Raw genomic sequence first — 225,483 nt, forward strand, 5'->3', positions numbered from 1 at the left:
CAGCTTCAGGGAGTCCACTCCGGCCTCCATCAGCTCGGCCACGTGATCGATCATACACATGTCCCGGGAGTTCATGATGTAAGTTTCCCCATTCTCCTCATATACGGGAAAATACTCCCCGGGACGCTTCTCCTCCATCAGGGCGTACTGGTAGCGGCAGGGCTGGGCGCAGGCCCCCCGGTTGGAGTCCCGGCCCGTCATGTAGTTGGACAGCAGACACCGCCCCGAGTAGCTGACGCACATGGCCCCGTGGGCGAAGACCTCGATCTCCAGCTCGGGGGGCGTTTTGGCGCGGATCTCCCGGATCTCATCCAGGGACAGCTCCCGGGCCAGGATCACCCGGCTGGCCCCCAGATCGTGCCAGGCCCGGGCGGACTGGTAGTTGACAATGCTGGCCTGGGTGGAGATGTGGCACTGGACATGGGGGGCGTGACGCTTGGCCAGGGCCAGCACCCCCACGTCCGCCAGGATCACCGCATCCACCCCCAACTCCTCCAGGTACTCCAGCCACTGGGGCAGCCGGGCGGTCTCATCGTTCCGGGGCATGGTGTTGCAGGTGACATGGACCCGCACCCCCCGGCTGCGGCACAGCGCCACCGCCGTTTTCAGCTCCTCTGGGGAAAAGTTCCCGGCAAACGAGCGCATCCCAAAGGTGTTCCCCGCCAGATAGACGGCGTCCGCCCCATAGGCCGCCGCCATCTGCAGGCGCTCCATATCGCCCGCCGGAGCGAGCAGCTCGATCCTGTTCATAGTATCTCTCCTCAACAAGCGTCCACCGGACATGGCCGGTGGACGCTTTCCGCTTTTAACTGCTTTTGTACCGTTCCTGGCTGTTAATAAACGTTTGCTGCTGGTCGTAGGTCCGGAAGAAGTGGTGGGTGTTGTCATCGCCCAGGGCGTAGTAGAAGGCCTTACTGTCGGAGGGGTTCATGGCGGCCACAATGGACTCCATGCCCGGATTGGCGATGGGGGTGGGGGGCAGACCCTTGTACATATAGGTGTTGTATGGGGAGTCGATGGACTTGTCCGCCTCGGTGGGCTCCTTGCCGCCGTTGATATAGAACAGGGTGGCGTCGATCTGGAGGTAGCCCTGGGTGCCGCTGTCCGGATTCTTCAGGCGGTTGTGGATCACGGCGGAGATATCCGTCCGGTCGTTGCCGGTCGTCTCCCGCTCGATGAGGGAGGCGATGGTCAAAATCTCCCGCAGCGTGTAATCGCTCTCCGCCACCTTCCCCCGGAAATCATCCCGCACCTGGCTGTCGAAGTGGACCAGTAGCTTGTTGATGGCATAGACGGGGTCGTGGTTGGTGTAGAAATCGTAGGTGGCGGGCATCAGGTAGCCCTCCAGGCGCTTGTAGTCCCCCAGAGGAATCTCCTGGAGGAAGGAGAAGGCGTAGTCATGGGTGGCTGCGGCCTCCCGCAGCTTCTCCACGGTGGAGACCCCCTTCTCCTCCAACAGGGCGAAGATCTGGTCGATATTGTAGCCCTCCGGGATCACCACCGTCACCTCTGCCCGGTTGGCGGAGGTGGCGCTCATACCGGCCAGCAGGGCCCGGTAGTCCATATCCGTATTCAGCGTGTAGCTTCCGGCCGCGATGGCGTCCTTCTTGTGGGTGATGGAGGCGAACAGCTTGAAGAGGAACTCATACTCAATCATCCCCTCCTCCTTCAGCCGGCTGGTCACGCTGTCAAAGTCCTCGTCCGCCGTGACGGTGAAGATGATCGTCTTCTCCGGCTTGTTCAGGGCCAGCACGTCGCCGGCAGCCGTCCAGCCGATGCAGGCCAGAAGGACGGATGAGCCGATCACCGCCGCCACGTACAGCAGCACCAGGCACGCGGTCCGGGCGGCGGAACGGCGCTTCTTCTTTTTCGGGCGGCGGGGAGCATCATACTCCCGGTCGCGGCTGCGGGAGGCGCCGCTGCGCTCCCGCTGGGACGGGGCGTAGGCGTCCCGCTCCTCGTACCGGTCCCTGGGGTCGTAATAATCCTGAGGCATAGGGTCAGCTCCTAACAAAATTTTCCCGCCTCCTGTCACCAGGGACAAGAGGGAGCCATAGAATGATACAGAACGCGGGGACAGCGTCCCGGCGCGATTTTAAGAGAGGTGAACTATCATGTGTGGAAACAACGGTTGGGGCGGCAGCAGCGCGCTGTGGATCATCATCCTGATCATCATCCTGTTCGGCTGGGGCTGGGGCGGCAGCGGCTGCGGCTGCAACAACGGCTGTGGCTGCAACAACAACTGCGGCTGCGACAACGACTGCGACTGCTGCGGCTGAGCCGCCTACACAGCGGAAAAGGCGGGGGGAGGGTGCTCCCCCTCTTTTCCCGTCCCTTAAAGGGACAGGCTCTCCCCCTCGGTGAGCAGGATGTCCACCCGGGCGTCGTGGGCCTGGGTGGGGACCCGGTCCTGGAGCACCGCCTCCCGGCACAGGCCCACGGTCACGCCGGAAAAACCCTCCAGCCAGCGGTCGTAGTAGCCGCCGCCAAAGCCCAAACGGAAGCCCCGCCGGTCGTAGCACACGGCGGGCGCCAGCGCCAGCCCGATCTCCTCCCGCGCCAGCAGCGGGCAGTCCTCCCCCGGCTCAGAGATGCCGAAGGATACCGTCACCAGAGGCTTGTCCGGGTCGTACCGGCGCACCTCCATCCGGCGGTCGGGCAGCATCCGGGGCAGGCCCACGGTCTTGCCCCGGCGGACCAGCTCCCCAATCAGGCGGGAGGTATCCGGCTCCTTTCCCGGGATGCCCCAGAAGGCGAAGATGGTGTCCGCTTCCTCCACCTGGGGCAGGGCCAGAAACCGGGTAAACAGGGCCTCGTCACTTTGGACAAGCTCCTCCGGGGTCAGGGCGGACAGCCGCGCCCGGACGGCCCGGCGCAGCTCCCCCTTCTCCAGGTCAGTAGCAGACACTGTCCCGGATGTCACCGGCCTTCTCCTCATCCGCCAGAGCCTCAATCAGGGACAGCCCAAACTCAAAGGCGGCGCCGGCGGCCCGCCCGGTGATGATTTTGCCGTCTGTCACCACGTTCACGGCCCGGTCCCTCCAGGCCCGAGCGCCGACAAGGCCCTCCTCCATGCCGGGGTAGCAGACCGCCTGTTTGCCCTCCAGCAGGCCCCACTTTCCCAGCAGGGTGGGGGCGGCGCAGATGGCGGCCACCCAGATATCCCGCTTCACCGCCTCCCGGACCAGCTGCTCCACCCGGGGATCGGCCCCCAGGTTCTTGTACCCCGGACCGCCGCCGGGCAGGACGACCATCTCCGCCCGGTCCAGGTCCACCTGGTCCATGGCAAGGTCGGCGGTCACGGTGATGCCGTGGCTGCCGGGGACGGGTTCGCCGGTGAGCGACACCGTCGCCGTTTCCACATTGGCCCGGCGCAGCAGGTCCACGGGGACCAGGGCCTCCGCCTCTTCAAAGCCGGGGGCTAACAGAACGTATACCATAATCCATTCCTCCTATTTTTTCAGCCGCCGTCCTGCGGCCTTCACCAGCACCAGGGGCAGCTTTGCCATACGGCCCGCCCGCTGGGGTTCCTTTTTCAGCCGGTAGGCCCACTCCAGGCCCAATTTCTGCCAGGATTCCGGGGCCCGCTCCACCTTGCCGGCGAACACGTCCAGCGCCCCTCCCAGGCCGATGGCCATCCGGGCCCCGGTGTGCCTGCCCCACCGGGCCATCCACTTCTCCTGCTTGGGGGCCCCCAGACAGACGAACAGCAGGTCTGGCCGGGCGGCGGCCACCTTCAGCAGCGCCGCCTCCTCGTCCTTGAAGTAGCCGTCCTGGGTGCCGCACAGGGTGACGCCGGGGTACCGCTCCACAATGCGGCGGCCGGCCTCCTCCGCCACGCCGGGCTTGGCCCCCAGCAGATAGAGCCGCCCGCCCCGCTCCTGGAGCGCGGCCAGCATGTCCTCCGCAAAGCCGATGCCGGTAACCCGGCCCTTCAGGGGGGTGCCTTGGATCTTTGCCGAGTAGACCACTCCGATGCCGTCGGCCAGCACCAGGTCCGCCTCGTTGAGCACCTGACGGAAGGCGCTGTCCTTCTCCGCCGCCAGGATAAACTCCGGGTTGGGGGTGACTACATAGTGAAACTTATCCTCCGCCAGCAGGGCGGCCCCCGCCTGGGCGGCCTCCTCCCGGGTGAGGTCGTCAAAGCTGACGCCTAAAACTTCTTTTTTCAAACGTACCTCCATGCGCGGTTTGCGCCTCCCGCTCCTGTTTTGCCCATCAGGGTGATGATTCCCGGTTGGACAGTCGCTCAAACAGGGACGGATACACCTTTCCTTATACTCTTTGTTATTCTACCATGGTCCGCTGGAAAAGTCTATGAAATTTCCGTGAAGGTTTTTTTAAGATCCTCCAGCCGCCCTCTGCGTTTGTAACTACTTTGTAACTTGACCATCATCTACTTCAAGCGTAGTATAAAATCAACTACATTTGAAGTGGATGTGATTCTATGAAGCGGCTCCCCGATACCGAGCTTGAAGTGATGAAGGCCCTGTGGGCCACCGGTCCCGACACCCCTCGGGCCGTTCTGGAGGACAAGCTGGCCCCCTTCGGCTGGGCGGCCAACACCATTAATACATACCTCTCCCGTCTGGCGGACAAGGGCTTTGTGGCCGTCCGCCGGGTGGGAAAGGGCAACCGGTACACCCCTCTGGTGGGTCAGGAGGAGTATCAGTCCTTCGACAGCCGGGCGGTGCTGGACCGGCTCTACGGCTCTCCCCGGAACTTTGTGGCCGCCCTGGCCCGGGAGGGGATGCGCCAGGACGAGCTGGAGGAGCTCCAGGCCCTGCTGGACCAGCTGAACAGAGGGCAGCTGCGATGAATCAAATTCTGCTCACCTTAGGAGCCCTCACCCTCGGGGGTTCCGCTGCTGTGCTGCTGCTGGCCTGGGCAGGCCAGTCCACCCGGGGCCGTTACGGGGCCAAGTGGCGGTGCTGGGCCTGGCTGCTGCTGTGCCTGCGGCTGGCCGTTCCCCTGCCCCTCGTCTTCCGGGGAGAGGCTCATGCCCCCATCCAAATGGACATCCCCAACCCGCCTGCAGTCCAGCATCCCTTCACCCCCGGCGGAGACGAGCCGGAGAACAATCCCGCCCCCACCCTCCCGATTCCCTCCCAGAGCCAGCCCCAGCCGCCCAGCGCCTCCGGGGACGGCTCCGCCGCCGCCCCCGGACCGATCCTCACCCCCGCCGCGCCGGTTGAGCAGACGTCCGCCGGCCTCCCCCGGCTGCTGTTCACCGTCTGGCTGGCCGGAGCTGCGGGGATGCTGGTGTGGAACGCCGGGACCCACCTCCGCTTTTTGTCCTACCTGCGCCGGTGGTCCGCCCCGGTCACCGACTGGGACGCGGTGGCCGCCTTCAACCACCTGGGCGACCAGCTGAAGCTCCTCCGGCGGCCCCGCCTGCTGGTGTGTCAGGGCCTGAAGGTGCCCATGCTGGCCGGAGCGCTGCGCCCGGCGATCCTTCTGCCCCAGGGGAAAATCACCGGGGAGGAGCTGGCCTTCTCCCTGCTCCACGAGCTGACCCACTACCGCCGGGGCGACATCTGGCTGAAATCTCTGGCTATGTGGGTCAACGCCCTGTACTGGTTTAATCCCCTGATGTGGTATATGATCCGCCTGGTGGAGCGGGACACCGAGCTGGCCTGCGACGAGGACGCCCTGCGCCGGCTGTCCCCCCAGGACTACTCCGGCTACGGCCAGACCATTTTGGCCGCTGTGGCCAGATTACAAAATAGAAAGGAAAACACCCATGAAGAATAACATGCCCCGCACACCCTTCTCCACTCCCCTGTCCGGATCGGCCAGGGAGACGGAAATTCGACTGCGCAACATCTTCTCCGGACCCAAAAAGCGGCCGCCCCTGCCCTTTTTGATTTTGATGTTCTCCGTGTGTATCTTCTGCGGGAATCTGGTGTCCTGCCAGATGTCCGAGACGGAGGCCCCGGAGCCCGGGGCCAGCAGATCCCTGGCGGACCTCCCCGACCCGCCGGAGCAGAAGCTAGAGATGGAGATTCAAGAGCACCAGGTGGTGCTGCAAGATGAAGATGCCGATCTGGACGGGGACGGCCTGGCGGACACCGTCACGGCCACCACCCGGTTTGACCCACAGGATGAGAGCGGCAGCACGATCATCACCCTCACCGCCGCCCTGGGCCGGGGCGAAACGGTGGAGCGCCAATGGACGGAGGAGGGCTGGCTGGGTATCGGGGACTTGATGGCCGGATTCCTCACCAGCCCGGACCGGGACGCCTTGGTCCTGGAGCTGTACTATCCCACCAGCACCTACGGCGCCGCCGAAATGTATATTTTTGAGCTTACCGACGGCAGCCTGACCGAGCGTTACCGTACCGAGAATGCATCCACCATATCCGGCGCTTACCTCACAGGCCGGGAGGATTCCCCCCTCTGCGACGTCCGCATTCCCCTCCTGGTGGACAAGTGGCACGACCCGGAGTATTACACCCTGAGCTGGAACGGGACCGGCTGGGATTTTGTGGGGGACGGCTACTTTACCGACGCCGAGACGGTCACTGTCACCGGTGGGCGGGTGCTGACCCTGGCGCTGCGGGGGCGGGTCTCCGGCGAAGAGTTCGGTCCCCACCTGATCTACGACCAGATTCAGGTGTTCGACGGGGATATGATGTTCAACCCGAATATGCTGATCCAGACCATCCTTCCGGAGGACATCCCGGGGGACGACCGCTTCCCAGATCAGATTTTCGTGGCCGACAACCCCTCCCACGTCTGGATTCAGGATATCAACTTCGACGGCGCGGAGGACTTTGCCGTCCTCTGCGACAGCACCAGAAATCAGGGCTGCCGCTGGTTCCGCTGGAATGAGGGGCAGGGACGGTTTGAATATGCCTTCTCCCTGGCCGGGGAGGTGGAGGTTGTCCCCCAGGGTCAGCACCTGATCGAGGCGTGCTGGACCGAGGACTGGGAGAACAAGCTCTATAACATCTACAGCTTCAATAACCGGGGCTGGCTCATTTTGGAGAGCACCTGGGACACTATGGTTGAAGCGCAGAACGCATGTCAGGAGGATCGCTGATGATATATGAGAAAATGCCCCGCACCCCTTTCTCCACCCACCTGTCCGGGTCGGCCAGGGAGACGGAAATCCGTATCCGCAGCATCATGTCCGGGCCCAAAAAGCGGCCGCCGCTGCCCTTTTTGATTCTGGCGTTCTCTCTGTGCATCTTCTGCGGCAATATCGTCTCCTGCCAGGTGGCGGAGACGGACACACCCGCCGCCCAGGATTCCTCCGCGTCGGTCTCCGCGCCCCCGGACACCTCCGAGGAACAGCCGTGGGTCCCGGTGGAGCTAAAAACCGGGATGCTCCAATATATCGGGCAGACCAGTGACTGGTTCTATGAGAATTACAGCCCTTCTGAGAAGGAGATGGCGGTTTTGGACAACCTCCCCGGGGCGGAGCTGCCCTGGGAGGCGGTAGAGGTATATTACGCCATGCGGCGGGACTACTGGCGGGACACTCTCCTGCCGGTGGCCTACGACGAGGGGGAGGATGTCACCATCTACTTCGTAGTGAACCCGGACAGTATGCCCAACGTGGAGCCCCTGGTCAGTCCTATATTGTGGGGAGGAGACCTGGAACAGCAGCGGGGCATCGTCCTGCGTCACGGGGAGCGGACGGCCTATTTCCACCTCTACTGGGGCGGCAATGGGCACTTTGCCAGCAATCCCACGCTGCTGGCGGACGACCTGGACGGCGATGGCCAGCCCGAAGCGGCCCTGGTCCTGACTGACGGCTGGGGCACCGGGGTCCACACGGAAAGCCTGTACATCTTCGACCTGGATACCATGACCTACACCGTCCCGGACTTCTCCGACATCCCCCTGGAGATCACCGCCAGCCCCGGCGAGACCACTGCCCGTATGTCCAGCGGGGAGCGGGAGTGGGAGGTGGACCTGGGTAAACTGTATGAGCCTTTCAAGGGGGTTGCGCAGGTGGGCGATCAGGTGCGCTTTAAACAGGAAGACGACCGGCTTGTCTGCGACCTGACCCTGGACTTATCCTGCATGAGCCTGGAATGTCTGGCCAGTGTCCATTTTCCCGTGGTCTATGAGGGCGGCGGGTATAAATTGGGCCCGGCCACGTGGATGGGCAACATCCTCTGACGATGAAAGGAGCACCCCATGAACAACAAAATGCCCCGCACGCCCTTTTCCCTGCCCTTGTCCGGGTCGGCCAGAGAGACGGAAATTCGACTGCGCAACATCTTCTCCGGGCCCAAGAAGCGGCCGCCGCTGCCCTTTCTGATTCTGATGTTCGCCATCGCCATCTTCTGCGGCAATCTGGTGTCCTGCCGCCAGCGGCCGCCGGAGCCCTCCCTTGTGATGGAGACCCAGTACTATGACAGCTATGGCAACTATGTGGAACTCCCCGCTCTGGCCCTCCCTTCCGGACAGGAGAACGAGGCGGTGGACGCCATCAACGAAGCCCTCAACCACCTGCGGGGGGAGTACGCTCAACTCGATTCCCGGACGGGAACGGACGCCTGGGAAAATCAGTGCCTGTTCTACCCCTCCACCACCGACCGGTATCTGAATCTGCTGTTTTTCCGGTCGCAGTTCACCACCGATTTGAACACCGGGCATGTGTTCTCCCTGGTCTACGACAAAAGGGAGGGGACGCTGGTGTCTACCGGGGACGCGCTGGCCCTGGCGGGGCTGAATGAGAAGGGGCTGCTGGACCAGGTGGCGGAACAGATGGAGCCGGAAATGAACCCGGAGGGGCAAGGGTACCAAATCGCCCTCCACAACCTGACCCTGGAGGGCTTCCGCGTCAAAGCGGACGGCCAGCCCGTATTTTATCTCACCGGACGGATGGACGATGTGGACGACGCGGTGCTGGACGCCGTCAGCGGGGCGGACCAGCTGTTTATCTGGGAGGATCGGGCCGTCACCGTCTATGACCAGTACAGCCTGAACGCTCCCCTGGTCCCCGCCGAGGAGACCGACAGGCTGGACCCGCCGCTGTGGAATCAGTGGTACTTCGCCGGGGAGGAGCCGGTGGGGGGCTTTGTGGACAGGTCGTCGCCGGATGCCCTCAACTTCGACACGCGGCTCAACGAGATGGCCCTGGAATACCTCCGGGCGGCGTACGACGCCACAGTCTACCTGGCGGCGGACGCCCCGGACACACCCCAGGACAGGAACTTCCGCCTGGACTCCGTTAATTTGCTTGGAACGGATACTTTGGAGGGAGAGCTCCTGGGGCTCTATCAAATCAACTACAGCGGCGTCTCTGCGCAAAGCTCGGGCGCGCTGGAGTGGTCGGCATGGTCCCCCGCTTACCTGGTGGCCCGCATGTACGAGGACGGCAGCCCGGCGGAGTTCCTGGTCCACTTTGACTACTATCGGGAAGGGATGGCCTCGGGGGATGCCATCCGTCAGGCAGTCTGGCGGCTGATGGACCTGGAGGTCTGCCTGTTCCGGGACGGCTTCTCCACCCCCATCGGTCTGGGCAGCTGGATAGATTCCATGTTCCCGGACTTTGAACCGGAGACGTCAGTGTTTGAGGAAGGCGACCCCATTTACTGGCCTGGGGACTACTGGGAGAATTGGTCCGTAGACGGCGGCGGCGACGCGGGCGGGGTCTCCGCCCTGCGGTACTACAGCGCCGAGTCGGGAAGTTTCTTCCTCAACCGCCTGGAAACAGGCCGTACCGACATGGTCACCCCCCGAGGTATCCGGGTGGGGGCCACCCGGGAGGAGGTGCTGGCCGCCTATCCCGGACTCCTCTCCGACGAGAAAGACTGGACCTGGGCCTACCCGGACGACTACCTGTGGTACTGCGCCAATGAAGACGGCATTGGTCCGCACCTGTACTTCTACTTTGTCAACGACGTGGTCTATATGATCCAGATGGTCGATCTGTTCAACTGACAAAACCGGCCCGGAGGAAACAACCTCCGGGCCGGGATTTTTACGCTTTGAACACCCAAAACTTATTCATCAGGTAGTTGTAAAAAATGGTGACGCAGGCGGTGGGCAGCTTGGCCAGCAGGTTGGTCCAGCCCTGGGGCACCAGGGGGGCCACAAAGGGCAGGGACAGGATGCGGATGCACACCGCCAGGCTCACCGTGGAGATGAGTACATACCCCGCGCTGGTGAGCAGGTAGCGCACCGCCTCTCCTCTGGTAACCCGGTCCCGCCGCTCGAAGGTCCACAGCTTGTTCCACACGAAGGAGTGGATATTGGCCACCACATAGGCGATGGCGTTGGAGAGATAAGGACCGGCCACAACGGTCATCCCCAGCAGCGCCAGGGTGGGACCCTCCCGGATCACCCAGCGGTCCATCACGTAAAACACCGCGAAGTCCACCAGGGTATTGAGCACCCCGATCAGGCCGAACTTGATAAACTTTTTCAGGTCGAACAGCTGGATCAGAAATACGATTTTCTCTCTCATTTCCCGCTCCTGACTTTTTTACGGATGCGGAACACATCCCGGAACATCCGGGCGCTGTCCCGGATGACGTTCACCTTGGATTCCCGGAAGTTGATGACCGACACGGGAATCTGTTCCACCTTCAGCCCCAGCCGGTCCGCCCGCATGAGGACCTCGAAGTCGAAGGAGAAGCCGTCGGTGGTGCAGCGGGAAAAGATCTGCTCCGCCGCCTTGCGGCGGTAGCCCTTGATGCCGCACTGGGTGTCGTAGGGCAGGCCGGAGATCATGTGGGACAGCAGGCCGAAGCACTTGGACATCAAAATCCGCAGCGGGGGGTAGTTTTTGTAGCCCTCGCCCCCTATGCGCCGGGAGCCGATGACCAGACCGGCGTCCCCCGCCCGGAAGCGGTCCAGTATCACGGCGAACACGTCCACCCCGTAGGCCAGGTCGGCGTCGGTACACAGGATAACGTCCCCCTTGGCCGCCAGCATCCCCGTCCGGACGGCACAGCCCTTGCCCCGGTTGGAGGCATAGCCCTCCAGCCGGACGCGGGGGTCGCCGCAGCCGCGCACCAGCTCCGCCATGCCGTCGGTGCTGCCGTCGTCCACGATCAGCACCTCATAGTCCTGCGCCAGCTCCGCCAGCCGGGCGGACACTGCGCGGATCGTATCCAGCACGATCGCGCTCTCGTTATAGGCGGGGATCACCAGTGAAACATCCATCGGTACAGCGGCCTCCTGCATCTGTAAAGCTTTCCTTATCATATACTTGCCGGGAAAAAAAGTCAAGAACATCCCCGGCGGACGGAGGCGGGGACGCGATTTTCCTCTTGCCTTTCGGGAAAAAACAGGTTATACTGGTGAACCAGAGAGCGGGGCCGGATCTTCCGGTCATTTCCGCCGGAGCGTCCGGCATTATTCTACTATTTTTTAGGAGGAACAAAGTTATGAAAGTAGCAATCTTCGGCGCCGGCACCATGGGCAGCGGCATCGCCCAGGTCTTCGCGGCCAAGGGACACACCGCCCTGATGTACGCCAGCAGCGTGGCTTCCGCCCAGCGGCACAAGGACAACCTGGACAAGTCCCTGCAGAAGCGGGTGGACAAGGGCAAGATGGACCAGGCCGCCAAGGACGCCCTGATGGCCAACGTGCTGGTGGAGGAGAAGTCCGCCGCCGCCGACGCCGACCTGATCATCGAGTGCGTCAAGGAGGACATGGCCACCAAGAAGGAGCTGCTCAACGAGCTGGACGCCATGTGCAAGGAGGGCGCTATCTTCGCCTCCAACACCTCCTCCCTGTCCATCACCGAGATGGCTCTTGGCCTGAAGCACCCCGTCATCGGCATGCACTTCTTCAACCCTGTGCCCAACATGAAGCTGGTGGAGGTCATCCGGGGCGCCAATACCACCCAGGAGACCTTCGACGTAATCTGGAACCTGTCCAAGGAGATCGGCAAGGAGCCCGTCGAGGTGGCCGAGGCCCCCGGCTTTGTGGTCAACAAGATCCTGATTCCCATGATCAACGAGGCCGCCGACCTGCTGTACACCGGCGTGGCCTCCGCCGAGGGCATCGACACCGCCATGAAGCTGGGCGCCAACCATCCCATGGGCCCCCTGGCTCTGGGCGACCTGGTGGGCCTGGACGTCTGCCTGGCCATTATGGACACCCTGTACAACGAGACCGGCGACTCCAAGTACCGCGCCTCCCTGCTGCTGCGGAAGATGGTCCGGGGCGGCCTGCTGGGCCGCAAGACCGGCAAGGGCTTCTACGACTACAGCAAGTAAGCCGAATATGGATTCCCGCCCCTTCCGGGGCGGGAATTTTTTCACTATTCCGTCCATTCCATGGCAAACTCCACAAAGTAACTCTGCGTCTCACCCTCCTGGGCAAAGAGGACGCGCTCACCAAAGAAGCTGTATCCGGAAAAGCGCATCGCGCTGTCCACCTGAACGCCCTTCAGGCTGGCGTGGTAGTTGCCCTCCCCCTCCGTCAACGCTTCATAGAGGGCTCTGACCCCCTGATCGCCCAGCCTCCCCCAGAGGAAGGAGCGCATGGCCACGTAAATTTCGTCGTAAGGGATGCCCACACTGTAGGTTTTCTCCCCCTCCAGCGGGCCGCCGCCCTCATATGTCCGGGTAAAGACCACCTTGCGCAGTCTATCCCCCTCCTGGTCGAAGATAAAGTACCCTTCCGGCACGGGAGGCTCCCCCCACATATAGATGACCACCCCTTGGGAGGGCTCCTCCTCAAAGGTTCCCGCCAGAGTGAGGCGGCGGGGTACGTGTTCCTCCCCGTAGGCAAAGGCCATGCACTGGTTGTAGTTGTCCACAAACTCCTCCGCCGTCAGGCTTGCCCCCCGGTGGGGCGGACGGGCGGCCAGATAGCTGCCCCCCGCCATCAGCCCCAGGCACAGGGCCCACGCCGCCAGATAGCCCGCCACCCGGAGGTAATTCCAGCGGTTGTTCCAAAAGGCCCGCTCTTTGGTGCTGCCGTCCAGGTAAAGCTGGTCCGCCTCCCAGAACAGGGTTTTTTCGTGGTACACCTGCCAGCAGGCCCAGACCAGCATCCCGATCCCGGCGATGGAAAGCAGCGGGATGCGGCTGCCGATCAGCGTTTGGGCAAAGCCATAAAACAGCACCACGTAGACCGTCCGCTGACCCGCCTCCGCAAAATCCAGCTTGCTGCCGTCCTCCCGCAGGATTTTCAGCCCAAACAAGAGTTTGCCCGGGGTGGTCCCGGTGAGGGCGAGGGACAGGGTTTCCATCCCCAGCAGCAGTACCATGGCCCCCAGGTGCAGGAGAAACAGACTGCCCGCGTCCTCCGAAACCCGAATCAGGTTGATCCGGGCAGACAGCTGGAGGAGCACCACCAGCGCCGTGAGGCAGAGCAGGCTGTCGATCTCCCGGGCGAACAGCCGCCGCCAGGGGAAGATACACACCGGGTCCCGGTCCTGCTCCAGAACTCGCTCCTGGGCCAGACGGTTCAGATAGCGCCGGGCGTCCAGGGTGTAGAAGTCCGCGCCCTCCTGCCGCATGGCGCGGCACAGCTCCAGCGCCTGGTCCAGCGCCCGGCGCTCCGCCTCCAGGCCGCTCTCCCGCTCCGCCAGCGCCCGGTCCAGGGACTGCTCCCCCTTCTGCAGCGCGTGGATCTCCTCCAGAGAGAAGCCCAGCTGGCGCAGCAGCTTCACCCTTAATAAAATGTCTACATTTTCGTCGGAGTAGTTCCGGTAGCCGTTCTCCCCCCGGGCAGCGGAGAAAAAGCCCTGGTCCTCGTAGTAGCGGATGTTGGCCCGAGCCAATCCGGTCTGAAGCTCCACGTCCTTGATGGTCATCAAAATCAGCCTCCCATCCTTTGATTCAGGACCAGTATATACCATCAAGCGGCTTTACAGTCAATACCTGTGTCAAAAATAACCAAAGATATTTTGCACTTTTTGGCCCGATTCCCCCTCCCACAGGGCCTGGCTATGCAGGTTCCCCAATGGTTTAGAAGAATATGGATCAGATTTTATCTTTTGTACAAAATCAACCTCAAAAAACTGTCTAAATTGCCAGGGCTGTCCTACTTGCTTTCGATCCGAAAACCCGATATAATTTCAATGGTTAGACACTACATATGCCAAACCTGATAAGCGCCGCAACGGCGGGATGGACCCGTGTTGCTCTTTTTTCGCTTCAACTTTGTTAAAATTCTAACAAAGATGAGGGGCAGGTTTGGCGTGCTGTCATGTATCGTTTTGCACCCCTGCTCCCGGTCGAGAGAGGAGCGGGAGCAGAGGGGGCGCTCACGATAGTGCCAAGAATTTAAACTAGGAGGACTGCAAAATGGATTTTCACCTGTCTAAAGAGCAAGAGATGGTCCGCAAAATGTACCGCGAGTTCGCCGAGACCGAGGTCAAGCCTTTGGCCGAGGAGATCGACGAGGAGGAGCGCTTCCCCATGGAGACCGTGGAGAAGATGGCCAAGCTGGGCATGATGGGCATCTACTTCCCCAAGGAGTACGGCGGCGCCGGCGGCGACGTGCTGTCCTACGCCATGTGCGTGGAGGAGCTGGCCAAGGTGTGCGGCACCACCGCCGTCATCGTCTCCGCCCACACCTCCCTGTGCTGCGCCCCCATCTTTGAGCACGGCACCGAGGAGCAGAAGAAGAAGTACCTGCCCGACCTGTGCTCCGGCAAGAAGATCGGCGCCTTTGGCCTGACCGAGCCCGGCGCCGGCACCGACGCCTCCGGCCAGCAGACCACCGCCGTGCTGGAGGGCGACCACTATGTCCTCAACGGCACCAAGTGCTTCATCACCAACGGCAACGTGGCCGACACCTTCGTGGTCTTCGCCATGACCGACAAGTCCAAGGGCAACCGGGGCATCTCCGCCTTCATCGTGGAAAAATCCTTCCCCGGCTTCTCCACCGGCAAGCACGAGAAGAAGATGGGCATCCGCGGCTCCTCCACCTGCGACCTGATCTTTGAGGACTGCATCGTCCCCAAGGAGAATCTGCTGGGCAAAGAGGGCGGCGGCTTCAAGATCGCCATGCAGACCCTGGACGGCGGCCGCATCGGCATCGCCTCCCAGGCCCTGGGCCTGGCGGAGGGCGCCATTCAGGAGGCCGTCAAGTACACCCAGGAGCGCGTGCAGTTCAAGATGCGCCTGAGCCAGATGCAGAACACCCAGTTCCAGCTGGCCGACATGGAGTGCCGCACCCAGGCCGCCCAGCACCTGGTCTACGCCGCCGCCATGAAGAAGCAGGAGCACGGCGACTACAGCAAGGAGGCCTCCATGGCCAAGCTGTTCGCCGCTGAGACCGCCTCCGACGTGACCCGCCGCGCCGTTCAGCTGTTCGGCGGCTACGGCTACACCCGTGAGTACCCCGTGGAGCGCATGATGCGCGACGCCAAGATCACCGAGATCTACGAGGGCACTTCCGAGGTCCAGCGCATGGTCATCGCCAAGTATATGGGCGTAAAGTAAGATAGGAGGCAGATTGAAATGAAAATCATTGTTTGTGTCAAGCAGGTCCCCGATACCTCCGGTAAGGTGGCCGTCAACCCTGACGGCACCCTGAACCGCGCCTCCATGGCCGCCATCACCAACCCCGACGACCTGAACGCCGTTGAGGCCGCTCTGGTGCTGAAGGAGCAGACCGGCGCCGAGGTCATCGTCGTCTCCATGGGCCCCCCGCCCGCCGAGGGTATGCTCCGCGAGGTCATGGCCCGGGGCGTGGACCGCGCCGTGCTGGTGTCCGCCCGTGAGTTCGGCGGCTCCGATACCTACGCCACCTCCCAGATCCTGGCCGCCGCCATCAACAAGATCGGCGTGGACAAGGACGACGTTGTCATGTGCGGCCGTCAGGCCATCGACGGCGACACCGCCCAGGTGGGTCCCCAGATCGCTGAGAAGCTGGGCCTGCCCCAGGTCTCCTACGCCGCCGAGATCACCAAGGAGGGCGACACCATCACCGTCAAGCGGATGCTGGAGGACGGCTACATGACCATCAAGGTCAAGACCCCCTGCCTGATCACCTGCATCAAGGAGCTGAACACTCCCCGTTACATGAGCGTGAGCGGCATCTTCGAGTGCTACGACAAGCCCTACGAGATCTTTGACTACAACACCCTGAAGGACGATCCCCTGATCGATCCGGCCACCATCGGTCTGAGCGGCTCCCCCACCAACATCCTGACCTCCTTTACTCCCCCCCAGAAGGGCGCTGGCATGATGCTGGAGGGCGCCGACAAGGCCACCTGCGAGAAGCTGGCCGGCATCCTGGCCGCCAAGCACATGATCTGAGAAGGGAGAGTATAAATTATGTCTAATTTTGATAGCTCCGCCATCCAGGAATTCAAGGGTGGCGTCTGGGTATTCTGTGAGCAGCGTCAGGGCAGCATGATGCCCACCTCTTACGAGCTGATCTCCGAGGGCCGCAAGCTGGCCGACGAGCTGGGCACCAAGCTGTACGGCATCCTTCTGGGCGAGGGCATCGAGGGCATTGCCAAGGAGCTGGGCGGCTACGGCGCCGACGGCGTGTACGTCTGCGACCACCCCCTGCTGAAGAACTACACCACCGACGGCTACACCAAGGTCATCTGCGACGTGATCGAGGAGTACAAGCCCGAGATCATGCTCATCGGCGCGACCAACATCGGCCGCGACCTGGGTCCCCGCTGCGCCGCACGCCTGCACACCGGCCTGTGTGCTGACTGCACCCACCTGGATGTGGACATGGGCATCTACAAGGACTTCCTGAAGGCCAACTCCACCCTGGCTCCCGAGCGCATCGACGCCACCAGCCACGCCGTGGTGCTGGGCCAGAAGCATGACGTCTCCCGGGACCTGAAGATGACCCGTCCCGCCTTCGGCGGCCATCTGATGGCTTCCATCATCTGCCCCCGGTTCCGTCCCGCCATGGCCACCGTCCGTCCCGGCGTCATGAAGAAGGCCGCCTTTGATCAGGCCAAGGCCGATGCCTGCGAGATCATCAAGCCCAGCTTCGAGCTGACCGAGGCCGACATGCAGACTGAGGTCGTCGAGGTGGTCAAGGCCGCCAAGAAGCTGGTGGACCTGATCGGCGCCGACGTGGTCGTCTCCGTGGGCCGCGGCATCTCCAAGGACGTGGAGGGCGGCATCAAGCTGGCTGAGGAGCTGGCTGAGGTCCTCGGCGGCGTGGTGGGCGGCTCCCGTGCCACCATCGACTCCGGCTGGCTGTCCGCCGACCATCAGGTGGGTCAGACTGGCAAGACCGTCCACCCCAAGATCTATGTCGCGCTGGGCATCTCCGGCGCCATCCAGCACAAGGCCGGTATGCAGGACTCCGAGTGCATCATCGCTGTCAACAAGAACGACACCGCCCCCATCTTCGAGATCGCTGACTACGGCATCTGCGGCGACCTGTTCAAGGTCACCCCGCTGCTCATCGAGGCCATCAAGGCCGCGAAGGCTGCCAAGTAAGGTTTTTTCACAAGGCAAGAGCGCCTGTCCCATTTGGGACAGGCGCTCTTTTTTCACCTCCGCTCCCCCTGGGCCATACAATGGAAGTAGAAACCCACCGCCCTGCGGCTGGCGGTCCTGGAGGTACATCTATGAAACACGAACTGAACATTTGGGTGGTGGGCGGTGACCTGCGTCAGGAAAAGCTGGCCCAGCTGCTGGCTGAGGACGGCCACACAGTCCACACCTACGCCCTGGGGGAGCCCCAGGAGGCGGTCCCCAGCCTCACAGCCGAGCCCACCCTGCGCGGGGCGGACAAGGCGGACTGCGTCATCCTTCCCCTCACCGTCTCCACCGGGAGCGGACTGCTCAACGCCCCCCTCGCCCAGCCAGACTACCCGCTCGCCCCCATCCTCGACCAGCTCTCCCCCCGCCAGTTCCTCTGCGGCGGCCGGATCGACCCGGAGACCCAGGAGCTGGCCCGGGAACGGGGCCTCACCATCCACGACTACTTCGCCCGGGAGGAGCTGGCTGTGGCAAACGCTGTCCCCACAGCAGAGGGGGCCGTTCAGCTGGCTATGGAGCATCTGCCCATCACCATCCACGGCTCCAAGGTGCTGGTCATCGGCTTTGGCCGGGTGGGACGGCTCACCGCCCAGCGTTTTCAGGCCCTGGGCGCCCGGGTGAGCGTGGCCGCCCGGAAATACGACCAGCTGGCCTGGGCCCAGGCCATGGGCTTTGGAGCCGAGCACCTCGCCCAGCTCCAGGGGTGGCTGTGCGGCTACGACCTGATTGTCAACACGGTCCCCGCCCAGGTCCTGGGCCGGGAGGAGCTGGAAGACCTGAAGCCCGACTGCCTGATCCTGGATCTGGCCTCCAAGCCCGGCGGGGTGGATCTGGCCGCCGCCGGCAGCCTGGGACTCACCGTCATCTGGGCTCTGGCCCTGCCGGGGAAGACCGCGCCGGTCACCGCCGGGGCCGCCATCCGGAGCACCATCTACAACATGCTGCGGGAAATTGGATGCTAACGGCGCAGCCGGGCCTCAACCGGCGGATGCGTCAAAAAACGAAAGGAAGATCATCATTGGAAGACAAAACCATCGGATTTGCGGTATGCGGGTCCTTTTGCACTCACGCCAAAGCGATGGAGGCGCTGGAGCAGGTCAAGGCCCGGTTTCAGCGGGTGGTGCCCATCGTCTCTGAGACGGCGGCGGACACCGACACCCGCTTTGGCACAACCCACGACCTGATGCGGGAGATGGAGCGCATCTGCGACCACCGGGTCATCCGCACCGTGAAGGGGGCGGAGCCCATCGGTCCCCAGAAGCTGCTGGATCTGCTGATCATCGCCCCCTGCACGGGCAACACCCTGGGCAAGCTGGCGGCAGGGGTGACCGACACCAGCGTCACCATGGCGGCCAAGGCCCACCTGCGCAACTGCCGCCCCCTGCTCATCGCCCCCTCCACCAACGACGGCCTGTCCGCCTCGGCAGCCAGCATCGGCGCGCTGCTGCCCCGGAAGTACATCTACTTCGTCCCCTTCGGGCAGGACGACTTTGAGAAAAAGCCCACCTCCCTGGTGGCCGACTTCTCCCAGGTGGCCGACGCCGCCCAGGCGGCCCTGGAGGGCTGTCAGCTCCAGCCTCTGCTGCTGCGGGCATGAGCATTCCATGCAAAAAGCAGGCCATCTATGGGATGGCCTGCTTTTCCTAACCTTGTATATTCTTTTTATGAAGCGCGTTAAGAGAAAGCTCTCCAGCCAATTTGAACAAAGCATCTGCGGCAACCTGTTCTACAGAAAGACCTCCTGCATTCTTGCCTACACTCTGATAAAACTGATACACCGCGTCATCCAAACTGATGGTAATTTTTTTCATCTCGATCACCTCAATGCAGCAGTATATCATATTTTTGTGTATTACGCAAGTGCGTATACGCAAATGCGATAATTTGAATACTATATCCTTGAGGTGGTCAATTTGTCTGTCAAGGATGCAGTTGCGGCCCGTTTCATGGATTTGTGCAAAATGCGTAGCATCAAAGCAAACGAGCTCGCCACATTATCCGGTGTCACACCGTCAACGGTCTATAGTATGCTGGACAGCAGACGGAGAGATGTGTCTATTGTTACCATCAAAAAGCTCTGTGACGGTCTGGACATCACCCTGGGAGAGTTCTTTTCCACCCCGGCTTTTGACAGCCTAGAGCAGGAAATTCAATAGGACCTTTTGGAAGAAAACCGCCCCGCCTGTCTGTGCGACAAGCGGAGCGTTTTTTCTGTTACTTCCCGCAAAAATCCTTCGCGACCTCGACGATGTGCTCTGCGGACAGCCCGAACTGCTTGAGCAGGGCGGCGGCGGGTCCGGAGTGGCCGAACTCGTCGTTGACGCCGATGCGGCGCACGGGGGTGGGGCACTTCTCGGCCAGCAGGGCGCAAACCGCCTCGCCCAAACCGCCGATGACCGAGTGCTCCTCGCAGGTGATCACCTTGCCGCACTCCTGAGCGGCCTTCAGCACCAGCTCCTCGTCCAGGGGCTTGATGGTACACAGGTTAATCACCCGGGCGGAGATGCCAGCCTCAGCCAGGGTCTTGCCCGCTTCGATTGCCTCGCTGACCATCAGGCCGTTGGCGATGATGGCCACGTCGCTGCCCTCCTGGAGGACCTCGCCCTTGCCGATTTCAAACTGAAAGTTGGCCTCGTCGTGGAACACGGGCACGGCCAGACGGCCAAAGCGCAGGTAGACGGGGCCTTTATACTCATAGGCGGCTTTCACTGCGGCCCGGGCCTCCACGTCGTCAGCGGGGGACATGACCACCATGCCGGGGATGGAGCGCATCAGGGCAAAATCCTCGCAGCACTGGTGGGAGGCTCCGTCCTCGCCCACGGAGATGCCGCCGTGGGTGGCCCCGATCTTCACATTGAGATGGGGGTAGCCGATGGAGTTGCGCACCTGCTCAAAGGCCCGCCCGGCGGCAAACATGGCAAAGCTGGAGGCGAAGGGCACCATCCCCATGGCGGCGGCTCCGGCGGCCACGGCGATCATGTTGCCCTCGGCGATGCCGCAGTTGAAGTGCCGCTCGGGGAAGGCTTTTTTGAAGGTACCCGTCTTGGTGGCTCCCGCCAGATCGGCGTCGAAGACGATCAGGTCGTCGTGCTCCTTGCCCAGCTCAGTCAGAGCCGCGCCGTAGCTGTCCCGGGTCGCGATCTTTTTCAGTTCCATCTTACATCGCCTCCACTTCCGCCAGCTGAGCCTTCAGCTCAGCCATGGCCTTCTCATATTCCTCGTCGTTGGGGGCCTTGCCGTGCCAGCCGGCCTGGTTCTCCATATAGCTGACGCCCTTGCCCTTGGTGGTCTTCATCACGATGGCGGTGGGAGCGCCCTTCGTCTCCCGAGCCTGGGCGAAGGCGGACTCGATCTGGTCGAAGTCGTGGCCGTCGATCTCCACCACATTCCAGCCGAAGGCTTTCAGCTTTTCAGGGATGGGATAGGGGCTCATGACCTTGTCGATGGGGCCGTCGATTTGCAGTCCGTTGTTGTCGATGACGGCGCACAGGTTGTCCAGCCCATAGTGGTGGGCCAGCATGAAGGCCTCCCACACCTGACCCTCCTGGATCTCGCCGTCGCCCAGCAGGGCGTAGATCCGGCAGGTTTTTCCCTGGTGCTTGGCGGCCAGCGCCATACCGGCGGCCACAGAGATGCCCTGGCCCAGGGAGCCGGTGGACATGTCCACGCCGGGGACGGTGTTCATGTTGGGGTGGCCCTGGAGGTAGCTGTCGATGTGGCGCAGGGTGGGCAGATCGTCCACGGGGAAGAAGCCCCGCTCCGCCAGAGCGGCGTACAGCCCCGGCGCGGTGTGGCCCTTGGACAGAACGAAGCGGTCCCGGTCCTCCTTTTTGGGGGCCTTGGGGTCGACATTCATCTCCTTGAAGTAGAGGTAGGTAAACACGTCGGCGGCGGACAGGCTGCCGCCGGGATGTCCGGCCTTGGCCCCATGGGTCCCCTCGATGACGCCCATGCGCACCTTGCAGGCCGTGGCCATCAGCTGCTTTTTCTCACTGGCTGTCATAATGCTCTCCTTCTATCAGAAAAATTTCTTGGTTTTGCTGCCTTTCATTATAAAACAGCCGCCTGGAAAATACAAGGGGAAGCAGGTTCAAAATGGTTGGCATTTGGTTGGATAAATAGCGGAAGCGGGCCGGTTTCCCGGCCCGCTGTGTATAAGGCTGTGTTCAATCGTTTCCCGTCACCGCGTAAATACCCACGGTCACCTCCGCGTCCGGGTCGGTGTTTTCGTTGACATTCACGCTCGTAAAAACCTCGCTAAACGCGCCGCCCTCGAATATCTGGGCGCCCAAGCTGTCATCCTGGTCCTCGCTGGTGGTGGTCACGCCGCCGAACCAGTTGTAGGTGCCGTCCTCCTCCAGCTTGCCCACGTCTGCCGTCATCGTCCAATTGTCGATGGTCCCGTCCACGGTCACGCTGATCTTGCTGCCCTCGGCCGCGTCCTCATAGACATAGTGTTGGTCCTGGGCCAGCGCGTCGGTGATATCGGCCACATCTTTGCCGTTCACCATCAGGACAGCCCGGCCGTCCCGGTTCTCCAGCCGTGCTTCGGGGACGGAAATCACAGACACCTTTTCCCCTTCCTCCGTGGTCAAATCCATCCGGTACTGGTCCACCTGAACGGCGTTCCGAAGGGTGAGCCAAAACTCCTGGGCGGCTTCCGGGTTAGCGGCGGACACCCCCATCACCATCATAGCCACAGCGGCGGCAGCAATCAGGGCGGTGCGCAGGGGACGGAAATGCTTCTTATTGGTCTTCTCAGTCATGGCGATAATCTCCTCAATTTTATCCTCGGGAGCGCTCAGCTCCCGGCACGCTTCACGGTACAGTTTTGGGTCGAACATAGACAGATTCCTCCCTTTCTTCCTCCTGGGACAGCTCCTTCCGGAGCCTGGCCCTCGCCCGGAGCAGCCAGGTCTGGACGGTGGACACGTTGGCCCGCATGGCGGCGGCGGTCTCGGCCACGCTCAGCCCCTCGTAGTAGTACAGGTAGACGGCCAGACGGTATTTGGGCTCCAGCGCCATCACCGCCTCCAGCACCTCGGCCTTGGCCGGGTCCTCCAGGACGGCGGTCTCCTGCCACTCCTCCATGGGGACCGAGGTCCGCCGCCAGAACGAACGCAGCAACCTGCGGCTCTCGTTCACCGCCACCCGCAAAATCCAGTGCTTCACATGCTCCTCGCTCTCAAAGTCCTTTTTGCACTCGTACAGCCGTAAAAGCACCGTCTGCATCACATCCTCGGCGTCCTGGGGATTGTCCAACGCATGATACGCCACCCGGTAGATGGTGTCCCCATAGGTCCGCGCCGCCTGGGCAAACGCCTCGTCGGTCACTGCCGCTCACCTCCTTGGAAATCTGTTCTGGAAAGGCCTTTCATAAAGTAATATCCATGAGCGTGGGATAAAATCTCAGAGGACTGAAAAATTTTTCAGGATTGCGCCAAAAGCCCCCTTTGCATTACAAAAGGACACTTACAAAAACCGCAGAACTGCGGCACTTTTAAGATTGATTAAACAGGGAGGCCGACCCCGGCCCCCTGTTTTTTCATGTTCCCGATAGGCCGCACCACTTCCCGCAAGGAAATGCGAGAGCGTCAGCGGATCGCATCAGAGCGACGGCAATTCCCACGGGTGCCAGCCTCCCCCATACCGCCAGCCTATCGGCGGGGAATTGCCATGGAGCGGAACCAACCTTTGACCCCGCCTTGCTCCCAGCCGCCGACAACCGCCCAGCCGCCAGCCGTGGCGGGCCACCCAGCCGCCGTCACCCCAGCAACGCCACGTTCAATACAAAATCTTGTCTTTTAGCGACATACATAACACGCCTTTCCGCCACAATTCTCCGTGGCAGATAACATATGACAACATTATGAAATGCAATATATGCCTTAATAAAGAAAGTGACACCGTTTCCAGTGTCACGACCTTATGCAATATACTAAAGTCTACCGTACCCCAGGCTCCTTCTTATAAATCGATATTATATAGTCAGGCCCCTGTGTCCATAGACCTGTCTCTGTATCACACAGCAAAGCGTATGTTCTTGACTGCACGAACTTGCCTAACACTATATCACATGCTGTATTATAATCTTCCGATAAAATCGTGACCACCATAGAAACTAAGTTACTTATGCAATATTGCTTTCCGGCCTTATCTACAGCCATATTTTCTCACTCCTCATAAATTTAATTCTACTCAAGGAGACTACACTCTTAAACACTAACTCCCGCCTACTATACCGTCCAAATGCTTAACTATATAATCTACCCCCATCAGGTGTAGATACTCATAATGCTCCCGTATATAGCTAAAAAGACTGTACGCCTGAAATACCTGTGCCGCACTAACATTATCGAGTTTATGCTTCTCCATATATGCCATGAAACAACTGTTTTGCAAGAATATAATATCATCACTCAACGAACTCACCTCGACAAACATTATGATAAGTAGCTAACAACCTAAACTGCAATTCTAACACAGAACTCTCTATACACTTCTCAAGAATAGTGCTAAACACTACCATGCATATACCAAGAATAGGCGACCCCAGCACTCCGTACTGAGGTCGCCACAAATGCTAACAGTAACATGAATTAATTAAGGCTGTCGATTAACTGCTGAATTTCCTCCTCGGTGAGTGGCTCACCAAAGCCCTTACCACTCTCCTGCTCCTTGCGATACTCATCTGGATAAAAATACTGCTTAATTCTTTCATTTATATAAACCGACATATCAGGGCCTTTTCCACCCCACTGCGTACCAGCAATACTTGTCACATCAACTTCCTTATAATACACCCCATCCAGAGTAACTGCATTATACGCATGATTACGCTCAAGTACCGGAATAAACTCGCAGTAGATACCCTCATAATCCAACAGTCTCTTGTACGCCTTAGACAAGCCTTCGCATACACCATGACCAATAACTAACGGGCCATACTCGTTATGAGCCATCCACGCTTCCATATCATAGTTAGTCTCGTCACCATACTGGCAATTAGAAGTGAACCACATATAATATGCAATGGCCTTCTCCTTCTCAGTCATACTGGAAGTAACCTTGCCAGAAGCCCACATTTCATCATGAATGGCTTTGACCTTCGCCACAACAGCCTTCTCATACTCATTAGGCAAAGTCTGATTTTCAATGACGGTCGGAGGAACTACCCCATAGCCACTGGACTTGGCCAAACGAACCAGCGATACAGCACAATCCGCTCTTGTGGCCTGCTTGTGAGGATTAACATTACCAGCGGCATCTACAGGAAGAAGATTGTACCCCGCAACTTCCCACATACTAAATGTCGCCCATGTGGAAACTGTCGCCATATCATTGTATACCACAGAATCAGCCGCCGGAGACAAGCCCAGCTTATTGATACAGTTACTCACCATAACGCCCATCTGCTCAACCGTGATGTTGTTGGTGGGAGCGAACTGCGTGGAACTGATGCCGTTCACAATTCCAGTAGACCTTGCCCACTCCACGTAGGGGCCGTACCAACTCGTGATGTTCACATCCTCGAACTGAGTGGTCTTAAACTGACTTACATCAGCGTTGACCATTCTGCCTAAGATGGTGACAAACTGCCCACGAGTCACCAGCGCGTCAGGGGCGAATGTCGTCTCGCTCGTCCCGCTGATATAGCCGTTGTGCAATGCGTAGGCCAACTCGTCCCTGTACCACGCATCCGCCGGAACATCAGTGAACTTGTCCACCGAAGCACCCTCCGCCGCAAACGCACTCGGCACCAACGACAGACACATCACCATTGCGACCATCAACGATATTAACTTTTTCATGCTGTCCTCTCCTTTTATAAAGGTTTTGTCTCAACGGTCCGGCCCTTGGGGGGTAGGGTTCTCCCATCCCCCTCGGGCTTTGCTCGGGGCCGCCGAGACAACAAAAGCGGCGCAGGGAGAATAATCCCTACACCGCCGAAAGCTAAACACACATTCCCATTTTTCACGCTTGATAAACCTATGGATATTTGATAAAATGGGGACGGCGCAGAAATCTGCTGTGTGGGAGGTTAGGTCTCCTGCATAGGGGCGTGGGGAGGTGGTGCTCTCCACGTCCTGCCTTATTGCTTCTGCTGTCTCTTAATCCTTATATTACACTAAACCGCTTGATTGTGCAAGCGGTTTTTTTTATTTCTGCTCGCCTGTGCTATGTCCGTTGTCCTGTGGACTGTTAGCGTGTTAGCTGTCTTGCACCTTGTATGCCTCTGCGATTTTCAATTTTGGGAAATGATTTTCGAAACATGGATATCGCTGTACTCTCTGCGTCGGCCAGAAGTGTTTGTTTACACAGCAATCTCAAAATACTCCCAAATATGCGAATTGGCCTTGTTTTTGGGGCTGTCTGTCTCTGAACCCCTGAAACTGTCTGTAACGCAGAAGTTAGCCGCCTTTTGGGACAGAGTAGCTAGTCTGCGTCTTAACGTCTTTCAACTATATCATCTGCGATTATCCGTTTTGTCAGAATGATTTCTGGAACATTGATATCGCAGTACTCTTTGCGTCCGTGGGGATAGTGTTTGCTTATGCTGTAATGAGCGAAACTTAAAAGTGCACTTTTAAAAAAGTCGTCGCTGTCAATCAGTTGTTCGAATACATCCACCATAATGGGCATGACAAGTAAATATCATCTTTTCTTCGTTATTTTGCCGAAATTAGATTTTAAAAAAAGAAAGAGAGCACCAAACCCCTCTGAAAAATTACCAAAATCAACACTGTTCAACGTGTGAAAAAGATGAACAAAAGATGAACAGAAATCATATGAGCAATTTTCAGCGTCAGCTTAAATTTTAGATGCTGACTTATGCAGTACCCTAGAGCAGTTGAAAGAATGTTAAAAAGTTATGAATTACTTATAATTTTGCGTAAAAACGGCAATTTGACATTAAAAAATGTTCATAGTAATATAAAGACAACAAGGGCCCTTGTTTAAATATAGTACCTATTCACTTTTGCCATCCGCCTGGGGACGCCCAGGTGGAGAGCCCACCATTAAGAGGAAGTGAAACTATGACAACATTAAAAAGCACAAAATTTGCCCGACCTCTGGTGGAGCTTCTTGTGGGCTCAACCGTATTGAAGGACGTAGAAAAGAAGTACCAATTCGAGGACGGCAAACGCACAGACAAGATAGACGGATATGATTATACCGTCGTGGACATGGCTACCTTGGACGAGTATACTGTTCGGGTTTCCGGTCCTGGTCCGATAGTCGACCCTAAGGACCTGGAAAAGATGAGTCCAAGACCCGAAGTGCAGTTTAGTGACGACGCTCTGGTGAAGCCAGTAAAAATTGAGTACGGGAAGGTTATGGCAACCATTACCGCAAGCAGTATTTCGTTCGTCAGCAAGAGCAAGTAATTTGAACACAGCCGGGGCCTTACGGCCCCGGCGATAGAAAGCGAGGTTATTATGACATCAGATGAACGTACATTGATTTTTTCGCTCATATTCAGCATTTTACTTATCCTTGTCGGGGCGTTGAGGTATTCAAAGAAGAACAATACCACGCTTAAGGATACGCTGATTATGATATGGCGAGAGTGTTTTGTAGACGGCTTCAAAGAACTTCGGAAAAACTTCATCCCTGTTACGAAGACAATTTTAGGCAAAATTTGGGAGTATGCCAAGAAAAAGGCCCCCAAAACCATTGAAAAAATCGTTAAGTTTTTCCATCCAGACCCGGAGCCGGTAAAGCACACCTTTACCGATGAATTATACTGCGCTCTGCAAACTATCGCCAACAACTACACATACAAGTATCTCGTTCCCGTGATACGGTTCTTTTATATCCCTATACCATCTTATATCTGGGTCTCCCTCTATTATAATAAGGGTACTATCACAGACGACGTTATTGCTGAGATTGTATGGGCCATGAGGGGGGCATTTCAGAGCTACATGGACGCTTATGGTCTTAACTTTCAATTCCAAGCCTTTCCATATGTCGAGAGAAACCGCATTGTAATACGTCTGTACTATTGCGAGTTTGATGCGGAGTATTCCGCCTATCAAAGCACATGCGACAAGATTATGCGAGCGAGGTCCACTACTAGACCCTTAAATGAGGCCGATACATATGACCGAGACTTTTGAGACCTTGCCAACCATCCCGCTGTTTCTGGACGCAAGGTCAGTGCGTTCCGGCTCCCCATCCTACATAGGGTGGGAAGCCGGGAGCAGCACCCAGCACCACTTCCTAATTTCTGGAAATAGCGGGTCCGGGAAGTCCACCCATCTTATGCTTTGCCTTGCTAAAGTGCAAAAGTATATGCCTCGCTCCACCCGGCTGTATCTCATGGATTTTAAGGGGTCAGATGACTTCCGATATTTGCGGGGCATACCAAACGCCCGGTATTATGCACATGACAAGTGCGCTGACGGCCTCCGGGCATTTAGCGAGGAAATCGAAAGCCGCTTGCAGGATAACCCGGACAGGTCCCCCCTGTTCGCCGTCTTTGACGAGTACAGTAGTTTTATATCATACACCACCATAGCGGATAAGAAATTAGCTTCCCAGTGCCAGATGTGGCTGATGAACGCTTTATTCATGTCCAGAGGGGTGGGGGGCTATACCTGGCTATGCACCCAACGCCCGGACCAGAGTATCATGCCCAGCGGGGGAGCCAGAGATCAGCTGGGGGGCAGGGTCTGGTGGGGCCGTTTTTCGTCGGACGATGCCCGAAAAATGACCCTTGGGGATATGTATAAGCAAATCCCGGAGGATTACAGCGGCGGGGTGGGCCACGGGATGGCCTACATAGACGGGAAGGGGCTATACGAGGTCGTGGCACCCCGTATACGGCGAATGGACTTGGTGAAAGAGGCAATCGCTGACTTGGTAACCAGGTAAACCCCAGGGCCGGGCGGCGGCGGTGGCTTTGCCACAAAGCCGCAAGCCCGGCCCGGGGCGGGGCCAGGGGCCCCGCTGGTAGTCTAGAGGGAAGTGTTACCCCTCTAGACTACATCTGTAGCCAAAAATTCCATAAAATACCAAAGCCGGCAACGAAGTTGCCCAAGAAAAAAATAGATACCCGGAAGGAGGTAAAAGGGTATGGCAGACAAGCAGAGCCGTAAATGGCAACTGACCATCAACAATCCCCAGGACAAGGGCCTTGACCACGACGCAATCAAGAAAACCCTGGAGCAGTTCAAGTCCTGCGTGTACTGGTGCTTGGCTGACGAGATAGGGCTAGATACTCACACACACCACACACACCTGTTCTTCTGCCTAAAGAGCCCCGCTAAATTTTACACGGTGAAGAAGCGATTTCCAGAAGCGCATATCGAAGCGGCCAAGGGGACCATCCAGGAGAACCGGGCCTACGTCCAGAAATCGGGCAAGTGGGCGGATGACCCCAAGGCAGATACCAGCGTCCCCGGCACATTTGAGGAAAGCGGCGAGCCACCGGAGGAACCGGGCCAGGGAGCGAGGACGGATATAGCAGAGTTGTACCGCCTGATAGCGGAGGAGGGAATGAGCAACGCCGAAGTAATGGAGCAGAACCCGGAGCTAGCCGCCCATATCGGGAAGATGGACAAGATACGTCAAGATGTTCTGGAAGCCCGCTACCGAGAGCAACGGCGGGAGCTGGAGGTAACGTACATATTTGGCCCCACGGAGACAGGCAAGACCCGTGGAGTGATGGAGCAACACGGATTTGGAAGTGTGTACCGAGTGACGGACTACAACCATCCATTCGACAGGTACGCACAAGAGCCAGTGATGTGTTTTGACGAGTTCAGAAGTAGCCTTTTAATCGGGGATATGCTGGACTACCTTGACTGCTATCCATTAGCGCTCCCGGCGAGGTACGCCAACCGACAGGCGTGTTATGAGACGGTGTATATCATCAGCAACATAGACCTGAAGGAGCAATACCCGAATATCCAAGGCATAGAGCCAGCGACATGGCGTGCATTTTTGCGGCGGATACATCGGGTGATAGAGTATCGGACAGAGGGGGAGCCCATCGACCACGGGCCAGCCTTGGACTACATTTTCCCACCGCCTCCACCAGAGCCTGAGTGGGTCAAGGAAGCGGCGGAAGCGAAACAGCTAGAGATAGAGTAAAAGGAGAAGCAGGCAGGACCAGAGGGGGCCCCTTTTAATCCCACGAGTGCCCCGCAGGGCACACCTTTTTCAAAAAAATAAAAAAAGAAGGGTGAAAGACGATGCAAGGCCAGAAAAAACCTGCAAAGGCGAAGGACAGCGGCCAAAGCATGGAAACACCACCAACGCCGCATGGGTACGCCAAAGTAGTGGTGACAGGAAAAAGTGTTGTACTGGTCCGCCATCACTACGCAAAGACGGGAGACGTTGAAGAAATCTTCAATGCGTATTTAGAGGAGAAAACGGGCGAAAAGTAAGATAATCCTTGCAATATAGGCGGTTTTGTGATACAATAATAGTATCTTAAAGGTGCTTCGGTTCTGCAAGGAAGATGGAAGGAGTGCAGAAACATGTTGCAGAACCAAGCCAAAGCCGCCATATATGCCAGGAGGAGCCCCGAGGACCGGGCGAACCGTCAGAACCAATTCCGTGGTGACGGAGTTTCAGACAGCATAGAAAGCCAACTGTTATTACTCCATCAGTACGCCGAGGGCCAGGGCTTCACCAACTGCCGGGAATACTACGACGACAATATCAGCGGGACCACGTTCGCCCGTCCGCAATTTATGGAGATGTTGGCGGACATTGAAGCGGGGAGCATTGATACCGTGATTGTCAAAGATTTATCCCGGCTGGGCCGTGACTACATCGAGAGCGGACGGTATCAGGAAATAGTTTTCCCGGAGCTGGGCACAAGATTGATAGCCGTCAATGATGGCTACGACAGCGCCACGGGAGCGGGTACAGATTGCGCAGTTTTCAAGAATGTTTTTAACGATTATTACGTTAAAGATATATCGAACAAGACCCGTTCAGCCCTAGCCGCCCGAGCCAGGGCGGGGAAGTATCTTTCCTCCGGTGTATATGGCTACGCCAAAGACCCCCACGACAAAAACAAGCTGATACCGGACCCCGAGACAGCGCCCATTGTCCGCCGTATCTTCTCCATGACCGCTAGCGGAATGAGCTTCCGGGCCATTACCCGGATACTGGCAAGCGAGGGAGTATTGACCCCGTCAGCGGTGAGACAACGTACACCCCGGACAGCAACCTCCCGGCCCACGGACTGGAACGCCGCCACGCTGACCAACATTGTCCGAAATCCGGTATACCTGGGCAAGCTGGTATATGGCAGGAGCCGCAAGGTCAGCTACAAGAGCAAGAAAGTAGTTGCCACCAGCGAGGAGCAGTACATCGTCACCGAGGGCACACACGAGGCGATCGTCAGCCAAGCCATGTGGGACCTTGCTAACGAGGTCGCCAGCCGCCACAAGAAAACCAGTACCACGGGACGGGTCAATATCTTCTCCGGGCTTCTGTACTGCGCCGACTGCGGCACGTCCATCACGCAGACCAAGGACGGCTATGTCTGCCGCCGATACCGTCAGTATGGCAAGGACAGCGAAAACGGCTGTACCAGCCACCGGATACCGTACAAGGTGCTCTATGCCTCTGTGCTGGCAAGTATCCGGGAAGTGACGGAGGAGGCAAGGCGGGACCGTGACGGCCTGATTGCCCGGCTGTCTGGTGTGGGCCAGAGGAAACAGCAAGCCGCCCTTGCCGCCGCCAGGAAGGACCAGGCCAAGACGGAAAAACGGCTTGCCGATATTGGGGAACTGATACGGAAAGCGTTTGAAAAGAATGTCCTGGGGGATATGCCCGATGATGTGTATAAGAGCCTGACAGACGGCTACACCAGGGAACGGGCCGACTTGACCGCTCACCTGGAATCTGTTACAATGCAGGTCACAGAGCTACAACGGGAGACGGACAACGCAACGCAGTTTGTAGAGCTTGCGGAGCAGTACGCCGATATAACCGAGCTGGACCAGGACCTTATACACCGCCTGATTGACCGTATCGAAATCGGGGAGAGCTACAAGGAAAACGGTGTCCGGTATCAGGTAGTAGACATTTATTTTCGATTTGTTGGTAAAATTGAAAAGTGACCTTTTGAAACATAAAGCCCCCCTTGTCAAAGGGGGGCTTTTACCTTTATCACAGAGTTACGACAGCAGAATCCGGTCATTGTCCAAATCCTCGCCCACCTTGGCCTTGAACCTCTCCAGCAGGTCGTTGACGGTCATGTTCTTCCGCTCCTCCCCCTGAACGTCCAGCACGATCCGACCGCTGTCCATCATCAGGGTGCGGTTTCCCAGCTCCAGAGCCTGGTGCATGTTGTGGGTGACCATCATGGTGGTGATCTTGTGCTCCGCCACCACCTCCCGGGTGATCTTCAGCACCTTCTCCGCCGTGCCCGGGTCCAGGGCGGCGGTGTGCTCGTCCAGCAGGAGGATCTTCGGCGGCACCATAGTGGACATAAGCAGGGTGAGCGCCTGCCGCTGTCCGCCGGACAGCAGACCCACCGGCTGCTTCATCCGGTCCTCCAGCCCCATGTCCAGCTTGGCCAGCTGGTCCCGGAAGAAGGCCCGGTCGCCCTTCCCGGTACGGCTGAAGTAGGCATGCTGGTGCTTGGCGGTGCGCAGATAGGCCAGGGCCAGGTTTTCCTCAATGGTCATGTGGGGAGCGGTGCCCTTCATGGGGTCCTGGAACAGCCGGCCCAGCTCCCGGCTGCGCCTGTACTCCGGCTTAAAGGTGATGTCCTCCCCGTCCAGCACGATGGAGCCCCGGTCCGGGACGAACACCCCGGCGATGGCGTGGAACAGGGTGGACTTGCCCGCCCCGTTGGAACCCACCACCGTAACAAAGTCCCCAGGCTCCAGGTGGAGGTTCACTCCGTCCAGCGCCCGCTTCTCATTGACAGTGCCAGGGTTGAAGGTTTTTGCGATGCTGTTCAGCTTCAGCATGGGGCGCCCTCCTTTCTTCGGAGCAGCTTCTGCCGCTGGATGGCGATCAGCTTCCGGCCCTGAGGCATGGCGATGGCAGCCGCCACAATGAGGGCGGACACCAGCTTGAAGCACTCGGTAGGCACGTTGGCCGCCAGGGCTATGGCGATGATGATGCGGTAGATACAGGAGCCTACGATGACCCCAAAGATCCGCATTCCAATGGAAAACCGGCCGAACATGGTCTCTCCAATGATGAGAGAGGCCAGGGCCACGGTCACCATACCGGTGCCCAGGTTGATGTCGCAGCTCTTGTTCACCAGTCCGGTGAGGCAGCCGGCCAGCCCGGTGAGGGAGTTGGCCACGCACAGCCCCACCGTGATGGTGAAGGCGGGGTTGATGGAGGAGGCCCGGACCATGTCGGCGTTGTCCCCGGTGGCCCGGATGGACAGGCCCAGCCGGGTGCGGAAGAACAGCCCCACCAGCACCGCCGCCGCCATCAGGATCGCAGCCAGCACAATCAGAGTGCTCCATCCCGTCCACAGCTCACTTCCGTTCAGCCCCTTGGCCAGGGAGAGGAGGGTGTCGCTGCCGAAGATAGACAAGTTGGACGACCACCCCATGACCGCCAGATTGACGGTGTACAGCCCAGTGTTGACAATGATCCCGGCCAAAATGCTCTCCACCCCCAGCTTGGTCTGAAGAAAGGCGGTCACAAAGCCGGACAGCACCCCCGCCAGCATAGCGGCGGGGAGCGCCAGGAAGGGGTGGCCCGCCAGGGTGACGGTGGCCCCCACGGCAAAGCCCAGGGTGTAGCAGCCGTCGGTGGACAGGTCTGCGATGTTCAGGATGGAAAAGCTGATGAACAGGGCCAGGGCCACCAGGGAGTAGATGGCCCCCATCTCCAGAGCTGTTCGCAGGGTGACAACGGATAACAGCATGTTTATGCCTCCTACACTTTTGTAGGGGCGGCCTGTGGCCGCCCCTGTTGGATGTTAAGAAAAGTTCTGCTGGGTCGCGGTCTCAATCACCTCAATGCCCAGGGCGGAGAAGGCGGACTTGATCTGCTCCAGGTCCATACCGATGGCCGCGCAGGTCTCGGTATTGATCACGGCGGTCTCGCCGGTCATGATCCGCACCGGGGTGGAGGCGGGGTCGGCGCCGTTGACCAGCAGGCCGGCCACCATCTGGGCGGTCTCCTGGCCCAGCTGGACATAGTCCACGCCGTAGCCGCAGAAGGCGCCGTTGAGGGCGAAGGAGTCGGCGCCGCCGTAGTGGGGAATCTTGGCGTCCTGGAGCTTCTCAAAGATGGCCAGCTCGGCGCTCTGCACGGTGTTGTCGGTGGGGGTGAAGACGGCGTCCACCTTGGCGGCGGCCAGGGCGTCTACCGCAGAGGTGATCTCGTTGGTGTTGGTGCCCGTCTTCTCCTCAAAGGCGATGCCCTTGGAGGTCAGATACTCCTTGGCCTCCTGGATAGGCTTGGTGGAGGAGCTCTCCGACTTGGAGTACAGCAGCCCCACCTTCTGGAGGTCAGGGTCGGCGGCCAGCATCAGGTCAATCACCATCTTGGTGTTCAGGGCGTCGCTGGTACCCGTGACCTTGCCGCCCGGGGCGTTCATGTCGGCCACGATTCCGTCGGTGATGGGGTCAGAGACGGCGGAGAAGATGATGGGGATCTCTGTGTCCTCCGTGGTAGCCATGGCAGTCTGGACAGCGGGAGTGGCAATGGGGACGATCACATCCACATCGTCGGCAATCATCTGAGCAGCGATGGCCTGGAGGGTGGAGCCGTCCCCCTGGCCGCAGGAGGTGTAACCGGCGTAGTCAAAGGTGACGCCCAGCTCTCCGCCCAGCCGGTCCAGCTCGGCCTGGAGGCTTTCCTCGATCTGGTTCAGGGAGGCGTGGTCCATAAACTTGATGATGCCCACCTTGTAGGTGGTATCGCTGGTGGTGGAATTATGCTGGACACTGCCGGCAGAGCCGCTGTTGGAGGGATTGGATTTGCCGGGGCTGTCGCTCCCGCCGCCGCAGGCGGCCAGGGAGAGGGTCATGGCCAGAGACAACGCCAGAGTCAGGGTCTTTTTCATCAGATTGGTCTTTTTCATTTTGAGTTCCTCCAATTTAAAATATTCGGGCGGCAGATGTGGGGCCTTGCCGTTGGCCCGGGCTTGTTGGAGTGGTCAGCCGAGGCTGCATTTTTATTTGGAGCAATAAAAAAACAGCCCCTCATCCCACATGGGACAAGAGCTGCACTCCTGCGATACCACCCAAATTGACGTTGCAAAAAACGTCCACTCGCTTCACGCGCCATCACGCGTGCCCGATGGATAACGGGTGGGTCCCCGTCGGCATCTACTTGGGTCGCCCCGTTCAAGCCGCCCTCGAAAGTCCATTCACTCAGCCGCGCCCCGTCCTGATCCCACCACCCAGGACTCTCTTAAGGTTTGCTGCACCGGTTACTACTCTTTCTCACAGGTTTGGTTGCTGTTTGATTGTGTAGTCATTATATCCGCTTCCCTCCCCTTTGTCAACCCCCAATTTTTAATTCGCTAAAGAAAATTTGGGGGGCGCACTGGCGTGCGCCCCCCGCCGCTCACAAGGCAGAGTATCCAAATTTATCCACAACCGCGTCCAGTTCCTGCTTTTCCCGGCACATGGGGCACTCGTCCGGCAGATGACTGGCATATCCGGGCAGATCGTTGGTATCGAAGAGCGAGACCACCGGAATTCCGTCGATCTCCTTCTGATGGCTGTAGATCGCGGCGATCCCAGCCACCTTTCCCTGATAATACTGGACGCACTCAATCCCCTTGCGCACCGTGCCGCCGGTGGTCACTGAGGCCAGCAGGAGCAGAACGTTCTTCCCCTCCAGCATGGGCCGGGCGTTGTCACGGAAAATGAGCTTGCCATTGGTACCCACGTTCTCCCGCAGAACGTAGATCTCTTTGCCCGCGTTGATGGACCGGAAGCCGCCCTGGGTCAGCCTCTGGGCCAGACAGGTGCCGATCACACGGGTGCCGTCCATACACAGGATCGTATCCACCAGTATATGGTTGGTCAGATTGCGCTGGACCAGCTGCTGGGCCACGGCGTCCGCGTCCCGCAGGCAGGACTGCTGGCGGGTCACGTCCACAAAGTAGTTGGTATGGCTATTTCGGGTGGCGAAATGGCCCTTGGCCACATAAAGTGACACGTCACCTACACAAACGGGTATCTTAAAAAACCTGGGTTCCATCGTCATACCTCCTTTTCCTCAATGTGACTGATCGGGTTCTCTCTAAATATACCACATTTCCAGTCCTTTGTCCAGATTTTCTTGTCAATTTTCACCAATCATTTCCGGACAAAAAAGGACGGGCTTTGGCCCGTCCTTTTGTATGCGCAAAATTACTCGTTGATGCCGATGACAACACCGGAACCGACGGTACGGCCGCCCTCACGGATGGCGAAACGCAGGCCGTTCTCGATGGCGATGGGGGTGATCAGCTCCACGTCCATATCCACGTTGTCGCCGGGCATGCACATCTCAGTGCCCTCGGGCAGAGTGATGATGCCGGTCACGTCGGTGGTCCGGAAATAGAACTGGGGACGATAGTTGTTGAAGAAGGGGGTGTGACGGCCGCCCTCGTCCTTGGACAGGACGTAAACCTGGCCCTTGAACTTGGTGTGGGGGTGGATGGAGCCGGGCTTGCACAGAACCTGGCCGCGCTCGATGTCGGTCTTGGCAATGCCGCGCAGCAGGCAGCCGGCGTTGTCACCAGCCTCGATGAAGTCCAGAGTCTTGCGGAACATCTCCATGGAGGTGACCACGGTGCTCTTCTTCTCGTCGGACAGGCCCACGATATCGACGGTCTCGCCGGCCTTCAGCTGGCCGCGCTCCACACGGCCGGTGGCCACGGTGCCGCGGCCGGAGATGGTGAACACGTCCTCAACAGGCATGAGGAAGGGCAGGGAGTCGTCGCGGGGAGGAGTGGGGATATAGCTGTCAACGGCGTCCATCAGCTCCTTGATGCAGGCGAAGTCAGCGTCGTTCACGTCGCCGCTCTCGCAGGTCAGGGCGTTCAGGGCGGAACCCTTGATGATGGGGATGTCGTCGCCGGGGAACTCGTAGTTGGACAGGGTCTCGCGGACCTCCATCTCCACCAGCTCCAGCAGGTCGGGATCGTCCATCTGGTCGCACTTGTTCAGGAAGACCACGATGGCGGGCACGCCAACCTGACGGGCCAGCAGCACGTGCTCCTTGGTCTGAGCCATAACGCCGTCGGTGGCGGCAATGACCAGGATCGCGCCATCCATCTGAGCAGCGCCGGTAATCATGTTCTTGATATAGTCGGCGTGGCCCGGGCAGTCCACGTGGGCATAGTGCCGGGCGTCGGTCTCATACTCCACGTGGGCGGTGTTGATGGTGATGCCGCGCTCGCGCTCCTCGGGAGCCTTGTCGATGCTGGAGTAGTCCTCGTACTGGGCCTGGCCCTTCAGAGCCAGATACTTGGTGATGGCGGCGGTCAGAGTGGTCTTGCCGTGGTCAACGTGACCGATGGTGCCGATGTTAACATGGGGCTTGGTACGCTCGAATTTTGCCTTAGCCATTGGAATTTTCCTCCTTATATTTCAGTTATGCGTTTCTGGGGGTCCGGGTTGCGGACGTATTGTGGATATTCTATCCTATTTTGTCCATAATTGCAACCCTATTTTTTAAGGGACGTCAGTCCTGATTGCGGCCGCGCTCGGCCACGATCTTCTCAGCGATATTTTTCGGGATCTGCACGTAGCTGTGGGGCTCCATAGAGTACTGGCCGCGGCCCTGGGTGGAGGACCGGAGGTCGGTGGCGTAGCCGAACATGTTGGCCAGCGGCACCAGACTGTCCACCTGGGTGGCGCCGGTGCGGTTCTCCTGGCCCTGGATCTGGCCGCGGCGGCTGTTCAGGTCGCCGATGACGTTGCCCAGGTAGTCGTCGGGAACGATGACATCCACCTTCATGATGGGTTCCAGCAGCACGGGACCGGCCTTGCGGCAGGCCTCCTTGAAGGCCATGGAACCGGCAATCTTAAAGGCCATTTCCGAGGAGTCCACCTCGTGGAAGGACCCATCGTACAGGGTGACCTTCACGTCCACCACGGGGTAGCCGGCCAGAACACCGGCCTGCATGGCCCCCTGGATGCCCGCGTCCACGGCGGGGATATACTCCTTGGGGATTGCGCCGCCCACGATGGCGTTTTCGAAGACATAGCCTGCCCCCGACTCGTTGGGTTCCACACGGATCTTGACGTGGCCGTACTGGCCCTTGCCGCCCGACTGGCGGGCGTACTTGGTGTCCTGCTCCACCTGCTTGGTGATGGTCTCCTTGTAGGCCACCTGGGGGGCGCCTACGTTGGCCTCCACCTTGTACTCGCGGAGCAGACGGTCCACGATAATCTCCAGATGGAGCTCGCCCATACCGGCGATGATGGTCTGGCCGGTCTCCTCGTCGGTGTAGGTCTTGAAGGTGGGGTCCTCCTCGGCCAGCTTCATCAGGGCGATGCCCATTTTCTCCTGACCGGCCTTGGTCTTGGGCTCGATGGCCACCCGGATGACGGGCTCCGGGAACTCCATGGACTCCAGGATGATGGGGTGCTTCTCATCGCAGAGGGTGTCGCCGGTGGTGGAGTTCTTCAGGCCGATGACGGCGGCGATGTCGCCGGAGTAGACGGTCTCGATGTCCTCCCGGTGGTTGGCGTGCATCTGGAGGATGCGGCCGATACGCTCCTTCTGCTTTTTGGTGCTGTTCAGCACAGAGGTGCCGGTGTTCAGCATGCCGGAGTACACCCGGACGAAGGACAGACGGCCCACATAGGGGTCGGTGGCGATCTTAAAGGCCAGGGCGGAGAAGGGGGCGTTGTCGTCGGCAGGACGCTCGTCCTCCTCGTCAGTGTCGGGGTTGACGCCCTGAATGGCGGGGATGTCCACAGGGGAGGGCATGAAGTCCACGATGGCGTCCAGCAGCTTCTGCACACCCTTGTTCTTGTAGGACGTGCCGCACACCACGGGAACCAGCAGGTTCTCAATGGTGCCCTTGCGCAGGGCCTTGCGGATCATGTCCTCAGGCACGGGCTGCTCGTCCAGCACCAGCATCATGATCTCCTCGTCGATGTCGGCGCAGGCGTCCAACAGCTTGGAGTGGTACTCCTGGGCCTGGTCCAGCATGTCGGCGGGGATCTCCTCCACCCGCATGTCCTTGCCCAAGTCGTCGTAGTAGATGTCGGCCTTCATTTCCACCAGGTCGATGATCCCCTTGAAGGTCTCCTCCGAGCCGATGGGCAGCTGGATGGGGACCGCATTGCACTTGAGCCGGTCGTGGATCATGTCCAGCACGTGGTAGAAGTCGGCGCCCATGATGTCCATCTTGTTGACGTAGATCATGCGGGGGACCTTGTAGTGGTCGGCCTGGCGCCAGACGGTCTCGGACTGGGGCTCCACGCCGCCCTTGGCGCACATAACGGTCACAGAGCCGTCCAGCACGCGCAGGGAGCGCTCCACCTCAACGGTGAAGTCCACGTGGCCCGGGGTGTCGATGATGTTGATCCGGGTCTGGGGAAACTGGGCCTTGGTGCCCTGCCAGTAGCAGGTGGTGGCAGCGGAGGTGATGGTGATGCCGCGCTCCTGCTCCTGAGCCATCCAGTCCATGGTGGCGGTACCCTCGTGGGTCTCGCCGATCTTGTAATTGACGCCGGTGTAGTAGAGGATACGCTCGGTGGTGGTCGTCTTGCCCGCGTCAATGTGGGCCATGATGCCGATGTTGCGCGTATTCTCCAGAGAAACTTTTCTAGGCATACTTGAGATTCTCCTTTGTTACCAGCGGTAGTGAGCAAACGCCTTGTTGGACTCCGCCATCTTGTGGGTGTCCTCGCGCTTCTTCACAGCGGAGCCGGTGTTGTTGGCGGCGTCTATGATCTCGCCGGCCAGCCGCTCTTTCATGGTTTTCTCGCCCCGGTTACGGGCATAGGTGGTCAGCCAGCGCAGACCCAGGGTCTGCCGGCGCTCGGGCCGGACCTCGATGGGCACCTGGTAGGTGGCGCCGCCCACGCGGCGGGCCTTGACCTCCAGGGAAGGCATGATGTTCTCAAGAGCCTGGGTGTAGACCTCCATGGGTTCCTTGCCAGTCTTGTCTTTGATGATCTCGAAGGCGCCGTAGACGACCTTCTGAGCCACGCCCTTTTTGCCATCCAGCATGATGCTGTTGGTGAGCTTGGTAACCAGGACGGAGTTGTAAAGCGGGTCGGGTAAAATTTCCCGCTTGGGTACATTTCCTCTTCTGGGCACTTTGCTTCCCTCCTTCTTAAATAATAGAAATCATAGGTACTCGTACCCCAAACGGCACACCGTTTGGACTGCGTGTAATGCCTGTCCGAGGTCTACCCATATATGGTAAACGCCCGGCAAGGCTTGTCTGCCTTGCGCAAACGCACAATGCAAATTCATCGGACCGGCGGGGATCACTTCTTGCCGGCCTTGGGACGCTTGGCGCCGTACTTGGAGCGGGCCTGCATCCGTCCGGAGACGCCCTGGGTGTCCAGAGTGCCGCGGATGATGTGGTAACGCACGCCGGGCAGGTCCTTGACACGGCCGCCGCGGATCATCACCACGGAGTGCTCCTGCAGGTTGTGGCCCACGCCGGGGATATAGGCGGTGACCTCCATCCCGTTGGTCAGCTTCACACGGGCGATCTTACGAAGGGCCGAGTTGGGCTTCTTGGGGGTGGAAGTACGCACGGCGGTGCAGACACCTCTCTTCTGGGGAGACGGCAGGTCGGTGCTCTTGTTCTTCAGGGTGTTCAGACCGTGCTGAAGAGCGGGAGAGGTGGACTTGTACGCCGCCTGAGTGCGGCCCTTGCGCACCAGCTGGTTAAAAGTAGGCATGAATGGGTTTCCTCCTTTCCTGATTTCTGCCCCTGTGGGGCGTGATATATATTTTAACAAAATAAGGAAGCCTTATTCTGCTAAAACCGAAAAAAGTGGAAATTATTTCAGCAAAACCGCCACGGCGGCCCCCACGGCGATGCCGCAGGAGGCGCCCAGCTCCTTCATGGAGGGCGCCTGGGTCACCGGAACCTGCCGGTTCACCGCCTCCTGGACCAGGGGCTGGAGCAGACGGGGGTCGGCGTCCACGGCGATATACAGCCGGGCGGCCCGGCCGTCCCGCAGAGCCCGCTTGACCTGCTTGGCTCCCACGACCTTGTTTGGACCGGATAATTCCTGCATCATTTCGGCGCTCCCTCCCTCCCCGTTCGGGGAATTTCATCGGGTAAAAGGGCATGAAGCCCCTACCGCCACGAAATGGTATTATACCATTTCGCTGTCCTTGCGTCAAGGACATTTCCGTGGAAAGTTTTCAAAAAACCTTCAAAAAAAGCGCAACCGGACGGTCCGGTTTTCGTCTATAATGGTAACCACATTAAAAAGGAGGATTTTCCATGAAACGAACCCTTGCCCTGCTCCTGGTCTGCGCCCTGGGCCTCGGCCTGCTGGCCGGGTGCTCCACTGGAACGGATGAGTCGTTGGGGCCGGGCTGCGACGGTTTCCCCGCCGCACCCCCCTCCCAGCCCTGGTCCAACGCGGAAAAGCTGTCTGTCAGCCCGAAGGGCAGCGAGGCGGTCAACGAGGCTCTTGCCTCCTTCGGCTTGAAGCTGCTGCAAAAGACCCGGGAGGCGGACAAACAGTCCCCCCTGGTCTCTCCCCTGTCTGTAGCCCTGGCCCTGTCCATGACCGCCAACGGCGCGGATGGAAACACCTTGGCTCAATTCCAGGAGGTCCTGGGCGGCGGTGTGGACCTGGAAGAGCTCAACGCCGCCTGCGCCCAGTACCTGTCCGACTACCAGGGGCTGCTTGGCTCCAGCCAGTGCCGCATCGCCAACAGCTTGTGGAAGGACCACAGCGGCGGGATTTATGAGGACTTTGTGTCCAAATGCCGGGGGTACTACAGCGCCCAGGTATATGAGGCGGAGCTGTCCGAGCCCCGCATCGTAGACGATCTGAATGGCTGGGTTTCGGATAAGACCAACAAAATGATCCCCCAGATCATCGACCAGCCCTTCCCGGAGGAGACCGCATGCCTGCTGGTGAACGCCCTCTATCTGAAAAACAGCTGGCTCAGCGAGTTCGACCCCCTGTCCACCCATACGATGGACTTCCACCACGCCGGCGGACCCGACAGCCAGGTGGAATACCTGCGGAAGTTTGACACTCAGCTGTCCTATCTTCAGGGCAAGGGGGCCCAGGGGGTGGTCCTGCCCTACGACGACGGGCGGCTGGCCTTTGTGGCAATTTTGCCCGATTTGTACCCGGACTCCCCCGATTTGGGTCAGTGGCTGAACAATCTGGAAGGAAACAGCTTATCCCAGCTGATTATCAACAGAGAGGACGCCCTGTTTGTGAGCTTTGCCATGCCGAAATTCACGGCGGAGTGGAGCGGCAGTCTCACGGACATCCTGTCGGAACTGGGCCTGGAGGACGCTTTTGATGCGGCAAGGGCCGATTTCTCCAACCTGGGGGACAGTCCGGAGGGCTACTACATCTCCCAGGTGATTCACGCCACAAAAATTGAGGTCAACGAGAAGGGCACCGAGGCCGCTGCCGCCACGGTGGTGGCAGCAGAATCTGGGGCAGCGGCGCCCCCCCAGGAGGGGATCACCCTGATTCTGGACCGGCCCTTCCTCTACGGCATTGTGGACCTGTACACCGGCGTGCCCCTGTTTTTGGGGACCTATGAATAAATTTCACCGGTATGGGCATAGTATGGGGACCAATATTTAAAGGAGGTATCCCATATGCAAGTCCATGTCAACGGCAACTGCATCGGCTGCGGCATGTGCGCCAGCGTCTGCCCCAACGAGTTCTTCATGACCGACGGCGGCACCGCCGCCGCCTTCTCCCCGGAGGTGGGCGACGACCTGGCCGGCCAGGTCCAGGCCGCGGCGGACGGATGTCCGGTGAGTGCCATCGAGGCGCGGTAATGCAGAAAAAAGCTCCCGTCAGCTCAGGCTGACGGGAGCTTTTTATGTACTTATTCGCTCTCCTTTTCCGGATCGGGCTCCAGCTGTTCCACCAGCGCCCACTCCACCCGGCGGTCGCACAGCTCCTCCACCTGGATGCGCAGGCCCAGGGCCTCGACCACCGGACGGCTGCCGTCCTCAGGGATGACGGACAGCTGGGAAAAGATCAGACCGCCCAACGTGTCATAGTCCCGCTCCTCGTCCTCCGGCAGGGAAAAGTCCATGGCCTCGGCCAGTTCCTCCAGGTCGGCAGAGCCGGACACCCGCCAGCGCCCCCCCTCCAGCGGGATAATCTCCTGCTCCTCCTGGGGGTCGAACTCGTCGTAAATATTGCCCACCAGCTCCTCCAGCAGGTCCTCCAGAGTGACCAGGCCGCTGGTACCGCCGTACTCGTCCACTACCAGGGCCATATGGGTCTTTTTGCCCTGCATGTCCCGGAAGAGCACGTCGGCGGACACCGTCTCGGGCACAAAGTAGGCCGGACGGAGCAGGTCCTTCCAGGGCAGGGGGTCGGGCTGGTGGAAGTTGAGCAGATAGTCCCGGGTGGACAGCACCCCCAGGATATCGTCCGCGTCCTCCCCGTACACCGGGAAGCGGGACAGGCCCGACTGGCGGATGGCGTCCAGGATGGCGTCCTCCTCCGCGCCGGCGGGGAGGGACACCATGTCGGTGCGGTGGACCATCACGTCCTTGGCGGTGGTGCTGTCAAACTGGAATACGTTTTCAATCAGCTCTTTCTCGTTGCTCTGGATCGCTCCGGACTCCTCGCCCTCCTCCACCATAGCCATAATGTTGTCCTCCGAAACCTGGTCCTTCCGGTGCAGGACCCGCAGGATGGGCCGCCAAAGCAGTTGGAGCAAATTCACACACAGGCTTACCAAAAAAAGTATCAGCCATAATTGGCCGTCGTCCACAGGGATAACCTCCTTCAACAGGCAGACAAGTTGAATACGCCTGCATCATAGCATAATCCTCCAGTGATTGCAAGGGGTCAGACGTCTTTTCGGGGAAAAGAGATTTTGGGGCTGGAATTTTTCCCCGTATATGGTATACTTTTTACCATCCTGAATGAGAGGAGCGGATGCGGCGATGCCTCAGCTGCCGGCCCGGGTGCGGGCCACCCTGGAAACCTGCGGAGCCTTTGCCAAGTGGCTTGTCTATGCTTGCCTCACCGGCGTCATTGTGGGATTGGTGGGGGTGGCCTTCCACCTTGGCATCGACGCCGCCTCCGAGCTGCGGGGGGAGTACCCCCAGATCATCTGGCTGCTGCCCCTGGGCGGCGCGGCCATCGTGCTGCTGTACCGCGTGTGCGGCATGGAGAAGGACCGGGGCACCAATCTGGTACTGGTGGCGGTCCGGGACGCAGAGCGGCTGAAGCTGCGCACCGCCCCGCTGATTTTTCTGTCCACCATCCTCACCCATCTGGTGGGCGGCTCCGCCGGGCGGGAGGGCGCGGCCCTTCAGCTGGGCGGGTCGCTGGCCGCCTTCACCGGAAAGCGGCTCCATCTGGACGACCAGGACGAGCGCATCATGGTCATGAGCGGCATGGCCGCCGCCTTCGCCGCCCTGTTCGGCACCCCCCTCACCGCCTCCCTCTTCGCCATGGAGGTGGTCACGGTGGGCCGGATGTACTACGCCGCTCTGGTGCCCTGCCTGCTCTCCTCCTCCACCGCGCTGCTGGTGGCCCAGACCTTCGGCCTCCACCTGGACGGGGGCTACCCGGTCCACGACGCGGTGGGGATCTCCCCCCTCCCCCTGGTCCAGGTGGCCGTGCTGGGGGTGCTGTGCGCCCTGGTGTCCATCCTCTTCTGCGTGACGATGCACACCGCCCCCAAGCTGTACGCCAAATGCCTCCCCAATCCTGTGGTTCGGGCCGCTGTGGGCGGGGCGCTGGTACTGGGCCTCACCCTGCTGGCGGGCGAACAGACCTACAACGGCGCAGGCGACCCGGTCATCCGCCGCCTGCTGGCCGGCGAGACCATCCCGGAAGCCTTCGCGCTGAAGCTGCTGTTCACCGCCCTCACCCTGGGAGCCGGGTTCCGGGGAGGCGAGATCGTCCCGGTGCTGTTCACCGGCTGCGCCTTCGGCACCTGGGTGGGACCGCTCCTGGGCCTGCCCCACGGCTTCTCCGGGGCGCTGGGCATGGCGGCGGTGTTCTGCGGGGCCACCAATTGCCCCCTCAGCTCCATCCTGCTGGCCTACGAGCTGTTCGGAGGCACCAGCCTGCCCCTGTACGCCCTGTGCTGCGGGGTATCCTACATGCTGTCCGGCTACTACGGCCTGTACAGCGAGCAGAAGATCATCTATTCCAAGTTCAAGCCCCAATGGATCGACAAAAAAGCAAAATAAAGGAGAATCATCATGATCACATTCAACCACTTCAACTTCAACGTCCTGGATCTGGACCGATCCCTGGCCTTCTACAAGGAGGCGCTGAACCTGTCCCCCGCCCGGGAGAAGGATGCCCAGGACGGCTCCTTCAAGCTGGTCTATCTGGCGGATGAGGCGGGCAGTCCCTTCCAGCTGGAGCTGACCTGGCTCCGGGACCGGACCGAGCCCTACAACCTGGGAGAGTGCGAGTTCCATCTGGCGTTCCACACCGGGGAGTATGACGCCCTGTACGCCAAGCACAAGGCCATGGGCTGCATTTGCTTTGAAAATCCTGCCATGGGCATCTACTTCATCACCGATCCCGACGGCTACTGGATCGAGATTGTCCCGGAGACAAAATAATGGCCAAGGGAGACCGCGATCTTGGCTGGCCCGGCTTTTTCCGGGTCTTTACCGTGCTGTGCGCCATCATCCAGCTCCTTGCCCAGAGCGGTCAGGGGCTGGTCCAGACCGGCTCGGGAACGTGGCAGGTCCTCTCCGTCTACGAGGGCCTGACCTGCTGGTCCATTCCCGCCCTGTTCATGCTGTGGGGCATGTCTGCCCTGGAGGGAGGAAAGCCCCAGGTCTCCGCCAGCCTGCTGGGGCTGGCCCTGCCCGCCTTTTGCCTGCTGGTGTTCTGGGGGGTGGTATACGCCGTTGTCTCCGCCCTGCTGGAGGGGGGCCTCGACTCCACCGCCGCCGGACTGTGGGCCATTCTGACGGCGGTGATAAAGGGGGACACCTATTTTCACCTGTGGGTGCTCTATCCTCTCATCGGTCTTTACCTGGTCCATCCGGTGCTCCACCGCTTCACCTCCGCGGCCAGCCGGGGAGAACTGCACTATTTTCTGGGCCTGTGCGTTCTGTTCGCCTCCATCCTGCCCCTGTGGACCGCCTTCCGGCCCAACGGCGCCATCGCACTCCTGCTGATGCGTTTCGGGGTCCATCTGGCGCTGGGCTGGGCGGGGTGCTACGTGGCCGGGTGGTATTTGCGGCACTTCGAAATCAGCCGGGCGGCGGAATTCATCCTGTACATCCTGGGCATTCTGGGTTTGGTCCTCACGCTGATTGGGGACGGACTCACCGGCGGGAGCCGGGAGCTGTGGCGTCAATACAGCGCTCCCAATGTGGCGCTCACTGCGGCGGCCTTCTGCGTCCTGTTCCGCTACGTGCTGGGCATCAGCGAGGAACGCTCCCGCCGCCGGGCGGTGAACCGCATCGGGACCTATGCCTTCGGTGCCTATCTCATCCACCAGCTCTGGTACCTGATCTTCCGCTGGTGCGGGGTGGGCCTGCTGTCCTTCCCGCCGGTATGCTCGGTGCCGGTGTTCGCGCTGGTGTTCTTCCTGCTGTCCCTCCCCTTCGCCTGGCTGATCTCCCTGATCCCCGGCATCGGCCCCCGCCTGACCTGAATGCAACCGCCAGCAAAAGCAGCAAAAAAAGGACCCGGAGCGTAACGCTCCGGGTCTGTCCGTTCTGTTACAGCGCCGTTACAGCGCCGTCTTCAGCGCCTGGGCCAGCTGGTCGGGGCAGGAGGTCGCCCTGGGGCCGCAGCGAATGCCCTCCATGCGCTGGATGGCGTCCTCCACCTTCATTCCCTTCAGCAGGGAAGAGATTCCCTTCAGGTTGCCGTCACAGCCGCCCACCACCTGGACCGACTGGATCATCCCCTCCTCCACCTCGATCCGGAACAGCCGGGAACAGGTGCCCTGAGGAGCATATTCGATGGTCATAGCGCCGCCGCCTTTCCTTCTAAAATTCACCGCCCTTCGACAAATCCCGACAGGCTTCGCTGCCGCTTTGGCGGTATAATGGGAATTATATCAGATCCTGGCGGCAAAGGCAAGGCTTACAGCACCTTCCGCCGGGACAGACGGATCCGGTCCGCGATCATGGCGATAAACTCACTGTTGGTGGGCTTGCCCTTGGCATTGGAGACCGTGTAGCCAAAGTATTTCTGAAGGGTCTCCAGATCGCCCCGGTCCCAGGCAACCTCGATGGCGTGGCGGATGGCCCGCTCCACCCGGCTGGGCGTGGTATTAAACCGCTTGGCCACCTCGGGATAGAGCACCTTGGTCACCGCGTTGATCACATCCATGTCGTTGACCGCGATGATGATCGCCTCCCGCAGGTACTGGTACCCCTTGATGTGCGCAGGGACGCCCACCTCATGAATGATTGCGGTCACCTGACTCTCCAGGCTGGCGCTGCTGTCCAGCTCCGGCTCTGCGCCTCCGGAGGCCATCACCTGCCGCAGCCGCTCGCCCACAACGGTAATCCGGCAGGGCTTGGTGACAAAGAAGTCCGCGCCCTTGGCCGCCGCCGCGTCCACCACGCTGCCCTTGATATAGCTGGACAGGATCAGCACCTTCGGCCGTTCCCGCAGCCGGGAGATCGCGTCCAGCACGTCCATACCGTCCATCCCGCCTGTGAGCACCATATCCATGACCACCGCATCAGGCTGGTCCCGCTGGATCATGCGCATCAGCTCAGATCCGTCTTCCGTTTCACCTACGATCTGAAAATCTGGTTCTTCTGACAGCGCCCGGATCAGGTTTTTTCTAAACTCTATCCCTGTATCGGCCACCACGATTCGTTTCGTGCTTTCCATTCGTTTCTTCTTCCTTTCATTAAAAATCTATGATGACCGGCAAAAGGTCCCGACTATTCACGGTTTGTTTCGACCGGCCGCTTACAATTTATCACATTATGGCACAATATGCAAGTCATTTCTTCATATTTTCCAGCACTTTTTATCAGCATATTCGACCTTTTTTACACTCAAATAAAACTTATTCTTAAAAAAGCGGGCCCCAGCCGCCCGCCCGGACCGGTATGCCCTCAAACAGGCGGCCATCGCCGCCCTCCAGCATGTACCCCCAAGGCCGGATTTCCTGCCGCAGAGGGAATCGCGGAGCATGTGAGCCCAGGCCGACGGCCTGGACTCACATGCGTTCCAGCCTTCGCTAGGACTCTCCGGTGGCCTGCCGGAGCATATTCTCCGCCAGGATCCCATAGCCTCGGGTGGGGTCGTTGACCAACACGTGGGTCACCGCCCCTACCAACCGTCCATTCTGCAGGATGGGAGAGCCGCTCACGAGTGATGTCAATATGGGACAACAAATTTTTTGAAATTTTCTGAATCCGTGTATTTGCAAGGGTTTCAGGGATTTTACAGAAATTTGTTTGAGCAAAACGAGTGATTTATAATAGGGACAACATCAAGCATTACTCCCCAAAACCGTGTGTTTTCAATGGTTTTCGCCACCAGGACTTATCGCACATTTACTGTGTTGTCCCTATTATTACTCACACGTCATATTCGGGATGCTGTACGAATCTCTGTAATTCCACATGATGTTGATGACACCCCCCGGGTATACCGTGATGCTCTGGACAAATTCCTTTAACAACTCCGGCGTCAACTCCCGAACATGGATGTGCCTGCATAACGGATCGGCCGCCTGAAGCATTGACTCAATGGACTTCGCCTCAGCACTTAACTGTTCCAGCTGCTTTGTCAGCAGTACTACCTGTATGCCGGCCTCTGCTTCAACTTCTTTGGCTGCCGACTTTCTTTGCAGAAACGCTTCCTTTGTCAGATTGCCGCTGATATACGCTTCATAATCGCGCATCACCTGTGTCTGGCTTTTTTCAACTCTCCGTTTCTGCTTCTGCAGTTCATTTTGAAGGGATGTTTGTTCCGAGAGGGCCCCTTTTCGCGCAGCCCTTGCGGTCTGCACCTTTGCATCCACTACATCACATTGATTTTGAATTGCCCGAAGTATAACCTCTGCCAGTCGTTTCTCCTGTATATGCACATTTGCACAATCCGAATCCGGTGCATATCTCGCGGTAGCGCATCGGAATGTCTGATTGCTTTTGCGCCCTTTGTGTAGTTTGTTTCCGCAGCAGCCGCATTTCAAATAAGTGGAGAACAGGCTGGAGGGGCCTTGTGACTTTGATTTCACGTTGCTCTTGATGACTTTCCTGGACTGGAAAAACATTTCCCGGCTTATGATAGCCTCATGTGTATCAGGAATCACAAGCTGTTCATCCTCCGGCAGCAGCTTTACTTGGTCACTTCCAACTCTCACTACATGGGATTTGAAGGGAACTGTATCACCTGTATAAATTCGGTTGATCAAAATGTTCTTCACAGAATCAAACGACCAGTACGTACTGACCCGATACTTACCCCGAACATTCTTCAGGTACATGGATGGAGTTTGAATCCCGTCTGTGTTCAGACGTCGGGCAATTTGCGACACTGTAATGCCCTCGGATGCCCATTGGAAAATTTTCTGCACCACCCCGGCCGCTTCGGAGTCTACTATAATTGTGTTTTTCTTCTCCCCTTTCCTGTACCCATAGGGGACCGCTCCGTAGACGTATTCTCCATTCAGCTTTTTCATATCGACAGTGCTTTTGATTTTCCTCGATATATCCTTGCTGTAAAGTTGATTGATTAAATTGCGGACTGCCAGTTGCAGGCCCCCGGTGGATTCCCCGTATGCACGGCTGTCATAGTTGTCGTTGATAGAAATAAACCGAACATCATACGCAGGGAAGACAAACTCCAGAAAATGTCCTGCTTCAAGATAGTTTCTGGCAAACCGGGAGAGATCTTTGACAATAATCGTTTCAACTTGTTCTGTCTCTACCAGTTTCAAAAGGTGCGCCGCCCCGGGACGGTTAAAATTGGTTCCAGAATAACCGTCATCAATGATCTCTTCAAAGTCACTGTATTTCCCAAGCTCTGAATGCGATTCGACATATTGCTGGATCAAAAGCCTTTGGGAGCCGATACTAAAACTCTCCTGCCCTTTTCCGTCAATGTCGTCATCTTCTTTCGAGAGCCGAAGATACATGAGCTTCAGTTTCCCGCTATCCAGCATAGCCAGCACCTCCAGCGTTGCTGTCCAGGCACGTTTCAAGTAACGCATACGGATTGCCATAAGTTGTAGAAATCCGGATGCTTCTGTCCTCGAATACAAGTATCCGATCCACTAGTACATCTACAATTTCTCGGTCGATTTTCGGTATCTCCCGATAACACCGGATTGCAGCCAGCCAGGTCTCTGCCGTTCCAAGTGCGGCTTTTATTCTTTCGCACTCTTGGATAGCCTCCTGTTCCTGTTGTTCCAAAAGGGAATGTTCGCTGCGGTATCGTGCCTTGATTCGGATATACTCCTCCCGGTCAAGAACACCCATCGCCACATCCTCTAAAAGCCGGTCCTGCTTGGCCTCCAGGTTCATACGCTGACTGCGGAAACTTGCTAAACGGTTCTGCACGCTGTCAGGCGTACTTTCCATTTTGTGTATCTCTGTAGCCAATCGTTCGACATCAACTGCAATCTCCACTTGTTTGTCGAGGAAATGTCTCAGGGTATCCATCAGGGTTTCCTGCCGGATGTAATGATTGCTGCACCTGCGATGGTTCGAGTACCGATACTGATTGCAATTAAAATAGACTGAAACCGGAGTTGTTTTCCTGCCAGCCAAGATTCCAGCAGTCATTTTCGCTCCGCATTCTCCGCAAAACACTTTTCCACGAAAAATATCACGGAAGTCCGGATCTGGATTATCCAATGTATCATACGCAGACCGGCGCTCCAACTCCCTGCGATTGATTTCCTGTACCTGGTCAAACAGCTCTTGGGTTACGATGGGCGGGTGCGCATCGGGAATCACCTGCCACAGTTCTTTGGGACGGGCTTTTTTATCACCTCCCAAGCGCTCACGGGTCACTTTCCCGTGGATTCGGCTTCCGGTATAAACAGCGTCCCCTGTGAGCTTCCGGACAGCCCCTCGAAGCCACAGAGCATTTTTGTATCTCTCGGACTTCATCAGACCACGATCATACCGGATTTTTCCCGGACTAGGAACGCCCTCCTCGTTCAGCGTTTTTGCAATCGTATTGAACATCATACCTTCCGCACGCATTTCAAATATGCGCTGGACAACTGGGGCCGTTTCTCCGTCAATCTCAAATGTACCTTTTTCCGGTACCCTTCGATACCCATAGGGAACGCTTCCTGACGATGGCAGGTATTCTCCGCTGTCCATTTTCGCATGGATGCTGCTTTGAATCCTTCGTGCAGTATCTTTTACATAGGTATCGTTCATAACGAGCTTGAACGGCATCAAAAGGCCATCCCGGTCGGAATAAGTATCTTCACTATCATAGTCATCGTTGATACAGATTAGGCGGACACCCATCTCCGGGAATATCTTTTCCACATATTCGCTGGTCATAATATAGTGGCGCCCCAGACGTGAAATGTCCTTAACGATAATGCAGTTGACCTTTTTTGCTCTCAAATCGGCAAACATGGACTGGAAGCCGGGGCGCTTGTAATTCATACCTGTGCAGCCATCATCCACATAAAATGCGCCGATTTCAAAATCGCTGTGCTTTTCCAGGAAGGCCAGGCAGATTTTCCTTTGATTCCCAATCGAGTTGCTTTCAAGGCTGTCCCCATCTTCCACGGAAAGCCGAAGATAAATGGCGGCAATGCAATGAGGGCGGATTTCCGGGATTTCCTGGACAGAGCCTGTATATCTGCTCTTCCGTGCCATTTATACCGCCTCCTTCTTCGCCGTGTTCAGCAGGTCATAGATTTCCGCCATTTCATCCCGGAAGTTAAAGTCAATATGCACCTCCCTGTTTTCGTAGACATAGATTCTATCAATCAGTGTAACAACGACCTCACGATCCAACGCAGTGATATTTTGATACTGTAAAAACTGCTCCATCCAGGTACGGTCCGGAGCCGCTTCTTCCTCAGTCTCTTTGCGACGCTGCTCCAATTCATGCAGAGCCTGCTCTGAAACCTCGATTTGCTGGGTATACCGCTTCCGCATCTGATGATATTCTTCACGATCCACAAGGCCGTCTGTCATAGCCTCGTACAGTTTCATCCGAAATGTCTCGTAGCGTTCTAATTCCTGCGCTGCCTGGGCAATCAGTATATCCAACCGTTTCAGCTTTACGGCCAATAACTCATTGCAGGAAATCTGCTTCAAAAGCGTATCCATCTCTACGATGCTCTGTATTTGCCCCTGAATGGCGTGCAGTACCGCTATTTCCAACTTTTCCTGAGAAATGCTGTGGCTGGAGCATCCGCATCCCTTTTTGTTGGTGGAGCATACATAGTAGTAAAACTTTTTTTGACCTCGCGTAACAACACGTCGGCACATGGCACGGTTACAGTCAGGGCAAAACAGCAGTCCCGCAAGCACTTGAACTGTCTTGTGATCCGGTGAAGTCCGGGTATCCCTCTGCATCATTTTCTGAACGGCCGAAAACAGCAGTTCATCAATAATAGGCTCATGGTTGTGCTCCACTACAACCCAATCCTCCGGCTTTCTCTCCCGCATCTTCTTAACTTTGTAATTTGGTGTGCCGCGCTTTCCCTGTACCAGCTCTCCAACATAAACCGTATTTGTAAGGATTTTTCGCACAGTCATAGCTGTCCATTCTGCCCTCTTTGACGATTTGAAACCGCTTTGATACCGCAGACCCAACTGCTTTTTGTACTCAGAAGGCGGCAAAACGCCCATGCGATTCAAATTGTCGGCAATGGCCTGTTGACTATAGCCTTGCATTTTCAGTGTAAAAATGTTACGAACAATCTCGGCGGCATAGTCATCAATGACCAACTTGTGCCGATCCTCAGCAGATTTAAGGTATCCATAGCTTGCAAATGCACCCAAGAACTCGCCCTGGCTTCTTTGCAGTCGAAATTGCTCCCGGAGCTTTTTGGATAATTCCCGGCATTGAGATTCATTTATGATATTTTTGACGGGAATCAAAATGTCGTCTCCTTGACTGCGGTGGTCACTGTCCACATCATCATTGATTGCGATAAACCGCACGCCCTTGTCCGGAAACACCATCTCCAAATACTTTCCAGTCTCAATATACTCTCTGCCCAATCTGGAGAGATCCTTCACTATGACACAATCAGCTTTGCCAGATTCGATTGCCTCCATGACAGCACAAAAGCCGGGGCGATTATAGTTCGTCCCGGTGTAGCCATCATCATATGCCTCTCCCACAAGTTCAATATCAGCATGAGTAGCGGCATAATTCTGTATTAACTTTCGCTGGTTAGAAATACTATCGCTCTCATGAGTAGCATAATCATTCTTTGAGAGCCGATAATATGCCATGGAACGATATATTTTCTCTGGATATAGTGCCATCGTCAAACCTCCTAATGGAATCATCAGGAAATTCGTTTCCGGTACCTATCCCTGGCGGCTGACCAAGCCACCTCCATTGACTCTGTTATTATCCTATATTCAGGGCAATTTGTCAATCGAAAAAGGGATGGTGCTTTTTCCCATATTCACTTTAAGTTAGAAATATAGGACTTCAAACGATCCTGTAAACTGACATCGGTATCGGCGTATCCGATTGTGACCACAATATCGCCGTCAAGGTAACAGTATGGATTCCCGATCTGTTCCACATAGCTCTTGATACGCTCTTGCTGCGGCAACGTCATATCAATACTCACACCGCTAATATCACGAAGGGAAGACTTATCAATACCTTTCCTATCAATCCCCGAACGCATATCCATATTTCTCACTCCTTCCATTTCAATTATTTCCCAGCATATTGTCAAATATACGATGTCACGGCAAATCGCCATGACATCTTCGGCCGATTGCATGACTGTGTTTATGTGACAACCTGTTCCCGGCCCATTTCCTGCGCCCTCATTCCAGACCGCGTATCGTCAGGCAGCCGCTGTGCGGCATTTCAGCGGCGGGTGCGCGGAATGCACACTGTCCGCCACTCCTGTATAACCTCCGGGACAGGGTATGAGGCCCGGCCAATGCTTCAACATGGCAGGCTTTTTCAAGGTGCGCAGCCTGCCGTTGGGGAACGGCAGAGCATGAACCGGGGTTTTTCCCGTCTAAAAATAAACAGATGCGAGTATGCGGTTTTCTGCAAAGAAAAGGAAAAACAAGATATAGAAGATTTTCGTTGACAATCTCTATATCTTGTGGTATGCTAACTAGGTAATTGATTTTTGTGCGCCTCCCTTCGGGGATAGCTGGGCTTTGCCTGGTGATCGGAGCGATCCGAATTGCACACGTTGTTAAGTTTGTATGTGTTGCCAGTGGTATTACTGCGCCTAAATGGCCGGTAGCTGCTGGCTTTTTGCTTTTTCCGGGGGATTTTCCCACCTATGCGAGAATGACCAATGCCCGTCACCCGACGGACAAAACTGATGTTCAGTTTCAGGTCATTCTCGCTTTTTTCTGCCCAAATGCCGAAAGGCTTTGAGGATATATCAAATTATGGAAGGAGACAGACTATGAAACGTAAAAGGCCCTGGAAACCGGGAGGCCATCCCAGACACGCGGTAGGCTCCATGAGGCTCAACCGCAGGAAGAACCAGCAGAGAGTATCGAAAATTGCCGTTCCCGGAAAGGAGGTCGCTGCACTTGGCACAGGCCGTTGAATATCAGCCGTTGGTGCTGGTGGAAACGGCTGACCTGTCAAGGGAAGAATGGCTTGCGTACCGCCGCCAGGGACTTGGCGGCAGCGACGCGGCGGCTGTCCTGGGGATCTCCCCTTTTCGGACAGCGGTGGACCTCTACTACGACAAGCGGAACCTTCCTATCGAGGACGATGAAGGGAACTGGGTCGCTATGGAAGTCGGAACTCTGCTGGAGGATTTGGTGGCCCGCATCTTTGCGAAGAAGACCGGGCTGAAAATCTACCGGCGCAAGTGTATGTTCCAGCACCCGGCTCACCCCTGGATGCTGGCCGATCTGGATTTTCTTGTGGAAATGCCGGACGGCAGCACCGCAATTCTGGAGTGCAAGACCACCAACTACAATGCCCGCGACAAGTGGGAGTACGACGGAAAACCGATTGTTCCTGTGTACTACGAGTCCCAGGGACGGCACTACATGGCGGTGATGAACCTGAACCGGGTCTATTACTGCTGCCTCTATGGAAACAACGAGGAAGAGGTCATCATCCGGCATATTGACCGGGACATGGACTATGAATCGGAACTGATTTCTCTGGAGGAGGACTTCTGGCTCAACAATGTCCAGGCCCAAGTGCCGCCGCCCTATTTTGAGGACGATGGCGAATTGATCCTGGAGAGCCTGCGCCGGCTGATGGGGCCATCCTCAAAGGATACTCCGCCTGTTCTGCTGACGCCGCCCCAATCCGCGAAGATGTTCCGGTTCCTAGAGCTGCAAGCAGAGAAAAAACGGCTGGATGCGGAATCAAACCGGCTCAAAGCCGAGATGGACCGCATGAAGGCGCTGATTGTGGCCGACATGGGAAGCAGCTGTACCGCCGTCTATGAGGACGCCAGCGGCAGCTATACCGTGACATTCAATCCCAGCTACAAAGAAAGCATTTTGAAAGACAGTCTGCTGCGGCTGAAAGAGCGTCACCCGGAGATCTACACGGAATATGTCTCAATCTCCGAGAGCAGGCGGTTCAATGTGAAACGGGCCGAGCCGAAAGCGGCGTAAGCCCCAGGAGGTATGACTATGAGCATTGTCGCGGCATTTGACAGGGTGCTTTTCTGCAACCCTGCCAGTAAATACTGCGTCCTGCGGCTGAAAACCGCAGACATGATGATCCCGGAGGATGCCCGAAGTCCCTATACCTTTGGCGACCATTTGATTCGGTTTACCGCTGTCGGGTATGACCTGCCCCAGACGGATTCCATTAAGATGGAGCTGGAGGGAACGTGGACAAAGGGCAAATATGGCTGCCAGCTTCAGGTGGACAGGTGGCATGAGATCGTGCCCCCCACCATCGAGGGCATCCGTGGCTATCTGTCCTCCGGGCTGCTGAAAGGCATCGGTGAGAAAACGGCCGATGCCATTATCCAGCGGTTCGGCGTTCAGTCCCTCTATGTTCTGGAGCACCAGCCGGATAAGCTGCTGGAAATCCGGGGTATCACCGAGGAGCGGCTGGATGAAATCAAGGCTGGCTATGCGGAAAGCAAGGCCATGCGTGACATTATGACCCTTCTGGCCCCCTTCAAGGTGACACCCACCACGGCCATGAAAATCTATGAGCATTTCGGCCCGGACGGTGTGGAACTGCTGCGGAAAAGCCCGTTCCGGCTGTGCCAGATTCCAGGCTTCGGGTTCAAGAGGGTTGACGCCATCGTGCAGAAATCCGGCGGCGACCTCCATGACCCCATGCGTGTCCAGGGGGCGCTGTTCTACACGCTGGAGAAATCCCGCACGGAGAAGGGCCACCTCTACCTGGAAGCGGATGCGCTGGTTAAAGACGCTCTTTTACTGCTGAATGAAAAAATCCCCCAGCTTGACCTGCGCCTGAACCGGCAGCAGGTGGAGCAGGAGGTGAAGGCGATGATTATGGACAATGTGGTAGTTGCCAACAAGGGAAACATCTATCTGCCCCATGTGTTCACCCAGGAGAGCGAGACTGCCTGCAAGGTGGTCCAGATGCTCCTGGAGGTGCCGGAACCGGTCAGACTTGCCCCCGTCATGGAGCAGATCAGGGGCCGGTTGGGTATCCAGCTGTCGCTCAGGCAGTACGAGGGTGTGGAGATGGTGTTTCAGCACAACCTGTCCATCATCACCGGAGGACCCGGTACCGGCAAGAGCACCATTTTGAAGGCTGTGATCGAGGCGTACCAGCGGCTCTATCCCAAGAACATCATCAAGCTGGGCGCACCCACCGGCAAGGCCAGCCGCCGCATGGCGGAAACCACTGGAATGGACAGCGCACAGACCCTGCACAGCCTCCTGGGCCTCCACGGTGAGGACGCCGGATGGCAGAAGAAGCAGGAGCTGGAAGCTGACCTCCTGATCGTGGACGAGTGTTCCATGATGGATATGTGGCTGGCCTACCAGTTGTTCTCCCGGCTGAAGCCCGGGACAAAGGTGCTGTTGGTAGGCGATGCCGACCAGCTGGAAAGCGTGGGCGCAGGCAGTGTATTCCGGGAACTGATTGAGTGCGGTCTGGTGCCGGTGACGGTGCTTGACCAGATTTTCCGTCAGGCCAAGGACAGCCTGATCGCCTACAATGCCAAGTTTGTCAAGGAGGGCAAGTGCGACCTGTATTATGGGCGAGACTTCGCCTTTATCCAAGCTGACTCCCAGGAAGAGGTTGCGGAGCTGATCCGCGAGGTCTACCGGAACGAGTTGGGGCAAACCAGTATGGAACAGGTACAGATCCTCTCCCCCTTCCGTTCAGAGGGCGCCGCTTCGGCCAACGGGCTGAACGAGGCTATCCGGGAGGAGGTCAACCCGGCAGCGCCGGGAAAACCCGAGGTTACATTTGGCGGAAAACTGTTCCGGCTGCACGACCGGGTGATGCAGATAAAAAACAACTACGACATTATTCTGCATGACCTGGCCAATGAGCCTATCTCCATGGGTGTATTCAACGGTGAGATTGGGGTGGTGTACGCGATCCGGTCCGGCACGGTTGTTGTCAATTTTGATGGCCGCTTTGCCGATTACCCGCTGGAGAGCCTGGGAGAACTGGAGCTTTCTTACGCCTCCACGATCCACAAGGCCCAGGGCAGTGAGCATGAGGCGGTCATCATCCCGATGCTCCCGGCCCACAAAATCCTGCTGTCAAGGAACTTGTTCTATACGGCCATTACCCGTGCCAAACGCAGGGTGATCCTGGTAGGACACAAAAAGGCGCTGTATATGGCGATCCGCAAAAGCAGAAACGGGAAGCGCAACACCCTGTTGGGAGAGCGCATTACCTTGTACCACTGTGCGCGGACTCGTTTGCCTGCGCCGGAGCGTGAACTGAAAAATGCCGGTTAAAAAGGGATGCACTATGCAGAAAAAGGCATGGGTATCTCTTGTTTATTTTAATGAGAGGAGTTTGCAAAAATGAACGAGAAGAAAAAATCGCTGCTCACCACCGTCCCCGCTGCCAGGGAACTGCGGAAGGTGCCGGGGTTCGACCCGCTGAAGTACCTGCGCACGATTTCCCGGAATGGGGAAAAGGTGCTGAAGCTGGACCTCTGCTACAAGAAGGTGTGGTTCCGGCTGGCCTGCCCCAACGGGCGGATGTGCCTCAACCCCTTGCGGATCACGGATCAGATGGCGATCTTCGAGGCCAGGCTCTACGCCAACCGGGAGGACAACGCCTCCCTCCTTGCCAGCTTCACCTCCACGCAGATGGCCCAGAACGTCCCCGGCGGCCTGTATATCCGGGCGGCCCAGGACGAGGCGCTGAATGAGGCGCTGGATAACGCCGGTTTTGGCATCCAGCTGTGTGACGTGGCCCAGGTGTCCGATGGCAGCGGCTTTGGCTCCGAAATCCCGCTGTCTCAGGTAGAGGCATATTCGCAGACCACGACCTCTGCCGGGACTCCGGTGTTGGAAGCGGAACCTGTGAAAGCCTCTGAACCGGCTGCTGTGCCCGTGGAAAAGGCTGAGGAAGAGCCGAAACCCGCAGAGACGTCCGAAGCGAATGCGGCAGATAAACCCGCCGCCCCTGTGCAGACCGCGCCGGAGGAGGCTGTGGTTCCGGCCTTGAATCAGGAATCTGCCGCTGAACTGCCGGCCGAGGAAGCCGCGGAGGCAGCCCCCGTTGAGGAAGCGCCTGCTTCCCGGGAAGAGGTTCCCGCAATCGGTACGCCCTCCGCTCCGGAGAATGTGACCGTGCTGCCTATGACTTCCCACGCCGAACTGGATGCCGAGGCTGAAAACGGCGAAAATGCCGATCACGTGCCGGAGGCAGATGCCCAGGGCGGCTACACGGATGATATGACCGTGGAGGAAATCTGTGAGCGCATGACGATGGACGAGGCCCGGGACATTCTGGTTCCGCTGGGTACCTGTAAGGGCTGGACGCTGGGCCAGGTGCTTGACCGCCGCCCGACCAGCCTGAGATGGTATATGATCGGCTGCCAGGATGCCAGCAACATTTTGAAGGCCGGGGCGACTCTGCTCTGGAACTACCGTCAGATGCAGAAGGCCGGCTAACTCATATCCGGCCCACCGGACTGATGGAAGGAGCTAATTCCTATGGACTACAAAGCGACAGATTTTCCCTTTACCATTATGGACGTTGCTTCCCTTCTCCGCCTGAACATCAGGCGGAGAGGGGCCGGCCATATCTATGTGGACTGCCCCATCTGCGGTGACCGCCGTGGGAAGATGAACCTTAATCTGACGAAAAATGTCTGGCGCTGCAACTACTGCGGTGAGGGCGGCGGGATGCTGGCTTTGTACGCAAAGGTCTACAGGATCAGCAATTCAGATGCCTACAAGGAGATCTGCGATGCCTTGCAGACCGGGAATGCTGCCTCAGCGTACAGCACTCCCAGTCTGGTCGGGCCTAAAAAAGAGGTGCCCCAGGCGGAGCGTGCCAGTGAGCAGGAAATTCACCGCACCTTTACCGCTATGATGTCCGCTCTGTCCTTGACGCCGGCCCATCGGGAACATTTGCGCAGCAAGCGGGGACTGACAGACGCTCAGATCGACCAGTATGGCTTCAAGAGCACCCCTCCCCCGCAATACTGCCGCACATTGGCAAGGCAGTTAGCGGAGCTTGGATACCGGATTCAGGGGGTCCCGGGCTTCTACATAGACGACTATGGAAAATGGACAGTCAAGTTCCACCGGCGGACCTCTGGGATTCTCATTCCTGTCCGCAGCGTGGAGGGACTGCTCTGCGGTCTCCAGACCCGTCTGGACAAGCCCATTCGGGATAAAGATGATCCACCGGAAAAGTCCGGGATAAAATACCTCACGCTGTCCTCAACAGGTAAGAACATGGGAACTACATCGAAATGCCCAGTCCATTTTGTGGGCGATCCCTGCTCCCGCGTTGTCTACGTGACCGAGGGCGCTTTGAAGGCGGATATTGTTCACGCCCTGACTGGCCGCTCCTTTGCCGCTATGATCGGGGCAAACAATACCGCCGGGCTGGATGAACTGTTCGCATTTTTAAGGAAGAACGGCACCGAGGAAATCATTGAAGCCGAGGATATGGACAAGTACAGCAACGATATGGTCAGCAAGGGTGCGTCGAAAGTCTGCCAGCTGGCGGTCAAACACGGTATGACATGCCGGCGGCTGGTCTGGAATCCCAATTACAAGGGGATTGATGATTGGCAGTTGGCGCTGCACAGGAAAAATGAGATACGGAAGGAGGATGTGACCATAAATATGGAACAGCAGCTACAGTTGTTCCGGGTCTATCAGTTGGATCTGGAGGGGATCAAAACCTATCCTTTTGCGTTCCGAAGCATTGAGGTAATGCGGAAGGCCGGTTATCAGCAGCCGCCGGCGGAAGATTACCGGCTGGTCTATGACGGGGGTATTCCCTGTGCTAAGGATGCGGAGCCCAAGGATGTACTGGAACGTATTTTCATTCGCTGCAACGATACCTTCCCCGAGGGCTATCGGGGACACAGTTTGTCTATGTCCGACGTGGTGGAACTGTATGACGAAAAAAACAGGAGCTATTTCTATTGTGACCAGTCAGGCTTTGCCCCCGTACAGTTTTCCTCTGAGCTGGCAAAACCAATGCCAGAAGGGGATCATGACGCATAGAAGCAAAGTGGAGCAGCTGGAAGAAATGAGTTCGTTTTGCCATGCGCTGGGCGCGGAGGTTCAATACCATCCGCTGCACCGCTATTTCACCGCAATGTTCTGGGATGGATGGGAGCTGGCCTACAAGGAAGGCCCCGCTCTCGCCGTCCAACAGCAAATCCAACGAAAGACTGCTCAATACCCGGATTTGGTGTGCTATTGCTTTGATCCGTTCAGCACCCTGATCTATGCGATTTGAGCAAAATGAGCAAAGGGACACAGTACCGGCTTATGGCTGGTCTGTGTCCCTTTGCTATTAAAACCAAACAGGAGGATTTTTACCATGGGAGTTTTTTCTGAAATGAGCATGGAGCAGGAGTATGGCGACAACCCGGCTTCTGTGAACATCGTTCCTTCCGTTCCTGCGGAGCCGGAGGCACCCGCCTGGGATGAACCGGCAGAGACTGTATTTCCCGCTTTCGAGGAGGAGCCGCACCAGCAGACGGAGCCGGAGACTGCCCCCGACACCTTGATTCAGGTCAATGGCGCGCCGGATGGTGAGCAGACTGTGCCCCAAGGTTCTGCTGCGTCTGAAACCAGCGATGACACAGTAGATGAAGATGACAAGCGGAAGGCCCATGAAGCTGCCGAGGCCAAGCGCAAAGCCGATTGGGATGCAAAACAGCAGCAGAAAAAAGCCGCTATGCAGGCAGAATTGGATCGCCTGGCCGCTATGAGCGACGATGATGTGATGATGGCCTCTATGAAACGGGTGAGCGCCGATACCGAAAAGCTCACCCGCCGCAATATGAAGGACTGTGTATCGGAATATATCCAGACGAAATGCTTGGAAGATCCCGATTTTGCCCGCCGGGTCATGCACCCCCGCAAGAGCATGATCCACTGCATCTGGTACATCAATCGGAAGGCAAAGGAGTTCATTGAACAGGAGATGAAGGATAACGACATTAAGCCTGAGAATGGCGTCTATGGCAGCGATGTTCCGGACGATCTCTGCTACCAGTGGGCGATGGATTACTTCAACGATCCTGATGCCAAGGAAGATCAGGAAGCGGAAGAGAAGTTTGTGCCCAAGCCTTATGCTGGCGGCACTGCATCCAAGGTCAAGAGCAGCAAGCAGGCCAAGGGTAAGAAGGGAGATAAGAAAGCTGCTGCTCAGAAGAAAGCTGCTGCGAAAGAATCCCCGAAGAAGCCGGCTGAAGATGACAGCCAGCTCAGTCTGCTGGGGGTGGCATAATGAGCGGAATCGATAAGAAAGCCTGCCGTCAGTTTTTGGAGCCTGGTTTGGCACCTAATTCTGACTGCGGCCTGTTCCTTGTTCCCAAGTTGAAGTACATTATCCGCACGGCGGTAAAAATTGTCGGTCATCGGCGCCTGTTGATTTTGTGCCTGTATGCCAGGGGGGATACCCCTGGCGACAGGCCGAGGTTGACCTACACCGCATTTCAAGCCAGCGACAGCTTCATTACCTACGACCATCAGCCGGACACGAAAACCGTATGGCGGACGGCCATGCTGGAGAATCTGGAGCGGGACTACCAATTTCTGACGGAGAAATGTGCTTTTTATTCCAGGCCGGACGAAGTGCGAGTGATCAACTTCTGCAAACCTCATGTGGCCGTGCAGCTTTGCGACACTGGTTTTTCCGCTATTTCTCATATGCAGCAGCAACTTCGTGATAAGGAAACGCTGCAGCGGCAGAAGAATCGGGAACGGAGGATCCGGTCTCGATTGAGTGGGCTGAACCCTCTGCCCTGTGATCTGGAGGATTGGCTGCGTCGCAAAGTATTGCCATCCTACTTCTTTTATGATTATAAGAAGGGGAAAAAGTCTGTTCATGGTTTATGCAGTGCCTGCGGTCAGGAAATCAAGCTGACCGGGGTGCGGCACAACGCCGCTGGCATCTGCCCTCACTGTGGTCGGGAACTCACAATGAAGTCGAACAAGAAGCGTGGGTATATATGGGATCGTGTTACCGCAACGGTGGTTCAGCGTTTTCACGGCGACAGCCTGATTATCCGAATTGTCAAGGCGTATCACGACTTTCCTAAAAATAGGCCGGTGGAAATGAACTGCTATGAGGAAACCCGGATCATCATTGACCCGCGGAAAAATGGTGCTCTTGATGAAGAAGTCTATCACAACTCTGGGGACTCCGTTGGTATTACTCGCTGGAAAAAGGGGTATCCCCCTGTGTCATATCTCTTCCAGCGAAATTTCAATGCGGAGACCTGTGGCTTCCTCTATTACAAAAATCTGAGCAGAGCGTTGAAAGGGACTCCGTGGCAATATTGCCAGCTGCGGGAGTTTTATGAAGGTGTCCACGACCAAATGGAGGTAGGGCCTTACCTGATTTCCTATCGTAAAATCCCTGCCATAGAGTTTTTTGTCAAGCTGAAACTGTTTTGGCTGGCAACCCACGTAGTTTATAGGCAGGACGGGACAAAGGATATCAATCTTGATGGCAAAAACTTGCGAGAGGTGCTTCAAATCGACCCCTCCGACCTGCCTCTCCTCCAAAAACCGGGGGCGGATATCCGTAACCTGCGGTTGCTCCGTATCCTGCGGGCGGCAGGCCACCAGCCCAGCGAGGAATTTTTCTCATGGGTGAATGCGAATGAACTTGTGGAAGTGAATCAGCTTGCCCTTGCTCTGAACCATACTACGCCACACAAACTGATGCGCTACCTCGACCAACTCTTTTCTAAATTAAAAAAGAGCACTTATCGGGGCTGTGCAGGAGTTTTGTCCGACTACAGCGACTACCTGGGATTTTGTGAGCAACTTCAATACGATCTGAAAAATGAGTTTATACTGTTTCCTAAAAATTTCAAGAGAGCACATGACCAAGCTAATGACTTGATAAAACAGCATCGAGTGGAGCAGTATGATCCGCAAATCGCAGCTATGCAGAAGGAACTGAAAGATCGGTACCAGTTTAGGTCTGACGGCCTTATCGTGCTGCCGCCCCATTCCGCACGGGAAATCGTTGTGGAGGGACAAAAGCTCCATCACTGTGTCGGCGGCTACGCCCGGAGTATGGCCGAAAAAAGAACTGTCATTCTGTTCATCCGGCAGGAAGCTAAACGGAACAAGCCGTTTTTCACCGTTGAGGTGCAGGGAGACAAAATCTATCAGGTACGGGGTTCTAACAATCGCAAACCTGTACCAGAGGTCAGCGCATTTTTGGACAAGTGGAAGAAGAAAAAACACTTGGACGATGCCGCATAATGATGAAATGACAGGGTGTGCTTCACATGAGGCGCACCCTGCCTTACAAAGAAAGGATTTGAGTACAATGACCATAACAATTCCTCAGCGCAATTCTTTGGTGCAGGAGTATCTCTGGTGCATCGACAGTGTGATCAAACAGAACTATTCCTTGATTCAGGCGGCCCGTCTGGACAGGGACGATGTGTACCAGTCCCTCGCCGTGCGGCTGATCCGGGCTGTGGAGCTGTACGACCCCAATAACCAGGCCGGTAAGACCTTGAAGAACTACATCTTTATGAGCCTGCGCTATGCGCTTCGCACCTGCGGCGGCTCTCAGGCACGGTATGGCTTCCGGGAGGCCCCCTATTTCCTCCCGAACGCGGTGGTGTCTATGGAAGCGTTGGAAGAAGCTGATCCGTATTGGGAAATGCGGATTGCGGCTTAAATCAGAAGGAGGCTATGCAAATGAAGCAACTTGGTAATTTGGCGCTTGTCTGCGTTCAGCGGCGCTCCATCCTGTTTATGGTGGAGAGCGGCGAAGTGCGTGTCACCATCCGCAAGGCCCCGGGAAGCCCCAGCTTCTACCTGCGCTGGGATGATGATAAGAAAATTGAGGAAGTTATCCGCGAGTTGAACTTTGGGAAATACAGGAACTATTGATGGGAGGCATCATAATGGAGCAATCTAAAATCGCACAGCAGCAGGAGCTGAACGCCCTGCTCAATCAGTACCGGCATGAGTATTACAACCTGAACGCGCCCACCTTGAGCGACGAAGTATATGACCGGCTCTTTGACAAACTGAGAGAGCTGGAGCAGACTACCGGGGTGCAGATGGCAAACTCCCCCACCCAGACGGTGGGCTGGCCGGCGGTCAGCAAGCTGGAGAAGACCATCCACATCGTTCCCCTGCTCTCGTTGGACAAAACAAAAAGCAGCGCGGAATTGGTATCGTTCATGGGTGACCAGCTGATTATGCTGATGCTGAAACTGGACGGCCTGACAGTCAAGCTGACCTATGAGGGCGGTGTTCTGGTGGAGGCGGCCACTCGTGGCGATGGCAACGAGGGTGAGATCATTACACATAATGCCCGCGGCATCACAGGCATCCCCACGCAGATCCCTTACAAAAGCCGGTTGGTGGTTACGGGCGAGGCCTTTATCCGCCCCAGCGATTTCGAGGCGTTGAAAGCAACCCTGCTGGACAGCACAGGCAAGCCGTATAAAAACGGGCGCAATCTTGCCGCTGGCTCCGTCCGGCTGCTGGATGCCGCCGACTGTAGGGAACGCCGTGTCACGTTTATGCCCTTCAATGTACTGGAGGGCTTCCCGGGGAAGGAGCGCAAATCGGACAAGCTGTACTATCTGCCGGCGCTTGGGTTCAATCTCTGTAAATTCATGGTCGCCAACCGGCCGCTGAAGCAGAAAGAGATTGACGATGGCATTCAGTTGTTGAGGAAGTATGCCGAGGACAATGATATTCCGATTGATGGGATCGTGATGACCTATAACGACATCGCCTACTCCAAGACCTGCGGGCGTACCGGCCACCACTACAAGGATGGCCTTGCCTTCAAATTTGAGGATGACCTGTTTGAAACCAAGCTCCAGTACATCGAGTGGACGCCCAGCCGCACGGGGGAGATCGCCCCGGTAGCGGTCTTTGAACCGGTGGAAATCGACGGCTGTACCGTTTCCCGGGCCAGTCTGCATAACCTCTCCTTTATTGAGGGCCTGGAGCTGATGCCGGGAAACCGGGTGCTGGTGTCCAAGCGAAACATGATTATTCCTCATGTGGAGGAAAATCTGGACCGGGGCGGCTTCTGTATGGAGCAGGCCATTCCCGGTCAGTGCCCCTGCTGCGGCCAGCCCACCCGTATCCATGAGAACAATGATACCAAGACGCTGTTCTGCGACAATCCCGCCTGTGAGACCCGCCGCCTGCGGCAGTTCGTCCACTTCGCTAGTCAAAAGGCAATGGACATTGAAGGACTGTCCGAGGCGACGCTGGAGCGGCTGGTTGGCAAGGGATGGCTCCACAGTCCGATGGATATTTACCGTCTGAATGAGCATCAGGCAGACATTGTGAAGATGGACGGCTTTGGTGAGAAATCCTGGCAGCGCCTGTGGGAAGCCATTGAGCGCAGCCGGGAGACAACCTTTGAGCGGTATCTGATCGCTATGGACATTCCCATGATCGGCAACACCGCCAGCCGCACGTTGGCCCGGCAGTTCCACAGCAGCTTAGAGGAGTTCGAGGAAGCCGTTTACGGTCAGTTTGACTTCAAACAGCTGCCGGACTTCGGTGAGGCGCTGCATCAGAATATCTATCAGTGGTTCCAGGAGGAACAAAATTGGGATATTTGGCTGGGCCTGCGGGAGTTGGTGCAAATTGCGCCGCCTGCTGCTCCGGAGGATGCAGCGGTGAAGGACAATCCCTTTGTGGGAAAGACCGTTGTGGTCACCGGCAAGGTGGAGCCTTACACCCGGGGAGAAATCAATGCGAAGATCGAAGCTCTGGGCGCTCATGCGGGCAGTTCGGTGAGCAGCAAAACCCACTACCTGGTCTGCGGCGAGAACGCCGGGAGCAAGCTGGAGAAGGCCCGTTCCCTCGGTGTGACTGTGCTGACGCCGGCGCAGTTCTTCGAGATGGCCGGGGTATAGGTGAGTATGGAGCGGGAGGGAATGGTATGGTTCCCTCCCGCTTCTCCAGCAATAATATTTTATCAGATGGAGGTGTGATGACCATAAATCAGTACGAACAGTACATCCATAAAAAAGGCTGGGATGACCGGTTCCGGTATATGCTGCTGGATCGGATGCGCAGCGACTGCGACTATTTTCTTGGGAACGGGCAAATCTACGGTAATCATCTGTGGGCCGGAAACGTGGCAGACCAGATCGGATACATGAAGGCCCTGTGGGAGAGCTTCCTGGCGGACGGAAAGCCCGAATGGCTGACTATGGAGCAGATTTTGAATTATGAGAAGGAAATGCTTGCTCTGCTGACAGCAAAAAGCGGAAGCAAGGACTAAATACTTAAAATAGAAAGGATACTCAAAATGGATTCTTTGACAGCTGCTTTTTATGACGTGATGTACCAGTACCGTCTCCCCTTCAGCCCGGAGGGCGTGGCGGCCAATTTGACCGCATGGCGGGAGAATAAAACGCCTCTGGTGGAATTATTGCGCCAGCACCCTAACTGGAATGAGCAGGAGCTGGCTATTGTCTTTGACTTCGCGGAGAGCCGGGAGATCGACCACAACTCCGTGGACGAGAACAAATTTGAGATGATGATGCTCGCCCATGATGCCGGCCTGGACGACATCAATCTGTCCGATTTCCAAGCTGCGCTGGATGCGGCCACAGCGGATTACGCTACGGTTCCGGATGTGAGCCGTTTGGAAACCATTCGGACACGGGGCCATATCAAGTGCGCCGAGGGCCAAAAGGCCAGCCGAATCATCAACCGGCTCTGCTGCAAGTTTGGCCTGGACCAATATCAGGTTGAGCGGGTGCAGGGAGAGCATGGGGACAACCCCACCACTGTGATGGTCAAGCCCTACAATGCGATTTTTGCCCGGCTGGCGGATTCCTTGAATCCTGTCCAGATTCCCAAGACCGGTATTTTGTCCGTCCATCCCTGCGACTTTTTGGAGATGTCCAGCCAGAAAAACAGCTGGCACTCCTGCCATTGCCTCTCGGACGGCGGTTGGCGCGCTGGCTGTCAGTCCTATATGGGTGATGGAGTCAGTATGATTTTCTTCACTGTAGATAATGACATCAGAGGCAATTTCTATCGCGCTCCCCGCCTGACAAGGCAGATTTTCTGCTATAAAAACGGCCTGCTGCTTCAGTCCAGGCTGTACCCTGGGAACGAAGATAATATTCGGAAGCTGTACCGCGAACTTGTGCAGCGGGCGATCTCCCAATGTATCGGGGCGCCTAATCTTTGGAAAACCAAGATGGAGTTGGGTGAGATCCAGCCGTATTGGATAACGCCGGAAGAATCCATGCACTACCGCGACTACAATAACGGTTATGCGGCTCTGTCCTTTTTGGGAGGGACAGAAAACTATGGACAGCTGGTGATTGGCTCCCAATCGCGCTGCGTTATCTGCGGCAACGTTCATTCGAATCGCAATTCCCTGAGATGCAGGGAGTGTTCTTCTGTGGTGGTCTGTAAGGAGTGCGGGCGTGTTGTTCCGACTGACGAGGCTCACTACATGGAAGAAGCCTTTTTCTGCCGGGACTGCGTAACGCGATGTGAGATGTGCGGCTCCTGGATACGAGGTGCTGATATCCATCAGGCCATCAGCAGGAACGGGCGCATCGTCCGCCTTTGCGAACACTGCCATACGTCCGCAACTGGAAGCTGCGGCCTGTGCAGCAGCCGGGAAATCTGCCAGATCATTAACGCCGGGCGCTTTTGCCCGCATGTGGAATACGCCGCGGCAGCCGCCGCGTGATGGGAGGTACAGAAATGGGTCAACAGGTTTTACAGGGTCGGCTCCATACCTTGGAGTTTGAGCAGATCTTTCAGCTTTCCCAGGGCAATTTGAAAGAAGCCCTGGTAGGTGAGCTGAAGGCGCTGGGTTATAAGCCTAAATCCCGAAAGGGGTATCTCTATGCCTCCGGCGAGCTGCCGGTCATGCTGATCGCCCACATGGACACCGTTCACCGCCAGCTGGTGCAGCATATCTGCTACACCGAGGATGGCCGTGTGATGATGTCTCCGGAGGGCATCGGCGGGGATGACAGGGCCGGGGTCTACATGATCCTGCGGATTTTGCAGGGGGCCAAATGCCACGTCCTGTTCTGTGAGGACGAGGAAATTGGCGGCCAGGGCGCCCGGAAATTTGAACGCTCCAGTATCCGCCCGGAGGTCAATTACCTGATTGAACTGGACCGGCATGGTGGGAATGACGCAGTATTCTACGGCTGCAACAACCGGGAGTTTATCAAATTTATCTGCGGTTTCGGTTTTGAGGAAGCCCGGGGAAGTTTCAGCGACATCTCCGTTGTTGCCCCGCACCTGGATGTCGCCGCAGTCAATATCAGTGCTGGTTACTACAACGAACACCGCCAGCATGAGTATGTGCGGTTGGATCAGATGGAAGAAAATATCTCCCGGGTTCGGGAAATCGTTCTGACCAGCACGGAGCGTTTTGCTTACAGGGGGTTGTACTCCAGTCCCTCGACCGGAGGCTTTTGGGGCGAGGAGCTGACCTTATGGAATATGCGGTTCAGCTCCCGGAAGGAACCGAAGCCGCTGATGGAACTGTCGGATAACGCCCGCCTGATGATGGGAAGCCATGAGATGGGCGGCGGAAGATCCCACTATATCGACAGAAAGGGGAATGTGTACCTCTATTTGCACGAACTGGGTGCTGCGGTGCTGATCGACGGCGCCTGCGCATATTCCGACACTGGGGAGCCGCTGTCCTTTGACAGCAGGCTCGCTCAGGACACCCGTATCATGGAGTATGATGAGGCAATGGAACTGCTTCGCGCCGGATAAAATAGCATCGGGGGCCGTCACTTTTGTGGCGGCTCCCTTTTTTGTTGACATTTAAAAGACAACGTAGTATAATTGTAGTACAGATGAGGTCTGAATTGATGAAGGAGGAACTGATATGGCGACATCTGTTATGCAGGTCAGAGTGGACGATGAATTGAAGGCTCAGGCTGCCGCTATCTATGAGGACTTGGGCATTGACCTCTCCACGGCGATCAGAATGTTTTTGAAGCGGACTGTGATCCAGAATGGTATCCCGTTCAGCATGACCCTCCCAAGGAGGGATTATAAGGCGGACAGGGCCGTAAGAGCCATGTATAGCCTTGGTGAAGCGGCCAAAGAGAACGGAACCGCTGATATGACACTGGAAGAGATCAACGCCGAGATTTCCGCCGCAAGGGCCGAAAGGGCAGCCGCCAGCGAGGAGCACGGATGAAATATTACGTCGTCATAGATACCAACGTACTCGTATCCGCGCTGATGAAACCGGAATCTATTCCGGGAGTTATTTTGGAAGAGGCGCTGAGCGGAAGGATCATGCCGCTCCTGAACGGCGAAATCCTGGATGAATACGAAGAAGTTTTGAGCCGCCGGAAATTCAAATTTGACCATCGTGACATCCGTGTTGCGATTGATGGGCTGGTTCGACGGGCGCTGTTCGTTGATGCCGGGCCAGTGGATGCGTATATTCCCGACCCCAAGGATGTTGTATTTTATGCAGTGACCATGGAAAAGCGAAATGAAAGCGATGAAGAAGCATATCTCGTTACCGGCAATCAGAAGCATTTCCCAATCAGGCCGTTTGTGGTCACTCCAAGACAGATGATTGATATTCTTAATGAGGGCGACAGTTAAGCACCAAAAGCAGCAGGTCTATCATCAATCAGGTATCTATCGCTTAATCGGCGGCGGATACCTGATTTTATTTTGGGAAACCCTATAAAAGCTGTTGAAGTTATACGCATCCGAATCGTATAAGAGTAGTATAAGGAGGCGAAAGTCTATGTTAATATCCGTGGATCATGGGAATAAGCTGATCAAAGTCCTGCATCACGCTCCGTTTACATCCGGCTTGCAGGAGAGTGATACACCGCCCTTCGGAGGCGAGACGCTGAAATACCAGGGGAAATACTACACTCTCTCGGAGAAACGTATCCCCTACCACCGGGACAAAACAGAGGATGACCGATTCTGGATTTTGACGCTGTTTGCCATAGCCTATGAAATTGAGGCTGTGGGCGGCTACTCTCAAAACATCATCCGCATCCAGTTGGCGGTAGGACTGCCCCCGGCCCACTACGGCGCACAATGCGAGGCGTTTACCACGTATTTTACCAACCGGGGCGCTGTCAAATTTGAGTTCAAGGGCCGGACCTATTCCATCTATATCGAAAAGGCGCTGTGCTTCCCTCAGTCCTATGCCGCCGCCTCGACAATTCTCAGCTCCATCCGCACGATTCCCAAGGCCCTTATCCTGGATCTGGGGGGCTTTACGGCGGACTATCTGCGGATACAAAACGGAGCCGGAGATCTGTCCGTCTGCGATTCTCTGGAGAATGGCATTATTTCTTTTTACAACAAGGTCATTTCCAGGATAAACTCTGACCAGAATATTCTTCTGGAGGAAAATGAGATTGACGCCATCCTGGAAGGAAAGGTGGGCCATGTTCCGCCCGCCGTGGCAGATGCCGTAGAACAGCAGGCACAGGACTTCATCAACGACCTGTTCAGTACGCTTCGGGAGCGGGGATTGGAGCTGAAATCCGGCGTTGTGGTCTTTGTCGGCGGCGGCTCCATCCGGCTGCGCCGTCAGATCGAGGCATCCGGCAAGGTTGGAAAGGCTCTGTTCGTTGATGACATCCAGGCCAATGCCAAGGGCTTTGAGAAGCTGTATCAGTACACGGTAAATGGCAGGTGATCGTGATGTCGGCCTTCGAGAAAAAAGACCCCGGCAAATTTACAGTACGGTTCAACATGGCAGACCCCCAGCAGAAGGCCGTGATCGACCTTCTAAACCAGCAGGGACGCTATAAGGCACAATTTCTTACCAGCGCAATCCTGCACTATGTCCATTGTTCTGAAACGCCGGATATACGGAGCGCGGCGGCGGTGGATAGCACAGAGATTGAGCGCATCGTCCGCCATGTCCTTGCCCAGCAGCAGACAGCCGCTCCTCCGGCCTTGCGGCAGGGCGGACAGGAACCAGGAGAAGCGACCGTCCCCTGGGAAGAACCAGGAGGCTCACCGCCCGGAACCGGCGCCTCTACAGAAGACGCTGACAAAGAGGCTATTCTGCAAACCCTGGACGCCTTCCGAAAACAATAAAATGAGGCATGGCAAGCTGGAGATACAGCTGGTCATGCCTCACTTTTCGCCGGGTGCAACCGCAGTCAGGAAACTGTTGATAATATCCTCCAGGCAGCGATGCTGCTCTGGGGACAGCTGGGATATTTTTGCGTTCAAGGCGGAAAAATCAACAGGGGGCGTATTTCCAAACAACAAATAGTCCGCACTGATTTCCAACACGCCGCAGACACCAATAATCGTATCTGCCCGCATAGCCTTTTTCCCCAATTCGGCATGTGAAATTGTCTGTGCGGAGACATTGGCCTTTTCAGCCAGGGCGTCTTGTGTCAGGCCCTTTTTCTTTCGCTGGGCGCAGAGCCGATGACCTATTTCTAACAGCTTTGTGTCCATTCGCCTCCTCCTCTCCCTACTTTAGTTCTATCATATCAACTTTGTTGCAAATTATTAACAGAACAAAGTTGAATACTATAAACTTTAGTATTACAATAGAGCTGTTTCAAAGGAGGATTGATTATGGAGTCATGCGCTGTCGTCGGGCCAAAACCGACCAGATTCAAATTTGGATACAAAGAAGAGAACTCATTGTGTCGGAAAATCAAAAAAGCTATGCTGCGGCAGTTCCGGAGATTGTATCGAAAAAAGGGAGTCCAACGATTTTATATCGGTGGTGCCATTGGTGTCAATCTTTGGGCTGGTGAGTTACTGCTGAAGCTGAAAGAGGAGCCTGGATATGAGGATCTGGAGCTGGTCGTGGTGCTACCTTTCCCGAACCATGACGCCAAGTGGGACATCCGAAGCCGAAAACGGCTGGAATACCTGCTCCGGCACAGCACGGAGCATCTGACCGTCGGCACAGGTGACTGCCGGGAGAGCTATATCAACCAGAACCGCTATCTGGTGGATCATGCACAGTATCTTGTTGCTGTGAGCGAGGAACACGAGGAGCAGAAAACCGGGTCATTCCAGGTAACGGCGTATGCACGGGAGAATGGGCTGGAGATTATCTATATCAATCCAGATACAGCTGAGGTAAATGACGTGCTAAAGTAAAGGAAAATTTATATTTGTGCATACAAAAGTGAAAGACTGAGCGACCTGATAGAAGGCGCTCAGTCTTTCTATTGCACGTTTGTCTAAATCTGCCCAAATAAGTCAAGCAACAAACTTATAGCCACTGTTCACTACCGTTCTGATGTGACCATGTGTAGGGTCATCAGGGTTCAGTTTCTTCCGAATTTGACTAATCACATTGGTTACAGCAGCATCGCTATCCCCCTCTGCTTCCTGCCAGACCGCCTCATAGATTTGCTGCTTGCTGAATACCCAACCTGGATGCCTCGCCAAGTAGCAGAGGGTAAAAAATTCGTAGTGACTCATTGGAATGAGAACTCCGGCCTTATAGACTGCCTGCTCCTGCAGGTGAATTTCCATGTCACCGAAGGTCATCACAGAGGACCCCCTATTGCCGTCGTACTCTGTAATCCCAGATAGTTCTGTGAACTGAAAATTTGCTTTCCCTGATAGCAGACTGAAAATGTCTTGCAAAATAGGTTCTTCTGACTCGCCCATTTCAAGTATTAGGATGCGCATATTTTGTACCCCCGTAGTATGTTATCCATTGCTTTACTGGTGAGCGTATTGTAAAACTCAAATGTCACAGAAATGTCCGAGCACTCCCAAAATTCGACATAAAAATCGGCTGAATTGTTACAATGGACGGACATTTCAAAATCTTGTCAGAAAATGGGCGAGGTATCTGTCTAAATACCGATCCGATTCTGCTCAATAGGGAACAGCTCAGTTTGCGGTATGCCCACAATAAGAGCGCACCGCCAGGAGCGCGAACAGCGGGATCTCAATGATGCAGGCTCCGATCATGGCATAGGGGGCCAGATAACCAGTCTGCTATGCTTTTACATCAACACCGGCGACCTCGCCGCCGATTAAGCCGCTCTGGAAGTCCGCCCAGTCTTTCAGATATTTCTGGAATGTACTATCGGAGCTTTCATAGGCCCCAAAATGGCTGGCACCCTTGCCAAAGAAGTTTGTCCAGTAGGAAACGCTGTTCTGATGCCGATAAGCCCCAGCAGACTGGGCGGACGCTTTCGCCGCACCGTATTCCGCTCCCTTGATAAGCGCCTGCATCGCATCGCCGCTGTCACGGTAGTGCTGCATGGTTTGGTTATATACATTCCATACCATGTTGCGGTCAAGTGCCGCAAAACCGGCCTGATCTCCCACACCAACTCCCACCTTGCGGCTTGCGCTCAACTGACTGTCCAGCCGATCAAGGAATGATTTCATAAATCCGTCCGCGGTCTTTTGCAGTAAATCAGCCATTGTACCGCTGATACTGCTGCTGTTCCGCAGCGTGTCAGCTTTCATGGCAATCATGGAGAAGTCCAAACCGATCCGCGCCTCGTCCATCGTATAGACGTTGGTGTTGTTGGGCTTTTCCATCGCAGAAAGAGCGGACACATACTGCCCCAAAGCGTTTACATCATTCAGCGTATATGGAGCATCCGCAGATTTAGCCGGGGAATTTACAGGGGTGCTTGCGCTCCCACGCAGGACGGAGGCCACATAAGCATCGTCATTCAGCAGCCATTGATCCTGCGTCCCCCTTAGGCCCTCCAAGGTGGAATTGTCGGCCAGCCCCTTGCGGTATTCCTCAATTTTTGATCCCACGCCGCTGACTATGGAGGCATAGATTTTTTCCCTTTCCCCGTTTACGCCGTTTTCTTCCAAAAACGAGCCAACAATGCCTGAATAGCCGTCTGCAATCTCACCCAGGGCGCTCTGATACAATTCGTCCAGCTTCTTTAACTGTTCCGCCTGTGTGTCGCCGGTGGTGGTGCTTTTGATCTTGTCCTCAACAGCCACATACCGGGAGGCCAGATAGTCCACCTTCCGGCTGAAATCGTCTGCTCCGATGGTATAGGCGGCAGCATCAGCGTCAAAGCCGATACCCCTTAAATCAGATGTCAGCCCGCTCCAGTCAACCTCTTTTTGGATGCCGCTGGTTTGGAGCTGCTTTTCAAATTCTCTCAAAACCTCGGCGCTGGGGTTCGGGTCTTGCAGCTTTACTTTACCGCCGTTCATATAGTCGTAGAGATTGAAAGAGCCTTGCTTGTTCCACTGCTTCATAATAGCGTCCTCTTTGGTATAATCGTTGTCGGACGCACACAGGGACCTCTTGAGTAGATTTTTCTGAATGGAATAGAAATCTGTCCCCTCCTGCTTCGCAGCAGTTGATCCTGAAGATAGCTGGGTCAGCCGGGACGATTGTACTGCGGCATAGTTCGTTGCCGCTGATACGCCGGAAATGTTCATCATACCGTCCTCCTATGAATTGATTGAAAACGGAGTTTACTCCGCACCGTTGCCAACACTCTGTTTGATGTAATCCAAATCCTATTACACAGCCTTGTATTAAGCGCGAATATTTACCGATGTTGCAACAGACGGGGCCGGTTGAGAAGATTGCATTTCTACGCGGGCCTCTCGATACGCCTGTAAGTACACCGAGGCCGACTCGCCAAAAAATTCATGCTCTGCCTTGGTCTGTATATCCGTCCAGCCTCCGCCGAGGCTGTTGTAGCTTGCGATATTCTCACCGTTAGGAGCGAAAATTTCCGCAGCCTGCTGGACTGAACTGATTTTCAGATTTGCGGAGCAGCCTCCCGACAGTTTTTCCAGCATCTTTTCCAATGCCTGCAACATCGGGTGCGGTTCTTTCAATGCTGCCTGGATAGCAGACATTACCTGGTTTTTCGGCCCGGAGCGGTCAGGGGAAACATATTGCTTCATGTGTGCAAGCCGCATTTGGGTAAAGCCCTCCGACATATAAACGCCCTTCTTGGCATCTTCTTTTGCGTATGCTTTTATCCGCTCAATAAAACTGTCGGACATAGCACCCTTTGCGGCTTTTTCGGTTCCCTGGCTTTTAGAGCTTTTTTCTCCTTTGACGGCCACAGCATAATTCGTTGCCGCTGATATGCCGGAAATGTTCATGATACTGCCCTCCTTGTTGAGAGAATTTTATTCTCCCTTGTCCCGGCACTTACCTATCTGTTCAAAAGCCTCCAGGAGACGTTGATATGAGCCAGACATAGAATCGCAAATTTCTTTTCCTTTTCCATCTTTGTCTTGCGAATACGAAAAATCTTTGCAATACTGAGCGCAAGCCCGGAGAAGTTTTGTAAAGTCGCCTTTTTCCTTGCCAAAAGGCCACGCCTCCAGTCCGGGGTCTTCGGATGCTCCAATCGTCAACCCGGAGGGTCCATTATATGGAACCGCGCCGCCAAAGCCAACGCTAAAATCTTGGGAAGAAATAACGCCAGAATCCCGTAAATCTTTAAGTAAATTTCCGTATTCGTCGCGGGTCATGTTCTTGACATCATATTTCTTTGCCAGAGAAGTCGCCATTTCATCCGTCAATTTTGTCGTTTCCGGCTTTACCTTGTATTTTCCATCACCCGAAATGTAAGTGTCTGCACTCCGCCCATAGCGTGCGGCTGGATAATTTGACTTCGCATTTTGCAGCCCCGTCATCGCCAAATTTATATTCTGAGAACTTACCCTTTGAAAACCCGTAATCATAATTCCACCTCATCCTGTAATGGTTATACTCTCAGGCACGAACATCGAAAGTCGCAGTTTCCCCTTCGCAAGCCACTGGTGGTTTCTGCGCTCCATTCTTAATCTCCGCACGCGCCGCATTCCAAGCTTGCATATAAACATCAGTAGAATCCCTAAGAAACTGATTTTCCGCCCTGGTAGGTAAATTCATCCAACCACCGTTGCTGGTATTATAGTGCGCAATTTCTTCCCCATCGGGCGAATATACCGTAGCAACCTGGTTTTCGGGGGTACTATGAAGGTCCCCGGAACAGCCGCCAGCCAGCCCGCTGAAAGATTTCACAATACGCTCTGGTCTTCCTTTGCCTTTGAGGTGTGCTAACATCCTGTCGAGAAATTCCAAAGTGGGGTCTTCTCCTTTGTGCGCTTTCTCCGCCTTTTGCAGTTCCTGCGTCATCTGTGCAATCGGAGCAGAACGGTCAGGAGAAACATACTTGCCCATCTGTGCAAAACGGAGGTCTATTGCCTCTTGGCTCATGCCACCACCTTTTTGAGCATCTCGCCGCGCTAACTCCTGGAGTTTCTTAACAAAATCATCCGTCATTGCATTTTTAGACGCTTCAACCGCCTTTTTCTTGATGATAGGTGTTTCTCCCCACCTGGCGGCCTCCCGAAGACTATTTACTCCGCCAATTTGCATACTATACGATCTCCTTTCTATTCCGCGCTGCCAATGCTCTTTTTGAACGTGTTCCAAATATCGTCATAAATGGACTGGAACAACGATTCTCGTTGAACAGCGCCGGTGTCCGCTGTCTCCCAATCTTCAAAGTGAATTTCTTCCCCCTCCTCTACGCAGTCCCGCCGCTTCAACTCGGCCAGGATGCTGGAGGCCCCCTTTTGGAACGTGGACGTTATGCCATGGGCGGAGGAAAGAGCGCGGTCAATTTCACCGTAAATATCGTCTGTGGAGGTGTCGATCTGCCAATGGGTATCATTCTCGCCGTTCCCCGCCCACTCTGCGGCCATGCTGTAAGCCTTGCCCATGTAGCCCTCCTGGGTGGGGTTGTGATCCGATACCCGGTTCAGCTCCGCCGCGCCCTGCTGCATAAACTGTTCACGCGCCGCCCTGGTTGCGTCCAGCAGCTTGGAAACGTCCTCCAGCTTCATCTGCTCCGGCAAAGCCTTGTTGCCGTCCAGCATATCCTGATATTCTTGAATGGTTTGGTCGAAGGCGGAGAGCTGATCCCGGTATTCCATCAAAGACGCTTCATGCTGCTGGCTCAAATATGCGCCCACTTTACACTGGTTTAAGTAGAAGTGCAGCAGGCCCTCCGGCATTTCCTCCAGAGGGGAATTTTTCTTGCCCTCCGTGGCCTCCGCCGACAGCTCCAACGTATCAAACCGGGTTTTCATATCCTTTGCCTGATTTTTCGCGTTCAGCAGATTTTCGGACAGCCGGTGCAGCGTGTCATTGATCGGCGGCTGAACAAGTTTCTGCCCCAGCGGTTTATTCTGCTGGAAGATGCTGTTTTGGTGAAAAAGATTTGCAAAGTTTGTTACATTCATTTTATACGCCTCGTTTCTGCCCTACGCCTTTACATCAAAACTTGCAGACGCATCCCCGCTCACCGCCGGAGCTGCTGTCTGCTTGGCGGCGGCTATTTCCGCCTCAGCCGCCTTGTACGCCTCGCGGTAAATATGATTAGATTCATACTGAAATCGAGTTTCGTCTTTTGTGGGAACATCAAACCAACCGCAAGAGTCACGATAGCCCGCGATCATTTCTCCATTTCTATCATAGATTTCAGCCGTAGTCCCAAACATAGGCCCGTGGAATACTTTGGCAGTACAGAGACTGTCTAACAAATCCAAGAGATTTGCTCCAGTATGCCAGACACGTTTAGGATCGTTGATTGCGGCGGACACTTGGGAAGTGGGTTTTGCCCGATCCGGGGAAACAAACTGCTTCATGTGAGCATCCCGCATGGCCGAAAAGCCGGTACGCTGCTTGCTATCATACCCGTCCATGTAACGGCCTTTTGCGGGATCAGCGCGGGCCTGCGCTTTGATCTGCTCAACATACTCGTCAGACAAGGCGCCGCTGACTTTCTTGCTGATTGGCTCAAATAGGCCGTCCTCGCTGACGGATATTTTGGATGCTGGGCAGTTGGCAGTTCTGCCGGTAGCTCTATAAGAGCCATAAGAATTGAAAGCGCCGGGAATACCGTTGATTGTCATAATCGCTCCTCCTTGTTATGCGCGAAAATCTAAACTGGAATGTGTTTTGTTACTGCTATTGCCGCGTACTCCAGATTGTGCCGCACGGTAGGCTTCATCATAGATTGAACTCGATGCTGTCTGGAACTGTGCTTCAGCCTTGGTAGCTATCTTTTTCCATTCACCAGTTTTACCGTCATAGCTGGCAAACTTCTCTCCATACTCGTCAAAAATTTCTGCTGTCGTCCCATTCCGCCCTTTTGTTACGGTGGCCGTATAGGGCAAGCCAGATAACTTCACTGTGCTTGCCCCGGCCTTTTGAAACGAACTGGCCGATAGGAGCTTTGACACCTGGGCAATAGCTGAATCCCGATCCGGGGAGATATATTTCTTCATCTGTTCAGCTCGAGGCTCTGACATTTTGCCATCCTTGCCATAGGCTCCGGCTTGGGCATCCTTCTTGGCTTGGGTTTCAAGCGCACTCACATATTCCTTGGTCAGACCGCTGCTAACCTTGCTGCTGACAGTGCTGACATTCACGATATCCGAGCGAATAATTTTGGAGAGAGAAGTTTTAATGGACTTACGGCGGATTGATGAATTGTTAAGCAAACTGCCGGATTTGAGCTTGAACCGTCCCCCGCTTTTCAGCGAACTAAAAAGCGATGAAGTTGTCCTGCTCCGCATAGACAACATCCCCGATGTTCGCCTCATGCTGGTACGGTAACTCCTTGGAATACCGCTAAAACGCATATTTTGTTCCTCCATTTCATTCCTGGGTTGTTTCCGCCTGTGCTGCGCGATATGCCTTTAGATAAATTTGCCTACTCTCATACATAAACTGCATTTCCTCGGCGGTGGGCACCGTGATGGTTTCTCCACGGCCACTGAGATAGTGAATTTGGTAGCTGGCAATCAATACGCCTCGCTCGTCCACAATATTGGCAGTGGTATCGAAATAGTATTCCAACGTATCCAACATACCGTATTCGGCAAGCAGCGCGTAATCAACATCATCGCTTACACAGATGGTGGCTGTGTAGAACGGGCCGAACAGGCTCACAATGTTCTCGCCAGACCGACCCTCCTTCCGGAGCGCATCGGTTAGGGCGGAGACACGAGCCAGCGCTTCCTCCCGTTCCGGGGAGATATACCGGGCCATCTGGTCATTCTGTAGCTGGTCATACTCCTCCGACGCATAATTGCCGGTTTCCGCAGCCCGTTTGGCGCAGTCCTCCACCTGGGCCACATAGGTTTCCGTCAACGCCTGTTCCACTGCCTCCAACAGCGGAGCTTCCCCTTCGTCGGCAGTCTGAATCTCGATCAGGTCTGAGAACCTGTTGAGCTGTACGATCACGTTTTCCGCAATCTGGATCAGTTCCTCTTCCGGCAACGGTGCGCACACCCATAGGGTGCTTCTGCTCTCGGCGGCGGGCCACACCAAAATACTGTCCCCGCCCTTGGTGCCGCTTGGGTACAGCTCTGCGGCCCTACCGGTCACAGAGACAGCCTTGCCGCCGCTTGTCCCGGGCCTGGGCGCCTGGGCATCGTCATTGGAATACCCGAATGTAATGGAGAAGCCCTGATCGTTGCCGTACACAACCTCGCCGCTTCCCGCCTCCTCGTTCTCCGACTCCAAATAATACCCGCCATACTCCAAGGGCAGCCAAGTCACGCTGTACCGCCTGGGCATGGACTCCGATTGCTGGATGCTCTCGGCAACTTTTACTAATTCGCCCCCCGACAATGGGGCGGTAATCCAAAAAGCAGCATCACGTTCATAATCCGTCCACACCAAAATGCTGGGACCATCGTTCGGATTCAGGTATAAATCCGCAGGCAAATTCCCTACAGAAGATTCTTGAACGATTGCGCCCTCCCATTCCACATTCAGCGATGATTTTTCTGTGCCTTTCAAATATGAGACAGTCAACAATTCACTATTGTCATTCTCGTATTGGGAGCGGACGTAGGTTCCCACCTGCGGTGTAACGATCTCCTCATAGCCCTCTGGCACCCAAGTTGGCGCATATACCGCATCCTCTGGAATAGGCTGTTCCTCGCCGGTGTAGCGGTAAACAAACCACGATTCATACGTTTCTCGTATCCATCCCACAAACGCCGCCCTCGCCTCCGGACTGACTGCCAGGACAGTGCAGCCGCTGAGCAACGCCACCAGCAGGAGGCAGGCCGCAACCTGGGCCACCCGATACCGAATAGGGTGGTCGGCCCGGCGAATCAATTTCTGCATCTTTTTCTCAAATGCCGGGGAAAAGTCACACTCCGGGAGCTCGTCTATCGCTTCGCCATACTGTTGACAGTCCGCATCCAACAACACCCGGCGGAGCATACTGTCTAATGCCTGGTCTGTCAATCCGGGGTCCCCCTCTCTGTAGAAGTTTCTGATCTGGAGGAATGTATCTGCCTGAACAGCATGTGCAGGTGGGAATAGGTGGACAGCAGGGACCTTGAATGCTCCTGTTCCAAACCGTTTCCAGCGGATACTTTGAGAAATTCGCCGCAGTATCCCACATACTGCTTCAGCAGCTCCGTAAAATCCGCCTTACTGTCTCCAAGAGGCAGCGTTTCTGGAGATTTTTCCACAGGAATACTCGTATGGGGGAGCGTTCCGCCATAACCAGCGCTGAACTCCTGCGTAGTGATTATACCCGTACTCCGCAGGTCGGACAAAAGGAGGCTATACTCATTTCGGCTCATATGCGTGACATCATACTTTTGCGCCAAAGTGCGGGCCATGTCCTCTGTTAGTGCCACTGTGGACTGCACCCCATAAGTGCCGTAATAGCCAATTTTTCTTGATTGATTCTGCATATTTGCTATGTTCGCTCCTTTTGATGCGCTTTCCTACTGTATGTTCTGCGAATAAAACACCCTCTATTGTAATTAACGCAGCGAGGAGCCGGATTCCTACAGGATTTTCAAAAATTTTTTGAAAAATTTTTTTGGCCGCGTTTTCCTAATAGCTATGCGGCTATGAAAATGAGATAAAAAGCAAAAATCCGCCTCTCCCTGTAATCAACACAGCGAAGAAACGGATTCTCACAAAAAACAAAAGTATCTGAAAGTTTATTTCAGCTCTTTCCAGGGGACATTTATGCGTCCATCAAGAAGCCTTCCCGCTCCACGATGTCCCGTAGAAGCTGACGGCCCCGGCTGATCCGAACACTGACCGCCTTTTTAGACAGGCCCAGCTTGGCAGCAATCTCCCCATCGGAATAGCCCAACAGCAGTTTCATTTCCATAGCGGCCCGGTACGTCTGGGGCAGACGGGTGAAGGTATCCACCAGCGCGTGGTAGTCGCTGACTTCCTCCGCTGTTTCGGCAAAGCCTCCCCAATCTTCCAGCGGGTCTGTGTCCTTCCTTTTCCGCAGGAGGGAGATCGCCTCATTCCTGGCAATGACCACGATCTGCGGCGCCAGGTCTTTGGCGGGGGTGTTCTGGAACTTGGAAAACTTCTTGAGGATCCGCAAAAAAGCGTTATGAACCGCATCCTCTGCCTCCTGACGGTCATGCAGAATGCTGTCCGCCACATGGTACATGAGGCCGCGATATTTCAGATAAATTTGCTCAAACCGTATCTTTTCCTCTGGTGTGTCGAGCATTTGCAGATAATAGACCAGCATCGGTTGTACCTCCTGCTCCCAGGGCGGGCGTGGTGTCAGGTATATACCCTTTTATCTATTATCGGCAAATAGGGTGAAAAGTTAAGATTTGCAGGGGTCAGGGGGAGTATGCGCACCTACGGCGTGCCTGGTTCGCCGGGTTCGTCCAGGTCAAAGCCTGGGACAATGATGGTGTCGGGGTATTCGGTAGGGGCGCTGCCCTTGTCAGGAAGGGCCTGTGTGCTCCCCACAACAAAATCCTCGCTGTATGGCACATTGATGATGGAGGCCGTGATTTTAATGACTTCCTCCAATTCCAACCGCTGTGCCTCAATTTCATACTCCACCCCATCCAGGGTAAACGAGGCTGTATAGACATCATAATATCCGGCGGGCATATTGGAAAGACCGTCAGGTGCCTTTTTCGTGGGATCGAAGGGGCCATGTTTCACGGAGCAGTGGCGGAGGGTAACTGGTACTCCACCAAAATCGGTGACGCACTCCTCGTCTACTGGAAGAATGCCGCAGTGGAGGATGCCCAGTTTGGAGACTGTGATGGCAAAACCCTTTGGAATCACAATATCGTCGTCGGACTTCGGGCTTCCATCTTCCCAGAAATCCACCCAGAATCCCCGGCCCACCTCATCATCAATTACCTTTCCTGTCGCCCTATCCCGAAAGACAACGGCGGTCACCGCATTTCCCCCGCTGGTCAACCCATCGGGGACATAGGGCACATTCAGCTCCCAGCCATAGTAGTCTGCAATCTCCTTCTGGCCCCAAATCTCCTTCTCATAGAGGGCGGGATCAGGATATGGCAGGACGGCTTCGGGGGCCAGCTCTGCCGACTCGTTCACCGCCACATTGTCCCAGTTTATGGTAATTTTTCTCTCGTCGGGAGGCTGTATTGGTTCATCACTGGGGTGATTATCGTTATCGCTGACCACAGGCCCAGGGCCGGGATTGGGCGGTGGCATAACTCCACCCGGCCCTTTCAAAAGGCCCGGTAATGCTGCCATAGCTACTGTGACAATCAGGCCAAAACACGCCGCCATAGCACCCCATTTCAGCCAGCCGCTTTTCTTTTTGCGCTCATAGGTGATTGCTTCCATGATGTACTTGTCGTTGACTTTTCCCAGTGCGCTGGAAAACTGTTCTGCGTTCATCGTACAACCCCTCTTTCTTCAAAATAGTGCCGCAGTTGTTTTCGGATACGGGTCAGCCGGACGGATACATTCTTTTCCGATAAGCCTGTCCGCGCCGCAATCTCCCCATAGCTGTCAGAAAACCAGTACCGCCGCATAAGCAGAACGCGATTCTCTGGGGATAGAGTATCCAGAAAGTCCTCGATCAGCCGGACAAGCTCCTGTTCCTCTATGCTCCCCTCTACTGTGCAGGGCGTGGCCAGACAGCCCTCCAGCTCCTCCAGCGCCACGGTATAGCTACCGCCGCCGCGCTTGGCCGCCCTATCTGCGTGATACCGCATGAGGGAAAGATTACGGACAATCCGGCAGAGGAACGCCAGCAGCGGATTGGGCCGCGCCGGTGGGATGGCGTCCCAGGTGCCCAGGTAGGCGTCGTTCACGCACTCCTCCGCGTCCTGACGGCTGTTGAGAATGTTGTAGGACAAGCTGTAACAGACTTTGCCGTACTTGTCATCCAATTCCCGGATTGCTTGCTCTGACCGGGCGAAGAACAGTTCTATGATGGCGCTGTCATCCATCGGTGTATCCCCCCTTTCTGTCCCTCAACTATCTACTATGGATTTTTCGGAAAATACTACACGCTACAACAAAATTTTATCCACCTCAAAATCATTAGAAATGCGTCTCACGGTGAGACTGATGACAAATATCCCTGACCTTCAGCAAGTCAGGGATATTTCGCTGCCTTATAGGGTATGTGCTAGTCAGAGGTCAGTTTACGGTATGCCCACAATAAGAGCGCACCGCCAGGAGCGCGAACAACGGGATCTCAATGATGCAGGCCCCAATCATGGCGTAGGGCGTCCATACCGCCAACCCGCCCAAACTCAGAAACTTGAAGTCGGTGATGGCGTAGAGGATACTGGCCTGGATGCTGGTGCCGCTGGCGGGGAGGATGCTGCACAGCCAGGTGGACAGCGCCCCCGGCACCGTCATGGAGAGCACCACCGGCGCGATGCAGAACACCAGCCCGGAGGCCAGGGACGCCACAGTGGTTTTGCACCTGGAGGAAAGGAACAGGGTGAAGCTGACGGAGGCCAGCACTGAGAGCAGGCCGGCCACGGCAAACAGGCGCTGGAGCTCCCCGATGTTCATATCGGTCAGGGTCACGATGGAGTAGAGCATCTGGATGGAGGTCTTAGTACACTCCCAGCCGAACAGACTGTTGACCACCAGGATATGCACCACGGCACAAACCACAAAGGCGGCCGCGCTGACGAAAAGGGCGGTCAGCACTTTGGCGGTGCCCAGCCTGGCCCGGCCATTCCGGGTACAGCGCAGAATATCGTCTGCGCCCGACTGATAATCGGCGGAGAACACCGGGGCCGCAATTACCACGCAGAACAGCAGCACCAGGAAGCCCATGATATTCTGGTAGTCCAGAATGGTGGAACTCATGCCGGGATAGACCTCAAAGGGCTTTTCCACCTTCTGGTACATCTCAACGGCCTTGTGCTGAACGGCGGGGCTGTCCGGCTGCTCCATGGCCATCAGGGAGGCGATCCGGGCTTCGCAGACGGAATAGTAGTCGTCAATTTTCTCTGGGTCGATCTCCATGATGGTGGGGGCCATGCCGGTATCCGGGTCGGCAAACGCCTCCTTGACGCCGTGGAGCAGCGGGGCGATGGGGAGGATCTCCTTCTCATAGACGCCCTCCGGCAGATCGTAGGACTCCGTGACGCCGTAGGATGTGAGACATGCTTGATAGATCTCCACGGCCTCCCGCACCCGCTCCGGGGTGACGATGCCGCTGGCGTCCGCCTGCCGCTCTTTCTCGTAGGCGATAGAAGCCAGCCCGGTCAGGTTGACCTCGTTCCCGGCCTCGTCCGTATAGTTGCTGTAGCAGTAGGTGGTCGGGAGATAGGCCAGCAGGACGGAGAGGATCAGCGCCAGCGCCAGTAAAATCCAGGTGAGCCTTGCCTTCAAGACCCGTTTCAGTTCCAAACGAAAGATTCTCATTTACTGATACCTCCTGTCACTTTCTCCACTGCTCTCCGGAAACATCCACAAATACAGATCCTCCAGACGAGGTGCCGCGGCAGTAGAAACATTGTTGCGGGGCCGGTCCGACAGATAACGGATGGACACGCTGCCGTCGGTTTCGTTGCGCAGATTGGTGATTTGCAGCTTGCTCTCATACTCCGGTACCAAGTCTGCCGGGATGGTGCAGCTCCAAACCTTGCCCTCCACCAGCTTGACAAGTTCCTCCGTTGTCCCTGTCGCCAGCAGCTTGCCGCCCTTGATAATGGCGTGGCAGGTGGCGATGTACTCCACGTCTGGGACGATGTGGGTGGAGATCAGCACGATCCGGTCATGGGCGAACTCTGACAGCAGATTGCGGAAGCGCACCCGCTCGCCGGGGTCCAGGCCCCCGGTGGGTTCGTCCAGGATCAACACCTCCGGATCGTTGAGCAGGGCCTGGGCGATGCCCACCCGGCGCCGCATTCCGCCGGAGAGCTTGGAAATCTTCTTGCTGTAGACATCCATCAGGGAGACCCGCTCCAGCAGCTCGTGTATCCTCCGCCAGCTCTGCCGTTCCGGAAGCCCCTTCAGGGCGGCGACGTAGGCCAGGTAGTCCTTGACGGTGAACTCCGGGTGGAAGCCGAAGTCCTGGGGCAAAAACCCGAAAATGCTCCGATACTGTTCCCCTAACTCCTGAATGGGAACACCGTCATACACCACCTGGCCGGAGGTGGGCTGCATGATCCCGGCAATCATCCGCATGAGGGTGGTTTTGCCTGCGCCGTTGGCCCCCAGCAGACCCCAGACCCCCGGCGTCAGCTCCAGGCTGATGTCGTTGACGGCCCTTTTGTCCCTGAACCGTTTGGAAACATGGTCGATCAGCAATTCCATGTGGAAACTCCTTCCGTATGAAAAATAAAGGCGCTCTCGCCTTGGCACTGTCATTGTACCAAAAGCAAGAGCACCGTTTTCGTGTTCTCTCACACAGGATTCCACTATTTTTATACAGACTTTCTTACGATTTTCTCACAGGCCGATGATAGGGGAGGTTTGCTCTGCGCGGAGGCTTTCTCCAGAACAGCTTTGACACCGCAAAGAAAACCAGATACCCCAATATGCCGCCCAAGGTATTGAGCATGAGATCGTCAATGTCCGCCGACCTGCCGGTGAAATATTGTGTAAACTCAATGGCGAATGAGAACAGCGCCAGGGAAAGAGCAGTTTTCCCAAAGCCGCGCATTCCCCGAAAGGCCACCAGCATCATAAAGCCCAGAGGGACAAACATTACGACATTCGCGGCGGTTTGGGCGACCTTCTTCGGCTCCGGCATCCCCCAGGTCTCTTGAAAAACCTTGAAGGGAACGAGGTTCAGTGAACGGTCTGCCGCAGCTGTTTTGGATGCGCCGACTACGACCGTCGCCGCCAGGACGATCATGACACAGGCCCCAAACAGGAAATAGGCAAGCTGTTTTGCCGGCGGCACGCGCTTTCGGAGCAAAAAGCAAATAGGCGCATAGAGTACGGACATACCCAAGAGGCAGATAGCGCTGATGATACAATAGCCCAGGATTTCTCGAATCACGAACATAGATATTCCTCCAACAACAAGCACCGGCGGTTTTGGCTCTATCATACCAAAACCGCCGGCGTTTGTTCTGCGTTTTTCCTACGGATTTTCTAACGATTTTCCTACACCCCCTTTTCTGTCAGGATTTTGCCAAATTTTTTCTCCGACAGGATCTCGTGGGTCACAAGCTGGCCGTCATAGAACAGAGAAAAGGTGGTAAAGGGCGACGGGGCGCTTTGCGCGTCCTCCCTGGTCTGAATGTGGACAGTCTGGAACACGGCGTTCCGCTCCTTCGCCATGTTCTCCAGCACCGGCACATACTTTGCCGTAAAGGGGCACTGGTTTGTGTAATAGAGCACAAATCCCTGGGGCATATCTCCATGCTCCCGCACGGTATCCCGGAAGCGGGGCCGCTTCGCCCCCTCCTCAAAGGGCAGATACAGCAGTTCAAAGTAAGGCTCCGCTGTGTCCGCTGTCACAAAGCCCTTGTGCCTCATGTATCCGGGGTCAGAGAGGAAGCCCAGTTTCTTTTTTGAGGACAGGATCACAAGCCCCTTTTTTCCCTTCTCCTTGCTGTCCTTGATACAGGCGTCCAGCAGAAGGTTTGAGTACCCATGCCCCTTGAACTGTCCGGACACCCATAGGCAGTCGATCACCATATACCTCTCCGCCTCGATGGGCGCCCAGGCGTACTCGGCGGGGATGTACTCAATAAAGCATTTCCCCCGGACATTGCCTTTCAGGAAGACAAGCCCCTCGTCCAGCCGCTCCTTCAGCCAAGACTTTTTGGACATGACCTGCACATCCTTGTTGCTGGATATGGCACAGCAGATGTGCTCCTGGTCAATGTTGTCGTGGGTCAGTTTGATTAGCTCCATGATGGATTACCTCCGTATCATTCGATTTATGGATTCAAACTTCTTCTGTTTTCACGATAGAAAAACTATTTTTCAAATATATCTTGAGTGCGCTTTGATTCCAATCTGCGACATGAAGAATGATGGGAGAGGTATGATTGCTTTGCAGGTAGGAAACGGCAAACCGCAATAACGCTGTTCCGTACCCCATCCTTTGAAAGCTTTTTTCCACAACCAGATCGTCGATTTCATTGCCGTATATGGCAACTGAACCAATTATTTTTTCGTCAATTTCGAGAATATGAATTTCCCCTTTTTTGCGTTCCAATTCTTCTTGGCTTCCACAACACTCTATCGGAAATCGCTGTAAAGCAATTCTCATATCGTGGAAGCATTCTTCATAGATCCTCTTATACTCATTATAATCCAAAGCCGAGTAATTTCTTAACTGCAAATGTGATACAATGCGTCCTCCTTGGTATTCCATCATATGTGCTGAAATTTTCACTATTATTACCTCCACATAGTTCGATTTGTATTTCTGAACATCAAAATGATGAATCCAATCAGTACCAGTGTGATAGCTGCCGCTATGGTGGAGCTGACACTCATAACGGGGAATTGTTCATATTTGAGTATGTAGGTTACAAAAGCGTTCGGCAGGTTTACGAAGTACGACACGATCAGATTATTACCAGAAAGCCTGTAGGCAGCTGCGAATCCAAGTCCTACCGCAAAGAGCAGGAGTAAATCCTCCCAAGCGCGAAAACCGGGATAGCCCAGATGATATAGGGAGAACATCGCCCCGGAAATCAAAATTGCGGGCAAGCAGCCAAATTGCTGCTCGGCCCTGCTCTGCACAAAGCCTCGAAATAGGAACTCCTCAAAAAACGTGGTCATGATAAGCGGCGCAATTCCCAACGGCAGCAGGCGCCACGGTATTTGTTCTCCCGCAGCCATTTGGGGAATCAACTGCCCGCCAACTGAAAATATCACAAAGGCACACAAAACGGCAAATTGCCGTGTTCCCAGCCTTTTTACGCCGAACGAAGTAAGTGATTCCTTTTCTTTCCGCAGGCAGTACAGCGGAATCAACAGACTGAATACCAGCCCATATAGGAGATTATAGAAAACAAAATAGAGGATTGGCGTCGGGTTAAGGTTCGCCAATGCGATGCAGAGGATCAGCATTGCCTCTGTACCAATCAAATACAACAGCAGTTTCTTGCTTCCCATATGTGTCACCCCTATGCTTTATCAGATTTTACGCCTTACCTCATGGACAAGCAGCATCACACCATATAAGCCGCAGGCCAAAAGGATCAGATCCTCATAGGCGCTGAAAATAACAGACTTGATGCCGGTCAAGCCCCAAACGGTCAGCAGAGCCAGCAGCAGTTTATTCTTCTTTTGACAGCCTGCGTAGACCGCGATACTAAGACTGACGACAGGGCAGGGCATGATATAAGTTACCATCTGCGGGAAGCGATTGCCCAGCATGACAGAAACCAGCGGGTAGCATACATAAAATAGCAGCAAAAGTGCCTGTATAGTGTCTGGTTTTTCCAGAAAATCCTCCCTGTTGCACCAGCTTTCATATAAAAACAGGCCGCCGCAGAGCAAATACAGCGGAAGGGCAAAGTATTTTTGAATCGGCTCTGTCCCATACCAGGCAAAAAATACGATGCCAATAAACAGATTTGCGATGCCCAGCGCGAATTTTGCCATCCATGGATTTTTTCGCTGATAGGACAGTATGACCGAAAAAGCGAGGAACACCAGCAACACGGCTTGTGCGGCTATCGTATGTTGGTTGTATGCGCCAATTACCACCCAAAAGGCTTGTGCATCCATTTACATTTCCTCCAATCTCGTCACTTCACCGTGGGAAGCATCACCGTAAAGACCGTCACCCCGTCCCCGCTCTCCGCTGTGATTGTCCCCTTGTGGAGCGTGACGATCTGCTTGGCGATGGCGAGGCCCAGCCCGGCCCCGCTGGAGCCGCGCCCGGTGTCCAGCCGGTAAAACTGCTCAAAAATTCGTTCCAGCTTCTCTCGGGGGATCGTCCCGCCGCAGTTGGAAAATTTCAGCGTTACGCTGTCCTCGCTCTGTTCCGCCTCAATAGTGATCTCAGTCCCGTCGTAGCTGTAATTCACCGCGTTCCGCAAAAGGTTGTCAAAGACCCGCTGCATCTTGTCGGCGTCACAGCTCAGCAGAATGTCATCCCCGGACACAAGGCAGCAGGTCAGGCCCTTTTGATCCAGAACCGGCTGAAATTCATACACCAGCTGCTCCAGCAGGCGAGTCAGGTTGATTTCACTGGTTTGCAGCGTGATAGTGGACAGGCTGTACCGTGCGATTTCCAGAAACTCGTTGATCAGATCCTCCAGCCGCTCCGACTTGGCCAGGGCGATGGAGAGATACTTTTCCCGCAGCTCCTCGGAGAGCTGTTTTTCATCCCGCAGCAGGTTCAGATAGCTGATGGAGGAGGCCAGGGGCGTTTTCAGGTCGTGGGCCAGGTACATCACCAGGTCGTTCTTTTTCTGCTCGGCCAGGAGCATATCGCTTTTCTGCCGGTCAATGGTGTGCTTCGCCAGATTCATTTTGCGCTCAATGGGAAGCAGCTCCGGGGGCAGAGAAATTTCTCCCGCCACGTCCTGGAGCAGAGCGTCCATCCCGCGGCTGACGTCCTCAAAATACCGGGTCAGCCAGCGGAGGTAACAGTAGAACAGGCCAGCGGCCACCAGCAGGAGGGACAGCAGAATGATGGCGTCCATGTGACTGCGGAAGGTGCGCTCGTAGAACCGGAGGGCGGCGTCGTAATCCATGCCCAAGGTGTTTTGAAACAGGGCCACCATTCCGTTGGCAAAGCGGCCCCGCAGCAGGACGGCGTAAGTGAGATAGATTACAGCGGCCGCCGCCGCCAGCACAGCTATGGTGCGAAGGAATATCTTCCTGCGGAACGGAGCGAAATCATTCTTACTTTTCAATGGTATAGCCAACCCCCCATACCGTTTTAATGAATCTGGGGCTTCGGGCAGGCTCGTCCAGCTTTTCCCGCAGCCGTCCGATGTGGGCCATGACGGTGTTGTTGTTCTTCAGGTACTTTTCGCCCCATACCGCCTCAAACAGCTCCTCGGAGGGGACGACGACCCCCTGCCGCTCACAGAGATACCAGAGGACAGAGAACTCCAGGGGCGTCAGCTGCACTTCCTTCCCGAACAGGAAACACTTGTGGTTGTCCCGGTTAATGACCAGCCCCCGAATGTCGTATTCACGGACTGCTTTCTCCGGCTCTGGAGCGGAGCTGTTGTAGAGCCTGTACCGCCGCAGCTGGGTCTTGACTCTGGCAACGACCTCCAGGGGATTGAAGGGCTTGGTGATATAGTCGTCGGCCCCGATGGTCAGGCCCATGATCTTGTCCCCGTCCGCCGTCCGGGCCGTGAGCATGATGATGGGGCAATAGGACTTCTCCCGCAGCTTCTTGCAGAGCTGGAAGCCGTCCCGTCGGGGAGCATCACGTCCAGGAGCGCCAGATCCAGTTCGGTGTGTGCAATGCAGTCCAGGGCCTCCGCGCCGGTATAGCACTTGTGAACTGTATACCCGTCATTGGTGAGATAAAGCTCCAGCACGTCGGCCAGTTCTTTTTCATCATCTACCACTAAAATATGAGTTCCCATAGCGTTGTCCCTTCATTTTGAGATTGCGGATGATGTGGCTTACAGACATTATATCAAGATTCTGTTTGCTTTTCCCTCTTTTTCTTTATGGAATTTCTTAAATTTTTCCTACGGCCAATTTTCAGCCAAGCCAGCCGTTATAAAAAGCTGCCACCCCCAATACGGCCCCTATGACAGTTGCAGCAAGGATAACAATGACACCTTTTTTGTGTTCCTTGAAATACGCAAATAAGATTTTCAAATCTTCCATGTTCGAAATCTCCTTAAAATAGTTTGTCAAAGCGGAGGAAAGCGGCGGTTTCCGCAAACCGCCGCTTTCCAGAAATTAAGAGAGCTGTGTGTATGCAGCGTTCTGCTTCCGGTAGGTATCGCTGTCCTTCTGTTTCAGCTCCTGCTCCACCTGGGACAGCTGGCGCTCCAGATCCTTGATCTTGGCCTCGTCGGTCTCGGTACCCAGCCGCTGCTCCAGATCCTGCTGCTTCTTTTTCAGTTTTTCGATCTCGCGGTCTACCTTGTCGGTATTACACTCCCAGGTCTCGTCCTTTTTCCCCTCCGGGCCCTTCGCGCCCTGGCCCGCCGGATCGGGTTCCTCGGGGGCGTCCGCATCGGGCTTCTCAGGAGCGCCCTCCGGCTGTTTCGGCGCATCCGCTGCCCGCTCCGGATCATCAAAATAAATCTTGGGCTGGCCGTCCTCGTCCTTGCCCATCCAATAGCGGCCGGACGGCTCCTGGGGCTCTTCCGGGATGTATTCGTCCATCACAGGCTTCAGCTGGCGGCCCTGGGCCTCCTCCTCGGGCTTCTGGACCTTGGACGCTCCCAGCACCTTCTCAGCTGTTATCAACGGCTGGACTGCGCCGGTATTTACACCAGAAATCGGCATCATAACTCATTCCTCCTGAAATTTTACGCAGTAAACGAAACGGTCGGTTCGGTTTCCGCCGGCGTGGCGGCAATTTCGCCTGCCGGCGTATAGGTGACCGGCTCCCTGTCAATGGGCTCCGCCGCCTCGACGGGCTTGTTGTTCTTCAGCGCCGCTTTCGCCGCCTCGCTGATCTGCACCAGATCGGTTCCCTGGGGACGGCCCGATTCTGTGCCTTCCTCAGCCCGCTTGCGCTCCTCCCGGCGCTTTTCGATGGCGGCCTCCTGCTCCAGCTTCGCTTTTTCCTTTTCTGCCTTCGCCTCGGCCTTCATGCCCTTGTCCAGCTTCTCCTGGTACTTGACCGCTTTCTCGGTACACTCGCCGGTGTAGCCCAGCGCCCGCTTCATCTTCTCCGTGTCGCCCTCGGCGCTGGCCTGCCGGTACACGCTCATAGGCGTACCCGACAGCTTGATATTGGAGCTGGCGCCCAGAAGTCCTTCCATCATCTGTACGTTCATGCTTGCATCCCCTTTCTAAGGCTAATTTTGCAAAAAGTTCTTTGCTTTTATCAGTCTATAGAGCAAGGGACACCGTTTCAAGACTCTTGTAATGAAATGCTCCCTGGATGTCATGAAATGTTCTGCGGGAACACTATTCCACCGCCCGCATCTGCTCGACCAAGGACTGCTTTCTTTGCCTGCTGGCCGTCCAGGCTGACAGGAGAAATTCCAAACCGAACAGCACCAGGAGAAACAGGCCCATTTCCAGGGCCGGGAACTGATATGGGACAATCTCACCGGCGAAGGATCGTTTGCTGACCTCCCGGCATACCACGACCGCGATTGGCAGCCCGACCAGCAGGGCCGCCAGGGCGGCGGAGAACCCATAGCAAAGCCCCTCGCAGATGTTCATCCGGCACAGCTGCTTCCCGGTCAGGCCAACGGAGCGCAGGACGCTGTTTTCCCGCCTGCGGGACATCTGGTTGGAAAGGGTCGTATTGATCAGATTGACAACGCCAAAGAGGAAGATCAGCCAGGAGAGCGCCCGAAGCCCACCGAAAATAAGACCGCTCTGCATTTTCTCATACGCAATGTGAACCCCGATGGTATCCAGACCGAGGTTGCTGCGGCTGGACAGAACTTCTTCCAGTCCGCTTTCCACACACTCCGCTTTTTTCGGGTTGCTGACGACGCTCCAGGAGTAGTCAAAACGCTCAATTTCAGGATGGAGCTCCCGGAACAACGCCTCCGGCGCGAACAAAGCCACCGAATCCATGGCAAGCGCGCCGTGTCCGTTTGCCACCCTCAACGGGTCAAACAGGCCGGATATGGTAACAGTCACGGTCTCCCGACCCAGAGACAGCTCCATGGCGGCCCCGACATCCATTTCAGAATGGTGCTTTTGATAGCTTGCGCTCAGAAGGACGCTGTGGGCGTCCGCCGGCATGGCGCCGGATACCAGCGCGGCCTCCACGTCCGGACGGTTCGCGCCCGTCAGAGCATCGCACATACCGGCCTCGGTGCTTGCGGAGGTCCCGAACTTTGCGTGCAGGGACTGGCGGGTGACCAGCACATCTGTCACGCCGTCTACGGAAAGGATTTCCTGCCGTAGCCCGTCATTCAGCGGATTGCCCGCAGCCATGATCTCTTCCTCCGGCTGCTCCGAGGACAGGTAGATCTTATAGTCCCCATCCGGGAAGAACAGCCTTGCGGCCTGCTCCGGGGAGCGGGTCAAAACCACGGAGGACACGATCAAAAGCAGGATACCGCCCAGACTGAGAGAAGCCGCGATGCTTACTGCCTTTTTCCGGTCACGTTGGAAGTTCGCCAGTCCCATAGATACGGGGTTGAGCCTGATGCGTTTCTTCCGGCTGCGTATCCGCTCCTGCCCGACGGAAAAGCGCACCGCCTCCAGCGGCGAGATACCGGCGGCGATTTTCACCGGCTTGTGGATGGAGACGGATACCATGAACCAGCAAACCAGGACAGTCAGGAGCACAGCCAGCCCATAATAGGCCCCGTGGAAACCCTTGGGGAACAGGAGGAAACCACCGAGAACGCCCAGCAGGACACCCAGGGAAATGCCAATGCCGCCCAGCCGCCGGCTCTCCCTTTTTACGATGCGACGAATCTGTTTGGGCGTCGCCCCGATGGTGCGGAGCTGCCCATAGCTCTGGATCTTATCCTGGATAGAAATTCGGAAAATACTCTGGATGACCACATACCCGCCGATCAGCACCAGGGCCGCGATGCCGCCGGTGGTGGCGAAGTCAATGGACTTGGAAGTATAGGCAAAGTAGCTATTGTTCATGCCCACATGGGGGAGGCCATACCGGGCGGCAATTTCCTGGCAGTAGGCGGTCATGACCTCCTGGCTCAACTGCCTGTCGTTCTGGAAATGCACATAGGCGCGATACCCGGCGGGGTCAAATCCGGCCCACCGGGTCAAGGCCGTCTTGGAAACGGCAATGGCGCAGGTGTTTCCTTCCTTTTCCCCCACATTGGACAGGATGCCGGTTACGGTATAGCCGCCCTGAAAGCTCTCAGTGTCCAATCGGACCGTTTCACCGATTTTGGCACCTAAACCATAAGTGGAAAGAAAATATTCGCTGACAGCGACCTCATTCTCCCGCTCCGGGAGTTCTCCTTTTACCAGCTCCATCTGGCTGCGGGCAATATGGATCATATCGCTGTCGCAGTACACATAGGAGGCGTTGTAGCCCTGCTCCGAATGCTCCTGCCCCAGCAGGTAGTATTCGCCCACCCGTGCAAACTCCGGCAGGGCTTTCAGCGCTGCCACGTCGGATGCGTCAACGCTGGTGAAGACCGCTTCGTAGGTGTCGGCCACCTGATTACGCTGGATCTGTGCCACGGAAACGGACAGAATTGCCGCAAAGGAGATCAGGAACGCTGCCAGGGCAACGGCGATCACCACCATCAGGTTCCGGCGCTTCTCACTGGCGAGGCTCCTCTTTGCCAGCTTCTTTACAATGGCGCCGGTGTCGTTCTCAAAAGGCCAGGTCATCCTGTTCACTCCCTTGCATCTACGACAATTCCCGGATCTGCTCTACCAGCGACTGACTGCGCAGCTGCTTGATCGTTGCAAATGAAAAACCAATCTGAACAACAAGCATCAGGGCGAAAAAGCCCGTCATTTCCCAGATCGGGAAGTGGTAACGCACCTCGCCAAAAACGCTCATTGCGCTGAATACTCTGCATAAAAGCACGCCGAAGAGCGTTCCGAAAGAGATGGAGAGGACAAACGCGCCTGCCGTATAGAGCAGGCCCTCCGTCAGCAGCATCTTTGAGACCTGACGGCGGCCCATGCCCACGGCCTGCAATACGCCTAATTCCCGTTTGCGGGTCAGTACATTTGTGATCAGGGTGTTCAACAGGTTGAGTGCGCCGAACACACCGATGAATAGAACGAACAGATAGACCGGAGTGCGGTAATTCGCTAATAAGCCCTTATAGTTTTCCGCCCAATCATTCAGCGTAGTGACATACAGCCGCGCATTTTCCGGAAGAAGTTTTCTGACCCCCTCGCGCACCTGCTCCCAATCACTGTCTGCCGTATCAAGGAGAACCTGATAATTCAGATTTTCAGTTGGCATCAGCTCGGACAGCGCTTCCAAAGGCATATAGATCAACTCATAGCCGCCATACGGAATACTTTCATCGACAATTCCCATCACGGTGACTTCTTTACGCTCCCCAGACCCGGCTTGAATCGTAAGTTTATCCCCGATGGACACTTCCCAGTCAAACAGCTCCGCTAATTGACTTAATTGCTTGATGACAACGCCGTTATTTGCGGTAAGCTCCCGCAAATCAGCCGTTCCCGCAATCAGGTATTCTTCTAAAAGAGCCTGCCGGTCCGCTGAAAAGGCATCCGTCAGAAAAGGATTCTCATATCCTGTCGGAGTGGTAACATTCAGGACAGTCCCGCGATATACCCGCATATCCTTTACCCCATCCATCTCCGCAAGCCGCTCCATGAGATCAGGCGACAGCGGATTCTCTCCTTGAAGCTCAACAAATTCCTCGCTGCTGTGGGATTGTGAGCCATAGTCGCCCAGTTCGATCCGGACCTGGCCGTATGGGAACACGCCGCGGGCCACATTTACCGGGTCAATGAAGTTAAAATAGGCGGAGCTCGCCATGAGCAGAATGCCGCATATCCCCAAAGAGGCGACTGTCAGGATGGTTTTCTTTTTGCTGCGGGAGAAATTGATCAGAGCCAATCTGCCGCCGGACAAGGAGCGGCGCAATCTTTTTGTGCTTTTGACAGTCACCTCGTCCTTTCCGGCGGAATATCGAATAGCCTCAATCGGCGTCACCTTTGACGCCAGCTTGGCGGGATGCCGGACGGCAAGCATGATACACAGATACATAAGCACCGCCACCAGTGTCCCCACGACCAGCACCACATGGATAGCCCATCCGCTTGGGACAAGAATATATCCCGCGGCTGCTCCAACGATCAGACCTATGGGAATCCCTATCTTGGATAAACTGCGCCCTTCTTTCATCACGATCCACTTGACCTGGCGCGCTGTTGTACCAATCGTCCGCAGCTTGCCATACTCGTTTGTTTTCTTGATAACGGAGACAAAGAACAGACTGTATATTACGAGTACACAGGCCAGTATCACAATGAGGATCACAAATAAAACCGCCGTCATATATTCCAGGCTTCGCTGCCGAATCAGGGAAAAGTAGTAGCCGGAAAAGTCAACATCTTTCGTCTCAACGCCCCATTCTCCAGCTAAACTCTGAATACAGGCTTTGATACTTTCTTCCGGCAGGCCGTCGGTCCCCTGCACATTGATGTATGCGCTGTATACAGGGTTTTCCGCATTTCCTTTCACAAATGCGGGGGTTACAAAGATGGAATAGTTCGAATCTGTAACAGGTAAGATACCGCATACCGTATAGTGCTGCGGGGCGCCGGTCAGCGCCAATAGAATCGTGTCGCCTACCTGAGCGTCCATGCCTTCCCGATCCAGAAGAGCCTGCGTGATGGCTACCTCATTCTCTGTTTCCGGCAATCTGCCGTTCAAAGCTGGATATTTCGCCAATCGGATCAGGTTTTCGTCTATAGAGCGCACAGTAACCTTGTATTCTCCATGGTCAAGCATACCCATTAAATAGCTAAATCCCGCTAAAACCCGGTCGTCATTTTGAATGGCGCGGGCCGTTTCATCATTAAGACCGCTTATATTGGCCTGGTACATTCCGGCCGCGTGACTGCGGGAAGCCCTCTGTGTGCCAATGGCGTACAATGCCGTCGCCATGATCAGGCAGGCGGCAAAGGCAATGGTCATCACGATCAGGATATTTCTTGTCTTATCTGCCGCCAGATTTCTTTTCGCCAGCTTCTTCACAATGGCGCTGGTGTCGTTTTCAAAGGGCCAGGTCATGCTCCACCTCCAGATGATACTCGCAGCTGCTCTATCAGAGACAGCTTATTTTGATGCTTCAGCGCCGCCCAGGTTACCGTCAGCGCAGACAGGACTACAACCGCACCGTAAACTAGGGCAATCCCAACCGGGAAGCGATAGTGCAGGTACGTCATAAGCCCGTTTTTCAAGTGGGAACACAGGGCGGCTCCCACACCGCCGCCAATCAGCAGAGAGAAAACCAGCCCAATTCCCGAAGTCATCAAGCTTTCCCAGCGGACCATGGAACAGAGCTGATTTTGCCCCATCCCCACACAGCGCATCAGGGTATGTTCTTTCTGCCGGACGATGACGCCGGTGAGGATGGTGTGGATCAGATTCATAATCGCAAAGCAGCCGATCAAGGCCACAGCTGCGGCCAGAACCAGCTTCATCCCCTGGATAAAGTTTTCATTCTGTGCAATAGCGGCGGACAGCGACGTCATCTCCAGTCCAGAGGCCGCATTGAGAATCTGGTCGATCTCAGCTTCTGCCTGGGTCTCCATCCCGTCGGAGATACGGACGGTAAGCTGATACAGAGTGTTGGCGGAGCTCAGCTGTTCCATCACGTCCATGGGCAGCATCAGCATATCAATTTTATCTCCGCTGCTGCCGATTTTGCTCTGATCCAGTACGGCTCCCACCGTGAAATCCCTGTAATTTGTGGAAGTTCCGTCAAAAATCTTTAGGGTAAGCGTCTGCCCAATCTCTGGCTGAATCCCATACTCCCGTTCCAAGGAGTTGGGACGCCCGACGATCAGCAGGCCCTGCTCTGCCAGGCTGTCATAGTCCAAATCGGTTTGGCCGCTCAGGCAGGGGCGGATCAGATCCATATCATCCCGGTCAAAACCGACCACCGATAGTTCAGATTCCACTGCATCCGCCGGAAACGCCGCCGGAAGATAGTGATATTCGGTTATGTCCTCCAGCCCGGATACCATGTTCAGAGAATTTTTCAGGCTGTCGGTAAATGGGCTGGAAGTCTGGATCTGCTCCAGTGGAGCGTTCCGCAGCCGGTCGTCGCTGATGTTGATGATAAACTGCCCCCGGGGGAAGCCGGACAAGGACATATCCCTGGCGTTGATGGAGGAGAGAACAGAGGAAAACCCCATAAGCAGAACGCCGGTCAGAATCAGAGACAGGACGGTGAGCACATTCTTTTTTCGGTTGGTGACAAGGTACTTTTTCGCCAGCATGACCGGCGAGATTTTCTCGGGCCGCCTTGCCAGCCGATTTTTACGGATCTGCTGTCCTGTATAACGGGAGGCGGCAATGGGGGATATGGATGCCGCCAGCAGGGCGGGCTTTCGGAGGGAGAGCCGCACCGTGAGATAGACCAAAACCGTCACCACGGGCCACACCCACAACAGGCTGACGGGCCGGAACCCCTGGGGGATCAGCAGGCAGGACAAGACGGTTCCCGCTCCCAATCCGGCAGGGATAGACCTCACAGACAGGGCAAGCCCCTCGCGGAACACCAGCCGTTTGATTTGCCGGCCCGTCATGCCGAGGGTCCGCAGCTGCCCATACTCCTGGATGGAGTTGAGGATGGCAATGTAAAAAATGTTGTAAATTACCAGAATACAGGCCGCGATGATGACCGCCAATCCGGCGGCTGCCGCCCCGATCAGGAGAACAGACGGCCTTGACAGATTGATATATGTCTCATTGAAGGAGGGGATTTTCATGATCCCCGCTCGGGCCAACACTTCCGTGACCAGCGTTTCAATTTCAGCTTTGGAGGAGGCGCCGCCGGCGTTCACCCGGATCATAGCGGCTGGAGAGAAGCCGTCCCAGCCGCCGTGGGCGGCAAAATACTGCTCCGAGACAATCGCTGCGTATAAAGATCGGCCAGTCCCGGAGGCCGCTGTTTTCAGATAGCCAGAAATCGTAAATTCCTTTTCTTCCTGGGTATTGGGCATGAGGATGGAAATTCTGTCTCCAATCCCAGCGTCCAGCTTCCGATGGTCCAGATACTCCTTTTCAATGAGTATTTCCTGCTCCGACTCCGGCATACGGCCATCGGATACCGTCAGGCCGTTCAGTGCGAGGGCGTCCGCGTTGGAGTAGGAGAGGTTTAATCTGCTGTCTCCAGTTTTGCTGCTCCCCAACGAGACTGTCAGGCCAGTCAGTACCGTCTGCCCGTCCGCCTGGAGTCTTTCAAACTCGGTTTGACCGATACCGGAAATCAAAGCGTGGTAAGAGCCGGTCACGCTGTTTCCGCCGTCCCGGTTGACCGCCGCGATCCCGGAGGTTAGCAGCAGCACCGCGGACATGAGCGCGGCGGCCAGCATGATAGCAAAGGCAGCTACTCTTTTTTGGAGTTTGTTATGTTTCAGTTTGGCAGAAGCGAGCTTCTGGATTACTGCGCTGGTATCATTTTCAAAGGGCCATGTCATTGCAAAATACCTCCTTCAGTCCGTCGCCTTGATCCGCTCTACGAGAGAAAGCCTTCTGGTATAGCGAACCGCGCAGACCGAGAATACCGACTGCACGAAGAGCAGCGCGGCTCCGAACAACAGCACCTGGAGCACCGGGAAATGATAGGTGAGCGTCCCGAACATACCGATCCGGTCGAACACCCGGCACACGGCCAGACTGCACGCCGTTCCCAGGGTCAGGGTGACCAGCAGCGTGATCCCCACATAGTACAGGCACTCGAAAGACAGCATCCTGGACAGCTGCCGGTTGCTCATGCCCACAGATTGGAACACGCCGAACTCCTGCTGGCGGGTGAGCAGATTGGTAATGAGCGTATTGGCGAGGTTGATCAGGGAAAAGACGAAGATAAAAGCCAGAATGCCGTAGTCTCTTGCCAGCTCCCCCCGCAGGCCACGCTCCAGCTCGGCGGACAGGTCCTCCAGTCCGGAGACCGCCACCCGCTGGTCGGACACGGCGCTGAACACTGCCCGGCGCAGTTGATCGCTGTCTTGCTCTGTGTGGAGGTTGACATAGCCGGTAAAATCCAAAATTTCCGGATAGAGGGTGGACAGCTCCTCCTCGGGCAGAATGAAGAAATGGGACGAGCTGCCGATCTGAACATCCTGCACAATGCCCATCACCGTATAGGTTTTCGTCTGCCCGTTGTAGCAGGAAACGGTAATGCTATCCCCCACCTGATAGCCGGTCCGATATATCTCCTTCAGCGCACTGCCGGCGGGACAGACCAGAATGCCGTCCCCGTCCAGCAGCTGCCGGTAGTCCGCGGTTCCCTCCAGGACCCCGCCGCCCTCGTACATCTCCGCCATATCCTCCTGGGAAATGCCCCTGACAACAAACGGCTCATGCTCACTGTTGCCTGGAATGGCGCTGATGGCGGGAATCTCCACGCAGGTCAGGCTGTAGGCCGTGACGTAATCCACGCCGGGAAGTGCGGCCAGCTCCTCCCGCAGAGTTTGGCCCAGAGGATTCTCCTTCTGTATCTCCACAAATTCCCGGCCCGCGTAATCCTCATATTGCAGCAGATACTGGCTCCGGTCTCCGAATTGAGACTGGGCCATTTCTTTGACGTCCACTGAATTTGCGTAGGCGGAAACGCAGAGAAGAAGGATACCGGTCAGGCCCAGGGAGAGGGTGGTAACAAACGCCTTTTTCCGGTTCCGGGAAAAGTTCATCAGGGCCAGACGGGGCATGGTCAGGCGGCGGTGGAGCTGCTTGGAAACGCTGGGACCCTGCTGCTGGGAATAGGCGGTGGCGCGGATGGCCTCAATGGCGGAGACCTTTCCCGCCATCGCCATGGGTTTTCTGGTGGCGATCAGGACGGTCCCATAGGTCAGGAGGGAAACCACCACCGCAGAGCGAATATTGTCTCCCCAAGACCAGTAGCCGGGGACTGCAATCAACGCGATAACAGCGGGACAGATCAGCCCAAGGGGGACGGCAATGGCGGTCAGGAAGCGCCGCTCCCGCTTGACCACCCGCTTCAACTGTTTTGGCGTGGTCCCCAGCACCTTCAGGCGGCCGTATTCCCGCAGCTTGCCCATGACAGAGATGTAGAAAATGTTATAGATCACGATAGCGCAGACGACGGCAATCAGGGCCGCCGCGGCATAGACCTCCATCCCGTTCCCCAGGTACAGGTCCACCATGCCGAAGTAGCTGGAGCTGTAAAAAGTACGGTCCTCCGGGATACCCATTTCCGTAAAGAACTGTTCAATATCCGACCGGAGCTGATCCGGTTCCATACCCCCGGCAAAGCGGAACCGCAGCTCATAGGGAGCATTGCGGCCGTCCGCTTCCACCGCAGTCTCCGGAATCCAGACCGTGAAAATCCGGCTGTCGTTCTCCGCTTCCAGAATGCCAGTGACGGTGTAAGGCTTCTCGCCGTCTCCCAGGTCCAGGGCCACCGTCTGACCGACCTCCCCTGAGAGGTCAAAATAGCGGAAAAAGGAGCGTTCCACGCACAGCTCATTCTCCCTCTGGGGATAGGCCCCGGTAATCTCGCCGTAGCCCATCAGGTCGATCATCTCCGGGCTGACAAAGCTGATCCGCAAAACGCCGTCCTCATGGCGGGCGGTCCCCGCCTCGACGGTACAGCCCCATTTCTCAAATTTTCCGGCGTCCACCAGCCGGGCGACCTCCTCCCGGGTCAGCCCACCGCACCCGGCCTGATACTGTCCCAGGATACCGTCCAGGGTCTTCAGCTGCTGGGCGGAGTAGAGAAAGCACAGGGTTCCCATGAGGCAGACGGCCAGGGCGATGGTCAGGATAACAAAAACGCTCCGTCGCTTGTCGGCTTTGATGCTGCGGCTTGCCAGTTTCTTCTCCACCGCGCTGGTGTCGTTTTCAAAAGGCCAGGTCATCGCCGCCACCCCCTCAGCCCACGATTATGCCGTCCTCGATCCGCACGATGCGGTCGGCCAGCTGTGCGATCTCGTTGTTGTGGGTGATCATCACGATGGTCTGGTTGAACTGCGTGCTGGTGCGCTTGAGCAGGCCCAGCACGTCGGCGCTGGTCTTGCTGTCCAGGTTGCCGGTGGGCTCGTCGGCCAGGACGATGGCCGGTTTGGTAATCAGGGCCCGGGCGATGGCGACACGCTGCTGCTGGCCGCCGGAGAGGTTGTTGGGCATATTTTGCAGTTTATCCTCCAGGGCCAGCATCCTCACGATCTCGTCCATGAATTTCTGGTCCACCGTGTCGCCGTCCAGCTCCACCGGCAGGACGATGTTCTCATAGACATTCAGAATGGACACCAGATTGTAATTCTGGAAGATGAAGCCGATGTTGCGGCGGCGGAAGATGGTCAGCTCCTCGTCGTTCTTCTTCGCCAGCTCGTCCCCACGGACGATCACGCTGCCGGAAGTGGGAGTGTCCAGACCGCCCATCATATTGAGAAGGGTGGACTTCCCGCTGCCGGAGGTCCCCACCACCGCCACAAACTCCCCCAGCTCCACCGAGAGATTGACGCCATCCAGGGCGCGGGTGATGTTGGGTTCGCTGCCATACTGTTTTTTCAAATCAATGGTCTGTAATACGTTCATGTTCAAATTGCTCCTTTCACGGCTTTTCGCCTGTTGCAGAGCGATCGTAAAATCCAAATGTCTCAGAAATGTCCGAATCAGAGGCTTGTTTGTGAATTTTTTGTGAACACTTCATCTGCGGGGCAAAAATACCGAAAAGGTAGAGCCTCTGCCAAGCTCCGAAGTTACTTTCATATAGCCGCCCTGCTGGGTTATGATCTCACGGGCCAGATACAGGCCGATGCCCACCCCCGGCTGGTTGTGAACCTCCTCCTCACGGTAAAAGCGCCGGAAGATGGCGGCCTGACTGCTCTCCGGGATGCCTTTGCCGGTGTCGGCCACATCCAGCTTGACATACATCTCCCACTGCTCCACCGATACGCTGATCTGCCCGCCCGCCGGAGTGTACTTCACCGCGTTGTCCAGTAGATTGAACAGGGCCTCCGCCGTCCATTTGCTGTCATGGGACACCCGCAGATCCTCCGGGCACTGCACCGATACGGCAATGCCCTTTTTCTCCGCCCCGTAGACGATACCGCTCATAGCCTGGGCCAGTGTGTCGATCAGCAGGCCGTCTTTTTTTTCCAGACGGATGGCTCCGGTCTCCAGACGCGAGGTTTTCACAAGGGCTTGAAAGAGAAATTCCAGCTTGTCCGTCTGACTGCGGACGCCCTGTAAAAAGTCCCGCCGCTCCTGCTCCGTGACGGACCTTGCCAGCAGTGTGTCTGTCACCATTTTCAAATTGCTCACCGGCGTTTTTACCTGATGGGAGATGTCCGATACCAGCATTTGAAGTTCCTGCCGCTCCTCGTCCACCTTGCGCCGGTTTTCCTGCATGATGCGATACAGCTGGGAAAGCCAGTGACTGATCCGGGCAAAGATGGTATCCTGGTCAGCGGCCCGCTCCGGAGCCTCTCCGCCGCTGATCATGTTGTCCATCGTCTGGCACAGGTCGCTGGTGAAGCGGGACAACCGCCTGGCGAAAAACACCGTCAGCAGAAACAGCCAGGCCAAGGCGCAGACCGTCAGCAGCACGCCGGCCAGCAGTACCCGCCCCTGGCCGGTCATAGCAGAAAGGATGAAAGTGAGTACCAGCATGGAGACAGCCGCGCCGGTCTCCACCAGCAAAAACATTGCCTTGACCGAAATGCGTCTCATTTCCGCTCGCCTCCTGTCCACTGATAGCCGATGCCATAGATGGTCTTGATGTAGGCATCACCGTCCGCTTCGATCTTACCCCGAATGCGGCTGATGGAGGTGGTCAGGGTGTGCTCATCCACAAATTTCTCGTCCACGTCCCACAGCCGCTCCAGAAGGCGCTGGCGGGTCAGGACCTGACGTGGATTTTTGCAGAACAGGAACAGCATTTTGTACTCCATGGGGGAGAGGGTGATGGGTTTTCCGTTCAGCGTGGCGGTCTGCTCCGAGAAGTCCAGGAACAGTCTGCCATCGTCGTAGAGGTCCCTTGCCGGCTTGTGGTGCTCCAGCATGGCGAACATGGCGCGGATCTTCCGCTGTAGGGCTCCGATGGAGAAGGGCTTGGTGATGTAGTCCACGGCTCCCACTTCATAGCCCCGGAGCTGGTCGCTCTCCTGGTCGTTGGCGGTGAGGAAGATCACCACCGTGTCAGGGTGTTCCGGCTTGATCAATTTGCACAGGTCATAGCCGCTGCCGTCCGGCAGGTTGACATCCAGCAGCACCAGGTCATATTCCGTTCCGGCCAGCAGAGCGGCGGCGGTTTTGGCGTTCAGGGCCGGTGTGACCTCCCAGCCGTCGGAAATCAGGTTGTAGGCCAGTGTCTTATTCAAAAGGGCGTCGTCCTCGACGATCAGTATCCGTTTCATGGCTTGTCCTCCTCCGCGTACTGAGGGTAGTATAACAGAGAAATGTCCGCGAAATGTTACGACAACCTGTATTTTGCAAAAAATCTTTTTTGCATTTTTTGAGACTTGTTGAGCCTTGTGTAGTATAATAGAAAAAACTCCGCAGAGAGGAAAATTAGAATGGTTGAAGTCTATGTGATAAGTGCTTTTAGCAAAGATAGTACGGGTGGTAACAGGGCTGGCGTAGTATTGGACAGCCACGATTTGATCCCTGCAAAAATGATGGCAATAGCAAAAGACCTGGGGTATTCTGAAACTGCGTTCTTGATGGAATCCGATGTTGCGGATTTCAAAGTAAGATACTTTACTCCCACAGAAGAAGTTCCCTTGTGCGGCCATGCAACAATAGCAGCTTTTTCTATTCTCAACTCATTGGGTAAGTTAGGAAAAGATGCTTATACGATTGAAACAAAAGCGGGGATGCTCAATGTCCAAATCGAAAAAGATGGGATGATTTTTATGGAACAGAATCGCCCCACTTATTTTGAAACACTAACGCCTGATATTTTTGTCGGATGCTTGGAAGCCGGATTTATTGATACCGCTTTGCCCATCCAGATCGTTTCCACAGGATTGAAGGATATTATGCTTCCCGTGGATACCGAAGAACACTTGAAGAAACTGAACCCAAATTTTACAAGTATGGTGAGTTTGTGCTGTGACCAGGACGTTGTTGGCATCCACGCTTTTGCTCTGACTGACGGTGCTGAAACAACAGCGATATGCAGAAACTTCGCCCCGCGATATGGAATCAATGAAGAATCCGCCACCGGCACATCAAGCTGCGCCCTGGCCTGTTATCTTTTTCAGCACTATAGGCAGCAGTCACAATATGTTTTTGAGCAAGGACTTAACCTTGGCTCTGTTTCTCGGCTCATAGTAAACATCACGCATCAGGGCGGCAGTATTGATGCTGTTCATGTTGGAGGATATGGACACCTGGTTTGCAAGAAAACGCTGTTTATATAAGTGGAAGGACAAGGCCCATCGAGACTTGTCCTTCCACTTTATTTTGAGAGGGATTATCACAAAATCGCCCCACCGCCCCAAACCTGGGACTGTGTGATCGCCAGAACGGTTTCGGTGGGAATACCGGCAATCTCGCTGCCGAAAATCTCCCGCAGGTTCCCGCCTGTCAGCATGGCGGCAAGTTGGGACTTTGCCGCAGCGGACGCGGCCAGTTGAGATGCTTGTATGCGGCGCTCAATCTGCTTTTCCGCCGCCAGCTTCATAAACTCGGCATGGCGGGCCATACGCAAATCCCACCAGCTTTCTTCATCGTCAGAACCGCTCTTGGAGTAGGTGATCTCACCACCCGCGCTGGAGGAACAGGCGTTGCAGATGTTCCCGTCCTCCCCAATGGCAACGGCCTGGGACATATCCCATGTACTGCCGGGCATGATGGCCTCGTTCCGAGCCACATCAAAGGCAAACCAGGTGTCAATCTTCGCAAAAATCTCCTGGGCATAGGCTGGGTCTTGCTCCATACGCTCCTGCACCTTGGGATGAATGACCACGGCCTTGCTCCCAGGCGGAACGCTGCCCAGGGCGTGAATCTCCTTTGGAGCGGTAAATCTGCCATCAATGGAGCCGTAGAAGGGATTGGCCCCGGTGGGTTGCCAATTTTCCAGCGTTTCCTTTGCTTTGTCCCCGTCCTGGTACAACAGATAATGGGGATAGTCGTTCCGTGTTCTCCAATAGCCGCTGCTGGCGTCAAAAACGTGATAATAGATGTTAGGGTATTTGGCTTTCAGCATGGTTTCCAATGAAGGAGCCTCTGTTGCTTCTGCTGCCTCCACACTCCCCGCCTGAACCTGCCCGGTAGCCCGCACCGACAAATCCATCATAAGGCTGGTAGGCAAACCCGCCATACCCATAAGGCCGCTCATGCCGGTGGTCAGCGTGTCCGTTCTGCCCCGGCTGGCCTGCGCCGCCATATCAAGAAAACTGTTGCCTTGCGTCCCGGTCTGCTTGGCTTCACGGGCCTTTGTGGGGGCGCTATATGCCTGCGTCCCATAACTTGGCTGAATTGTGTTGCTCACAATATTTCCTCCCTTAAAGCAGCCCCATCAACAGCTCTGCGGCGCTGACGGAACCGCCGTTCATGCGGAGTTTCATCATCAGCCGCCGCTTTGCCGCGGCTTCCTCGGCAAGTTCCATATATTTTTTGTGGCGTTCCATGCGTTGCTCCCAAAAACTGTCTTTTGAGCGCAAATGAAATTCAGAATCATTTCCAACAGGCCATGAATCAGCTCTGTATTGATCGAGGTCTGTTCCAACGGTAATCAGAATAGAACAGTTTCTCGGAGCAAAAGAAGCGCCCAAATCCCTTTGAAGCAAGGAGAGAACCTGTGCCCTATATTCTGGATCATCTTTCATAGCTTGAAATGCTGCATCCGATATATTGACAGCCGCATTACTTACGGTCGGATTACAGACTATTTTCGATAAGTCCTCATAAAACTCTTTCTTAAAGAGCTGCATTTCCTCTGCTTCGGATAGCACCGTTTTCTGCTGAGTGGATTCGGTGCTGTTAATTTCCAGAACATCCGTTGTGCTTCTGCTGGCCCGTGTCGCCAGATCAAGGAAACTGCTGCCCTGCGTCCCGGTCTGTTTTGTTTCACGGGACTTTGTGGGAGCGGTATATGTCCGCGCCCCAAAACTTGGCTGAATGATATTGCTCATTATATCGCCCTTTCCTTTACATCACATATTGAGGAAGAACATATTTGTTCCTGCCGGTAAAGACACTTCCGGCGTGATCGCAGGGGCAGATACCATCCGCGTTTTCAGCAGATCGCCAATATTAGAGAAGGTCTTTTCCAGCGCCGCCGTTTCTGCGGTGCGCTCCCACATGGCCCTGCGCTGTGCTGCCGCCGCCGCAGACTGCTCCTGATACTGCCGTTGCTGTTCCGCTTTTTTCTTGGCCTTTTCCGCATTGATCCTGTTTACCTCGGCCACGCGCTCCGGGGAATCCCCGCCTCCGCAGATATAGGTTACGGTTCCATCCTCATGAACCACCACACCGCACGGCTCAAAGGTCAGCCCCATAGATGCCGCAAAAGCCTTACCGTTTGGAATGACATCCGTGAAGAAGTAATCAATCTTCTGTTCGTAATAAGCGGCCTTCTTTGGGTCACTTGCCATTTCATTCAAAATGTTGGGGGCAATTACAACATCGTTTCCACTCATGCGCTTGCCTGCTTTTTCCAAGCTGGCCTGGTCTTTACCTATACTTTCAATAGTCACCCGCCCATATTTCTTTTTCAAATGCTCCATATAGGCGTCCACATTTGACGTTTCTGTGTCTTTGGCGGCTTCCAGCCTGCTGCTGGTTTCCAGCACATCCGTGGTATCTCTGCTGGCCTTTGCTGCCATATCCAAAAAGCTGGAAGTCCGCGCCGCTGTACTCCGAACAGTAAGGTTTCCGGGTAAAGCGCTATACATTCTGGTTAAATAGCTGCTGTCAATCATACCGCTCATAAACTACTCCCTTCCTGCAATAAAACTGTTGCGGAAAATGTCTGCTGATTCACTTTCAGTTCCAATTCTCCCATATACTTCTCCGCTTCCCGGCGCACGTTGGCAAGACCAATCCCGTGCATGGGGGCATCCTCCTGTTTCGTTGTGACAGGCAAACCGTCCTGCCCGAATACCACCTCACCCGCGAAAGAATTTTTGACCTCTATCAGAAAGAAACGTCCTTTTCTCTTTCCAGTCAGAACAATAAACCGTTCACCCTCGCTGATCTTCTCGCAAGCCTCCAGCGCATTTTGCATAAGGTTTTGCAGGATGATCCCCACGTCAAAGGCATCGTAGGCCCCCGGATCGGGGTAATGGAACTCCGCCTGGAAGCGGATGCTCAAGTCAAGGCTCCGCCGCCGAATACCGTTGACAATCACATCCGTGACCGGGTTGCCCGTCTGGAGCGTCAGCTCAAAGCCGCTCATGCTCTCGTCCATTTTGGCGATATAGTCCTCCAGGCTGGCATATTCGCCGCTCTGCGCCAGACCTTTGATGTTGGTCAGGTGGCCCCGCATTTCGTGTTTCAGACCACGGATGCGGGTGTAGAACTGTTCCGCCTCATGGATGCGCGCCCGGATCGCCTGGGTCTGCTGGTGTTCCGCATAGAGGGCGGCCTGTTCCTCCCGCAGCGCCGCCATACCCTGCTGAAAGGCGATGGTTAGATAGGCCCCAGCGTAGAACAGCAAGGCCAGCACCGGCACTACCGCCAAAAACGCCGGGTGGCGCTCGTAGAGCTGGAGCAGAACGCCGTCCTTGAACTCCACCAGCAACCGGGAGATCACCTGTCCGAACAGAATCCCCGCTGTTGGCACCAGGGCAAGATAGCACAGCTCCCGCCGATGAAGCGTCATGCTCTGCTTTCGCATTTGACGTTGGAGGGCATAGAGCATGACGGCCAGCATGGAGGCGTGGGACAGCAGGAACAGCACAACCAGCAGGGCGGCGCGGAGAAAGACCGCCTCCGGCGGTTCCAGACGGTAGGGGACTGACCGCTCCACGATAAAATACAGACTTTGCACCATCAGGCCGCTGGAAATTCTGGCGTTGAAGTAGAGCAGCGTCAGGAGGAACACCGACGGCTTTTCCAGACCGATCCACTTGGATATCACCAGCAGAATCGCCATCAGGATCAGCCCAAAGGAGCCTTGGGGCAGCGCCGCTCGGTTACAGACGATCTCAAACAGAATATAGGCCGAAAAAACAAGGAGCAGCCTGCGCAGCTGTTTGTCCTGCGGAACGAACGGATGGAAAAAAGCGGTGAGCAGGACGGCGTAGGTCAATTCTGCCCCAGTGGAAAAAACACTGTTGAAAATGCGGAATCCTGTTTCACTCATAGGCCAGCTCCCCTTTTCAAGAAGTGGAGGTATGCCTTTACAAAGTCCTGGTACTTATACTTTGAGAGTAAAAGCCTTTTCCCATTTGTCAGTGTTACCTCCGTTTTGCTATAACCGGCCACATAGGAGAGATTGACCAGATAGCCCTTGTGGATGCGGAAAAACTGGTCTTGCAGTTCCAGCTCCAAATCCCCGATTTTTGCATAGCAGACAAATTTACCATCCTTCAAATGCAACTCAACCTTATGATTGCTGCTTTCGATGTAGTAGATGCTGTCCAGCGGTATGGTTTTGCTGGTGTTGGCGGATTGGAGCGTCAGCGCACGCCCCGGCTTTTCCTTGGCAGTTCCGATCTGTGCAACCGCACGTGCAAAGACCTGGGCAAACTTTTCTTCGTCCACCGGCTTCAGCAGGTATTGGAACGCCCCTACGTCAAAGGCATCGAATACATACCGTTCATAGCCGGTTACAAAGATAATGACCGGCTGTGTCACAGTCGCCCGTTCCCTGATCTTCCGGGCCAGGGCCATACCGTCCAGACCGGAGGGGGCCAGCTCTATGTCCAAAAAGAGCAAATCAATTTCCCGCTGATCTGCAAGGCAGTCACCGGCAGAAGCGTACTCCACGATCTCACAGGGGCAGGATTGCGCCCGGATCAGGGATGCGAGGTAGGCGCGGGTTGGGGCTTCATCATCACAAATCGCTATTTTTATCATGTCGATCTTCCTCTATGTGTTTATTCGTTCAAATGGCCGTCAGGATAAACCCGGTTGACGTGACTGGACGGTTTGAGAGCGTGACTGGACAATCATAATTGGTTGGTCTATTATATCATAATGAAGTCAACTACTGATACAGCGGCAGGAGGTTATTTGTTATGTATGAACTGATTCAAATTTCCGAGCAGAGCTATTACATCCAAAGTCCGGCCAAAATCGGGTTGGTAAAGCTGAACGAGCAGGATGTTTGCCTGATTGACAGCGGCAACGATAAAGACGCAGGGCGCAAGGTACGGCAGCTTCTGGACGCCAACGGCTGGCGGCTCACCGCTATCTACAACACACACTCCAACGCCGACCACATCGGCGGCAATAAGTATTTGCAGGACCAGACCGGGTGCAAAATCTACGCTCCGGGGATCGACTGCGCCTTTACCCGCCACCCCATCCTGGAACCGTCCTTTTTGTACGGGGGCTATCCGTGTAAGGAACTGCGGCACAAATTCCTGATGGCCCAGGAGAGCGATGCCCAGGAGCTGACCAAAGAATCCTTACCGGAGGGCTTTGAGATCATCCCCCTGCCGGGACATTTCTTTGATATGGTAGGCTTTCGGACGCCGGATGATGTGGTCTATCTGGCGGACTGCCTGTCCAGCCGGGAGACGCTGGACAAGTATCAGATCGGCTTCATCTATGATGTCGCCGCCTATCTGAACACGCTGGAAATGGTGAAATCCCTGCAAGCGAAGATGTTTGTCCCATCCCATGCCGCCGCCTCCGAGGATATAGCCGATCTCGCTCAGTACAACATCGACAAGGTGCTGGAGATTGCGGACAGGATCACCGGCATCTGCCGGGAGCCGCTTTGCTTTGAGGCCATTTTGCAAAAGCTGTTTACGGATTACGGGCTGACCATGAACTTTGAGCAATACGTCCTGGTGGGCAGCACCGTCCGCTCCTATCTGGCGTGGCTGAAGGACGCCGGCAGGGTGAACGCCCTGTTTGAAAACAATATGCTGCTCTGGCGAAGAGCGTAGGGAGACAAACCAATAACTGACACACGCCCCAGGGGAGGTGCTCCTGGGGCGTATGATATAGGAAAAGACCGCAAGAATAATGAAAAGTAGTTTTTTCCATTCTGCTATAATGAAAGCCGAAAGGGGGGAAACCATGAACGGTCATAAGGTTGAGAATATAGCGACAGTGATTTCCTACATTGAAGCGCATCTCAATGAAAAATTGGATTTAGACACTGTTGCAAATGCGGTTTGCTATTCCAAGTACCACCTGCACCGAATGTTTACAGACACAGTTGGTATCACACTCCACGACTATATACAACGACGCCAACTGACTGAGGCGGCAAAACTGCTGGTATTTTCAGAAAAGCCGATTATTGAAATCGCGCTGATTGCTGGCTATGAAAGCCAACAGGCTTTTTCGTCTATCTTCAAGACGATGTATAAGCAAACGCCGCTGGAATATCGGCAAAACGAGGTCTTTTATCCTCTACAACTGGAGTTTACATTGAACAAAAATCCAACTGCTCCTAATACGATGATGCAGGAAATTTCTTATGCTACGCTGGCGGATATTCCCGACTGGATGAATTTTATCACCCTTGTCATTGACGGTTTTCCCTGCCTGGATGAAAACTCACATTTGGAACAGGTCAAGCAATATGTTCAATGGCGACAGGCTTTGATTATGCGGGATGGCTCCACGATCATTGGGGCCGCCGCATTTTCCTATCAGACCGGGAGCATCGACTTTCTGGCGGTACATCCGCAGTACCGGCATTATGGAGTGGCAAAGGCTTTTCTTGATTTTATGATGTGCAATCTATTTGTGGGCCGCGAAATCAGCATTACAACTTTCCGCGAGGGGGACAAGGCCGATACAGGCCAGCGAGAGGAATATAAGCGGCTGGGCTTTGCCGAGTCGGAGCTTCTCACGGAGTTTGGCTACCCCACCCAGCGGCTCATTCTACCACCAAAACAGGAGAAAGGCGACAATGGATGATAACATTTTAGACCAAAAATGGAGCGCAGGGTCACTCCTGCGCTTCGCATTTCCCACCATCGTTATGATGATTTTTATGGGATTATACACCATCGTGGACACGATCTTTGTGGCGCAGTTTGTGAATACGGATGCGCTTTCCTCTATCAATATTGTTTGCCCCATTATCAATATCACGGTGGGGCTGGGGACAATGATTGCAACAGGCGGAAACGCGATTGTCTCCCGAAAAATGGGGGCGGGTGAAAATCAGGAGGCAAAGGAAGATTTCACCTTGCTCATACTCACAGGCGCAGTGATCGGATTTCTCATTCTTTTAGGCGGGACAATTTGGATTGACAACATTGTTTATACTCTTGGGGCCAGCGATCTGCTGTTTCCCTATTGCAAGGACTATCTCATGGTGCTGTTTCTGTTCATTCCGGCCAATATACTGCAAACGCTGTTTTCAAACCTGTTTGTGACAGCGGGAAAACCGGGCCTCGGTTTTGGGCTGTCTGTTCTGGCTGGCGTGGCAAATATCATTTTGGATTACATTTTCATTGTCCCCTGCGGCCTGGGCATCCGGGGCGCTGCTTTGGGGACAGGCTTCGGCTATCTGATCCCCACGGTTGCCGGGCTGGTCTATTTTGCGCGGAGCAAAGGAACGCTGTCTTTCACAAGGCCAAAATTGAAATGGGCCGTGATTGGGGAGAGCTGTTTCAATGGCTCCTCCGAAATGGTGAGCCAACTGGCAACAGCCGTCACGACATTCCTGTTCAATCGCACCATGATGAACCTGCTGGGAGAAAATGGCGTTGCGGCGATTACCATTATTATCTACTCTCAATTCCTGCTGAACACACTGTATATCGGCTACTCTATGGGAATAGCGCCCATTATCGGGTTTAACTACGGAAACAGAAATGATGTCCAACAAAAACGGGTTTTCTCCATCAGTATGCGGTTCATCGGGTTGGCATCGGTGCTGATATTTTCGATTTCCATGTTCGGCGGCTCCCACATTGTGCGGCTATTTGCGGATAATACATCGGAAGTCTACCAAATTGCGGCAAACGGCTTTACGATTTTTTCATACAGCTTTTTATTTTGCGGCTTGAACAATTTTACCTCCGCGATGTTCACAGCATTGTCAAACGGAAAAGTGTCTGCGGTTCTTTCCTTTTTGCGGACGTTCGGCCTGCTGGCCGGCGGCATCCTGTTACTGCCCCATATTTGGGGAATAGCGGGAGTATGGCTGGCTGTTCCAGCCGCAGAGGGGATTATGTTTGTTGTATCTGCGGCTTGCCTTTTCCACTATCGGAAACGATATTCCTACAGTTTTTGATTCTCTTTATCTATTCATAAAAACATCCCCACCAATCCGGCCAGCAGAAGCATGACAGCGGGCACAACGTATTTCCGCGGGTGATGCCAGAGATCGCTTTCGATTTTCCATCCCCGTATGGGGCAGTACCACTCCAGCAGGACGGAGCCGGCCGCGCTCAACAGAGCAAAGGAGACCGCCGTCAAAAGATGGAACGGAGCAATCCCGCCGATCTGGAGTTGCCAGCTGCACAGGAAAATGATGTCTGCGGCCAGGTTACACCCGAAGAGAAAGAGGCAGTAGGGAATGCAGAACGCCTTTTGCTGTCCCGGCAGAAACCGCACCGCCTGCTCCAGAGCCGGGTCGCAGGACAGCAGGATGCAGAGGGGGGTGTTCAAGGATAGAATCGCAAAGCCCACCGGCAGGATAAACCGGGCCTCCATCTGACCCAACAGCACCGGCAGGACGCAGGCCACGCCCCACATTGCCGCTGTGTTGACCAGATAGTTCTTGTGGGACATCAGGTAACGGAACAGGTAGCGCCACACGGAGGGGCGGCTGTGGACTCTGACCGTCCCCTTGCGTTTCTCGGGTTGGACATAAAAGGCGTAGGCGTCGGTGCGCCCCAGGCGCAGGGGATAGAGGCAGGACGCCACCACAATAGCGGCCAGGGCGCAGAGGACGCTGCCCAAAATCTCCACCCAGCTCCAGCGGCCGACCGCCCAGACCACCGCCAGCAGCCCAGCGGTTTTGGTCAGCAGGGTATAGGCCCCCAGGGCGGCCACATAGGAAAACACCAGGGTACGGCTCTCAAAGGGAAGCATAAGCATATTTTCCAGGTTGGCCCGGTTGTCATCAGAGGAGAGGGCCTGCCACATGACCCCGGCGGAAAACATAGCGGACATCAGATATAAGATGAAAGGTGCGATTTGTACCTGAAAATCCGCAATATGCAGCCCCCAGAAGACCACCAGATCGAGGAAAAGCGTCCGGGCCAGCCGCTCGTATTTCACGCCGAACAGCTTTTTTGCAGTCACGTTAAAGCTCATTTTCATCATGCAGGGCCTCCCGAATGTTGGCGGCGTTGATCTCGCCGCCCGCAAAGCTCCGCCGAATCTGCCCATCCTCCAGCACCAGCACCCGGTCGGAGGTCAGGGTGATGCTCTCCAGGATGTGGGAGGAGAACAGGACTGTTCCGTACTCCTTGTACCCGGCGATCAGCTGGTACAGGTACTCCGTGCTCTGGAAGTCCAGGCCGTTCACCGGCTCGTCCAGCAGGAGCAGCGGCCGCTTCAGGGCGAAAGCTGTGATCAGAAACGCCTTTTTCCTGCTGCCGGTGGACAGGTCCTTCAACAGGGCGTCGGCATATTCCTCAAAGTGAAAGCCCCGCACCAGCTCGGACACATCAGGCAGTTTCTGTTTATACGCCGCCGCCACATAGGACAGGTACTCCCGAAAGGTGAAGTATTGGAAGGAGCTGTCCTCGGCAAAGACGGTGTACCGGCTCAGCTTGAAGTCCCTGTCCCGGAAAGCGGCGGGCTGGCCGTTCAGACGGATGCCGTCACAGCGGAAGCCCTCATGGAGACCGGACAGGGTTTTCAGAAAGGTGGTCTTCCCAGCCCCATTCAGGCCGATCAGCCCCACCACCTCATGGGGACGCAGCTGGAGGGAGAAGCCGGACAGCACATTCTTTCCCTCACTGTACCAGGCGCTGAGGTTTTGAAGCTCCAGGATGTTCCCGTTCATGACCGAATCCCCCTATCTAAAAGTGTGGTGGAGCTTTTCACGTTCTCTCCCGTTTTCTACCCAATTCTCTACGTATCCGCACTCACAGCAGACATAGCGGGCCACGGGAATTCTTTTTACAAACGCGAGATTCGTAATGCAGATACTGTTTGCCAGATAGCGGTGGGCGTCATCAGGCACGCGGACAATGGCCTGAGAGCCGCATTTGGGGCAGCGTTTCGTATTTTTCATGACACTACTTTTCTCTTTTCTTCCAGGTGGCGTAGGCGGAATATCCGAAAGCCGCCCCCATCAGGACATAGAGCCCGGCCCATTCCAGGTTAGCGGATACGCCGCTGACGACCGCTGCCGCCAGCCAGATCAGAGCCAGGATACCACGAATATAAACATGACGCATAACAATTTCCTCCTTGAAGCGGTGCTTCCTTGATGTACCTGCATCATAGCAGAAAACCGGGCACTGTGCGGGAATGTCCGCAAACGGCAGGTTTTTGACCGCGAAAAGGGGCGCTTACCCTCTGCGGATAAGCGCCCAATGAATCGAAACTTATAAAATGATCTTGTATATGTCTGCTTGCTCACCCTCAAATTCAAAACTCCGTTCATGCTTTCCGCCATTTTTTACGATTGTTTTAATAGAGGCTTCATTATCCCGTTCAACAGACAAATACAGTTCTTTCATTCCAGCATTTTTCGCAATCGGCAGCAGCAGCCGGAGCATTTCTGTTGCATACCCTTTTTTCCGCTCAGAAGGGCGAACACTGTAGCCACAATTCCCTAAATCTTTCAAAAAGTCGTTCAGTGTATGCCTCAAATCAATAATTCCAATGATCTTGCCTTTTTCATCCACAGCAAAAAAAGTATCCGTGACCACCCAGTTGACGTTGACTGTTTCAATATTTGTGTTAGCTGTCACAGCTTTCAGCCAATCCTCGTACTGGTCTGTCTTATCAAGCAATTCGCTTCCGTTAATTACCATCTGGTGATTGTCAAAAAATTCTTGCCTGAAATTGATGGCTTGTTCCTTTAACTGTTCCGTAGGTCTTACCAATCTGATTTTCATTTTGCCTCTCCCTCAATAAATAGTCCTTTGCTATTTTTGGACAAAAGAACAACGGCACAAATGCACGCATACCCAACAATCGCAATAATTGATGCTTCCACTCCGAATCCCGCTCCTGTCAATAAAACATTATCAAACGGGATAATAATTGAAAAGATGGGATTTCCATAATACCCTTGTTCCGTAGTGATATGCAAAATGCTTGTTACCATGACAAGGTTCCAAACTGTATGTATGATGGCGCTATTTGAGATGGAATTTCCTTTGTGAGCAACGAGTGAAAACATGATACCAACAAGTGTTCCGCTTACAATTAGAAGCATAACTCCCACAACCGAAAATGTTTCCATCGAAGGAATATGCAATAAGCTAAATAGAAATGACGGAGCAAAAATGGCAACAAATTTGTTCCAACGGTTTTCCAGCAGCTTCATGATAAAGCCTCTGAATAGCACTTCTTCTATGATTCCCGCTTTCAGAGCGGTAAGGATTGAAGAAATAACAATCAAAATCGTGTCACTCACTGCAAATGAATTTACATATCCGTTTCCAATCAATAGGAATGCCAAAACAACAAAGGCTGGGAGCAAAACAGAAAACAGCACTCCCCACAGTTTGATGTCAAAAGAAATTCCAAAAGAACGCATCTTCAAATGGAGCACTTTTACTGTGTATATCCAAAAGAAAAGGCAGGTGAAAAATAATTGTCCCGTCATTCTTAATATACTATAAAGTTCACGGTATGGAAGTTCCACTACAGAAAAGAACAAATCCCAAACCAAGCTGTTAATAAAATCCCCTGCTAAGAATAATAGAAAATACAGGACAATGTTTTGTAATGTTTTCTGTGTCGATAAATTTAATTGACCTTCCATCAGCGTTCCTCCATCTTAATTTTTCCTTCCAAACACAATCATTTTTCAATCATCACTTTCCCATTGCTGTCAAGCAAGGGGGTGATAGATGAACCACCGACGCCTTCTGTCATAATGTAATTGACGCCGGTCTTTGTATCGTCGATGATCCGAATGGTCCCACTTCCACTATAGCTTTCCATTTCTTTTACGCTGAATCTTTTTTCTTTCTTTCCGAACATAATCATTCCTCCGTTTTATAGTATCGTCTGCAACACTATGTCCCAGATCTCCACGCATGTGCCTCTTTCAGCAAGCAGCCTATCAGTTCCTGCTTGCCTGCGGTATAGCGCCCTCGGTCATCTGCAAATTGCGCCGCCAACTTTTTCTTACAGGCATCATACTGCATCGCCTTATCAGGGTAACGGTTCAAATAATCCCGAAAATTGATATAGTTATTCCATTCGGCTCCGTTCCATCTGACCACATGGATGTGGTGTGTACGGGTATCCTTTTCAAAATCGCCCATTACAAACAGCAGCTGTCCCGCAACATCTTCTTTGCGAAAAACAATATCATGCTGTTTGAGCAATTCGACATAAGGCGCTATATCGTCCAGGTTGCGAACACCTACGACAAGATCAATAATCGGTTTTGCATGAATGGAGGGAATGGCGGTGCTTCCGATATGCTGAATGTCAACTGCGGCAGGCTCTAAAAGCTGCTTTAATGTTTGAATCGTCCTCTCCGCACTTTGCGTCCATTCGTCCTGATGCGGTACCAGCATCACAGTTCCTCTTTTCAGTCCTGTCATACTCATGTCCTCCTAAAGATAACCGTCTGCTCCTTCATAGAGATTTTCCCCACCTGATACCCATAGTCCGTCAATTCCTTTTTGTATTTCAGGAACGAGTGGTCAATGGGAACCCCCGCGATCTCCTGAATCTGCCCGAAGGTCAATTTGAGGGTCGGGCTCCCGTCTTTTTGCACATAGGCCCACAAAGCGTCATATTTACTCATGAATATCCTCCATTCCTTGATAAGACAACGTAGCTACCGCCCGGAAAATTTCACCGGAGACATTGGCCTGCACCATACCGTCGTATTTTTCCGCAGCAGTCTGGGCACTTTTGAGGCCCCAGCCGTGGAGACCGCCCCCGGTCTTGGTGGTTTTCAGCTGGCCGTTCTCCTGGACAGGCGCGGCGGCAAAGCTGTTCTCCACCTTGATGACCAGCATCTGGTGGATGCGGCGGATGGTGAGGGCCACTGTCCGCTCCGACTGATCCGGCACCTGCCGGGCGGCCTCGATGGCGTTGTCCAGGAGATTGCCCAAAATCGCGCACAGGTCCACGCTGCGGATGTTGGTGCGCCGGGGAAACTCCACCTGGGCCTGGAACCGGACGCCGGCCGCCTCCGCCGCAGCCGCTTTGCTGTTGATAAGGTAGTCCGCCGTCTCGTCACCTGTCCACACGGTGGCGGTCAAGTCCTGAACGGGAGCCTGCAATTCGTCCAGGTAGCGGACAGCTTCCCCATATTTTTCGTGGGTGAGGAGCTGCCGTAGAACCCCGATGTGGTTGTGGAAGTCGTGGAACAACTTGGCGTTGACCTCATAGGCCCGGTTGAGGGTGGTGTAGTCCCGCTCCAGCAGCTCGGCCTGCTCTGATTTCAGCCTTGCCAGCTCCTTTTCCACCTCGTACTGCCGGCTGATGTTGAACACCAGCACCGACATCATCAGCACCACCGCCAGAATGGTCCACATATAGAGCGTGTCGTCGGGGATGTCCAGGACTCTTTGCTCGGACAGGGTGATGACCGCGAGAAAACCGGCCACCGTGATAGCGGAGACGGCCCGGAACGCAGATTTTCGGTCTATCTCCTGTTTTCTGGAGAGCCAGACCACCAGGCCCGCCAGCAGAGCGTGGAGCAGCCAGAGGGCTGACTGTCCCGCCGGAGTTCCGGCGCTTAGGAAATCCTGGGAGCGCAGCAGAACCCCCAGTCCGGCCGACAGGAGAAACGACCAGAAGGAGACGCCGATCTCAAAAAAGATACCGACAAACAGGCTCATTCTTACCTCGGCCTCTTGCAGCCAGTGGGCACAGGCGACGATCAGCACCGCCTCCAGAGCCATTCGGTAAAAGTCGGGGGCATGGAGCAGGGACAGCAAAACCGTGAGAATCACCGCTCCGGCCAGCCCCAACCCAAGGCTTCGGACATTGGGCCTCTTTGTCGATAGCAGCCGGTAAATGAGAATCAGGCCAACAAGAACCCGCATCGTCCCAGTCAATATGCCGGAGAGCAGAAGAAAAATATCCGTCATATATGCACCCCCCAGTAGGCGTTGATCTGCGCCTTGACCTCTTGCAGATGGGAGCGGCTGATGGGGAGGGCCGCGCCGTTTTTCAGGATGACCGAGCCATCCTTCACCTGCATAACATGGATCATATTGACGATGCAGCCCCGGTCAATGAAGATAAATTCTTCCGCAGCCAACTCCTCATAGACCTGCTGTAAGCTCTTGCGGACCTTGGCCGCACCGCCGGCGGTAGTGATGCTGGTGTTTTTCCCGTCCCGTGAAAGGAACAGAATTTCTTTGTAAGGGATCTTCTCCAGGCGGCTGTTGGTCTGGATGGTATAGTATTTTCCTTCCTCCAACTCGATCAGCCGGATAGCGTCGCAGATTGCCCCGGAGAGCCGCCGGGCAATGTCGTTTTTGGGAACATACCGGAAAATGGACAGTTCAAAGGCGTCGATGGCATACTCCACATGGGAGGTGATGAAGATGATCTTCACGTTGGGCAGGAACGGCCTAATCTTCCCGGCCAGCTCCATCCCAGTGCTGCCGGGCATTTCAATGTCCAGCAGGATCAGGTCAAAGAAAAATCCGTCCTCAGTGATGTCGTAGAGAAGGTTGTCGCTGTTGGTGTAGGTAGCGATCTCGCCGGCGCTTCCGCATTGCTTCAGACAGTCCTCCGCGATTTTTCGGTTGGCTTGGACGGTGGCGCTGTCATCGTCACAGATGGCAATCCGCAGCATGGAACGATCCACCTCCCTTATATTATGACGGAATATTATACTACGGCTGCCCTGCACTGGCAAGCAGCCATCCGCCTGTTTGTTATGAAATGCTCTCTGAATGTCACGAAATGTTTTGCAATGGTCACTTCAAAGCGTCCGAAATAGAAAGAGACAAATATTTATTTTTGTTTGATGGATTCATTCCACCGCCTGTATTTGTTCTTGAGACGCTATAAAATAGCGGATACGCCGGATCAGTTCTGGAATATTGATCGGAGATGTCAAATAGTCGCTGACGCCCGCCTGCCGGTATTGGTATTCTGTTGCGAGATCCCTGCTGTCCGTCAAAATAAAGAGTGGCCGGGATTTTACAAGGTCACCATACCGTTCCGCTAAATACCGCTGGCCGCGGAGCAAATCAAGCCCTGACCCATCGGGCAAAGCGGTGTCGCACAGGATCAACTCAATATTTTCATCCTCCAGCAGCAGGTCATTTGCACCGGCCAGCGTCTCTGCGGCCACAATGTAAAATCCACTTTGGAGCATAGCCGCGCTCAACACCCCGGATCGCAGTCCGTTACTGGTCTCAGCGGTATCGGTATGAACATACAGCAGCTTATGAAAGTCCGGCTGCGGCTCTCCGCACGATTGCTGGTAGGCGTATTCGATCAGTTTGTCCGCTACAAAACGGATTCTCGTTTTGTCCAGACAAAGTGTGACGCCCCGCCTCACAGCCTCCGGTTCATAGTGGCTGGGAGAGTGGCAGGACACAATGAAGAATGGAAGATCGGCGTCTGTGGCCCGAACCATATCCAGCAGCTCCAGGCCGGTGCCATCCGGAAGATCAAGGTCGGAGCTGATAAAAAGTGGCCGCTCCTTTTCGATAATCTCCCTGGCCCCAGCCAAGGTAGCTGCAATTTGCACCTCATAGCCCCTGCGCTTCAACAGCCTTGCCAGCTCTTGTGCGATGACTTTGTTGTCATCAACCAGCAGTGTCTTTCGCATAACCCGCACCTCGTTTTCTTTGGTGAGGCCATTGTAAAGCGCAAATGTCACAGAAATGTCCGAAGTGCTCAAAAATTTGAAAAATTAAATGACAGTCATAGAAGCATTGGGACAGCGCATACTACCCTGATGTAAAGGGAATGCCGAAGGGAGCGGCAAAAAGCCGTTGCCCTCCGGCATTTTATTACTGCTTCAGTTTAATGGTGCCCACAATAGCTTTATTGTAAGGCCGAAATGTTCAGCAGCACGCTTAGATAATACTGCCGTCCGTTTTTCTCTATCAGCATCGCCCCGTGGTACTTTTCCGCCACTGCCTTGATGTTGGAAAGTCCGGTCCCCGCCGGGGGTAGAGGTTCGCTGGAGCAGGTATTCTCGAAGGTCAGCATGTAGAAATCCCCCTGCTGCTTCCCGCTGATGCGGATCGCCTTGGCTCCATCGTTAGCGCGGCAGGCGGTGATGGCGTTGTCCAGGGCGTTGGCAAAGAGTACGCACAGGTCAAAATCGTCGATTCCGCAGGGCTTGGGCAAGATCAGGGACACCTCCGCCGCGATCTCCTTCGCCAGACCCAGCTTCTCTCCCAGCAGAATGTCCACCACCGGGTTGCCGGTCTGATACGGGAAGGACAGGGCCTCCGAGACGGCCTCCAGCTTTTTCAGGTACTCCCGTCCCTCCTCCAGCTTTCCGCTCCGGAGCAGGCCGTCCAGGACGGATAAATGGTTTTTGATGTCGTGGCGGAAGGATTTCGTCTGTTCATAGCGAGCCTGGGCCTCCGCAATATAAACCTTTTGCTCATGGGCCGCCTGGGTCAGCGATTGCAGCTCCGCCCGGGCCTGAAAGCCCTGGCAGAGCTGCCGGTAGGCGTACAGGGTACACAGCAGCGCCGCCAGTCCCATGACTTGCAGGAGCAGCAGCGTACTGTGCTTGCCGACCTCCTCCAGAGAAATGATAGGGGCAAAAAAGCTGTAGGCGGTATGGAGAATATAGAGCTCTGCGGCAAAGAAAAACAGCCCGGGAAACAACAGAAGTCCAATATAGGGGGGTTGACTGTCCTCCGTCCACGTCAGGAGTTTCAATACAGCATGGTAACAACAGATGCAAAGTCCGAAGAAAAAGACCTGTGCCACTATAAGCAGCAGATACAGCAGCGGGCTTCCGATAAAATGAGGAAAGAACGCCGCCTCCACGGAGTTGATGATCCCGAAAGAGAGCTGGGAGACGTAGAAGGCCAGCACGGAAGCCAGCCAGGATACGGATCGTTGATTTCCCATCCAGAAGCGGCTGACGGCATACAGCTCCAGTACACCCACAGCAACGGAGACTACCCCGCCGACGTCAAATTTGGCTGGGATAAGCTGAAGTGCAGCCAGGAGGAGAATGTAAGCGGCGAAGTGCCACAGTTTCTGTTTCTTCCTGGTGAGGCGCCCAGCAAAGCTTATGTGCATCACCCCCTGCCCACCGAGGCAGAGGCCATCCATAAACAAGCTAAACCAGTCCAAGTCAAATCCCCCTCTCTTTCATATAGCGCAAAAGGGCCTGGGTCAATTCCCGCTCCCGCAGTCGGGAGGCGGGGATACGTTCCCCCTGGGACAGCAGAACCTGCCCGTCCTGACACCCGCGAACATAATCCAGGTTGACCAGGTAGCTCCGGTGGCACTTGAAAAAACGTCCATCCACCCGCCGCTCCAGATCCTCCAGCTTGTCATAGTAGTCGCTCACTGTCCCGTCACTTTTGTGGAGGTAGATTTTCCGGCCCAATACCTCACAGTACACAATGTCTGACAGGAGAACCACCTCGCAACCGGTCCCCCTCTGGATCACAATGTCCTCAGCTGCCCTCTGTTCCAGGGAGCGGAGCACCCGGTTCATCGTCTGTTTGAAGCGGACGCTGTCCAGGGGCTTGAGCAGATAGTCGAAGGCTTCCACCTGGAAGGAGTCAAACACGCATTCCTTCAGCACCGTCACAAAAATTAACAGGCTATGATCTCCCCGCTGGCGCAGCAGCTTGGCCGTCTCCATTCCATCCGGCTGTTCCATCTGAATGTCCAGAAAGATCACATCAAAGCTGCCGCCGCTCTCCAACAGGGCGCAGCCATTGGAAAAGCTGCTGACGGAATAATCAGTCGTTGACTTTTCTTTCATATAGCCCGCGAGATGACCGGCAAGTTCCCGGGCCATCAGCGGCTCGTCGTCGCAGATCGCAAATGTTATCATGTTCACCACCACGTTTTTCTATCAGTCTATCAGATTAACAAAAGCAGGACGGGGTTACAACCCCCGATGTAATGGAATGTCGCAGGTATGTCATGAAATGTTTTCGCCCCTCTTAAAAAGGCCAGCGGAGCAGCCTCAGCCGCCCCGCTGGCCTGGAGGGGAGATGGAGTTACAGTCAGGTAATATCTCGTTTCTGATATACCTTTACCGCGATCCGATAGGAGATAAAGAACCAGACAGCGGAAATCGCAAGCACAATGTTAAAAGCCAACAGGATATTCTCTTTCACAGGAATGAACAAATTGGTAAGAAGAACGATCCCCACAATGATCCCCGTGGACGCCATGAAGGACATCATAAACACGATCTGGGATTTTTCCGGGTCAAACAGATAGGCGCAGGGTAAGCTGATGCCGCCGGCCAGCAGCGTGGCGCTTATACCAATCGCCCCATATAAGCACAAGGAATGGAGGGTAATATCAGCGCCGAAAAATCCGAGAGCGAGACAGGGAAGCAGTGCAGTGATCAGTCCCAAAACGGCGAGCAGAATGTAAAACACAAATTTTTCCCCGATGATCTGCCCTCTCGACACCGGCATTGTAATCACGTTTTTATTCCACTTTGAGGCGGCATCGCTGGTGATGCTGATAAAAACTGCGGTGGTGGAGGCGACCGGCGCCAGAACCAGCAAGGCGCTTGTTTCAAGAAGAAACGACAGCCCAAAACCCAGAACAACCAGGCTGACTACGGTGACCAGAATATTGCTCCTGGCAATATAGAGGTCTTTTAACAGAACGCCCTTCATTATTTTTCCCCCTTTACATAGAGCAGCATGATTTCGTCAATGGTGGCCGGGACAACCATGGCCTTGGGATACTTTTTCTGCATCTTCTCCCGGTCGGCCACCAGAACCTGCCATTCATAGTCCATTTTTCGGTACACGATCATATCAGTTTTATCCAGCGCGTCAAACTGTGCCGCTCCGCATTTGATGATGCCGTACTGCTCCACCAGTTCGTCCTTGGGCTTGGAGAAAACCACTTTTCCCTCATGGATAAACACGATATAGTCCGCAATCTTCTCCAGGTCGCTGGTGATGTGGGAGGACACCAGAATGGAGTGGTCCTCCTCCTGCACGAAGTCCAGCAGCATATCCAGGATGTCGTCCCGGATCACCGGGTCCAGCCCGCTGGTGGCCTCGTCCAGGATCAGCAGCTTGGAGTGATGGGAAAGGGCGACGGAGATCGCCAGCTTCATCTTCATCCCCTTGGAGAACTGCTTGATCCGCTTCTCAGGAGGCAGAGAAAACTGCTTCAAAAGGCGAAAGTAGGCCGTTTCATCCCAGGAGCGGTAGATGTTCTTCATGACCCCGTTGAGTTTCTTCGGAGAGAGGATCTCAGGGTAGTTGCTGCCGTCAAAGACTACGCCGATCTCTTCCTTGGTCTCGCCGTCCAGCCCGTCTTTGCCCAAAACAGAGACCTGGCCGGCCTCCTTTTGGATCAGGCCCAGGGCCGCGTTGATCGTCGTACTTTTTCCGGCGCCGTTTTCCCCGATCAGCCCCACGATGGAGCCGCTGGGGACGGAAAAAGAGACCTGATCCAACACAAAATCCTGATACGTTTTGGTCAGTCCTGAAACAGTCAAAGCATTTGTCATGGTCAATCCTCCTCATACAGAAGCGTCAGCAGATTCAGCATTTTATCAAGAGGTATCCCGCTGGTGCGGGCAATCTCAATCGCTTCGCTGAAATGCTCTTCGATTTTCTTTTGCTGCTCCTCCAGATAAAAGTCCTGATTCTGCGCGGAAACAAAGCAGCCCTTTCCCGCCGTCGTCTCGATAAACCCGTCCGTTTGCAGAAGGTCGTATGCTTTCTGCACGGTCAAAACACTGATTTGCAGGGACTTTGCAAGGGAGCGGATAGAGGGGAGCGGTTCTCCCGCCTTCAGCTCCCCGCTCATGATCTGCGCCTTGACCTGGGTTGAGATCTGTTCATACAGGGGACGGCTCGTTTTGTTGCTGACTACGATCTCCAAATTCCCACCGCCTATCCGTCTTTTACTGTATTGTAGTAACAAGTACAGTATAGAACAGATTGCAACGGTTGTCAAGAGGTATTTTCAAAAAGGGAGGGACATAAGGCTGGCTTGCCTTATGTCCCTCTCTGTATCATGCACCTCGAAAAGACAGCTTGATTTCCAGTATGTCTCCCGTGATCTGCGCGGACACCTGCCCGCCCATCCGCTCCATCAGCTCCCGCACGATGGACAGGCCCAGGCCGGCCCCGCCCTTTGCCCGTGCGGGATTGCTCTGATAGAATCGGTCAAACAGATGCTCAGGATCAGGCCTGGAGCCGGGAGGCAGCGGGTTGGAAAAGCAAATCGCCCCAGCCCGGCCGGATATGGTCAAACCGCCGCCGCTGTGGCGCAGAGCGTTGGCGATCAGGTTCCGGTACACCCGGCCCAGGGCCTCGGGACTGGCCCAGACTGTCATGTCCTCCCGGTCAAACCGCAGCTCCGGCGTCACATCCGCCGCCTCAAACTGCGGATAAAACTCCGCCAGGGCGTCCCACAGAGGCGGCAGGGCCGCGATCACTCCGCAGTCCAGCGGCAGGGAGCCGCCTTGCAGCCGGGTATACAGGAACAGCTCCTCCAAAAGCTCCTCCAACTCCTCCAGCCGCTTGCGTATGATGCCCTGGTACTCCGCCTGACGCTCCGGTTCCCCCTCCAGCAGCTGCAAATAGCCCATGGCCCCGGCCAGAGGGGTGCGGATGTCGTGGGAGATGCAGGCCATGGTGTACTTCAGCTCCTGTTCCCGCCTCGACGTCTCCAAACGAAGCCGCCGCCCCTCCTCCAGCCGGGCATTGACCGCCTGGCACAGCCGCCGGGGGGCGGTGCCGGACATCCGCACCGTCAGGCGCAGATTGCTCTCGGTTGGGGTCTCCTCCAGCACCCGGGCCATCTCCAGCAGCTGGGCACGGTAGGCCCAAAGGCGCAAAAGGACGATTCCCAGGGCGGCAAGGGCCAGAATCAGGGCAGGCAGCATGAAAACTCCTCCTTAAATGTCCCGCTTCTCCATGGACAGCAGACTTCCGATTCCGTAGACAGCCGCCCATACAAGGGAGCAGGTCAAAACAAATCCAGTCGGCGCGATCCCGCCCCCAGGTGTATAGAGGCCCTTCACCACGGCGGCGAGAAAGACCTGCTCCAAAGGCGGCCAGCGCAGGAGCCTTCCCAGGGCCGACACCAGAACGGCGGTCAGCCCGCTCCCGGCCACCAGGGACAGAATGATCCCCAGGGTGGTGTTTCTGGTCAGCAGAACCAGAGCCAGAGCCATGAGGGCAAACGCCCAGTGGGGCAGCCACATCCAAAGGACATACCACAAAATCTGAGAACTGGAATCCGGCACCGGGTACATGTGGATCAGCACGGGGGACAACAGCATCAGCAGGACGGATAAAACGGTAATGATTCCACTGTAAATACCCGCCAGGACAATTTTTGAACATACATAGTCCCGCCGGCGAGGGACGATGCAGCAGATATTCTTGATAAATCCGTTGGAAAAATCACCGTTTACAAACAAGGTCATTCCAATCCCGGTCATGACCAGTAAAAAGCCGCTGCCCAGGGTTTCGTGCATGAGGTCCAGCTGTGACATATTTTGGATGTACTCGCTCATCATGCGGTCAGACTCTGTGATTTCCGCTCCCTGCGCCTCCATCGCGTCCATGGTTTCCGGGTCCGCGACGGCGTAAGCCATGACAGTCACCATAATCAGCAAAACAGCCGTCACACTCAGAATAATATAGAAGCTCCGGCTTTTGAACAGCCGCCGCAGGTCCATACGCAGCATATTAAACATGATCCGCACCTCCCATACGCTCCAGGAAATAGCTCTCCAAATCCTGCTTATGCAGGCCCATCTCCTCCACCGCGATGCCCGCCTGGGTGAGAACCTGCCCCACGGCTTTCGTGTCCACAGCCTCGTAAATTCGGATCTCACCCTCGGGGCGCATTTCCCAGCGGCTCAGATGGAGCTCCCGCTCCAGCAGGGCCGCCGCTTTCTGCGGCTGGTCCGCCTGCAGGTGCAGGTAGTCGGTGCATTTCTGCGCAAGCTCCCCGGCGGTGATCTGCTCCATCAGCCGCCCCGCCTGGATGATGCCGTACCGGGTGGCGATCTTACTCAGCTCCCCCAGAATGTGAGAGCTGATGAGCAGGGTCAGCCCCCGCTCCCGGTTCAGCCGCAGCAGCAGCTCCCGCATCTCCCGGATGCCCTCCGGGTCCAGGCCGTTGATGGGCTCATCCAGGAGCAGCAGGTCCGGCCCGCCCAGCAGAGCCAGGCCCACCCCCAGCCGCTGCTTCATGCCCATGGAGTAGTGTTTGATCGGCTTTTTCTCCTTCGGGGACAGGCCTACTGTCTCCAGAATCTCGTCCACCTGCCGCGTCGGGCTGTCCAGCCCCAGCAGCGTGGCATACAGCCACAGATTCTCCCGACCGCTCAGGTCTGGGTAAAGGCCCGGCTGTTCAATGAGAGCTCCCACCCGGCGGCGGGCCACGGAGTCCCGGATGGGCTTGCCGAAGATCAGGGCCTCCCCTTGTGTGGGCCGGGCCAGGCCGCACAGGAGCTTCAACGTAGTAGACTTGCCCGCGCCGTTCCGGCCAATGAAGCCGTAGATGTCCCCCTGCTCCACCCGCAGATCCAGGTGGTCTACCGCCCAGTTGTCCTTATAGCGTTTGGACAGGCCCATCGTCTGTATCACTGCCATACAAAAGCCTCCTTTTTTGTTTGCAGGCTCAGTCTAGCAGACGGGTGCCCAAACATCGCAAAGGAAAGGTAAAAAAAGTGCAAAGTTTACTCCGCCAGCTTAAATCCGATGCCCCACACGGTCTGGATGTAGCCGTCTGTGCCGCTGGGCCGCAGCTTGGCGCGGATGTTGCTGATATGGACGGTGATGGTCTTGTCCTCCACCGCGTATGCCTCCTGCCAGACCGCCTCGTAGATCTGCTGTTTGGTAAAAACCCGCTTGGGACGGCCCACCAGCAGCTCCACGATCTTGAACTCGTGGGCGGTGAGGTTGACCGGCTGGCCGGCGGCGGTGAGGGTCATCTCCTCCAGATTCAGCACCCAGTCCCGGTAGCGCAGGAGCTCTCCTCCGGGGACGGCGCTGGCATGGCGCAGCTGCACCAGGATTCTTGCCCACAGCTCCTCCAGCTGGTAGGGCTTGGTCAGATAGTCATCCGCCCCCAGGCCCAGCAGATCCACCTTGTCGGACAGTTCCGTTTTGGCCGACAGGACGATCACTGGCGCACGGCTGGACCGGCGTATCTCTCGGATCAGTTCACTGCCGGACAGTCCCGGGAGCATCAGGTCTACCAGCAGCAGATCAACGCCGCCCGCCTGCCAGAGCAGCCGCCCCTCCGTGCCGGAAAACGCCTGGCTGCACAGGCAGCCCTTCCGTCTCAGATATTCGGCGGTGGAGTTGTTAATATCGGTATCATCTTCCACAATCAGGATGTGGGGCATGGGACGGCCTCCTCAATCAGTTTTGACCATGATAGCACATCCTGAAATGGTTGGAAATACCCTTGTGGTGAAATCTCCCCTGCGTGCTATGAAATGATCCCCTCAATATCCATACCGCTTCCGGTATCTCAGCAGCAGCGCCGCCGCCATGACCGTCCCCAGCAGCTCGGCCACCGGCGTCGCCAGCCACACGCCGGTGACGCCCCCCAGCAGGACAGGCATGATTTGAATGCTGGCGACGGTGAACAGGAACGACCGGGAGAAGGCCAGCACGGCGGACACGACACCATTGGAAAGCGCGGTGAACATGCCGCTGGCAAAGACATTCAGCCCCACGAACAGCAGAGCGATGGAGCACAGCCGGTTTCCCGTCACGGCCAGGTCATACACCGGGCTGTCCGGCCGGGTGAAAATGCCCACCAGGGGGACGGTCGCCAGAATGGAGACCACCGTGCAGAGAACGGAGGCCCCGACGATGAACCGGACGCTGAACCCCACCAGTTTTTTCAGCTTGTCGTGGTTTTGCTCCCCGTGGTAGTAGGAGATCATGGGGGCCACGCCGTAGGAGTAGCCGATGAACAGGGCGCTGACAAACATAAGTACATACATGATGATGGTGATAGCCGCCACGCCGTCCTCCCCCACATATTTCAGCATGGCCAGGTTGAACAGCAGGGTGGTGATGCCGGATACCAGGGAGGTCGCCAGCTCTGACATGCCGTTGGTGGAAGCGTGGAACAGCACCCCGCCCCGGAACACCGGCTTTTCAAAGTGGAGCAGGCTGTCCTTCTTGCGGAACACCAGGAAGCCCACCACGGCGGTGAGGGAATACCCCAGGCCGGTGGCGATGGCCGCGCCCTGGATGCCCAGGTCGAAGAGGGAGATCAGCGCGTAGTCCAGGACGATGTTGGTCACGCCCCCCGCCACGGTGCAGATCAGGGACAGCTTGGACCTGTCGGCGGCAATCAGGTACAGGGAGAAGTTATACATCAGCAGAATGGGGATGGTGAACAGCAGGTAATTGCTCAGATAGGTGTGGCAGTAGCCGAACACCGCCGGGGAGAGGCCCATAGTTCCCAGCAGGGTGTCCATGAGCGTGTAGCCCAGTGCCATCATCACCGCGCCCACCATGGCGTTGGTGAGGATCAGCAGAGTAAAATCCTGCCGGGCCTCCTGCTCTTTGCCCTCCCCCATCTTCTTCATCACCACGGCGCTGCCGCCGGTGGCCAGCATCCCGGACACCGCCGTAATCAGGGCAATGGCCGGGACGGTCAGGTTGATGGCGGACAGGGCCTCCATGCCGATCAGGTTGGAGACGAACAGCCCGTCCACCATGGTATAGAAGGTGTTGAACACCGTCATCACAATGGTAGGGAAGGCAAAGCGCAGGATGTTTTTGCCCATGACGGGCAGGTGGTAAGAATCCAGTTTGGTTTCCATGAGGTTCTCCTTTCGTGTTTCTGACGGAAAAGGCTTCTTATTCTGCAAAGCCGGCTTGCATTTGTTTCGAGCTGGTGCTATGATTGGAGCGATCAATTGAAATTTGAAGGAGAAAATAAAATGGCGCTTAGATTAAGACCTTATAACGAAAGTGATGCAGATACAATTCTTTCCTGGAGCAAAGGCGAAAGCGCTTTTTATAAGTGGTCAGCAGGTGTTTTGGGTGAGTATCCTATCAGCAAAGAGCAATTCGGCTTTGTTAACGATCTTATGGCGTTTACAGCCATTGACGATGATGAGGTAATAGGATTTTTTACAATGAGAAGACCCTCAGAGAACTTTGACGAGTTGAGATTTGGTTTCGTAATTGTAGACCCGGAAAAGCGCGGGCAAGGATATGGAAAAAGAATGTTGCAGTTGGGAATAAAATTTGCGAAAGAAATCTTTGGAGCCAAAAAGGTTTCTTTAGGTGTTTTTGAAAACAACGAATCTGCCTATTGCTGTTATAAAGCTGTAGGATTTGAGGATATTGTTTTAGCAGAAACAGAGAAGTATACCGTGCTTGGTGAAGAATGGAAATGCTTAGAGCTTGAAATGAACCTTTAAATTTGGATTTATCGGGGAACTGCCGGGAACGGCGGCTCCCCGGTTTTGCTGTTTGACATCTTTCCCGGCAGGAGGTATCATAAACCGTGTGGCCGCCACGCAGTCAAGAGGTATTTTGGACTTTTGGAAGGGAATTTTTATGGAACGTGAAAAGGGCTGGCTGACCTCCGGGGGATTTGCCAAGTTATGTGGCACCACCAAGGAGACATTACGGCACTACAAGGACATCGGCCTCCTCTCCCCGGCCCACCAGGGGGGCAACAGCTATTTCTACTACGACGTGGAGCAGTTCTACGATTTTTATGCCATCGCCATCTTCCGTCAGACGGGCACGCCCCTGGATGAGATCCGCCGCTGCCTCCAGGGACAGGACGCCGCTCAGACCTTGGCGCTGCTGCGGGAGCAGCGGGGCCGTCTGGAGGCGGAGCGGCGGAAACTGGAGCACATGGACTTCGTGCTGTCCAGCGCCCTGCACAATCTGGAGTTCGGGCCGGTTTCGGACATGGCTCCGCAGACCGCGTGGTTTGAAGCGGAGCATCTGCTGGCTCTGCCGGCGGAGGAGCTGGAGGGCCTGATGACCCCGGCGGCCAGCGAGGACGAGATGCTAATCGTTGTGCTGGAGCGGTGCCAAGCGTTGTGTGAGCAGTACGGGATTCAGACAGATTTTCAACTGGGAGCCATCCATCAGCCGGGGGAAAGGGGCGGGCCGGGGGCCATCAGCCACCTCTACACCCGAATCAAAGAAAAGGCGGACTTCCCCTATTACATGGAGAAGCCCGCCGGGCACTATTTATATCTCTGCTGTCGGGGCCGCTGGGACATTTCAGAGGGCTACTCCGCCCTCAAAAGCTATATCCAGAAACAGGGCTTGGATATTGCGGGGAATTTCTATGCCTGTGATCTGGCCGGGTTCATCCTTAACTCGGTGGAGAAAAATGCGGCGTCGATGATTTCGGTGCGGCTGTCTGATGGCCCAATTACCAACAAACAACTCTGATTAACCACCTACGTGTAGGACTTGATAAGTCAAGGTGAAAGGGACGAAAGCCTGGTATTATAGAGCCTTCGTCCCTTTCTTTTACCGTTTAGATACGGAATTTACGGATGCAGTCCAACAGGGTCACACACAGTTCCTGATACAGATCCTCGTCAAACACGCTGTCGATAATAGCTTCCTTCAGCAGCAGAGACTTATAGCGTTCCAGGAGAGCTTCCTTCGCCTGAAGGTCATCATCCTTGGCCCGGGACAGCAGTTCCTTAAAATTCATGGTATTCCCTCACAGTTCCTTTTTCAATTTCTGGATCGCCCGGTAATAGACTGCGGCGACTCCTTTATACCCCATGCCGAGTTCTGCGGTGAGATCGTCAAAGCTGCGTTTCTCCAGAGCGCGCGCAAAAAAGATGTACCGCTCCCGGTCACTGATCTGGCCGAGGGCCTGGGTTAGCATCAGGCTTTCCAGTACCGGCTGCTCCACGGAAACAGCGCTTTTCCCTTGCACCTCCATCATCTGCGCGAAAGCACTATCAAAGTCAGTAGGGAATTCATGCGCCCCCAGCTTCGTGCGCTTTTTCAGATAGGCGATTTTCTGCCAGCGGATTGCCGTCATTAAGTAGGTGGTAAACTGATTTTGCAGGATATTGTCCTCTCCCTGCCCGTTGTTTCTATACCGCATAGCGGTACCTCCGTTTCGTCTGAAATTTGGAAAATTCAGACGGGGAGGCGGGCTGCGGCATCGGGTTGGGGGACAACGAAAAGAGCAGCGGACTTTGTGGCAAAGCACAAAATCCGCTGCATCCCATGTGATAACATTGAGTGGATCAACAGGCTCCTGTTGATCAGGCAGAGGCTCGCCCGCTTCACTCGCAGGCACCTGCTCTCTGTCTGGTAGGGCAATCGGAATAGAAGTCTTTGTCTTAAAGGCCGTGTGTTGCCACGCCGAAAAGCGATTGACCAGCTCAATGTTATAGATTATATAATCCATAACATTGCTCCCTGTCCGCAGTTATGCGGACATCACACAGGCGGCCAACATGATCCTAAATTACTCTATTCTGTGGCAGCTAACGCTGCCGCCCTTGCCAAATGAAATATGGAATTGTATCAGTTCAGGCTCGAAAGACAGCGAAGATTGTCGAATAGCAGAAGCGGCCTTTACCCATTGTCTGAGTAAAGGCCGCTTTCCATGTTGAGCACTATTCGATTGCCCCCGCTCACTGACTTCACCACCCTTCCATCCGTCAAGCCTGGTAGAACTTAGGAGTTTACTGCCACAACAGCAGTTTACATGGCGAATATCAGGATAAAATCGGAGCAACATCAAGCTGATCTATTATTTGTAAAATTTCTGTGACGGAACAGATATCTTCGGATTATTTTTACTTTATTCCATTTGCCCAACATCGTCTGCTGGTTCTTTCAGATAAAAGTGACAGTAAAGGTTATAGTCCCTGGCCCGTGTAATCATCCGGAGCCAAATATAAAAGTGTTCCGTCGCGGCATACAAGTTGAACTCTGTGCGATCACTGGTGGGTTGTGCGTTGGCCCGGCAAAAGCGATTCATCGTATCCAGCGTTTTGAACTCAGGCAGCTGAAGCAGGGCCTCTGTGAATTGGTCGATCTCCTCTGACAGCTCTGGTTCAGTAGGTTCTTCGCTGCCGTGATGCCAAGTTGTCCACCATCTCCAGCCATCATAATCGGAACGGGAGTAGACCAGCTCACTGGCCGGATGCTCCAGGTGATTAAGCGGAAACGGCTTTTGGGGGCCATCATAAATGTGGCTGAAACCGCAGATCGTTGTCAGAGCAGGCCCGTCACTGTGGAGGTTCATATCCCGTCCGCATGAGAGCGCATACCATTCCCACATAGGGAGCACCTGACCACAGGCGTCTCTCAGAGCCTCATCCATTCCGCAGTCCTCGCAGATATGCACATCCGCATAACGGCTGAGGGCATTCACCACCAGTCTCCTGTTCAGCGGCTTGCCACAGCGCAGGCAAAGCGGGGGAAATTCCGCATCGGGAGCAAAGCACTTTTTATCTTTCTGCCACATCTGCTCCAAAATGGTTCTATATGTATTGATTTTCATAAAAACGCCCCTTTTTGTAGTATAAAAGCAGAGCTGACAGACTTACGCAGTCTGCCAGCTCTTTTTTCAAATCGCCTGCCTCAACCAAGGCAGGGCATTCTTGATAAGTGATATGCTGTCCTCATATCAGAGAGATTGGAACGATCAGATTGTCCTGGTCAAAGGCCCCCAGCCTGTCGGCCATGCACAGCACCGCGCCGGTCCCCCGCTCCAGGGGGGACTTGCCGATCAGCTCAAACACCTTCGTCAGCTTTTTCGGCGGCGCCGCCATCTTCTTGATCTCAATGGGGAACAGTTTCCCGTCCTGCTCCAGCAGCAGGTCGATCTCCCGGGCGTCCTTGTCCCGGTAGTAGTACAGGAACGGCTCCTGCCCGGCGTTCTGGTAGGTCTTGACAATCTCCGCCACCGTGTAGTTCTCCAGCAGCGCCCCGTTCATGGCCCCATTCATGGCCGTCTCCGGACTGCTCCAGCGGGTGAGATAGCAGACGAGGCCCGTGTCATAGAAATACAGCTTGGGCGTGGATACCGTCCGCTTCAATACATTGTTGGAGTAGGGCCGGAGCAGAAACACAATGCCCAGGGCCTCCAGAATGTGGAGCCAGTTTTTGGCCGTAGCCTGGTCGATCTCCGCGTCGTCCGCAATGCCCTTGTAGTTGACCTGCTGGCCGGCCCGGGCGGCGGCGGCCCGGAGGAAGCCCAGAAACTTCAAATCGTCGATGCCGGCAGAGAGCCGCCGCACATCCCGGTCCAGATAGGTGCTGATATAGCTGGAATAGAAGATGTTAGGGTTGGCGTACTGCCCGCTGACCAGCGCCGGCATTCCTCCGGTGAAGATCCGCTGAAAGATAGCGGGGGTGTCCAGCACTGTCCGGCGGTCCTGCCGCTCCGTCAGGGCGGACAGCTCCACCCGGAAGGGCGGCGTACCGTCGTCCTCCATGATCTCCCCGTAGGACAGCGGGGAGAGCTGTAATAGCGCCACCCGGCCGGCCAGGGACTCCTGGACACCCTCCATCATGGAAAAGAGCTGGGAGCCGGTGAGCCAGAAGTCCCCCGGTTTACGGCGGCTGTCCACCATCATTTTGATGTAGGGAAACAGCTCCGGGGCGTACTGCACCTCGTCGATCAGCAGCGGGGGCTTGTGGAGCTGGAAGAACATCTTCGGGTCGGTCTTTGCCAGCTCCCGAACCGTAAGGTCGTCCAGCGTGACCGTCTCCCGACCCCGGCCCTCCTTTTGGGCCAGATGCTCCAGCATGGTAGTCTTGCCCACCTGCCGGGGGCCGGTCACCAGGAGAACAGGGTACTGCGCGGTGATCTGCTCCAGCAGCTGCTCCATGTGGCGTCTGATATACATTGTGTTCTCCTCCTGTTCTCGGCTATATTCTTATTATAGTCCTATTATAGCCGAAGTATAAGCGTTGCGCAAGACTAATCTGTGTCTAAACCGACCGAATCATCGCCATCGTCTACAATACCTTCCCTTGTCCTGTCATCCAAATCAGGCCGGTCCAGCTTGTTCTTACGCGCCATATCCCGGTCAAAATAGGCCAAAACCTCAATGCCGTATTCATGAACAAGGAAGAAATAGGGCTTCAAGCCATCGTCGATCTCAATGACCTCGTTTGTCCACACGCTAAATCCCAGAATATCGCTGATTAACTGCTGCTCAGTCAACTCATAAAACCCTTTGGCAGTCAATACCGTACTGCACTCATGCCGCACCGCGTAGTTATGACCAGAGGGAAAACGGCGAGCGCCATCCTGCTCAAATAGAAAGTTCAGGTACCATGCGTTGGCATCTTTATAGCAATAAATGCGCATCTCAGCCGGCTCCTTACGGCGCGGACACCACGATGGGATATATACCTTTGGGTCAGAACGCTTGAATACCCTTATCTTCTTTCCACCGGAGCAATAACGGCATCCGACCCGCAAAAACGCCCCTGCAACTTTTTTCGGCACCGACTCATTGTGAACCCCATAGTATTCACAGCTTAAACAGCGGGGCTTGTGAATTGAAATTTTTGCCATCTCAGTCCACCTCCTCGCTGAAAGCGGGGCGGGACAATCCGGCCATGATCATCTGCACGGCGGCGCGGACACCAGCCTCATACGCCCGTTCTGTCACAGCGATATTTCGCTCCGACACCGCAGTTTCATACTCCTCCAACAGCTTCATACTGTCTTCGGACAGTGTTGCCGTCAGTGCCTTATAGTCCTGGCTTACAGTCTGACCAAGCCGCTGAAACTCTGGCGATACCTTGAAAATCTCCGGTTCGTAATCGCCAAAAAAGAGGTTGCGCAGAAAACTCGGGTCAGCGGATACCGGCAGAACCGCCGCCGACGCGGGTTTAGACAGTGCGGCGGTGAGTCCGTTCACCGCTTCGATCAGCTGCGGGATCTGGCGCTCAAAAAAGATACGCCCCATTTGGGTTTGATAAAATTCCATCACGATATGCTCCTTCCGATTTGTGATTTTTGATTGAGGCATCTGCGCCGGTCATAAAATGCAGGAGACGGCTGCATTACAACAGCCGTCCCCTCTGATATGCTGCGGCAAGTGGAATCCACCAGCCGCCAAAACTCACGCAATCTGCTGTTCTCCCCAGCGAATCTGGAGATTACCTTCTTCATCCACCCCCTTTTGCATCAGGAGGGCCAGAAGATTATAGTCGATACCGAATTTATCATAAATCTGATCCAAGTCGGTATCCTGACCCTTCATGAACAAATTGATTTTTTCCTTTGCAACCACCATTTGCAGCAGGTTGGACTCCAGGCTGCCGATGTAGTTGAGGAAATAGATGTCCTTGTACTCTGTGGAGGTATAGCGGATAAATCGCATGTAGAACTGGCTCATGCCAGAGTTGTTAAAGTGCATCTCCGGTATGAGAATTTTGTTGACATACTCGAAATTGACGCTGGACGGAAGGCTCTGCTGGGTGCAGAGCAGTATCCCGTTTCCGCTGTCCCGCAGGGTCTTCCGCAGTGCCCGCCGCTGTGCGAAGGTCTTGGTTGAGCCAGTGACAATAAACAGCGGCCGGTTGGGAAGGTACTCACGAAATGCCTCGGCATAAGCGTTTAAAACATTCTGGTGCCGGACGCCGATAGCGACGATCTCATTTTCCCATCCTGCCGCCATCTCCACCGCCGTCATAATTTTCAAAGGCGTACCGCCGTTGTATTCCTTCAGCGTGTTGGGAGCGGCCGCCACCCGGAGCAGCAGTGTGATCTGCTGAACAAGGCGAAGCATAGCGTCTTTACGGTGATTGCCAGTGGAAGCGAAATACTCCCGCTGCACTTTGTAAAACTCCTCCATCACCATACGATACACCGCTTTCTCTTCAGGCAAAAATTGCAGCGGTACCTGATGGATACGCCGGATCTCCTTGCCGGTAATTTCCTCAAATGTACGTGTAATGACTGTTTTAGCCAGGAGCCTATTGAGTTCATCGGCATTATAGATGTCCTGTGTTCGCTCTGTCATACCGAAAACCGTCGTCTTTTCAGGCAGATGGCAGGCAGAAAACAGGGCGTAACCGGTTTTATAGGCGGGGATAGGACAGCCATAGTACGCATTGTTCTCGCTGTTTATGCTGTTATCCTCCCGGTCACAATAGTAGGTTGTCCTGCACCACGTAATCATGTTGATGGAGTTGTTGTAAAGCAGTTCCAGCTGCGGAGCAAACTCAGAGATATTGTTCCGGGTACTGGTGCCTGTGGTCAGCAGCTTCATCCGGCAGCGGCGAAAGCAGTCCAGCGATGCCTTGGCCCTCTGCGAATCAGGGTTGGAGATTTCATCGCTTTCATCCAGGGTGAGACATATCTTCTGATTATGCCTCTTGATCCACTTCTTGATTTGCTTCTGGTACGACCCGAGCTTGTTCAATGTAACCAGCACAAAATCCCCGGGCCTGATCCGCTCCAAATCAGCCAGACGTTCCACAAATACATAGGACAGGCCGTAATTGGGCAGAACCACATCCCAGTTGTTGCGGATAGAGATGGCAGAGGATACGACCCAGGCGGAGTGTAGGCCCTGGTTTTTCATACGGTAGATGGCGGCGGCGATGGCAGCCAGCGTCTTCCCGCTGCCCTGCTCCCACTGAAGCATTCCATATCGCTTTTGCAGGATACGGTTTATGTCCTGACGCTGGATGTCATTAAGGCGAATGATTTCCTCATTTTCCGCGTCCCATAGGGTAAAGTCACGCAGCCAGGCGGCAATCTCCGGGTCCTCCAGCATATCGTGAAACGCCTGGCTCTGATTGCTGTACTCCCGGCACTTCCTTCGTAGCAGCGCCTCAAATCCGGGATATTGGCCCGGCTCATTGTTCAGCACCGCCTGATAAATAGGAACGGAGGGCCGTTTCTCTTCAGCAAGACGATGGCGGGCCTTGGTGCTATATGCCTTGTAGACGAACTGGCCTTTCTGTTTGACAAGGGCCACTACATCCCGTTCCGGCTTCCGGTTTTGCTTTCGGAGCGTCCGTCGCAGATAGGACAGCACCTGCTTTTCCGTCAGCCGTCTCTTGACCCATTCCTCATATTTCATGTTTGGTGGCTTCTCTTCTGTGTAAAACCGGTGCAGATACTCGCAGCAACGGGCATATCGGGATCTGGTCACGGGATGGGCCTTGATCTGATACAGGAGCTTTTGACTCTCATAGGCAAAATTTTTCGAGGCAGCTCGGCTATGGGACAGCTCCAACAGGATACGAGCCTTGTTCCGCTCCAGGTCAGCCTTCGGCAGCATCAAAACACGCTCATAAATCTGCTGTGCCGCCCGCTCCACATTAAAGTTGGCAGAGAGGGTGCAGACAGTCTCCGTGGTGTAGCGGCTGCTTTCAGAGGCATTGCCGCCGCTGCGTGCCTGCCAGAATTGCAGTTTGGTCGGCATACTGTTGACGCCCATGGCAGAGAAGGCATTGTCTGGCAGGATGACCTGTCCCAAAAACCGGAACTGTTTTTCCATGGTTCGGATCATACTGCCATCCATGAACAGGTCTGCTAAAAAGGACTGCGGTACGATCAATGCCAGGATACCCATGGGCTTCAGCAGTTCCGCCGCTTTTACGCAGTAGTAGAGCTGTGAGGCCATTTCGCTTCCGTCCTCCAGCCACCAACGCAGATGGAAGGGCGGATTGCCCACCACGTAGTCGAAGCGGACTCCCGGCTGATAGGAGCGGATGTCGCCATGTACCAGATTAGCCTGTGGATACAGGTAGTGGGCCACCTTATAGGCGTTCAAATCCAGTTCACATCCGTACACATTGGTTTCCACCGGCGCGTGGTTGAAAAAATTTCCCATACCACAGGTCAGGTCGGCCACCAGATCATATTCCGAGAGGTGCAGACAGGCCACCACCAACTCACAAAGTTTGGGCGGGGTAAAAAACTGCCCGCTTTCAAACGTCTTTTTCTGTTCGCTGTATTCGTGGTAGTTGTCGAAGTCCTCCTGGTTCAACCCGTGGAGGCCGCCAATCCCGGTGTAAGCATTAAAAATGTCGTCTCCAGTAATGTCATATTGAGCACAGCTATGGCTGTCAATCAGATAGAGCACTTTTTCGTTGAGCATCCGTCGCTGCTCCAAGCTGAACCGGAGATTCTGAGGCTGGTACTTCATACTACCGCCTCCCCATCCGATTCCTGATAACCTCTGCCAAGATAAGCGTCGATGAACTGATTGGCATAGTCCTCGCTGGTGAAGCGGAGGTCTACTCTTCCGTTCTTGAACAGCCGCAGTTGGGCCAGCTTCTCACATCCCCCAAAATCCATCTGATTGCATTCGTAGGTTTCATCGAACGGTGGGCTTGGGAAACATGCGGGGTATTTGTTGAGATCGCCCGTTTCAAAGTGGGCAGCGCACAGCAGGACGGGTCCCATATTACTGGTAAAAGTCCAATGCTGCCTGTCATTTTGGAACGAGCAGAAAGTTCCCAGGAATGAGATCACCGCATATTTGCGTTCAAATTTTGCCTTGTGCCTGGAATTGCACCATACCGCCTCATTGCACCGACGGCAGAGTTCTTGCAGACTTTGCTCGGAAGGCGTCCGCCCGTCAAAGCAGCTGAGGATTTGGGTAACAATGTCTTCATAATGCAGTTGGATGGAACTGGCCCAGAGAAGATATTCTTTTAGGGCCTGCTTCTTGCTTTTCGGAGGCTTCGGCAAAAGAAGCTCAGAAATTATTTTCTTCTCCTCAACTGTAATATTGTAGACCGACCGAAAATAGCCTGTCAGCTTTTGAATAAACTTTTGGTGCAGGGTATCTATCTGTACCCTGAGCCGTTGGATGGTAATTTTCGGCCCGTCATCGCCGTCAGGAACCAGATACTGATTATAGGCCCGGGGCGGACTGTCCGGTTCCCCCAGCAGCGCCTTTTGCGCAGATAACATATCTTCCCAGAAAAAAGTCAGTTCTTGAAAACCGTGGAGAGCGGCGGTGTAGGCCGCCTGCTGCCGTTCACAGAATTGCTTGTCCTGCTCAGAGATACGGGTGTCCACCTTGATCTCAACAGCGGCAAATTTCTCTATTAAGCCCATAGTCCCCTCCGCTAAAAAAGCAGCAAATTATTGATATTCATTTCAAATCGCTCCTTGTAATCTGGGGGGACGGCTGCATACTGCCAGCCGTCCCCGTGTTTAGTACAACAGTGTTCTTTCCTAAAATAAGCTAATCTGCGCCTCTTCAGGCGGTCCTTTCGCTCTTGATGTTTCACGCTGCTGAACAAGCGCATAAATCTGATCATCATCCAGCAGCTTTTCCGCCCGGCGTTTCCAAATGTCCTCCAGGTGATCCCAACCATAGGTCAGGATCATCTTTTCAACTTTCCGGATTCTCTGAGCTTTTGCCGCCTCGCGCCTTGCCCGCTTCTGGGCCTTGGCTGCTTTCAGGCTGTCGGCCGCATGAATGACCTCGATGCCGTTGGCGACATCCTGGAGATCCTGCAAAATGTCCCGCTTATCCACTCTGGCCGCCCGTAGGTTGATGACCTCGATTTCCAGCGATTTGTCAAAAAACAGATCGCGGTGGAACTCGGACCTGATTCGTTCTTCGACCCGGTGGCGGCCATATTTGACAATGGCCTCACAGATTGTTAGCGACACTGTGCTGCTCAGCAGCTTGCGGCCCTTTTCCACTATAGTTTTCCGCTGATCCGGGAACAGACCCTCGCCTTTTACAGTCCAGGATCTCCGCAGGTCGTAGAACACATTCCCCTTGCGCAAATCAAGCTCCTTTGCCAGAACGTCGCAGTAAGAGCAGCAGCCAAAATTGGCGCAGTCCATCGGGTCGTAATACGCTCTCCAGGTTTTTGCTGTACGGCCATAATGGCTCTGTTGGCGGCATACCCGACCCTTATGCTGGGCCTTAAACACTTCCCAGAGTTTATCGGCTTCTTTCCACACACGGTCGTGGACTTCATCAACGCTGCCCTCATAGGTGTATGGGCGGTCTGTCTGATGGCAGGCGCATTGATAGGACACATCATCCGAGTGTAAGGTGTACCCTTGGGTACGCAAAAGCGGGTCACGCAGCGGGCAGGGGGCGGAGGGAAACACAGGACAGCAAAGCACTGGATTCCCATTCTCCGGCCGCCAGTCAACGCCCTGGTAGGACATATAACCGTTCATAAAGTGCCTGCCGTCAGCCAGCAGACCGCAGGGCGTTTCCCATACAATGGAGCGAATTGACTCGCCCGTGTAGGTCCAGCCACCTTCGTGGTCGGCATAGGGGTGTGTCCCCGGCGGGGTATCCTCCGGAGTCCAGCCCTTCGCCAACAGCCGGCGGGTAAGCTCGTTGACCTCCTTCATATCCCCGGACACGGGATCAGGCCGAAGTGGTTCTTCATGGTGTCCCGAAGCTCCTCCACCGTCAGACCATATTCCTTTGCGATACACGCCTCACAGACAATCGCCTTGTAACCCAGCGCCCGACTGCACCGCTTGTCCCAGGAGTTCACCTCCCCGCCGCAGACGGGACAGGAGATGTCCGGGTACCAGTGCAGCTTGGCAGGAGCGGAGTAGTTCTGCTCGTTCATGCTGGTTCCTCCTCCCAACTCTAGCATTGTAATTTATGCGGCGTTTGTTGGCTCACCTGCCGACGTCTGCTCCGCAACAGCCCGAATCAATTCCCTCATGCAATCGAAAAACTTTTGGGATACACGGCCGTTTCTGGCACGGTAATATTGCAGATACTCACATTTTCCGTCCTTGATGGTGGTACTGCACAATTTTTCATTGATCCATCCCTGAGTGCGGAGCGGGACATCTATATGATAGAGCCGCATTAGATAGTTGACGATGGAATAGACGCTGGAATCACATCGGCTTCGATAAAACTTTACCGTCTCATTTTTCAAAATACCACCCTCGCGGATGATTTGAATAGCTGCCGAAACAGCCTTTTCAGCCTCTTTGTTTTGGGCCTCACAGTATGCCTTTTCCTCTTCCGCAATACGGGTTCGGCGCGCAGTCTCCTCTGCCTGTTGTTTTGCCCGATATACCGCGGAGAGTTCCACGCATCTGGCAAGCTCGTTCACCACCAGCGCCCCGGTAAAATCCGGGAAGGTCTGACCGCCGTTCTCCTTCGATTTGAGGTAGGTGCTGACATGACCATCTAACAGGTCCCGGATATACTCCGTCTGGCGAGTGGGGTCACTTCCGCATCGCTCAATCTCTTTTTTCTCTTCCGTCAAGGCGGCGCTGACTGCATCATAGCCACCGGATTCCCGGAGACTATCAATCCACTTCCCGCGTTGATCCTTGCCTCCGTACAGCTTTTTTGCAGCAGGCTCAAATCCACAGATGTCGATCAGGCTAAAATCAGTCATCCCGAGGGGGGCGAGGTAGCCGTTGATCTCTATGTGAAGTACGTACTTGTCATTCTCGGCGCGGGGATAATCCAGATCCGGTTTTCCGGCAGCACGCCAAAGCCGGTAGGTCTGTGTGCCGTCAGAGATTTCCTTTTCCAGTACCGCCCGCATTCTACGGCCCTCCCGGTTGAACATGCCGTCATAAAAGAGCGGAGTCATCAATTTGCTGTTTTCCATTTTCAACGCTCCAATCTGTTACTCAAAACTGATGTAATAATTTTTTACACGATCTCAAGGGATATCCCCTCTATAAACAGCTTTGTCCCGTATTCTGTAATCATGGCGGTTCTGCGCCCTTCCCACTCTGGGCTGTCCCCATAGTAGTCGTGCCATACTCCCTTGAAGTCATTGCCGATAGCATCGTACTCAGCCTGAGTGATGCGTACTACGGCAGAAGCATCGTGGAAAAAAATACGACCAATAAAGATTCCGCTGTCATCACGGTTCCAGTCAATGACGCAGACCTCTTTTATGCGATGGGCCGCTTTGAGTATTTTTGTATGGTGAGCACGATTTAGGGTTTTGACGACGGCGCGTTCTCCAAGATTTGTAAGATCCTGCCATTCGCATTTCAAACGGTGGCGGGCACAAAAGGCACGAATTTTCTCTTCTGCTGCTGTTGTCATGGTATATGCCCCCCCAATTATACAAAACGCGAACCGTTCTCCGGCTCAATGAAAACCACTTTCATCGGTCCATAGATACAAATAGGCTGGATTTTCCAGAGCCAGTCCACGTTTGGACCTTCTGAGCAGGAGGTACCCCAGCCACACCCATAAGTGCCCTCGAACAGTTTTTTCGTTGCAGCGTATCTCTTTTTTACCTGTTCAACATTATCTCCGCTTTTCTCTGCTGACCGAGACAGCATACAATCCAACGCATCGCTGTATGAGTAGAACAGTTTCGGAAGTGGAACATTGTAGTTACTGCACTCAATCAGCAGATAGCCAACGATGCCACAGTCCTCCACAATCCAGCCATCTTTGCCGCTATGCTCCTCTTTCATAACCCCATCCAGGCGGAAGCAGGAGTCAGTACCATCCAGGCACTTGCCAAAAATGGAATAACCGCCCTTATCGGGCTGGAACGCCTTGTTGTTGCTGGAGATGACATAGGTTCGGCTGCGCCAGGGGTAGTCTTTTTTCGCATTGGGGCCGAAAGAGGCAAACGTGATGCAGGCGGTCAGGTGGGTTTCAGGGTGCTCCCGCTCATGCTGGGAGAGCAGCTGCTTTAATTGCTTGTAATCCATAAATCACCAGTCCTTTCTGATAATAAAAGGAACCGGCAGGCTTCAACTGGTACTGCCTGTCGGTTCCTTTGCTCATTTGTCCCGCCAGACTGCGGGGATTGTTACCTTGCAATCACTTAATTTCTGGACTGCGTATCACAGGCCAAACACAGGCCAGCGATCCGCCCGCTCAAAGTCATAGCAGGCCCTGGCAGTGTTCAAGTCAATGGGATACACTCCCAGCACATGGCCGCCATAGAGGGCAACGTCAGCCGCACAGAAACGCTCGGCCTCCTGGATGGTGGGCTCTCTCACACCACAAATGCACATCCAGTAATCGTTGCCGCTCTCCTTGGGGCCAAGGCCAATGCAGATCTCAAAATACTTGCGTTTTATCTTATCCAAAATGACTTCCTCCTTCGTTCAGTGTTTTTTCGCCTTACCGTCCTGCGTGTAAAACGGACAGTTCAGGCACATGGTCTGATAGGGCAGTTCATACCCTTTGCCAGTCCACAACCGCCCCGGGTTCGGGCAGCTCTCATAAACCTTCCAAGAGGCACTTCTCCGTTTGCGGCTGTGAACACAGGTTTCATATCCGAGCGGATGAAATGGCCGCACGGCTTCACACCTCCTATCAAGCAGTTTTCGGAAGATTCTTCAGCACATCTTTTATCTGGCAGGGCATGAATACAATGCGCCAGTTCTCCGGGTGCTGCTGACCATTGCGTATCTTGTCCAAGGGAACGCGGCTCCCACAGATTGCGAGTTGCTTCCAGCGGTACTGCGGGCAGCACTCCGTTCCCTGAAAAGCAAGCTGTTCCAGTGCGTACATGGTTACCTCCCAACAATATTCTGAAGGATACGCTTCAGTTCCTCCGTATTCTCCTCATATTGGGGCATGAATGGCTGATCCAGGTCAAAGTTATAGTAGCGGTAATAGAGGATTTGGAACAGATTTTCCTTGAGTCGATCCGGCCCCAGAGCCTTGAACAGTTGTCCAAGTGTAAGGAGATTGTCGCTTTCTGCAGTCAGAAATTCCCGATCTTCCCGGCTGAAATTTTGGTACATCCAGTCCTTAACCAGGATTTTCCCGTCTGAGAAATGGGCGGAATGGCTATCCATACACTGGAAAAAATTAAATGCTTTTTCGCGCTGTCCCGGGAAGGCCGTAAACGGATACAACCGGCATACTCTGGGCCTCGCTTCATAGACGCTGCACCGACCATCCTTCAAAAATACGCAGGAATTGTCCGGGTCAGTGGTGTGCATCAGGAAAACAGGGAAAAAGCCCTCCAACATATCCGGATAGGTATAGTTGGTATAAAAGTCTTCCATATACTCCACCTCACCGCGTTCCCGCAGGAAACGGGCCAACCGATATGCGTCCACCTGCTCCGGCATAAGGTTTCCCCTTAAATTCCGGCAGCAGCTGCCGCAAAGCCGGCAGCGGAAAGGAACCCAATCCTTGGGCCTCACTGTTACTGCGTCACTCATGCGGCCTCCTGTTCTACGCCCAAAGCATGGAAGATAGCGTCCCGGTTTCGGCGGCATTCCTCCTGGGTAGCGCCGCCCTGGGTAATGGCGGCCGTATCCAGATGCCGGATATCAGAGACGGTGACCCTGCCAAAAGAGCAGCCATCCAGTGTGGCGGTCAAATAGTTGATGCTGTCAAGCGTACAGTCGATGGTATTGCACGATTTCAACCAGGCTTTCTGGAATGTCACATGGGACAGAGTGCTGTCATGGAAATGGGTATGCGCGATACTGGCATTGAAAAAGTCGGCGTGTTCCAGCACGCAGGAATGAAACTCCGAGCTGTAAATACTGGCCCCGATGAAGGAAGGGGCGCTGATCCGGCACACAGCAAAGGCGCAGTCTTGGAATGTGGAGCCGTAAAAATCCGTGCGCTCCGGCAGGCAGTAAATATTCACCTGGTCAAAATAGGTTTCCCGGAAGAACTCAGGTGGGAAGCCTGCCTTGGCCGCCCTGTCGAACAGCTTCTGATCGACGATCTTTAGGGAGCGTCCACTGCCGCTTTTATAAGTCTTGAACCGATACGCCTTGCTGCTGCTCTTTCTGTAAGATTGAGACAGCAGCGTTTTCTGGTGCAGGAAATTTTGGACATCCTGACGCAGCACAGCGATTTCACCGGCATAGTAAGTGCCGCCCTTCTGCTCCAGCTCCGCCAGCATAGCCTCGACCGTCTGCTCTGAGCGGCCCTGCAAAATATCGTTGATGGCTCTGATGCTTCCGGCCCGGTCTCCCAGGCGGAATGCCGCAGGGTCGGACATCTCCAGATAGAACGCAATGCTCCTGCTGATGTCCAGACTGCTGCGGACAGCTTTATAGTCGTTCATGTCAGCCTCCTCAAAATAGCGGCGCACCGCAAACCCAGTCAGGTCTGCGGTGCGCCCTTGAATCATTCGGCCCGATCTGTGGTCTATGCGGCCAGAGCTGCGGGAAACGCGCTCACGGCCGGCTCAAAATCAGGGCCGGTCAGCAAATAGTACCTGGTATCCAGCGTCTCAAAGCACACCTCGCCCGCGGTACGGTGATGGATCGCCATAATGCGGGCGGTGCGGGTAATTTTGCCCTGGTGAACAATGACCGCTTTGGAACCAACGGCCAGCGGACGCAGCAGAATCCCCGTCAGCGTCCTGACTTCCTTAGTCCCTAATGTCATGGGTTTGACACCTCTTTCCTCTGCTCATGTACGAAAATATTCCGGCAGTCATTCTGATACCGTTCTATGGACTGGCGTTTTGTATAGCCATAATACTGCCGCACACCCAGGTCGCCATAAATAACCCAGGCCCCGCGGATATTTTTGTCCACATGATAGATACAGCCTCTTAACATTGTGCATCCGTCCTTCTGATCAAGGGAACAGGCACAGGTAAACCCGGTACAGCTCTCTTAAAAGTCCCCGAACCCGCTTTTCGCTCATGCCCTGGATACAGGCGGTCTCCGCAATCGAGTAGCCTTGCAGCCGCATGGACGCGAGGGCATACTGCTCTTGGCTGGAGACAGCCGCCAGATCGTGCAGGAGCAATTTGGCTTCCAGCTCCTCAAATGGGTCTGGAGGTCTGGCCGGGAGTGTTTTCAGATACTTTCGCTCGGTCGCCCTCCGCCGTTCTTCCGCCCGATGGAAGGAGGCGATGCTCTGCCGCATAGCGTGCCAGGCGACAGTAGAAAATTGATAGCGGCGCAGCCAGGGTTCCGTCAGGTACCGCTTGACTGCGCGCAGGTATCCAAAAACAGCGATGTCATAATAGTCGTCAACTTCCAGCCGCCGATCCCACAGATATGTGTAAATCAAATTGTGGTTCTCTGCGGCAAAATGACGCTGTTCCTCTGTCAGCGCCTGGGGCGTGGCAAGCCGTCCCCGTTCACCGAACGGGGGCGGCTTTGTCTGTTCCTGAACAGGGTCGGCCGTATCAGGCGGGCAGCTGCTCGCGCTCGCCATCGACAACGCCCATGCCGACAGAGAAATGGGCCTCGTTGTCAGGCAGATCCATGGAACCGGAACCAACCTCAATGGCGCCGGACTCCATTTCCTTGCTGGCGGCCTGCTCGGTCAGCGTATTCTTGATCTGCAGGCGGAACGTATCCGCATACGCCTTCACCGCAGCCAGCTCCTCGCCGGAGAGGTCCCGCACCTTGCAGAAGGTGGCGACGCTGTAATCGTAGCCGTTGCTGCTCATGCGCTTCAGGCCGATCCGGACGATGCTGCTGTAAAGGGGCCGCTGACGCCGGGCAAACGCCGCGTTGTAGAAGGCGTTGTAGGGCGTGAGGCTGGTCGGCGGAAGGGAAATCTGGATGGGCACGAACTCACCGCTGCGGAGCAGATAGAGCGTCCGCTGATTCTTACACGCCTTCCCCCGGCCATTGCTGGCGCTGCCGAAGGTATTGAACCCACAGCTGGCACACAGGCCGCCGGGATTGCCATAGCCGATCTTCCCGTCCACGGACTGGCACAGGGGCGGAGTGTTGTCCTCATACTCCTCACCCTCCGGCCAGTAGGAATTGGCGGGGTGGTTGAACAGGAGGATGCCCTCCAGCTCGGGAACGTAATCCGGGCGCTCCGGGTTGTCGCTCTCCATCTCGAACTGCAAGACGCCGCCGCCGGGGATCTTGACCTTGGGGAACGTGAGCCGCAGGCCCTCCATATCCTCGGAGAGATCATCGGAGGGAGCGTTGATGCCCATAGCGGTGGGCAGAATGAACTGGGCGCACTCCATGACAGTGGTATTGTTCTGATTGTTCTGGCTATACATAAATTGTTCCTCCTATAAAATGTTGATATTGGTGGTATGGCCCTTTATGCGGCGATACCTGTAACCTGATTGATTCTGCGGAACAGTTCCGGGGCCATGGTCATGACTGTGTACCCGATCTCCTCCAGCTTGGAGGCGCGGTCGTAACTCTCCACGTCCTGGCTGTACCGGGTAACTGCGTTGGCAAGGCCGTACAGCGTGTAGTCGCCGTCCGTATGGAGATACTGGAGGATTCCAACACACTCCGCCTCTGTGATATGGACGCACGCTGCGGCGCGTTTTACCACTTCCTCCAAATTGTCCGTGTTCAGCTCCAGCTGTGCGCTCTCCCGCATCTGGTTGAGCAGCTGCACAAACCGGGCTTCGTCCATTGCTTCACGGACTGCCGCTTGCAAGTTATAGACAAAATCCTGGTCGTTGTCTGTCAGCACCTCTGCATCACAGACAAAGAATCGTCTGTTGGTGAGGATACGCGGTCCCGAATGGGTGCGGCGCATTTTGGAGGCAGTGCTGTCGGTAGCCGTCATCCCGTTGGTGCAGACCAGCCGGTAGACAAACGGACAGACACTGACCGCGCCCCGGCCGGTTTCGCTGTTGGAGATGGACACTCCGGCCTGAACCACATCGCCCGGACGCACTTCATCCTGGAGGCGCGGGTTCACGACCTTCAGGTACATGTAGTCCTCCGTAAGCTCACAGCTGCCAAACTGGATATCCGGCATCTCGCCTACCACGGGGGTAACGATCCCGGCAACATCATAATTGTCGATGCGCCGGTAGCGGCTGCTCAAGAATGCCCGCGCATGGCCGTCCAATGTCCGCAGCATACGCTGGGCGGGATCAACGCGCTGAAGCCAGCGGTTGACGTTGTAGGCCAGCAGCTCCGGGTCATTCCGCCGCATTTTCTCGTAATACTTGATGGGGATGTCCAGATAGGTGCTGATCTGGCGGTGGGCCGTCGTCTGAATGTCCATCGGCTCCATCAGGTCATGGCCGCTCTCATTCAGAGCAAGGAGAAAGGGCTGGTTATCCCAAATCTCCATGCGCAGGCATCTGGTGTCCACCATGTAGTCGGCCTTGGCCTCACCCTGACGCCGGATCTCTGCGGCCATCGCCTGGATGGTGCGCCCGCTTTTCATGGTGCGCTTCACTCCTTTCCTTGATTTTTGGGCTGCTTACCAGGAAACCAGAATCCTGGTATCCTGCACATCAGCGGTCAATCCCTCCTGCTCCAGCACCTTCGCCAGCCTGGGCCAGTAGACCTTCTCAGGGAAGGCAGCAAAGGAATCCTTCTTGATCTCCTCGCCGCCGTCTGCCGGTTGGATACAGATACTTCCATCCTCGTTCAGCGTCAGGCTGCTGTGCCCCCGGGAACGCAGATCGGCAATCATGTCCTCCAGGATACTGCGGCCCTGGAACTCATACCACACCCGGGGATCTACCGGCTGCTGGTTGGGAGCAGCTTTGTCCTCCAGTGGCGCGACCTTGACCAGCGAACAGCGAAGTCCACCCTGCCGGTCTAACGTGACGTCGGCATAGTCATAGTCCGGAATGCCGTAGACCCGGATGCGTCCGGTGCCGCCATAGGCAATGAAACGTGTGGGATCAGCTAAGGTCCACTCCCAATGAGCCTGGGGGTAAACCGACCTCAAATGCTCCGAAATGCGATGGTTCACATGGCGCAGAAGCACCAGGCCCATGCCGCTGTCAGAGGTATCTGAGGCCGCTTCCTGCCGGTCACGGGACTGGCGGACACGGCGCCGGTACGTGCGATTGGATCTCCAGGCGGGAAGAAGCTGGGTGAAAATGAGCCACAGGCCCCACACCGCGAAAACGACGATCAGAGCCACTGTTGCCCAGGTGCCCCGCAGCAGAGACAGAATGGCGATGACAACGCCGATCAGGATAGAAATGCTGCCCCAAAGAGGACTCGTTCTTTTCATGGAAATTACCACCTTTTTCTTAAAATGTCGGGAAAACAAAAAAGAGGCGCTGCACCAAAGTCCAGAACTTCATCTGAAACATTTGGTACAGCGCCTCTTCATCTGCGCCGGAGCGTTACTCCGGCAGGGCCTCCCGCTCACCGTCCACCATCCCAGCAGGGACGGCAGGATCGGACTGCGGTACACCGCATTCGGTTTTGCCCTGGAAGGCCGGGATGTAATCCCAGTCGCCCAGTTTGAGCTTCAGCCGCTTGTCGTGGGTCTCACCGTCATTCCTGGTGTACTCCTCCAGTTCCAGGGAACCGGACACCCAGATCAAGCTGCCTTTTCTCACTTTGCGTTTGACCAGGTTCTTTGCAATATGCCCCCAGGCCCACACTTGGAAATACTGTGTGCGGGCTGTCTCGCCGTAGCCCAGGTTTTCCGCCAGGGAAAATCGGACGTAGGGTTCCTTCCGGGCACTCTCGCGCAGCTCCAGGTCAGCGGTCACCCGACCGATGCACATGAGCTTTGCCATAGACCACTCCTTCCTGCCATAAAGGCGAAAATAGATATATAAAAAAGTGCCGGCATTTCAACCGCTTGCCTCTAAATGGGCGCAGTTGTCCTACCAGCACTGAATACAAACCTGACAACGTGTGCAATGCGAAGTTCTTCGCGCATAGACCGTGATCTATGTCCCTTGCGGGAGGCGCACAAAAATCAATTACAGTGGTAGTGTACCACATGTTGCGCCTGTTGTCAAGCGGAAAACACAAAATATAGTATTTTATTTTTGCTTGATAGGCATATCTTGTGGCTGATAGGAAAACTAGCGGCTGGGGCCTAACTGCTCCTTCTGATACGGACGGTCAGGCCCTCCATACATACGTCCCGATGACCTACCAGATAATAGTCCGTTCCGTCATGCTCTACGCTGGTCCGCACCCAGTACGGCACATCATAGCGGCCGTCTGTCACCAGGGCCTCAATGGGACTGCCGCAGCAGTAGTAGAAGCCGCTGCCGGTTTCATATCTGCCGGAAGCGTTCTTCCTCAGCTGCTCCGTCCTCAGAACCGGCTGGACGATGTAACGGATGCAGTCCTCCACATCCGCCAGCTTCTCCATGATCCCACGCAGTTCATCCAAAAGGAACAGCTGCTCACCGTCCTCATAGTCGATCTCCAGCCCGCTCAGGTCATCATACCGGGGATAGGTGGAGTTTCGGAGCAGGCGGCTGATGCCCGGCTGCAATTCTGACGCTTGGAGCATAATGTCGTTGATATTTGCCATATTCATGACCTCCTCTTTTGCTGTCATACTATAAAACAAAGGGATACAGCAGTCTTTTCTGCATGAAGCCGAAAAAATTTTTTGAAAGAAAAGAAGTTGCAAAAATTCTGCTGCTTCTTTATACTACTATCACATTACATCCGCAAAAATAGTCTGATTTCCCTGTCACAAATCGGGGCGGCGCCAGTCTAATCTCTCAGGAGGTGTTTTTATGAGCACGAAAGAAAATCAAGAGTTATCCGCTCTGATCGAGCGGGCCACCGCCGGAGACAGGGCCGCATTGGAGACGGTGCTGGCCGGTGTGCAGGATCTGGTATTCAACCTGTCCCTGCGGATGCTGGGCACGTTCCATGACGCCGAGGACGCATCCCAGGACATTTTGCTGAAGGTCATGACCCACCTCTCCTCCTTCAAAGGGGAGAGCAGCTTCACCACCTGGGTATTCCGCATTGCGGTGAACCACCTCAAAGACTACAAGAAGCACATGTTCGCCCAATTCCCCCTGAGCTTTGAGTTCTACGGAGACGATATCCGCAACGGGAACATTCAGGATGTGCCCGATCTGACCCAGAACGTGGAGAAGGCGATCCTGGCCGAGGAGCTGAAGCTGTCCTGCACGAACGTCATGCTCCAGTGCCTGGACCCGGAGAGCCGCTGCATTTTTATTCTGGGGACCATGTTCCGGGTGGACAGCCGAATCGCTGGAGACATCCTGGGCATCACTCCGGAAGCCTATCGCCAGCGCCTCTCCCGGGTGCGGAAAAAGATGGCGGACTTTCTTTCGGAATATTGCGGTGAGTATGGGCGGGGCGCCTGCCACTGTGCCAGCCGGGTCAACTACGCAATCCAGAACCACCGCATCGCCCCTGACCGCTTGGACTTTACCGCCGCCAAGCCCAGCGGCACCGCCGTGGAGGTGACGGCGGCCATGGAGGAGATCGACGGGTACTCCCAGCAATTCTCGTTCTGCCGGACGTACCAATCCACGGAGCGATTAAAGGAAATGATCCGGGACTTTCTAAACGGTCCGGCCTTTTCCACGGTTGCGGAAGCGTAAGGGGGCAAAAACATGGATACACACATGATTTTAGACTATCTGACAGAGCTGAGCGCCAACAATAACCGGGAGTGGTATCACGCTCATAAGGCTGAATACCAGGCGGCCAACGCGCAGTTTGAGGAGCTGCTTCAGGCCCTGATGCTCCGAATCGGGGAATTTGACGGCAGCATCCTCGGCCACGCCCCCAAGGAACTGACCTTCAAGCTGGTGCGGGATACCCGGTTCAGCCACGATAAGTCCCCCTACAACCCCGCGTTCCGGGCGCACATCTCGTCCATGGGAAAGCTGCCCATCCCGGTAGGCTACTATCTGATGCTCAAGCCGGGCGGTCAGTCCTTCCTGGGCGGCGGTCTGTTCGCTGACATGTTCAAGGACGCCACCCGGATGGTGCGGGATCACATCTCGGAGCACGGCGGCGAGTGGGAGGAAATTATCACGGCCCCGTCTTTTCAAGAGCATTTCACCGTGGGCGGTTCGGCACTGAAAAATATCCCGGCTGGATATGAAAAGGACCATCCCCAGGCCGAATATCTGAAATACAAGAGCTGGTATCTGGAGTATCCGATCCAAGACGAGGAGCTTGCAAACGGCGATCTGTTCCTGTCCAAAGCGGTGGATATTTTTCACCTGATGAAACCGTTCAATGATTATCTGAACAGGGCGCTTGCAGGCTTCAAAATGCCTGCCAGATGAAATGAAATCCCTTTGTAAACTGCAAAAGGGTGGCGCCTCCCAATGAAGCGCCACCCTTATTGACGCCGGAGTTTCATTACCCCAGCCGCTCGAAAATAATCTGCTTCCGCAGATAGAGGTTCGCAACCGCCAGGGTTACATCCTTCCGGCTTTCCGCCTGCATCATTTCCCAGCGGAGGTTATCACAAGTGGTATAGTCATCATCATAGAGCGCCACCATTACCTTTTGGTCGTTGGACACGTCGCTGACGCCGGCCTCGGCGCATTTAATCAGCTCGGCGGTAGACAGGAGGGCCTGCTTGGACAGGGCCAGGATCTGCGCCTCCCGCTGGTTGGGTCGGTCCCGCTGAAACAGCTGCCTGGCTTTGGATACAGCAACGCCCTCCAGCAGAACCATCTTCAGGAAGGTCACGGCCCGCAGTGGAATACTCTCCGAGATGGGAATTACATAGAGTCCGCCCAGCAGGTCATACAGAGCCTCAAAGTCAGTGTCGCCGCTGCCGGACACAACCAGCCCACGGACCTCCAGCCGCTTCAGGCAGTTCTCAAAGGTTCGGGTGATGTACGGATACAGCGACTGCTCCAGCTTCTCGTAATGCTCCCGGGCCTGCTCCATATTTGCGATGCGCCAGTTGAGGCAGGTCCACAGGGCCATTTCCTGCCTGTCCACCATGTACTCCTGGCGGTTGACGATGATCACGGGATAAGCCTGACCTGCGTCATCCCGTTTGCGGCGGAAATTGCCAACGGCGGTATAGCACGTACACATAAAATCGTCCTCCTATGTTTCAGTCTATATTTCTTTTACGAATCAGCCCTGCTTTTTTCAACAGCTCCGCCACAAAGCCGGCGGAAGGCGGCATCCTTTTTCAGCTTAGCCTTCGCCCGGGAGATCCACGCCCCTACATGGTTAGGCTCGGTGTGATAGAGCCGGGCAATATCCGCCCCGCTGTAGCCCCTGATTTTCAATTCAAGAGCCTCAATACCCAGTTGGGCTACCCCACTGTATTCCTTCTTGCAGCGAGCCAGCAGAGCGGCTGTGTCGATCTGGTCAATCAGGCTGTCTGTCTTATCCTCCACAGAAGGCTCCGGGATAGAGGGAGGGTGTTCATCATCAGCAAAGCCAGAGCCTACCGGCAGGCTGCACAGGTGCTTTTGCTGGGTGTTGGCGGCCTTGCAGCAGTCCAGCAGATGGTTTCGGATCACAGCGGAGGCATACGTGCTGAACTGAGCGGAAGTGCCGTTATAGGTAGCCGCAGCCCGGCAGAGGGCGAGGGCACCCTCCTGGCTGAGATCATCGTACCCCAGGCCGCACACTCCCTCATTGGTCCGGATATGGCGGGATATGATCCGGCTGATCAGCTCCATGTTTTGTTCCACAAGGGCCTGCTGCTCACTGGTTAGGATAAAATCGTATTTCATGGGATTCCCTTCTTTCATTCGTAGATTTTTGAAAATAGTTATGCTGCGCGGGTATTCGGTGAGAGGAATTGACGGCAAAGCCGGATGACCTGCTCACACCGCCATTCTGAGAACTTGGCGATATGTGCCTCCTCCGGCGGCAGGCCCATCTGCACCTGGAGCCAGTGGTAAGCCGCTGTCCGGGACATCATGCCGCTTTTCCACAAGCGGTTGAAAGCTTCGTGGGCCTCCATGCGCTTGATGCGAAGGGGGCGGTTCGCCAGTGTCCCCATCGGGAGGTGGGTGCGCCGGTGAGCGCTCACGTAGGAATCACAGATCGGGTATCTGGCGCAGACATACACCTCCTCCCCTGGCTGTCGGTATTCCTGACCATGGACAGCTGAGGCCGGCCGCAGGAATGCTGGTGAATTGCAGTAGGGACATTTGATGTTGATTCGTTTCATGGAATTTCCTCCTCGATATCGAAGTTTGAAAATCTGCGTACTTTCCCCAGGGAAAAGCACAAATGACAGGGGGCAACCCTGTCATGTCGTTTCTGGTATTTACTTGTCATTTATATTACGCACCGCTCAAAGGCAAATCCGGCCCGAAATTCTGTGAACTTTCTGTAAACAATAAAAGAGCTGGCCCGAACGAGGTTCAGGCCAGCTCTTTGCAAAAGGATATAAGGTATGGTAGAATACAGTATCATGATCAGGAGCGTATAGAAAATGACAAGTGATAAAGTTTTTCAGATGAATTTTGGGAAGGTGTATGGGCTTCTGCTGGACAAGGCCACCAGAAAGGACCGGACGAAGGCCGAGGTGGATGAAGTCATCTGCTGGCTGACGGGGTACACCCCGGAGCAGTTGGAGTCATCCCGTTCCTCCGCCCTCTGCTATGGGGACTTTTTCCGCAATGCGCCCCAGCCCAATCCGAACCGGGCGCTGATCAAGGGTGTGGTCTGCGGCGTCCGGGTGGAGGAAGTGGAGGACCCGCTCATGCGGGAAATCCGATACCTGGACAAACTGATCGACGAGCTGGCGAAGGGGAAACCGATGGAGAAGATTCTTCGAAAATAGGAGGAAGCAGTCATGTGGGTATGTCCTAAGTGCGGTCGGTCATTCAAGAACAAGGAGCAGAGCCACTACTGCGGGAAGCCTCCTGCGACGATTGAGGAGTATATCGCCGCCCAGCCGGAGGAGGCGCAGGACTATCTGCGGCAGATCAACGCCGCTATCAAGGCCAGCATCCCGGAGGCCAAGGAGAAAATCTCCTGGAGTATGCCCACCTACTGGGAGGGCCGCAACCTGATCCAGTTTGCGGCCTCCAAGCGGCACGTCGGTCTCTACCCCGGCCCAGAGGCTGTGGAAGCGTTCGCTGGGCGGCTGACAGAGTATAAGACCAGCAAGGGCACGATCCAGCTTCCGTACAGCAAGCCGCTCCCGCTGGAGCTGATTGGGGAGATTGCAAAGTGGTGTGAGGAAAATAATTAAGGCGTACTGCTGTTTTCCTCGCACAGTCTTCGCAAAGGATATTTCTCCGTTCCAGGAAGCCGCCAGAGCAGGTACTGCGCATACAGGGCCTCAAACCCCGCCTCGGTGAGCTGGCCGCAGCACTCGGCAGGGTCGATCTGCACGCCCGTCAGCTCATAGAACCGCTGAACCGGCAGGATCACCGGCTGGCCGTCCCGGTCGGCCGCCAGCAGGTAACCGGGGCTGTCATTTTCACCCTGGCACTTGATATAGATGCTGTTTCGCCAACTGCCGGAGCAGGCGGTCAGGAATAGGTATAGCTGTTTTGTCGTTGAACTCGTATTTTGCATACGTTTCATATCTCCTGTCTGTGAAAAGATGTTTTGGTTTCAGCCTCATAAAAGGCTTGAAAAAGGCTTCAAAAATACATATAATAGAAGCAAGACAGCAAAAAGGTAAGGAGGAGGCTGACATGGAAGTAATCCGTAAATTTATCGACGCAAATAGCCTGATGTCCATTATGGCATTGCCGGAAGCCTTTCGGAACCGCAAGCTGGAGGTTATTGTTCTTCCCACCGATGAAGAGACTGCAATACAGCAAAAGCCGGATGTAGCTGGTATTGTCCAATCCCTGGTAGGGGCAATTCCATATACGGATATGACTTTATCCGAACTGCGTGACGAAAGACTGGGAAAATATGAAACTGCTAATTGATACAAACGTGGTGCTGGATGTCCTCTTGCGGCGCGAACCGTTTTTCAGGACAGCGGCAGAGGTGCTTAATCTTACCCAGCGGGATGATGTACGAGAGTATGTATCTGCCTCCGCTATTACAGACATCTACTATATTGCAAACAAGCAGTTGAAAGATCGTGCTGCTGTCCGGGATCTGCTAGAACGGCTTTTGAAAATCGTTTCTGTGGCAGCGGTTTCTGAACAGGAAATCCGGAATGCACTCAATTTGACGTGGGCCGATTTTGAGGATTCCGTTCAATATTCAGTTGCTCTGCTGAATGAAATGGATGGAATTGTTACACGAAATCCTGACGACTATCAAGAGGCAAATATGCGGATATGGCTCCCGGAACAGGTGCTGGAGTTATTCGCAGTCAACGAACCATGAATCAGGGCCATACCCGCAAATGTGCAGGGTATGGCCCTGTTTTCTACCCAATGATCCAGAACGGGCCTCCCGCTCCCGCTCGTTTGCTGGCCTCATTCAGAATGATCGACAGATCCCACAGCTTCTCGCTCCGCCGATAGCTGGCGGGGTCAGCCACCATGATTTTACCGTCAGCCGTGACGCCCCGGAGAACCATGAAATGTCCGCCGGAGGTAAAGTGTCCCTTGGTCATAATCGCCACTACCAGCTTACCCTCCGAGAGTGCGTCCACAATACGCTGCGGCTCAGACGCCGTACAGCCTTCCACATTCAGCCCCCACGCTTTCGCCGCGCTGGGGATCAGGGAGTGGTAGGAACCGCTCTTGCTGCACCAGCCGCCGTTTTTATAGGCCCACTCTGCCATCTCAACCGGATCAACGATGTCATTTGTCAGGGAGGACACCACGATAGACATGGAGGTGGGGCCGCAGCCGTAGCCGCCGATGTTGTCCGTGCCGTAGGGCTTGTTGGCCCAGCGTTCGTCCAGCTGATTGAAGTAAACGACCTCCGTAGCGCCGTCTGTAAAGCGGACGTTCCCCAAAGAGGCAATCGTAGTTCCGCCGTACTCGGTGTACTGGAACATCCCATCGCCCAGGAACAGACTGAGATTCTGGGCGTAGTCCCCGGCCAGCGCCTTCTGATTGTCGGTCAGATGGAACACCGTATCCGCAAAGTAGCTCTCCCCGTTGTAGGAGAGGGTATAGATGTACCAGGTTTCCTCCTTTGTTTCTATCACATCGGCGGTGTCCGGGTCATCATCCTCCACCGTCCGGGTCTCGCTGGTGCGGGTGTAGGAGTAGAGACTGCTTTTGCCCTGCCGGAGAACGGCCTGCATATCCGCCAGGGAGATGGTATCCCAGGTCTCCCCCTTGGCGGCGCAGTATTGGGCGATAAAGGAGTTGGTGTTGCTGCTCATGTCGGAGGCATAGGGGTTGACGACCTCGTAGTTATCGCCGCCGGTGGTGGCAAAATCCTGGGCGATCCGGGCCTCCGCGTCGGTGATGCCCTCGCCCAGAACCTGATTGACGGCAAAGGCGATGTTATTGGTGTTCTGGACAATAGCGGCGTTGTCGTTGAGGATGGGCTGTCCAGTGCTGCCGCTGCTGGTCAGGCCGCCGAAGATCAGGGAGGGCAGCATGAGGACGAACAGCACCGGGAGCATGAGCAGGACTGCGGCAACGGCGAGTATCTTCCCAGCGTGCCGTCCCGCTCCCAGGGCCAGACCTGCGGCGGCCCCGTATGGGCCACCCACCACCGCACCCTTAGCAGCGGCGGAGATGGCTTTGCCGGTCTTGATGGCACCGTGGATGGTCTGGGCGGTGCTGGCCGCTTGGGACAGGCTGCTTTTTTCTTGGTTTTTCAGATTTGGAGACCTCCCATCTTGTCTATCTGTCGTGTTCCTGCTATAATGACGCAGGTGATGTATAGATGATTTATGCTTGTGACAACTGCCATTTCCTTTTCAGCCGCACCACAGAGCCGGAGCAGTGCCCCGACTGCGGCAAGTACGCCGTCCGGGAAGCGACTGAGGCGGAGCGGCAGGAATATATGGAACGGCTGAAGGAGCCGCAGGAGATATAAAAATGTCCAATTCTTCTCAGCGTGAGCGCATCATGCGGTATATGCAGGACACCTACGGAACCGAGGCGGAATACCTCTGGGCGGACAGCCCGGACAGCGCCGTTTTCCGTCATCCCGCCAGCAGGAAGTGGTACGCCATCATTATGGGCGTCCTTCCGGAGCGGCTGGGTCTCTCCGGGGAACAGGTCCTTTATGTGATGAACGTGAAGTGCAGCACCATTATGATCGGTTCCCTGCTCTCCACAAAAGGATTTCTCCCGGCATACCACATGAACAAGAACCACTGGATCTCCATTGTTCTGGACAACTCTGTTCCTGACGATCAGATCACGCCCCTACTGGAACTGAGCTATGACAGCGTTGCGCCCAAGCGGCGGACAAAGCGTTCTCAGCCAGCAGAGGAGTAGACCGCCTGACAAATGGCGTCGATGTGCTGGGCAAAGCAGGCCAGGAGGAGCGGGTCAAAGACGCCACAGGCCCCGGTCACAATCATCTCCCCAGCTTGCTGCTGGGTGAATGCGGGCTTATAGACCCGGGGATGTATCAAGGCATCAAAGGCATCCGCCAGCCCCACCACCTGCACCCAAGGCGTGATACTGTCGCCAGCCAGCCTGTCAGGGTAGCCTGTGCCGTCCCACCGCTCATGGTGGTGGCGGCACACGTCGCAGATGGCAGGGAACGCCTCGCACTCCCGCAGCTCCGGCACCCGTTCCAGCAGGTCGCAGCCCTGGGTGGTATGGGTCTTCATCACCTCAAACTCTTCCTTGGTCAGAGAACCGGGCTTATTGAGGATCTCCGGGGGGATGGCCCGCTTGCCAACGTCGTGGAGCAGGGCCAGCGTGGAGTACAGCCGGATCTCCAATGTGGACAGGGCCGGGATCACAGCGGCGGCGGAGCAGACCCGCAGGAGGCTGTCGGTCAGGTCCTGGAACTGCACGCTATGGGGGGCGTGGTCAATGAGCAGCTGCTCCCGGCGCAGGACGGTAAAGGTTTGTTCCATGTCCATGGTCATATCACCTCACAAATGTAAAATGGGGGCGGCCCTCTTTTTGAGGACCGCCCCTTGCAAATGGATCAATAGCCCGTCTTGGGCAGGGGAAGATTTGGCGTCAGCTTGCGCACGACAGTGACCCAGCTGGCCTGGCCGGTCTGCCAGGTGCCCTGGTACTTGCCGCCCACGTCGGCCCGGTTGATGATCTGATAGCCGTTGGCGATGGTGCCCAGCACCTGGACCGTCAGCGTGGGGTTACTGGTGGACTGGAAGCCCACAGGTACCTTGCCGAAATCCAGGTAAATATCTGTGACATACTCGCCGGCCTGCATGGGAATGGCGTTCAGGCTGAAGGAGTAGCTGCTGCTGGTGATCAGGTTGGACGCCAGCACCTGATAGGCAGCGGTGTAGTTGGTCTTGTAGAGGATGCGATAGTTCAGTCGGGCGCTGTAAGTGCCGGTGGTAAACACCGTGGCCCGGGCTGCGTCGGTGGGAATGCGGTCGTGCCAATAGTAGTTGTCAAGCGGCACGTTGCTGGTGTTGCCCACAGTAAAGTCGTAGCGCATCTGGCTCCCGGTCAGCACCTCGGCGTTGCCCCGCTTGGTGATGACCACACCCAGGTTGGAGGGCTTGTCGTAGTCGCTCACCTTGATGATCTGGCCGGAATACTCCAGGGTTTCATCGAAGGTCTTGCCGCTGACCTGCCAGTAGGCGGGAGCAGTGACCTCGACGATCTTATACCGGCCCAAGGGCAGGGGCTTGGAGGCGGCCACGCCTCGGGCGTCCGTGGTGATATAGTCCACCACTTTGCCGCTGCGGGCCTCGCTGATTTCATACACGGCCCCCTGGAGGGGAGCGCCGGCGGGGGTGCCGGTGACCTCGTTGTACTCGGCGGCGAACTTGTGGATCTGGAACTGGCCCGTGATGGGAGTGTTCTTCCATTCGATTTCAATGGTCTTACCCGGCTGGACGTAAACGGTCTTGTACTCCTTGTCCAGCTCGTAGCCGGGCGCCGCCTCCAGCTCACGGATGAACAGCTTACCCTTGCCCTGTACGGTGAGGTCGTCGATGTAGATGTACCCCTCATTATCGGTGGAATACTCCCCGATGGGGTTCTTATTCTGGTCATAGACCAGATAGCGATAGGTAATCCGCCGCTTTTACTGCCCTCATAAGAGGACAGCAGTCAGAGCGGATTTTCCCCCGCTTCGCACCGTGCGTGCGACTTTCACCGCACACGGCGCTCCATCAATGCAGATTATTTGTTGCGTGTATGTGAAGGAACCAGTTTTTCCCTATAACCGATAATTTTCTTCTGTGCTTTTGCATCAAACTCGCTTATATCATAGTTCGGGTTATTAACTGCGTCGAGGCATTTCTTGTGCAGGGATATCAGATTGTTGACACGATTTACCTTATTCAATGGGAGATTTGGGTTGACCCGGTGTGCCCATGGCATACTGGAAATAAGCCAGCCGCCGCAAACCCGGCACTTGAGTTTGTCACGGTTGAGCGCGTAGGCCCGATTCATAATAAACTCAAAGTTGTTAAGTTTTCCCCATTGCCCATATCTGGTTGCTCTGGCCGATTTTTCCGAGTACATTTCATCAAGGCGAGCGTGTATACGCTTCTTTTTCGTGCGCTCAAAGAAAAGTTGCCTGCCAGCTTCAGTGTAGGGCGTCTCTTCCTCCTTTTTGGGGATAGTTTTCTCCCATTTGCAAAAGGAAAGTGCGGTAAAACCGATATAAATATCGCGATATTTCATGGAGGGTATCTTTTGCTTATACTGCTGATGAACACGGGGAAGATTTTGCGTTTGATTTGCAGGAATCCACTTTCCCTTGTACTGCGTCAGGCGGCGTCTGGCAACGAATTGTAGCCTCCTGCTATACTTCTTCATGGAAATGTTCACCCAGGTACAGCATTGATCATATTGGATAATTCCCCTGATTTGGCTGTTGATGCGATTGATTGCGTCCACCATTTGTTCCCGGCTGTAATAGTGCGGGATTTTCTTGATGTCATGAGCAATCTTGTCAGTTTTCCGCCTTAATCTGTCTCTTTCTGGAATCGTTCTTGGAATATAGCCTTTTCGCGCTTTTCCCGGAACCACCTTGTATTCATAGCCAAGGAATTTGATGTACTTTTTTCGGATATCTGTTATCAGCGTTTTCTCTGGGGATAGTGTCAGCTTCATTTTGCTGTGGAGAAATATTTGCAGTCGTTTTTTCCAGTCCTCGGCATGAGCGCGTGTGTCTGTGATGATTATGAAGTCGTCTGCGTATCGGACGAGGAATCCTGGAATCAAGGCCGTTCTACGCAGACCTTTGTACTTGCGGTAGGGTTTTGAGAATGGATATTCTGTTTTCTTTATTTCCCACTGCTTGGTAATCCATTCATCCATGATGTCCAAGTAGACATTTGCCAATAGGGGACTAATTAACCCTCCCTGTGGCGTACCTTCCTCATTTACCTCACATTCATCCATGACCCCGGTTTTCAGCATTGCCTTGATGATTTGCAGTACCCGTCTGTCCCTTATCCCCATGTGATAAAGACGTTTCAGGAGAATAGCGTGGTCAATACGGTCAAAGCATTTGCTGATATCACCCTCGACAATCCAATGGTAGCCAGTATGATGAACAAGCAATTTTGCGCGTTCCAATGCCATAGGTGCGTCCCGCATGGGCCGAAAACCGTAGGAATGGGCAAAGAACTGTGCTTCGAATATGGGTTCTAACACAATCCTCATGCACTCTTGTACGATTCTGTCCCGTATGGTAGGAATGCCCAGCGGACGTTTTTCGGCTTTTCCTGGTTTGTCGATATACACCCGGCGTATTTTCTGCGGCTCAAAGTGCTTGAACGCGCTTTGAATATCTCGAATGACCCACGAATGGGAGTGTTGCAGGTAATCGCGCATGGTTTTGGAGTCCACACCGGGGGTTTCACTGCCGTGGTTACTTTTGATGTTGTGAATTGCTGTGATGATGGTTGCTTCTGCTGACATAATTTCCAGAAGTCCCTTGAGCGCTGGCCTTCCGCCCTCGTCATAGACCTTTTTGCTGTGCTGATACAGTTTATCTTGGAGCTTGCGTAATTCCGTTTCGGTTTTCGGGTAGTCGAATTGTTGTGCCATACGCACCGCCTCCCTTCGGAATTGGTGTTTCTGGTTTTAGTCAGGTATGCCTACGGCTTCCTCGACCTTCTGTTCACATACGAATCTGCACTGACTATGCCCCTTCGCTCCGTCCGCCTTATTATTGCGGACATCCTCGCTACTACGGGCTGCTGCCCCATGGATTAGCGGGTCATTTCCTACCCGCGCGGCGGAGGTGCCACTCCACTTACTTCAAAAAGATGAAGTGCCGTCCATGGTTCCTTTGTTCCCTATGCTTTAGCTTTACATATCGGTTTTAGCCCGTCCCTCTAACCCGGCTGCCATCTTTGACTTGTGTGATATTCTGCCAAAGACATTCGACCTTAATGGTTTTCTGCCGTTTTCCACAAATTCAAATTTCAACGGCGGCAGCACCCCTCATGGGGGCGGATGGCTGTATAATCATCCTGGCGTTTACGAGCCGTACTCTCAGGACATATGTCGGTTGCAACAAAACATACTGGACATGACCGATTTATAGCCTCCTGCGGCGCGATACCGTCTCAGATATCGCCTCCGCTCTTTACCGAGCTTCGCACGTTCCATATGACACTATGGACGCACGTCGGAGCATCAGAGTTTTGGTCACCCGTCACACCGGGTCAGGCAGGTTCTGCCCCTGCCGAATCAAGCATAGAGTTCAGATTTCTTGCGAAATCTGCCTTGTTTTATTGCGTATTTCTACGCAGATTGTCAAGGAACAAAGCGCGCGAATTTCACATCATAGATCCCCTCGCCGGTAACGCTGTTCACCTTATGGATGATGATGCCCGAGAAGGGGGCGTTGGTCACAGTCAGCGTGGTGGTCTTGCCGTCCTGGATGGTGAAGTAGTGGGGGGTGCTGTCGATCTTGAAGCCCTCCGCCGCCTCGATCTCCACCGCGTAGAAATCGCCGGCGTCCATGGGCAGGAACACCCGGCCATTGTCGCCGGTGGTGATGGTGTCCACCAGCCCGCCGTCCATCTTCCGAATTTCAAAGGTCACGCCCTTGATGCGCTGGGACTTGTCCGACTCGGAGACCTTGATCAGCTCCAAACCGCCCACAGGGGTGTTGTAGAAGGTCAGGGTCTGCACCTCTCCGGACTTGATCTCAATGCTCTGCGGGGTGGAATCCAGCACATACCCGTCCAGCGCCTTGGTTTCCTTGGCGGTAATGACGGAGCCGGGCTCCAGGTCGGAGATGGTGATGCGGCCATACTTGTCGGTCTTGTAGATGCCGTTGTTCGGCCCCACGAAAGCACCGGAGCTGTCCGTCACCAGGAACTCCACACCGGCCAGGCCCTGGTCCTTGCTGCCCTCTACCAGCTTCTGAATCACTAAAGTTTGGGTGGGGGTGTTGTAGAAAGTGAGGTACTGGGTATCGTCGGCGTTGACCTTCACCGTCTGGGATTTGGTGTTGGGGGCGATGATGTAGCCGGGAATGGTCTCGATTTCGGTTGCGATGATGGTGCCGGTCACGCCCTGGACATTGATCTGCCCATTGCTGTCCGTCACATAGATGCCGTTGGTGGACACCTTGCCGCCGTCCTGATCCACGTTGGTCCCATCGGCATAGGTCAGCTTGAACCGCACCCCGGCCAGAGGCTTCTTGGACACAGCATCCAGCTTCGTGATAACGAGTCCGCCCGCCTTCTTGTTCCAGAAGGTCATGGTCTGCGCTTCGCCAACCTTGATCTTGATGCTCTGGGGCGTACCATCCAGGACAAACCCCGCCAGCGTCTTGGTCTCCCGCGCGGTCACGGTGGTTCCCGGCTCCAGGTTGGAGATGGTGATGCGGCCGTCCTTATCGGTATAGTAGTAGCCGTTGTTGGGGCCGACTACCGCGCCGGAGCTGTCGGTGACCAGGAACTCCACGCCCTTCATGGGCTGGTTCTCGGTGCCCTCCACGAATTTCTGGATGACGAGGGTGGTGGTGGGATCATTCTCAAAATCGAGATTGTTCCCGCCGCCGGTGCCAGTGCTGTTGCCGCCGGTGCTGTTGCCGCCGGTGGGGCCGCCGCTCACGCCGCTGGTCAGGGTGTTGCCCGTCCCGTTCCGAACCACGATGGTCTGGGGGGTGGGATTAAGCACATAGCCCTGGGGCACCTTGGTTTCGGTCACTACCACGGTGCTGCCGGGAATGAGGCCGGTGACGGTCACAGTCCCGTCCTTCCCGGTGGTGAACTTCCCGATCAGGCTGCCGTCGCTGTACCTGACCGTGAACTCGGTGTTGGGTACGGGCTTCCCGGTGACGGAATCCACCTTCGAGATGGTCAAACTGCACAGGGGGTCGTTGTAAAAGTAGAGCGTCTGGGTGTCGTCCGGGGCGACCTCCACGGTCTGGGTACGGTTGGCCTCATGGATGGTGTAGCCGTCGATGCTCTGCACCTCGGTCACCACCAGGGAGCCCACCACGCTGTTGAGAATGATCTGCCCGTTTTCGTCGGTGTAGTACAGGCCGTTGGAACTGATCTTCCCATCCGCGTCCGGGAGGAAGCTGCCGTTGGTGGTGGTGATCTTAAAGGTGACGCCCTCCAGGGGAACCTTCTTATCCGCAGAGCTGCGCTTATTGATAATGAGGCAGCCCGTCTTGGCGTTCTCAAAAATCAGGCTGTTGGCGACGCCCTGCTTGATCTTGATGGTCTTGGGGGTGGGGTCCTTGATGTAGCCGTTAGGGGCCTTTTCCTCCGTCACGATCACGATCTGCCCAGGCTGGAGGCCGGTGATGGTAATGAGGCCGTTGCGGTCGCTGGTGTACCGGCCGTTGTTGGTGCCGATGGCGGCGCCGTCTTCGTCGGTCACGTGAAACACCGCGCCGGGCAGCGGGGTCTTGTCCGTGCTCTGCTTCAGAATGGTGAGGGAATTATCCCTTTTATTCCAGAAGGTCAGGGACTGCACCTCGCCGTCCTTAATGAGAATCTTCTGGGGGGTGCCGTCCAGCACGAAGCCCTCTACCGTCTTGATCTCCCTTGCGATGACGGTGGTACCCGGCTCCACATCAGACAGCACGATCTCGCCGGCCTTGTCGGTATAATAGATCCCGTCGTCGGGACCTACCGCCGCGCCGCTGCCGTCGATGACCTTAAAGGCGACGCCGGAAAGAGGCTCAAAATCCGTACCCTCGATGTACTTCCGAATGACGAGGGTGGTGCCGGGGGTGTTGTAGAAGTGGAGGGTCTGAACGTCGTTGGGGTTGACTACCACCGTTTGGGTCTTCTCCGCCGGGTCGATGGTGTACCCGGGAATGGTCTTGATCTCCGTCACGACCAGCGCGCCGACCACGCCGTTGATGGTAATTTTCCCATCCCGGTCCGTCATATAGATGCCGTTGCTGCTGATCTGGCCGTTTTCATCGGGGACAAACTCGCCGGTGGCGGTGGTCACCTTAAAGGTAACGCCGGCCAGCGGTTTGTTGGTGACGGAATCCCGTTTGTCGATGACCAATGTGCCCGCCTTGGAGTTTTTCACGATGACCGTCTGGGTGTCGCCGTTGGCCCCAATGACCACATTGGTGCTGGGAGAATCCATGACGTAGCCCGCCGGGGCCTTGATTTCAGACAGTACATAGGCCCCGGGTGCGAGGTTGGTGACCCTGATTTCGCCCTGGGCGTCGGTGGTAAAAATGCCGTTCTGGGTGAGGGTGCTGGTGCCGATCACACCGTCCAGACCCACTTCGCACCCCGCCGCCGTAGTGATGCGGAACTCCGCCCCGGAGAGCGGCTTGTTGGTGGCGCTGTCCCGTTTCTGGACAATGAGCTGGCCCTTGGGCTGGTTTTTCATGGTCACGCTGACCGTCTTACCCGCCTGGATCACTACTGTCTGGGACTGGGTATCAATGAGGAACCCCGCCGGGGCCTTGGTCTCAGTCACCACGACGCTCTTGCCAGGGATCAGGCCCTCGATGCGCACCTCGCCGTTTTCGTCCGAACGGTAAACACCGTTGGAGTCGCCAATGAGGCTGCCGTCCGAGTAGGCCACCTTGAACTCCGCGTTCGCCAGCGTGACGCTGGGGTTGACGCTGCACACCTTCCGGATCAGGAGGGAGCCGGTGGGCTGATTGCGGAACTCCAGGGTCTTGGTCTCGTTGGACTCGATCTTGACCGTCTGGGGCACGTCGTCTAAAATGTACCCCGGCCTTGTCCGGGTCTCCTTGACCACCAGTGTGGTTCCCGGCATGATGTCGGACACCAAGATGGAACCCGCGCTGTCGGTGGTGAAGTAGCCGTTGCCGTTACCCACCACAGCGCCGTCGCTGGTGGTGATAAAGAACTGAATATCACTCAGCGGCTCCTTGGTGATACTGTCCACCTTCTTGACCAGTAGGGAACCGTACTTGCTGTTGGTAAAGGTGAGGGTAATGCAGTCCTGCTCCTTGCCGCTGATGTAGGCGGTCTGCGGGGCAGTATCCATGACGTAGCCGTGGGGGGCGGAAATTTCCTCGCAGACGTATGTTCCCGCGTCCAGGCCGGTGATCACGATATTGCCGTTGCTGGAGGTCTGATACTCCCCGATGATGGTACCGCCGCTGCCGGATGTCCCGCCCAGGTAGCGGACGCGGAACCAGGCGTTCGCCAGAGGCGCCCCGGTGTCCGAATCAATTTTCCGGATGACGAGAGCGGATTTGGGAATATTTTCAAAGGTCACCTCAACGGAGGTGTCATGCTCGATGTAGATGGTCTGCTCGGAGGGCTCTTTGAGCATGAACCCTGCCGGCGGTTCCACCTCGATGATTTTGTACCAGCCGGTGTCCAGGCTGTCCAGGTGGATGATGCCATTTTCATCGGAATAGTAGTAGCTGTTGGTCAGCTGCTGGTAGGTGCCGTTCTGGTTCTTGTCCTTGGACACCCAGATTTCAAATTTGGCCCCCTTGATCCCGTCCCCGACGATACTATCCACCTTATAGATGGTGAGGCCGGGTTTCTTCTCGTTCTCAATGGAGACCTCTGTGGTCTTGCCGGGGCGCAGGTAGACCTCATGGGGCGTAGTATCCAGAATGTACCCTGCCGGCGCCTGTTTTTCCGTGATGATATAATAGCCTTCGGTGAGGTGCTTCTGAGGCACAGTGATGGTGCCGTCCGCGCCTACGGGGAAGTCCCCGATTTTCACACCGGCCTTGGTCTTGACTTCAAAAATCGCGCCGGTCAGGTGCTTGCCCGCGATGTCCACCTTCACGATCTTCAAGGTGGGCCGCTGGTAATTCTGGAACTCCACCTGGGTTTCCTTGTTGGGGAACAGGGTCACAGTCTGGGGGGTGGTGTCCAGAATGTAATTTTCCGGAACGCTCTGCTCGGTGATGGTATAAACTCCGGGCAGGAGGTCGGTGATGACCACCTTGCCGTCGGGACCCGTGGGCTTGGTGGTGATGGTGGGGCCGTCCGCGCCCCGCAGCGTGAAGGTCACGCCGGGCACGGGGTCTGTGCTGTCCTTGTCCCGTTTGCTGATGACCAGGCTGGGCCGCTTGTCGTTTTGCAGATGGATCTCAGCGGTCTTGCCCGGAGACAGCTCCACATGGTACTCGGTGGTGTCCAGGATGTGGTCCGGCAGGGTGGCCGTCTCCACAACGGAGTAGATTCCCGGCTCCAGGCCCTCCACCAGAATCTCGCCGCCGTTTTGGGTGGTGCGGTCGATGGAGTGGCTGGCGTCCCCAATGGGGGTGATCTTAAAGGTAACACCGTCCAAAGCAGTCCCGTCCGCGCTGGTTTTGACCAGCCGCAGACTGGGCTTTTTTGTGTTCGTAAACACAAATTCGGCGGTGTCGTTGGCCCGCAGGTGGATGATGCGCTGGGCGTTGTCCACCACATAGCCGGGGCACTCCAGTTCCGTCACCTCATAGGAGCCGACGGGGAGCTTGCTCAGGTCGATCTCACCATTGCCATCGGTGACAAATTCCTCCGGGCCGTAGCTGCCATCAATGGCCCGGATGCTGAACTTCACGCCGGGAATGGTCTTGGAGGGGTCGGCGCTGTCCACCTTCACCAGCTTCATGCCGGGTTTGGTGTCGTTAAAGAAGAACAGCTCCTTGACGCCGCAGCCGGCGGTCAGCTCAATCTCCTGGGGGGCGGTGTCCTTGATGTGGCTGTCGTCCCCGGTGTCCACCTCCACCGCCCGGTAGGTGCCCGGCTCGATGTTGGTCAGGAGGATCTCGCCGCTGCCGTTGGTCTCATAGCGGCCCAGCGAAAGGCCGTCCCGGAAGATCTCAAAGGTGACGTTCGCCATGGGCCGGTGGCTCTGCCGGTCATATTTCACGATCTTCAATCCGACCTTCGCCAGATTTTTGAAGACCAGAGGCCCGGCAGGGATGGGATTGCCGTTGGCGTCCAGCTCCAGCTTGATCTGCTGGACCTCGGTGGTAGGCTCGTAATTGGGGGGCGGAACCAGCTCCGTCACGGCGTACTCACCGGGCTTGATGTACTTTCCTGTGGATTCCGTGGGGTCCCACCACTGCACGCTCTCCAGCACACCGGCTTCATCGGTGTCAAACTCGTAGACGCCGTTGGTGACGGAGGAGAACTTAAAGGTGGCGGGGCCGACGCCGGTGTTGGTCAGGGCGTCCCGCTTGAACAGAAGGGCCTTCCCCGGCTCGGGGATGCCGCCGTTCTCAATACCCGCCGCCGGGCCTACCTGTACCGCGCCCGCCGCCGTGGAATTATCCGGGGCCTTGCAGGTCACGGTAAAGGGCGAGGCCAGCGGAGTACAGCCGGCCGGGGCCTTGGTCTCCTTGACGTACAGGGTCACGCTCTTGCCGTCCTCCACAATGTTGGGAACGGACGTACTCGCTGTGCCGTCAGAGCCGGTGGTCATCACGGCCAGGGGTGTGCCGCTGCAAGAGGAGTCCGCATAGACTGAGAACTCCGCGCCGGCCAGGGGCTTCTTATCCTTGGCGGCGATCTTTTTGAGCTTCAGGTAAACGGGCTTCTTCTCAGTGATGGTAGTGCCGTTAGTGAAGGTCACCTTGGATGCACCGCCGCTGCTGGAGAATTTCTTGGCGGCCATATCGGCGGTACCGCCGGTGCCGGTGATGCCGGTCAGGTAGGAGGTGTCGTCCTCTGTCACATCAAACCGGAAGGAGGCATCCGCCTCAAACTCGATGCGGATGGTTTCATCAGCCTTCAGCGTAAATTTCAGGCCGCTACCAGTGCTTGTGACCTGGCTTGTGCAGTCTGTACCGTTTTTCTTCGCTGTGAAGCTGGCAGGGCTGCCCGCAGTATAGGTCACGGTAAAGCTCCAGGTCTCCCCGGCGGGGACGGAGCCTCCGGCCTTCTTGGTCACCTCCAGGGACGGCCCTGTGGGCTCAGGCCGCTCGAAGTTGAACGGACTGAGGATGTGCAGGCCATAGGAGCACCGCTCGGAAAAGATGGTGTCTCTGACCTTGGCGGCCTTCGTAATACTGTCCACGAAGCTGTCCGCTTCGGTAAAGCCGTTGGTGGAGCACAGTTCCTCACCAGTGGGTGCGCCGCTGCTGTCCAGCGGGTACTCCAAAAACTGGTTCTTCTTCTGCCGCATCCACTGGGCCATGTTGCGGATGGTGGAGGACTGATCGTAGATCAGATTGCCCTTGGTTGTAGACTCGCTGTTATAGAGGGAATAGGCCATCATCTCCCGCAGGGTGTAAGCGCGGCGGACGCCATCCGGGTCCACAAATACGCCGCCGGTCTCAATGATGACCCGGTACTTGGTGCGCAGGTTGCCGCTGGCATCGTGAACGTACTCAGACCACTTCGTGATCGCTTCGTCCTTGCTCCAGTTGCTGCCGCTGCTGGTGGTGCTCAGACGGCCCAGCAGGTACAAAAAGGCGTCGTTGGGCTTGTAGACCTTGTAAAGATTGCCGGGGGTCACGGGCTTGGGGTCGGTGCCCCACATAGAGGTATAGTCGCCGTCCACCCAGCCGGTGGACCATTTGGAGCTGTTGCAGTTGAACATCTGCTCCTTCTGCGCGTCCGTGATCCCGGTGGCCGCCTGGAACTCGTCTGCGGTAGTCACCCATTTCTGGTTATATCCGCTGGTGGCGTCGTAAGCGTAGACTCCGCCTGTGCCGCCTGCCATCATCTGAGCGGCATTTGCGCCCTTGCCGTTGTACTGCATAGCGCAGGAATTGAACCAGGTGATCTTGCTCCGGCAGGCGGCGGCATCCCAGTTCTCATAGGTGCCCTGGCCCCAGACCACGTTGAGGGGTGTGCCGACAACGTGCCAGGTGCTGTAGTCGTTGCTGTTGATGTCCTTGACCACGCCCTCCGGGAACTCGATCAGCGTAAACCGAAGGAACGTCCGCTTCGGATCGGTGGTCCAATCCACATTGCTGGTGGTGGGCTTCTGACCGCCGGGGCTGCCGGGGTTCAGGCCGCCGGTGCCGCCGGTGGGGCTGGCGCTGTTGGCCTTGGCGGGGGCGCGCCGGATATTGCCGCCGCTCAGTTCTGTCAGCGCCTGATAGGGAATCGTGCTGTAGGCCCGGTCAATGGTATAGCCGCCCTTGGTATTGACCGCCTCCTGACCGGAGTAGCTTCCCTTCGCCATGATCTTCGCCATGTTGGGGTCATTGAAATGCCACCACTCGCTGGCAAGGGGGATCAGGCCGGCTGCGGTGCAGTAGCTCTGGAGACGCTTCGCGCCCTCGGAGGCGGCAAACCGCTCCGTCCAATTCTCCAGCTCGCTGGGCATGGTATAGGAGCTGACGGGCTTCCGGTAGCGGATGGCGGCCGAACTCAGCTCGTGCATCGAGGTGGGCATCTCGTACTCCGTCCAGTCCTCGTACTTTCGGTAAGTGGAGCCATCCAGAGTGTACTCATGCAGCTCCGTGGGATCACCTTTGGCAAGGCTCATATCCACGGCCAGCCCCGCCTGATGATTGGACGTGCCTTTAGCGATGAACCAGCCCTGGTTGCGGGCATAGCCCATGGCGATGGCCTTGTCCATGTCGGCGGACACACCGCTGTCGCTGTCCCAGAGGGAGGCAAAGCCGTCCCGCACAGCGGTCTGTACCCCAGCGGGCCGGAAGGTCTCATAGATCACCAGCGTCTCACCGTTGGACATGGCGGACTTCTGAACCTTTGCCAGCCGCTCGGCCAAAGTGAACATACAGGGGACAACATACTCGTAGCGGCTCAGACGGGAGCTGAACTGCCGGGCGTTGGGATAGAACGATCTCCCGGTCACATCGGGGATACTCTTCCCGCCAGTGGCCTGAAAGATGCTGCTTTTGCTGTTGGTCAGGTTATAGGCGATGCTGGGAACGACGTCCGGCAGGTTGATGAAGATGCGCTCCTTATCCACCCAGCCGGTCTTCCCCAGCTGGCCGCCTTCCCAGGCAGTCACGCCGCCGCCACCGTCAACGGCGAGGCCCACCTTGACCCTATCGCCGCCGTTGTAGGCCAGGATGGCGAAGGGGATGGGCTTGGCATTGTCCGAGGCGGGGACAGACGCGACCTGGGACCCGCTGCTCTCGGTATTGTAGACCGGGAGGGGGAGGCAGGTGCCGTTCCAGCCGGTGGCGCCGGCGATGTTGACCTCGAAATCGCCGGTGGGAGCATAGACAGGGGTGGCGGCGCTGACCGCCGCCCTGGCGGGTGTCCCCTCCGCGGCAAAAGCGGTGGCCGGGAGCATCCCCATGATGGTGATGACCGCCAGCAGGCCGGACAGGGTGCGCTTCCAGTTGGATTTGATGCTCCGGGAGAGAGATTTCAACATGAATGCGGTTCCTCCTTTATAAGTTTGTGAGCATAGAAAAAGGACTGCACGAAACCGTGCAGCCCTTGAGCTGATGGTATGAAATTGACAGACCGGGACTGTTCATCCGTGGGATCGGTGGTTTGAGGTACATGATCGCCTCCTTTATTGTTTAGCCGTTGGGCCACGCTTCCACGCTATTCCCTGTGAAGGGAACACTTTCAGGGTAGCGGGTCCAGGCTTCCAAGCGGTAGGTCTTGCCTTCCTCGCTGTAGCAGTCCAAATTGTCTCGCTCATAGGGGTCCTCTTTGTCCGGCCACCGGATGATGCCGCCGTGATTTCCGTCTGTGTAGTGGAACGCGCCGATTTCATTGGGAGATTCCAGCGCAATGACCACATGCCAGATGGAGCCGGTATCGTTCCGAACCCGAAACAGAATATCTCCCGGCCGAATCTGCGTGAGGTCATCCACCCTGCGGCCCGGGTTGGATTTGTCGCCAAAAATGAGGGAACTGATCATAGAGGCGTAACCGCTGCACCCGTAATATTCGCTGACCCAGTAGACGTCCATGATACGGTTGGCCGCCGTGCTGGGGACTTCGTTTGTGCGGGTTCCAGGCATATCGTGCGTGCCCCAGACTGTGCCATAGGGCCAGTCCTGTTCCAGCTGGCGCAGAAGCTCCAGCACATTTTCCTCGGTGACAGGCTTTCCGTTGGCAAGATAGCCAGTGCCTACTCCCAGTGGGGATGCAGGGTTACCACCGTTCAGCGCCCGGTAGAGCAGAATAGCGATGTTCCCCCGAGAAATACTGGAGCCGGCTGCTGCGTCGGCGGGGAGAAGTCCCAATTCCATTGCTTTGTCGCAGGCGGTACTGTAATTCCATTGACTGTCGGGGCATCCCAAGTAGCGGAGCAGCACCGTACAGGCCGCCGCCGGGACCACTGCGTCATTGGGACCGAACAGCCTGTTCCCGTAGCCAGACATCAGCTTCTTTTCAGCGCAGTAACCGGTGTAGGGCATCGCCCACTCCGGCACATCAGTGAACGGGCAGACTGTCCGGTAATATTCGGCGTTCCGGCCCATATCCCCGGTTTCATCGGAGAGCCGGGTCAGGATCACAGCCAACTGTGCGCGGTTCAGTCCGGCGTCCAGGTTCAGATTGCCGTTCTGATCCCCAACCATGATGCCCCGCTCCCGCACATAGGCCGCCGCCATCTCCAATTCAGAGGGCGGGCTGGCGGCCACAGCGGGAACGGCCATGCTCAGACAGAGCACAGCCACCAGCGCCAGGGATAAAAACTTTTTCCTCATTGAGAAGACCTCCGTTCATGTTATTCTACACCTTTATACGAAAACAAACAGAGGTTTTTCAACAAGCCCGCCTACTTTTTTTCTACCGCCTGCACCACGACCCGGCTCTCGGGGTGGTCTGCCAGACAGGTGGTGAGGGTGATACGGTTGTCGGCGGTGGACTGGAGGTAGCTCCAGTCGGTGTTGGAGATGATCTTTACCTCCGTGACCGAATAGGTCCGGGTGCCGTAGACGGTGGTATAGGTGATGGTGTCGCCCTGCTCCAGATCCTTAATGGAGCCGATGACGTACTTGCTGCCTCGGTTATGGCCGCAGAAGCAGGCGTTTCCATCCCAGGCGGAGGTGGAGCTGTAATGGCCCAGCCCCTTTTTCATGCTCTCGGCAGTCTCGCCCTCCCAGACCTTCATATTGATTTTCAAGCTGGGAATCTTAATAGTCCCGATATGCCCGTCTTTATAGGCCATGCCCTCCACGCTGGTGTAGGCGGGCTGCTGGTAGGAGGGGGTGGTAGGAACTGTGGGAACGGTGGGGTTGGTGACAGAGGTGGAACCGCCGGTTCCGGTGCCCTCGACCAGCACCGTAATGGGGCCGCCGCCCCCGGCCACGCCGTAGCCGCCCCCGCCCGTGCCGACCGTCTGCTGGAGGCCGGGGAGAATGGTGCGCTCCATCACGCCGGTCATGGTGGTGCTCTGAACGCCGTACTCCAGCTCCGGCACCTGGTAGTCCACCACATTCTTCCCGCCGTAGTTGTACTGAGAGCCGTAGATGTCTTCATAGCTGGTGCTGCCATAGAAGTCCTGGGGGGCGTCCGTGGTGAACGAATAGTCCGACGCGAAGGCCGGGACCGCCATGGACAGCGCCGCCGCCATGGACAGCATCAGCCCGGCGATTTTTCTGATATGCTTCAAACAGGTTCCTCCTTTTCTTCCGAAGGGTCGAACTCATGCCAGTCTCCAGGCCGGTCCTGGAGGACGGTATAGGCATAGTCAGCCGACCGGTGATGGACGGTGAAGGTCTGGCCCAGCAGCTTCTTTGCCAGGGGCCGCTTGATCTCCACCGCGATGATGCTCTCCGGGTACGGGTCCAGGCCGGTGATGTCCACCTCCGGCCGCTGGGGTTCCGCCCGGAATTTGGCGATCAGTTTGTAGTCCCTGGGCTTATCGCCGGGGACGTAGATGTAGACGTTCTTGCGGTGCAGGTACAGCCAGATTCCGCCGCCGGCCAGCGCCACCAGCAAGACGATCATCAGGAGCGTTCCGCCGATGGAGGCCATATTCCCGCCGAACAGGGGGCCGCCCTGCTTGACCGGCTCGGTGGGCTGCGGGGTCTCGGGTACGGTCTCCGTCCCCACATAGACCACCGTATAGGTGATGCTCTCGATACCGGAGGCGGCCACCGTCCCCTTGTACTCCGCAGTGGAGACATAGCCGGTGGCTACCTGATAGCTGGTGGAGGCGGAGTAGGTGGCGATTGCCTGATAGCTGGAGGGGGCCAGCACATCGCCTACCAGATCGGTGCCGATGACCTGCCACTCCACATTGGCGAGGGTCAGCGTCTTGCCGTCCTTGACGGTGGTTGCTGGAACATAGGACATATCATTCCGGTCCAGCGGCCCGATGGTCTTGGTGGCAGTCACCTTCCCGCTCTTGGTGGCGTAGCCCGCCGCCTCGGTGGTGATGGTGGTGTGATCCAGAGCCAGCTCACCGGAAAATTCCCCGTCATCATAGGGGATGCTGGGGGCCAGTTGCTCCAGAACGGTATTGAGGTCCTTTTTTCCTGTCTCCACCGTCACCGCCTCGGTCACGGTCTTGGTCTCCAGGAAAGTATGTTCATCCTTGGTGGTATAGGCCCAGGTATAGGTGAAGCCGTCGTAGGTAAACGACGGCTCCTTCAGTGTCTCCGGGTCTGTGCCGGGGGGAAGCTCATAGGTTTTGACGATGCGCTGCTGGCCGTTGAGGTTCTCCACCACCAGACTGACCGGGACCTCTGAGGCCAGGGCGGTGGTCATCAGCGACAGTGCCAGCAGCACCGACAGCGCCAGATGCCTGAAATGCTTCATAGGCAACTCCTTTACAGATTTTGTTTGATGATTCTGGTGATGATGCCGATTGCGATTCCCTTTTCCTCGTCCAGCCGGGTGACAGCGAAGCTGACATCATCTTTCTTGCCAGGGGTACGCAGATCATAGCAGGCGTGGGCGATTGCGTTGACGCCGTTATTGAGCCGGATGTAGACAACGCCGCCCCGCACATCGGTGACCCGACCAGCGTACCGGCACTGGGGCTGGCACTTCTTCACATTGTCCAGGTTGGTGGTGGAGGACACGCTGCGCACATCAGCGGTAATGGTCATCCCCTCCAGACTGCTCCGGTCGATGGTCTGAATACGGATCAGGATGCGGCTGCCGACGCTGAAATGGTCGCGGGCATCGCCCAGCCACTCCCAGGAAAGGTCACGGGCCACGATAGCGCACTCCACACCGAATGCCTCCACACGGATGATCTTCTCCGCCACAGCAATCACACGGGCCTGAACCACCCGGCCCTCATAGATCAGGTGCTCGCCCAGGGCGTCGGTGTCCATGTAAAAGCTCTGCCGCTTGCGGAGCATAGCGTCCTTCCGGCTTGCAACGATACTCCGGGTGTTGGAATCGATGCCCTTCACCATGAAGTCGATCTCCGCCCCCAGCATGGTGGACAGCATACGGTTCAGACGTCCCATCAGCTCCAGGTACTCCCGATTGGAGGGCATCTCGCCGGTATAGAGCAGCATCTCCAGAACGGGGATCGCCACACGGAAGCCCTTGTAGTCCACGATTGCCAGCGTCCTGCCGGATTTGGTCTGCTCCACGCCGCCCAGAATGCCGGTGAGAATACGGCGGGTGCGGTAGGCGTTGCGGATCTCATGCCAGATGATCTCCTCCCGCTCCTCCTCCGTCTGAACACGGTCGCGGGCGTCGATAGTCAGCACGTAATCGCTGCGCTGGCTGGGTGCAGCACGCCGGGTACGGGGACGGGCGGTACGTTCCGCCGGCGCCTCACCCACATCGGCGGTCTCCGTGGGATTCTGCTCAGAACCGGACGATACCTCCGGAAGCATATTGCCCGCCGGTGCCTCCATCAGCGGAGGCAGATCACTCTGCGGAGCCGGACTGTCACCCTCTGCGGGAGGGAAGGGCGTGGTGCTCTCCATCTCATGCAGCAGATCTTCATACTGAGGATCGGCGGCGGACTCCTCCTGGGGGATGCCATCGGGCGGCGTTTCCTCACTGGGAAAGCCCTCCGCCACACCGTCGCTGCCAGTATCCGTAAGGTGCGGCTCCGCATCGGGAAAAACTGCGTCCCCATCACTGGACAGAGGCTCGTTGTTAGGGGGCTCGCCGCTGTCGGGCATGAACTCACCGGCGGGAATCTCTCCGCCCAGAGCATCTTCCTGAACACCCTCGGCCGGAACCTCACCCTCCGGAAGAGGGGAAGTTTCCTCCATATTGGTGTCCGAATACTCAGGCTCGGTCATTGCGGTCTTTTTTCTTGCCATTGACTATCATTCCTCCTTTTTCAGTTTTGGCTTGGATAATATGGAATCTTTGGTTGCAGTTATCACACGCTTTTTGGGGGCAGGCTGAGCTGCCGGCGGCGTGGGGGGTTCTGCCTTGGGAACAGCAGCAGGAACAGATACTGCTTCCGTTTTTGCTGGATCTGCTGCTGGAACAGCCTCCTGGGATGGCTCTTCGGCAGGAACGTCTGTTTTGGGTGGGGCGGATTTCTTAGGCTTTGACCGGGTGGGCCTGGCCTTGGGTGGAGCAGGTTTCACCTCCTTCCGCTCTACCTTTGGAGCCGTCTGCCATGCGGGAATATGGGAGGCGGCCTTGCTCGGGCGCAGCTTCTTCGATTCGGGGTGCTTGGAATAGTCGTATTTATCAACCTCCAGTACATTTCTTCCACGCAGGATAACCAACGCCCGGTCAACATCCATCCGCAATACTTCGTCCATGGTCATCAGCTTGCGCTTGCCCACGCCGCTGGTCTCCCGATACTCCGGGGTGTAGTTGGAGATGCGCCAGGTGCCCAGTTGCTTGGCCTTGCTGGTGACTGCGATGGATGCCTCACCGGTGCGGTCAGAGATAAACTGTGCGGTCAGGGCGTCGGTACAGCCCAGGAATAGGGTGATGTCGCAGTTGCCCAGTATTTCCTGCCACTGGTTCTGCGGGTATCGGTTTTGCAGACCAGCCAGGTTCTGGAATACACAGGACATGCTGATGTTCCGGAGCGGATGACTGAGATTTTCCGGCTCAGGTCGGGAATGACCCCGCAGGCACACAGCTCCTCGCCCAGCACATGGACGGGAACAGAGAGCGCCCCGCCGGGGCAGTTCTGGTCGGCGTACCGGACCAGCTTGATGAAGATAAACGACAGGAACAGTGAGGACAGGAAATCGAAGGTGCTGTCCTGATCGCTGGTGATACAGTAGTAGGCGCAGGGCTGTTTGCCCGGCAGCTCCAGGTCAATTTCGTCATGGCCGGTGATATTGCGGATGTCCTGGTTCTGAAACACCTGGAGCCGGGAGCCTAAACCGATAATGACGCCGCCCCGGACGCTTTCGCTGGACTGCTTGAAAATGCTGTAGGGGGCTTTGGCCGGGTGGGAAATGTCCAGCACATCAAAGATAGCGTTCAACTCCTTCTCGCTGCTCATGGCAAGGAGCTGATAGACCTCACCAATGTTGCGCTTCTCTGGCGGATAGCCCCGCTCCACATAAAGAACCAGGGCTTTCAGCAGATTCAGCTCGGCGGAGTCCCAGAAGTGGTCGCCTCTGTCGCTGCCGGTGTTTTTGATGATAACGTCGCAAAAGAGCTGTGCCATCAACTCCTGGCCCTCGATCTCGGAGAGGCAGTTCCAGGAGTCGGAGGCGGCGGGCGTGACCAGGTTGAACACCTTCACGGTGTAGCCCTGGTCCCGGAGGTAGGCGCTGCTTTTCTCGTAGAGCTCCGATTTTGGGTCACATATTACCAGCGAAGACCTTCGGGCGGCGCTTTGCAGGATCATATTCATGCAGAAGGCCCGTGTCTTTTTGGAGCCGCTGGCCCCGTACACCGCCAGATTGCCGTTGAAACGGGTCTTCTCCGGGACGCAGATCACTTCTCCGTCTATCTCACCCAGGATGATGCCGTGGTGCTTGCGGATGTTGGGAACCACATCCAGCACACCCTTCAGCTCTTTTTTGGTCATAAAGCCTGCCGTACCATAGGTGCCCTTGTTGGAGTAAATCAGGTTGCGCTCCCGGTCATACGCGCCGGTCTCGCTGTAGCCCATCCGCATGACCATGAACACCAATACAGCAAGGGCCGCCACACAGCCGCCTACACCGTACAGGCCGTAGGGCCAGCGGAACACGGCGGCGATGCAGACAAAAAAGTTGCCGTCCGGAAATTCCGGGGCTGTACCGAAAACCCCGCCCGCCGCCTGCCACACGTCGTAGTTGTAGAGGAACTGGGCGATATAGCCGCCGCCGTAGAGCAGAGCGCCCAGAGCGACCGGCAGCACGATCAGCAGCTTAATCAGTTGTTTTCGGGAGATAGGAACACACTCCTCTCATACACATCAAAGTCAATGCACTGAATATCAACACCTGAGCCGCAGATCTGGCGCATAGCTTTTTCTTGAAAGTCAAAACAGAACAGCGTCCCCGTTTTCCCGTGCAGCTCCAGTGCGGTGTCAAACCGTTTTATGCGGGGCATATCACAGGTGTAGGCGAACAGAACAGGGGAATCGCCGTCCATAGCATCGTTTTCCACGATCCAGTCAGGGCGGCAGGGAGCCAGATCCTGGGAGAGAATATCGTCCAGAACTGTCCGCTGTTCAGCGTCACAGAGTAGCCGCAAAATCAGCTCTCCCTTGTGGTCGCTGGTCAGGTAGTAGAAGTGCTGGTAATTTCCATCCAGTACAAAGTAGTCCCGCTGTCCACCGCCATCATTCATCAACGGAATCATCCGCTCCATATCCTGGCCGAACACGATGGCGCTCAACACAGCGTTCTGGTACTGGCCTGGGAGCCGGCGTTGACATAGCTCTGTCTGGAGCATGGCTTTGAGCCGCATTTCCGATTTGTACTCCCACTTCATCGCAAAGGGGCCGGTATTGTAGATGGTGAAGATGGCGCCGTCCGTCAGAAGAAGGCCGGTTGAGCGGGAGCCACGTATCTTGACCGCCTGTGCCCCCAAGCCTTTCACTTCTCTGGAGCTGTAGTAAGCAGGCCGGTCAATGCACGGAGCGGCGGAGAGCGGCGTGGGACTGAACACGGCTGGCTTTTCCCAAGGGAATACCAAGACGTCAGCATTGAGCATTGTCACCAGAACCTCAGCCATACGGTGGAGCCGCAGACGGCGGGGGACTTCCGACTTCAACACATTTGTCTCGGTACTGCCGGAGAGATAGGGCAGGAACCGATCCGGCCACTTGTCCACCAGCAGCTTTTTAGCCGTCGTGGTCAGCCGGAGCGCCCGCAGCCCATCACGATAGTAAGTCCGCAGGAGTTTTTCTCCTTTAAGCGATTTGAGGATTTTTTCCTGGTATGCGCCTGTACTGGGCAGACGGCTTACCTGGGCTGTGGGGAACTCGCCAGACAGTGCAGTGAGTGTCAGCAGCAAATTTGCCAGCGTGTCCTCGGGCGGTATCTGCTTACTGCCAGCAGCCATATTGACACCACCTCTTTTCACTGTTTTTTACCGTGGGTGCGTATAACTTCGGTGTTTTTCATGCTGGCCCAGGGAGGGAAAATCCCCTGCCGCACAAGACTTTGCTGAAATTTACCGAGGGTCCCAAAACGGAAGCTTCAAAACAGCCCAAAATGGGACCCCTGTTTCGATGGCACTTTTACTACAAATCCGTGATGGACTGCAGCGCCGCCTGACGTTCCGCCAGCCACTTTGGGAAGTGCGCGCTGTCCATGATGGAAATTCGGGTGCAGTCCGCCTCGCCCAGCTCGGTGGTGTTGTAGGCGTCGCACAGCAGGCCGCTGTCATCAGTCAAAATGAACGAGGCAGCCACATCCAGAAACTGCTTCAGCTCCAGATTGTCGTAGTCCCGCACCCGACGCTCGGGAAGATCCTGACAGTAGACATGGGAGAAGCAGACCACGCAATGCTGGAGCCGGGGCAGAGGATGGCTCCTGGCATATTGACTCATTGCGGCGGTGAAAGGGTCCAGCAGGTATTCTGTACTCTGCCGCTGCTTCCGCTTTGGGAGCAGGCAGGGCAGCGTGATTTCCAGAACACCATCGTTCTCCTCCACCCTGATTCCCTGCATAACAGCGGCGGAGGTCAGATACTCCTCCTTTTTGATGTTGGTGGTGGAGTAAATCAGGTGCCGCAGCCGGCAGGCGATGTTCTCCGCACGCAGCGCCGCGTCTGTGGACAGCACCTCGTAGTTATCGGGGTATCGCTGAATGTCAGTGGTGTTCATGGCGTAAAGTGCATTAGTCAGCCGATTCAGGTCGGCTAAAATAGATGTAATTCGCTGGGATAGGATCGCTCGGTTCAAGGCTGTCCTCCTTCCTTATTCTCGCTGATAGTATTGAACCTCTCCCTCCGGGGAGACAGTGCAGTAGCCGCGGACATTAGGAATGTCCAGCTCCGGGATCTGCTCCGGCTTGTCCACCAGGATCAGGTAGCTGGACGCCTCCTCCGCCGGGGCGGACAGGATGTGATTGATCAGCGTCTCTTTGCCGGACGCGGCATGGATGACTTCGTACACCTCGCCGTCCGCGAAAAAAATCAGCTTGGCGGGGAAATCGCCCACGGAGTGGAACTCCACCCGGTCGATGAAGTCCGCCAGCACCCAAATCGCGGCCAGCATACCCTTGTCCACGTCCTCCGCGCACTCCGGGGCGGCGCAGTACAGACCGTCAATGTGCCAGATGCGCCCCTGCTTGGTCAGATAGGACAGAAGGTTCTGGACCTGGCTCCGTTTCCCGGGGTAGAGGCGGAGAAGCTGCTCCTCCGTCAGCGCCCGGTACATGGTAATGTCACGGAGAATACTGGTGGCCTCCTGCCCGTAGATTTGTTCTCTCGTTTTCATGTTCTGCCTCCCATACGTATCATTGCCGTATTATTGGCGTATTCTGGCGGTATAAATGCGGCGTTTATACGCACAGCATAGACCTCTGTACGTATAAACGCCGTATTACCGCCGCACAAAAATTGCTGGACGTATTATTGAAGTATTGCAGGCGTATCAAAATCGGGAGACGTATAAACGGCGTATTGTCGCCGTATTGCCGCCTCCCGAATACGCACTATCCTGCCTCCTGGCCCTCGGCCCGGTTCAGCAGTTCCTGGAGCTCCCGGCGGTCGGTGGTGATCAACTCCTTTTCCATCTGGCTGCATTTGATCTCCACCGTCACATTATTGTTGTTCGTGCTGATCAGGCCGCTGCCCCGCTCGAAGTGGGTGATCTCCATGGCCTCCGCCTCGGAGAGATGGAGGATGGACTGGACCCGCTGGGCCTCCTCGTCCTCCAGATTGAGCAGGATTTTCGTCTTGGCGTTGTTGATGATGCCCTTGCCGTACTTGCCGTCCTCCAGGGCGAAGAAGTCGTTTAAGTCCTGGGTGGCGCAAATAGCGGAGCCGCCGTAGCCCCGGATGATCTTGAAAATCTCCAGCACAAACTCGGCGGCCAGGCGGTTGCTGCTGGCCCCAATGAGCTGCCAGCACTCGTCGATGAAGATGGCCTTCTCCACCGTCCGGTCCTCCTTGGCCTTGTCCCAGACGAAATCCAGGGCGACGAACATCCCCACTGTCAGCAGGTCGCCGGTCAGCTCGGAGATGTCCAGCACAATGTACTTGTTGTCCAGGGATACGTTAGTCTGCTGGTTGAAGGTCTTGGCCGAGCCGTTGACCAGCCGGTTCAGAATATTTGCCAGCCGCCGGGTGTCCTGGGACTCCTTCAGCACCTCGTACAAGTCCCCCAGCACCGGCATGGTGCGGTACTGGCCGGGGTGGTCGGGGTCGTCCAAGGTACTGTTCTCATGGGTGATGCCCAGCTTGGCGTAGGTGCGGATGAGGGCGTCGTCCAGAAGCTGCCGCTCCTCATGGTTCATATCGGGAATGAGCAGGCTGAAAAAGATGTGCAGCCGCTGGATCTTCGCCGCCAGCAGGGACTTGTCCACCCCGCCGGGGCCGTCCAGCAGCTCGTCCGCCGATTTGTCCGCCCGGCGGATTTCCATGACGTTGATGCAGTTTTTGGAGGCCGGGGAGATCTGGATGAACTCCCCGCCGATGTTGGTGCAGGCCCGGTGGAACTCATGGCCTTTCAGCGGGGCCACAATGAACACCTGTATCCCCTTCCGCCGCATCCGCAGGGCCATAAGCTGCATGGTGAAGGTCTTGCCCGCCCCGCTGGTGCCTAGGATTGCCATGTTGGCGTTCTTGTAGATACGGGAATCGAAGATGTCCACGATGATCAGGGAGTTGTTGTGCTTGTTCACCCCCAGCAGGATGCCGTTGTCGTCGCACATCTCGTAGGATGTGAAGGGGTAGCAGCTGGCCGCCCCCAGGGTGAGGACGTTACGCTTGGACCGCTCAAACAGCCGCCGCTCCAGGGAAACCAGGGGCAGGGAGGACAAAAAAGCCTGCTCCTCACAGAAAGAACAGGGCTGAATATCCATATCCTGACTGAGCAGCAATTTCTTCATTTCAGCCACCTTCCACTCCAGGTCATCCACATTGTCGGCGGTGATGGTAATGAGTAGATTCAGGTAGTAGAAGTCTTCGTTGTTGCTCAGGCCGTCTTTCAGCAGGTAGCCGCTGCGGATGGCGCTGTCCAGGTCGTCGAAATCAGTGTTGGTGTCGCTGGTTTCTTTGATCTTACTGCGGTTGATGCGCAGCTGCTGGCCCAGCTTCCGGATCATCCGATCCTTGGGCTGGCGGGAGAGGAACATATCCATGTCGATCCCGTCTCCGGCGTTGACCAGCAGGGACAGCCAGCCGGCGGGCACCTGGGCCTTGTAGCCGTCCGACGGCACCAGCAGGTAGGCGTAGTACACGCCGTCGATGCAGATGTACCGCCCGTGGGTCAGGTCGATATTGGACGGGGCGTAGAAGTCATTGGAGGGAATGGTATCCAAGGGCCGGCCGGCCACCATGTACTCGGCCAGCACCTCCTTGACCTTTTGAGGAAAGGGCTGCTCGTTGCTGGCCTGACGGCAGAGGATGTTATAAAGGATCTCACAGGTGGCTTCATCCTCATTCTCATGGCTGATGACCTCGTTGCCGCACTGACGCAGGTAGTTGGCTGCGGTGCGGGCGGCGGTCTGGAGGGACGCGATGGCCTCGGCCTCCTCCTGGCCCCGTTTGGTTCCGGGCAGCGGCTCATGCTCAAACACCAGGAAAAACCGCCGGGTGATGGCCTCCCTGGAGCCGAGCTGCTGGATCAGCCGCAGATAGTCCTCTTGCAGCTGGCGGCAGCGTTCGTCCGTCTCCTGGGCCAGCTCCCGGCGCACCGTGTCCATGTGCCGGTTGATGTCCGCCCGCTTGGTCAGCACCTTGAACTGTACCTTGACCGGAGCGATTTTCAGGTAGCTGATAAAGGAGTAGATGATACTGCGCTGTTCCCGGGCGCTGCGGAGCAGGAAGTTGACCGGAACCACCTCGACCAGCTTGACATAGCGGTGGTCCCTGGCGTAGATGATGCCGTTGGCGACCTTTTCAATGGGGATGTAGTCGGCCAACGGATTGATGGGCCGCACCACCTCCTCCGGCTCCAGGAATGTCTTGAACTGATCCAGCTTTCGCGCTTTCAAATCCACTTGAAAGCGGTTCTTGCTTTTGGGCTGAGCTTCGGCCTCCTGTTCCTCTGCGGGCCGCTTACTCCGAAGCCAGGTGGGGAGCATGGACAGCTCCTTGCCGTCCCGCCCCCGCGCCGGAGCGTCCTGTGACAGCACCCGGCGGTTGCGCAGATAGCTGAAGAAGAGCAGGATGAAGCCGGACAGACTGCTTCCTCCGACCCCAATCAGGGCCAGGAGGACGAGGGGCAGGGCCGTCAGGCACAAAATGATGATCCGGGCAGTCAGGGAGAGGCTCAGGCCCATGACCGGCAGGCCAACGGCGGCGCCCAGGATGCCGGCCTCAATGACATTCCGAGTCTTGAACATGCCGCCCATCAGGGTGCCGCCCTCAATAAAGTTAGGCGGGATCAGGTAGCTGTCCCGCTGTTCGTGTTCCATATAATTCGCTCCTTACATACGGTCTTTCCGCCTCGGCGGGGTGGGGAGCCGCTTGACGATCTCCTTCTGATAGTCGATCTCGCCGTCCGGGGCCTTGAAGGGGGTCTTGACCACCGTATCAACGGCGTGCTGCTTATACCACTGTGTCCCGTCCGCAGAAAAGACTTTCTGATAGTCCCCCTCCGGTCTGGAATATTGGTCCACATGGTACATGGCGAACTCGATGCCCTGGGGATGCTCCGGGGTCACCTCCCGGCCGGTGATGCGTCCGCCGCCAATCTCCACCTGGGAGTAGGACACCTTTTCGGTGTCACCAGAGCCGATAGCGGTGTGGCCCATATAGGACTGGAGGGACTGAACGGCCAAATCGCCGGTGATGGAGCCGGTGGATCGCATATCGCCTCGGGCTACCATGCCGATCACGTCATTGGCAAACTGTCCGCCGGATTGCAGCGAATTGGAGAAGATTTTCCCGCCCAGCGTAGGCATTCGGACCGGGAACATGCTGTGTGTGCTTCGGTGGACGTTTTCCACGCTTCGGGTATGGTTGACCGTATGGCTCTCGCTGATGCTGTCGCCCCCGCCGCCTTGCCGGACAGTTTCCGAATGGGCCTTTTCGCTGGAGCTATGGGAAATGTGCTCACCGCCGGTCTGGATAACGCCGTCCTGCCGCAGTACGCTGTCAGTCTGGCCCTCTGTCTGAATTACACTGGAGGATTGGACTTCACCGCTGGCAAGAACCGTCTCTTCCTGCGGTACAGCCGGGGTGGGTGGGATTCCAACGTCTGGAGCTGGAATATTATCCGCTGGTGTAACCGTATCCGAGGGAGCAGATGTTACAGACGGAATATCGGTTCCAGTCAGAATAATTCCGTTTTCCTGGGGAGGAGCCCCAGAGGAAACACCGCTGTCAACAGACGCAGGCCCCACAGGAACCGTGTTGCCAGCAGGCGGAGCGCCGCCTCCTGTTTGAACCGGCGCGGCAGGCGGAGTATCGTTTCCGGTGAGAATGATACCTTCCTGCTGTATTGCGCTGTCGCTTCTGGCTGTACTATCAGTGTGGGAAATAGCGTCCGTATGGGCAATGCCGCCGGAATGGATCGTGCTGTCGGTGTGGGCCTCTGAAGCGGACATCCTTTCGCTGGCGGTATGTACGGCAGATGCCCCCTGCTTCTGAGCCGTGTGGACCGCGGAGGTCTGGGTGGTGGCGGTTTTGACCGCGCTGTTGGTGATGTGCCGGCCAGCCATGCCAATCAAGCCGCCTTTGAAAAATCCGGCAGGCCCGTCAGAGCTGGAATTGCCACTGGAAGAGCCGCCCGATGCGGAGGCTCCAGAGCCGCGCCGCCCACCGCCAAGGATTCGGCCAGCGCCTCCGGTTGCCATTGTGACCGCCCGGAATGTTACCATGGCGTCGGCCAGCATAGAACCGCCGGTACGGCCCACGTTGACGCCCAGGCTTGCCATGAAGCTGTCGATCTTCTGTGACACCTTCAAAAAGGCCACCGCACAGAGGAACCAGATCAGGACATTCCCGGTGACGGCTTCCTTGCTGGATGCCGCGACCGCAGCCTCCACCTCACTTTCGTCAAGGGCAAAGGCCGGTACACACAGAATTGAAAGTATCAGCGCCGCCAACAGTATAAATTTCAAGAGTTTCTTGGTTCTTCTCATAAAGCCTCCTCAGAGTGATAGCGGGTTGGCAATGAATGCCCCCACCATGCTGGTGAACAGGCGTAGACACCATGCGTTCATCAGGAGCAAAAATACCTGTCCGCCGAACATCCGGCACCAGCTTTTGAAGATGCTGGACGTGGCCTGAGATGCGCCCATGGCAAAGGCCACCGGTGCTGTATAGACCAGAACGCCCAGCAGCACATACCGCTCCGCTGCCTCGAACAGCAGTTTCAAATAGTTCCAGGCCAGAACCAGCACCAGAATCAAGACGATTAAGGTCACCGCACCATTCGCACAGACGCCGATAATGGTGAGCAGGACCGAGTTGAAGCTGGCAAAGTCCAGGCTGGGGAGCGTGGAGGTGAGTATCCAGTCATAGGGCGTACCGCCGATGGTCAACACCGTATCAACGATGGAATCTGCGTAATAGGCTAGACCGATAAACAGGATGGCCCGGATGGTCAGCTTAACGGGGTCTTCCGCCTCCGCTCCCACGCCCAGGCCGTAGTTCTTGAACAGGTTCCACACCCAAATCAATAAAATCAGCCCGATTGCCAGAGCTACAAAGACGTTATACATCGTCTCCGCCGCCGGGAAGTAGCGCAGGAACACAGCCATATCGCAGCCCAGAGCGCCCAAAACTGATGTGTTGATCAAGTCCAGGCCGTGCATGACTTGTTCCGCGATCCATGCTACAATGCCGTCTAAAATGCCCATGGGCGGTTACGGCGCTGTCCACTGTCCGCCGGAGAAGAAGGGCGTGACATAGCTCATAATAAATCCCAAGGAGTTCAGGATGATCCAGGTGATGACGATGCGTTTCAGCCACGCCCGGGACTCGTCCACCGTCCGGCCAGAGCGGGAGAAGTTCATCATCAGCAGCGCAACGGCGGCCGTCACGATGGCGGCGATGGTGGAGATGGCGAGGATCTGGGTGTAGACGTCCTTCATCACCTCGCTGGCCTTTGTCCAAATCGTATCAGCCGCGAAGGCCGGTTGACAGAGCAGTGTGGACGTACAGACGCCCAGGTAGGCCATGAATGCGCCGCGCCCAGGATCAATCCTGCGCCGAGGGGTGTGCAGGGATGGCGTTTTGTCTTGTTTCAATGAAAAACCTCCTTTTTTCGTTGGCTTCTGTCCTGAAAAAGAGGCAGCACCCGAGACTTCGGATGCTGCCTCAACCGCCGCAGAAGGGCAAAGAAAAAGACGCTCTCAGCGTCCTTCTGCGGCCGTTTTCAGTTTTGCTTACAGTTTTGAGCATACTTATTTTAACATATATGGATTTACGCTTCAATAGCAAAACCCTGCCAATGCTGCGCCAAAACCGTGCCAATTACCTGCCATCTGCCTCTGCGGGGAAAAATTGCTCCAAAACCTGCAAGCTGTCCTGCGCCGTGTAGCCCCACAGGACAGAACTCAGCGCCTCAATCGCCTCTTTCCGGCGGCGGTAGTAGGTGCGGAAGCTGATGTCGTGGATGTGGGGACGCAGCTGTTCGATGATCTCCTCCACATTTTTGAGCTGCTGGGGAGACAGGTAGGTATAGTGCAGGAGCCAGTAATACGCCTCCCCGTTCTTGTGCCGGGTGCGGAGCAGATCGACCGCATTCTGTACCAGCGTGAGCATTTTGTGACTGCGCTCAATGCACTGGGCCTGGTGCTCAATGTCTGTGCCGCCCAAGTCCGCGCCGGCCAGATAGATGGACTCCAGGAAGTCCTCAATGCTGGTATCATATTCGATCTGAAACTGCGTCCTGACCTGCTGGACGGACAGCTCCAGGCTCCAGACCACATCCCGGTACTTCTTCAGCAGCTTCCAGGTGTTGTGGTAACGGGGATCCTCCGTCACCTTACGCTCAACCTTTTTCCTTGCCATTGTGGAATACTCCTTTCAAAAGTTTGTTGATATTGGGGTCATGGTAAGTTCAAAGCTGTAAATCGGATGATCGTTTCCACATTGAATCACCATACCGATCTTGAGAATATTTGTTTGCGCGCTGCCCCCTTCTACTGCTTCCGTGCAGTCGCCGGATAAGGGATATAACTTAACAATGGATTTGGGGCAGTGAAAGCAGGAAATCCCTTGTGTCTCAAGGACTTGCGCCACTTTTCGGACAATGTGCTCCACCTGCGATTTTGAAACGCTAATGAGCTGGTCTGAAACGCAGACCTTGGGATCGTCTAGGATGCTTTCCGCCGCGTCCGCGTCCTCCGGGATATGGAGCTTAATATTCAGGGACATGGCAACCTCGTCCTTGTCCACCATAACATCAGACACCTGGAACATGGTGGACAGATAGCTGTTCAGATAGATCACGCTGCCGGTACGGCCTGGGAAAGACATGAGTGTAAGATAATCCAGGTCAGCGAGCTTTTTCAGCAGCCGTCCGACTGTGGAGCGGGAGAGGCCCCACCGCTGGGCCAGATCGGAGTAATTCAACAGCGGGTTACCTGTACCGTTGCGGAGATAGACCACCGGGCCAACCTCAGAGCCAAGCACCTGGTTGTCTTTATAGATGGCGGAGAGCCACAGATCCAGTACCACGTCCATCTCAGACGCCTTGCCATAGCTGATCAGCTCCGTAGCGACGGCAATGGGCATAAAGAAGAAGCCGCTTTCCTTTTGGCAGGGGCAGTTGTAATCCAGCACCGTGTTGTGTTTGCGCCAGCCCTTGATGCTGTACTTGACCAGGTGGCCGTGGCCCAGTTGGGTAAAGGTAATAAGCTGCCGGTCTTGGAGGGTCTTCAGGATGGACAGGGCCTTATGCTGGAACCGGACACGAAAGCAAACCGCCAGCTCACTGACCCGGCAGACCCACTCGCCTGGATAGACGGTGTAAGTGATGCCGTCCAGCCGGCGGTAGGAGGTTCGGAAATTGGCATAGGAGCAGAGGACGGTATAATAAAAAAGACCGGAGCCTCCGTTGGTTCGGATGCTCCGGTCAGCGATCAGGGTTTGAACAAATTCTCGGTAGATGCGGCAGCGTGGGTAATCCACGACTTGTTTGATTTCAAGCTGATAGTCTGGCATATATAGGTCTCCTTACAGTAACATTTTATAGAATCCACCATGGCCTGTTTTTCATCATTTGCAGGGGTGCAGCAATAAGCTACACCCCCGCCATACTTGCCACCTCTTTCTGTTATGTATTAGACGAACCCTGTCCCGGGAACAGAATGTCTATATCGGCAAAGTTAGCCGCTGAACGCCTGCGCATGACGTTCTACCCGTTTTCCTGGTCAATGGAATTTAGGGCAGGCACCGGAAAGCCTTGCAAATCAAGGGTTTCCTGTGTTGTCCCTATTATAACTCACTACCATCCCCTGCACGATACCGCCGGTCGTCTCCAGCAGGGCCGGGTCGGTGACCTGGATCATCATGCTCCGGGTACCGTCTCCTTCGGGGTACAGGTGGGTAATCTCCACCTGAAACTCCTCCACCTCATCGCCCTGGATATTGGTCAGAATGGTCGCCGGTCCGGTCTCCACCTGCTCCCGGCTGGCCACCTCCACCGGCTCCACCGCACTGCCCACCGTCTCCTGGGGCATCTGTCCAAAGATGCCCAGGTTGGTGTTGGCGTACAGGGTGCCCAGGTCCCGGGTCAAATCAAACTGTCCGTGGAGCTCGCCGGGTGCGCCGCTGGCCCCCTTCTTCACCTCCGACACGCTGGCCGGCATGATGCTGCCCGACTCCAGCGGCATGAGCATGGCGGTGTCCACGTCGTTGATGCCGTGGCCCAGCGCCCCGAACACGCCGCTGTCCGGGTCATAGAAGGTCATGGTGCCGATGCCGGCCATGGAGTCCCGCAGCCAGACCCCCAGCTGGTAGACGCCCTGGCTGTTTTCCACCGCCGCCGCCGTCAGCTGGAGCTGCCGCTGGCCCCGCACCGCCTGGATAGTGAGGGGTTCGTCCTCGCTCTGCGCCACCAGGGCCTGGACCTCCTCGATGGTATCCACCTCGCCGCCGTTGATGTGGGTGATGACGTCACCCGCCTTCAGGCCGCAGTCCCGGCCGGGGTAGGAGGAGCCCTCCTCCGTCTCCACTGGGGACAGGCCCACCACCAGCACGCCGTCGGAGAACAGCTTGATGCCCACCGCCTTGCCCAGTGGGATCACCCTGCGGCCCACCGCAGCGGGGAGTTCCCCCTCTGCCGCTGCCTGCCGGGGCGCCGCCACTGCCGCCGGGGCTGACGCGGTCACTGCCGCCGCCCGGTCACCCGTCAGCGACAGAGACAGGCAGACCGCCGCCCCCAAAAGCAGCAGTCCAAGCACACCCGGACCTTTCTTCTTTTCTTGTTCCATACTTCCACCCCCTTGCCGCAAATAAAAAAGAGCGGACGAGCCATTCACTCGCCCGCCCTTTCATTATGGCCGGAGTTTTCACAATTCAACCGTGGGGAGGTATACCACCATTTCCAGCGGAACACTGCGGCAGTTTTTTCCAGCAATCAAACCAAACCAGCCGCGCAAGCTAAAATCGAAATTCTTCGGCCAGCATTTTCAGCTCCCCCAGGGTGGACACGGATATTTTGCTCTCCAACAAGCGCAGCCGGGCTCTGGCGGGCATCTGATCCCAGTAGGACAGCAGAACTGCGTCGTGGCCCACCACATCTTGGGGCAGACGGTAATATTGCTCATATTGTTCCACAAAGCGCCCTCCTCTCCGGCCACAGTTTGCCCCGGAGAAGAGGATTTCATGCGCAAAACACAAAAGGAGACCGCCCCTTTGGACGGTCTCCCCCACCGAAATGGTCCAATCAGTCCTGCTTCTCTTCCCCGGCGGACGGCTCCTCAAAGGACTCGGAGGTCTCCACCGGCTCATCATTGGTCTCGATCTCCTCCGCTGCCGCCTCGACCTCGGGGTCGCCGGGCTGCTTCAGCTCCGCGATGCGCTCCTGATTCGTCTCGATCAGGGCCTTGGAGGCGGTGATCCGCTCGCAGGCGGCGGCATAGCCGCCTGTGGGGGCCGCACCGTTCTCAGCGTAATACAGCTTGCCAATCTCGATATACGCCTTCTTGATGGCGTCCTCCTCGGCCATGTTGGCGGCCTTCAGCTTGGCGATCTCCGCCAGCCGCTTGGACTGGGCCACGCCCGCCTGAGCCAGATCGGTCGCTCTGTCCTTCAAAGTCTCAAAGGTGCTCTTCAGATCCATTACAGTAACCTCCTTAATGTACGGTTTCCCGTCTGTTGCCTCTATTCTATCCGATTTTTTTTCGGGGCGCAAGGGGCTTTATCTTTATTTAATGTTTTTTTCATCCGAAGTACAGCTGTCTTTTAAAAAACAGGCCCCCAGCACCCGCTGGGAGCCTGCAGCTGCAGTCAAACAGCTCAATACCGGCCGAAATCCCCGGCGCGGCCCTGGGTCACGTCGGAGCCGAACTCGTAGTCCTTGCCGGGTAGGATGGCATTGAGGGCGACCCCCGCAATGGCCGCAATGGCCAGGGAGGTGAGGGTGATGTCGGCGCCGCCGATATGGAGGGTGAGGCCGGAGAACTCGTTGTTGAAGCCCCAGATCTTAAAGCCCAGGCCGCACACCATGATGACAGCGGCGATGATCAGGTTCCGGGAGTTGGTGAAATCCACCCGGTTCTCCACCACGTTGCGCACGCCGATGGCGGAGATCATGCCGTAGAGGATGAAGGACACCCCGCCGATAATGGCGGTCGGGATGGAGTTGATGACCGCGGCGAATTTGGGGGAGAAGGACAGCACTACTGCGTAAATGGCAGCCAGGCGGACCACCTTGGGGTCAAAGACCCGGGACAGCTCCAGCACGCCGGTATTCTCGCCGTAGGTAGTGTTGGCGGGGCCGCCGAACAGGCCGGCCAGAGCGGTGGCCACGCCGTCGCCGGTGAGGGTGCGGTGCAGGCCGGGGTCCTCAATAAAATTCTCCTCCACGGTGGCGGAGATGGCGGACATGTCGCCAATGTGCTCCATCATGGCGGCGATGGCGATGGGGGCCATGACCAGGACGGCGGTGATGTCAAACTTGGCCAGCACGAAGGGCTGCACGCCAACCGCCTTTGCGGCGGCCACCCCGGAGAAATCTACCTGGTTGGTGACCAGAGCCACCGCGTAGGGGATCAGCACGCCCAAGAGGATGGGGATGATCTTCACCATGCCCTTGCCCCAGATGTTGGCCACAACGATGACCGCAATGGACAGGATGGCCAGCCACCAGCAGGTGGAGGCGTTGTTGATGGCGCTGGGGGCCAGAGACAGGCCGATCAGAATGATGATGGGACCGGTGACCACCGGGGGCAGGAAGCGCATCACCCGATGCACGCCCACCGCCTTGATCAGCCCGGCCAGGGCCAGATAGAGGAAGCCAGCCACCACAATGCCGCCCAGCGCGTAGGGCAGCTTTTCCTCGCCGGACATCCCGGCGTAAATGCCGGAGTCCAGCTCAGCCACGGCGGCGAACCCCCCCAGGTAGGCAAAGGAGGAGCCCAGGAACGCAGGCACCTTCCACTTGGTGCAGAAGTGGAAAAACAGGGTTCCCAGGCCGGCAAAGAGCAGAGTGGTCTGGATAGACAGGGGCAGGCCGTAGCCCTGGACCAGGATGGGCACCAGAACGGTGGCCCCGAACATGGCGAACATGTGCTGAAGGCCCAGGATCAGCATCTTGGGCAGCCCCAGCTGCCGGGCATCGCGGATGGGTTCGTTGTGGTTCATGTTGTTCTCCTTTCTCTCGCGTACACATAAAAAAAGCAATCACTTATGTGATTGCCGTCAACGAATAGAAACAGAGAGGCCGCCAAACATGGGACCAGCATACAGCAGCGCAAACATGGCGTTCCCCTCCTTTTTTCTATCCGTGGTATCATATCAAAAACTGCTCCCATGTGCAATTAGCAGTTTCCACAAAATTCAAGCTCCATAGTTTCTTCTTCCTGTCCACAGATCCGCCCCGATCAGCGCCCCGCACCACACCAGCAGCAGAGTCAGGATCAGGATGGCGCAGTTGCGGAAAAAGTCCTGGGGCAGGAAGAGGATGATGGGGTCGGTCTGCCAGTCGAAGATCCAGTTGTCCTTTCCCGGGAAAAACAGGGCGTGGAAGAGGACAAAGGCCCGGTCGAAGTCCAGAGCCGCCAGTCCGCCCACGGCCAGGAAGGAGACTCCCAGCCCAGCCGCCGCCCAGAAGCCCGGTCCCCGGCCCCGGAAACGGTAGGGGCGCACCCTTCCCACAAGGCGCCAGCCCAGCAGCAAGCCCAGTCCCACAACGGACAGCTTCAGCACCCGCAGGTCCAGCAGGAACAGCCCCCGCACATCGGCGAAGTGGTCCGCCCCGGACTGGGAGAAGGACAGCACCCCGGCTGAGAAATCCTCTCGCTTGCCCAGACAGAAATCCATCATCTCGTCGTAGGCGGTTTCAATCTCCTCCCGGGTCAGCCCCCAGCCCTCCAGGCCCATGGGGCCAATGTGGGCATAGTAAAAACTCCGGCACAGCAGGGGGACGGCGACGGCCCCCGTCAGCACCACCAGGGCGGTCAAAACGGACAGAGTGATGGACAGGGGCTTGCTGGTTTTCATAGGATACCTCCTGATGATTCAGAAAGCGGGCCCGGCATACCAGGCCCGCTTTTTGCTCTGTTTGGATGGAACAGGGAAGTTTAGGCTTTCTTCTTGCCGCCGAAAATGACCCGGCAGCCCTCAATGGCCAGCACAATGGCCAGCACAAAGAGCAGGGTGCCCAGAATGGCCTGAGCGTAGGTGCCCCAGTCCACGGTCTCCGCACCGGCGGCGATCAGCTTCACGCGGGCGGTGATGGTCTGGAACAGGGAGGTCAGGGTCACGACCAGCATGAAGGCCATGGGGATATAGAACATCTTGTTATTGCGGCCGATGTTGCCCAGCCAGGCACAGACGGTGAGCAGGGCCAGCGCGGCCAGCAGCTGGTTGGCGGCGCCGAACAGGGGCCAGATCTTGCCGTAGCCGGTCATGCCCAGGCCCACGCCCAGCACCACGGTGATGGCGGTGGCGACCAGGGGGTTGCACAGGGTGGCGCGGAAGCCGGTGACGTCCTTGTAGGTCTCGCCGGGGGCCAGCCAGAACTCCTGGAACATGTACCGGGCCAGACGGGTGGCGGTATCCAGAGAGGTCAGGCAGAAGGCGGACACGGTGAGGACCAGCAGAGCCTGAACGGTGGGCTGAGTGGCGGCCAGACCGGGGATGCAGGCCACCATCCGGGACAGGCCGGTGGCGAACACGGTAGTGGGGGTGCGCAGGCCGTCCAGGTACTCCTGCCAGATGAAGCCCACGGCGCACAGGGAGATCAGGGCCAGGGCGCACTCGATGAGCATGCCGCCGTAAGCGATGGGCTTGGCGTCCTTTTCATGGTCCAGCTGCTTGGAGGTGGTGCCGGAGCCCACCAGGGAGTGGAAGCCGGAGATGGCGCCGCAGGCGATGGTGACGAACAGGGCGGGGAACATGGTGCCCAGGGAGGTGGCGCTGATGGTGTCCACCCAGCCGGTGAAGGCGGGGATCTCCATGCTCAGGTTGTTGCCGGTGATGCCCGCGCCCACAACGCCCACAAAGGCGATGATCATCATGCCGTAGAGCAAGAAGGAGGACAGGTAGTCACGGGGCTGGAGCAGAATCCACACCGGGGCCACCGAGGCGATCAGGATATACACGCCGATGATCCACATCCATACGTTGTTGCTCAGGTAGATGGGGTGGAAGTTCAGGCCGATGATCAGGCAGACCACGATGCCGATGACGCCCACCACGGTGGCCACCGACAGGGGCGCGCCCCGGCGGTAGACGCACAGGCCGAAGATGATGGCCATGATGATGAACAGAATCGAGATCATGGCCACGGAGGCGTTGTTGGCGGAAGCGGCCTCGTCCAGCACACCGTCCACATAGGTGGCCTGGAAGGTGCCGGCCACGATGGAGGCGAAGGCGGCCACCACCAGCACCAGGGTCAGGTAAGAGAACACGATGAACAGCTTTTTGGCCCGCTCACCGATGTTGGCGGCCACCACCTCGCCCAGGGTCTGGCCCTTGTGGCGGATGGAGGCGAACAGCGCGCCGTAGTCATGGACGGCGCCGAAGAAGATGCCGCCGATGAGGACCCACAGCACCACCGGGACCCAGCCGAAGACGGCCGCCTGAATGGGACCGTTAATGGGGCCGGCACCGGCGATGGAGGAAAAATGGTGTCCCATCAGGACAGGGGCTTTGGCAGGGACATAGTCCATGCCATCCTCCAGCTCATGAGCTGGAGTGGTCTTGGAGTCATCCACACCCCACTGCTTGGCCAGCCAGCCGCCGTAAAAAATATATCCGGCGACCAGAATGGCGCAGCCGATCAGAAGTACCAGGACTGCATTCATGGTTGATTTTTCTCCTCTCCTAAATGATTTGCAGAGATTACACGGTCCGTCAGCCGTTTCAGGTCCTTTGCCAGGGCTCTCCCGGCCCGGTTGACGGTGAGTTCGCCGGTGGACAGGTCCACGGCGGCTATACGAAACTCCATCCATCCATGGAGCGATAGCTTATATTCCCGGCGCTTCTTCAGCTTTTTCAGCTGAGCCAGAGCGTCCGGTTGGGCGCTGCTGTACAGCGCCACGGCGGTGAGGTAGGTGTACATGTGCTGGGAGTGGGGACGCACCCGGGGCTCGCCGTCGGCCAGGGTGCGCTGGAAGATCTCCTCCACCATGGCCCCGTCCAACTCCTCCGCGTCCCACAGGTAGAGGTACTCATGGTTCTCCGCCGCCCACAGCTCCGCCTTCTTCACCAGCACATACTGGCTGTCCCGGGTGTGGTAGGAGCACAGAGCCTTCAGAGCGGAGCCATCATGGACCCCCTCCACGTCGTAATAGGCGGCGTAGGCGCTCTTCAGTTCCTCCAGGACCTGTTCACTGCGCTGAGACACGGACCTTCCTCGCTTTCTCTCCCGGCGGGATTTGTGAATAAATTATGAAGTATTACAATCATACCAGATACCTCCAGTTTTTTCAAGAAAAACCTTTGGTGTATCCGCACAAAATACATTTATTTTTATCCTTCTTTTTCGCTTTATCGCACAAAGCCAGGGCCGCACAGTCTGTTGACAACCATGTTCTAACGTTGACAACCATGCTCTAAAAAGGTAAAATAAGCAAGCTTGATTTTCCCAATTTTTCGGAGGTGTATCCCTTGGACAAGGAATCGACCGTCCCCCAGTGGGAGCGGTGGAGGCGGCTGGCCGCTCCATCCCTCTTTCTGCTGGGCGTGATTTATTATGAGGAGCTGTTCCTGAAGCTCTACTGCTTCCGCGCTTTGACGGCGGCGGGCGCCCTCTTCACCCTGCTGTTCACCCTGCCGGTGGCCCTGCTGCTCGGACTGCTGTGCGGCGGGGTGCCAGAGCAGCGGGGGCGCATCCTGCTGCCGGTATGCACCGGGCTGGTCTCCCTGTGGATCGGCTCCCAGCTGGTCTACTACCACCTGTTCAAAACCTTCCTCACCATCTTTTCCCTGACTAAGATGGCCATGGTGGCCGGGGCCTTTGGAGACATGGCGGTGGGGGAAATTTTTGCCAACTGGTTCCCCATTCTGATGATGGGGGCCCCCACCCTGCTGGCCTGGAGGTTCCGAGGCCGGATCATCGCCGGTCCGGACGCTGGCAAGGGCCAGCGTCCCCGGTGGGCGGCCATGGCCGCCGGGGTGCAGCTGATTGCCATGGGGCTGGTGCTCCTGTGCGGCAGCGGGGTGCTGTCCCTGCGGTACATCTATTACCGCTCCGCCACCCCCGAGCTGGAGGTCCAGAACTTCGGCGTCTTCACCCAGACCCAGCTGGAGCTGAATCGGGTGCTGTTCGGCATCAAACCCGACCGCCTGGAGCCCTCCACGGAGCCGGAGCCTGATAAGGCCCCGCCCGACCTGGAGGCCACCCTCCCCCCGCCGGAGGACCTGCCTCCCGCCGGGAGCGCCTTCGCTCCGGAGATGATCCCCGGCTACCACACGCTTTCCATCGACTTCGACAAGCTGATCTCTGAGACCGATGACGAGGAGCTGCAGAGCGCCCACCTGTGGTTCTCCCAGCGCGCCCCCACCCCGGAAAACCTGTGGACCGGCTACTTTGAGGGCAAAAACCTGATCTGGATCGTGGCGGAGGGGTTTTCCACCCTGGCGATGGACCCGGAACGCACCCCCACCCTTTGGAAGCTGTCCCACCAGGGCTTCGTCTTCGACCACTTCTACACCCCCCTTTGGGGGGTATCCACCTCGGACGGAGAGTACGTCACCACCACCGGCCTCATCCCAAAATCCGGGGTATGGAGCTACTCCCTGTCCTCGGAGAACTATATGCCCTTCGCCCTGGGCACTCAGTTCCGTAAGCAGGGCTACGCCGCCTTCGCCTTCCACAACTACCTCTATAATTACTACGACCGGGACAAGTCCCACCCCAACATGGGCTACGACTACTACGCCATCGGCCAGGGCCTGGAGCTGGAGGAGGTCTGGCCCCCCTCCGACCTGGAGATGATGGAACAAATCGTCCCCATGTTTGTCCACGAGGACCAGTTTATGGTCTACTGCCTCACCGTCAGCGGCCACTTGACCTACACGCTGGAGAGCAACGCCATGTCCGCCCGCCACTGGGACGAGGTGGACGACCTGCCCTACAGCGAGGAGGTGCGCTGCTACCTGGCCTGCCAGATGGAGCTGGAGCTGGCGCTGGACAGTCTGCTCCGCCAGCTGGAGGAGGCGGACAGGCTGAAGGATACGGTGATCGTGCTGTCCGCCGACCACTACCCCTACGGCCTGACCGACGAGCAGTACAGCGAGCTGGCCGGCCACGAGGTGGACCCCGTGTTCGAGATCTTTCAAAACACCCTCATCCTCTGGAGCGGCGATATGGAGGGCACTGCGGTCCACGTCAAAAAATACTGCTCCAGCCTGGACGTGCTGCCCACTCTGTCCAACCTCTTCGGCCTGGAGTACGACTCCCGCCTGATCATGGGGTCTGATATCCTGTCCGCCGGTGATGAACTGGTCATTTTCGCCAACTACAGCTTTATCAACGAGACCGGCTACTACAACTCCATCCTGGACCAGTTCACCCGCTGGGACGGCCAGGAGCCCGACCTGGAGGAGGTGGCTGAAATGGTGGCCGAGGTGCAGAACCGGGTGGCCTACTCCGCCGCCATCCTGGACCAGGACTACTACCGGATTGCCCTGAACGGTCCGCCCAGACCGGACAGCGAATAGCGCCAAACGCCGGAAACCACAGGGGTTTCCGGCGTTTTTACGGGCAGCTGGATATTGACTCGGAAACCTTCTGGTGGTAAAATGTTGAACCGGGAAATATTGTTTTATGGCCATGATCACGCTTCACAGCTGGCAGCTGTAAGCAGCAAAACAGAACACAAAAGGAGAGTAAAACCATGATTCACTGCATACGAAATTTGAAGATCAGATTGAAGCTTTACATCCTGATTGGGGTTGCGCTGCTGGGGATGCTGATCATCAGCGGCATGTCCCTTTTTCTCATGGGGCAGTTGAACGATATCACCAACGACATCGCGGCCAGCTGGCTTCCCAGCATCGACACCGCACGGGACTTGAGCGCTACCATCTCCAATATCCGCCTGAATGAATTAGGGTACCTCACCGCAATTTCAGATGATGTGGAGGAAAGCAGCCTCCAGTATCTCCAAAAGGAGAAGGAGGAAATGAACGCGCTCTTGGCCACATATGGGACGCTGATTGATGAGGAAGAGAATGCCTTCTATACCAATGCGATGAATCTCTGGACGCAATACAATAAAGCAGACGAAACAATGATGTCCCTGGCACAGCAGGGCCGCATCGGGGAAGCCCGGGCAATCCTGGAGGGTGACTGCGTCAGTCTTTACAATTCCTTAAACAGCGCCTTCAATGACATTATCACCTACAACACCAGCGGCAGCAATGAGGCGGCCATAGAAAGCGCCTCCCTCTACCGGACCGCCACCCTCACAATGCTCGCAGTGGTCGTCGCAATCATCCTTGTGGGCGTCTTCTTCTCCTTTGTGATCATCCGCCTGATCAAAATTCCCATCTCCGAGATCGAGCATGCCGCCACCAGGATGGCGGAGGGCGACCTGAACATCGAGATTTCCTATACGTCCAAGGATGAGCTGGGCGTGCTCGCCGCTCAGGTGGGCAAATTGATCCGGAAGCTGCAGGTCATCATTGACGACGAGAACAAATTCCTGGCTAAAATGGCCGAGGGCGATTTCACAGTGGACTCCATCTGTGAGGAAGAGTATACCGGCGGCTTCTATCCGCTGCTGGTCTCCTTCCGGGGCATCGCGGAAAAGCTCAACGACACCATGCTGCAGATCAGCCAGAGCTCCTCTCAGGTCGCCAGCGGAGCGGATCAGGTGTCCAACGGCGCCCAGGCCCTCGCCCAGGGCGCCACCGAGCAGGCCAGCTCTGTGCAGGAGCTCGCCGCCACGATGAACGAGATTTCCAGTAAGGTGAACCAGAACGCGGACAACGCCCGGCAGGCCAACAAGGCGGCTGGCTCTGTCAGTGCAACGATGAATGTAAGCCAGGAAAAGATGCAGCAGATGATCCAGGCTATGGGGGATATCAGCAGCTGCTCCAGCGAGATCGGCAAAATCATGAAGATCATTGAGGATATCGCCTTCCAGACCAACATTCTCGCCCTGAACGCCGCCGTGGAGGCCGCCCGTGCGGGCACCGCCGGAAAGGGATTCGCCGTAGTCGCGGATGAGGTCCGCAACCTGGCCACCAAGAGCACCGAAGCCTCCAAGAACATCTCCGCTTTGATCGAAAACTCTCTGAACGCGGTGGAGCACGGCACTCAAATCGCCGGTGAGACCGACCAGTCTCTGCTTCAGGCGGTGAATGAGGTACATGAAATGACCGGCATTATCGAGGAGATCTCCGCGGCCAGCAGCGACCAGGCGGATTCCATCACTCAGGTCATGACCGGAATCGACCAGATCTCCAGCGTCGTGCAGACAAACTCGGCGACCGCGGAAGAAAGCGCGGCCGCAAGCGAGGAGCTGTCCAGCCAGTCCCAGCTCATGAAGAGTCTGGTGGAACGGTTCAAGCTGAAGAACGGTTCCTTCCGCGCCATGCGCTGAGCATAAAAGCGCCAAAACAGGAACAGGGAGCGGATCACCGCTCCCTGTTCCTGTTGTTCTGTGCCAGTATCGAAATGCGCGCCGCTACATCACAACGATCTCGCCGTTGACCAGCTTGGCCACACACTGGCGGGTTTCATGCCGCAGGCGGAGTGTCTGCTCCCCGAAGGTGATCTCCACGCCCGGGTAGGCGACGCCGCACTCCATGCGTCCGGCGCTTCGCTTCGGGGCCTTGTCCGCCGGGTTTGGAGCCCCCTCCGGACAGCTGGCCTCCAGCTGCTTCAGCTTGATCTCCGCCGCAGAGGCGCGAACCTTGAGCCGGCCCATCTGGCCCGACTTGGCCGGACTGTCCAGCTGATTTTTCAGCTTCTCCCGCTCCGCCGCCACGGCCTGCAGCTCCTGCTGGAGGGTCTCCCGCTCAAAGCTGACGCAGGGACGGCCGCCCAGGATGATGGACGTGGGCCGCTCGGACGGCGAGCCCACCGCCATGGCGCTGACCAGCTTGGCCGCCCAGATCCGGCCGCCGATGATGCCTCCCCGGCCGGACCGGGCCACGACCTGTCCGCCGCAGTACACCTGGCCGTTGACGATGCAGTCGGTTTGCAGGCTTTCCCGGACAAAAATGGTGGAATTCTCAATATATTTGGCAAAAACGCTCCGCTGGGAGCGGATCACGGTACTTCCATCCCCCAAAATGCCCTTGGCCACGATCAGGTCGCCGCCGGCCTCCACGGTGCTGCCCGCCTCCACCGAGCCGTCCACGTGGATGCTGCCCTTGGCCCGGACGGTAAAGCCGCTGACAACATCCCCCCGGATGGTCACGTCCCCGGTGAAGTTGATGTTGCCGGTGGAGAAGTCCACATTGCCGGGGACGTCCCATACCGGCTTCACGTGGAAGCTGTTCCCGCTGTACTCCAGGTGTCCGTCCAGAGAGGAGAGCAGGGAAAGGCCGTCCTCGCTGATCTGCGTGTTCTTTCCCTTGGGCAGGGTGACGGCCCGCCCGCTTTTGGCGGAAATTTCCTGGTCCAGCACGGTGCGGCCCGGCTCGCCCTCGGTGGGGGGGACGAGGCGGCAGATCTCCTGCCCCTTTTCCACGCTGCGGACAAGATTCAGGGAGGCGTAGTCCACCTGGTCGTTCTCGTCCGGCTCCAGCAGCTGCTGGGTGGACCGGGGAAAGCGGTCCACCACCTTGCCGTTCTCCCCGTTGACCGGGGGCTTGCCCACGGCGACGAGGTGCAGGGTGAAATACCGGTCCTCCGCCTGACAGAGCCTCTGGAGCAGCTGGGTATCCACGCCCCAGCGGACGCCCTGGTCCGCCAGCGCGCGGTGGAGCAGCGCCTCGGACACCGCCTCGCCCTGCTCCACCGGAGGGAGTATGAGCAGCCAGGCATACAGGTACTCTGACGAGAGGAAGACATGGGCCTCCGCGTCCAGAGGGGGCGGGGGCTCCTGGCTCTTGGCGCCGGGCGGGGCCTGGGCGGCCCTTTGGGCGGCAGCCTCCCGGCGGGTAATCTCCTTCATCCGGTCGCTGCAGATTTTGTTCAAGGACCCCCGGACCCTGCCCTTCTCCCGCTTCACCACCTCCGGCGGCAGCACGCCGTCCGGGTCCAGCCGGAGACTGGGGGCAGGCAGCCATTCCGCGTTCGCTTCGGTGAGCTGATGCAGCCGGAAGATGGGGTGCTCCCGGGGCAGATCCACCAGATCCGGGTCCAGGACAACGGGGGGCGGCGGAGCAGGGCGCTCCACCTCCGGCGCAGCCTGGACGGGTTCCTTCTCCTCCTCCTGTTCCGGCGCGGCGGAATGCAGCAGAGACCTCAATTTGCTCCTGAGTGACATGTACGCTGTACCTCCATTCCCTGGGCCTTATGGCACTATTATACGAAAGATCCCGGATATTTACAAGCCTTTTTTGAACATTTTTCAAAAAAGCATCCAAAAAAGACAGAATACTTCGCCATGTTACGGCATCTGTCTTGGGATGCGCTATGGGCGAAGAGCAGGAAAAACCCGCCGGACATCCTTGAAACCCAAGGCTCCGGCGGGTTCTTGCATGGAGCAGGTGAAGGGAATCGAACCCTCGTGTTCAGCTTGGGAAGCTGACATTCTGCCATTGAACTACACCTGCATACACTCTGAGAGCTTTTTTACTATACCACATCCCGCTCCGGTTTGCAAGGGGAAATTTGACAGAATGTGAAAAACGCCCAATCCGGCCCGGACTTTGCCGGTTTGTCCCGTCACATTCGCCGCAAAACGGCTTTCCGGAAAAATTTTCAGCTTTTTTCAAAAAAGGGCTTGACTACCGGTGAAAAGCTGGTATAATACATGGTGCTGTTTCACTGATCAGAACAGCGGTATGTATGCAGTAGTATCGAAGTGGTCATAACGAGCACGACTGGAAATCGTGTAGCCTGATAAGGGCTCGAGGGTTCGAATCCCTCCTACTGCGCCACCTGCATCACAACATATGCAGACGAAAAACACCGCATGAGGATGCGGTGTTTTTCATGTTTCCGTCTGTAAACGCCCTGTGTCAAACGCGGCACAGGGCGTTCTTGCGTCCAGAGCCAGCCGGGTTCAATCCCGAAACTCAAACAGCTTGCAGACCGGCACCTCCAGCGCGTCCGCGACGTAGAAAATCACGTCTAACGACACGCCTCTTCTGGCGAGTTCCAAGTTTCCAATATGCGTCCGGTCAACATTCACCATTTCCGCCAGCTGTTCCTGCGTCAGTCCACATTTATGCCGGTAATACGAAACATTCAGGCCCAACAGCTTATATCGTTCCACCAGGGAAGCATCCATACAATCACCACCATTAGTATAGGCTGCATTCCCCGTTTCAAAAATAGTCTTAAATTCATTATATGATGATTGATATTCATCTTTCTTGGTTTATAATACTACATTAAGAGGTGATCATATGGACCAATACACAGAGATCCTGCTCCACATGCTGCAAAACCAGCCTGCCAAAATCGAAGTGACCTTCCCCAACCTGAGCTTCCGCGCCGATGAGATCGTCAGCACCACCGTCTTTCAGACCCTTCTGAAGATACAAAAAATCCTCCAGGACAGTTCCCTCAGCGACCGAGAGTGTTTTTACAAGATCGAGGCCATCGTTCACGAGCTGGAGCGGATCGGCCTGTCCTGCGGCAGCCGCCACGATTTTGGCTGACGCCCTGCAGGAGCGGACGATATCAGGACCCGTCACATCCATGCAGCGGATGCGGCGGGTCCTTTTTCTGCGCCGCGGGGACGGCCGGGACCCCGGCCTGCCCCCGGTGCCCATGCGGCGGGAGAATGTGTGCGCCGGGAATGCGACCCAGGCCCTGCTGTGGGGCAGTTACAAGCAGGAGGCGGCTTCCTCCGGCAGCCACCCTATATGACAGTTCTGTTACAAATCCACAAAACAACTTGCCTTTTTCAGGCAGTTCTGCTATTTTATATGATTAGAATGGAGGCAGTTGTTATGCTTGTAAACCAGTTTCCTGTCATCGACCTTCCCGCCACCGGGGCCAACATCCGCCGGCTGCGGCAGTCGAAAGGGCTATCCGTCCGGGACCTCCAGCAGTTCTTCGGCTTTGAGGAGCCCCAGGCCATCTACAAGTGGCAGCGGGGCCAGAGTCTGCCCACGGTGGACAATCTCTACGCCCTGAGCGCCCTGCTGAATGTGCCCATGAACGACATTCTGGTGGCTGCTGACCTTCCCGAGCTCGACCTTGGTAACAGGAGCGGCAGGCCAAAACCTGCCGTTCAGCTTTTCTCTCCTCGGGCTCGGAGGGCATGGCGGAGCGTCAAAGCCGCTTAGCCCCTTTTCTCAACGCGTGATTTGCGTTTCCTGCCGGTATATGGTATTTGATCGGAGACAATACAGGAGGTAGCTCACTATGAGGCTGTTATTCAAGCAGAGACTTTTTTCCTGGTTCGACAGCTACGACATTTTCGACGAGGAGGGCAATACGGTCTACACCGTCAAAGGCGAGCTGAGCTGGGGCCACCGGCTCCAGATCTACGACGCGGCGGGCAGGGCCATCGGCCGGGTGCAGGAGCGGGTTCTGACCCTTCTGCCCAAGTTCGAGCTGTATGCCGGCGAGCAGCTGGCTGGAGAGATCATCAAGGAGTTCACCTTCTTCCGGCCCAAATTTCAGTTGGACTGCAACGGCTGGACGGTGGAGGGCGATTTCTGGGAATGGGACTACACGGTGATGGACGGCCCCCGGACTGTTATGCGGCTGTCCAAAGAGCTCTGGAACTGGACCGACACCTACCGCATGGACATCACCCGCCCGGAGGACGCGCTGTACTGCCTGATGATTGTGCTGGCCATCGACGCTGTGAAGTGCTCGCAGAACCGCTGATCCGGCTCAATTCAGGGGCGATGGGGTCACCCAGGGAACGGAGGCCCTCCAAGAAACTGAAGCCCGCTCCGAAGAGCGGGCTTTTGCGTTGCGGTTTATTCCTCCGCCATAGCCTTGGCGGCGGCGATGGCCTTGTCCTGGGCTGCAGGGGGGCAGTCCTCATAGCGGACAAAGTGGAAGGTATAGCTGCCCCGGGACTGGGTCATGGCCCGCAGGTCGATGGCGTAGGAGGTCATCTCGGCCATGGGGACCTCGGCCTCGATCACCTGGTCGCCGTCACCGGTGGGGTTCATGCCCATCACGCGGCCCCGGCGCTTGTTCAGATCACCGATGACGTCGCCCATGTAGCTGTCGGGCACGGTGACCTTCAGCTCGCCCACCGGCTCCAGCAGAACGGGGTTGGCCTCGGGCATGGCGGCCTTGTAGGCCAGCTGGGCAGCGGTCTTGAAGGCAATTTCGGAGGAGTCCACCGGGTGGTAGCTTCCGTCATAGAGCACGGCCTTCAAGTTGACCACAGGGTACCCGGCCAGAGGACCGTGCAGGCAGGCCTCACGCAGGCCCTTTTCCACGGCGGGGAAGAAGTTCTTGGGCACGGAGCCGCCGAAAACCTCCTCGGCGAAGACCATCTCTTCCTCCTCCAGGTTGGGCTCGAAGCGGATCCACACGTCGCCGAACTGGCCGGAGCCGCCGGTCTGCTTCTTGTGCCGGCCCTGCTTCTCCACCTTTTTGCGGATCTTTTCCCGGTAGGGCACCCGGGTCTCGCTGAGCACGGCCTCCACGTTGAAGCGGTTCTTCAGCTTGCTGACCAGCACGTCCAGCTGGATATCGCCGGTGCCGGTGAGCACCATCTGGTGGGTCTCGCCGTTGTTCACCAGGGTGAAGGAGGGGTCCTCCTCGTTCAGGCGCTGCAGGCCCTGGGCCACCTTGTCCTCCTGGCCCCGGGTCTTGGGGGCGATGGCCACCGAGTAGCAGGGCTCGGCGAAGGGGATCTGCTTCAGAGCCACCACCTTGCGGCTGTCGCACAGGGTGTCGCCGGTCTTCACCTTGTCCATTTTGCCAATGGCGCCGATGTCGCCGCAGCTCAGGTCCTTGGTCTCTTCCGCCTTTTTGCCCCGCATCACGTACAGGCGGCCCAGCTTCTCGGTGGCGCCGGTGCGGGAGTTGACCAGGGTGAGGTCGGAGGTGATATGGCCCGACATGACCTTGATGAAGGAATATTTTCCGTACTGGTCAGACACTGTCTTGAAGACGAAGGCGGTGGGCACGCCGCCGGGGGAGACGACGAATTCCTCGGTCTCGCCGTTCTGGAGGGTGGCCTTGTGGTAGTTGCCCTCCATGGGGGTGGGCAGCAGCTCCATGATGTAATCCATCAGCATCAGGGACCCCATGCAGTTGACGGCGGAGCCGCACAGCACCGGGAACAGGGACAGCTCCCGCACGCCCTGGCGCAGGCCCTGGATCATTTCGGCGTAGGTAAAGTCCTCGCCGCCGAAGAATTTTTCCATAAACTCCTCGCTGGTCTCGGCCACGGACTCCTTCAGGGCGTCGTTGAACTCGTCGATGACGCCGGCCTTGCTTTCCGGCAGCTGGATCTCCACCCGCTGGAGCTTCTGCATCTCGTAGGCCCGCTTGTTGAGCACGTCGATGATGCCGGTGACCTTCTTGTTGTCGTCCCAAATGGGGACCACCAGGGGAGCGATCTTGTTGCCGTACTTGGCCCGCAGGGCCTCGAAGGTGGCGTTGTAGTCGGAGTTGTCCTCGTCGGTCTTGGAGATGTAGATAAAGCGGGGCATGTTCCGCTCCTCGCAGTATTTCCATGCCTTCTCCAGGCCCACGGAAATGCCGTCCTTGGCGGAGCAGACGATAATAGCGGCGTCGGCGGCCCGGAGGGCCTCCATCACCTCGCCGGAGAAGTCGAAGCCGCCGGGAGTGTCCAGCACGTTGATCTTGCAGCCCTTGAACTCCAGGGGAGCCACGGCCAGGGAGATGGAGATCTGGCGCTTGACCTCCTCGGGGTCGTAGTCGCAGACGGTGTTGCCGTCGGCGGCCCGGCCCATGCGGTCGATGGCCTTGGTCATGTAGAGCAGGCTCTCAGCCAGGGCGGTCTTTCCGCTGCCGCCATGTCCGATGAGGGCCACGTTGCGGATGTTTTGTACAGAATAGCTCATAGTTGGTTCCACTCCTTATCGTTTGAGTATCGCCCTGAACAATACCCGTTCAAGGGGCGTTACACGCTATTGGTTATTATACATGAAAAGAGGCGTTCTGACAACTGTTTTTTTGAGGGATTTTGGCCGAGGACGAAAAAGGCCCTCCGCACTGGGCGGAGAGCCGTTTTCCGTCTTAGCTTTCTTCGTTCAAAATAATAATCAAACAGTGATTGTTGACCTCCGGTCCGGAAACCCGGGACATACCGATCCCCTGCTCAGAAGCCAGCTGTTCCAACTGCTCCAGCAGTTCGACCGAGACAGTCAGACCAACCGGTGAAACAAAAGTATCCGGGGGAATCAACTCCCAGCCGCCCTCGGGCATACGATCCAGAGTCAGAGTAATCTCTGCGTAGGCCCAATCGCCGTCAATGCCGCCTGCGGCAGGATTGGGAGCGGCCTTCTGCACCTCCTCCGTTGTGCTGCCGTCCTCCGGGCTTGGCGCGGCATAGGCGGCGATCTGGGGAACATCCTCCAGCTCCGGGGCGGTCAGGGCCTCGCATGCGGAGGCTTCGTCCATCTCCTCCACCGCATCCTTGCCATAACTGCGGGGCAGGGGGAGGTCCTGATGCCGGAACCGGGCCGCGCTGTACAGCCCCACAACCAGCACCAGACAGGCGGCCAGCCCGGTCAGGGCCCGAACCTGGGGCCGCTTGAACAGGGGGGTCACCTTGGGCCTTTCTTCCGCTCGGATGCGCTCCATCACTCCCTGGGCAAAGCCCTCGGGGGCGGGGATGTCCTCCAGCTCACCGAAACCGGCTCGGAGCGCAGCAAGCTGCGCTCCCGCTGCCCGGCAGTCCGGGCAGCGGCGTAGATGCTCCTCCAGCTCCTGCTCCTCCTCCTCGGCCAGCGGACCGTCCAGCCGCAGAGCAAACAGCTCCAGATATCGGTCACAGCTCATGGGCTTCACCCCCTTCGGTTTTGTCCTTTGCCGGTTTAGACGGTCCGCAGTCAAAAAAGTTCCCGTCCTCCAGCAAAATTTTTCGCAGGTTCAGCCTCGCCCGGGCAATGCGGGACTTCACCGTCCCCAGATCGATGTCCAAGGCCGCTCCGATCTCCTGGTAGCTCAGCCCGGACAGCTCCCGCAGCACCAGCGCCCGCCTCTGCCAGTCGGGGAGCTGGGCCAGCCCCCGGGCCAGGGCCTTTCCCCGCTCCGACTTCTCCAGCAGCAGCTGGGGGTCGCTGTCCCGGCCGGCGGGTTCAGCCCAGCCGCTGTCTGTGTCGTCCAGGGACACCGCAGGCTCCACACCCTCCCGGCGCTTCTTTTTGCGCAGATAGTCGATGCACAAGTTGGTGGTCAGGCGGTACATCCAGGTGGAAAAGCTGCTCTCCCCCTGGAAGGAGGCCAGCCCCTGCCACGCCTTTACAAAGGCTTCCTGGGCCAGGTCCGCCGCCTCCTCCCGGTCGCCCGTCAGGCGCAGGGTCAGGGAGTAGATTTTGTTCTGATTGTCCAGCACCAGCCGCTCAAAGGCGGACTGGTCCCCCCGTTTTGCCCGCTCCACCAGCTCCTGGTCGGTCACGGCGTTCCTCTCCTTTCTAGCACAAATCCCGCTTGATCCCTGCCGTCACCCGGTAGACGTCCTCCAGGGTGGTAATCTTCACGATCTGCTCCTTATAGTACCCCGCGTGAGGCACCCCCTTGAGATACCAGGCGTACTGCTTCCGGGCCTCCAGGCAGGCGATCTTCTCCCCCTTGTTGGCGGCGGCCATCTCAAATTGGCGGACGGCGGTGTCGCACCGCTCCGCCAGCGGGGGCGGGTCCGGGATGGGCTCCCCGTTCAGGGCCGCCCTGCACTGGGCGAACAGCCAGGGGTTGCCGAACACCCCCCGGCCGATCATGGCCATGTCCGCCCCGGTGTACCTCAAAATCCGAGGGGCGTCGCTCCCCTTGAACACGTCCCCGTTGGCCATAACCGGGATGTTTACCGCTTGTTTGACCGCCCGGATCCAGTCCCAGTTGGCCGTTCCGGAGTACATCTGCACCTTGGTCCTCCCGTGGACGGCCACCGCCGCCGCCCCGGCCTCCTCCATGGCTTTGGCGAACTCCACGCAGTTGATGGAGCCCTTGTCCCAGCCCAGGCGGAATTTTACCGTCACCGGGCATTTCGCCCCCCGGATGACCGCCTCCGCCACCCTGACGGCCAGGTCCGGATTTCTCATCAGCCCAGAGCCGTCCCCGGAGTTGGCCACCTTGGGGACGGGACAGCCCATGTTGATGTCGATGATATCCGCCCCGGAGACCTCGTGGGCGATGGCGGCCCCCTCCTCCATGCATACCGGGTCGCTGCCGAAAATCTGGGCGGCGGCGGGGGTCTCCTTCTCCCCCATCTGCAGCAGGGGGATGGACTTTTTGTCCTGATAACACAGGGCCTTGGCGCTGACCATCTCGGTGCAGGTCAGCCCCGCCCCCTGCTCCCGGCAGATGGTGCGGAAGGCCATGTCCGTCACCCCAGCCATGGGACCCAGGGCCAGGGGCGTTTCGATCTCGATTCCTCCAATGGTGACCATAGCTACCTCGCGAAAAAAGATTTTTCCCATTGTATCATGTCCCCTGACCGTTGACAAGAGCTGTTCCAACCATTAAAATGGGGAAAACGATACTTTATCACAGTGAGGAGACAAAACCATGGAACTGAACGCTTTATATGCCGCCCTGCAGGGCGTTTCCGCCTATCGGGAAGTAACCAACACCGCCCTTCTTGGCGGCGTCTGCATGCTGCTGGACGCCCTGCGCCGGAAAAACGGGGAGGAGGCTTTGGAGTACTATGTCTCCCGGTTCCACCTCCTGCGCTCGGACGGCTGCGAGGGTCTGGGCGACTGGCTGTGGGACTGGCTGCGGTACAACGAGACCCCCTACTCCCGGCTCATCGACCAGGGGAAGTCTGACCCCGCCCTGGAGAACGCCGCCCGGCGGGACATCGAGACACTGGTCCTGTTGGCGGAGACCGACTGCGACCGCTTTATCGACGCCCTGAAGCCCCTGCTGGGCAATGAGTACGCCGCGGTGCTGGCCGGACTGCCCCGGTGGCGGGCGGCGGCCCCCTTCAACTTCGATTCTGTCACCCAATTCTACAAGGACCACGGGGCGGGCCAGTTCGCCAAATACCGGGCCTTTTTGTGGGAGGAGGGCCAGCTGATCCCGGTGGCCGACCCGGACTGCCCCCATCCCGACGAGCTGCTGGGCTATGAGCACCAGCGGGGCATGGTGGAGCAGAACACCCGCCTGATGATGGCGGGGCGGCAGGCCAACAACGTCCTGCTCTTTGGCGACGGCGGCACCGGCAAATCGGCCACGGTGAAGTCCATGCTCTGCCTGCCCGGCATGGAGGACCTGCGCCTCATTGAGGTGGAGAAGGAGAACCTCACCGGCATGCCCGCACTGATCCGGTCCCTGGCGGGACGGCGGCAGAAGTTCATCCTGTTCATCGACGATTTGGCCTTCGACCAGGACGACCGGACCTACTCCGCCTTAAAAACCATTCTGGAGGGCACCCTGGAGAAGCGGCCCGCCAATGTGTGCATCTGCGCCACCTCCAACCGGCGGCACCTGGTGCGCCAGACCTTCGCCGACCGGGCGGGGGACGAGGTGGATACCTTTGAGACCATCTCGGAGAAAACCGCCCTGGCCGAGCGGTTCGGCCTGCGCATCCCCTACCTGACCATGAACAAAACGGACTATCTGGCTCTGGTGGACCATCTGGCCGCCCGGGCGGGGGTGGAGATCCCCGCCGACCGCCTCCACGCCCAGGCCATGACCTGGGAAATCCGCCACGCCGGACGGACGCCAAGGGTGGCCCGGCAGTTTGTGGCCAGCCTGACGTAACAGAGGGGGAGCCGCATGAAAAACATTGTGCTCAGCGCGGATGGGGACCGGGTGGTTTACTCCGTCCCCGACGTGGTGGCCGACCGGCTGGAGGACTACTGCATGGAGTTCTGCTGTCACTGGCTGCCCGACAGCCCCCACGCGCAAAACTATCGAATCAATGGCGTTTTATGCTACAATGAGGCAGATTTTATCGACTATCTCAACCGGTGGGTCTTTCCGGACCAGCCGTCCGTGCTGGTGAAAAACCTGGGGTGGATCGAATTTGACCAGCCCCTGCCCGAGCCCTACCGAAGCTGTCCGCAGTTCAATTTCTAGGCCCTTCCAGCCAGATTGTTTCGCCCCTCTCGCAGCCGGAGAAAGGAGCCTGTTGTGCGCAATCGAATGACAACCCTCCTGTTCTGCATTTCCAGCCTCCTGGCCCTGTGGGCGGTGGCCGTCTCCAAGCCGCCTGCGTCCTCTTACACCATCGACACCCCCTACGAATTCCCCATCCTGCCGGGCACACAGGAGTGGATCGACCTGGGCGACACTCTCGCCCGCAGAAGGGCTTGCCAGGTCCCGGACGAGATCCTCCAGCACATGACCACGGACGCGCTGCTTCAGACCGTGCTGGATTACCCATTTCTCAGCGATATGTACGCATTTAATTCCTTTGAACAGGGGTATATTGTAGTCAGGCGACGTTTCGCCGGCCTGTGGGAATTTGAACACCGGCCGGACTATTTAGAGGCGCTGTCCCAATATTGCGAACAAAACGCTTCCCTGCCGGAAGAGGAAAAAACATTCGAACACTATATCGCGGAACATTTATATTATATCTATACCGGCATTCCCTACTCCATGGCCTCTTGACAGTCCGGGAGAACCGTGTTATTATCATACAGACCGCCGGTCTGTATTCAGAAGGGAGGGGCCTCCATGGCCCGGAACAAGCACCCGGAACAGACCGTTCAGCTCATTCTGGACACCGCGTCCACCCTCTTTCTCCAAAAGGGCTACGACAAAACCACCCTCCAGGACATCATCGACGCCACCAAGCTGTCCAAGGGGGCCATCTACCACCACTTCGCCTCCAAGGAGGCCATCATCATTGCCGTGGTAGACCGGATTGGGGAGTGCAACACCGCTGTTCTGGCGGAGGTCCGGGACAAAAAGGGGCTTACCGGGGCGGAGAAGCTGCGGGAGATGTTCCGCACCGCCGTGCGCCTGTCCTTCCAGGGCGGCATTTTGAACATGCTGCCCTTCCTCATTGAGAACCCCAAGTTCATGGCCCTCCAGATGGAGAGTATCCTGAACGAGGCCGCCCCCTGCTATGTCCTGCCCATCCTGCGGGAGGGCATTGCCGACGGCTCCATCCGCGCCGATTACCCGGAGCAGTTGGCCGAGGTGCTGCTGCTCATGACCGATCTGTGGCTCCACCCCGTCCTCCGGCCCAGTACGCCAGAGCAGGTCCGGGCCCGGTGCGCCTTCTTCAACCAGTTCACCCGGCAGTACGGCTTCGAGCTGCTGGACGAAGACCTTATCGACACCTTGGTGGGGTTTTGCCGCTCATAAATAGAACTGCCTATAGGGCAGTTTTATTTGGCAGTTATACGAACCGACGGTCGGTTTTATAAGAAAGGAGTATCTCTATGGAAACACAAAAAAGCGCCCTGTTCACCCGGGATTTCTCCCTGGTAGTCATCGGGCAGATCATCTCCCTCTTCGGCAACGCCATCCTCCACTTTGCCCTGCCCCTGTACCTGCTGCGGGAGACGGGTTCCATTGCCCTTTTTGGGGTGGTGAACGCCTGCTCTTTCCTGCCCATGATCCTCATGGGACCCATTGGCGGCACGGCGGCGGACCGGGTAAACAAGCGCAGCATTATGGTGGCGCTGGACTTCCTCACCGCCGGGCTGACGGTGTGCTACACCCTGCTATGGGGCAAAGCCCCCCTGGCGCCCCTGGTCATCGCCACCCTGATGCTGCTCTACGCCATCGCCGGAGCCTACCAGCCCGCCGTCCAGGCCAGCCTGCCCCTCCTGCTGGCCCCCGACCGGCTGACCCAGGGCAACGCGGTGATCAATATGGTCAACACCCTGGCCAATCTGCTAGGACCCGCCCTGGGCGGAGTGATCTTCGGCCTGTGGGGACTGGGACCCATCCTCACCATCGGCGGGGTGTGCTTCTTCTGCTCGGCGGTGATGGAGCTTTTCATCCGTATCCCCCACGAGAAGCGGCCCCGCTCCGCCGGCGTGCTGGCCACGGTGGGCCAGGACCTGGGGGAGAGCTGGCGGTACATTTCCCGGGACAGGCCCGTATTTTTATCGGTGACACTGGTACTGGCCGCCTTCAACCTGATCTTGTCGGCGGTGATGATCGTGGGCATCCCCGCCATTGTAGTCCAGGTGCTGGGCATGAGCGATGCCCGCATGGGGCTGACCCAGGCGGCCATGGGCCTTGGAGGGCTGCTGGGCGGAGCGCTGGCCGGGGTGCTGGGCGCAAAGCTGAAACCCCATCACGGCTCGGCCTGTATGCTGGCCTGCGCAGGGGCGGCGGCGGTCATGGGGCTGTCTGTTCTCCCTGGGGTGCCCGCGGCGGCAAGCTACTGGCTGATCACCCTCATGTCCATGCTGGCCATGTCCGTCGCCACCCTGTTTACCGTGGTGCTCCTCACTCTGGTCCAGGCCCAGGTGCCCGGCCAGCTGCTGGGCAAGGTGATCGCCTGCATCCAGGCGGTGGCCAACTGCGCCTCCCCCCTGGGCCAGGCGGGGTACGGCCTTCTCTTCGACGCATTGCCCCCCTGGACCGTCCTGCTGGGGGCCGCCGCCCTGTCCACTCTGGTGGCTCTACGGTCCAAGAGTGTGTTCCACCAGCTGGAACAGGTGTAAACTTTCCTTGACCTATCAGTTATAGAAATCGTCAAAGATGATGACTTTATTTAATTCTAGTTGACTTCTCTATCAAAATAAGTGTATAATAAATTTATAACTTTATTGTACTGTTGTGTTAATTTATAAAGGAGGCATGTAAAATGAAAAAACCATCGAAACGCACTCTGTTTCTACTGTCCATAATATGCTTATTTATACTATTAATAGGTGCAACTGATAATCCTGAGCCACAGTATACCATTGACACGCCTTACGAGTATCCCATTCTTCCTGGCACACAGGAATGGATTGACCTTGGTGATACATTGACCAGAAGAAGAGCGTGCCAAATTCCTGATGAAGTCCTGACCAATCTAACCACAGATGCTTTGCTTCAAACTGTGCTAAATTACCCATTTTTATGTGATATATACTCTTTTAATACATTTGAAATTGGATATGAAACGGTTAAAAGACGGTTTAACGGACTCCAAGAACTTGAAACTCGTCCAGACTATTTAGATTTACTACAACGTTATTGTCAAGATGGCTATTCACTGAGTAAAACTAAAAAATCTCTTGGGGACTATGTAGCTGAGGATTTGTATTCAATCATCTATACTGAAATAGACGATACGGAGTCAACTATATTTCCATATGCTTTGCCTCGTATTACGACTGTATATACACCGAAGGGAAGTCCTGTAGAAGCCGCAGAAGGTAGAGTATTTGGAGTGAAGTACACAGAAATTGATTCAAACAAATACGATCAAGATACAATGGCAGCGGCAATTGAAAATGATAAACGGGCTTATCCTCAAGCATCTTTACTAAGAGGGGTAACCCATGAAAATTTACCCAGTTACAATTGTACCTCTTATGCGTTGTATAGTCAGTCTTATAATAATAATATATGGTTAGGTTTAGCAAATAGTAACGGTACGGGACCTTGGACATATTTTACTGATGGATCATATGACCTGGTTGTCCGTGATTACCCTGCAACTTATGGTAGCGACAATCTTATTAGTCCCAGAGGTAACGCCCAAGTGGGAGATGTATTTGTTTACGGTTTTAATGAAAGTACATATCCATACGGACCTCATCACATTGGAATTGTTAACTCATTAAAATTTGGAACTGGGGTAAATAAAGTGGTTTCAAAGTGGGGAGCTGGCGGTCTTTGGCTACACACTTGGTCCGACTGTCCATACATCGAAGAAACTGGTTACAACTACTCAATATGGCGATTGGCCGAATAGCAAATACAAAAATCCCCCGGTCGTGAAACCGGGGGATTTCTATGTCAAAGTATCAAATTACACCAGCTTGGCGCCGTTGACCTTGACGCCGGGGCCCATGGTGGAAGCCACGGTGCAGCTCCGGATATACTGGCCCTTGGCGGCGGCGGGCTTGGCCTTGATGATGGCGCCCATAAGGGCGGTGAAGTTCTCGCTCAGCTTCTCGGGGCCGAAGGACACCTTGCCGATGGGGCAGTGGATGATGTTGGTCTTGTCCAGACGGTACTCCACCTTACCGGCCTTGATCTCGTTGACGGCCTTGGTCACGTCCATGGTGACGGTGCCGGCCTTGGGGGAGGGCATCAGGCCCTTGGGGCCCAGCACCTTACCCAGACGGCCCACCACGCCCATCATGTCGGGGGTGGCTACCACCACGTCGAAGTCGAACCAATTCTCCTTCTGGATCTTCTCCACCAGATCCATCTCGCCCACGAAGTCGGCGCCGGCCTCACGGGCCTCATCGGCCTTGGCGGCCTTGGCAAAAACCAGCACCCGCTGGGTCTTGCCGGTGCCGTGGGGCAGAACGATGGCGCCGCGGACCTGCTGGTCAGCGTGGCGGGAGTCGACGCCCAACTTCACGTGGAGCTCCACCGTCTCGTCGAACTTGGCGGCGGCGGTGTCCACCACCAGCTTCATGGCGTCAGCGGTATCGTACAGAGCGTTCTTGTCGATCTTCTTGGCGCTCTCCTTATATTTCTTTCCTCTAAACATTCCTGAACCCTCCTTAGTCGCCCACCAGGATGCCCATGGAACGGGCAGTGCCGGCGATCATGCTCATAGCGGCTTCGATGGAGGCGGCGTTCAGATCGGGCATCTTGGTCTCGGCGATCTTACGCACGTCCTCCTTGCTGATGGTGGCGACCTTGTTCTTGTTGGGCACGCCGGAGGCCTTGTCAATGCCGCAGGCCTTCTTAATCAGCACGGGAGCGGGGGGAGTTTTGGTGATAAAGGTAAAGGAGCGGTCGGCGTAGACGGTGATGATGACGGGGATAATCAGGCCCACGTCGTTCTTGGTCCGCTCGTTGAACTCCTTGGTGAAGGCGGCGATGTTCACGCCGTGCTGGCCCAGCGCGGGGCCGACCGGGGGGGCGGGAGTCGCCTTGCCGGCGGGAATCTGCAGTTTTACATATCCAGTTACTTTCTGTGCCACGAAAGAGCACCTCCAATTTGAAAAATGTGGTCGTTTGGCGGAGCGTTCCGCTCCTCCCACTTGATGCGGCCTTGGGCCGCAGGCTGATCGCCGTTATGCGTTCGCGGGTTCTACCTGGTCCAGCTCCAGCTCCACGGGGGTCTCCCGTCCAAACATGGACACCACCACGCGGACCTTGCCGTTGTCCAGATCGATCTCGTCCACGGTGCCCAGGAAGGACTCCAGGGCGCCGTCAGTGATGCGCACGGTGTCGCCCAGCGCGTAGCTGACTACGATTTCCCGCTTCTCCACGCCCAGGGCGGCCACGTCGGCCTCGCTCAGGGGGATGGCCTTGTTGCCCTCGCCCAAAAAGCCAGTAACGCCCCGGATGTTGCGCACCACGTGCCAGGTCTCGTCGTTCATCACCATTTTCACCAGAACATAGCCCGGAAACACCTTGCGCTCCACGTCCTTGGGGCCGTTGTCCGTGATCTCGGTGACCGTTTCCAGAGGGATGCTGATCTCATGGATCAGCTCATGCATGCTGCGGTTTTCCACATACTTCTCGATGGTGGCCTTCACCGTGTTCTCATAGCCGGAGTAAGTGTGGACCACGTACCAGTTTGCGTTATCCGCCATCCGCGTCACCCTTTAAAGGCGCCGATGAGCAGACTGATCGCCTCGTTGGCCACGAAGTCGAACAGGGCAATGAAAATGCCGACCACGATCACGCAGGCGATGACGATCAGGGTGTTGTTGATGGTCTGCTTGCGGGTGGGCCACTGGACCTTCTTCAGCTCGCTCTTCATGTCCCGGAACCACTTGCCCGCGCGGGCGAAGAAGCCGGGCTTGGCATTCTTATCGGACTTCTTGTCCTTCTTGGCCTGGACGGCCTTTTCGTTTTCAGCCATTACTTACCCTTCTTTCCTTTCGGCGTTACGCCTGTCACTTCGTCTCATTGTGAACGGTGTGCTTCCTGCAGAAGGGGCAGTATTTGTTCAACTCCAGACGGTCGGGGGTATTCTTCTTGTTTTTAAAGGTATTGTAGTTTCTCTGCTTGCACTCAGAGCACCGCAGGGTGATCTTGATGCGCGCGCCGGCCTTTGCTGCCATTTGTTCGGCACCTCCTTTTTTATTTGACAGGAGCGTCTGCGTGCCCGCGTTTCCAAAAGAAAACGCCGGACGCGGCCTGTCTTTGCCGAATCCAGCGCCAAAGGGCGCAGAAATACGCCCAAACGCACGGTGGAAGTTCGGCTGCTGCCTCCCTGTGGCCTGACGGTCAGGTGGAGGGGTCCGCCGCCAGGACACCGCATCCGGACAGCAGAAAAAAGCCCCTTTTCACAGGTAAGTGTTACTATATCACGCCTGTCCCCCGCCGTCAAGTCCTTTCTCCGCTTTTTTGTTAAAAAACCGTGAAGCTTTCCGGCTCCGGGCAAAATAGGTTTGCATTCCAAAAACAGGTGTGGTATACTCCCTACTTAACTATACCCCGTCCTCGGGCGGGGCAAACATGAAATTGGAGTGATTCTTTCCCTATGGACATAGACAGTGCCAGTATTGCGATGCTGATTACCCTGCTGATCCTGGTGGTCCTGTCGGCCTATTTTTCCGCCACCGAGACCGCCTTCACCTCCCTGAACCGCATCCGCCTGAAAACCCGGGCGGACGGCGGCAGCCGCCGGGCCGCCAAGACCCTGGCCCTGGCGGAGGAGTATGACAAGCTGCTGTCCACCATCCTCATCGGCAACAACATCGTCAACATCACCGCCACCACCGTGTCCACCGTGCTGTGCACCAGGTGGTTCCATCAGTACGGCCCCACTGTGGCCACCGTGGCCCTCACCATCATCATCCTGGTCTTTGGCGAGATCACCCCCAAGAGCCTGTCCAAGGAGCGGCCGGAGGATTTCGCCATGTTCGCCCAGCCTCTGCTCCGGCTGTTCATGGTGGTGCTCACCCCGCTGAACTTCCTGTTCACCCAGTGGAAACGGCTGATGAGCAAGGTCTTTCGGGCCAAGGGGGAGGACGGCATCACCGAGGAGGAGCTGGTGGGCATGGTGGACCAGGCCGAGACCGAGGGCGGCCTGGACGAGCACGAGAGCGATCTGATCCGCAACGCCATCGAGTTCAGCGAGCTGGAGGTGTCCGACCTGCTCACCCCCCGGGTGGACCTGACCGCCGCCGGAGAGGACAGCACCATGGCGGAGCTGGCATCCCTCTTTGCGGAGACAGGATACTCCCGCATCCCCATCTACCACGAGACCATCGACAACATTGTGGGCTTTGTCCACGAAAAGGATTTCTACGCCGCCCGCTACCGGGGGGCGACCGCCCTGTCCTCCCTGACCTCCCCGGTGCTCTACACCACCGGCAACACCAAAGCCTTTGAGCTGCTGCGCATCCTGCAGAAAAGCAAGGTCCACATGGCGGTGGTGGTGGACGAGTACGGCGGGACGGAGGGCATCGTCACCCTGGAGGATATTCTGGAGGAGCTGGTGGGCGAGATCTGGGATGAGCACGACGAGGTGATCGAAACCTTCCAAAAACAGCACGACGGCAGCTATCTCATTGCCTGCTCCGCCGACCTGGACGACATGTACGACCTGTTCCAGGTGAAGGGAACCTGCGACGCCGCCACCGTCTCCGGCTGGGTGCTGGAGCAGGTGGGCCGGGTGCCCGAGGCCGGGGACCACTTCCAGGCCGAGGGGCTGGACGTCACTGTCACTCAGGTGGAGCAGCGCCGGGTGCTGGAAATCCAGGTGCGGGTTTTGGAGCATACGGAGGAACCATAAGCAGAGCCTCCAGCCGGATCATTGGCTGGAGGCTCTTTTACGCTCATTTTACGGCAACGCGGAGGGGGCCAGGGGGATGGCCACCCCGCACACCGTCACATGGTCCACCTGGGCGGGGTCCAGCACTCGGGTGACAGAGGCAGACAGGGTGTCGTCATACCGGCGGCTCCAGGCCAGGTAGGGAATGTCCTCCCGGTATCCCTCGTCTGAGCGGACCGTTGTCGTGGGCTTTAATGTTGTGCCATCCTGAAGCACCACCTCCACGGTCACGGCCTGCTCCATTTCAAACAGCTTCTCCCACCAGCTTACGCTGGAGGCTTCATCGGCAGGTCCCATTTCAATCACCAACCCGCCCTGCTCGATCACGGTTGTCTCCACCCCATCATAGCTGAAGGGGTCGCTGTTGGCGTGGGCCAGGTAGCCGGCGCACGCGCCGCCCTCCAGCTCCACCCGGACAGTGAGGGGAGAGACCTCCAGCCGGGTCAGGGTGGCGGCCCCGTCCAGCCAGGGGACTTCCACATTGGGCTCCAGATGGATGGTCTGGTCTGGGAAATCCAACTTCACGTCCTCAAAGGTCCACACATGGTCGCGGATGGCCGCCGTCAGCTCGCTTCCCTCGTGCCGCTGAGCGTGTTCCGTCAGGCGGCCGGTCCACCAGCAATCTATAATCGGGTCGATCTGAATGGTGACCGCCTCTCCCCGCAGGCCTCCGTCTTCATTCTGCACGTTATGCTGGATCAGGCAGGACATTTTATTGTCGCCGGAGTCCTCATCCGGAAGCTGGGTCACATTGGCGCCGCCCTTGCCGGGAATGTTATACACAATATGAAAATATCCATCCTCCCGGGGGGCCAGCACTGTCCCCTCCGGAGCGGTGACGTCCACCCAGATATACACGCTGCTGTCGTCCCCCACGCACTCGTCCAGGGTAACGGTCCAGCCGTTGTAGGTCAGGGAGCGGTCCAGGCGGTAGATGCCGTCCTCCAGCACCTCGGGCGCGCCGGGGGTGGTCGTATCGAACCAGGTGCGCAGACCGGGGTTCAGCACCGCCGCCAGAGTCCCCACCGTCATCACCGCCGCCGCGGCCACGCCGAACAGCATGCCGCCGCTGATGTTCTTCAGCTTCCGTTTTGTTGCGTTTGTCATGGTTTCCTTCCCTTCCGCCGCCCGCTCCAGACGGGCGGTCAAGTCCATTTTTTCCTCGGGGGTAAAGCCCACGTGCTCAAAGCTCTCTTTGATGTTCATCGGGCCACCTCCAATCTTTTGGCCAGCAGCTTGCGGGCACGGCTGAGGCGTTTCCGGGCCGCCGCAGACGTACAGCCGCACAGCCGGGCGATCTCGTCCAGGCTGCAGCCCTCGTAGTAAAAGAGGTAAAGTGCTGTGCCGTAGTGCTTGGGCAGGCTGCGGATGGCCTCGGGCAGGGAGCTGTCCTCCCGCTCCGGAGCGGGGAGCCGCTCGGCCTCTTCAATGGGCACGTTCCGCCGCCGCCCGGCGCTTTTCAGGAGGTCCTTGCAGGCGTTGATCGTACAGCGCAGGACAAATGCCCTCTCATGTTCTTCGTCCGCAAACTGCCGGCCGTCCTCCAGCAGCGTGAGGAAGATATTTTGGCAGATATCCTGGGCATCCTCCCTGGTCAGAGAGTAGGTCAGGCACAGCCGCAGGATCACATCCGCGTAGGCCTCCACGAAGCGTCCTGCCTGCCGCTCGCTGTTCCATTCCGTCATACCCTCGACCTCCTTTCACCCTTAACACGACTGTGAGACCGGAATTGTGACCGGCCGGCAAAACTTTTTTAAAAACGGCCCCCGGCTTTTCAGCCGGGAGCCGCTGCCCTCAGTTCTCCTCAGGCGGGACCGGTACAAAGACCATCCACTCATAGCTGCCGTTCCAGTTCACCCCTACCCGGCCTTCCTCCAGTATCACATAGCGGACTCCCTCCTTGGGGAAGTTAATCTGGCCGTCCTCCTCCGGGATGCCCTGGGTGCGGGACGTGCTCTCCCGAACCTCCAGCCCATCCGGACGGACCACAGCGGTCTCCGACCAGTACCAGTACACCGTGCCGTCCACCATGATCGCGGGGGTCTGGCCGCGCTCCATGCCAAAGAACTCCACCGCCGCGTCGAAGGACTCGCAGCCTATCCCCGGAGCCTCCGAATTGCCCTGGGGCAGGTCCCCGGTGCTGCTGTCCGCCGGCGCGCCGGACTCCGGCGCCCATTCGCCGGAGGGGAACTCCGCCGGGGGGAACAAGCTGTCCTCCGTCTCGTCCCCAGAGGGGCCGCTGGGCGCGCTGGAGGCGGGGCTGGACCCTCCGCAGCTCCCGGCCGGGGCGGTGGAGCTGCCGCCCCCCATGCCAAAATGGCTCACTCCGTAGCCCAGGACCAGCACCACCGCAAAGCTGGCCGCCCAGCCCAGCCAGACCCCGTAATTGCGTCCAGACCGGGGACGGCGGTACTCCTCCGCCTCCTGGATCAGATCGTCGTCCAGCAGGCCCATGGCGTCTAACAGATGTTCTGCCTTCATACCGCGACCCCCTCCCGCTCCAGCTCCTGCTTCAACCGGGTCCGCATCCGGTGGAGCCTGGATTTCGTCTGTCCCACGCTCAGGCCGAACCGGTCCGCCAGACCGTTCAGCGGCTCCAGATAAAAATACCGCCGGACGAACAGCGCCCGATCCTCTGCCGGGTATGTTCGGAGAAAGGCGGAGATGATGGCCGCCGTCTCGCTGGCCTCCAGGTTCTCGTCGGGGCGGCGGTGGTCGGGCAGGCAGTCCTCCAGCTCGTGGAGGGCCACCTCCACCTGACTGCCGCCCCGCTTGGCCGCCTTCAGCCGCCGCCGCCGGTCCAGAGACAGGTTCCGGGTCAGCTTGCCGAAGAAGGCGGACAAGATCCCGGGCCGCTGAGGCGGCATGGCGTTCCAGGCCCGGAGCCAGGTGTCGTTGACACACTCCTCTGCGTCTTCCTCCCGGTCCAGGATGCGCCGGGCAATGGTGTGGCAGTAGGGACCATATTTCGCCTCGCTCTCCGCGATGGCCTGCTGGGACCGGGCCCAGTACAGATCGATGATCTTACCATCCTCCATATTGATATGCCTCCTTTTGCTCTAAGCCTCCCTTCGCAGCGGGAGGTGGTATTCGCAACGCCAATGACGGAGGGTTGTCCCCGATCGCAATGTATCTGGTACGATTCAGAGAAATCCTCCCCAGCTCCGCCAGGGTCCTTTTGCGAAGGGGGCCGTTGTCTACCTATACAGACGCAAAACCCGCGCCGAAGGGTTCGCCCCCGGTGCGGGTTTTTGAAAAATTTTATGCCAGCGGCTCAAAGTCGGAGGCGGGGTGCTTGCACAGGGGGCAGATATAGTCGGCAGGCAGCTCGTCCCCCTCGTAGACATAGCCGCACACCTTGCACACCCACCGTTTCTTCTCGCTGGGGGCGGCGGAGGCCCCGGGCTTGGGTTTGATGTGGGCCTGGTAGTAGGCGTAGGTGGCGCTGGGGACGGAGGAGATCACCCCGCCGTCCAGTACGTCGGCCAGGAACAGGGTGTGGGTGCCCAGGTCGGTTGCGGAGACAACCTTGCAGCTCAGCCAGGCGTTGGTCCCCTGGGTGACGCAGCAGATGCCGTCCGCGTCCCTGCTGGTGTGGTCCTCAAAGCCGGCGAATTTGTCCACATCCCGGCCCGACTGGAAACCGAACCGCTGGAACAGGTCGAATTTGGCCTCCTCCGACAGGATGGAGACGGTGAATCGGCCCGTCTCCTTGACCATGTCGTGGGTGTAGTTGCTCTTGTTCACCGCGATGACAATGCGGTTGGGGTCGGTGGTCACCTGGATGGCGGTGTTGGTGATGCAGCCGTTGTCCTTGTCCCCTTGGCGGGCGGACAGCACAAACAGACCATAGCTCAGGGAATACATAACCTTGTTGTCCATAAAAGCTCCTCCTTATTTTGTAGTTTGATGGCTATGGGACCAGTTTACCATAGTCTGTCCGAAAAGTCCAGAAATAAAACAGGAATCAGTCCCGGGCAATCCGCTCCCCGTATGGGACGACCGGCTTGTACAGCAGCAGGGCGCCCGCCGTGTTCAGGCCCCCCTTGAGCAGGTTGAAGGGCAGAAAAACCGGGAGCAGCAGCTCTGCCGCCGCCTGCCGGGAACAGCCCATGTAGACCGGCGCGATCAGGTAATTCCAGAGGAGCATCATCACGACCATGCACCCCCAGCCGCACAGGAGCCCGCCGGCCGCGCCCGCGAAGGTCCGTCTCCTCCGGTAGATCAGAGCGGCGGTACACGCGAAGGAGCAGCTGGAGATCACATTCATCAAAAATCCCAGCACGCCGTTTTCGCTGACCGTCAGCAGCTCCGCGAAGGAGACGGTCACGGCGGCGGCACAGGCGGCGGACGGCCCGAAGATCAGCCCGCTGACCGCAAGCACAATGTCCTTGGGGTCGTACTTCAGGAAAAGCACCAGAGGGACCCGTCCCACGGCGGCGGCCCCGTAGGCCAGGGCGCAGAGCATCGCGGCGGCTGTCAGCTTTTTTGTACTGTGTTTCATAGAAAAACCTCCCGAAAAAAATGGACCCCTGAAGGCACGAATGCCCTTCAGAGGCCGATCATTTCGGTGTATGTATAAGGTCAACAGAGCAGCGTTCCGGACGGGCGAAAAAAGTGCGGAAGCCAGCTGTTACGCTGACCGGTTCCATACACCTTCTTCAAATCCAGACTATACTGTCGGTTTTGGAGTTGCACCAAATCAGCGCCTGCGCGCTCGCGGACTGTACCGCCGATCGGGAATTGCACCCTGCCCTGAAGACATTTCATGATTCAGTTGTCTATTTTAGTATAGCATAGAAGAACGCGGTTGTCAACCGCCCTCCGGCTTCCACAAAATTTTGGTTGACATTGTAGACCAACTGTGTTATGATTGGTCTACAATGTAAACCAAAGGAGGGTTTCCTCATGGACGGCATCAACCTGACCAACAGCGAATGGTACGTTTTGGACTGCCTGTGGGAGCGGTCCCCCCAGACGGTGATGGAACTGGTGGGGGCGCTGGGCGAGCGGCTGGGCTGGGCCAAGAGCACCACCATCACCACCCTGCGGCGGATGGAGGACAAGGGTCTGGTCCGCTGCACCGTGGAGGGCCGCGCCAAGCACTACTCCCCCAACCTTCAGCGGGAACAGGCCGTCCAGGGGGAGACCCGTTCCTTCCTGGACAAGGTCTACCGGGGCAGCGTGGGGCTGATGATGTCCGCTCTGGCGGAGAACAAGGCCCTGTCCAAGGCGGAGATCGACGAGCTGTACGAAATTCTGCGCAAAGCAGAGGAGGGACAGAGATGAAATTATTGACAGAATGGGCGGTCACCTCCGGCGTTCTGATTCTGATCGTGCTGGCGGCGCGGTGTTTGCTCAAGGGCCGGCTGTCCGCCCGGTGCCGCTACGCCCTGTGGGGGGTAGTCCTCCTGCGGCTGCTGGTGCCCTTCCAGGTGGAGCTGCCCGCCCCGGTTTCCGACGCTCTGCCGGTGCTGGCCTCCAATCTGGCCCTGGAGGTGGGGCAGTGGGAGGAGCCCTCCATCCCCCTGCTCTCCCAGGGGAGCAAGCCCGTTGCCGAGTTCAATCTTGACATCGAAACCACACTGGAGCCGGGGGATATCATATCCTACTCAGACGGAGCGGGCTGTCTGCGGCGAGATGGGGAGACAATTACCTGGTACCGCTATATCCTGTCCCCGGAACAGATTGTTCTTGCCCTGTGGCTGGCGGGGGCGGGGCTGACGGGAGCGGCTATTCTGCTTTCTAACCTGGGTTTTTCCCTGAGGCTGAGAAAGCGGCGGGAGCGGTTGGAGGGTTTGGACGCCCCCATCCCCGT

Annotated in this window: 233 protein-coding genes, 2 tRNA genes, 2 pseudogenes, 1 riboswitch and 1 other annotated feature (2 of these 239 only partly in view); of the genes and pseudogenes, 73 read left to right on the plus strand and 164 right to left on the minus strand. The window is 56.5% G+C overall.

Features of this window, described 5'->3' with window-relative positions; translation table 11 throughout:
- A protein-coding gene (locus VV088_RS12280; RefSeq protein ID WP_334601004.1) for a peptidase U32 family protein crosses the window boundary here: on the minus strand, positions 1-750 show its 5' portion. 465 nt of this gene lie to the left of the window's left edge; only the first 750 of its 1,215 coding nucleotides appear in the window; it begins with the start codon at positions 748-750; the stop codon falls past the left edge of the window.
- A gap of 55 nt (positions 751-805) precedes the next feature.
- Positions 806-1,996, minus strand: coding sequence for an endolytic transglycosylase MltG (mltG, locus tag VV088_RS12285; RefSeq protein WP_334601005.1), 1,191 nt, complete (start codon positions 1,994-1,996; stop codon positions 806-808).
- 118 nt (positions 1,997-2,114) lie between these two features.
- Here mltG and VV088_RS12290 point away from each other — a divergent pair, with 118 nt between their 5' ends.
- A complete protein-coding gene (locus VV088_RS12290; RefSeq protein WP_334601006.1) occupies positions 2,115-2,279 on the plus strand; it encodes a hypothetical protein in 165 nt (54 codons plus the stop codon).
- A gap of 56 nt (positions 2,280-2,335) precedes the next feature.
- On the opposite strand, the gene VV088_RS12295 is transcribed toward VV088_RS12290, so the two are convergent.
- Genes VV088_RS12295 through VV088_RS12305 form a run of 3 tightly spaced genes read right to left on the minus strand, consistent with a single transcriptional unit; the run spans position 2,336 to position 4,172 of the window.
- On the minus strand, positions 2,336-2,923 hold the full coding sequence (locus tag VV088_RS12295; RefSeq protein ID WP_334601007.1) for a 5-formyltetrahydrofolate cyclo-ligase: 588 nt from the start codon (positions 2,921-2,923) through the stop codon (positions 2,336-2,338).
- The gene (locus VV088_RS12300; RefSeq protein WP_334601008.1) at positions 2,895-3,440 is read right to left on the minus strand and encodes a DJ-1 family glyoxalase III; all 546 of its coding nucleotides are present in this window, start codon (positions 3,438-3,440) and stop codon (positions 2,895-2,897) included. Before VV088_RS12300 ends, VV088_RS12295 begins: the two co-directional genes overlap by 29 nt.
- Positions 3,441-3,452: 12 nt before the next feature.
- Positions 3,453-4,172, minus strand: a complete 720-nt coding sequence (locus VV088_RS12305; protein WP_334601009.1) for a WecB/TagA/CpsF family glycosyltransferase — start codon at positions 4,170-4,172, stop codon at positions 3,453-3,455.
- A 275-nt stretch (positions 4,173-4,447) separates the two neighbouring features.
- On the opposite strand from VV088_RS12305, the gene VV088_RS12310 reads away from it, so the two are divergent.
- Genes VV088_RS12310 through VV088_RS12330 form a run of 5 tightly spaced genes read left to right on the plus strand, consistent with a single transcriptional unit; the run spans position 4,448 to position 9,903 of the window.
- Complete coding sequence (locus VV088_RS12310; protein WP_334601010.1) at positions 4,448-4,819, plus strand: BlaI/MecI/CopY family transcriptional regulator; 372 nt, start codon at positions 4,448-4,450, stop codon at positions 4,817-4,819.
- On the plus strand, positions 4,816-5,754 hold the full coding sequence (locus tag VV088_RS12315; protein ID WP_334601011.1) for a M56 family metallopeptidase: 939 nt from the start codon (positions 4,816-4,818) through the stop codon (positions 5,752-5,754). The genes VV088_RS12310 and VV088_RS12315 overlap by 4 nt, the downstream gene beginning before the upstream one ends.
- Complete coding sequence (locus tag VV088_RS12320) at positions 5,744-7,045, plus strand: hypothetical protein (protein ID WP_334601012.1); 1,302 nt, start codon at positions 5,744-5,746, stop codon at positions 7,043-7,045. The genes VV088_RS12315 and VV088_RS12320 overlap by 11 nt, the downstream gene beginning before the upstream one ends.
- Entirely contained in the window at positions 7,045-8,133 is a 1,089-nt protein-coding gene (locus VV088_RS12325) for a hypothetical protein (RefSeq protein WP_334601013.1), read from the plus strand. Before VV088_RS12320 ends, VV088_RS12325 begins: the two co-directional genes overlap by 1 nt.
- 18 nt (positions 8,134-8,151) lie before the next feature.
- A complete protein-coding gene (locus tag VV088_RS12330) occupies positions 8,152-9,903 on the plus strand; it encodes a hypothetical protein (RefSeq protein WP_334601014.1) in 1,752 nt (583 codons plus the stop codon).
- A 40-nt stretch (positions 9,904-9,943) separates the two neighbouring features.
- On the opposite strand, the gene VV088_RS12335 is transcribed toward VV088_RS12330, so the two are convergent.
- The gene (locus VV088_RS12335; RefSeq protein WP_334601015.1) at positions 9,944-10,429 is read right to left on the minus strand and encodes a GtrA family protein; all 486 of its coding nucleotides are present in this window, start codon (positions 10,427-10,429) and stop codon (positions 9,944-9,946) included.
- Positions 10,426-11,130, minus strand: a complete 705-nt coding sequence (locus tag VV088_RS12340) for a glycosyltransferase (protein WP_334601016.1) — start codon at positions 11,128-11,130, stop codon at positions 10,426-10,428. The genes VV088_RS12335 and VV088_RS12340 overlap by 4 nt, the downstream gene beginning before the upstream one ends.
- Positions 11,131-11,354: 224 nt before the next feature.
- On the opposite strand from VV088_RS12340, the gene VV088_RS12345 reads away from it, so the two are divergent.
- Positions 11,355-12,191, plus strand: coding sequence for a 3-hydroxyacyl-CoA dehydrogenase NAD-binding domain-containing protein (locus VV088_RS12345; RefSeq protein ID WP_334601017.1), 837 nt, complete (start codon positions 11,355-11,357; stop codon positions 12,189-12,191).
- A 44-nt stretch (positions 12,192-12,235) separates the two neighbouring features.
- Here the strand turns inward: VV088_RS12345 and VV088_RS12350 are convergent, their stop codons facing one another.
- The gene (locus VV088_RS12350) at positions 12,236-13,738 is read right to left on the minus strand and encodes an RDD family protein (RefSeq protein WP_334601018.1); all 1,503 of its coding nucleotides are present in this window, start codon (positions 13,736-13,738) and stop codon (positions 12,236-12,238) included.
- A gap of 493 nt (positions 13,739-14,231) precedes the next feature.
- Here VV088_RS12350 and VV088_RS12355 point away from each other — a divergent pair, with 493 nt between their 5' ends.
- From VV088_RS12355 to VV088_RS12375, 5 genes are all read left to right on the plus strand, one after another.
- A complete protein-coding gene (locus VV088_RS12355) occupies positions 14,232-15,374 on the plus strand; it encodes an acyl-CoA dehydrogenase (protein WP_334601019.1) in 1,143 nt (380 codons plus the stop codon).
- 18 nt (positions 15,375-15,392) lie between these two features.
- Positions 15,393-16,193, plus strand: coding sequence for an acryloyl-CoA reductase electron transfer subunit gamma (gene acrB / locus VV088_RS12360; protein WP_334601020.1), 801 nt, complete (start codon positions 15,393-15,395; stop codon positions 16,191-16,193).
- A gap of 18 nt (positions 16,194-16,211) precedes the next feature.
- Positions 16,212-17,351: an acryloyl-CoA reductase electron transfer subunit beta gene (gene acrA, locus VV088_RS12365; protein ID WP_334601021.1), complete on the plus strand. Its 1,140-nt coding sequence runs from the start codon at positions 16,212-16,214 to the stop codon at positions 17,349-17,351.
- 131 nt (positions 17,352-17,482) lie between these two features.
- The gene (dpsA, locus tag VV088_RS12370) at positions 17,483-18,358 is read left to right on the plus strand and encodes a dipicolinate synthase subunit DpsA (RefSeq protein ID WP_334601022.1); all 876 of its coding nucleotides are present in this window, start codon (positions 17,483-17,485) and stop codon (positions 18,356-18,358) included.
- 56 nt (positions 18,359-18,414) lie between these two features.
- Positions 18,415-18,993: a dipicolinate synthase subunit B gene (locus VV088_RS12375; RefSeq protein WP_334601023.1), complete on the plus strand. Its 579-nt coding sequence runs from the start codon at positions 18,415-18,417 to the stop codon at positions 18,991-18,993.
- 46 nt (positions 18,994-19,039) lie between these two features.
- On the opposite strand, the gene VV088_RS12380 is transcribed toward VV088_RS12375, so the two are convergent.
- Positions 19,040-19,207, minus strand: a complete 168-nt coding sequence (locus VV088_RS12380) for a hypothetical protein (protein ID WP_325228186.1) — start codon at positions 19,205-19,207, stop codon at positions 19,040-19,042.
- A gap of 93 nt (positions 19,208-19,300) precedes the next feature.
- Here VV088_RS12380 and VV088_RS12385 point away from each other — a divergent pair, with 93 nt between their 5' ends.
- On the plus strand, positions 19,301-19,552 hold the full coding sequence (locus VV088_RS12385; protein WP_334601024.1) for a helix-turn-helix domain-containing protein: 252 nt from the start codon (positions 19,301-19,303) through the stop codon (positions 19,550-19,552).
- Between the two features lie 58 nt (positions 19,553-19,610).
- Here the strand turns inward: VV088_RS12385 and VV088_RS12390 are convergent, their stop codons facing one another.
- The 6 genes from VV088_RS12390 to VV088_RS12410 form a co-directional block, all read right to left on the minus strand.
- Entirely contained in the window at positions 19,611-20,552 is a 942-nt protein-coding gene (locus VV088_RS12390) for a transketolase family protein (RefSeq protein ID WP_334601025.1), read from the minus strand.
- Position 20,553: 1 nt separating this feature from the next.
- Entirely contained in the window at positions 20,554-21,399 is an 846-nt protein-coding gene (locus VV088_RS12395; RefSeq protein WP_325228192.1) for a transketolase, read from the minus strand.
- A gap of 163 nt (positions 21,400-21,562) precedes the next feature.
- Positions 21,563-22,240, minus strand: a complete 678-nt coding sequence (locus tag VV088_RS12400) for a hypothetical protein (protein WP_325228194.1) — start codon at positions 22,238-22,240, stop codon at positions 21,563-21,565.
- Entirely contained in the window at positions 22,215-22,730 is a 516-nt protein-coding gene (locus tag VV088_RS12405) for an RNA polymerase sigma factor (RefSeq protein ID WP_334601026.1), read from the minus strand. Before VV088_RS12405 ends, VV088_RS12400 begins: the two co-directional genes overlap by 26 nt.
- 888 nt (positions 22,731-23,618) lie before the next feature.
- Positions 23,619-23,840 (minus strand): DUF3791 domain-containing protein, encoded by a 222-nt coding sequence (locus VV088_RS22800; protein WP_442913156.1) that lies wholly within the window; start codon positions 23,838-23,840, stop codon positions 23,619-23,621.
- 155 nt (positions 23,841-23,995) lie between these two features.
- On the minus strand, positions 23,996-25,207 hold the full coding sequence (locus VV088_RS12410) for an S-layer homology domain-containing protein (RefSeq protein WP_334601027.1): 1,212 nt from the start codon (positions 25,205-25,207) through the stop codon (positions 23,996-23,998).
- 1,227 nt (positions 25,208-26,434) lie between these two features.
- On the opposite strand from VV088_RS12410, the gene VV088_RS12415 reads away from it, so the two are divergent.
- From VV088_RS12415 to VV088_RS12440, 6 genes are all read left to right on the plus strand, one after another.
- Entirely contained in the window at positions 26,435-26,785 is a 351-nt protein-coding gene (locus tag VV088_RS12415) for a hypothetical protein (protein WP_334601028.1), read from the plus strand.
- Positions 26,786-26,836: 51 nt separating this feature from the next.
- A complete protein-coding gene (locus tag VV088_RS12420; protein ID WP_334601029.1) occupies positions 26,837-27,520 on the plus strand; it encodes a hypothetical protein in 684 nt (227 codons plus the stop codon).
- Positions 27,504-28,277: an FtsK/SpoIIIE domain-containing protein gene (locus VV088_RS12425; protein ID WP_334601030.1), complete on the plus strand. Its 774-nt coding sequence runs from the start codon at positions 27,504-27,506 to the stop codon at positions 28,275-28,277. Before VV088_RS12420 ends, VV088_RS12425 begins: the two co-directional genes overlap by 17 nt.
- 201 nt (positions 28,278-28,478) lie before the next feature.
- The gene (locus VV088_RS12430) at positions 28,479-29,498 is read left to right on the plus strand and encodes a viral replication protein (protein WP_334601031.1); all 1,020 of its coding nucleotides are present in this window, start codon (positions 28,479-28,481) and stop codon (positions 29,496-29,498) included.
- 101 nt (positions 29,499-29,599) lie between these two features.
- Positions 29,600-29,794 carry a hypothetical protein gene (locus tag VV088_RS12435; RefSeq protein WP_334601032.1) on the plus strand — a complete coding sequence of 65 codons (195 nt, stop codon included), beginning with the start codon at positions 29,600-29,602 and terminating at the stop codon, positions 29,792-29,794.
- A gap of 93 nt (positions 29,795-29,887) precedes the next feature.
- Positions 29,888-31,486 carry a recombinase family protein gene (locus VV088_RS12440; protein ID WP_334601033.1) on the plus strand — a complete coding sequence of 533 codons (1,599 nt, stop codon included), beginning with the start codon at positions 29,888-29,890 and terminating at the stop codon, positions 31,484-31,486.
- Between the two features lie 57 nt (positions 31,487-31,543).
- On the opposite strand, the gene VV088_RS12445 is transcribed toward VV088_RS12440, so the two are convergent.
- From VV088_RS12445 to VV088_RS12485, 9 genes are all read right to left on the minus strand, one after another.
- Entirely contained in the window at positions 31,544-32,344 is an 801-nt protein-coding gene (locus VV088_RS12445) for an ABC transporter ATP-binding protein (protein WP_325228200.1), read from the minus strand.
- The gene (locus tag VV088_RS12450) at positions 32,338-33,264 is read right to left on the minus strand and encodes an ABC transporter permease (protein WP_334601034.1); all 927 of its coding nucleotides are present in this window, start codon (positions 33,262-33,264) and stop codon (positions 32,338-32,340) included. The genes VV088_RS12445 and VV088_RS12450 overlap by 7 nt, the downstream gene beginning before the upstream one ends.
- Before the next feature lie 54 nt (positions 33,265-33,318).
- Positions 33,319-34,428 carry an ABC transporter substrate-binding protein gene (locus tag VV088_RS12455; protein ID WP_325228203.1) on the minus strand — a complete coding sequence of 370 codons (1,110 nt, stop codon included), beginning with the start codon at positions 34,426-34,428 and terminating at the stop codon, positions 33,319-33,321.
- A 128-nt stretch (positions 34,429-34,556) separates the two neighbouring features.
- Positions 34,557-34,805, minus strand: a binding site (T-box leader).
- Positions 34,806-34,916: 111 nt separating this feature from the next.
- Positions 34,917-35,558, minus strand: a complete 642-nt coding sequence (locus tag VV088_RS12460; RefSeq protein ID WP_325228206.1) for an orotate phosphoribosyltransferase — start codon at positions 35,556-35,558, stop codon at positions 34,917-34,919.
- Between the two features lie 152 nt (positions 35,559-35,710).
- Positions 35,711-36,913, minus strand: a complete 1,203-nt coding sequence (tuf, locus tag VV088_RS12465) for an elongation factor Tu (RefSeq protein WP_334601035.1) — start codon at positions 36,911-36,913, stop codon at positions 35,711-35,713.
- A gap of 115 nt (positions 36,914-37,028) precedes the next feature.
- Positions 37,029-39,134 carry an elongation factor G gene (gene fusA / locus VV088_RS12470; protein WP_334601036.1) on the minus strand — a complete coding sequence of 702 codons (2,106 nt, stop codon included), beginning with the start codon at positions 39,132-39,134 and terminating at the stop codon, positions 37,029-37,031.
- Between the two features lie 18 nt (positions 39,135-39,152).
- Positions 39,153-39,623 carry a 30S ribosomal protein S7 gene (gene rpsG, locus VV088_RS12475; protein WP_334601037.1) on the minus strand — a complete coding sequence of 157 codons (471 nt, stop codon included), beginning with the start codon at positions 39,621-39,623 and terminating at the stop codon, positions 39,153-39,155.
- Positions 39,624-39,796: 173 nt separating this feature from the next.
- A complete protein-coding gene (rpsL, locus tag VV088_RS12480; protein WP_334601038.1) occupies positions 39,797-40,219 on the minus strand; it encodes a 30S ribosomal protein S12 in 423 nt (140 codons plus the stop codon).
- A gap of 102 nt (positions 40,220-40,321) precedes the next feature.
- Entirely contained in the window at positions 40,322-40,564 is a 243-nt protein-coding gene (locus VV088_RS12485) for a ribosomal L7Ae/L30e/S12e/Gadd45 family protein (RefSeq protein WP_334601039.1), read from the minus strand.
- Positions 40,565-40,773: 209 nt separating this feature from the next.
- Here VV088_RS12485 and VV088_RS12490 point away from each other — a divergent pair, with 209 nt between their 5' ends.
- Positions 40,774-42,072: a serpin family protein gene (locus VV088_RS12490; protein WP_334601040.1), complete on the plus strand. Its 1,299-nt coding sequence runs from the start codon at positions 40,774-40,776 to the stop codon at positions 42,070-42,072.
- A gap of 54 nt (positions 42,073-42,126) precedes the next feature.
- The gene (locus VV088_RS12495; RefSeq protein WP_334601041.1) at positions 42,127-42,312 is read left to right on the plus strand and encodes a ferredoxin; all 186 of its coding nucleotides are present in this window, start codon (positions 42,127-42,129) and stop codon (positions 42,310-42,312) included.
- Positions 42,313-42,362: 50 nt separating this feature from the next.
- Here VV088_RS12495 and VV088_RS12500 read toward each other — a convergent pair whose 3' ends face one another.
- Complete coding sequence (locus VV088_RS12500; RefSeq protein WP_334601042.1) at positions 42,363-43,265, minus strand: hemolysin family protein; 903 nt, start codon at positions 43,263-43,265, stop codon at positions 42,363-42,365.
- Positions 43,266-43,440: 175 nt separating this feature from the next.
- Here VV088_RS12500 and VV088_RS12505 point away from each other — a divergent pair, with 175 nt between their 5' ends.
- From VV088_RS12505 to VV088_RS12515, 3 genes are read left to right on the plus strand one after another with little or no spacing between them, the layout of a single operon-like run.
- The gene (locus VV088_RS12505) at positions 43,441-44,700 is read left to right on the plus strand and encodes a chloride channel protein (RefSeq protein ID WP_334601043.1); all 1,260 of its coding nucleotides are present in this window, start codon (positions 43,441-43,443) and stop codon (positions 44,698-44,700) included.
- A 12-nt stretch (positions 44,701-44,712) separates the two neighbouring features.
- Complete coding sequence (locus VV088_RS12510; protein ID WP_334601044.1) at positions 44,713-45,084, plus strand: VOC family protein; 372 nt, start codon at positions 44,713-44,715, stop codon at positions 45,082-45,084.
- Positions 45,084-46,133 carry an acyltransferase gene (locus VV088_RS12515; RefSeq protein WP_334601045.1) on the plus strand — a complete coding sequence of 350 codons (1,050 nt, stop codon included), beginning with the start codon at positions 45,084-45,086 and terminating at the stop codon, positions 46,131-46,133. The genes VV088_RS12510 and VV088_RS12515 overlap by 1 nt, the downstream gene beginning before the upstream one ends.
- A gap of 78 nt (positions 46,134-46,211) precedes the next feature.
- Here the strand turns inward: VV088_RS12515 and VV088_RS12520 are convergent, their stop codons facing one another.
- From VV088_RS12520 to VV088_RS12550, 7 genes and pseudogenes are all read right to left on the minus strand, one after another.
- Entirely contained in the window at positions 46,212-46,454 is a 243-nt protein-coding gene (locus VV088_RS12520) for a TIGR03905 family TSCPD domain-containing protein (RefSeq protein ID WP_334601046.1), read from the minus strand.
- Between the two features lie 116 nt (positions 46,455-46,570).
- Positions 46,571-47,332 carry a sporulation transcription factor Spo0A gene (spo0A, locus tag VV088_RS12525; RefSeq protein ID WP_334601047.1) on the minus strand — a complete coding sequence of 254 codons (762 nt, stop codon included), beginning with the start codon at positions 47,330-47,332 and terminating at the stop codon, positions 46,571-46,573.
- A 355-nt stretch (positions 47,333-47,687) separates the two neighbouring features.
- Positions 47,688-47,819, minus strand: a pseudogene (locus VV088_RS12530) (SpoIVB peptidase S55 domain-containing protein); the annotation flags it as partial.
- 207 nt (positions 47,820-48,026) lie between these two features.
- A complete protein-coding gene (locus VV088_RS12535; protein ID WP_334601048.1) occupies positions 48,027-49,619 on the minus strand; it encodes a recombinase family protein in 1,593 nt (530 codons plus the stop codon).
- Entirely contained in the window at positions 49,609-51,303 is a 1,695-nt protein-coding gene (locus tag VV088_RS12540; RefSeq protein ID WP_334601049.1) for a recombinase family protein, read from the minus strand. Before VV088_RS12540 ends, VV088_RS12535 begins: the two co-directional genes overlap by 11 nt.
- Entirely contained in the window at positions 51,304-52,932 is a 1,629-nt protein-coding gene (locus tag VV088_RS12545) for a recombinase family protein (protein WP_334601050.1), read from the minus strand.
- Positions 52,933-53,078: 146 nt separating this feature from the next.
- Positions 53,079-53,315, minus strand: a complete 237-nt coding sequence (locus tag VV088_RS12550) for a DUF6870 family protein (RefSeq protein ID WP_334601051.1) — start codon at positions 53,313-53,315, stop codon at positions 53,079-53,081.
- 258 nt (positions 53,316-53,573) lie between these two features.
- Here VV088_RS12550 and VV088_RS12555 point away from each other — a divergent pair, with 258 nt between their 5' ends.
- The 18 genes from VV088_RS12555 to VV088_RS12640 all read left to right on the plus strand — a co-directional run bounded on the left by VV088_RS12555 (position 53,574) and on the right by VV088_RS12640 (position 71,334).
- On the plus strand, positions 53,574-53,729 hold the full coding sequence (locus VV088_RS12555) for a hypothetical protein (RefSeq protein ID WP_334601052.1): 156 nt from the start codon (positions 53,574-53,576) through the stop codon (positions 53,727-53,729).
- Positions 53,730-54,189: 460 nt separating this feature from the next.
- Positions 54,190-55,242, plus strand: a complete 1,053-nt coding sequence (locus VV088_RS12560; RefSeq protein WP_334601053.1) for a YqaJ viral recombinase family nuclease — start codon at positions 54,190-54,192, stop codon at positions 55,240-55,242.
- 18 nt (positions 55,243-55,260) lie between these two features.
- On the plus strand, positions 55,261-57,534 hold the full coding sequence (recD2, locus tag VV088_RS12565) for an SF1B family DNA helicase RecD2 (protein ID WP_334601054.1): 2,274 nt from the start codon (positions 55,261-55,263) through the stop codon (positions 57,532-57,534).
- Between the two features lie 69 nt (positions 57,535-57,603).
- Positions 57,604-58,704, plus strand: a complete 1,101-nt coding sequence (locus tag VV088_RS12570) for a hypothetical protein (RefSeq protein WP_334601055.1) — start codon at positions 57,604-57,606, stop codon at positions 58,702-58,704.
- 42 nt (positions 58,705-58,746) lie between these two features.
- Entirely contained in the window at positions 58,747-60,279 is a 1,533-nt protein-coding gene (locus VV088_RS12575) for a YodL domain-containing protein (RefSeq protein WP_334601056.1), read from the plus strand.
- A complete protein-coding gene (locus VV088_RS12580) occupies positions 60,269-60,517 on the plus strand; it encodes a hypothetical protein (protein ID WP_334601057.1) in 249 nt (82 codons plus the stop codon). Before VV088_RS12575 ends, VV088_RS12580 begins: the two co-directional genes overlap by 11 nt.
- Before the next feature lie 84 nt (positions 60,518-60,601).
- Positions 60,602-61,516 carry a PcfK-like family protein gene (locus VV088_RS12585; RefSeq protein ID WP_334601058.1) on the plus strand — a complete coding sequence of 305 codons (915 nt, stop codon included), beginning with the start codon at positions 60,602-60,604 and terminating at the stop codon, positions 61,514-61,516.
- Positions 61,516-63,510 carry a PcfJ domain-containing protein gene (locus tag VV088_RS12590; RefSeq protein WP_334601059.1) on the plus strand — a complete coding sequence of 665 codons (1,995 nt, stop codon included), beginning with the start codon at positions 61,516-61,518 and terminating at the stop codon, positions 63,508-63,510. Before VV088_RS12585 ends, VV088_RS12590 begins: the two co-directional genes overlap by 1 nt.
- A 67-nt stretch (positions 63,511-63,577) precedes the next feature.
- Positions 63,578-63,937, plus strand: coding sequence for a hypothetical protein (locus VV088_RS12595; RefSeq protein ID WP_334601060.1), 360 nt, complete (start codon positions 63,578-63,580; stop codon positions 63,935-63,937).
- 20 nt (positions 63,938-63,957) lie between these two features.
- Positions 63,958-64,152: a hypothetical protein gene (locus tag VV088_RS12600; RefSeq protein WP_334601061.1), complete on the plus strand. Its 195-nt coding sequence runs from the start codon at positions 63,958-63,960 to the stop codon at positions 64,150-64,152.
- Between the two features lie 14 nt (positions 64,153-64,166).
- The gene (ligA, locus tag VV088_RS12605) at positions 64,167-66,155 is read left to right on the plus strand and encodes an NAD-dependent DNA ligase LigA (RefSeq protein WP_334601062.1); all 1,989 of its coding nucleotides are present in this window, start codon (positions 64,167-64,169) and stop codon (positions 66,153-66,155) included.
- A 77-nt stretch (positions 66,156-66,232) separates the two neighbouring features.
- The gene (locus VV088_RS12610) at positions 66,233-66,526 is read left to right on the plus strand and encodes an LPD11 domain-containing protein (protein ID WP_334601063.1); all 294 of its coding nucleotides are present in this window, start codon (positions 66,233-66,235) and stop codon (positions 66,524-66,526) included.
- A 27-nt stretch (positions 66,527-66,553) separates the two neighbouring features.
- Positions 66,554-67,960, plus strand: coding sequence for a hypothetical protein (locus VV088_RS12615; RefSeq protein WP_334601064.1), 1,407 nt, complete (start codon positions 66,554-66,556; stop codon positions 67,958-67,960).
- A gap of 14 nt (positions 67,961-67,974) precedes the next feature.
- The gene (locus VV088_RS12620) at positions 67,975-69,012 is read left to right on the plus strand and encodes a hypothetical protein (protein WP_334601065.1); all 1,038 of its coding nucleotides are present in this window, start codon (positions 67,975-67,977) and stop codon (positions 69,010-69,012) included.
- Between the two features lie 115 nt (positions 69,013-69,127).
- Positions 69,128-69,445 carry a type II toxin-antitoxin system RelB/DinJ family antitoxin gene (locus VV088_RS12625; protein WP_334601066.1) on the plus strand — a complete coding sequence of 106 codons (318 nt, stop codon included), beginning with the start codon at positions 69,128-69,130 and terminating at the stop codon, positions 69,443-69,445.
- Positions 69,442-69,864, plus strand: coding sequence for a putative toxin-antitoxin system toxin component, PIN family (locus tag VV088_RS12630; RefSeq protein WP_334601067.1), 423 nt, complete (start codon positions 69,442-69,444; stop codon positions 69,862-69,864). Before VV088_RS12625 ends, VV088_RS12630 begins: the two co-directional genes overlap by 4 nt.
- Positions 69,865-70,012: 148 nt before the next feature.
- A complete protein-coding gene (locus VV088_RS12635) occupies positions 70,013-70,927 on the plus strand; it encodes a ParM/StbA family protein (RefSeq protein ID WP_334601068.1) in 915 nt (304 codons plus the stop codon).
- A gap of 5 nt (positions 70,928-70,932) precedes the next feature.
- Positions 70,933-71,334, plus strand: coding sequence for a hypothetical protein (locus VV088_RS12640; protein WP_334601069.1), 402 nt, complete (start codon positions 70,933-70,935; stop codon positions 71,332-71,334).
- A 39-nt stretch (positions 71,335-71,373) separates the two neighbouring features.
- On the opposite strand, the gene VV088_RS12645 is transcribed toward VV088_RS12640, so the two are convergent.
- Positions 71,374-71,706, minus strand: a complete 333-nt coding sequence (locus VV088_RS12645) for a helix-turn-helix domain-containing protein (RefSeq protein WP_334601070.1) — start codon at positions 71,704-71,706, stop codon at positions 71,374-71,376.
- A gap of 123 nt (positions 71,707-71,829) precedes the next feature.
- On the opposite strand from VV088_RS12645, the gene VV088_RS12650 reads away from it, so the two are divergent.
- Positions 71,830-72,366: an SLOG family protein gene (locus VV088_RS12650; RefSeq protein WP_334601071.1), complete on the plus strand. Its 537-nt coding sequence runs from the start codon at positions 71,830-71,832 to the stop codon at positions 72,364-72,366.
- 102 nt (positions 72,367-72,468) lie between these two features.
- Here VV088_RS12650 and VV088_RS12655 read toward each other — a convergent pair whose 3' ends face one another.
- The 32 genes and pseudogenes from VV088_RS12655 to VV088_RS12810 form a co-directional block, all read right to left on the minus strand.
- Entirely contained in the window at positions 72,469-72,906 is a 438-nt protein-coding gene (locus VV088_RS12655; RefSeq protein WP_334601072.1) for a winged helix-turn-helix domain-containing protein, read from the minus strand.
- Between the two features lie 315 nt (positions 72,907-73,221).
- On the minus strand, positions 73,222-74,652 hold the full coding sequence (locus VV088_RS12660) for a hypothetical protein (protein WP_334601073.1): 1,431 nt from the start codon (positions 74,650-74,652) through the stop codon (positions 73,222-73,224).
- A 96-nt stretch (positions 74,653-74,748) separates the two neighbouring features.
- Positions 74,749-75,330: a hypothetical protein gene (locus VV088_RS12665; RefSeq protein WP_334601074.1), complete on the minus strand. Its 582-nt coding sequence runs from the start codon at positions 75,328-75,330 to the stop codon at positions 74,749-74,751.
- A 27-nt stretch (positions 75,331-75,357) separates the two neighbouring features.
- Positions 75,358-75,918: a hypothetical protein gene (locus tag VV088_RS12670; protein ID WP_334601075.1), complete on the minus strand. Its 561-nt coding sequence runs from the start codon at positions 75,916-75,918 to the stop codon at positions 75,358-75,360.
- Between the two features lie 31 nt (positions 75,919-75,949).
- Positions 75,950-76,597, minus strand: a complete 648-nt coding sequence (locus VV088_RS12675) for a hypothetical protein (RefSeq protein WP_334601076.1) — start codon at positions 76,595-76,597, stop codon at positions 75,950-75,952.
- Between the two features lie 17 nt (positions 76,598-76,614).
- Positions 76,615-77,466, minus strand: coding sequence for a hypothetical protein (locus tag VV088_RS12680; RefSeq protein ID WP_334601077.1), 852 nt, complete (start codon positions 77,464-77,466; stop codon positions 76,615-76,617).
- Positions 77,467-77,487: 21 nt separating this feature from the next.
- Positions 77,488-78,138, minus strand: coding sequence for a hypothetical protein (locus VV088_RS12685; RefSeq protein ID WP_334601078.1), 651 nt, complete (start codon positions 78,136-78,138; stop codon positions 77,488-77,490).
- A gap of 15 nt (positions 78,139-78,153) precedes the next feature.
- A complete protein-coding gene (locus tag VV088_RS12690; protein WP_334601079.1) occupies positions 78,154-78,870 on the minus strand; it encodes a hypothetical protein in 717 nt (238 codons plus the stop codon).
- Positions 78,871-78,886: 16 nt separating this feature from the next.
- Positions 78,887-80,491: a DUF4367 domain-containing protein gene (locus VV088_RS12695; protein WP_334601080.1), complete on the minus strand. Its 1,605-nt coding sequence runs from the start codon at positions 80,489-80,491 to the stop codon at positions 78,887-78,889.
- A complete protein-coding gene (locus VV088_RS12700) occupies positions 80,488-80,949 on the minus strand; it encodes a hypothetical protein (protein WP_334601081.1) in 462 nt (153 codons plus the stop codon). Before VV088_RS12700 ends, VV088_RS12695 begins: the two co-directional genes overlap by 4 nt.
- Positions 80,950-81,230: 281 nt before the next feature.
- A complete protein-coding gene (locus tag VV088_RS12705; RefSeq protein WP_334601082.1) occupies positions 81,231-81,761 on the minus strand; it encodes an RNA polymerase sigma factor in 531 nt (176 codons plus the stop codon).
- Between the two features lie 116 nt (positions 81,762-81,877).
- The gene (locus VV088_RS12710; RefSeq protein WP_334601083.1) at positions 81,878-82,906 is read right to left on the minus strand and encodes a hypothetical protein; all 1,029 of its coding nucleotides are present in this window, start codon (positions 82,904-82,906) and stop codon (positions 81,878-81,880) included.
- Complete coding sequence (locus VV088_RS12715) at positions 82,903-83,463, minus strand: RNA polymerase sigma factor (RefSeq protein WP_334601084.1); 561 nt, start codon at positions 83,461-83,463, stop codon at positions 82,903-82,905. Before VV088_RS12715 ends, VV088_RS12710 begins: the two co-directional genes overlap by 4 nt.
- A gap of 193 nt (positions 83,464-83,656) precedes the next feature.
- Positions 83,657-84,904 carry an ABC transporter permease subunit gene (locus VV088_RS12720; RefSeq protein ID WP_334601085.1) on the minus strand — a complete coding sequence of 416 codons (1,248 nt, stop codon included), beginning with the start codon at positions 84,902-84,904 and terminating at the stop codon, positions 83,657-83,659.
- Complete coding sequence (locus tag VV088_RS12725; RefSeq protein ID WP_334601086.1) at positions 84,905-85,798, minus strand: ABC transporter ATP-binding protein; 894 nt, start codon at positions 85,796-85,798, stop codon at positions 84,905-84,907.
- Positions 85,799-85,922: 124 nt separating this feature from the next.
- Entirely contained in the window at positions 85,923-86,495 is a 573-nt protein-coding gene (locus VV088_RS12730) for a VanZ family protein (protein WP_334601087.1), read from the minus strand.
- Positions 86,496-86,596: 101 nt separating this feature from the next.
- Positions 86,597-87,352 (minus strand): N-acetyltransferase, encoded by a 756-nt coding sequence (locus VV088_RS12735; RefSeq protein ID WP_334601088.1) that lies wholly within the window; start codon positions 87,350-87,352, stop codon positions 86,597-86,599.
- Between the two features lie 34 nt (positions 87,353-87,386).
- Complete coding sequence (locus tag VV088_RS12740; RefSeq protein ID WP_334601089.1) at positions 87,387-87,839, minus strand: GNAT family N-acetyltransferase; 453 nt, start codon at positions 87,837-87,839, stop codon at positions 87,387-87,389.
- A gap of 5 nt (positions 87,840-87,844) precedes the next feature.
- A complete protein-coding gene (locus tag VV088_RS12745; RefSeq protein WP_334601090.1) occupies positions 87,845-88,567 on the minus strand; it encodes a CPBP family intramembrane glutamic endopeptidase in 723 nt (240 codons plus the stop codon).
- 21 nt (positions 88,568-88,588) lie between these two features.
- The gene (locus VV088_RS12750) at positions 88,589-89,185 is read right to left on the minus strand and encodes a DUF6064 family protein (RefSeq protein ID WP_334601091.1); all 597 of its coding nucleotides are present in this window, start codon (positions 89,183-89,185) and stop codon (positions 88,589-88,591) included.
- Between the two features lie 20 nt (positions 89,186-89,205).
- A complete protein-coding gene (locus tag VV088_RS12755; RefSeq protein ID WP_334601092.1) occupies positions 89,206-90,321 on the minus strand; it encodes a sensor histidine kinase in 1,116 nt (371 codons plus the stop codon).
- Positions 90,311-91,011 (minus strand): annotated as a pseudogene (gene vanR / locus VV088_RS12760) (VanR-ABDEGLN family response regulator transcription factor). Before vanR ends, VV088_RS12755 begins: the two are co-directional and overlap by 11 nt.
- 121 nt (positions 91,012-91,132) lie before the next feature.
- Positions 91,133-91,261, minus strand: a complete 129-nt coding sequence (locus tag VV088_RS12765; RefSeq protein ID WP_334601093.1) for a hypothetical protein — start codon at positions 91,259-91,261, stop codon at positions 91,133-91,135.
- Between the two features lie 75 nt (positions 91,262-91,336).
- Positions 91,337-91,894: a hypothetical protein gene (locus VV088_RS12770; RefSeq protein ID WP_334601094.1), complete on the minus strand. Its 558-nt coding sequence runs from the start codon at positions 91,892-91,894 to the stop codon at positions 91,337-91,339.
- Between the two features lie 20 nt (positions 91,895-91,914).
- Positions 91,915-92,388, minus strand: a complete 474-nt coding sequence (locus tag VV088_RS12775; RefSeq protein WP_334601095.1) for a hypothetical protein — start codon at positions 92,386-92,388, stop codon at positions 91,915-91,917.
- Between the two features lie 133 nt (positions 92,389-92,521).
- Positions 92,522-94,894 (minus strand): ABC transporter permease, encoded by a 2,373-nt coding sequence (locus VV088_RS12780; RefSeq protein WP_334601096.1) that lies wholly within the window; start codon positions 94,892-94,894, stop codon positions 92,522-92,524.
- 19 nt (positions 94,895-94,913) lie between these two features.
- Positions 94,914-97,292 carry an ABC transporter permease gene (locus VV088_RS12785; protein ID WP_334601097.1) on the minus strand — a complete coding sequence of 793 codons (2,379 nt, stop codon included), beginning with the start codon at positions 97,290-97,292 and terminating at the stop codon, positions 94,914-94,916.
- On the minus strand, positions 97,289-99,709 hold the full coding sequence (locus tag VV088_RS12790) for an ABC transporter permease (RefSeq protein WP_334601098.1): 2,421 nt from the start codon (positions 99,707-99,709) through the stop codon (positions 97,289-97,291). The genes VV088_RS12785 and VV088_RS12790 overlap by 4 nt, the downstream gene beginning before the upstream one ends.
- Before the next feature lie 15 nt (positions 99,710-99,724).
- Positions 99,725-102,112, minus strand: a complete 2,388-nt coding sequence (locus tag VV088_RS12795) for an FtsX-like permease family protein (protein WP_334601099.1) — start codon at positions 102,110-102,112, stop codon at positions 99,725-99,727.
- Positions 102,113-102,125: 13 nt separating this feature from the next.
- Positions 102,126-102,791: an ABC transporter ATP-binding protein gene (locus tag VV088_RS12800; RefSeq protein ID WP_334601100.1), complete on the minus strand. Its 666-nt coding sequence runs from the start codon at positions 102,789-102,791 to the stop codon at positions 102,126-102,128.
- Positions 102,792-102,902: 111 nt separating this feature from the next.
- A complete protein-coding gene (locus VV088_RS12805; protein ID WP_334601101.1) occupies positions 102,903-103,928 on the minus strand; it encodes a sensor histidine kinase in 1,026 nt (341 codons plus the stop codon).
- Positions 103,925-104,614, minus strand: coding sequence for a response regulator transcription factor (locus VV088_RS12810; RefSeq protein ID WP_334601102.1), 690 nt, complete (start codon positions 104,612-104,614; stop codon positions 103,925-103,927). The genes VV088_RS12805 and VV088_RS12810 overlap by 4 nt, the downstream gene beginning before the upstream one ends.
- Before the next feature lie 159 nt (positions 104,615-104,773).
- On the opposite strand from VV088_RS12810, the gene VV088_RS12815 reads away from it, so the two are divergent.
- Positions 104,774-105,622: a PhzF family phenazine biosynthesis protein gene (locus VV088_RS12815; RefSeq protein WP_334601103.1), complete on the plus strand. Its 849-nt coding sequence runs from the start codon at positions 104,774-104,776 to the stop codon at positions 105,620-105,622.
- A gap of 56 nt (positions 105,623-105,678) precedes the next feature.
- Here the strand turns inward: VV088_RS12815 and VV088_RS12820 are convergent, their stop codons facing one another.
- From VV088_RS12820 to VV088_RS12840, 5 genes are read right to left on the minus strand one after another with little or no spacing between them, the layout of a single operon-like run.
- Positions 105,679-106,695, minus strand: a complete 1,017-nt coding sequence (locus VV088_RS12820) for a hypothetical protein (RefSeq protein ID WP_334601104.1) — start codon at positions 106,693-106,695, stop codon at positions 105,679-105,681.
- A 13-nt stretch (positions 106,696-106,708) separates the two neighbouring features.
- A complete protein-coding gene (locus tag VV088_RS12825) occupies positions 106,709-107,338 on the minus strand; it encodes a hypothetical protein (protein ID WP_334601105.1) in 630 nt (209 codons plus the stop codon).
- Between the two features lie 21 nt (positions 107,339-107,359).
- Complete coding sequence (locus VV088_RS12830) at positions 107,360-108,136, minus strand: DUF6033 family protein (protein WP_334601106.1); 777 nt, start codon at positions 108,134-108,136, stop codon at positions 107,360-107,362.
- Positions 108,133-109,512, minus strand: coding sequence for a sensor histidine kinase (locus tag VV088_RS12835; RefSeq protein ID WP_334601107.1), 1,380 nt, complete (start codon positions 109,510-109,512; stop codon positions 108,133-108,135). The genes VV088_RS12830 and VV088_RS12835 overlap by 4 nt, the downstream gene beginning before the upstream one ends.
- Positions 109,509-110,228, minus strand: coding sequence for a LytR/AlgR family response regulator transcription factor (locus VV088_RS12840; protein WP_334601108.1), 720 nt, complete (start codon positions 110,226-110,228; stop codon positions 109,509-109,511). Before VV088_RS12840 ends, VV088_RS12835 begins: the two co-directional genes overlap by 4 nt.
- A gap of 161 nt (positions 110,229-110,389) precedes the next feature.
- Here VV088_RS12840 and VV088_RS12845 point away from each other — a divergent pair, with 161 nt between their 5' ends.
- From VV088_RS12845 to VV088_RS12855, 3 genes are all read left to right on the plus strand, one after another.
- Complete coding sequence (locus VV088_RS12845; RefSeq protein ID WP_334601109.1) at positions 110,390-111,268, plus strand: MBL fold metallo-hydrolase; 879 nt, start codon at positions 110,390-110,392, stop codon at positions 111,266-111,268.
- A gap of 133 nt (positions 111,269-111,401) precedes the next feature.
- Complete coding sequence (locus tag VV088_RS12850; protein WP_334601110.1) at positions 111,402-112,253, plus strand: GNAT family N-acetyltransferase; 852 nt, start codon at positions 111,402-111,404, stop codon at positions 112,251-112,253.
- Positions 112,246-113,580, plus strand: a complete 1,335-nt coding sequence (locus VV088_RS12855; protein ID WP_334601111.1) for an MATE family efflux transporter — start codon at positions 112,246-112,248, stop codon at positions 113,578-113,580. The genes VV088_RS12850 and VV088_RS12855 overlap by 8 nt, the downstream gene beginning before the upstream one ends.
- Before the next feature lie 14 nt (positions 113,581-113,594).
- Here the strand turns inward: VV088_RS12855 and VV088_RS12860 are convergent, their stop codons facing one another.
- The 21 genes from VV088_RS12860 to VV088_RS12960 all read right to left on the minus strand — a co-directional run bounded on the left by VV088_RS12860 (position 113,595) and on the right by VV088_RS12960 (position 130,416).
- Positions 113,595-114,617 carry a hypothetical protein gene (locus VV088_RS12860; RefSeq protein ID WP_334601112.1) on the minus strand — a complete coding sequence of 341 codons (1,023 nt, stop codon included), beginning with the start codon at positions 114,615-114,617 and terminating at the stop codon, positions 113,595-113,597.
- Positions 114,598-115,305: an ABC transporter ATP-binding protein gene (locus tag VV088_RS12865; RefSeq protein ID WP_334601113.1), complete on the minus strand. Its 708-nt coding sequence runs from the start codon at positions 115,303-115,305 to the stop codon at positions 114,598-114,600. The genes VV088_RS12860 and VV088_RS12865 overlap by 20 nt, the downstream gene beginning before the upstream one ends.
- A 235-nt stretch (positions 115,306-115,540) precedes the next feature.
- Positions 115,541-115,702 carry a hypothetical protein gene (locus tag VV088_RS12870; protein WP_334601114.1) on the minus strand — a complete coding sequence of 54 codons (162 nt, stop codon included), beginning with the start codon at positions 115,700-115,702 and terminating at the stop codon, positions 115,541-115,543.
- A gap of 150 nt (positions 115,703-115,852) precedes the next feature.
- Entirely contained in the window at positions 115,853-116,368 is a 516-nt protein-coding gene (locus VV088_RS12875; protein ID WP_334601115.1) for a GNAT family N-acetyltransferase, read from the minus strand.
- Positions 116,365-117,243 carry a CPBP family intramembrane glutamic endopeptidase gene (locus VV088_RS12880; RefSeq protein WP_334601116.1) on the minus strand — a complete coding sequence of 293 codons (879 nt, stop codon included), beginning with the start codon at positions 117,241-117,243 and terminating at the stop codon, positions 116,365-116,367. Before VV088_RS12880 ends, VV088_RS12875 begins: the two co-directional genes overlap by 4 nt.
- A gap of 38 nt (positions 117,244-117,281) precedes the next feature.
- Entirely contained in the window at positions 117,282-117,464 is a 183-nt protein-coding gene (locus VV088_RS12885) for a DUF6440 family protein (RefSeq protein ID WP_334601117.1), read from the minus strand.
- A 35-nt stretch (positions 117,465-117,499) separates the two neighbouring features.
- Complete coding sequence (locus VV088_RS12890; RefSeq protein WP_334601118.1) at positions 117,500-118,036, minus strand: GrpB family protein; 537 nt, start codon at positions 118,034-118,036, stop codon at positions 117,500-117,502.
- A 2-nt stretch (positions 118,037-118,038) separates the two neighbouring features.
- On the minus strand, positions 118,039-118,242 hold the full coding sequence (locus tag VV088_RS12895; RefSeq protein ID WP_334601119.1) for a hypothetical protein: 204 nt from the start codon (positions 118,240-118,242) through the stop codon (positions 118,039-118,041).
- A complete protein-coding gene (locus tag VV088_RS12900) occupies positions 118,235-119,539 on the minus strand; it encodes a sensor histidine kinase (RefSeq protein WP_334601120.1) in 1,305 nt (434 codons plus the stop codon). Before VV088_RS12900 ends, VV088_RS12895 begins: the two co-directional genes overlap by 8 nt.
- Entirely contained in the window at positions 119,536-120,255 is a 720-nt protein-coding gene (locus tag VV088_RS12905) for a LytR/AlgR family response regulator transcription factor (protein WP_334601121.1), read from the minus strand. The genes VV088_RS12900 and VV088_RS12905 overlap by 4 nt, the downstream gene beginning before the upstream one ends.
- A gap of 180 nt (positions 120,256-120,435) precedes the next feature.
- A complete protein-coding gene (locus VV088_RS12910) occupies positions 120,436-121,242 on the minus strand; it encodes a response regulator (RefSeq protein WP_334601122.1) in 807 nt (268 codons plus the stop codon).
- Between the two features lie 218 nt (positions 121,243-121,460).
- On the minus strand, positions 121,461-122,738 hold the full coding sequence (locus VV088_RS12915) for a sensor histidine kinase (RefSeq protein ID WP_334601123.1): 1,278 nt from the start codon (positions 122,736-122,738) through the stop codon (positions 121,461-121,463).
- Between the two features lies 1 nt (position 122,739).
- Positions 122,740-123,453 carry a LytR/AlgR family response regulator transcription factor gene (locus tag VV088_RS12920; RefSeq protein WP_334601124.1) on the minus strand — a complete coding sequence of 238 codons (714 nt, stop codon included), beginning with the start codon at positions 123,451-123,453 and terminating at the stop codon, positions 122,740-122,742.
- A gap of 175 nt (positions 123,454-123,628) precedes the next feature.
- A complete protein-coding gene (locus VV088_RS12925) occupies positions 123,629-124,258 on the minus strand; it encodes an ABC-2 transporter permease (protein WP_334601125.1) in 630 nt (209 codons plus the stop codon).
- On the minus strand, positions 124,258-125,109 hold the full coding sequence (locus VV088_RS12930; protein WP_334601126.1) for an ABC transporter ATP-binding protein: 852 nt from the start codon (positions 125,107-125,109) through the stop codon (positions 124,258-124,260). Before VV088_RS12930 ends, VV088_RS12925 begins: the two co-directional genes overlap by 1 nt.
- Positions 125,110-125,111: 2 nt before the next feature.
- On the minus strand, positions 125,112-125,486 hold the full coding sequence (locus tag VV088_RS12935; RefSeq protein WP_334601127.1) for a GntR family transcriptional regulator: 375 nt from the start codon (positions 125,484-125,486) through the stop codon (positions 125,112-125,114).
- Between the two features lie 133 nt (positions 125,487-125,619).
- Complete coding sequence (locus VV088_RS12940; RefSeq protein WP_334601128.1) at positions 125,620-126,495, minus strand: sensor histidine kinase; 876 nt, start codon at positions 126,493-126,495, stop codon at positions 125,620-125,622.
- A gap of 12 nt (positions 126,496-126,507) precedes the next feature.
- The gene (locus VV088_RS12945; RefSeq protein ID WP_334601129.1) at positions 126,508-127,314 is read right to left on the minus strand and encodes an ABC transporter permease; all 807 of its coding nucleotides are present in this window, start codon (positions 127,312-127,314) and stop codon (positions 126,508-126,510) included.
- Entirely contained in the window at positions 127,307-128,218 is a 912-nt protein-coding gene (locus VV088_RS12950; RefSeq protein WP_334601130.1) for an ATP-binding cassette domain-containing protein, read from the minus strand. The genes VV088_RS12945 and VV088_RS12950 overlap by 8 nt, the downstream gene beginning before the upstream one ends.
- A gap of 86 nt (positions 128,219-128,304) precedes the next feature.
- Positions 128,305-128,976: a response regulator transcription factor gene (locus VV088_RS12955; protein WP_334601131.1), complete on the minus strand. Its 672-nt coding sequence runs from the start codon at positions 128,974-128,976 to the stop codon at positions 128,305-128,307.
- Between the two features lie 102 nt (positions 128,977-129,078).
- Positions 129,079-130,416 (minus strand): MATE family efflux transporter, encoded by a 1,338-nt coding sequence (locus VV088_RS12960; protein WP_334601132.1) that lies wholly within the window; start codon positions 130,414-130,416, stop codon positions 129,079-129,081.
- Positions 130,417-130,512: 96 nt separating this feature from the next.
- Between VV088_RS12960 and VV088_RS12965 the strand changes: the two genes are divergently transcribed.
- Both VV088_RS12965 and VV088_RS12970 read left to right on the plus strand, forming a co-directional pair.
- A complete protein-coding gene (locus VV088_RS12965; protein ID WP_334601133.1) occupies positions 130,513-131,022 on the plus strand; it encodes a GNAT family N-acetyltransferase in 510 nt (169 codons plus the stop codon).
- A 139-nt stretch (positions 131,023-131,161) separates the two neighbouring features.
- Positions 131,162-132,019 (plus strand): MerR family transcriptional regulator, encoded by an 858-nt coding sequence (locus VV088_RS12970; RefSeq protein ID WP_334601134.1) that lies wholly within the window; start codon positions 131,162-131,164, stop codon positions 132,017-132,019.
- Positions 132,020-132,107: 88 nt separating this feature from the next.
- Here VV088_RS12970 and VV088_RS12975 read toward each other — a convergent pair whose 3' ends face one another.
- From VV088_RS12975 to VV088_RS13090, 24 genes are all read right to left on the minus strand, one after another.
- A complete protein-coding gene (locus VV088_RS12975) occupies positions 132,108-132,290 on the minus strand; it encodes a helix-turn-helix domain-containing protein (protein ID WP_334601135.1) in 183 nt (60 codons plus the stop codon).
- A gap of 9 nt (positions 132,291-132,299) precedes the next feature.
- Positions 132,300-133,004 (minus strand): sigma-70 family RNA polymerase sigma factor, encoded by a 705-nt coding sequence (locus VV088_RS12980; RefSeq protein ID WP_334601136.1) that lies wholly within the window; start codon positions 133,002-133,004, stop codon positions 132,300-132,302.
- Between the two features lie 399 nt (positions 133,005-133,403).
- Entirely contained in the window at positions 133,404-134,108 is a 705-nt protein-coding gene (locus VV088_RS12985; protein ID WP_334601137.1) for a hypothetical protein, read from the minus strand.
- A gap of 121 nt (positions 134,109-134,229) precedes the next feature.
- On the minus strand, positions 134,230-135,459 hold the full coding sequence (locus tag VV088_RS12990; protein WP_334601138.1) for an ATP-binding protein: 1,230 nt from the start codon (positions 135,457-135,459) through the stop codon (positions 134,230-134,232).
- Positions 135,460-135,533: 74 nt separating this feature from the next.
- Entirely contained in the window at positions 135,534-136,136 is a 603-nt protein-coding gene (locus VV088_RS12995) for a hypothetical protein (RefSeq protein ID WP_334601139.1), read from the minus strand.
- Position 136,137: 1 nt separating this feature from the next.
- Positions 136,138-136,554 carry a DUF6809 family protein gene (locus VV088_RS13000; protein ID WP_334601140.1) on the minus strand — a complete coding sequence of 139 codons (417 nt, stop codon included), beginning with the start codon at positions 136,552-136,554 and terminating at the stop codon, positions 136,138-136,140.
- 135 nt (positions 136,555-136,689) lie between these two features.
- The gene (locus VV088_RS13005; RefSeq protein ID WP_334601141.1) at positions 136,690-139,731 is read right to left on the minus strand and encodes an SNF2-related protein; all 3,042 of its coding nucleotides are present in this window, start codon (positions 139,729-139,731) and stop codon (positions 136,690-136,692) included.
- Positions 139,728-140,651: a hypothetical protein gene (locus VV088_RS13010; RefSeq protein WP_334601142.1), complete on the minus strand. Its 924-nt coding sequence runs from the start codon at positions 140,649-140,651 to the stop codon at positions 139,728-139,730. The genes VV088_RS13005 and VV088_RS13010 overlap by 4 nt, the downstream gene beginning before the upstream one ends.
- 120 nt (positions 140,652-140,771) lie before the next feature.
- Entirely contained in the window at positions 140,772-141,920 is a 1,149-nt protein-coding gene (locus tag VV088_RS13015) for a hypothetical protein (protein ID WP_334601143.1), read from the minus strand.
- Positions 141,917-142,147 carry a hypothetical protein gene (locus tag VV088_RS13020; protein ID WP_334601144.1) on the minus strand — a complete coding sequence of 77 codons (231 nt, stop codon included), beginning with the start codon at positions 142,145-142,147 and terminating at the stop codon, positions 141,917-141,919. Before VV088_RS13020 ends, VV088_RS13015 begins: the two co-directional genes overlap by 4 nt.
- A gap of 33 nt (positions 142,148-142,180) precedes the next feature.
- On the minus strand, positions 142,181-143,158 hold the full coding sequence (locus tag VV088_RS13025; RefSeq protein ID WP_334601145.1) for a hypothetical protein: 978 nt from the start codon (positions 143,156-143,158) through the stop codon (positions 142,181-142,183).
- A 44-nt stretch (positions 143,159-143,202) separates the two neighbouring features.
- A complete protein-coding gene (locus VV088_RS13030) occupies positions 143,203-143,607 on the minus strand; it encodes a hypothetical protein (RefSeq protein ID WP_334601146.1) in 405 nt (134 codons plus the stop codon).
- 17 nt (positions 143,608-143,624) lie between these two features.
- Positions 143,625-144,230: a hypothetical protein gene (locus VV088_RS13035; protein ID WP_334601147.1), complete on the minus strand. Its 606-nt coding sequence runs from the start codon at positions 144,228-144,230 to the stop codon at positions 143,625-143,627.
- Between the two features lie 135 nt (positions 144,231-144,365).
- On the minus strand, positions 144,366-144,614 hold the full coding sequence (locus VV088_RS13040; RefSeq protein ID WP_334601148.1) for a hypothetical protein: 249 nt from the start codon (positions 144,612-144,614) through the stop codon (positions 144,366-144,368).
- Positions 144,615-144,843: 229 nt separating this feature from the next.
- On the minus strand, positions 144,844-145,041 hold the full coding sequence (locus VV088_RS13045) for a hypothetical protein (RefSeq protein ID WP_334601149.1): 198 nt from the start codon (positions 145,039-145,041) through the stop codon (positions 144,844-144,846).
- Positions 145,042-145,043: 2 nt separating this feature from the next.
- Positions 145,044-145,760 carry a YkgJ family cysteine cluster protein gene (locus tag VV088_RS13050; protein WP_334601150.1) on the minus strand — a complete coding sequence of 239 codons (717 nt, stop codon included), beginning with the start codon at positions 145,758-145,760 and terminating at the stop codon, positions 145,044-145,046.
- Positions 145,700-146,566 (minus strand): pentapeptide repeat-containing protein, encoded by an 867-nt coding sequence (locus VV088_RS13055; RefSeq protein WP_334601151.1) that lies wholly within the window; start codon positions 146,564-146,566, stop codon positions 145,700-145,702. The genes VV088_RS13050 and VV088_RS13055 overlap by 61 nt, the downstream gene beginning before the upstream one ends.
- 83 nt (positions 146,567-146,649) lie before the next feature.
- On the minus strand, positions 146,650-146,892 hold the full coding sequence (locus tag VV088_RS13060; RefSeq protein ID WP_334601152.1) for a hypothetical protein: 243 nt from the start codon (positions 146,890-146,892) through the stop codon (positions 146,650-146,652).
- Positions 146,893-147,087: 195 nt separating this feature from the next.
- Entirely contained in the window at positions 147,088-147,675 is a 588-nt protein-coding gene (locus VV088_RS13065) for an ECF-type sigma factor (protein ID WP_334601153.1), read from the minus strand.
- Positions 147,647-148,486, minus strand: a complete 840-nt coding sequence (locus tag VV088_RS13070; protein WP_334601154.1) for a hypothetical protein — start codon at positions 148,484-148,486, stop codon at positions 147,647-147,649. The genes VV088_RS13065 and VV088_RS13070 overlap by 29 nt, the downstream gene beginning before the upstream one ends.
- Before the next feature lie 44 nt (positions 148,487-148,530).
- Positions 148,531-149,625 carry a DUF932 domain-containing protein gene (locus VV088_RS13075; RefSeq protein ID WP_334601155.1) on the minus strand — a complete coding sequence of 365 codons (1,095 nt, stop codon included), beginning with the start codon at positions 149,623-149,625 and terminating at the stop codon, positions 148,531-148,533.
- A 36-nt stretch (positions 149,626-149,661) separates the two neighbouring features.
- Entirely contained in the window at positions 149,662-150,429 is a 768-nt protein-coding gene (locus VV088_RS13080) for a hypothetical protein (protein WP_334601156.1), read from the minus strand.
- 115 nt (positions 150,430-150,544) lie between these two features.
- Positions 150,545-150,946, minus strand: a complete 402-nt coding sequence (locus VV088_RS13085) for a single-stranded DNA-binding protein (RefSeq protein WP_334601157.1) — start codon at positions 150,944-150,946, stop codon at positions 150,545-150,547.
- 308 nt (positions 150,947-151,254) lie between these two features.
- A complete protein-coding gene (locus tag VV088_RS13090; protein ID WP_334601158.1) occupies positions 151,255-151,701 on the minus strand; it encodes a DUF5348 domain-containing protein in 447 nt (148 codons plus the stop codon).
- 211 nt (positions 151,702-151,912) lie between these two features.
- Between VV088_RS13090 and VV088_RS13095 the strand changes: the two genes are divergently transcribed.
- On the plus strand, positions 151,913-152,758 hold the full coding sequence (locus VV088_RS13095) for an RNA polymerase sigma factor (protein ID WP_334601159.1): 846 nt from the start codon (positions 151,913-151,915) through the stop codon (positions 152,756-152,758).
- A 12-nt stretch (positions 152,759-152,770) separates the two neighbouring features.
- A complete protein-coding gene (locus tag VV088_RS13100; protein ID WP_334601160.1) occupies positions 152,771-153,454 on the plus strand; it encodes a DUF2461 domain-containing protein in 684 nt (227 codons plus the stop codon).
- 76 nt (positions 153,455-153,530) lie between these two features.
- Here VV088_RS13100 and VV088_RS13105 read toward each other — a convergent pair whose 3' ends face one another.
- Genes VV088_RS13105 through VV088_RS13115 form a run of 3 tightly spaced genes read right to left on the minus strand, consistent with a single transcriptional unit; the run spans position 153,531 to position 155,319 of the window.
- Entirely contained in the window at positions 153,531-154,223 is a 693-nt protein-coding gene (locus tag VV088_RS13105; protein WP_334601161.1) for a hypothetical protein, read from the minus strand.
- Positions 154,224-154,258: 35 nt separating this feature from the next.
- Positions 154,259-154,876, minus strand: a complete 618-nt coding sequence (locus VV088_RS13110; protein ID WP_334601162.1) for a sigma-70 family RNA polymerase sigma factor — start codon at positions 154,874-154,876, stop codon at positions 154,259-154,261.
- Between the two features lie 38 nt (positions 154,877-154,914).
- Positions 154,915-155,319 carry a zinc-finger-containing protein gene (locus VV088_RS13115; protein ID WP_334601163.1) on the minus strand — a complete coding sequence of 135 codons (405 nt, stop codon included), beginning with the start codon at positions 155,317-155,319 and terminating at the stop codon, positions 154,915-154,917.
- A 267-nt stretch (positions 155,320-155,586) separates the two neighbouring features.
- On the opposite strand from VV088_RS13115, the gene VV088_RS13120 reads away from it, so the two are divergent.
- Together VV088_RS13120 and VV088_RS13125 are read left to right on the plus strand one after the other, a co-directional pair.
- Entirely contained in the window at positions 155,587-155,937 is a 351-nt protein-coding gene (locus VV088_RS13120; protein WP_334601164.1) for a DUF2200 domain-containing protein, read from the plus strand.
- 12 nt (positions 155,938-155,949) lie between these two features.
- On the plus strand, positions 155,950-156,351 hold the full coding sequence (locus VV088_RS13125) for an iron chaperone (protein WP_334601165.1): 402 nt from the start codon (positions 155,950-155,952) through the stop codon (positions 156,349-156,351).
- Here the strand turns inward: VV088_RS13125 and VV088_RS13130 are convergent.
- A complete protein-coding gene (locus VV088_RS13130) occupies positions 156,348-156,680 on the minus strand; it encodes a hypothetical protein (protein ID WP_334601166.1) in 333 nt (110 codons plus the stop codon). The genes VV088_RS13125 and VV088_RS13130 overlap by 4 nt on opposite strands.
- Before the next feature lie 122 nt (positions 156,681-156,802).
- On the opposite strand from VV088_RS13130, the gene VV088_RS13135 reads away from it, so the two are divergent.
- Together VV088_RS13135 and VV088_RS13140 are read left to right on the plus strand one after the other, a co-directional pair.
- Positions 156,803-157,045: a hypothetical protein gene (locus VV088_RS13135; RefSeq protein WP_334601167.1), complete on the plus strand. Its 243-nt coding sequence runs from the start codon at positions 156,803-156,805 to the stop codon at positions 157,043-157,045.
- Positions 157,029-157,454, plus strand: a complete 426-nt coding sequence (locus tag VV088_RS13140) for a PIN domain-containing protein (protein ID WP_334601168.1) — start codon at positions 157,029-157,031, stop codon at positions 157,452-157,454. The genes VV088_RS13135 and VV088_RS13140 overlap by 17 nt, the downstream gene beginning before the upstream one ends.
- A gap of 43 nt (positions 157,455-157,497) precedes the next feature.
- Here the strand turns inward: VV088_RS13140 and VV088_RS13145 are convergent, their stop codons facing one another.
- Positions 157,498-158,745 carry a C39 family peptidase gene (locus VV088_RS13145; RefSeq protein WP_334601169.1) on the minus strand — a complete coding sequence of 416 codons (1,248 nt, stop codon included), beginning with the start codon at positions 158,743-158,745 and terminating at the stop codon, positions 157,498-157,500.
- A gap of 176 nt (positions 158,746-158,921) precedes the next feature.
- Between VV088_RS13145 and VV088_RS13150 the strand changes: the two genes are divergently transcribed.
- Together VV088_RS13150 and VV088_RS13155 are read left to right on the plus strand one after the other, a co-directional pair.
- Positions 158,922-159,074, plus strand: coding sequence for a hypothetical protein (locus VV088_RS13150; protein WP_334601170.1), 153 nt, complete (start codon positions 158,922-158,924; stop codon positions 159,072-159,074).
- Between the two features lie 2 nt (positions 159,075-159,076).
- Positions 159,077-159,481 carry an MmcQ/YjbR family DNA-binding protein gene (locus VV088_RS13155; RefSeq protein ID WP_334601171.1) on the plus strand — a complete coding sequence of 135 codons (405 nt, stop codon included), beginning with the start codon at positions 159,077-159,079 and terminating at the stop codon, positions 159,479-159,481.
- Here the strand turns inward: VV088_RS13155 and VV088_RS13160 are convergent.
- The 26 genes from VV088_RS13160 to VV088_RS13285 all read right to left on the minus strand — a co-directional run bounded on the left by VV088_RS13160 (position 159,463) and on the right by VV088_RS13285 (position 196,951).
- Positions 159,463-160,080, minus strand: a complete 618-nt coding sequence (locus VV088_RS13160; protein WP_334601172.1) for an HD-GYP domain-containing protein — start codon at positions 160,078-160,080, stop codon at positions 159,463-159,465. The two genes, VV088_RS13155 and VV088_RS13160, sit on opposite strands and share 19 nt — an antisense overlap.
- Positions 160,081-160,148: 68 nt before the next feature.
- Positions 160,149-161,216, minus strand: coding sequence for an MSCRAMM family protein (locus VV088_RS13165; RefSeq protein ID WP_334602068.1), 1,068 nt, complete (start codon positions 161,214-161,216; stop codon positions 160,149-160,151).
- Positions 161,217-161,323: 107 nt separating this feature from the next.
- Positions 161,324-163,204, minus strand: coding sequence for a group II intron reverse transcriptase/maturase (ltrA, locus tag VV088_RS13170; RefSeq protein WP_334599178.1), 1,881 nt, complete (start codon positions 163,202-163,204; stop codon positions 161,324-161,326).
- A 714-nt stretch (positions 163,205-163,918) separates the two neighbouring features.
- Positions 163,919-172,885 carry a SpaA isopeptide-forming pilin-related protein gene (locus VV088_RS13175; protein WP_334601173.1) on the minus strand — a complete coding sequence of 2,989 codons (8,967 nt, stop codon included), beginning with the start codon at positions 172,883-172,885 and terminating at the stop codon, positions 163,919-163,921.
- Between the two features lie 151 nt (positions 172,886-173,036).
- A complete protein-coding gene (locus VV088_RS13180; RefSeq protein ID WP_334601174.1) occupies positions 173,037-174,176 on the minus strand; it encodes an S-layer homology domain-containing protein in 1,140 nt (379 codons plus the stop codon).
- Positions 174,177-174,247: 71 nt separating this feature from the next.
- Positions 174,248-175,084: a class D sortase gene (locus VV088_RS13185; protein WP_334601175.1), complete on the minus strand. Its 837-nt coding sequence runs from the start codon at positions 175,082-175,084 to the stop codon at positions 174,248-174,250.
- Positions 175,081-176,235 carry a hypothetical protein gene (locus VV088_RS13190; protein WP_334601176.1) on the minus strand — a complete coding sequence of 385 codons (1,155 nt, stop codon included), beginning with the start codon at positions 176,233-176,235 and terminating at the stop codon, positions 175,081-175,083. Before VV088_RS13190 ends, VV088_RS13185 begins: the two co-directional genes overlap by 4 nt.
- Before the next feature lie 11 nt (positions 176,236-176,246).
- Positions 176,247-177,713: a S1 RNA-binding domain-containing protein gene (locus VV088_RS13195; RefSeq protein ID WP_334601177.1), complete on the minus strand. Its 1,467-nt coding sequence runs from the start codon at positions 177,711-177,713 to the stop codon at positions 176,247-176,249.
- Positions 177,714-177,719: 6 nt separating this feature from the next.
- Positions 177,720-178,430 carry a TraM recognition domain-containing protein gene (locus VV088_RS13200; protein WP_334601178.1) on the minus strand — a complete coding sequence of 237 codons (711 nt, stop codon included), beginning with the start codon at positions 178,428-178,430 and terminating at the stop codon, positions 177,720-177,722.
- Positions 178,313-179,719 carry a VirD4-like conjugal transfer protein, CD1115 family gene (locus tag VV088_RS13205; RefSeq protein ID WP_334601179.1) on the minus strand — a complete coding sequence of 469 codons (1,407 nt, stop codon included), beginning with the start codon at positions 179,717-179,719 and terminating at the stop codon, positions 178,313-178,315. Before VV088_RS13205 ends, VV088_RS13200 begins: the two co-directional genes overlap by 118 nt.
- A 14-nt stretch (positions 179,720-179,733) precedes the next feature.
- A complete protein-coding gene (locus VV088_RS13210; RefSeq protein WP_334601180.1) occupies positions 179,734-180,870 on the minus strand; it encodes a hypothetical protein in 1,137 nt (378 codons plus the stop codon).
- A 181-nt stretch (positions 180,871-181,051) separates the two neighbouring features.
- Complete coding sequence (locus VV088_RS13215) at positions 181,052-181,714, minus strand: DUF6100 family protein (protein WP_287826972.1); 663 nt, start codon at positions 181,712-181,714, stop codon at positions 181,052-181,054.
- Between the two features lie 15 nt (positions 181,715-181,729).
- Positions 181,730-182,251: a DUF5697 family protein gene (locus tag VV088_RS13220; protein WP_334601181.1), complete on the minus strand. Its 522-nt coding sequence runs from the start codon at positions 182,249-182,251 to the stop codon at positions 181,730-181,732.
- A gap of 217 nt (positions 182,252-182,468) precedes the next feature.
- A complete protein-coding gene (locus VV088_RS13225) occupies positions 182,469-185,396 on the minus strand; it encodes a VirB4 family type IV secretion system protein (protein WP_334601182.1) in 2,928 nt (975 codons plus the stop codon).
- Between the two features lie 12 nt (positions 185,397-185,408).
- Positions 185,409-187,067, minus strand: coding sequence for a hypothetical protein (locus tag VV088_RS13230; RefSeq protein ID WP_334601183.1), 1,659 nt, complete (start codon positions 187,065-187,067; stop codon positions 185,409-185,411).
- Between the two features lie 9 nt (positions 187,068-187,076).
- Complete coding sequence (locus VV088_RS13235; protein WP_334601184.1) at positions 187,077-187,787, minus strand: conjugal transfer protein TrbL family protein; 711 nt, start codon at positions 187,785-187,787, stop codon at positions 187,077-187,079.
- A 6-nt stretch (positions 187,788-187,793) separates the two neighbouring features.
- Positions 187,794-188,177, minus strand: a complete 384-nt coding sequence (locus tag VV088_RS13240) for a fimbrial protein (RefSeq protein ID WP_442913157.1) — start codon at positions 188,175-188,177, stop codon at positions 187,794-187,796.
- A 226-nt stretch (positions 188,178-188,403) separates the two neighbouring features.
- Complete coding sequence (locus tag VV088_RS13245; RefSeq protein ID WP_334601185.1) at positions 188,404-188,943, minus strand: hypothetical protein; 540 nt, start codon at positions 188,941-188,943, stop codon at positions 188,404-188,406.
- Positions 188,944-188,958: 15 nt separating this feature from the next.
- Complete coding sequence (locus tag VV088_RS13250; RefSeq protein ID WP_334601186.1) at positions 188,959-190,098, minus strand: MarR family transcriptional regulator; 1,140 nt, start codon at positions 190,096-190,098, stop codon at positions 188,959-188,961.
- A gap of 248 nt (positions 190,099-190,346) precedes the next feature.
- The gene (locus tag VV088_RS13255) at positions 190,347-191,369 is read right to left on the minus strand and encodes a SpoIVB peptidase S55 domain-containing protein (protein ID WP_334601187.1); all 1,023 of its coding nucleotides are present in this window, start codon (positions 191,367-191,369) and stop codon (positions 190,347-190,349) included.
- Between the two features lie 169 nt (positions 191,370-191,538).
- A complete protein-coding gene (locus VV088_RS13260) occupies positions 191,539-191,715 on the minus strand; it encodes a hypothetical protein (protein WP_334601188.1) in 177 nt (58 codons plus the stop codon).
- Positions 191,716-191,824: 109 nt separating this feature from the next.
- Positions 191,825-192,220, minus strand: coding sequence for a serine proteinase (locus tag VV088_RS13265; RefSeq protein ID WP_334601189.1), 396 nt, complete (start codon positions 192,218-192,220; stop codon positions 191,825-191,827).
- Positions 192,221-192,396: 176 nt separating this feature from the next.
- Positions 192,397-193,743, minus strand: a complete 1,347-nt coding sequence (locus VV088_RS13270) for a uracil-xanthine permease family protein (RefSeq protein WP_334601190.1) — start codon at positions 193,741-193,743, stop codon at positions 192,397-192,399.
- Positions 193,744-193,938: 195 nt separating this feature from the next.
- Positions 193,939-194,601, minus strand: coding sequence for a TIGR01906 family membrane protein (locus VV088_RS13275; RefSeq protein ID WP_334601191.1), 663 nt, complete (start codon positions 194,599-194,601; stop codon positions 193,939-193,941).
- Positions 194,602-194,681: 80 nt separating this feature from the next.
- Positions 194,682-196,409 (minus strand): carbon starvation CstA family protein, encoded by a 1,728-nt coding sequence (locus VV088_RS13280; RefSeq protein ID WP_334601192.1) that lies wholly within the window; start codon positions 196,407-196,409, stop codon positions 194,682-194,684.
- Positions 196,406-196,951: a hypothetical protein gene (locus VV088_RS13285; RefSeq protein ID WP_334601193.1), complete on the minus strand. Its 546-nt coding sequence runs from the start codon at positions 196,949-196,951 to the stop codon at positions 196,406-196,408. The genes VV088_RS13280 and VV088_RS13285 overlap by 4 nt, the downstream gene beginning before the upstream one ends.
- Positions 196,952-197,214: 263 nt before the next feature.
- On the opposite strand from VV088_RS13285, the gene VV088_RS13290 reads away from it, so the two are divergent.
- Together VV088_RS13290 and VV088_RS13295 are read left to right on the plus strand one after the other, a co-directional pair.
- Positions 197,215-199,269, plus strand: a complete 2,055-nt coding sequence (locus tag VV088_RS13290; RefSeq protein ID WP_334601194.1) for an LTA synthase family protein — start codon at positions 197,215-197,217, stop codon at positions 199,267-199,269.
- Between the two features lie 176 nt (positions 199,270-199,445).
- Complete coding sequence (locus tag VV088_RS13295; RefSeq protein WP_334601195.1) at positions 199,446-201,158, plus strand: methyl-accepting chemotaxis protein; 1,713 nt, start codon at positions 199,446-199,448, stop codon at positions 201,156-201,158.
- Between the two features lie 84 nt (positions 201,159-201,242).
- Here the strand turns inward: VV088_RS13295 and VV088_RS13300 are convergent, their stop codons facing one another.
- Positions 201,243-202,994, minus strand: coding sequence for a DUF342 domain-containing protein (locus VV088_RS13300; protein WP_334601196.1), 1,752 nt, complete (start codon positions 202,992-202,994; stop codon positions 201,243-201,245).
- 215 nt (positions 202,995-203,209) lie between these two features.
- A tRNA-Gly gene (locus VV088_RS13305) sits at positions 203,210-203,283 on the minus strand.
- 237 nt (positions 203,284-203,520) lie between these two features.
- Here VV088_RS13305 and VV088_RS13310 point away from each other — a divergent pair.
- Positions 203,521-203,610: transfer RNA gene (locus tag VV088_RS13310), tRNA-Ser, on the plus strand.
- A gap of 125 nt (positions 203,611-203,735) precedes the next feature.
- On the opposite strand, the gene VV088_RS13315 is transcribed toward VV088_RS13310, so the two are convergent.
- On the minus strand, positions 203,736-203,963 hold the full coding sequence (locus tag VV088_RS13315; protein ID WP_334601197.1) for a helix-turn-helix transcriptional regulator: 228 nt from the start codon (positions 203,961-203,963) through the stop codon (positions 203,736-203,738).
- A 118-nt stretch (positions 203,964-204,081) separates the two neighbouring features.
- On the opposite strand from VV088_RS13315, the gene VV088_RS13320 reads away from it, so the two are divergent.
- The 4 genes from VV088_RS13320 to VV088_RS13335 all read left to right on the plus strand — a co-directional run bounded on the left by VV088_RS13320 (position 204,082) and on the right by VV088_RS13335 (position 205,519).
- Positions 204,082-204,336, plus strand: coding sequence for a hypothetical protein (locus tag VV088_RS13320; protein ID WP_334601198.1), 255 nt, complete (start codon positions 204,082-204,084; stop codon positions 204,334-204,336).
- Positions 204,329-204,547 (plus strand): hypothetical protein, encoded by a 219-nt coding sequence (locus VV088_RS13325; protein ID WP_334601199.1) that lies wholly within the window; start codon positions 204,329-204,331, stop codon positions 204,545-204,547. Before VV088_RS13320 ends, VV088_RS13325 begins: the two co-directional genes overlap by 8 nt.
- Before the next feature lie 83 nt (positions 204,548-204,630).
- Positions 204,631-204,969, plus strand: coding sequence for a helix-turn-helix domain-containing protein (locus VV088_RS13330; protein ID WP_334601200.1), 339 nt, complete (start codon positions 204,631-204,633; stop codon positions 204,967-204,969).
- 79 nt (positions 204,970-205,048) lie between these two features.
- Positions 205,049-205,519 carry an LURP-one-related/scramblase family protein gene (locus VV088_RS13335; RefSeq protein WP_334601201.1) on the plus strand — a complete coding sequence of 157 codons (471 nt, stop codon included), beginning with the start codon at positions 205,049-205,051 and terminating at the stop codon, positions 205,517-205,519.
- 95 nt (positions 205,520-205,614) lie between these two features.
- On the opposite strand, the gene VV088_RS13340 is transcribed toward VV088_RS13335, so the two are convergent.
- The 4 genes from VV088_RS13340 to dusB all read right to left on the minus strand — a co-directional run bounded on the left by VV088_RS13340 (position 205,615) and on the right by dusB (position 210,234).
- Positions 205,615-207,687 (minus strand): elongation factor G, encoded by a 2,073-nt coding sequence (locus VV088_RS13340; protein ID WP_334601202.1) that lies wholly within the window; start codon positions 207,685-207,687, stop codon positions 205,615-205,617.
- 175 nt (positions 207,688-207,862) lie between these two features.
- Positions 207,863-208,627 carry an anti-sigma factor family protein gene (locus tag VV088_RS13345; RefSeq protein ID WP_334601203.1) on the minus strand — a complete coding sequence of 255 codons (765 nt, stop codon included), beginning with the start codon at positions 208,625-208,627 and terminating at the stop codon, positions 207,863-207,865.
- Complete coding sequence (locus VV088_RS13350; protein WP_334601204.1) at positions 208,617-209,246, minus strand: sigma-70 family RNA polymerase sigma factor; 630 nt, start codon at positions 209,244-209,246, stop codon at positions 208,617-208,619. Before VV088_RS13350 ends, VV088_RS13345 begins: the two co-directional genes overlap by 11 nt.
- A 16-nt stretch (positions 209,247-209,262) precedes the next feature.
- Positions 209,263-210,234: a tRNA dihydrouridine synthase DusB gene (gene dusB, locus VV088_RS13355; protein ID WP_334602069.1), complete on the minus strand. Its 972-nt coding sequence runs from the start codon at positions 210,232-210,234 to the stop codon at positions 209,263-209,265.
- Positions 210,235-210,352: 118 nt separating this feature from the next.
- Here dusB and VV088_RS13360 point away from each other — a divergent pair, with 118 nt between their 5' ends.
- From VV088_RS13360 to VV088_RS13385, 6 genes are all read left to right on the plus strand, one after another.
- Entirely contained in the window at positions 210,353-211,549 is a 1,197-nt protein-coding gene (locus VV088_RS13360) for an ATP-binding protein (RefSeq protein WP_334601205.1), read from the plus strand.
- Positions 211,550-211,564: 15 nt separating this feature from the next.
- A complete protein-coding gene (locus VV088_RS13365) occupies positions 211,565-211,867 on the plus strand; it encodes a hypothetical protein (RefSeq protein WP_334601206.1) in 303 nt (100 codons plus the stop codon).
- Positions 211,868-211,921: 54 nt separating this feature from the next.
- On the plus strand, positions 211,922-212,404 hold the full coding sequence (locus VV088_RS13370) for a hypothetical protein (protein ID WP_334601207.1): 483 nt from the start codon (positions 211,922-211,924) through the stop codon (positions 212,402-212,404).
- A gap of 66 nt (positions 212,405-212,470) precedes the next feature.
- Positions 212,471-213,106 carry a TetR/AcrR family transcriptional regulator gene (locus VV088_RS13375; RefSeq protein WP_334601208.1) on the plus strand — a complete coding sequence of 212 codons (636 nt, stop codon included), beginning with the start codon at positions 212,471-212,473 and terminating at the stop codon, positions 213,104-213,106.
- A gap of 77 nt (positions 213,107-213,183) precedes the next feature.
- Positions 213,184-214,422: an MFS transporter gene (locus VV088_RS13380; RefSeq protein WP_334601209.1), complete on the plus strand. Its 1,239-nt coding sequence runs from the start codon at positions 213,184-213,186 to the stop codon at positions 214,420-214,422.
- Between the two features lie 143 nt (positions 214,423-214,565).
- Positions 214,566-215,666 carry a CHAP domain-containing protein gene (locus tag VV088_RS13385; RefSeq protein ID WP_334601210.1) on the plus strand — a complete coding sequence of 367 codons (1,101 nt, stop codon included), beginning with the start codon at positions 214,566-214,568 and terminating at the stop codon, positions 215,664-215,666.
- 57 nt (positions 215,667-215,723) lie between these two features.
- Here the strand turns inward: VV088_RS13385 and rplA are convergent, their stop codons facing one another.
- The 5 genes from rplA to rpmG all read right to left on the minus strand — a co-directional run bounded on the left by rplA (position 215,724) and on the right by rpmG (position 217,947).
- Positions 215,724-216,416 (minus strand): 50S ribosomal protein L1, encoded by a 693-nt coding sequence (gene rplA / locus VV088_RS13390; protein ID WP_334601211.1) that lies wholly within the window; start codon positions 216,414-216,416, stop codon positions 215,724-215,726.
- 13 nt (positions 216,417-216,429) lie between these two features.
- A complete protein-coding gene (gene rplK, locus VV088_RS13395; protein WP_160635569.1) occupies positions 216,430-216,855 on the minus strand; it encodes a 50S ribosomal protein L11 in 426 nt (141 codons plus the stop codon).
- A gap of 93 nt (positions 216,856-216,948) precedes the next feature.
- Positions 216,949-217,473: a transcription termination/antitermination protein NusG gene (nusG, locus tag VV088_RS13400; RefSeq protein ID WP_334601212.1), complete on the minus strand. Its 525-nt coding sequence runs from the start codon at positions 217,471-217,473 to the stop codon at positions 216,949-216,951.
- Positions 217,474-217,478: 5 nt separating this feature from the next.
- Positions 217,479-217,745: a preprotein translocase subunit SecE gene (secE, locus tag VV088_RS13405; protein WP_251318978.1), complete on the minus strand. Its 267-nt coding sequence runs from the start codon at positions 217,743-217,745 to the stop codon at positions 217,479-217,481.
- 34 nt (positions 217,746-217,779) lie between these two features.
- Entirely contained in the window at positions 217,780-217,947 is a 168-nt protein-coding gene (gene rpmG / locus VV088_RS13410; protein WP_023346199.1) for a 50S ribosomal protein L33, read from the minus strand.
- A gap of 422 nt (positions 217,948-218,369) precedes the next feature.
- On the opposite strand from rpmG, the gene VV088_RS13415 reads away from it, so the two are divergent.
- A complete protein-coding gene (locus VV088_RS13415; RefSeq protein ID WP_334601213.1) occupies positions 218,370-219,626 on the plus strand; it encodes an HlyC/CorC family transporter in 1,257 nt (418 codons plus the stop codon).
- Positions 219,627-219,674: 48 nt separating this feature from the next.
- Here the strand turns inward: VV088_RS13415 and VV088_RS13420 are convergent, their stop codons facing one another.
- The 6 genes from VV088_RS13420 to VV088_RS13445 form a co-directional block, all read right to left on the minus strand.
- The gene (locus tag VV088_RS13420) at positions 219,675-220,871 is read right to left on the minus strand and encodes a DUF4179 domain-containing protein (protein WP_334601214.1); all 1,197 of its coding nucleotides are present in this window, start codon (positions 220,869-220,871) and stop codon (positions 219,675-219,677) included.
- A complete protein-coding gene (locus VV088_RS13425) occupies positions 220,868-221,350 on the minus strand; it encodes an RNA polymerase sigma factor (protein ID WP_334601215.1) in 483 nt (160 codons plus the stop codon). The genes VV088_RS13420 and VV088_RS13425 overlap by 4 nt, the downstream gene beginning before the upstream one ends.
- A 109-nt stretch (positions 221,351-221,459) precedes the next feature.
- Positions 221,460-222,146 (minus strand): hypothetical protein, encoded by a 687-nt coding sequence (locus VV088_RS13430; protein ID WP_334601216.1) that lies wholly within the window; start codon positions 222,144-222,146, stop codon positions 221,460-221,462.
- Complete coding sequence (locus VV088_RS13435) at positions 222,143-222,703, minus strand: RNA polymerase sigma factor (RefSeq protein WP_334601217.1); 561 nt, start codon at positions 222,701-222,703, stop codon at positions 222,143-222,145. The genes VV088_RS13430 and VV088_RS13435 overlap by 4 nt, the downstream gene beginning before the upstream one ends.
- Positions 222,704-222,926: 223 nt before the next feature.
- Entirely contained in the window at positions 222,927-223,547 is a 621-nt protein-coding gene (locus tag VV088_RS13440; protein ID WP_334601218.1) for a flavin reductase, read from the minus strand.
- An 85-nt stretch (positions 223,548-223,632) separates the two neighbouring features.
- Complete coding sequence (locus VV088_RS13445) at positions 223,633-224,169, minus strand: ECF transporter S component (protein ID WP_334601219.1); 537 nt, start codon at positions 224,167-224,169, stop codon at positions 223,633-223,635.
- Between the two features lie 146 nt (positions 224,170-224,315).
- A riboswitch (FMN riboswitch) is annotated at positions 224,316-224,432 on the minus strand.
- A 141-nt stretch (positions 224,433-224,573) separates the two neighbouring features.
- Here VV088_RS13445 and VV088_RS13450 point away from each other — a divergent pair.
- Positions 224,574-224,954: a BlaI/MecI/CopY family transcriptional regulator gene (locus tag VV088_RS13450; protein WP_334601220.1), complete on the plus strand. Its 381-nt coding sequence runs from the start codon at positions 224,574-224,576 to the stop codon at positions 224,952-224,954.
- Positions 224,951-225,483 carry the 5' end (the start) of a M56 family metallopeptidase gene (locus VV088_RS13455; protein ID WP_334601221.1) on the plus strand. 1,522 nt of this gene lie beyond the right edge of the window, so only the first 533 of its 2,055 coding nucleotides appear in the window; the start codon lies at positions 224,951-224,953; its stop codon lies off the right edge, out of view. Before VV088_RS13450 ends, VV088_RS13455 begins: the two co-directional genes overlap by 4 nt.

This window comes from Lawsonibacter sp. JLR.KK007 (genome assembly GCF_036941135.1).
In the GTDB taxonomy this organism is placed as follows: Bacteria; Bacillota; Clostridia; order Oscillospirales; family Oscillospiraceae; genus Lawsonibacter.

What these genes read in the sequence shown, in the direction of transcription:
- VV088_RS12595 (WP_334601060.1), top strand. Translation starts at nt 63,578, where the DNA reads ATGACCATAACAATTCCTCAGCGCAATTCTTTGGTGCAGGAGTATCTC.
- VV088_RS13045 (WP_334601149.1), bottom strand. Translation starts at nt 145,041, where the DNA reads ATGTACGCACTGGAACAGCTTGCTTTTCAGGGAACGGAGTGCTGCCCG.
- VV088_RS13125 (WP_334601165.1), top strand. Translation starts at nt 155,950, where the DNA reads ATGTGGGTATGTCCTAAGTGCGGTCGGTCATTCAAGAACAAGGAGCAG.
- VV088_RS12950 (WP_334601130.1), bottom strand. Translation starts at nt 128,218, where the DNA reads ATGGCAGTGATACAGACGATGGGCCTGTCCAAACGCTATAAGGACAAC.
- VV088_RS12790 (WP_334601098.1), bottom strand. Translation starts at nt 99,709, where the DNA reads ATGACATGGCCCTTTGAAAATGATACCAGCGCAGTAATCCAGAAGCTC.
- VV088_RS12945 (WP_334601129.1), bottom strand. Translation starts at nt 127,314, where the DNA reads ATGTTTAATATGCTGCGTATGGACCTGCGGCGGCTGTTCAAAAGCCGG.
- VV088_RS12730 (WP_334601087.1), bottom strand. Translation starts at nt 86,495, where the DNA reads ATGTTCGTGATTCGAGAAATCCTGGGCTATTGTATCATCAGCGCTATC.
- VV088_RS13120 (WP_334601164.1), top strand. Translation starts at nt 155,587, where the DNA reads ATGACAAGTGATAAAGTTTTTCAGATGAATTTTGGGAAGGTGTATGGG.
- VV088_RS12860 (WP_334601112.1), bottom strand. Translation starts at nt 114,617, where the DNA reads ATGATGAAAATGAGCTTTAACGTGACTGCAAAAAAGCTGTTCGGCGTG.
- VV088_RS12985 (WP_334601137.1), bottom strand. Translation starts at nt 134,108, where the DNA reads ATGAAAATCAATACATATAGAACCATTTTGGAGCAGATGTGGCAGAAA.
- VV088_RS12600 (WP_334601061.1), top strand. Translation starts at nt 63,958, where the DNA reads ATGAAGCAACTTGGTAATTTGGCGCTTGTCTGCGTTCAGCGGCGCTCC.
- VV088_RS12310 (WP_334601010.1), top strand. Translation starts at nt 4,448, where the DNA reads ATGAAGCGGCTCCCCGATACCGAGCTTGAAGTGATGAAGGCCCTGTGG.
- VV088_RS12300 (WP_334601008.1), bottom strand. Translation starts at nt 3,440, where the DNA reads ATGGTATACGTTCTGTTAGCCCCCGGCTTTGAAGAGGCGGAGGCCCTG.
- VV088_RS12745 (WP_334601090.1), bottom strand. Translation starts at nt 88,567, where the DNA reads ATGGGAAGCAAGAAACTGCTGTTGTATTTGATTGGTACAGAGGCAATG.
- VV088_RS12635 (WP_334601068.1), top strand. Translation starts at nt 70,013, where the DNA reads ATGTTAATATCCGTGGATCATGGGAATAAGCTGATCAAAGTCCTGCAT.
- VV088_RS12890 (WP_334601118.1), bottom strand. Translation starts at nt 118,036, where the DNA reads ATGACAGGACTGAAAAGAGGAACTGTGATGCTGGTACCGCATCAGGAC.
- VV088_RS13070 (WP_334601154.1), bottom strand. Translation starts at nt 148,486, where the DNA reads ATGTATAGCCAGAACAATCAGAACAATACCACTGTCATGGAGTGCGCC.
- VV088_RS13050 (WP_334601150.1), bottom strand. Translation starts at nt 145,760, where the DNA reads ATGCCGCCGAAACCGGGACGCTATCTTCCATGCTTTGGGCGTAGAACA.
- ltrA (WP_334599178.1), bottom strand. Translation starts at nt 163,204, where the DNA reads ATGGCACAACAATTCGACTACCCGAAAACCGAAACGGAATTACGCAAG.
- VV088_RS13190 (WP_334601176.1), bottom strand. Translation starts at nt 176,235, where the DNA reads ATGAAGCATTTCAGGCATCTGGCGCTGTCGGTGCTGCTGGCACTGTCG.
- VV088_RS13200 (WP_334601178.1), bottom strand. Translation starts at nt 178,430, where the DNA reads ATGTCCTGTGTATTCCAGAACCTGGCTGGTCTGCAAAACCGATACCCG.
- VV088_RS13340 (WP_334601202.1), bottom strand. Translation starts at nt 207,687, where the DNA reads ATGAGCTATTCTGTACAAAACATCCGCAACGTGGCCCTCATCGGACAT.
- recD2 (WP_334601054.1), top strand. Translation starts at nt 55,261, where the DNA reads ATGAGCATTGTCGCGGCATTTGACAGGGTGCTTTTCTGCAACCCTGCC.
- VV088_RS12535 (WP_334601048.1), bottom strand. Translation starts at nt 49,619, where the DNA reads ATGCTGGATAGCGGGAAACTGAAGCTCATGTATCTTCGGCTCTCGAAA.
- rpsL (WP_334601038.1), bottom strand. Translation starts at nt 40,219, where the DNA reads ATGCCTACTTTTAACCAGCTGGTGCGCAAGGGCCGCACTCAGGCGGCG.
- VV088_RS12700 (WP_334601081.1), bottom strand. Translation starts at nt 80,949, where the DNA reads ATGCAGAATCAATCAAGAAAAATTGGCTATTACGGCACTTATGGGGTG.
- VV088_RS12645 (WP_334601070.1), bottom strand. Translation starts at nt 71,706, where the DNA reads ATGGACACAAAGCTGTTAGAAATAGGTCATCGGCTCTGCGCCCAGCGA.
- VV088_RS12425 (WP_334601030.1), top strand. Translation starts at nt 27,504, where the DNA reads ATGACCGAGACTTTTGAGACCTTGCCAACCATCCCGCTGTTTCTGGAC.
- VV088_RS12720 (WP_334601085.1), bottom strand. Translation starts at nt 84,904, where the DNA reads ATGAGAATCTTTCGTTTGGAACTGAAACGGGTCTTGAAGGCAAGGCTC.
- VV088_RS12850 (WP_334601110.1), top strand. Translation starts at nt 111,402, where the DNA reads ATGAACGGTCATAAGGTTGAGAATATAGCGACAGTGATTTCCTACATT.
- VV088_RS12690 (WP_334601079.1), bottom strand. Translation starts at nt 78,870, where the DNA reads ATGCGTTTTAGCGGTATTCCAAGGAGTTACCGTACCAGCATGAGGCGA.
- VV088_RS12410 (WP_334601027.1), bottom strand. Translation starts at nt 25,207, where the DNA reads ATGAAAAAGTTAATATCGTTGATGGTCGCAATGGTGATGTGTCTGTCG.
- VV088_RS12975 (WP_334601135.1), bottom strand. Translation starts at nt 132,290, where the DNA reads ATGAATTTTAAGGAACTGCTGTCCCGGGCCAAGGATGATGACCTTCAG.
- VV088_RS12620 (WP_334601065.1), top strand. Translation starts at nt 67,975, where the DNA reads ATGGGTCAACAGGTTTTACAGGGTCGGCTCCATACCTTGGAGTTTGAG.
- VV088_RS13435 (WP_334601217.1), bottom strand. Translation starts at nt 222,703, where the DNA reads ATGGAGGATGGTAAGATCATCGATCTGTACTGGGCCCGGTCCCAGCAG.
- VV088_RS12550 (WP_334601051.1), bottom strand. Translation starts at nt 53,315, where the DNA reads ATGGATATGCGTTCGGGGATTGATAGGAAAGGTATTGATAAGTCTTCC.
- VV088_RS12765 (WP_334601093.1), bottom strand. Translation starts at nt 91,261, where the DNA reads ATGGAAGATTTGAAAATCTTATTTGCGTATTTCAAGGAACACAAAAAA.
- VV088_RS13110 (WP_334601162.1), bottom strand. Translation starts at nt 154,876, where the DNA reads ATGAAATACGATTTTATCCTAACCAGTGAGCAGCAGGCCCTTGTGGAA.
- VV088_RS13020 (WP_334601144.1), bottom strand. Translation starts at nt 142,147, where the DNA reads ATGAACGAGCAGAACTACTCCGCTCCTGCCAAGCTGCACTGGTACCCG.
- VV088_RS13180 (WP_334601174.1), bottom strand. Translation starts at nt 174,176, where the DNA reads ATGAGGAAAAAGTTTTTATCCCTGGCGCTGGTGGCTGTGCTCTGTCTG.
- VV088_RS12785 (WP_334601097.1), bottom strand. Translation starts at nt 97,292, where the DNA reads ATGACCTGGCCCTTTGAAAACGACACCAGCGCCATTGTGAAGAAGCTG.
- VV088_RS13250 (WP_334601186.1), bottom strand. Translation starts at nt 190,098, where the DNA reads ATGCCAGACTATCAGCTTGAAATCAAACAAGTCGTGGATTACCCACGC.
- VV088_RS13375 (WP_334601208.1), top strand. Translation starts at nt 212,471, where the DNA reads ATGGCCCGGAACAAGCACCCGGAACAGACCGTTCAGCTCATTCTGGAC.
- VV088_RS12715 (WP_334601084.1), bottom strand. Translation starts at nt 83,463, where the DNA reads ATGGATGACAGCGCCATCATAGAACTGTTCTTCGCCCGGTCAGAGCAA.
- VV088_RS13025 (WP_334601145.1), bottom strand. Translation starts at nt 143,158, where the DNA reads ATGGAAAACAGCAAATTGATGACTCCGCTCTTTTATGACGGCATGTTC.
- VV088_RS12685 (WP_334601078.1), bottom strand. Translation starts at nt 78,138, where the DNA reads ATGACAATCAACGGTATTCCCGGCGCTTTCAATTCTTATGGCTCTTAT.
- VV088_RS12960 (WP_334601132.1), bottom strand. Translation starts at nt 130,416, where the DNA reads ATGGAAACCAAACTGGATTCTTACCACCTGCCCGTCATGGGCAAAAAC.
- VV088_RS12380 (WP_325228186.1), bottom strand. Translation starts at nt 19,207, where the DNA reads ATGAAAAAAATTACCATCAGTTTGGATGACGCGGTGTATCAGTTTTAT.
- VV088_RS12330 (WP_334601014.1), top strand. Translation starts at nt 8,152, where the DNA reads ATGAACAACAAAATGCCCCGCACGCCCTTTTCCCTGCCCTTGTCCGGG.
- VV088_RS12650 (WP_334601071.1), top strand. Translation starts at nt 71,830, where the DNA reads ATGGAGTCATGCGCTGTCGTCGGGCCAAAACCGACCAGATTCAAATTT.
- VV088_RS12585 (WP_334601058.1), top strand. Translation starts at nt 60,602, where the DNA reads ATGGGAGTTTTTTCTGAAATGAGCATGGAGCAGGAGTATGGCGACAAC.
- VV088_RS13105 (WP_334601161.1), bottom strand. Translation starts at nt 154,223, where the DNA reads ATGTGTACGTGCTATACCGCCGTTGGCAATTTCCGCCGCAAACGGGAT.
- mltG (WP_334601005.1), bottom strand. Translation starts at nt 1,996, where the DNA reads ATGCCTCAGGATTATTACGACCCCAGGGACCGGTACGAGGAGCGGGAC.
- VV088_RS13360 (WP_334601205.1), top strand. Translation starts at nt 210,353, where the DNA reads ATGGAACTGAACGCTTTATATGCCGCCCTGCAGGGCGTTTCCGCCTAT.
- VV088_RS13155 (WP_334601171.1), top strand. Translation starts at nt 159,077, where the DNA reads ATGTCCAATTCTTCTCAGCGTGAGCGCATCATGCGGTATATGCAGGAC.
- VV088_RS13265 (WP_334601189.1), bottom strand. Translation starts at nt 192,220, where the DNA reads ATGGATCTGAAGAGCACCTTTGAGACTTTGAAGGACAGAGCGACCGAT.
- VV088_RS13030 (WP_334601146.1), bottom strand. Translation starts at nt 143,607, where the DNA reads ATGACAACAGCAGCAGAAGAGAAAATTCGTGCCTTTTGTGCCCGCCAC.
- VV088_RS13315 (WP_334601197.1), bottom strand. Translation starts at nt 203,963, where the DNA reads ATGGATGCTTCCCTGGTGGAACGATATAAGCTGTTGGGCCTGAATGTT.
- VV088_RS12770 (WP_334601094.1), bottom strand. Translation starts at nt 91,894, where the DNA reads ATGATGCCGATTTCTGGTGTAAATACCGGCGCAGTCCAGCCGTTGATA.
- secE (WP_251318978.1), bottom strand. Translation starts at nt 217,745, where the DNA reads ATGGCTGAAAACGAAAAGGCCGTCCAGGCCAAGAAGGACAAGAAGTCC.
- VV088_RS13415 (WP_334601213.1), top strand. Translation starts at nt 218,370, where the DNA reads ATGGACATAGACAGTGCCAGTATTGCGATGCTGATTACCCTGCTGATC.
- VV088_RS12825 (WP_334601105.1), bottom strand. Translation starts at nt 107,338, where the DNA reads ATGAGCAATATCATTCAGCCAAGTTTTGGGGCGCGGACATATACCGCT.
- acrB (WP_334601020.1), top strand. Translation starts at nt 15,393, where the DNA reads ATGAAAATCATTGTTTGTGTCAAGCAGGTCCCCGATACCTCCGGTAAG.
- VV088_RS12420 (WP_334601029.1), top strand. Translation starts at nt 26,837, where the DNA reads ATGACATCAGATGAACGTACATTGATTTTTTCGCTCATATTCAGCATT.
- VV088_RS12610 (WP_334601063.1), top strand. Translation starts at nt 66,233, where the DNA reads ATGACCATAAATCAGTACGAACAGTACATCCATAAAAAAGGCTGGGAT.
- VV088_RS12980 (WP_334601136.1), bottom strand. Translation starts at nt 133,004, where the DNA reads ATGGATTATATAATCTATAACATTGAGCTGGTCAATCGCTTTTCGGCG.
- VV088_RS13060 (WP_334601152.1), bottom strand. Translation starts at nt 146,892, where the DNA reads ATGACATTAGGGACTAAGGAAGTCAGGACGCTGACGGGGATTCTGCTG.
- VV088_RS12315 (WP_334601011.1), top strand. Translation starts at nt 4,816, where the DNA reads ATGAATCAAATTCTGCTCACCTTAGGAGCCCTCACCCTCGGGGGTTCC.
- VV088_RS13275 (WP_334601191.1), bottom strand. Translation starts at nt 194,601, where the DNA reads ATGAAAACCAGCAAGCCCCTGTCCATCACTCTGTCCGTTTTGACCGCC.
- VV088_RS12970 (WP_334601134.1), top strand. Translation starts at nt 131,162, where the DNA reads ATGGAACGTGAAAAGGGCTGGCTGACCTCCGGGGGATTTGCCAAGTTA.
- dusB (WP_334602069.1), bottom strand. Translation starts at nt 210,234, where the DNA reads ATGGTCACCATTGGAGGAATCGAGATCGAAACGCCCCTGGCCCTGGGT.
- VV088_RS12925 (WP_334601125.1), bottom strand. Translation starts at nt 124,258, where the DNA reads ATGAAGGGCGTTCTGTTAAAAGACCTCTATATTGCCAGGAGCAATATT.
- VV088_RS12895 (WP_334601119.1), bottom strand. Translation starts at nt 118,242, where the DNA reads ATGAGTAAATATGACGCTTTGTGGGCCTATGTGCAAAAAGACGGGAGC.
- VV088_RS12870 (WP_334601114.1), bottom strand. Translation starts at nt 115,702, where the DNA reads ATGCGTCATGTTTATATTCGTGGTATCCTGGCTCTGATCTGGCTGGCG.
- VV088_RS13220 (WP_334601181.1), bottom strand. Translation starts at nt 182,251, where the DNA reads ATGAAAACGAGAGAACAAATCTACGGGCAGGAGGCCACCAGTATTCTC.
- VV088_RS12655 (WP_334601072.1), bottom strand. Translation starts at nt 72,906, where the DNA reads ATGCGCATCCTAATACTTGAAATGGGCGAGTCAGAAGAACCTATTTTG.
- VV088_RS12340 (WP_334601016.1), bottom strand. Translation starts at nt 11,130, where the DNA reads ATGGATGTTTCACTGGTGATCCCCGCCTATAACGAGAGCGCGATCGTG.
- VV088_RS12815 (WP_334601103.1), top strand. Translation starts at nt 104,774, where the DNA reads ATGGTTGAAGTCTATGTGATAAGTGCTTTTAGCAAAGATAGTACGGGT.
- VV088_RS12350 (WP_334601018.1), bottom strand. Translation starts at nt 13,738, where the DNA reads ATGACCATCAAGGACGTGGAGCTTCAGACCGGATTGGCTCGGGCCAAC.
- VV088_RS12875 (WP_334601115.1), bottom strand. Translation starts at nt 116,368, where the DNA reads ATGAAAATCAGATTGGTAAGACCTACGGAACAGTTAAAGGAACAAGCC.
- VV088_RS12905 (WP_334601121.1), bottom strand. Translation starts at nt 120,255, where the DNA reads ATGCTGCGGATTGCCATCTGTGACGATGACAGCGCCACCGTCCAAGCC.
- VV088_RS13140 (WP_334601168.1), top strand. Translation starts at nt 157,029, where the DNA reads ATGAAACTGCTAATTGATACAAACGTGGTGCTGGATGTCCTCTTGCGG.
- VV088_RS12865 (WP_334601113.1), bottom strand. Translation starts at nt 115,305, where the DNA reads ATGAACGGGAACATCCTGGAGCTTCAAAACCTCAGCGCCTGGTACAGT.
- spo0A (WP_334601047.1), bottom strand. Translation starts at nt 47,332, where the DNA reads ATGGAAAGCACGAAACGAATCGTGGTGGCCGATACAGGGATAGAGTTT.
- VV088_RS12810 (WP_334601102.1), bottom strand. Translation starts at nt 104,614, where the DNA reads ATGAAACGGATACTGATCGTCGAGGACGACGCCCTTTTGAATAAGACA.
- VV088_RS12800 (WP_334601100.1), bottom strand. Translation starts at nt 102,791, where the DNA reads ATGAACGTATTACAGACCATTGATTTGAAAAAACAGTATGGCAGCGAA.
- VV088_RS12940 (WP_334601128.1), bottom strand. Translation starts at nt 126,495, where the DNA reads ATGCTGCCTGCCCTGATTCTGGCCCTTGCCGCCCTGGGAATCGTCCTT.
- VV088_RS13150 (WP_334601170.1), top strand. Translation starts at nt 158,922, where the DNA reads ATGATTTATGCTTGTGACAACTGCCATTTCCTTTTCAGCCGCACCACA.
- VV088_RS12345 (WP_334601017.1), top strand. Translation starts at nt 11,355, where the DNA reads ATGAAAGTAGCAATCTTCGGCGCCGGCACCATGGGCAGCGGCATCGCC.
- VV088_RS13245 (WP_334601185.1), bottom strand. Translation starts at nt 188,943, where the DNA reads ATGGCAAGGAAAAAGGTTGAGCGTAAGGTGACGGAGGATCCCCGTTAC.
- VV088_RS12880 (WP_334601116.1), bottom strand. Translation starts at nt 117,243, where the DNA reads ATGGAAGGTCAATTAAATTTATCGACACAGAAAACATTACAAAACATT.
- VV088_RS12435 (WP_334601032.1), top strand. Translation starts at nt 29,600, where the DNA reads ATGCAAGGCCAGAAAAAACCTGCAAAGGCGAAGGACAGCGGCCAAAGC.
- VV088_RS12460 (WP_325228206.1), bottom strand. Translation starts at nt 35,558, where the DNA reads ATGGAACCCAGGTTTTTTAAGATACCCGTTTGTGTAGGTGACGTGTCA.
- dpsA (WP_334601022.1), top strand. Translation starts at nt 17,483, where the DNA reads ATGAAACACGAACTGAACATTTGGGTGGTGGGCGGTGACCTGCGTCAG.
- VV088_RS12415 (WP_334601028.1), top strand. Translation starts at nt 26,435, where the DNA reads ATGACAACATTAAAAAGCACAAAATTTGCCCGACCTCTGGTGGAGCTT.
- VV088_RS12780 (WP_334601096.1), bottom strand. Translation starts at nt 94,894, where the DNA reads ATGACCTGGCCTTTTGAGAACGACACCGGCGCCATTGTAAAGAAGCTG.
- VV088_RS12455 (WP_325228203.1), bottom strand. Translation starts at nt 34,428, where the DNA reads ATGAAAAAGACCAATCTGATGAAAAAGACCCTGACTCTGGCGTTGTCT.
- VV088_RS13055 (WP_334601151.1), bottom strand. Translation starts at nt 146,566, where the DNA reads ATGAACGACTATAAAGCTGTCCGCAGCAGTCTGGACATCAGCAGGAGC.
- VV088_RS12910 (WP_334601122.1), bottom strand. Translation starts at nt 121,242, where the DNA reads ATGCGAAAGACACTGCTGGTTGATGACAACAAAGTCATCGCACAAGAG.
- VV088_RS13255 (WP_334601187.1), bottom strand. Translation starts at nt 191,369, where the DNA reads ATGGAACAAGAAAAGAAGAAAGGTCCGGGTGTGCTTGGACTGCTGCTT.
- VV088_RS13335 (WP_334601201.1), top strand. Translation starts at nt 205,049, where the DNA reads ATGAGGCTGTTATTCAAGCAGAGACTTTTTTCCTGGTTCGACAGCTAC.
- VV088_RS12725 (WP_334601086.1), bottom strand. Translation starts at nt 85,798, where the DNA reads ATGGAATTGCTGATCGACCATGTTTCCAAACGGTTCAGGGACAAAAGG.
- VV088_RS13135 (WP_334601167.1), top strand. Translation starts at nt 156,803, where the DNA reads ATGGAAGTAATCCGTAAATTTATCGACGCAAATAGCCTGATGTCCATT.
- VV088_RS12320 (WP_334601012.1), top strand. Translation starts at nt 5,744, where the DNA reads ATGAAGAATAACATGCCCCGCACACCCTTCTCCACTCCCCTGTCCGGA.
- VV088_RS12490 (WP_334601040.1), top strand. Translation starts at nt 40,774, where the DNA reads ATGAAACGAACCCTTGCCCTGCTCCTGGTCTGCGCCCTGGGCCTCGGC.
- VV088_RS12830 (WP_334601106.1), bottom strand. Translation starts at nt 108,136, where the DNA reads ATGAGCGGTATGATTGACAGCAGCTATTTAACCAGAATGTATAGCGCT.
- VV088_RS13175 (WP_334601173.1), bottom strand. Translation starts at nt 172,885, where the DNA reads ATGTTGAAATCTCTCTCCCGGAGCATCAAATCCAACTGGAAGCGCACC.
- VV088_RS22800 (WP_442913156.1), bottom strand. Translation starts at nt 23,840, where the DNA reads ATGTTTGTCGAGGTGAGTTCGTTGAGTGATGATATTATATTCTTGCAA.
- VV088_RS13450 (WP_334601220.1), top strand. Translation starts at nt 224,574, where the DNA reads ATGGACGGCATCAACCTGACCAACAGCGAATGGTACGTTTTGGACTGC.
- VV088_RS13095 (WP_334601159.1), top strand. Translation starts at nt 151,913, where the DNA reads ATGAGCACGAAAGAAAATCAAGAGTTATCCGCTCTGATCGAGCGGGCC.
- VV088_RS13080 (WP_334601156.1), bottom strand. Translation starts at nt 150,429, where the DNA reads ATGAAAAGAACGAGTCCTCTTTGGGGCAGCATTTCTATCCTGATCGGC.
- tuf (WP_334601035.1), bottom strand. Translation starts at nt 36,913, where the DNA reads ATGGCTAAGGCAAAATTCGAGCGTACCAAGCCCCATGTTAACATCGGC.
- VV088_RS12845 (WP_334601109.1), top strand. Translation starts at nt 110,390, where the DNA reads ATGTATGAACTGATTCAAATTTCCGAGCAGAGCTATTACATCCAAAGT.
- VV088_RS12775 (WP_334601095.1), bottom strand. Translation starts at nt 92,388, where the DNA reads ATGAACGTACAGATGATGGAAGGACTTCTGGGCGCCAGCTCCAATATC.
- VV088_RS12390 (WP_334601025.1), bottom strand. Translation starts at nt 20,552, where the DNA reads ATGGAACTGAAAAAGATCGCGACCCGGGACAGCTACGGCGCGGCTCTG.
- VV088_RS13085 (WP_334601157.1), bottom strand. Translation starts at nt 150,946, where the DNA reads ATGGCAAAGCTCATGTGCATCGGTCGGGTGACCGCTGACCTGGAGCTG.
- VV088_RS12575 (WP_334601056.1), top strand. Translation starts at nt 58,747, where the DNA reads ATGGACTACAAAGCGACAGATTTTCCCTTTACCATTATGGACGTTGCT.
- VV088_RS12540 (WP_334601049.1), bottom strand. Translation starts at nt 51,303, where the DNA reads ATGGCACGGAAGAGCAGATATACAGGCTCTGTCCAGGAAATCCCGGAA.
- acrA (WP_334601021.1), top strand. Translation starts at nt 16,212, where the DNA reads ATGTCTAATTTTGATAGCTCCGCCATCCAGGAATTCAAGGGTGGCGTC.
- VV088_RS13075 (WP_334601155.1), bottom strand. Translation starts at nt 149,625, where the DNA reads ATGAAAAGCGGGCGCACCATCCAGGCGATGGCCGCAGAGATCCGGCGT.
- VV088_RS13035 (WP_334601147.1), bottom strand. Translation starts at nt 144,230, where the DNA reads ATGGATTACAAGCAATTAAAGCAGCTGCTCTCCCAGCATGAGCGGGAG.
- VV088_RS12735 (WP_334601088.1), bottom strand. Translation starts at nt 87,352, where the DNA reads ATGGAGCTAATCAAACTGACCCACGACAACATTGACCAGGAGCACATC.
- VV088_RS12395 (WP_325228192.1), bottom strand. Translation starts at nt 21,399, where the DNA reads ATGACAGCCAGTGAGAAAAAGCAGCTGATGGCCACGGCCTGCAAGGTG.
- VV088_RS12930 (WP_334601126.1), bottom strand. Translation starts at nt 125,109, where the DNA reads ATGACAAATGCTTTGACTGTTTCAGGACTGACCAAAACGTATCAGGAT.
- VV088_RS12625 (WP_334601066.1), top strand. Translation starts at nt 69,128, where the DNA reads ATGGCGACATCTGTTATGCAGGTCAGAGTGGACGATGAATTGAAGGCT.
- VV088_RS13270 (WP_334601190.1), bottom strand. Translation starts at nt 193,743, where the DNA reads ATGAACCACAACGAACCCATCCGCGATGCCCGGCAGCTGGGGCTGCCC.
- VV088_RS13005 (WP_334601141.1), bottom strand. Translation starts at nt 139,731, where the DNA reads ATGAAGTACCAGCCTCAGAATCTCCGGTTCAGCTTGGAGCAGCGACGG.
- VV088_RS12900 (WP_334601120.1), bottom strand. Translation starts at nt 119,539, where the DNA reads ATGACGGATATTTTTCTTCTGCTCTCCGGCATATTGACTGGGACGATG.
- VV088_RS12580 (WP_334601057.1), top strand. Translation starts at nt 60,269, where the DNA reads ATGACGCATAGAAGCAAAGTGGAGCAGCTGGAAGAAATGAGTTCGTTT.
- VV088_RS13280 (WP_334601192.1), bottom strand. Translation starts at nt 196,409, where the DNA reads ATGAATGCAGTCCTGGTACTTCTGATCGGCTGCGCCATTCTGGTCGCC.
- VV088_RS13345 (WP_334601203.1), bottom strand. Translation starts at nt 208,627, where the DNA reads ATGAGCTGTGACCGATATCTGGAGCTGTTTGCTCTGCGGCTGGACGGT.
- VV088_RS12570 (WP_334601055.1), top strand. Translation starts at nt 57,604, where the DNA reads ATGAACGAGAAGAAAAAATCGCTGCTCACCACCGTCCCCGCTGCCAGG.
- VV088_RS12920 (WP_334601124.1), bottom strand. Translation starts at nt 123,453, where the DNA reads ATGATAACATTTGCGATCTGCGACGACGAGCCGCTGATGGCCCGGGAA.
- VV088_RS12665 (WP_334601074.1), bottom strand. Translation starts at nt 75,330, where the DNA reads ATGAACATTTCCGGCATATCAGCGGCAACGAATTATGCTGTGGCCGTC.
- VV088_RS12805 (WP_334601101.1), bottom strand. Translation starts at nt 103,928, where the DNA reads ATGAGACGCATTTCGGTCAAGGCAATGTTTTTGCTGGTGGAGACCGGC.
- VV088_RS12290 (WP_334601006.1), top strand. Translation starts at nt 2,115, where the DNA reads ATGTGTGGAAACAACGGTTGGGGCGGCAGCAGCGCGCTGTGGATCATC.
- VV088_RS12335 (WP_334601015.1), bottom strand. Translation starts at nt 10,429, where the DNA reads ATGAGAGAGAAAATCGTATTTCTGATCCAGCTGTTCGACCTGAAAAAG.
- VV088_RS12450 (WP_334601034.1), bottom strand. Translation starts at nt 33,264, where the DNA reads ATGCTGTTATCCGTTGTCACCCTGCGAACAGCTCTGGAGATGGGGGCC.
- VV088_RS12630 (WP_334601067.1), top strand. Translation starts at nt 69,442, where the DNA reads ATGAAATATTACGTCGTCATAGATACCAACGTACTCGTATCCGCGCTG.
- VV088_RS12495 (WP_334601041.1), top strand. Translation starts at nt 42,127, where the DNA reads ATGCAAGTCCATGTCAACGGCAACTGCATCGGCTGCGGCATGTGCGCC.
- VV088_RS12835 (WP_334601107.1), bottom strand. Translation starts at nt 109,512, where the DNA reads ATGAGTGAAACAGGATTCCGCATTTTCAACAGTGTTTTTTCCACTGGG.
- VV088_RS12990 (WP_334601138.1), bottom strand. Translation starts at nt 135,459, where the DNA reads ATGTATATCAGACGCCACATGGAGCAGCTGCTGGAGCAGATCACCGCG.
- VV088_RS13365 (WP_334601206.1), top strand. Translation starts at nt 211,565, where the DNA reads ATGAAAAACATTGTGCTCAGCGCGGATGGGGACCGGGTGGTTTACTCC.
- VV088_RS12955 (WP_334601131.1), bottom strand. Translation starts at nt 128,976, where the DNA reads ATGCCCCACATCCTGATTGTGGAAGATGATACCGATATTAACAACTCC.
- fusA (WP_334601036.1), bottom strand. Translation starts at nt 39,134, where the DNA reads ATGCCTAGAAAAGTTTCTCTGGAGAATACGCGCAACATCGGCATCATG.
- VV088_RS12670 (WP_334601075.1), bottom strand. Translation starts at nt 75,918, where the DNA reads ATGATTACGGGTTTTCAAAGGGTAAGTTCTCAGAATATAAATTTGGCG.
- VV088_RS12995 (WP_334601139.1), bottom strand. Translation starts at nt 136,136, where the DNA reads ATGGCAAAAATTTCAATTCACAAGCCCCGCTGTTTAAGCTGTGAATAC.
- rpmG (WP_023346199.1), bottom strand. Translation starts at nt 217,947, where the DNA reads ATGGCAGCAAAGGCCGGCGCGCGCATCAAGATCACCCTGCGGTGCTCT.
- VV088_RS12355 (WP_334601019.1), top strand. Translation starts at nt 14,232, where the DNA reads ATGGATTTTCACCTGTCTAAAGAGCAAGAGATGGTCCGCAAAATGTAC.
- VV088_RS12400 (WP_325228194.1), bottom strand. Translation starts at nt 22,240, where the DNA reads ATGTTCGACCCAAAACTGTACCGTGAAGCGTGCCGGGAGCTGAGCGCT.
- VV088_RS12680 (WP_334601077.1), bottom strand. Translation starts at nt 77,466, where the DNA reads ATGAATGTAACAAACTTTGCAAATCTTTTTCACCAAAACAGCATCTTC.
- VV088_RS13225 (WP_334601182.1), bottom strand. Translation starts at nt 185,396, where the DNA reads ATGGAACACGAACAGCGGGACAGCTACCTGATCCCGCCTAACTTTATT.
- VV088_RS12885 (WP_334601117.1), bottom strand. Translation starts at nt 117,464, where the DNA reads ATGTTCGGAAAGAAAGAAAAAAGATTCAGCGTAAAAGAAATGGAAAGC.
- VV088_RS13385 (WP_334601210.1), top strand. Translation starts at nt 214,566, where the DNA reads ATGAAAAAACCATCGAAACGCACTCTGTTTCTACTGTCCATAATATGC.
- VV088_RS13065 (WP_334601153.1), bottom strand. Translation starts at nt 147,675, where the DNA reads ATGGCGAGCGCGAGCAGCTGCCCGCCTGATACGGCCGACCCTGTTCAG.
- VV088_RS13425 (WP_334601215.1), bottom strand. Translation starts at nt 221,350, where the DNA reads ATGACGGAATGGAACAGCGAGCGGCAGGCAGGACGCTTCGTGGAGGCC.
- VV088_RS12445 (WP_325228200.1), bottom strand. Translation starts at nt 32,344, where the DNA reads ATGCTGAAGCTGAACAGCATCGCAAAAACCTTCAACCCTGGCACTGTC.
- VV088_RS12660 (WP_334601073.1), bottom strand. Translation starts at nt 74,652, where the DNA reads ATGATGAACATTTCCGGCGTATCAGCGGCAACGAACTATGCCGCAGTA.
- VV088_RS12520 (WP_334601046.1), bottom strand. Translation starts at nt 46,454, where the DNA reads ATGACCATCGAATATGCTCCTCAGGGCACCTGTTCCCGGCTGTTCCGG.
- VV088_RS12555 (WP_334601052.1), top strand. Translation starts at nt 53,574, where the DNA reads ATGCTTCAACATGGCAGGCTTTTTCAAGGTGCGCAGCCTGCCGTTGGG.
- VV088_RS12440 (WP_334601033.1), top strand. Translation starts at nt 29,888, where the DNA reads ATGTTGCAGAACCAAGCCAAAGCCGCCATATATGCCAGGAGGAGCCCC.
- VV088_RS13160 (WP_334601172.1), bottom strand. Translation starts at nt 160,080, where the DNA reads ATGGACATGGAACAAACCTTTACCGTCCTGCGCCGGGAGCAGCTGCTC.
- VV088_RS12505 (WP_334601043.1), top strand. Translation starts at nt 43,441, where the DNA reads ATGCCTCAGCTGCCGGCCCGGGTGCGGGCCACCCTGGAAACCTGCGGA.
- VV088_RS12640 (WP_334601069.1), top strand. Translation starts at nt 70,933, where the DNA reads ATGTCGGCCTTCGAGAAAAAAGACCCCGGCAAATTTACAGTACGGTTC.
- VV088_RS12545 (WP_334601050.1), bottom strand. Translation starts at nt 52,932, where the DNA reads ATGGCACTATATCCAGAGAAAATATATCGTTCCATGGCATATTATCGG.
- VV088_RS13195 (WP_334601177.1), bottom strand. Translation starts at nt 177,713, where the DNA reads ATGGCAAGAAAAAAGACCGCAATGACCGAGCCTGAGTATTCGGACACC.
- VV088_RS12675 (WP_334601076.1), bottom strand. Translation starts at nt 76,597, where the DNA reads ATGCAAATTGGCGGAGTAAATAGTCTTCGGGAGGCCGCCAGGTGGGGA.
- VV088_RS13230 (WP_334601183.1), bottom strand. Translation starts at nt 187,067, where the DNA reads ATGAGAAGAACCAAGAAACTCTTGAAATTTATACTGTTGGCGGCGCTG.
- VV088_RS13100 (WP_334601160.1), top strand. Translation starts at nt 152,771, where the DNA reads ATGGATACACACATGATTTTAGACTATCTGACAGAGCTGAGCGCCAAC.
- VV088_RS13330 (WP_334601200.1), top strand. Translation starts at nt 204,631, where the DNA reads ATGCTTGTAAACCAGTTTCCTGTCATCGACCTTCCCGCCACCGGGGCC.
- VV088_RS12430 (WP_334601031.1), top strand. Translation starts at nt 28,479, where the DNA reads ATGGCAGACAAGCAGAGCCGTAAATGGCAACTGACCATCAACAATCCC.
- rplA (WP_334601211.1), bottom strand. Translation starts at nt 216,416, where the DNA reads ATGTTTAGAGGAAAGAAATATAAGGAGAGCGCCAAGAAGATCGACAAG.
- VV088_RS12515 (WP_334601045.1), top strand. Translation starts at nt 45,084, where the DNA reads ATGGCCAAGGGAGACCGCGATCTTGGCTGGCCCGGCTTTTTCCGGGTC.
- VV088_RS13300 (WP_334601196.1), bottom strand. Translation starts at nt 202,994, where the DNA reads ATGTCACTCAGGAGCAAATTGAGGTCTCTGCTGCATTCCGCCGCGCCG.
- VV088_RS13380 (WP_334601209.1), top strand. Translation starts at nt 213,184, where the DNA reads ATGGAAACACAAAAAAGCGCCCTGTTCACCCGGGATTTCTCCCTGGTA.
- VV088_RS13320 (WP_334601198.1), top strand. Translation starts at nt 204,082, where the DNA reads ATGGACCAATACACAGAGATCCTGCTCCACATGCTGCAAAACCAGCCT.
- VV088_RS13000 (WP_334601140.1), bottom strand. Translation starts at nt 136,554, where the DNA reads ATGGAATTTTATCAAACCCAAATGGGGCGTATCTTTTTTGAGCGCCAG.
- VV088_RS13235 (WP_334601184.1), bottom strand. Translation starts at nt 187,787, where the DNA reads ATGGGCATTTTAGACGGCATTGTAGCATGGATCGCGGAACAAGTCATG.
- VV088_RS12855 (WP_334601111.1), top strand. Translation starts at nt 112,246, where the DNA reads ATGGATGATAACATTTTAGACCAAAAATGGAGCGCAGGGTCACTCCTG.
- VV088_RS13010 (WP_334601142.1), bottom strand. Translation starts at nt 140,651, where the DNA reads ATGGGCTTAATAGAGAAATTTGCCGCTGTTGAGATCAAGGTGGACACC.
- VV088_RS12510 (WP_334601044.1), top strand. Translation starts at nt 44,713, where the DNA reads ATGATCACATTCAACCACTTCAACTTCAACGTCCTGGATCTGGACCGA.
- VV088_RS12615 (WP_334601064.1), top strand. Translation starts at nt 66,554, where the DNA reads ATGGATTCTTTGACAGCTGCTTTTTATGACGTGATGTACCAGTACCGT.
- VV088_RS13130 (WP_334601166.1), bottom strand. Translation starts at nt 156,680, where the DNA reads ATGCAAAATACGAGTTCAACGACAAAACAGCTATACCTATTCCTGACC.
- VV088_RS13210 (WP_334601180.1), bottom strand. Translation starts at nt 180,870, where the DNA reads ATGGCTGCTGGCAGTAAGCAGATACCGCCCGAGGACACGCTGGCAAAT.
- VV088_RS13090 (WP_334601158.1), bottom strand. Translation starts at nt 151,701, where the DNA reads ATGGCAAATATCAACGACATTATGCTCCAAGCGTCAGAATTGCAGCCG.
- VV088_RS13015 (WP_334601143.1), bottom strand. Translation starts at nt 141,920, where the DNA reads ATGAAGGAGGTCAACGAGCTTACCCGCCGGCTGTTGGCGAAGGGCTGG.
- VV088_RS13115 (WP_334601163.1), bottom strand. Translation starts at nt 155,319, where the DNA reads ATGAAACGAATCAACATCAAATGTCCCTACTGCAATTCACCAGCATTC.
- nusG (WP_334601212.1), bottom strand. Translation starts at nt 217,473, where the DNA reads ATGGCGGATAACGCAAACTGGTACGTGGTCCACACTTACTCCGGCTAT.
- VV088_RS12325 (WP_334601013.1), top strand. Translation starts at nt 7,045, where the DNA reads ATGATATATGAGAAAATGCCCCGCACCCCTTTCTCCACCCACCTGTCC.
- VV088_RS13445 (WP_334601219.1), bottom strand. Translation starts at nt 224,169, where the DNA reads ATGAAACACAGTACAAAAAAGCTGACAGCCGCCGCGATGCTCTGCGCC.
- VV088_RS12795 (WP_334601099.1), bottom strand. Translation starts at nt 102,112, where the DNA reads ATGACCTGGCCTTTTGAAAACGACACCAGCGCGGTGGAGAAGAAACTG.
- VV088_RS12710 (WP_334601083.1), bottom strand. Translation starts at nt 82,906, where the DNA reads ATGAACGCAGAACAGTTTTCCAGCGCACTGGGAAAAGTCAACGACAAG.
- VV088_RS13440 (WP_334601218.1), bottom strand. Translation starts at nt 223,547, where the DNA reads ATGGACAACAAGGTTATGTATTCCCTGAGCTATGGTCTGTTTGTGCTG.
- VV088_RS12485 (WP_334601039.1), bottom strand. Translation starts at nt 40,564, where the DNA reads ATGATGCAGGAATTATCCGGTCCAAACAAGGTCGTGGGAGCCAAGCAG.
- VV088_RS12750 (WP_334601091.1), bottom strand. Translation starts at nt 89,185, where the DNA reads ATGGATGCACAAGCCTTTTGGGTGGTAATTGGCGCATACAACCAACAT.
- VV088_RS13295 (WP_334601195.1), top strand. Translation starts at nt 199,446, where the DNA reads ATGATTCACTGCATACGAAATTTGAAGATCAGATTGAAGCTTTACATC.
- VV088_RS12590 (WP_334601059.1), top strand. Translation starts at nt 61,516, where the DNA reads ATGAGCGGAATCGATAAGAAAGCCTGCCGTCAGTTTTTGGAGCCTGGT.
- VV088_RS12705 (WP_334601082.1), bottom strand. Translation starts at nt 81,761, where the DNA reads ATGCTGGTCTATTATCTGCAAATGCTCGACACACCAGAGGAAAAGATA.
- ligA (WP_334601062.1), top strand. Translation starts at nt 64,167, where the DNA reads ATGGAGCAATCTAAAATCGCACAGCAGCAGGAGCTGAACGCCCTGCTC.
- VV088_RS13420 (WP_334601214.1), bottom strand. Translation starts at nt 220,871, where the DNA reads ATGAACATCAAAGAGAGCTTTGAGCACGTGGGCTTTACCCCCGAGGAA.
- VV088_RS12840 (WP_334601108.1), bottom strand. Translation starts at nt 110,228, where the DNA reads ATGATAAAAATAGCGATTTGTGATGATGAAGCCCCAACCCGCGCCTAC.
- VV088_RS13430 (WP_334601216.1), bottom strand. Translation starts at nt 222,146, where the DNA reads ATGAAGGCAGAACATCTGTTAGACGCCATGGGCCTGCTGGACGACGAT.